Source organism: Saccharothrix saharensis, assembly GCF_006716745.1.
GTDB classification, from domain to species: domain Bacteria; phylum Actinomycetota; class Actinomycetes; order Mycobacteriales; family Pseudonocardiaceae; genus Actinosynnema; species Actinosynnema saharense.
In genome coordinates this window covers 8,575,645-8,806,330 of sequence record NZ_VFPP01000001.1, presented here as the reverse complement: position 1 = coordinate 8,806,330, position 230,686 = coordinate 8,575,645, and the positions used below count along the sequence as shown (strand labels likewise).

General features: G+C 71.1%; 163 protein-coding genes, 1 tRNA gene and 4 pseudogenes (2 of these 168 running past the window's edge). 83 read left to right on the top strand and 85 right to left on the bottom strand.

Annotated features, from left to right (window positions below; genetic code table 11):
* The 4 genes from FHX81_RS39655 to FHX81_RS39640 all read right to left on the bottom strand — a co-directional run.
* A protein-coding gene (locus FHX81_RS39655) for an RNA polymerase sigma factor (protein WP_141983555.1) crosses the window boundary here: on the bottom strand, nt 1-712 show its 5' portion. The gene continues 524 nt to the left of window position 1, outside the view; only the first 712 of its 1,236 coding nucleotides appear in the window; it begins with the start codon at nt 710-712; the stop codon falls past the left edge of the window.
* Nucleotides 709-1,032 (bottom strand): YciI family protein, encoded by a 324-nt coding sequence (locus FHX81_RS39650; protein WP_141983554.1) that lies wholly within the window; start codon nt 1,030-1,032, stop codon nt 709-711. Before FHX81_RS39650 ends, FHX81_RS39655 begins: the two co-directional genes overlap by 4 nt.
* Before the next feature lie 36 nt (nt 1,033-1,068).
* Nucleotides 1,069-1,686, bottom strand: a complete 618-nt coding sequence (locus FHX81_RS39645) for a dihydrofolate reductase family protein (RefSeq protein ID WP_141983553.1) — start codon at nt 1,684-1,686, stop codon at nt 1,069-1,071.
* 126 nt (nt 1,687-1,812) lie between these two features.
* The gene (locus tag FHX81_RS39640; RefSeq protein WP_141983552.1) at nt 1,813-2,268 is read right to left on the bottom strand and encodes a carboxymuconolactone decarboxylase family protein; all 456 of its coding nucleotides are present in this window, start codon (nt 2,266-2,268) and stop codon (nt 1,813-1,815) included.
* Between the two features lie 77 nt (nt 2,269-2,345).
* Here FHX81_RS39640 and FHX81_RS39635 point away from each other — a divergent pair, with 77 nt between their 5' ends.
* The 8 genes from FHX81_RS39635 to FHX81_RS39600 all read left to right on the top strand — a co-directional run bounded on the left by FHX81_RS39635 (nt 2,346) and on the right by FHX81_RS39600 (nt 8,889).
* Nucleotides 2,346-3,254: a sigma-70 family RNA polymerase sigma factor gene (locus tag FHX81_RS39635; RefSeq protein WP_141983551.1), complete on the top strand. Its 909-nt coding sequence runs from the start codon at nt 2,346-2,348 to the stop codon at nt 3,252-3,254.
* Between the two features lie 64 nt (nt 3,255-3,318).
* The gene (locus FHX81_RS39630) at nt 3,319-3,972 is read left to right on the top strand and encodes a response regulator transcription factor (RefSeq protein ID WP_141983550.1); all 654 of its coding nucleotides are present in this window, start codon (nt 3,319-3,321) and stop codon (nt 3,970-3,972) included.
* Nucleotides 3,973-4,055: 83 nt separating this feature from the next.
* Nucleotides 4,056-4,439 (top strand): ATP-binding protein, encoded by a 384-nt coding sequence (locus tag FHX81_RS39625; RefSeq protein ID WP_141983549.1) that lies wholly within the window; start codon nt 4,056-4,058, stop codon nt 4,437-4,439.
* 46 nt (nt 4,440-4,485) lie between these two features.
* Nucleotides 4,486-5,571 (top strand): PAS domain-containing sensor histidine kinase, encoded by a 1,086-nt coding sequence (locus tag FHX81_RS39620; protein ID WP_246108199.1) that lies wholly within the window; start codon nt 4,486-4,488, stop codon nt 5,569-5,571.
* Nucleotides 5,568-5,954, top strand: a complete 387-nt coding sequence (locus tag FHX81_RS39615) for a response regulator (RefSeq protein ID WP_246108198.1) — start codon at nt 5,568-5,570, stop codon at nt 5,952-5,954. Before FHX81_RS39620 ends, FHX81_RS39615 begins: the two co-directional genes overlap by 4 nt.
* An 84-nt stretch (nt 5,955-6,038) precedes the next feature.
* Entirely contained in the window at nt 6,039-6,422 is a 384-nt protein-coding gene (locus tag FHX81_RS39610) for an STAS domain-containing protein (RefSeq protein ID WP_141983548.1), read from the top strand.
* Between the two features lie 185 nt (nt 6,423-6,607).
* Nucleotides 6,608-7,582 carry a hypothetical protein gene (locus FHX81_RS39605; RefSeq protein ID WP_141983547.1) on the top strand — a complete coding sequence of 325 codons (975 nt, stop codon included), beginning with the start codon at nt 6,608-6,610 and terminating at the stop codon, nt 7,580-7,582.
* A gap of 158 nt (nt 7,583-7,740) precedes the next feature.
* Nucleotides 7,741-8,889: an NHL repeat-containing protein gene (locus FHX81_RS39600; RefSeq protein ID WP_141983546.1), complete on the top strand. Its 1,149-nt coding sequence runs from the start codon at nt 7,741-7,743 to the stop codon at nt 8,887-8,889.
* Nucleotides 8,890-8,893: 4 nt separating this feature from the next.
* Here the strand turns inward: FHX81_RS39600 and FHX81_RS39595 are convergent, their stop codons facing one another.
* Nucleotides 8,894-12,898: a serine protease gene (locus tag FHX81_RS39595; RefSeq protein WP_170232365.1), complete on the bottom strand. Its 4,005-nt coding sequence runs from the start codon at nt 12,896-12,898 to the stop codon at nt 8,894-8,896.
* 423 nt (nt 12,899-13,321) lie between these two features.
* On the opposite strand from FHX81_RS39595, the gene FHX81_RS39590 reads away from it, so the two are divergent.
* Nucleotides 13,322-14,002 carry a glycoside hydrolase family 11 protein gene (locus FHX81_RS39590; protein WP_141983544.1) on the top strand — a complete coding sequence of 227 codons (681 nt, stop codon included), beginning with the start codon at nt 13,322-13,324 and terminating at the stop codon, nt 14,000-14,002.
* A gap of 107 nt (nt 14,003-14,109) precedes the next feature.
* On the opposite strand, the gene FHX81_RS39585 is transcribed toward FHX81_RS39590, so the two are convergent.
* Nucleotides 14,110-15,048: an ArsR/SmtB family transcription factor gene (locus tag FHX81_RS39585; protein WP_141983543.1), complete on the bottom strand. Its 939-nt coding sequence runs from the start codon at nt 15,046-15,048 to the stop codon at nt 14,110-14,112.
* A 126-nt stretch (nt 15,049-15,174) separates the two neighbouring features.
* Between FHX81_RS39585 and FHX81_RS39580 the strand changes: the two genes are divergently transcribed.
* The 4 genes from FHX81_RS39580 (at nt 15,175) to FHX81_RS39565 (ending at nt 18,147) form a co-directional block, all read left to right on the top strand.
* Nucleotides 15,175-15,636: a hypothetical protein gene (locus tag FHX81_RS39580; protein ID WP_141983542.1), complete on the top strand. Its 462-nt coding sequence runs from the start codon at nt 15,175-15,177 to the stop codon at nt 15,634-15,636.
* A gap of 359 nt (nt 15,637-15,995) precedes the next feature.
* Nucleotides 15,996-16,421: a helix-turn-helix domain-containing protein gene (locus FHX81_RS39575; RefSeq protein ID WP_141983541.1), complete on the top strand. Its 426-nt coding sequence runs from the start codon at nt 15,996-15,998 to the stop codon at nt 16,419-16,421.
* A gap of 101 nt (nt 16,422-16,522) precedes the next feature.
* Nucleotides 16,523-16,933 (top strand): hypothetical protein, encoded by a 411-nt coding sequence (locus FHX81_RS39570; RefSeq protein ID WP_141983540.1) that lies wholly within the window; start codon nt 16,523-16,525, stop codon nt 16,931-16,933.
* A 26-nt stretch (nt 16,934-16,959) separates the two neighbouring features.
* Entirely contained in the window at nt 16,960-18,147 is a 1,188-nt protein-coding gene (locus tag FHX81_RS39565; protein WP_141983539.1) for an MAB_1171c family putative transporter, read from the top strand.
* Between the two features lie 56 nt (nt 18,148-18,203).
* Here FHX81_RS39565 and FHX81_RS39560 read toward each other — a convergent pair whose 3' ends face one another.
* Both FHX81_RS39560 and FHX81_RS39555 read right to left on the bottom strand, forming a co-directional pair.
* Complete coding sequence (locus FHX81_RS39560; protein ID WP_246108197.1) at nt 18,204-19,160, bottom strand: cyclase family protein; 957 nt, start codon at nt 19,158-19,160, stop codon at nt 18,204-18,206.
* Between the two features lie 69 nt (nt 19,161-19,229).
* Nucleotides 19,230-20,189, bottom strand: a complete 960-nt coding sequence (locus FHX81_RS39555) for an alpha/beta fold hydrolase (RefSeq protein ID WP_141983538.1) — start codon at nt 20,187-20,189, stop codon at nt 19,230-19,232.
* A gap of 96 nt (nt 20,190-20,285) precedes the next feature.
* On the opposite strand from FHX81_RS39555, the gene FHX81_RS39550 reads away from it, so the two are divergent.
* From FHX81_RS39550 to FHX81_RS39515, 8 genes are all read left to right on the top strand, one after another.
* Nucleotides 20,286-22,046 (top strand): glycosyltransferase, encoded by a 1,761-nt coding sequence (locus tag FHX81_RS39550; RefSeq protein ID WP_342787252.1) that lies wholly within the window; start codon nt 20,286-20,288, stop codon nt 22,044-22,046.
* A gap of 63 nt (nt 22,047-22,109) precedes the next feature.
* A complete protein-coding gene (locus FHX81_RS39545; RefSeq protein WP_141983536.1) occupies nt 22,110-23,555 on the top strand; it encodes a class I adenylate-forming enzyme family protein in 1,446 nt (481 codons plus the stop codon).
* A 76-nt stretch (nt 23,556-23,631) separates the two neighbouring features.
* On the top strand, nt 23,632-24,816 hold the full coding sequence (locus FHX81_RS39540) for a hypothetical protein (RefSeq protein WP_141983535.1): 1,185 nt from the start codon (nt 23,632-23,634) through the stop codon (nt 24,814-24,816).
* Nucleotides 24,817-25,493: 677 nt separating this feature from the next.
* Entirely contained in the window at nt 25,494-26,450 is a 957-nt protein-coding gene (locus FHX81_RS39535) for a calcium/sodium antiporter (protein ID WP_141983534.1), read from the top strand.
* A 162-nt stretch (nt 26,451-26,612) separates the two neighbouring features.
* On the top strand, nt 26,613-28,088 hold the full coding sequence (nhaC, locus tag FHX81_RS39530) for a Na+/H+ antiporter NhaC (RefSeq protein WP_141983533.1): 1,476 nt from the start codon (nt 26,613-26,615) through the stop codon (nt 28,086-28,088).
* Nucleotides 28,089-28,101: 13 nt separating this feature from the next.
* Nucleotides 28,102-29,541, top strand: a complete 1,440-nt coding sequence (locus tag FHX81_RS39525) for a basic amino acid/polyamine antiporter (RefSeq protein ID WP_141983532.1) — start codon at nt 28,102-28,104, stop codon at nt 29,539-29,541.
* Nucleotides 29,542-29,557: 16 nt separating this feature from the next.
* Nucleotides 29,558-30,808, top strand: a complete 1,251-nt coding sequence (locus FHX81_RS39520) for an arginine deiminase (protein WP_141983531.1) — start codon at nt 29,558-29,560, stop codon at nt 30,806-30,808.
* Between the two features lie 24 nt (nt 30,809-30,832).
* On the top strand, nt 30,833-31,807 hold the full coding sequence (locus tag FHX81_RS39515; RefSeq protein ID WP_141983530.1) for an RNA-binding protein: 975 nt from the start codon (nt 30,833-30,835) through the stop codon (nt 31,805-31,807).
* Nucleotides 31,808-31,998: 191 nt separating this feature from the next.
* Here FHX81_RS39515 and FHX81_RS39510 read toward each other — a convergent pair whose 3' ends face one another.
* Entirely contained in the window at nt 31,999-32,250 is a 252-nt protein-coding gene (locus FHX81_RS39510) for a hypothetical protein (protein WP_141983529.1), read from the bottom strand.
* Between the two features lie 333 nt (nt 32,251-32,583).
* Here FHX81_RS39510 and FHX81_RS39505 point away from each other — a divergent pair.
* A tRNA-Leu gene (locus tag FHX81_RS39505) sits at nt 32,584-32,666 on the top strand.
* Between the two features lie 29 nt (nt 32,667-32,695).
* Here FHX81_RS39505 and FHX81_RS39500 read toward each other — a convergent pair.
* Nucleotides 32,696-34,579 (bottom strand): recombinase family protein, encoded by a 1,884-nt coding sequence (locus FHX81_RS39500; RefSeq protein ID WP_141983528.1) that lies wholly within the window; start codon nt 34,577-34,579, stop codon nt 32,696-32,698.
* A gap of 264 nt (nt 34,580-34,843) precedes the next feature.
* On the opposite strand from FHX81_RS39500, the gene FHX81_RS39495 reads away from it, so the two are divergent.
* Nucleotides 34,844-35,626 (top strand): transposase family protein, encoded by a 783-nt coding sequence (locus FHX81_RS39495; protein ID WP_141983527.1) that lies wholly within the window; start codon nt 34,844-34,846, stop codon nt 35,624-35,626.
* Between the two features lie 111 nt (nt 35,627-35,737).
* Here the strand turns inward: FHX81_RS39495 and FHX81_RS43130 are convergent, their stop codons facing one another.
* Nucleotides 35,738-36,481 carry a GbsR/MarR family transcriptional regulator gene (locus FHX81_RS43130; protein WP_170232508.1) on the bottom strand — a complete coding sequence of 248 codons (744 nt, stop codon included), beginning with the start codon at nt 36,479-36,481 and terminating at the stop codon, nt 35,738-35,740.
* 240 nt (nt 36,482-36,721) lie between these two features.
* Between FHX81_RS43130 and FHX81_RS43125 the strand changes: the two are divergent.
* Both FHX81_RS43125 and FHX81_RS42490 read left to right on the top strand, forming a co-directional pair.
* A pseudogene (locus tag FHX81_RS43125) lies at nt 36,722-37,663 on the top strand (serine hydrolase domain-containing protein); the annotation flags it as partial.
* Nucleotides 37,664-37,707: 44 nt separating this feature from the next.
* Entirely contained in the window at nt 37,708-38,022 is a 315-nt protein-coding gene (locus FHX81_RS42490; protein ID WP_246108194.1) for a hypothetical protein, read from the top strand.
* A gap of 190 nt (nt 38,023-38,212) precedes the next feature.
* On the opposite strand, the gene FHX81_RS39480 is transcribed toward FHX81_RS42490, so the two are convergent.
* From FHX81_RS39480 to FHX81_RS43120, 3 genes and pseudogenes are all read right to left on the bottom strand, one after another.
* Nucleotides 38,213-39,472: an IS701 family transposase gene (locus tag FHX81_RS39480; protein ID WP_425473873.1), complete on the bottom strand. Its 1,260-nt coding sequence runs from the start codon at nt 39,470-39,472 to the stop codon at nt 38,213-38,215.
* A 153-nt stretch (nt 39,473-39,625) separates the two neighbouring features.
* Nucleotides 39,626-40,666, bottom strand: coding sequence for an IS110 family RNA-guided transposase (locus FHX81_RS39475; protein ID WP_141983673.1), 1,041 nt, complete (start codon nt 40,664-40,666; stop codon nt 39,626-39,628).
* Between the two features lie 215 nt (nt 40,667-40,881).
* Nucleotides 40,882-41,795: pseudogene (locus FHX81_RS43120) on the bottom strand (IS5 family transposase).
* Between the two features lie 367 nt (nt 41,796-42,162).
* Here FHX81_RS43120 and FHX81_RS39465 point away from each other — a divergent pair.
* Nucleotides 42,163-47,115, top strand: coding sequence for a restriction endonuclease (locus FHX81_RS39465; protein WP_170232363.1), 4,953 nt, complete (start codon nt 42,163-42,165; stop codon nt 47,113-47,115).
* Between the two features lie 141 nt (nt 47,116-47,256).
* Here FHX81_RS39465 and FHX81_RS39460 read toward each other — a convergent pair whose 3' ends face one another.
* Complete coding sequence (locus FHX81_RS39460; RefSeq protein WP_141984396.1) at nt 47,257-48,438, bottom strand: IS701 family transposase; 1,182 nt, start codon at nt 48,436-48,438, stop codon at nt 47,257-47,259.
* 216 nt (nt 48,439-48,654) lie between these two features.
* On the opposite strand from FHX81_RS39460, the pseudogene FHX81_RS39455 reads away from it, so the two are divergent.
* Both FHX81_RS39455 and FHX81_RS39450 read left to right on the top strand, forming a co-directional pair.
* Nucleotides 48,655-49,440 (top strand): annotated as a pseudogene (locus FHX81_RS39455) (IS701 family transposase); the annotation flags it as partial.
* 174 nt (nt 49,441-49,614) lie between these two features.
* Nucleotides 49,615-50,859: a hypothetical protein gene (locus FHX81_RS39450; protein ID WP_141983524.1), complete on the top strand. Its 1,245-nt coding sequence runs from the start codon at nt 49,615-49,617 to the stop codon at nt 50,857-50,859.
* 426 nt (nt 50,860-51,285) lie between these two features.
* Here the strand turns inward: FHX81_RS39450 and FHX81_RS41580 are convergent, their stop codons facing one another.
* From FHX81_RS41580 to FHX81_RS39430, 5 genes are all read right to left on the bottom strand, one after another.
* Nucleotides 51,286-51,777: an integrase core domain-containing protein gene (locus FHX81_RS41580; RefSeq protein WP_246108192.1), complete on the bottom strand. Its 492-nt coding sequence runs from the start codon at nt 51,775-51,777 to the stop codon at nt 51,286-51,288.
* Nucleotides 51,765-52,355, bottom strand: coding sequence for a hypothetical protein (locus tag FHX81_RS41575; protein WP_246108191.1), 591 nt, complete (start codon nt 52,353-52,355; stop codon nt 51,765-51,767). The genes FHX81_RS41580 and FHX81_RS41575 overlap by 13 nt, the downstream gene beginning before the upstream one ends.
* A gap of 330 nt (nt 52,356-52,685) precedes the next feature.
* Nucleotides 52,686-54,842, bottom strand: a complete 2,157-nt coding sequence (locus FHX81_RS39440; RefSeq protein ID WP_141983522.1) for an HNH endonuclease signature motif containing protein — start codon at nt 54,840-54,842, stop codon at nt 52,686-52,688.
* 195 nt (nt 54,843-55,037) lie between these two features.
* The gene (locus tag FHX81_RS39435; RefSeq protein WP_141983521.1) at nt 55,038-56,690 is read right to left on the bottom strand and encodes a hypothetical protein; all 1,653 of its coding nucleotides are present in this window, start codon (nt 56,688-56,690) and stop codon (nt 55,038-55,040) included.
* A gap of 339 nt (nt 56,691-57,029) precedes the next feature.
* On the bottom strand, nt 57,030-57,977 hold the full coding sequence (locus FHX81_RS39430; RefSeq protein WP_141983520.1) for a hypothetical protein: 948 nt from the start codon (nt 57,975-57,977) through the stop codon (nt 57,030-57,032).
* A 385-nt stretch (nt 57,978-58,362) separates the two neighbouring features.
* Between FHX81_RS39430 and FHX81_RS39425 the strand changes: the two genes are divergently transcribed.
* The gene (locus FHX81_RS39425; protein WP_141983519.1) at nt 58,363-59,052 is read left to right on the top strand and encodes a hypothetical protein; all 690 of its coding nucleotides are present in this window, start codon (nt 58,363-58,365) and stop codon (nt 59,050-59,052) included.
* A 308-nt stretch (nt 59,053-59,360) separates the two neighbouring features.
* On the opposite strand, the gene FHX81_RS39420 is transcribed toward FHX81_RS39425, so the two are convergent.
* Nucleotides 59,361-59,903, bottom strand: a complete 543-nt coding sequence (locus tag FHX81_RS39420) for a hypothetical protein (protein ID WP_141983518.1) — start codon at nt 59,901-59,903, stop codon at nt 59,361-59,363.
* A gap of 768 nt (nt 59,904-60,671) precedes the next feature.
* Here FHX81_RS39420 and FHX81_RS39415 point away from each other — a divergent pair.
* From FHX81_RS39415 to FHX81_RS39405, 3 genes are all read left to right on the top strand, one after another.
* Nucleotides 60,672-61,235 (top strand): hypothetical protein, encoded by a 564-nt coding sequence (locus FHX81_RS39415; RefSeq protein ID WP_141983517.1) that lies wholly within the window; start codon nt 60,672-60,674, stop codon nt 61,233-61,235.
* Entirely contained in the window at nt 61,232-62,029 is a 798-nt protein-coding gene (locus tag FHX81_RS39410; RefSeq protein ID WP_141983516.1) for a DUF5677 domain-containing protein, read from the top strand. Before FHX81_RS39415 ends, FHX81_RS39410 begins: the two co-directional genes overlap by 4 nt.
* A 228-nt stretch (nt 62,030-62,257) precedes the next feature.
* Nucleotides 62,258-62,437 carry a hypothetical protein gene (locus FHX81_RS39405; protein ID WP_141983515.1) on the top strand — a complete coding sequence of 60 codons (180 nt, stop codon included), beginning with the start codon at nt 62,258-62,260 and terminating at the stop codon, nt 62,435-62,437.
* 94 nt (nt 62,438-62,531) lie between these two features.
* Here the strand turns inward: FHX81_RS39405 and FHX81_RS39400 are convergent, their stop codons facing one another.
* The gene (locus FHX81_RS39400; RefSeq protein ID WP_141983514.1) at nt 62,532-64,280 is read right to left on the bottom strand and encodes a hypothetical protein; all 1,749 of its coding nucleotides are present in this window, start codon (nt 64,278-64,280) and stop codon (nt 62,532-62,534) included.
* A 249-nt stretch (nt 64,281-64,529) separates the two neighbouring features.
* On the opposite strand from FHX81_RS39400, the gene FHX81_RS39395 reads away from it, so the two are divergent.
* Together FHX81_RS39395 and FHX81_RS39390 are read left to right on the top strand one after the other, a co-directional pair.
* Complete coding sequence (locus FHX81_RS39395; RefSeq protein WP_141983513.1) at nt 64,530-65,822, top strand: hypothetical protein; 1,293 nt, start codon at nt 64,530-64,532, stop codon at nt 65,820-65,822.
* The gene (locus tag FHX81_RS39390; protein WP_141983512.1) at nt 65,807-66,904 is read left to right on the top strand and encodes a hypothetical protein; all 1,098 of its coding nucleotides are present in this window, start codon (nt 65,807-65,809) and stop codon (nt 66,902-66,904) included. Before FHX81_RS39395 ends, FHX81_RS39390 begins: the two co-directional genes overlap by 16 nt.
* Nucleotides 66,905-67,014: 110 nt before the next feature.
* On the opposite strand, the gene FHX81_RS39385 is transcribed toward FHX81_RS39390, so the two are convergent.
* Nucleotides 67,015-67,527, bottom strand: a complete 513-nt coding sequence (locus tag FHX81_RS39385; RefSeq protein WP_141983511.1) for a helix-turn-helix domain-containing protein — start codon at nt 67,525-67,527, stop codon at nt 67,015-67,017.
* 1,589 nt (nt 67,528-69,116) lie between these two features.
* On the opposite strand from FHX81_RS39385, the gene FHX81_RS39380 reads away from it, so the two are divergent.
* From FHX81_RS39380 to FHX81_RS39370, 3 genes are all read left to right on the top strand, one after another.
* A complete protein-coding gene (locus tag FHX81_RS39380) occupies nt 69,117-69,698 on the top strand; it encodes an aldehyde dehydrogenase family protein (protein ID WP_141983510.1) in 582 nt (193 codons plus the stop codon).
* 51 nt (nt 69,699-69,749) lie between these two features.
* A complete protein-coding gene (locus FHX81_RS39375; RefSeq protein WP_141983509.1) occupies nt 69,750-69,956 on the top strand; it encodes a hypothetical protein in 207 nt (68 codons plus the stop codon).
* Nucleotides 69,957-70,209: 253 nt separating this feature from the next.
* Nucleotides 70,210-73,947 carry a hypothetical protein gene (locus tag FHX81_RS39370; protein WP_141983508.1) on the top strand — a complete coding sequence of 1,246 codons (3,738 nt, stop codon included), beginning with the start codon at nt 70,210-70,212 and terminating at the stop codon, nt 73,945-73,947.
* Between the two features lie 69 nt (nt 73,948-74,016).
* Here FHX81_RS39370 and FHX81_RS39365 read toward each other — a convergent pair whose 3' ends face one another.
* From FHX81_RS39365 to FHX81_RS39320, 10 genes are all read right to left on the bottom strand, one after another.
* Nucleotides 74,017-74,361 carry a hypothetical protein gene (locus tag FHX81_RS39365; protein WP_141983507.1) on the bottom strand — a complete coding sequence of 115 codons (345 nt, stop codon included), beginning with the start codon at nt 74,359-74,361 and terminating at the stop codon, nt 74,017-74,019.
* Nucleotides 74,358-74,900 (bottom strand): DUF6283 family protein, encoded by a 543-nt coding sequence (locus FHX81_RS42470; protein ID WP_246108350.1) that lies wholly within the window; start codon nt 74,898-74,900, stop codon nt 74,358-74,360. The genes FHX81_RS39365 and FHX81_RS42470 overlap by 4 nt, the downstream gene beginning before the upstream one ends.
* Before the next feature lie 102 nt (nt 74,901-75,002).
* Entirely contained in the window at nt 75,003-75,356 is a 354-nt protein-coding gene (locus FHX81_RS39355) for a histone-like nucleoid-structuring protein Lsr2 (RefSeq protein ID WP_141983506.1), read from the bottom strand.
* Between the two features lie 271 nt (nt 75,357-75,627).
* Nucleotides 75,628-76,545, bottom strand: coding sequence for an IS3 family transposase (locus FHX81_RS39350; protein WP_141983505.1), 918 nt, complete (start codon nt 76,543-76,545; stop codon nt 75,628-75,630).
* Nucleotides 76,542-76,853 carry a transposase gene (locus tag FHX81_RS39345; RefSeq protein ID WP_141983504.1) on the bottom strand — a complete coding sequence of 104 codons (312 nt, stop codon included), beginning with the start codon at nt 76,851-76,853 and terminating at the stop codon, nt 76,542-76,544. Before FHX81_RS39345 ends, FHX81_RS39350 begins: the two co-directional genes overlap by 4 nt.
* Before the next feature lie 195 nt (nt 76,854-77,048).
* Nucleotides 77,049-82,184, bottom strand: a complete 5,136-nt coding sequence (locus FHX81_RS39340; protein ID WP_141983503.1) for a sacsin N-terminal ATP-binding-like domain-containing protein — start codon at nt 82,182-82,184, stop codon at nt 77,049-77,051.
* A 396-nt stretch (nt 82,185-82,580) separates the two neighbouring features.
* A complete protein-coding gene (locus tag FHX81_RS39335) occupies nt 82,581-83,792 on the bottom strand; it encodes a DUF2399 domain-containing protein (RefSeq protein ID WP_141983502.1) in 1,212 nt (403 codons plus the stop codon).
* On the bottom strand, nt 83,792-88,741 hold the full coding sequence (locus FHX81_RS39330) for an SbcC/MukB-like Walker B domain-containing protein (protein WP_141983501.1): 4,950 nt from the start codon (nt 88,739-88,741) through the stop codon (nt 83,792-83,794). The genes FHX81_RS39335 and FHX81_RS39330 overlap by 1 nt, the downstream gene beginning before the upstream one ends.
* The gene (locus FHX81_RS39325; RefSeq protein ID WP_211363708.1) at nt 88,738-89,988 is read right to left on the bottom strand and encodes a DUF2398 family protein; all 1,251 of its coding nucleotides are present in this window, start codon (nt 89,986-89,988) and stop codon (nt 88,738-88,740) included. Before FHX81_RS39325 ends, FHX81_RS39330 begins: the two co-directional genes overlap by 4 nt.
* Nucleotides 89,985-91,451, bottom strand: coding sequence for a DUF2397 family protein (locus FHX81_RS39320; protein ID WP_211363707.1), 1,467 nt, complete (start codon nt 91,449-91,451; stop codon nt 89,985-89,987). The genes FHX81_RS39325 and FHX81_RS39320 overlap by 4 nt, the downstream gene beginning before the upstream one ends.
* A 319-nt stretch (nt 91,452-91,770) precedes the next feature.
* On the opposite strand from FHX81_RS39320, the gene FHX81_RS39315 reads away from it, so the two are divergent.
* Nucleotides 91,771-95,172 carry a hypothetical protein gene (locus tag FHX81_RS39315; RefSeq protein WP_141983499.1) on the top strand — a complete coding sequence of 1,134 codons (3,402 nt, stop codon included), beginning with the start codon at nt 91,771-91,773 and terminating at the stop codon, nt 95,170-95,172.
* A gap of 124 nt (nt 95,173-95,296) precedes the next feature.
* Here FHX81_RS39315 and FHX81_RS39310 read toward each other — a convergent pair whose 3' ends face one another.
* Entirely contained in the window at nt 95,297-97,285 is a 1,989-nt protein-coding gene (locus FHX81_RS39310) for a recombinase family protein (RefSeq protein WP_246108190.1), read from the bottom strand.
* On the opposite strand from FHX81_RS39310, the gene FHX81_RS39305 reads away from it, so the two are divergent.
* The 4 genes from FHX81_RS39305 (at nt 97,263) to FHX81_RS39290 (ending at nt 100,175) form a co-directional block, all read left to right on the top strand.
* Entirely contained in the window at nt 97,263-97,538 is a 276-nt protein-coding gene (locus FHX81_RS39305) for an XRE family transcriptional regulator (RefSeq protein ID WP_211363911.1), read from the top strand. The two genes, FHX81_RS39310 and FHX81_RS39305, sit on opposite strands and share 23 nt — an antisense overlap.
* Nucleotides 97,539-97,676: 138 nt before the next feature.
* A complete protein-coding gene (locus tag FHX81_RS39300) occupies nt 97,677-98,018 on the top strand; it encodes a hypothetical protein (RefSeq protein ID WP_246108189.1) in 342 nt (113 codons plus the stop codon).
* Nucleotides 98,019-98,579: 561 nt separating this feature from the next.
* Nucleotides 98,580-99,068 (top strand): hypothetical protein, encoded by a 489-nt coding sequence (locus tag FHX81_RS39295; protein ID WP_170232361.1) that lies wholly within the window; start codon nt 98,580-98,582, stop codon nt 99,066-99,068.
* Between the two features lie 114 nt (nt 99,069-99,182).
* Nucleotides 99,183-100,175: a hypothetical protein gene (locus FHX81_RS39290; RefSeq protein WP_141983497.1), complete on the top strand. Its 993-nt coding sequence runs from the start codon at nt 99,183-99,185 to the stop codon at nt 100,173-100,175.
* Nucleotides 100,176-101,025: 850 nt separating this feature from the next.
* Here FHX81_RS39290 and FHX81_RS41565 read toward each other — a convergent pair.
* Nucleotides 101,026-102,000 carry a serine integrase family protein gene (locus FHX81_RS41565; protein ID WP_211363706.1) on the bottom strand — a complete coding sequence of 325 codons (975 nt, stop codon included), beginning with the start codon at nt 101,998-102,000 and terminating at the stop codon, nt 101,026-101,028.
* Nucleotides 102,001-102,040: 40 nt separating this feature from the next.
* On the opposite strand from FHX81_RS41565, the gene FHX81_RS41035 reads away from it, so the two are divergent.
* The 3 genes from FHX81_RS41035 (at nt 102,041) to FHX81_RS39275 (ending at nt 104,786) form a co-directional block, all read left to right on the top strand.
* Complete coding sequence (locus tag FHX81_RS41035) at nt 102,041-102,262, top strand: ATP-binding protein (RefSeq protein WP_170232359.1); 222 nt, start codon at nt 102,041-102,043, stop codon at nt 102,260-102,262.
* 338 nt (nt 102,263-102,600) lie between these two features.
* Nucleotides 102,601-103,509 carry a TIGR03621 family F420-dependent LLM class oxidoreductase gene (locus tag FHX81_RS41030; protein ID WP_170232357.1) on the top strand — a complete coding sequence of 303 codons (909 nt, stop codon included), beginning with the start codon at nt 102,601-102,603 and terminating at the stop codon, nt 103,507-103,509.
* Nucleotides 103,506-104,786: an APC family permease gene (locus FHX81_RS39275; RefSeq protein WP_141983495.1), complete on the top strand. Its 1,281-nt coding sequence runs from the start codon at nt 103,506-103,508 to the stop codon at nt 104,784-104,786. Before FHX81_RS41030 ends, FHX81_RS39275 begins: the two co-directional genes overlap by 4 nt.
* A gap of 45 nt (nt 104,787-104,831) precedes the next feature.
* Here the strand turns inward: FHX81_RS39275 and FHX81_RS39270 are convergent, their stop codons facing one another.
* Together FHX81_RS39270 and FHX81_RS39265 are read right to left on the bottom strand one after the other, a co-directional pair.
* On the bottom strand, nt 104,832-105,350 hold the full coding sequence (locus tag FHX81_RS39270; protein WP_141983494.1) for a hypothetical protein: 519 nt from the start codon (nt 105,348-105,350) through the stop codon (nt 104,832-104,834).
* A gap of 10 nt (nt 105,351-105,360) precedes the next feature.
* Complete coding sequence (locus tag FHX81_RS39265; RefSeq protein ID WP_141983493.1) at nt 105,361-105,708, bottom strand: NIPSNAP family protein; 348 nt, start codon at nt 105,706-105,708, stop codon at nt 105,361-105,363.
* A 141-nt stretch (nt 105,709-105,849) separates the two neighbouring features.
* On the opposite strand from FHX81_RS39265, the gene FHX81_RS42890 reads away from it, so the two are divergent.
* The 18 genes from FHX81_RS42890 (at nt 105,850) to FHX81_RS39175 (ending at nt 126,444) form a co-directional block, all read left to right on the top strand.
* A complete protein-coding gene (locus tag FHX81_RS42890; RefSeq protein ID WP_342787251.1) occupies nt 105,850-106,845 on the top strand; it encodes an MmcQ/YjbR family DNA-binding protein in 996 nt (331 codons plus the stop codon).
* A gap of 162 nt (nt 106,846-107,007) precedes the next feature.
* Nucleotides 107,008-109,479, top strand: a complete 2,472-nt coding sequence (gene pepN, locus FHX81_RS39255) for an aminopeptidase N (protein ID WP_141983492.1) — start codon at nt 107,008-107,010, stop codon at nt 109,477-109,479.
* Nucleotides 109,476-110,474, top strand: a complete 999-nt coding sequence (locus tag FHX81_RS39250; RefSeq protein ID WP_141983491.1) for an NAD(P)/FAD-dependent oxidoreductase — start codon at nt 109,476-109,478, stop codon at nt 110,472-110,474. Before pepN ends, FHX81_RS39250 begins: the two co-directional genes overlap by 4 nt.
* Entirely contained in the window at nt 110,471-110,995 is a 525-nt protein-coding gene (locus FHX81_RS39245; protein WP_141983490.1) for a VOC family protein, read from the top strand. The genes FHX81_RS39250 and FHX81_RS39245 overlap by 4 nt, the downstream gene beginning before the upstream one ends.
* 210 nt (nt 110,996-111,205) lie before the next feature.
* On the top strand, nt 111,206-112,240 hold the full coding sequence (locus tag FHX81_RS39240; protein ID WP_141983489.1) for a 3-oxoacyl-[acyl-carrier-protein] synthase III C-terminal domain-containing protein: 1,035 nt from the start codon (nt 111,206-111,208) through the stop codon (nt 112,238-112,240).
* Nucleotides 112,240-114,081 (top strand): HAD-IIIC family phosphatase, encoded by a 1,842-nt coding sequence (locus tag FHX81_RS39235; protein WP_141983488.1) that lies wholly within the window; start codon nt 112,240-112,242, stop codon nt 114,079-114,081. The genes FHX81_RS39240 and FHX81_RS39235 overlap by 1 nt, the downstream gene beginning before the upstream one ends.
* Entirely contained in the window at nt 114,078-114,314 is a 237-nt protein-coding gene (locus FHX81_RS39230) for an acyl carrier protein (RefSeq protein WP_141983487.1), read from the top strand. Before FHX81_RS39235 ends, FHX81_RS39230 begins: the two co-directional genes overlap by 4 nt.
* 160 nt (nt 114,315-114,474) lie before the next feature.
* Nucleotides 114,475-115,797, top strand: a complete 1,323-nt coding sequence (locus FHX81_RS39225) for a lysine N(6)-hydroxylase/L-ornithine N(5)-oxygenase family protein (RefSeq protein WP_141983486.1) — start codon at nt 114,475-114,477, stop codon at nt 115,795-115,797.
* A gap of 22 nt (nt 115,798-115,819) precedes the next feature.
* On the top strand, nt 115,820-116,191 hold the full coding sequence (locus FHX81_RS39220) for a cupin domain-containing protein (RefSeq protein WP_211363705.1): 372 nt from the start codon (nt 115,820-115,822) through the stop codon (nt 116,189-116,191).
* Nucleotides 116,188-117,819, top strand: a complete 1,632-nt coding sequence (locus FHX81_RS39215; RefSeq protein ID WP_141983485.1) for a class I tRNA ligase family protein — start codon at nt 116,188-116,190, stop codon at nt 117,817-117,819. Before FHX81_RS39220 ends, FHX81_RS39215 begins: the two co-directional genes overlap by 4 nt.
* 12 nt (nt 117,820-117,831) lie before the next feature.
* Nucleotides 117,832-119,073 (top strand): ATP-grasp domain-containing protein, encoded by a 1,242-nt coding sequence (locus FHX81_RS39210; RefSeq protein WP_141983484.1) that lies wholly within the window; start codon nt 117,832-117,834, stop codon nt 119,071-119,073.
* A 92-nt stretch (nt 119,074-119,165) separates the two neighbouring features.
* Entirely contained in the window at nt 119,166-119,984 is an 819-nt protein-coding gene (ddaH, locus tag FHX81_RS39205; protein ID WP_425473905.1) for a dimethylargininase, read from the top strand.
* Nucleotides 119,981-120,328 (top strand): avidin-fold protein, encoded by a 348-nt coding sequence (locus FHX81_RS39200; RefSeq protein ID WP_141983483.1) that lies wholly within the window; start codon nt 119,981-119,983, stop codon nt 120,326-120,328. The genes ddaH and FHX81_RS39200 overlap by 4 nt, the downstream gene beginning before the upstream one ends.
* A gap of 27 nt (nt 120,329-120,355) precedes the next feature.
* Complete coding sequence (locus FHX81_RS39195) at nt 120,356-122,155, top strand: ABC transporter substrate-binding protein (protein ID WP_141983482.1); 1,800 nt, start codon at nt 120,356-120,358, stop codon at nt 122,153-122,155.
* Nucleotides 122,156-122,221: 66 nt separating this feature from the next.
* Nucleotides 122,222-123,541, top strand: coding sequence for a cation:proton antiporter (locus tag FHX81_RS39190; RefSeq protein WP_141983481.1), 1,320 nt, complete (start codon nt 122,222-122,224; stop codon nt 123,539-123,541).
* The gene (locus FHX81_RS39185) at nt 123,538-124,782 is read left to right on the top strand and encodes an ATP-grasp domain-containing protein (protein WP_141983480.1); all 1,245 of its coding nucleotides are present in this window, start codon (nt 123,538-123,540) and stop codon (nt 124,780-124,782) included. The genes FHX81_RS39190 and FHX81_RS39185 overlap by 4 nt, the downstream gene beginning before the upstream one ends.
* Nucleotides 124,782-126,002: an MFS transporter gene (locus tag FHX81_RS39180; protein ID WP_141983479.1), complete on the top strand. Its 1,221-nt coding sequence runs from the start codon at nt 124,782-124,784 to the stop codon at nt 126,000-126,002. The genes FHX81_RS39185 and FHX81_RS39180 overlap by 1 nt, the downstream gene beginning before the upstream one ends.
* A complete protein-coding gene (locus tag FHX81_RS39175; protein WP_141983478.1) occupies nt 125,995-126,444 on the top strand; it encodes a hypothetical protein in 450 nt (149 codons plus the stop codon). Before FHX81_RS39180 ends, FHX81_RS39175 begins: the two co-directional genes overlap by 8 nt.
* Nucleotides 126,445-126,496: 52 nt before the next feature.
* Here FHX81_RS39175 and FHX81_RS39170 read toward each other — a convergent pair whose 3' ends face one another.
* Nucleotides 126,497-127,717 carry an MFS transporter gene (locus tag FHX81_RS39170; protein ID WP_141983477.1) on the bottom strand — a complete coding sequence of 407 codons (1,221 nt, stop codon included), beginning with the start codon at nt 127,715-127,717 and terminating at the stop codon, nt 126,497-126,499.
* Nucleotides 127,718-127,944: 227 nt separating this feature from the next.
* On the opposite strand from FHX81_RS39170, the gene FHX81_RS39165 reads away from it, so the two are divergent.
* On the top strand, nt 127,945-129,036 hold the full coding sequence (locus FHX81_RS39165; RefSeq protein ID WP_141983476.1) for an S-(hydroxymethyl)mycothiol dehydrogenase: 1,092 nt from the start codon (nt 127,945-127,947) through the stop codon (nt 129,034-129,036).
* A gap of 112 nt (nt 129,037-129,148) precedes the next feature.
* On the opposite strand, the pseudogene FHX81_RS42885 reads toward FHX81_RS39165, so the two are convergent.
* The 3 genes and pseudogenes from FHX81_RS42885 to FHX81_RS39150 all read right to left on the bottom strand — a co-directional run bounded on the left by FHX81_RS42885 (nt 129,149) and on the right by FHX81_RS39150 (nt 136,070).
* A pseudogene (locus FHX81_RS42885) lies at nt 129,149-129,635 on the bottom strand (transposase).
* Nucleotides 129,636-129,867: 232 nt separating this feature from the next.
* The gene (gene blsG / locus FHX81_RS39155) at nt 129,868-131,016 is read right to left on the bottom strand and encodes an arginine 2,3-aminomutase (protein WP_141983475.1); all 1,149 of its coding nucleotides are present in this window, start codon (nt 131,014-131,016) and stop codon (nt 129,868-129,870) included.
* Between the two features lie 14 nt (nt 131,017-131,030).
* Nucleotides 131,031-136,070, bottom strand: a complete 5,040-nt coding sequence (locus tag FHX81_RS39150) for a non-ribosomal peptide synthetase (RefSeq protein WP_170232355.1) — start codon at nt 136,068-136,070, stop codon at nt 131,031-131,033.
* Between the two features lie 455 nt (nt 136,071-136,525).
* Here FHX81_RS39150 and FHX81_RS39145 point away from each other — a divergent pair, with 455 nt between their 5' ends.
* From FHX81_RS39145 to FHX81_RS39130, 4 genes are read left to right on the top strand one after another with little or no spacing between them, the layout of a single operon-like run.
* Nucleotides 136,526-137,707, top strand: coding sequence for an NAD(P)/FAD-dependent oxidoreductase (locus tag FHX81_RS39145; protein ID WP_141983473.1), 1,182 nt, complete (start codon nt 136,526-136,528; stop codon nt 137,705-137,707).
* A gap of 25 nt (nt 137,708-137,732) precedes the next feature.
* Nucleotides 137,733-139,001 carry a lysine N(6)-hydroxylase/L-ornithine N(5)-oxygenase family protein gene (locus tag FHX81_RS39140; RefSeq protein WP_141983472.1) on the top strand — a complete coding sequence of 423 codons (1,269 nt, stop codon included), beginning with the start codon at nt 137,733-137,735 and terminating at the stop codon, nt 138,999-139,001.
* A 9-nt stretch (nt 139,002-139,010) separates the two neighbouring features.
* Nucleotides 139,011-139,670: an FMN-binding negative transcriptional regulator gene (locus FHX81_RS39135; protein ID WP_211363703.1), complete on the top strand. Its 660-nt coding sequence runs from the start codon at nt 139,011-139,013 to the stop codon at nt 139,668-139,670.
* Nucleotides 139,667-141,205: an AMP-binding protein gene (locus FHX81_RS39130; RefSeq protein ID WP_141983471.1), complete on the top strand. Its 1,539-nt coding sequence runs from the start codon at nt 139,667-139,669 to the stop codon at nt 141,203-141,205. Before FHX81_RS39135 ends, FHX81_RS39130 begins: the two co-directional genes overlap by 4 nt.
* 56 nt (nt 141,206-141,261) lie before the next feature.
* On the opposite strand, the gene FHX81_RS39125 is transcribed toward FHX81_RS39130, so the two are convergent.
* The 13 genes from FHX81_RS39125 to FHX81_RS39065 are packed head-to-tail and all read right to left on the bottom strand — an operon-like array spanning nt 141,262 to nt 162,019.
* Complete coding sequence (locus FHX81_RS39125; RefSeq protein WP_141983470.1) at nt 141,262-142,539, bottom strand: MFS transporter; 1,278 nt, start codon at nt 142,537-142,539, stop codon at nt 141,262-141,264.
* Nucleotides 142,539-144,488 (bottom strand): carbamoyltransferase C-terminal domain-containing protein, encoded by a 1,950-nt coding sequence (locus tag FHX81_RS39120; protein WP_141983469.1) that lies wholly within the window; start codon nt 144,486-144,488, stop codon nt 142,539-142,541. The genes FHX81_RS39125 and FHX81_RS39120 overlap by 1 nt, the downstream gene beginning before the upstream one ends.
* The gene (locus FHX81_RS39115; protein WP_141983468.1) at nt 144,470-145,258 is read right to left on the bottom strand and encodes a thioesterase II family protein; all 789 of its coding nucleotides are present in this window, start codon (nt 145,256-145,258) and stop codon (nt 144,470-144,472) included. Before FHX81_RS39115 ends, FHX81_RS39120 begins: the two co-directional genes overlap by 19 nt.
* On the bottom strand, nt 145,233-146,519 hold the full coding sequence (locus FHX81_RS39110) for a cytochrome P450 (protein ID WP_141983467.1): 1,287 nt from the start codon (nt 146,517-146,519) through the stop codon (nt 145,233-145,235). Before FHX81_RS39110 ends, FHX81_RS39115 begins: the two co-directional genes overlap by 26 nt.
* Entirely contained in the window at nt 146,516-148,210 is a 1,695-nt protein-coding gene (locus tag FHX81_RS39105) for a non-ribosomal peptide synthetase (RefSeq protein ID WP_141983466.1), read from the bottom strand. The genes FHX81_RS39110 and FHX81_RS39105 overlap by 4 nt, the downstream gene beginning before the upstream one ends.
* 28 nt (nt 148,211-148,238) lie before the next feature.
* The gene (locus tag FHX81_RS39100) at nt 148,239-148,922 is read right to left on the bottom strand and encodes a hotdog family protein (protein WP_141983465.1); all 684 of its coding nucleotides are present in this window, start codon (nt 148,920-148,922) and stop codon (nt 148,239-148,241) included.
* On the bottom strand, nt 148,922-149,821 hold the full coding sequence (locus FHX81_RS39095; protein ID WP_141983464.1) for a GHMP family kinase ATP-binding protein: 900 nt from the start codon (nt 149,819-149,821) through the stop codon (nt 148,922-148,924). Before FHX81_RS39095 ends, FHX81_RS39100 begins: the two co-directional genes overlap by 1 nt.
* Nucleotides 149,818-155,172 (bottom strand): non-ribosomal peptide synthetase, encoded by a 5,355-nt coding sequence (locus FHX81_RS39090; RefSeq protein ID WP_141983463.1) that lies wholly within the window; start codon nt 155,170-155,172, stop codon nt 149,818-149,820. Before FHX81_RS39090 ends, FHX81_RS39095 begins: the two co-directional genes overlap by 4 nt.
* A complete protein-coding gene (locus FHX81_RS39085; RefSeq protein WP_141983462.1) occupies nt 155,169-156,209 on the bottom strand; it encodes a GntG family PLP-dependent aldolase in 1,041 nt (346 codons plus the stop codon). Before FHX81_RS39085 ends, FHX81_RS39090 begins: the two co-directional genes overlap by 4 nt.
* The gene (locus FHX81_RS39080) at nt 156,206-158,482 is read right to left on the bottom strand and encodes a pyridoxal-phosphate dependent enzyme (protein ID WP_141983461.1); all 2,277 of its coding nucleotides are present in this window, start codon (nt 158,480-158,482) and stop codon (nt 156,206-156,208) included. Before FHX81_RS39080 ends, FHX81_RS39085 begins: the two co-directional genes overlap by 4 nt.
* A gap of 26 nt (nt 158,483-158,508) precedes the next feature.
* Nucleotides 158,509-159,969: an argininosuccinate lyase gene (locus tag FHX81_RS39075; protein ID WP_141983460.1), complete on the bottom strand. Its 1,461-nt coding sequence runs from the start codon at nt 159,967-159,969 to the stop codon at nt 158,509-158,511.
* Nucleotides 159,966-160,184, bottom strand: coding sequence for an MbtH family protein (locus FHX81_RS39070; protein ID WP_141984391.1), 219 nt, complete (start codon nt 160,182-160,184; stop codon nt 159,966-159,968). The genes FHX81_RS39075 and FHX81_RS39070 overlap by 4 nt, the downstream gene beginning before the upstream one ends.
* Nucleotides 160,185-160,225: 41 nt before the next feature.
* Nucleotides 160,226-162,019, bottom strand: coding sequence for a non-ribosomal peptide synthetase (locus FHX81_RS39065; protein ID WP_211363702.1), 1,794 nt, complete (start codon nt 162,017-162,019; stop codon nt 160,226-160,228).
* Between the two features lie 376 nt (nt 162,020-162,395).
* Here FHX81_RS39065 and FHX81_RS39060 point away from each other — a divergent pair, with 376 nt between their 5' ends.
* From FHX81_RS39060 to FHX81_RS39035, 6 genes are all read left to right on the top strand, one after another.
* On the top strand, nt 162,396-162,911 hold the full coding sequence (locus tag FHX81_RS39060) for an FBP domain-containing protein (protein ID WP_246108188.1): 516 nt from the start codon (nt 162,396-162,398) through the stop codon (nt 162,909-162,911).
* Nucleotides 162,912-162,944: 33 nt separating this feature from the next.
* A complete protein-coding gene (locus tag FHX81_RS39055; protein ID WP_141983458.1) occupies nt 162,945-164,228 on the top strand; it encodes a condensation domain-containing protein in 1,284 nt (427 codons plus the stop codon).
* Nucleotides 164,225-165,964 carry a non-ribosomal peptide synthetase gene (locus tag FHX81_RS39050; protein WP_170232351.1) on the top strand — a complete coding sequence of 580 codons (1,740 nt, stop codon included), beginning with the start codon at nt 164,225-164,227 and terminating at the stop codon, nt 165,962-165,964. The genes FHX81_RS39055 and FHX81_RS39050 overlap by 4 nt, the downstream gene beginning before the upstream one ends.
* Nucleotides 165,965-166,864: 900 nt before the next feature.
* Nucleotides 166,865-167,296: an STAS domain-containing protein gene (locus FHX81_RS39045; protein ID WP_141983456.1), complete on the top strand. Its 432-nt coding sequence runs from the start codon at nt 166,865-166,867 to the stop codon at nt 167,294-167,296.
* Nucleotides 167,293-168,513, top strand: coding sequence for a hypothetical protein (locus FHX81_RS39040; protein WP_141983455.1), 1,221 nt, complete (start codon nt 167,293-167,295; stop codon nt 168,511-168,513). Before FHX81_RS39045 ends, FHX81_RS39040 begins: the two co-directional genes overlap by 4 nt.
* A 10-nt stretch (nt 168,514-168,523) precedes the next feature.
* Nucleotides 168,524-169,108, top strand: coding sequence for a hemerythrin domain-containing protein (locus FHX81_RS39035; RefSeq protein ID WP_141983454.1), 585 nt, complete (start codon nt 168,524-168,526; stop codon nt 169,106-169,108).
* 565 nt (nt 169,109-169,673) lie between these two features.
* Here the strand turns inward: FHX81_RS39035 and FHX81_RS39030 are convergent.
* The 8 genes from FHX81_RS39030 to FHX81_RS38995 form a co-directional block, all read right to left on the bottom strand.
* Entirely contained in the window at nt 169,674-170,816 is a 1,143-nt protein-coding gene (locus tag FHX81_RS39030) for a carboxylate-amine ligase (RefSeq protein WP_141983453.1), read from the bottom strand.
* A gap of 290 nt (nt 170,817-171,106) precedes the next feature.
* On the bottom strand, nt 171,107-171,625 hold the full coding sequence (locus FHX81_RS39025; RefSeq protein WP_141983452.1) for a DUF2231 domain-containing protein: 519 nt from the start codon (nt 171,623-171,625) through the stop codon (nt 171,107-171,109).
* 63 nt (nt 171,626-171,688) lie between these two features.
* A complete protein-coding gene (locus FHX81_RS39020) occupies nt 171,689-172,180 on the bottom strand; it encodes a hypothetical protein (protein WP_141983451.1) in 492 nt (163 codons plus the stop codon).
* A gap of 623 nt (nt 172,181-172,803) precedes the next feature.
* Entirely contained in the window at nt 172,804-173,172 is a 369-nt protein-coding gene (locus tag FHX81_RS39015; RefSeq protein WP_170232349.1) for an STAS domain-containing protein, read from the bottom strand.
* A 38-nt stretch (nt 173,173-173,210) separates the two neighbouring features.
* The gene (locus FHX81_RS39010) at nt 173,211-174,077 is read right to left on the bottom strand and encodes an inositol monophosphatase family protein (RefSeq protein ID WP_141983449.1); all 867 of its coding nucleotides are present in this window, start codon (nt 174,075-174,077) and stop codon (nt 173,211-173,213) included.
* 211 nt (nt 174,078-174,288) lie between these two features.
* Nucleotides 174,289-174,555: a DUF3040 domain-containing protein gene (locus tag FHX81_RS39005; RefSeq protein WP_141983448.1), complete on the bottom strand. Its 267-nt coding sequence runs from the start codon at nt 174,553-174,555 to the stop codon at nt 174,289-174,291.
* A gap of 22 nt (nt 174,556-174,577) precedes the next feature.
* Nucleotides 174,578-176,341 carry an aa3-type cytochrome oxidase subunit I gene (gene ctaD / locus FHX81_RS39000; protein WP_141983447.1) on the bottom strand — a complete coding sequence of 588 codons (1,764 nt, stop codon included), beginning with the start codon at nt 176,339-176,341 and terminating at the stop codon, nt 174,578-174,580.
* Nucleotides 176,342-177,303: 962 nt separating this feature from the next.
* The gene (locus tag FHX81_RS38995; RefSeq protein ID WP_141983446.1) at nt 177,304-179,016 is read right to left on the bottom strand and encodes a choice-of-anchor P family protein; all 1,713 of its coding nucleotides are present in this window, start codon (nt 179,014-179,016) and stop codon (nt 177,304-177,306) included.
* Nucleotides 179,017-179,499: 483 nt separating this feature from the next.
* Between FHX81_RS38995 and FHX81_RS38990 the strand changes: the two genes are divergently transcribed.
* On the top strand, nt 179,500-180,048 hold the full coding sequence (locus FHX81_RS38990; RefSeq protein WP_170232348.1) for a hypothetical protein: 549 nt from the start codon (nt 179,500-179,502) through the stop codon (nt 180,046-180,048).
* A gap of 104 nt (nt 180,049-180,152) precedes the next feature.
* Here FHX81_RS38990 and FHX81_RS38985 read toward each other — a convergent pair whose 3' ends face one another.
* The 8 genes from FHX81_RS38985 to FHX81_RS38950 form a co-directional block, all read right to left on the bottom strand.
* Nucleotides 180,153-183,161 carry a toll/interleukin-1 receptor domain-containing protein gene (locus FHX81_RS38985; protein ID WP_141983444.1) on the bottom strand — a complete coding sequence of 1,003 codons (3,009 nt, stop codon included), beginning with the start codon at nt 183,159-183,161 and terminating at the stop codon, nt 180,153-180,155.
* Nucleotides 183,155-184,279 (bottom strand): hypothetical protein, encoded by a 1,125-nt coding sequence (locus FHX81_RS38980; RefSeq protein ID WP_141983443.1) that lies wholly within the window; start codon nt 184,277-184,279, stop codon nt 183,155-183,157. Before FHX81_RS38980 ends, FHX81_RS38985 begins: the two co-directional genes overlap by 7 nt.
* Before the next feature lie 146 nt (nt 184,280-184,425).
* Nucleotides 184,426-185,976 carry a fused response regulator/phosphatase gene (locus FHX81_RS38975; RefSeq protein ID WP_141983442.1) on the bottom strand — a complete coding sequence of 517 codons (1,551 nt, stop codon included), beginning with the start codon at nt 185,974-185,976 and terminating at the stop codon, nt 184,426-184,428.
* Nucleotides 185,973-187,691, bottom strand: coding sequence for an ATP-binding protein (locus FHX81_RS38970; protein ID WP_141983441.1), 1,719 nt, complete (start codon nt 187,689-187,691; stop codon nt 185,973-185,975). Before FHX81_RS38970 ends, FHX81_RS38975 begins: the two co-directional genes overlap by 4 nt.
* Nucleotides 187,688-188,716, bottom strand: coding sequence for an ATP-binding SpoIIE family protein phosphatase (locus tag FHX81_RS38965; RefSeq protein WP_141983440.1), 1,029 nt, complete (start codon nt 188,714-188,716; stop codon nt 187,688-187,690). The genes FHX81_RS38970 and FHX81_RS38965 overlap by 4 nt, the downstream gene beginning before the upstream one ends.
* Nucleotides 188,704-189,114, bottom strand: coding sequence for an ATP-binding protein (locus tag FHX81_RS38960; RefSeq protein ID WP_141983439.1), 411 nt, complete (start codon nt 189,112-189,114; stop codon nt 188,704-188,706). The genes FHX81_RS38965 and FHX81_RS38960 overlap by 13 nt, the downstream gene beginning before the upstream one ends.
* Entirely contained in the window at nt 189,111-189,476 is a 366-nt protein-coding gene (locus tag FHX81_RS38955) for an STAS domain-containing protein (protein WP_141983438.1), read from the bottom strand. The genes FHX81_RS38960 and FHX81_RS38955 overlap by 4 nt, the downstream gene beginning before the upstream one ends.
* Nucleotides 189,476-190,324, bottom strand: a complete 849-nt coding sequence (locus FHX81_RS38950; RefSeq protein WP_246108187.1) for an STAS domain-containing protein — start codon at nt 190,322-190,324, stop codon at nt 189,476-189,478. Before FHX81_RS38950 ends, FHX81_RS38955 begins: the two co-directional genes overlap by 1 nt.
* A gap of 650 nt (nt 190,325-190,974) precedes the next feature.
* On the opposite strand from FHX81_RS38950, the gene FHX81_RS38945 reads away from it, so the two are divergent.
* A complete protein-coding gene (locus FHX81_RS38945; protein WP_141983437.1) occupies nt 190,975-191,784 on the top strand; it encodes a fibronectin type III domain-containing protein in 810 nt (269 codons plus the stop codon).
* Between the two features lie 289 nt (nt 191,785-192,073).
* Here the strand turns inward: FHX81_RS38945 and FHX81_RS38940 are convergent, their stop codons facing one another.
* The 3 genes from FHX81_RS38940 to FHX81_RS38930 are packed head-to-tail and all read right to left on the bottom strand — an operon-like array spanning nt 192,074 to nt 195,514.
* Nucleotides 192,074-194,467 (bottom strand): hypothetical protein, encoded by a 2,394-nt coding sequence (locus tag FHX81_RS38940; RefSeq protein ID WP_141983436.1) that lies wholly within the window; start codon nt 194,465-194,467, stop codon nt 192,074-192,076.
* A complete protein-coding gene (locus tag FHX81_RS38935) occupies nt 194,464-195,156 on the bottom strand; it encodes an ABC transporter ATP-binding protein (protein WP_211363701.1) in 693 nt (230 codons plus the stop codon). Before FHX81_RS38935 ends, FHX81_RS38940 begins: the two co-directional genes overlap by 4 nt.
* Nucleotides 195,146-195,514 carry a peptidase inhibitor family I36 protein gene (locus tag FHX81_RS38930; RefSeq protein ID WP_141983435.1) on the bottom strand — a complete coding sequence of 123 codons (369 nt, stop codon included), beginning with the start codon at nt 195,512-195,514 and terminating at the stop codon, nt 195,146-195,148. The genes FHX81_RS38935 and FHX81_RS38930 overlap by 11 nt, the downstream gene beginning before the upstream one ends.
* A gap of 657 nt (nt 195,515-196,171) precedes the next feature.
* On the opposite strand from FHX81_RS38930, the gene FHX81_RS38925 reads away from it, so the two are divergent.
* Both FHX81_RS38925 and FHX81_RS38920 read left to right on the top strand, forming a co-directional pair.
* The gene (locus FHX81_RS38925; RefSeq protein WP_141983434.1) at nt 196,172-197,284 is read left to right on the top strand and encodes a cattleyene synthase; all 1,113 of its coding nucleotides are present in this window, start codon (nt 196,172-196,174) and stop codon (nt 197,282-197,284) included.
* A gap of 21 nt (nt 197,285-197,305) precedes the next feature.
* Nucleotides 197,306-198,547 (top strand): phthiocerol/phthiodiolone dimycocerosyl transferase family protein, encoded by a 1,242-nt coding sequence (locus tag FHX81_RS38920; RefSeq protein WP_141983433.1) that lies wholly within the window; start codon nt 197,306-197,308, stop codon nt 198,545-198,547.
* A 93-nt stretch (nt 198,548-198,640) separates the two neighbouring features.
* On the opposite strand, the gene FHX81_RS38915 is transcribed toward FHX81_RS38920, so the two are convergent.
* The 3 genes from FHX81_RS38915 to FHX81_RS38905 form a co-directional block, all read right to left on the bottom strand.
* Nucleotides 198,641-200,107 (bottom strand): hypothetical protein, encoded by a 1,467-nt coding sequence (locus FHX81_RS38915; RefSeq protein WP_141983432.1) that lies wholly within the window; start codon nt 200,105-200,107, stop codon nt 198,641-198,643.
* Nucleotides 200,108-200,126: 19 nt separating this feature from the next.
* Nucleotides 200,127-213,521, bottom strand: coding sequence for a hemopexin repeat-containing protein (locus FHX81_RS38910; RefSeq protein WP_141983431.1), 13,395 nt, complete (start codon nt 213,519-213,521; stop codon nt 200,127-200,129).
* Between the two features lie 692 nt (nt 213,522-214,213).
* Nucleotides 214,214-215,140, bottom strand: coding sequence for a LysR family transcriptional regulator (locus tag FHX81_RS38905; RefSeq protein ID WP_170232346.1), 927 nt, complete (start codon nt 215,138-215,140; stop codon nt 214,214-214,216).
* A 172-nt stretch (nt 215,141-215,312) separates the two neighbouring features.
* Here FHX81_RS38905 and FHX81_RS38900 point away from each other — a divergent pair, with 172 nt between their 5' ends.
* Nucleotides 215,313-215,936 carry a hypothetical protein gene (locus FHX81_RS38900; protein ID WP_141983429.1) on the top strand — a complete coding sequence of 208 codons (624 nt, stop codon included), beginning with the start codon at nt 215,313-215,315 and terminating at the stop codon, nt 215,934-215,936.
* 89 nt (nt 215,937-216,025) lie between these two features.
* Here the strand turns inward: FHX81_RS38900 and FHX81_RS38895 are convergent, their stop codons facing one another.
* Nucleotides 216,026-217,159: a hypothetical protein gene (locus FHX81_RS38895; RefSeq protein ID WP_141983428.1), complete on the bottom strand. Its 1,134-nt coding sequence runs from the start codon at nt 217,157-217,159 to the stop codon at nt 216,026-216,028.
* Between the two features lie 310 nt (nt 217,160-217,469).
* A complete protein-coding gene (locus tag FHX81_RS38890) occupies nt 217,470-219,539 on the bottom strand; it encodes a tetratricopeptide repeat protein (protein WP_170232344.1) in 2,070 nt (689 codons plus the stop codon).
* A 214-nt stretch (nt 219,540-219,753) separates the two neighbouring features.
* Here FHX81_RS38890 and FHX81_RS38885 point away from each other — a divergent pair, with 214 nt between their 5' ends.
* Nucleotides 219,754-220,080, top strand: coding sequence for a hypothetical protein (locus FHX81_RS38885; protein WP_170232342.1), 327 nt, complete (start codon nt 219,754-219,756; stop codon nt 220,078-220,080).
* Between the two features lie 531 nt (nt 220,081-220,611).
* Nucleotides 220,612-221,178: a hypothetical protein gene (locus tag FHX81_RS38880; protein ID WP_141983425.1), complete on the top strand. Its 567-nt coding sequence runs from the start codon at nt 220,612-220,614 to the stop codon at nt 221,176-221,178.
* Between the two features lie 336 nt (nt 221,179-221,514).
* On the opposite strand, the gene FHX81_RS38875 is transcribed toward FHX81_RS38880, so the two are convergent.
* The 4 genes from FHX81_RS38875 to FHX81_RS38860 form a co-directional block, all read right to left on the bottom strand.
* A complete protein-coding gene (locus FHX81_RS38875) occupies nt 221,515-221,949 on the bottom strand; it encodes a cellulose binding domain-containing protein (RefSeq protein WP_141983424.1) in 435 nt (144 codons plus the stop codon).
* Nucleotides 221,950-222,039: 90 nt separating this feature from the next.
* Entirely contained in the window at nt 222,040-223,911 is a 1,872-nt protein-coding gene (locus FHX81_RS38870) for an alpha-galactosidase (RefSeq protein ID WP_141983423.1), read from the bottom strand.
* Between the two features lie 96 nt (nt 223,912-224,007).
* Complete coding sequence (locus FHX81_RS38865) at nt 224,008-224,298, bottom strand: DUF4342 domain-containing protein (protein WP_141983422.1); 291 nt, start codon at nt 224,296-224,298, stop codon at nt 224,008-224,010.
* Nucleotides 224,299-224,440: 142 nt separating this feature from the next.
* Nucleotides 224,441-226,597 carry a putative bifunctional diguanylate cyclase/phosphodiesterase gene (locus FHX81_RS38860; protein ID WP_141983421.1) on the bottom strand — a complete coding sequence of 719 codons (2,157 nt, stop codon included), beginning with the start codon at nt 226,595-226,597 and terminating at the stop codon, nt 224,441-224,443.
* Nucleotides 226,598-227,107: 510 nt separating this feature from the next.
* Between FHX81_RS38860 and FHX81_RS38855 the strand changes: the two genes are divergently transcribed.
* Nucleotides 227,108-228,220 carry a calcium:cation antiporter gene (locus FHX81_RS38855; protein WP_141984387.1) on the top strand — a complete coding sequence of 371 codons (1,113 nt, stop codon included), beginning with the start codon at nt 227,108-227,110 and terminating at the stop codon, nt 228,218-228,220.
* An 84-nt stretch (nt 228,221-228,304) separates the two neighbouring features.
* Here FHX81_RS38855 and FHX81_RS41025 read toward each other — a convergent pair whose 3' ends face one another.
* From FHX81_RS41025 to FHX81_RS38845, 3 genes are all read right to left on the bottom strand, one after another.
* A complete protein-coding gene (locus FHX81_RS41025) occupies nt 228,305-228,469 on the bottom strand; it encodes a hypothetical protein (protein WP_170232341.1) in 165 nt (54 codons plus the stop codon).
* A 663-nt stretch (nt 228,470-229,132) separates the two neighbouring features.
* Entirely contained in the window at nt 229,133-229,534 is a 402-nt protein-coding gene (locus FHX81_RS38850; protein WP_246108186.1) for a cellulose binding domain-containing protein, read from the bottom strand.
* A 345-nt stretch (nt 229,535-229,879) separates the two neighbouring features.
* Nucleotides 229,880-230,488: a ScbR family autoregulator-binding transcription factor gene (locus FHX81_RS38845; RefSeq protein WP_170232339.1), complete on the bottom strand. Its 609-nt coding sequence runs from the start codon at nt 230,486-230,488 to the stop codon at nt 229,880-229,882.
* A gap of 179 nt (nt 230,489-230,667) precedes the next feature.
* On the opposite strand from FHX81_RS38845, the gene FHX81_RS38840 reads away from it, so the two are divergent.
* Nucleotides 230,668-230,686: the start of a ScbA/BarX family gamma-butyrolactone biosynthesis protein gene (locus FHX81_RS38840; protein ID WP_170232338.1), read on the top strand. It continues 908 nt past the right edge of the window; the window shows 19 of its 927 coding nt (coding positions 1-19); its start codon is at nt 230,668-230,670; its stop codon lies off the right edge, out of view.

The following is a 230,686-nucleotide window of genomic DNA, read 5'->3' as shown; positions in this document are numbered from 1 at the left end:
GCAGCATGAGCGCCAGCAACCCGGCCACCTCGCCGTCGTCGGGCAGCAGTGAACGGATCAGGCGGGTGAGCCGGATCGCCTCCGCGGTGAGGTCCTGGCGCACCGGGTCGGTGTCGGGCCCGGTGGCCAGGTAGCCCTCGTTGAACACGAGGAACAGGACGGTCAGCACGCCGGAGACGCGGGCCGGGAGGTCGTCGGCGGACGGCACGCGGTACGGGATGCGCGCCGCCTTGACCTTGGCCTTCGCGCGCGTGATCCGCTGCCCCACGGTGTTCTCGGACACCAGGAAGGCGCGGGCGATCTCCGGCACGGTCAGCCCGCCGACCATGCGCAACGTCAGCGCCAGGCGCGCTTGCACCGCCAGCGCCGGGTGGCAGCAGGTGAAGATCAGCCGCAGCCGGTCGTCGTCGATGACGCCGAGAGGCTCCGGCGGGCTGTCGTCGTGCACCACCCGTGCCTCCTTCTGCTTCTCGTCGCGCTTGCTCTCGCGCCGGATCCGGTCGATGGCCTTGTGGTTGGCGGTGGTGGTCAGCCACGCGCCGGGGTTGGGCGGCACGCCGTCGGCGGGCCACCGCTCGACGGCGACCGCGAACGCCTCGGCGGCCGACTCCTCGGCGAGGTCGAGGTCACCGAAGCGCCTGGTCACCGCGGCGACGACGCGGGCCCACTCCTCGCGGTGGGCCCGCGTGACCGCCCGCTCCGCGTGGCTCACCGGAACGGCCGCACCTCGATCTTGCGGTCGCAGACCTGCGACGCCTCGGCGGCGAGCTTGAGCGCCACGTCCAGGTCGGGGGCCTCCCACACCCACACGCCGGCGAGGTACTCCTTCGACTCGACGAACGGCCCGTCGCTGAACACGGCCTGCTCGCCCCGGTTGTCGACCACCGTGGCCGCGTCGGTGTCCGCGAGCCCGCCCGCGAAGACCCAGTGGCCCTCGGCGATCAGCCGTTCGTTGAACGCGCTGATCGCGGGCTGCCGGTCCGTGCTGCCGGGGTTGCTCTTGTCGTCGATGACCGAAACCAGGTACTGCATCGGGATTCCTTTCCGCGGGTGTCGGGGGTGGGGACTTCAGGCCGCCGCGTACCGCGGACGCCCGGCCGGACGGTGGACCTGGATCGTCACGCCCTTCGCATCGACCCGCGACTCGACCAGGTCGAGCGCGAGGTCCGGGCCCGTCTCCGGGAACAACCGCGTGCCCTGGCCGAGGACCACCGGCACGACGACCAGGATCATCTCGTCGACCAGGTCGTGCTCCAGCAAGGACCGGATCAGCGCGCCGCTGCCGTGCACCTGCAGGTCGCCCGCCGCCTCGCGCTTCAGGTCCCGGACGGCGGCCACGACGTCCCCGGACAGCACGGTGGTGCCCGACCACGCCGGGTCGGTGAGCGTGCCGGACACCACGTACTTGGGCCGGGCGTTCAGCGCCCGCAGGACGGGCTCCCAGCCGGGCACGTCCCGTTCCGCCCAGGACCCCCACAAGCCGGCGAACAACTCGTAGGTCCGCCGGCCGAACAGGAACGCGTCGGCGCGCCGGTAGGTCTCGTTGATGAACGCGTGGGTCTCGTCGTCGGCCTTCCCGATGGCCCACCCGCCGCGCTCGAACCCGTTCCGGCGGTCGTCCGAGACGTGGCCGTTGCCCTGCATCACCCCGTCGAGCGTGACCTGGGTCATGGTGGTCAGCTTCATGTCCGCGCTTCCTCCCGTGGTGCCGGCCGGCCCCCTGCGGGCGGCCTCACCACTGCTACGAACACCACGACCCCGATCCGACACGACGTCCGAGGTTTCTCCGAGGAGTTTCCCGGACGCCGGTGATCAGCCCCAGGCGCCCGCCACCTGCTTGGTGGCCGCGTTGAGGCGGTTCCACACGTTGACCGTGGCGACGGCGACCAACAACGCCGAGAGCTGCCGCTCGTCGTAGTGCTCCGCGGCCTCCTGCCACACCGCGTCCGGCACGGGGTCGGGGCGGTCGGACAGCCGCGTCACGGCCTCGGCCAGCGCCAGGGCCGCGCGTTCCGCCTCCGTGTAGTACGGGGTGTCCCGCCACGCGCCGACCGCGACGATCCGCTCGTCGGACTCACCGGCCTTCCGCAGCGCCTTGCCGTGCATGTCCACGCACACGCCGCACCCGTTGATCTGCGACGCCCGCAGGTTGACCAGCTCCATCAACGACTGCGGCAGCCCGGCTTGCTGCGCCGTCCTGCCCAGCGCGATCAGCGCCTCCATCGTGCCGGGCAGGGTGGCGGCGGGGTGGTTCATCCGTGCTCGCATGCCGGTCCTCGTTCCTGTCACATCGTGCTCGTCCGGTCCGTCACCTCCCTGACGGACCGAGCACGGAGGATGTGACAGTGATCGACGACGAACTTCTCGCGACCCGCTTCGAGGCCGACCGCGGCCACCTCAGGGCGGTGGCCTACCGGGTGCTCGGCTCGATGAGCGAGGCCGAGGACGCCGTGCAGGAGGCGTGGGTGCGGCTGCAGCGCTCGGACACCGACGCGGTCGCCAACCTCACCGGTTGGCTGACCACCGTCGTCGGCCGGGTCTGCCTGGACATGCTGCGCTCGCGCGCCTCGCGGCGCGAGGACCCGCTGGACGTGCGCGTGCCCGACCCGGTGGTTGACCCGGACGAGGGCGGCGACCCCGAGCACGAGGCGGTGCTGGCGGACTCCGTCGGCCTGGCCCTGCTGGTGGTGCTGGAGACGTTGACGCCCGCCGAACGGCTGGCGTTCGTGCTGCACGACCTGTTCGCCGTCCCGTTCGACGACATCGCCCCGATCGTCGGCCGCACCCCGGCCGCGGCACGCCAACTGGCCAGCCGCGCCCGCAAGCGGGTCCGGGGCGGCGCGCCGGTCCCGGACGACCTGCCCCGCCAGCGGGAGGTGGTGACCGCGTTCACCGCCGCCGCCCGCAACGGCGACTTCGAGGCGCTGCTCGAAGTCCTCGACCCCGAGGTCGTGCTGCGCGTCGACTTCGGGGCGCTCAACCCGGACCTGACGGCGACCGTGCGCGGCGCGGCGGAGGTCGCCCGCCGGGCGCTCCTGTTCCGCCGGCCCGAGGGCGTCAGCCGGCTCGTCCTGGTCAACGGCGGTATGGGCATCCTCACCGCGCCCGGTGGCAGGCCCGCGTCGGTCATGGGCTTCACGGTCAGCGGCGGCCGGATCGTCGCGATCGACGTGCTGGCCGACCCCGAGCGGGTGGCCCGGCTGGACCTGTCGGCGCTCGGCCTCCCCCGCAGCGGCGATCTTCCGGCCCGCTGACCGGTCCCGACGGCGTCGTGGGTCTAGGGTGGGTGCTCGGACCAGCGACGAGGATCTGCACAGCATGGCGCACCCACCCCACCCGTCCCGTCCTGTCGTCCGCGCGGTCCTGGTGGAGGACCACCACATGGTGGCCGAGGCGATCCGGCTGGCGTGGGCGGACTCGGGCGAAGTCGAGGTCGTCGCCACGGTCGGCTCGGTGGCCGCCGCCGTGACCGAGGTCCGGCGGCACCGGCCCGACGTCGTGCTGCTGGACCGCCGGCTGCCCGACGGCGACGGCCTGGACGCGATCGGGCGGTTCGAGGAGTGGGGCGCGCGGGTGCTGGTGCTGACCGGCGAGGCGACCGTGTCCGTCGCCGCGCGGGCCGCCGAGGCGGGTGCGGCGGGCCTGGTGCTCAAGTCGGCCCGGCTGGAGGAGCTGACCGACGCCGTGCTGCGGGTGGCGGCCGGTGAGGTCGTGTTCGACGGCGGGCTGCTCGGCGGCGTGCTGGACCAGCTCACCGGGCGGGCCAAGTCGGGCGTGGTCCCGCTCACGGTCCGCGAGCGGGAGGCGTTGGTCCTGATGGCCGCGGGCGCGAGCACGGAGGAGATGGGCGCGCGCATGGGCGTGGCCCGCAACACCGTGCGCAACCACGTGCAGCGGGTGCTGGAGAAGCTCGGGGCCCGGTCGAAGCTCGAGGCCGTGGCGATCGCCCGCCGCGACGGCCTGCTGGACTAGTGCACGTGCACCAGGCACGACGGTGTCGGTGCGTCTGGGCGCGAACCGGTCGGATACCGCAGTCTGTGACCGTGGACCTCTCGGTGTCTGGCCCGGTCGTGGAGTTCAGCGCGCCGATCGACCGGGGCGCCGCGGGCCTGGCCCGTGACTTCGTCCGCAAGACCCTCGCCGACCTGGGCTACGCCGGTGATCACAGCGACGTCGTGCTCGTGGTCTCCGAGCTGGTGTCCAACGCCCTGCGGCACACCACCACCATCCCGGTGATCCGGCTGGCGGGCGACGTGCACAGGCTTCGGATCGAGGTCGCGGACGGCAGTCCGGTGCTCCCGCGGCTGTCGGCGACCGTCGGCGGGTGGGGCATGCAGCTCATCTCGCGGTTGACCAACGCGTGGGGCGCCGTCCCCGATCGCGGCGGCAAGGTCGTCTGGTGCGAGATGAGCGCCGAAGCGCTCCCCGGCACGCTCTGACACCGGGCCCGTGGCACCCGCGCGGACCATGGTGCACAGTGTCGCCATGCCGGCCGACCACCCCGCCGAACGCGACTTCGAACACCCGACCGAGGACGCGTACCGCCTGCTGGTGGACAGCGTGCTGGACTACGCGATCTTCATGCTGGACCCGACCGGCCGGATCGTGAGCTGGAACGCCGGGGCCGAGCTGATCAAGGGCTACACCGCCGACGACATCCTCGGCGAGCACTTCTCCGTCTTCTACCCGCCCGAGGACCTGGTGGCGCGCAAGCCGTGGCGCGAGCTGGAGGTGGCCGTCGACGCCGGCCGGTTCGAGGACGAGGGCTGGCGGCTGCGCAAGGACGGCACCCGGTTCTGGGCCAACGTCGTGATCACCGCCCTGTTCGGCCCGTCCGGCGAGCTGCGCGGGTTCGCCAAGGTCACCCGGGACATGACCGAGCACCGGCGGGTCGAGCAGACCGTGGTCGAGCAGCGCAGGCTGGTCGGCCACCTGGTGGAGGCGCAGGAGCTGGAACGCCGCCGCATCGCGTGGGACGTGCACGACGACTCGATCCAGTCCATGGTCGCGGTCGGCATGCGGCTGCAACTGCTGGCCAACCGGCTGCCACCCGAGGACGCCGCGGTCGTGCGGCAGCTCGACGAGGCCGTGCGCGCGTGCATCGGGCGGCTGCGCAACCTGGTGTTCCGGCTGCGCCCGCCGGAGCTCGACCGGCACAGCCTGGTGCAGGCGCTGGACCACCACCTCACCGACGTGGCCGGCGCGTCGGGCATGACCTACCGGCTTCGGCACGAGCTGGACCACGAGCCGCCCGCCGAGTCCGCCGTCACGATCTTCCGCATCTGCCAGGAAGCACTGGCCAACATCCGCAAGCACGCGCGCGCCTCGGCCGTGGAGGTGTCGCTGACCTCCGTCGACGACGGCACGCTGGTCGAGATCGCGGACGACGGCGTGGGGGTCGGGTCCGGTGCCGGCGAGCCGTCCGACGGCCGGGCGTCCGACCACTTCGGCATGATCGAGATGCGGGAGCGCGCGGAGACGGCGGGCGGGTGGTGGTCGGTGAGCGAGAGCCCGGGCGGTGGTGCGCTGGTGCGGTTCTGGGTCCCCGCGTCGCACGGGGGCGCACCGTGACCGATGCCAAGCTCAGGGTGGTGATCTCCGACGACGACCCGATGATCCGCGACGCGCTGCGCGAGGTGCTCGACGCCGAGCCGGACTTCGAGGTCGTCGCGGTGGCGCGGGACGCGGACGAGGCGATCGAGCTCGTCGAACGCCACTCGCCCGCCGTCGTCGTGCTCGACGTCCGCATGCCCGGCGGTGGCGGCGGCCGTGCCGCGCGGGAGATCAGGCTGCGGTGGCCGAACACGGGCATCCTCGCGCTGTCGGCGTTCACCGACCGGGAGACGTTCCGGGAGTTCCAGTCGGCCGGGGTCGGCGAGCACCTGGTCAAGGGGGCGTCGAACAGCGACATCGTCGCCGCGGTCCGCCGGTTGGGACGACCGGGGCGCGGCTGACCACCCGGGGTTCGGCAGCGCCCACCGGGTGTCGCCGGCCTGGTACAACTGTGGTTCGACCACGCATCGCACCGAGGAGTCGTCGTGCCTGAGCCGATGGGGCAACCCTCACCGATCCTCGACATCCGTGTCACACGTGCGGGTGATGTCCTGGTCATCGGCGTGACGGGTGAGCTCGACTCGGACACCGTGCCCGAGGTCCGCGCCGCCCTCGACGCCGGCCTGTCGGAGCCGTCGTCCGCCGTGGTCCTCGACCTGTCCGAGGTCGGCTTCTTCAGCTCCGCCGGCCTGTCGCTGCTGCTGGAGACGCGCCGCCGCGTCGACGTGCTGGCCGTCGTGGCGACCCGGCGGGCCGTGCTGAGGCCGATCCAGCTGACCGCCATCGCGCCGTTGTTGAGCGTGTTCGCCTCGGTCGACGAGGCGCTGGTCCGGGCCGCGTCGACGCAGCACGCGCACCAGGCCGACTAGCGCCCGCACCGGCGTGCGGCCGGGTCGGCAGGCCCCTACTGCCCGAACGGCCGCCTCCGCGCCGGCACGAACGGGCCGAACTCGGCCGAACCCGAACCCGAACCCTGCGGCCGCTCCCGGCGCTTCCCGGAACTTCCGGGAACACCGGACACCGGGGGGAAACACCATGGGAAGACGTTCATCCGGTGTGCTCGCGGCCGGGGTCGCCGCCGCACTGCTTCCGGCCGGCCAGACCGCCGCCACCGCCCAACCTCCAGCCGTCGCGCGGCTCCACCCGACCCGCTGCTGCTGTTCCCGTCGAACCCGGCGGGCACCGACTGGTCCACCGTCGCCCGCGACCGCGAGGCGAAGGGCCGGGCACGGTTCCAGCGCGCGAGCACGCAGGCCGCCACGCCGTACCGGGAAGAGGAGCGGCCGGCAGCCGCGGGGCCACCTCGAAGATCGCGCTGACCGGCGACATCAGGCCCGACGACACCGTACCGACGCTGCCGCCGTTCCCCGAGGCGAACGACGCCACCGGCCTGGCGGGCGACACCGGCATCCCGGCCACCCGCCGCGCGCTGCGCACCAGCGGCGTCATCGGCGACGGCCCGCACGGCAGCACGGGCGACGGCACCGGCGACTTCGACTACTACTCCTTCGACCTGCGCGCCGGCGACGTGCTCGGCGCGTCCCTGGCCGGTGGCGGCACCCGGCTCGCGGTCCACGACCCGGCCGGCCGCGAGGTGTTCGGCTCCTCGCAAGACCTCACCAGCCTCTTCGCCGTCGACTCGCCGATGCCCGGAGGCGGCAACGCCGTCATCGACTTCGACGAGATCAGCGCACCGGCCGGGCCGGCGTGGTCGCCGAACACCTACCTCGGTCCGCGCGGCGACCGGATCGCGTTCCTCGGCCGTGCGATCGGCAACATGACCAGCCACGAGGCCGGGCACATGTCGGGCAGTCGGCACACCGGCGTGCGCAACGACGTGCACGGCGTGATGGATACCGGTGGCGACCCGACCGTGATGTTCGCGGTGGGCCCGGACGGCGTCGGCGGCACGGCCGACGACCCGGACCTCGACATCGTCACCGACGCGTTGAGCCCGGGCGAGGGTTTCACCGGCGTCGAGGACACCGCCGTCCGCACCGCGTGGGCGTTCGTCCGGGCCGCCGGCTGACCCGATAGGGGGGTCCGGCGTCACGGCCGCGCTCACCGCGTCCCCGTTAAGGGCAATCCGTTCACCCGACGCGGCATCATCCGGTTGACCGCGCGGTGCCCGGAGACGGCCGTGCCTACCGTGAGTCCGATCCGGACACCCGGTACGAGGAGGCCCCGATGGACCGGCGTACCTTCCACCGATCCCTGTTGTTCAGCACGATCGCCGCGCCGCTGGTCTCCGCCGGTCCGGCGCAGGCCCGCCCGGTGCGGGGCGTGCCCCGCCGGTCGGTGTTCGAATTCGGCCTGCCGTTGGCCGAGCAGACGCACGAACTGGTCAAGGTGCCCGGGCTGACCCTGCTGCTGGTGTCGCAGATGTCCAACAGCCACCTGGTCAAGGCCCGGCTCGACCCGGCCACCGAGCAGGTCATCGCGACCCGGGCCCACCCGGTGGGCGGCGAGCAGGCCATGTTGCACGGCCTCGCGCTCTCGCGCCGCTACCCGGGCCTGGTGTGGGCGACCCAGCAGGGCGACAACCGGCTCCTGCTGATCGACCCCAACGGCGCGGACGTCGACGCACCGCCCCTGGTGCTCAGCGTGATCGACGTCCCGGCCCCGGGCCGGGGGCCGCACTACATCGGCGAGTACGGCGACCAGCTGTGGGTGAGCCTCAAGGAGAGCAACCACGTGCTGGAGATCGACCACACCAACCCGTCTTCCTTCCACCTCTACGAGGCGCACCCGAACCCGATCTTCGTGGCGCAGCACCCCGTGTCCGGCGAGTTCTACGCCAGCCAGGACGACTCCAGCCAGATCCTGCGCATCAACGCGCACACGCAGCAGGCGGGGCAGCTCGACATCCCGCCGGAGCACGGCCGCACACCGGTCGGTCTCATCGCCGACCCGACCGCGCTGTGGGTCGCGTTGCTGGGCACGCAGGAGCAGGGCACCGGCACGTTCGGCCGCATCGACGCCAACGGCGACACCACGTGGTTCCGCCTGAAGTCGTCGGAGGTCGCGGACGCGGGACTGCTGCACATCGCGTTCGAGCCGGGTAACACCAGCCGCCCCAGCGCGTGGCTGCTGGGCTCCTCCATCATCTGCGACGACGTCTACGACGTGGTCGTGCGGGTCATCTTCGACGCCGGCTACAACGAGGTGCTCGGCGAGGAGGTCACCGTGCTGCCGACCCAGCACTGCAAGGCCCACCGCCTGCTGCCGCTCTCCCGCAGCCTCTACGTCACCGAGTTGACCAGCTCCACCCTGGCCCAGCTCACCACCATCTCCTGGGACCGCCCCACCGACCCGGCGCCGGGTGATCCGAGCTGACCGGTCACGCGCACGGGTCGACGGGCTCGACACCGAGGGGCAGACGGTCCACTTCGGACGGTGTGTAGCCGCGACCGGCGGCGGCGCACAGGGTCGTGAACCACCGGGACGGGTCGAGGTCCAGCGACACGAACCCGTGCTTGTTCGCGGCGACCAACCGGGAACCGACCACCGCCGGCCTGGTCGTGTCCTCGGGCAGGCGGAACTCGCCGAGCAGCCGGGACGTCGCCGGGTCCCACACCTGGACCACCCCTCCTTCACCGGACGCGACCAGCTTCCCGTCCGGGGTGAACCCGATCGGCGCCACGCGCGCGGTGAGCGGGATCGGTGCCGAGGTGCCGCCGGACTCCAGGTCGTGCACGTAGGCGCTGCCGGACGCGTACTGGATCGCGACCTGCGGCAGCCGTGACGCGGCGGCGAGCATCGCGGGGTCCGTCTCGGGCGCGATCGGGTCGCCTTCGGCGCGTGTGCGCAGGTCCCACCAGCGCTGCTCGTAGGGCGTGTTCACCACCACGCGGTCGGGGTCGGGCGTGGCCAGGACCCTGCCGTGTTCCGCCGCCTGGAGCAGGTCGCGCGCGGTGTCGCCCACCCGCAGGGGCTCGCCGAGCGGGTCGCCGCTGTCCAGGTCCCATCGGGTGAGCAGCCCCGCGTGCAGGGTCACGGCGGTCCGGTCGCCGACCAGGGCGGCCGTGCTCGACCAGTGGCGGCCGTCCTGACCGTCGAGTTCGGCCGGTCTGGGCAGCCGGACCCGGTGCAGTCGAGCCAGGTCCCTGGTGTCGAGCACGACCAGCTCCGGGCCGTCGAACAGCAGCAGCCGCGCGTTGTCGCGGGTGAACCGCAGGAACAGCCTGCCCGGTGGGATCAGGTCCGGCACGTGGGCCAGCCGCCGCCGGGTCCGGGTGTCGATCAGCGACAGCCCCGGTGTGCCGTCGACCCCGCCACCGTCCACCACCGCCATCAAGGTCCCGTCCTCGGTGTGCGCCGGGTTGGCCAGGTCGGTCTGGCCCACGTGTCCCGAGTACTGCGAGCCGACTTCCTCGACCGGGCGGGGCGGGCGCATCCGCAGCACCGCCCGGCCGCGCACGTGCAGGATGTCGGGCGTGCCGTCGGGTGACCGCAGCACGACCGTGCCGGTGCCGAAGTCCTGGTCACCGCCCAGCTCGAAGCCCGGAACCCAGGACTGGTAGGCCCTCCCGTCACGCGCGTCGAGGTAGGTCACGAGGCCGGAGCCGTCGGTTCGACGGTCCGGCTCCACCAGCACGTACCGGCCGGTGAGGTCGGTCGCGGCGCCGAGGCAGTCCGGGGCGTTCCGGCGGAACACCTCGGCGCCGCTGAACACGTCGATCCCGGTGAGCACCTTGTGCGCGCACCGCAGCACCAGGCGTCCCTGGCGGGTGACGTTGGGCATGCCGGGCGTCGAGCGGACCTCCGCGCCGGTGTCGAGCGCGCGCACGGCGTGCACCAGGCTGTCGTCCCGCGCCTCGAACAACGCCACCGTGCCGGTCTCGTCGTCCAGCGCGGCGACGCCGAGCACCACCGCGGTCCCCCGCGGCGGCGGCACGAACCCCGTCACCCGGGATCGCCGGGTCAGGTCCCACACCTCGACCGCTTCGTCGTCGACCAGGACGAGGTGACGGCCCGACGGCGATACCTGCATGCTCGCGTCGTCCAGCGGCTCCGGGTCGGAGTCCGCGGCGCCGGGTCGCACCAGCACCGGGTCGCCGCGTTCACGCAGGTCCCACACGCGGATGGCCGCCGCGTCGTCGGCGACCGCCACCGTGGTGCCGTCTTCGCTCACCCGGATGATCCGCGCGCCGTCGACCTGGCCCAGCGGCCACGATCGCGGCGCGTCGCCCCACGGGTCGCGCCACGCGGTCAGTGCGCCGGCCGCCGTCGCGGACACCGCGACGTCGCCGGTCGGGGTCGTGGCCACGACGTCCATCGGCGCGGGGAAGCGGTCGACATCCACTTCGGCCACGTCGTGGAACACGGCCTGTTGTCGCAGCAGGGCGCCGTACCCGACCGCCGGGTCCTGCCGCCAGGACGCCAGCGCGAACTGCAGCGCACTCAGCGCGGAGATCCCGGCCTCCCGCTCGGCGAGGTCACGGAGCAGTTGCGCGGCCTGGTGGCGCACGGTGGTGTCGAGCTGCTGGTTGGCCGACACCGTGCGCGCCGTCAGCAGGGCCGACACCAGCAGCAGCACCGCCATCACGGCGACCGCGGCCCGCCGCGTGCGGGTGGACCGGCGCTGCGCGGCGTGGCCGGCGGCCACGTACTCGTGCTCCCGCCGGTCCACGTCGGACGGTCGCTGGTCGAGCCACTGCCGCGCGGTGCCGAGCGGCCCGCCGCGCAGCACCAGGCTCCGGTCGCGGCCCTCGCGCTCCCACTGCTCGGCGCGTTCGCGCACCTGCGCGTGCCAGGCCAGGAACTCCCGGTCGGCTTCCAGCCAGCCGCGCAGGGTCGCCCAGTTGCGCAGCAGCGCTTCGTGGGCGAGCGCGAGCACCCGCGGCTGGCCCGGGTCCTCGCGCACCACGAGCAGTCGTGCGCCCAGCAGCACGTCGACCACGCGCCGCAGGTCGTCGGGCACTTCGTCGACCCTCGTGGGGCGCAACGCGAAACCGTCCTCGGTGGGCCGGGCCAGGCGCACCAGCAGCCGCCGCACCGGTTCCCGCTCCGCCGGGCCGAGTCCCCGGTGGAACCGCTCGGCGTGGCCCGCCAGCGCACCCGCGACACCGCCCAGCCGGTCGTAGCCGCGCAGGGTGAGCAGGCCCGCTTCCCGTGCCTGCCACAGCTCGGTGAGGGTGAACTCGACCAGCGGCAGCAGGCCCGTCCCGGCCTGCGCGTCGGCCAGCACCCGGTCGACCACACCGTCCTGGTAGGCGACGCCGGGGGTGAGCGCCACGGGCCGTTCCACGGCCTGCCTCAGCCGGTCACCGGTCAGCGGTGCCACGAACACCGTGGCGTCGTCCAGCGCGGGCACGCCGCCGACGGCCAGCAGCCCGTCCAGCGAGCCGGCCCGCAGCGTGAGCACGACCCGGGGGCCGGCCGGCCCGGCGGTCAGCTCGTCCAGCAGGCGCAGCACGTCCCGCGCGGTGCCGGGGTCGCCGGTCACGACCTCCTCGAACTGGTCGAGCACCAGCACCGCGCCGGGCACGGCGGCGGGCCGCAGCACGGCCAGCAGTTCCTCGGCGGACTGACCGGGCACGGGGCGCACGATCGCCACCGGCGTGCCCGCCGCCTCCAGCCGCGGCCGCAACCCGGCGTCCACCAACGACGACTTGCCGCACCCCGACGGCCCGACCACCACGACGATCCGCTGCCGGGCCACCCGCTCGGCGAGCCGATCGACCTCCTCGTCGCGGCCGAAGAAGTACCGCGCGTCCTCGGCCCGGAACGCCCGCAGCCCGCGGAACGGGCACGGCGGCGCCAGCTCGCCCGCGACCCGCACCAGCGCCTCGGACGGGATCAGGTAGGCGGTGGCCGAGCCGCGTTCGGCGGCCACCGTCATGCCGATCACCGCGTCGAGGTCCTCGCTCCACACCGGTGAACCGCTGAACCCGCGCACGATGCGCGGCCCGTCGTCGGCCTGCATCTGCACCCACCCGGTGCCCTGCCGCTCGCGCAGGCTGCCGCCGGCCCACACGCCGTCGTCGTGGCCGGCCGGGAACCCCGGCACCCGGAACCGCTGCCCCCACGGGTTCTCCGCCGTGCCGAGCACCAGCGCCGCGGAACCCTCCGGTGGCGGCTCGGTGAGCCGCAGCAGCGCGATGTCGCCACGCCCGTCGGGTTCCGCCGGCCGCCACGCCCGCACACGCGCCGCGCGGGACGGCACCCCGGGCAGCATCGGGAAGTCGACCAGCACCCGTTCCGGCGGCTCGGCACCGTCGGCGACCACGTGCGCGCACGTGCACACCAGGTCCGGCGCGATCAGGAAACCGGCCCCCACGACCTGTCCCCGACCGTCCCGGACCCGGACGACCGCCGCGGGCAACGCGCGTGCCGATCCCATTGGGCTCCCCCGTTCGCCCGACATTCCCCCTCGTCCATCCTGCCCAAGCGGACAGCCCGGATGCCACGGCACGATCGGGTGATCTTGGCACGCCTCAGGGCGCGGTCCCGTGCGGACCGGGCGGACCGCCCCGGTTCGACGGGTTTCCGGAAGTTTTCCCGAACCGTTCCGGTGCCATAGCCCCGACAAAGCCACGACCTGGGTCGATATAGTCGGTGTGAGGTTGCGGCCTACTCATTTTCGCAATTCTACGAGAGTGTTTTCGCAACATTACGAGAATTGTTGACAGCGGCGCGGAGTCGGCCGAACACTGTCCGCATCGGCAGATCCCGCACCGACGTCGACCCGGTCACCGACCGGCCCGCCGGTTCCGCCGCACGTCGGGTCGCCCTTCGCCGGCCTCAACGAGGAGGAAGCACACCAATGGACGACAACGCCCCTGCGCGGCACCCGATCAGCCGCAGGACGTTCATCGGCGGCGCCGGAGCCCTGGCGCTCGGCTCCGGGCTGATCCTGCCCGGCACCGCCCACGCCCAGACCGTCACCACGAACCAGACGGGCAACCACAACGGTTATTACTACTCGTTCTGGACCGACGCCCAGAACACCGTCTCCATGACCATGGGGTCGGGCGGTCAGTACAGCACCTCGTGGCGGAACACCGGCAACTTCGTGTGCGGCAAGGGCTGGAGCAACGGGTCCCGCCGCACCGTGCGCTACTCGGGCAGCTTCAACCCCTCCGGCAACGGCTACCTGTGCCTGTACGGATGGACCTCGGGCCCGCTCGTCGAGTACTACATCGTCGACAGCTGGGGCAACTACCGGCCCACCGGCACGCACCGGGGCACGGTCACCAGCGACGGCGGCACGTACGACATCTACCACACGATGCGCTACAACGCCCCGTCCGTGGAGGGCACCAAGACGTTCGCCCAGTTCTGGAGCGTCCGCCAGCAGAGGCGGGTCGGCGGCACCATCACCACCGGCAACCACTTCGACGCCTGGAACCGGGCCGGCATGCAGCTGGGCAGCTTCCGCTACTACATGATCATGGCGACGGAGGGCTACCAGAGCAGCGGCAACTCGAACATCACGGTCAGCTAGACGAGTGCCGCGCAAGTCGAGGCGGTAGCCGGAGACGGGCGGAGGGTGTTCGGGTCGGTCCGTGAGGACCGACCCGAACACCCCTTTCCTTACCGCGCAACACCCGTCTAGGTGAACGCCCTGTCCAGCAACGAAGCCCCCAGAGCGGTGACCGCGTGCCGCACGGCCTGGTCGACCCGTTCGGTGGTGATGAGCCCGGCACGTCGCAGTACGGCGGCGTGCTGACTGGCACCGGACGGTGAGATGCCGAGTTCGCGGGCGAGGTCCGCGGTTCCGGGCGACCGGTCGGCGATCGCGGCCAGCACGTTCGCCCGCGTGGTGCCGAGCAGCGTCCGCAGGGCGTCCCCCGCGCCCCCTGGCGTCGCCCACAGCCTCGCCTCGGCGTATGCACCGGACCCGACCGGGTAGACGAGCAGCGGCGGACGCGACGGCTCGGACGGCACGAGAACGGGCACATCCGGCCCGCTGAACAGGGACCCGGCGAGGACGAGCCCTCGTCCACCCAGAGGCACGTCGCCCGACGCGCGACCGGCGACGGTGAGGACCGGTGGCCGCCACCGGACGGCCGGGTGCAGGCGGTTCAACATGGCTCCGATCCCCTCCACGGCCATGACCGTCGAGTGCCGCGCCTGTTCACTTCTCAGCGCCCTCCGGATCCGGCTCCACTGCGGACCGACCGCCGTCAGGTGGTACGCGCGCAGCGAATCCGCCAGGACGCGCCCGCCACCGGGGAACCGCCGCCGAACCGGCTCGGGCAGCTCCGGGTACCGGGCCACGAGCAGGGCCAGCCCTTCATCGAGTTCCCGGACCGGACCGATCAGGGTGAACAGGTCGATCACCGGCCCGTCCGCCGGTGCGAGGGCGGACATGACGTCGAGCAGGTCCCCGGCGAGCACCGACCGCAGCCGCGACCGCCACGCACCGAGCAGGTCCGCCCGGTCCCCGCGCTGAAGAGCGCGCATGCTCCACTGGGTCTCCGCCAACGGACCCCACACCGCCAGCCGAGTCCGCCACATGTCCGCTGCCGACAAGTGCACGTGCAGCACAGGACCATCCCCCGTCCACCGTGAGCTGGGCTATTCAGCCACCAATTAAGTGCCGTTGCGGAGACGGCGTCGACGACTCGAAACTGGTGCGGTTCGACGCTTTCTCGCCAGCAATGGAAGGAACGCATGAAGAACAGCATCATTGCCGTTGTCGCGGCTCTTGTGAGCGCATTCACCATGCTCGGCGCCGGTTCGGCATCGGCGACGACCCCCGCGTCCGCGCTTTCCGCTCCCGCGCCGGTCGCGGCGAACGAGGCCGGCTGGAAGTACGTCTTCATCGACAACAGCGCCTCCGACTACTGGCGCTGCGACCTCGGCACGTCCTGCACGTTCCAGCACTACGACGGGCTGGGCTGGTTCCTCCAGGCGGGCGAGCCCGGCTGGACCAACATGGGCGCGGCCGGATTCGGCGACCAGGTCTCGTCGCTCACGAACAGGTCGCCGTGGACGATGTACCTCTGGAACTGGACCGGAACCTGTTGGAGCCTGCTGTGGACGTCCCCTCCCGAGAACTGGGGGAACATCGCCCACCTCGACAACCAGACCGACGCCATCAGTCTCGGCATGATCATCCCGGATGCCTGCTGACGACGAACTGATGGGTGAATCGTGTCGTGGAATGTCGAAACACGATGTTCCACGACACGTTCCAGCAATTCACGGCGCTACCCCCTTCGCAGAGCGGTCCACCCCACGACCGAACGTATCGACCCTCACCGTTCCTGTCAATATATTGATCGATAAGCATCACCCGATCATCCAACCGATTGATCGTCCGCCTACGGCGTACTCGACCGGGCCGCGCCCAGCCGCGGCGACGGCGCCGTCCCCAGACCTCCCCGGTGCCGGGGTGTCCGACCCGAAGACCGAGTTCGGCACCGACCTCGGTGATAATCTCGCCGGAGCCGTATCACTTCACTGATCCGCACGGTGGCCGGAGGTGGTCCGTGAACGGGGAGCAGCCGGGTTCCCAGACCCTGGCCGAGAAAGTGGACTACCTGTTCCGGACGGTGCACCCGCGCGATCGCAAGCCGTTCACGCACCCGGAGGTGGCGAAGGCGACCGGGCTGTCCACCGGTGTGCTCTCCGCGCTGCGTTCGGGCAAGAACGTCAACCCCACCAAGGACACCCTGGAGAAGCTGGGGAAGTTCTTCGGTGTGCCGGCCGCCTACTTCCTGGACGACGAGCCCTCGGAGCAGATCAGCGCTCAGATCGCCCTGGCCGCGCTGCTGCGTGATGCCGGTATCGCCCGGGTGGCCGCCAGGATGGTCGGTCTGTCCGATGGCAGTCTGGAAACCGTCACGGCCATGACCGAGCAGCTCCGCAAGCTGGAGGGTCTCGACTCGGGCAACGCCGAGGGGCGTCGAACCTGATGTGGCGTCGCGGATCCCGTCGGATCGAACGGCGGTGCAGACGCGTGGTGAGCCGGCTGGCGATACCGGAGTCGCGCAGCGTGTGGGAACTGAGTCGCGCGGTGGGTGAGCAACGGGGCAGGCCGATCGAACTGGTGCCATTGCCGATGTCGGCCTCGGGTGCCTGCGGGCTGTGGATGGCGGGGACGTCCGCGGACTACATCTGCTACGAGCGCGACACCACGCCCGTCCACCAGGCGCACATCGTCCTGCACGAACTGGGGCACATCCTCTGCGGGCACCCCGGGTCCGAGCCGGTGGACTCGGCGCTCGCAGGCGTCTTCCCCGATCTGAGCGCCACGACCCTGAGGATCATGCTGGCTCGGCGGCACGCGGGTTTCTCCACCCGGCACGAGACCGAGGCGGAGACCGTGGCCTATCTGATCTCGGAGATCATCGACACGCGTCCACGCCGCGCACGACGAGGTCTCTCCGAGGTGAGCGACCGGCTGAGCCGGGCGCTGGAACAGTGATGAGCCGCTGAGGACGTCGAATCACCGTGGCCAGCACCGTCCACTTCATCGCCCTCGTGACCATCGCCGTGGCCGTCGTCTACCGGGCCACGACCTGGCGTGAGGATCGCAGGACCCCCGCCGGTCGGGCGCTGTCGCTGACGATGGTGCACCTGTTCATCGTCTACCTGCTCGGCTGGGCACCGTTCTACTGGCTGGTCTACGACGTGCTCGGGCAAGTACCCAGCCTGCCCCAGGTCATCCAGCACATCGCGTGGATGGCCATGTCCTTCCACGCCCACCTGTTCGTCATCCGGGTGTCCGCTCCCGCCGGACACCTGCGGCGACGCCTGCGCTTCGGCCGTGCCTTGTTCGCGACGGCCCTCCTGTTGCTGCTGATCGGCTACGTGATCGGCCCGCTGCGCCTCGGACTGCCGATCGTCGGGCCGAGCGGTACCCGTGACCCGGGTGTGCTCGTCTACGACTTGATCTGGGAGACCCACAACATCGTCGTGCTGGTCGACGTGCTGCTCGTCCGGTGGCGCAGCAGAACCATCGAGCGCACCTTCCTGCGGGTCGGCGTGCGCTTCATGGGTGCGGGCTGTCTGATCTGGCTCGTCATGCTGATCCACAAGGTGGCGTACCAGACGATCGTCAGCCTGGGCCACACCCTGCCGTACGAGGAGAACGGGGTGCACGGCATCCAGTTCCTGTTCTCCGCCCCGGGCGTGTGCTTGCTGGTGATCGGCATGACCATCCCGTCGTGGGGACCTCGGGTGGCCCGGTACCGGCGCCGGCTGCTCGCCTACCACCAGCTGACTCCGCTGTGGGAAGCACTCCGCCCGGTGGGAACGGCCACGCCGGTGGTGGCCCTGCGTGACCGGAACTCCCGGCTGCGCCACCGGGTCATCGGTATCCGCGACGCCCTGATCGGTCCGTTGCGCAACCACCTCAGCGACACCACGCTCCACCTGGCCAGGGAGCAGGCACTGCGGTCCGGCCTCACGGAAGGTGACGCGCAGGCCGTCGCCGAGGCCGCTGTCATCGCGGCCGCGGTCGCCGCGCACACCAGCGGCAAGCCCGCCACGGCCGATGCCGGCCGGCCACCGGACCTGCGCCGGGCACAGGACTTCGACTCGGAAACCGCCTGGCTGGTCAAGGTGAGCCGGGCCTACCGCCGCTCACCCATCGTGCGGGCCTGGAGCGACGGGCTCCGTCCCGGGCATCCCCGGTGAGTCCGGCGAGCGGATGCCACCCGCGCAGCCGGCGGCGAGGCCGCCGCGCTGTCCGGTCAGAACGTGGCGATGGGGTTGACCGGGCTGCCGGACGTGCCGGCGAAGCGGACCGGCGCGACCGCGAGGTGGAACTCCCACCGGCCGAGTTCGGCCGCCGTCGCCGCGCACGCCTCCAGGTCGCAGTTGTCGAGCAGCCACAGCCCCATCGCGACCAGGCCCACGGCGTGCACCGGCACCAACACGTCGTCGTACCCCGACGGCTGCACGTCCTGGGGCGTGTCGGCGCCGATCAGCGCGACGCCTCGTTCGTGCAGCCACGGCAGGCAGGACGCGTGCCAGCCGGCCTGCGTGGCGCCGCCGGGCTCACCGCTCTCGTGCCGGAACCGGCCGTGGCCGGTCCGCAGGAGCACCGCGTCGCCGGGCCGCACCCGCACACCCTGGCGGCGCTCGGCCTCTTCGAGGTCCTCGGGGTGCACGCCCTGGCCCGGTTCCAGCCACGGCACGTCGCGGACCTCCGCGACGTCCAGCAGGACGCCACGCGTGACGATCCCGTGGGCCGCCGCCGTGACGGCCGCCCACGCCGATCCCGTCGCCGCGTCCACCAGGGAGTGCGGCCGCCCGTTGTACATCGTGCCGTCCCAGAAGAGGTGGCACGGCGAGTCGAGATGGGTGACGGTGTTGCCGTGGAACGTGATGCCGAGCCGCTCCATCGAGAAGCCCCACCGCCGGTCGTCGCGGAACCCGGGCAGCGGCATGTTCTCGGCGCCCGGCATGTCGGCGGCGCACGGGCACGACGTCGTCGAGCGCTCCATGTGGTCGGGGACGGCGACCTCCCACGCGCACGACACGCTCCTGCCGTGGCGCACGGTCCGTGCCGCCGCCAGCCGGACGTCGTCGGTGATGTGGTTGAGGGTGCCGAGCTCGTCGTCGTCACCCCACCGTCCCCAGTTCGACAGCGTGGCGAAGTAGCCGAGCACGTCGTCCCGCGTGGGCATCGGTCGCTGCGCCGTCATCCCGGTATCGGCTCCTCCGGTCACGCGGTTCGAGGCACCGCAGGGTATCGGGCCCTGCGGTGGACCGCCTCACGCACGCGCCGTGGCACCGGATTCCGCGAACACCCCGTCCAGGACCGCCGCGAACGCGTCCGGCCGGACCAGCGGACCCAGGTGGTCCAGGCCCGGTACCTCCACCACCCGTCCCGCGGGCAGGTCGGCGCACGCCGCCGCGAGCGACTCGCCGGTCACCACGACCGACTCGCCGCCGCGCAGGACCACCGTCGGGCACCGCACCAGCGGCAGCGCGTCACGCCACGGGCACGAAATCGCCGTCCGGAACAGGTGCGCCTCCACCGCCGGCGCGCAGCGCAGCCGCACCCGGCCGTCCGGCTCCTCGGCCAGGCCGGACTCGGCGTAGTCGGCCAGGACCTCGGGCGCGAGGTGGGACAGCGGCGGCCGGGTGGACCAGCGGGCGAGCGCGTCGGCGCGGGACGGGAACTCCGCGCGCCGCCGGGCCGCCGCCTCGGCGAACGCCGGGTCGTCGTGCGTGGCGAGGATCGGCTCGTAGCAGACCAGCAGGTCGAACGTGCCCGGCGCACGTGATTCGGCCAGCAGCAGTGCCGTCCCGCCGAGCGAGTGGCCCACCCCGATCAGCGGGCCTGGCCCCACCGCGCGGGCGGCGGCGAGCACGTCGTCGGCGAACACGCCCCAGTCCGCGTCCTCGGCCAGTGGTGGGGCGTGGCCGTGGCCCCGGAGGTCGGGCGCCGCGACGCGCAACGGTGTCCGCAGGTTTTTCACAGCGGACCGCCACACGCGCCCGGCAAAGCCCGCCGCATGGCAGAACAACGCCGTCCGAACGGGCTCGCCCGAACGCGGACGATCATTGTCGGAGTGCGGCTCGAACCGGGATAACGCGAGGTCGGGGACGTGGTCCACGGCATCCCTTCGGACATCCGATCCATGGGCTGGCGCACCCGTCGGACAACACCTACGATCAGCGCCGGTAACGATCCAGTGCGGTGATTTACCGTGGTCGCTCCCCACCATAGTGGAATGGACGACCGATGAGGCGGTCGGCGGTGACGCCACCGCTGCGCGCGGGCACCACCCCACCCCACGTCGTGCTCGACCCGGCGCAGCGACGTGCCGCGTCGGCACGATCCCATCGGTGAAGGGCGCAGTGTGAACCCGACCCCGTTACCGGGCCTGGTCTCGGTCGTCATGTTGGTCCGCAACCGCCTGGAGTACACGCGCCGGGCGTTGGCGTCCCTGGCCCGCGCGTCCGGCGACTTCGAGATCGTGGTGGTGGACAACGGTTCCGACGACGGCACGGCCGAGTACCTGGCCGCGCTGGACCACCCGCGCCCGGTGACGGTGCTGCGCCACGATGACGACCGCGGCGGCAGCGAGCGGCGCAACGTCGGCGCGGCCGCGGCCCGCGGGGAGTTCCTGTTCTTCCTGGACAACGACGTGCTCGTGGACGACCTCGACGTCGTCGAGGTGCTCGCCGCCGAACTGGCCGCCGACCCGGGGCTCGGCGCGGTGTCGCCGTTGCTGCTCTACCCCGGTGACGGCGCGGTGGTCCAGTGCGCGGGTGGCGCGTCCACCGCCGACGGCCGCATCGGGCCGATCGGGCGCGGCCGTCCGCTCGGCGCGGAGCACCGGGAACACCGCGAGCAGTCCTGGGCGCCCACGGCCGCGCTGATGGTGCGGCACAGCTCGTTCCGGCGGGTCGGCGGGTTCGACACGGCGTTCGACCCGGTGTCGCTGTGCGAGGACGTCGACCTGTGCTGCCGCCTGCGCGCCGACGGTGAGCGGTTGCGCTACGTCGGGTCGGTGGCGATGCGGCACTTCGAGGGCACCACGTTCAACCACGTCGGCCACGACAAGCTGCCGATCTGGAAGCGGCACATGCGCGTGATCCGCAGCCGGTGGGCCGGGCTGTTCGCCGCCGGACCCGCGCACACCGCCGCCGACCTGGAGTGGGCGCCGGTCGTGAAGGACTACGCCGACCTGGACCGGCCCCGGGTGTCCGTGCTCGCCGACCCGGACTCCGCCCCGGCCGACCTGAGCTTCTTCGCCAGCGACCGGGTGCTGGCCACCGCCGAGCCCGCGGACGTGCGGGTCGTGCTCGTCGGAGCGGACCCGGTGCCGGCCGTGCGCGGGGTGCGGGTGGTCGGCGTGGCCGATCCCGACGTGCGCGCGTTGCTGCCCGTCGCACGCGCACACGGCGTGCCCTGGGCGTTGCGGGACGGGACGCGCCTGGTGGAGACCGTGCCCGCCGAGGGTGTCGTGGTGCGCGCGCCGGACACCGCGGCGGTGTTGACGGCGTTGCGGCGGGGCCTGCACGTGCTGCTGGACAAGCGGGCCGTGGACGACCTGGCCGGCCTGGTGGAGGCCGCGCGGCAGGCACCCGGCCGGTGCTCGGTCGACCTGCCGTGGGCGCACCACCCCGGCCTGGTCGAGGTGGCCAAGGCCGTCGCCGAGGGCCGCCCCGAGGGGTTCTCGCTGCACCTGGACCGGCCCGAGGGCCGTGACGTCGTCACCGACCTCGGCCCGGACGCGCTGGACGCCGTGGAACGGGCGCTCGGCGTGCCGGTGACCGACGTGCGGACGGTGGAGGCGACCCCCTCGCGCGTGCGCGCCGTGGCGGTGGCGGGCGGTCTCACCGGGACGATCGGGCTCGGCTGGGGCGAGCCCCGGTTCGAGCTGTCCGTCCCCGGCGCCGCACCGGTCACCGACCTCGCCGCGCCCGCCGTGAGCGGCGCCTACGCGGACTTCGTCGGCGCGCTGCGCGGCGGTCCGGCGCCGTTGACGGACCTGGACGCCGTGGCCGGCCTGTTCGACGTGGTGCTGGAGTGGCGGGCGGAAGTGGCCGCGCTGCTCTGGTTCGCACGGCTGTAGCGCGCACGGCTGTAGTTCGAGACCTCCCCCGCCCTGGCGGGCCCGAGCAGGAAGAGCCCTGGGATGAACCTGGTCGACGTGCTGCGTGCCGGAGCCGACGCCGGAGGGTGGCTGGACCGCCCGGCCTACGAGGTCGACGGCGCCGCGTTGACGCACGCCGACGTGTACGACGGCGCCGGCCGCGTGGCCGGGGCGCTGGTCGCCTCGGGCGTGCGGACCGGTGACCGCGTCGCACTCGTGCTCGACGACGGCCCGGACTTCGTGCTGGCCTTCCTGGGCGCCGCGCACGCCGGCGCGGTGGCCGTCCCGATCAACCCCCGGCTGCACCCCGACGAACTGCGCCAGGTGCTGCACGCCGCCCGGCCCGCGCTGGTCGTGGGCAAGCCGGACTTCACCGCCGCCGGCTTCCGGGTGACGACGTTCGCCGACCTCGACGGCGCGTCACCGATCCCCGCCGCACCCCGTGCCGCGGACGACCAGGTGTATGCGACGTTCACCTCCGGCACCACGGGCGTGCCCCGCCTGGTCCCGCAGCTGCACGGCGACCCGATCGTGCACCACCGCTCGTTCGCCGCAGCGGCACTCGAACTCGGGCCGGACGACGTCGTGCACTCGGTGTCCAAGATGTACTTCGCCTATGGCCTCAGCAACTCCCTGTTCTTCCCGTTGATGAGCGGCAGCCGCGTGGTGCTCAACCCCGAGGCCCCGGTGGTGGACGACGTGCTCGCGATCGTGGACAAGTACGAGGTCACCGCCCTGTTCGCCGTGCCGACGTTCTACAGCCGGCTCATCGCCCACCCCGGCAGCGACCGGCTGGCCCGGCTGCGCGTCGCCGCCACCGGCGGCGAGGTCCTCGCGCCCGCCCTCGAAGAACGCCTGGTGGACGTCCTCGGTGACCGCCTGCTCAACGGCATCGGCACCACCGAGGTCGGGCAGGCGTTCACCCACAACACCCGCACGGCCCGCCGGTTCAACACCGCCGGACGCGCCCTGCCGCCGTTCGAGGTCCGCGTGGTGGACGACGAGGGCGCCCCCGTCGAACCGGACGTGACCGGCCGGTTGCAGGTGCGCGGCCCGACGATCACGCTCGGCGTCGCCGAGGACGGCACGGTCCGGCGCGCCGACGGCTGGTATGCGACCGGCGACCTGGCCTCGATCGACGCCGACGGCTACGTGCGCGTGACCGGGCGCCTGGACGACGTCGAGAACGTCGGCGGCATCAAGGTCCACCCGCTCGAAGTCGAACACCTCCTCTCGAGCCATCCCCTGGTGCGGGAGGCGGCGGTCTGCGCGGTCTCCAACCGCGACGATTCGGTCCAGCTGCGGGCGTACGTGGTGCGCGCCGACGGGCCGCTCGAGGACGACCACCTGGCCGACGAGCTGACCACGCTGGCCCGCCGCCACCTGACGGCCTACAAGGTGCCCCGCAAGGTCGTGTTCGTGCCGTCCCTGCCGCGCACCGGATCGGGCAAGCTGCGCCGCCACGTCGTGCGCACCTGGAAGCCCTGACCCGAACCCGGGTGTCACGTTCGTCGCCCTCGTGACGAGTAATCACGTGTACACCCCTGGGGCAGAGAGGCATCCGATGACGCAAACCACTGGTGACGTGCGGGCGCTCGACGACGGCACGCCGCCCACGGTCGCCGACGTCGACCGGATCGCCGCGCACACCGACCCCGTCGTCCGCAACCTGCAGATCACCCACTGCTACCACCAGCTGTCCCGTGCCCTGGCGCAGCGGACCGGCGGATCGGCGAACTGGTGCACGTTCGCCGTGTGGGCGTCCAAGCAGGTCGGCCAGACCATCCGGCAGGAGGACCCGGCCCGCCTGCTGGAGCGGATGCTGGCCACCTCGCCCGACATCGCCGCCGGTATCGACCTGCTGGTGCGCGCCCTGCGGCGAGCCGTCCCCCAGCAAACCCTGGACCACGCCGAGCAGGCGGTGCGCCGTACCGTCGTGGCCGCCACACGGCTCGACGCGGCCGCCGACGCGTCCGCACGCGGCAACCTCAAGGTCTTCGAGGAGATCGCCCGCGAGTTCGCCCGCTTCCTGGCCCTGCCCGCCGACGGCCTCGACGGGTTCGACGCCGCCCTGCGTCCCGGCGAGCCGCCCGAGGGCCAACGCCTGCTCCGACAGGCGTTCACCCATTACCACCAGGCGACGTCCACGACCGACCCGAAGGCCCGCGCCGAACTCCTGCTGCTGGCCAACGTCGAGATCGGCCTGCACGAGCAGACCCGTCTCCAGCCGGAGATCACCGCCGCCCTGCAGGCGCCCGTCCTCGACCCCCGCGACCTCGAACGCCGACTGCTCGACCAGCTCCTGCCCGGCAACCGCGCCGTCAAGTGGCTCCGGCGCGTGCTGCTGACCGTGCTGGGCCGTCGCACTCCCCTGCGGCTGGCCGGTGAGCACCTGGCCGACCACGCCCGTGCGCTGGCCCGTCGCGCGGTCACCGAGCACCTGATGACACTCGCGCTGCCCGGCGGCGACCTGCTGGACCTGAGTGAAGACCTCCCTTCCGTGTTCCCCCCGCTGCTCGCCGAGCTGTCCCACCCGGAACTGCTCGCCCTGCTCGAGACCGTCGACCCGACCCCCGACGACCTCCTCGGCACCGCCGCCCGTGACTGGTCCGACCTACCCGACCGCATGCACTACATCGCCGACATGTTCCGGTGCCACGCCCACCGCACCGACCTGCTCGACCCGCCCTTCACCCCCGATCAGATCGCCGCCCTGACCGACGGCCACCGCCCCACCGGCCCCCTGTAGCCGTACCGACAGCGAGGTCGCGGACGGTCCGACACGTGGTCGGATGATGTCGGGCTCCGGGTTCGGTGTGGATCGCGACGTCCACACCGAACCGACGGAGGCCGTCGTGAGGGTGGACCGCCGCGACGGGCCGCCGAACGCTTCCCCGTCTCTCCGACCACCGCCGCCTGCCGGCCGGGGCGCTACCAGCAGTCGGGCGAGGCGGACATGGCCGAGGCGGACATGGTCGACCGCTCCAGCCGGCCGCCGCGCAGCCCGCACCGCATACCTGCTCGGTCTGCCCCCCTTCCACCGTGCGCTTCGGTTCACGTGGACATCAGGAGACCGGGCGCTCCTACCTGTACAACGCCGTAGCCGACCACCACCGGCCCGCCTACGCCGACGTCCTGCCCGCCGAGACCAGGGAAACGGCGGTCGCGAGTCGGACCAGGACCCAGGCGGCCTCCAGGACGGATGGACCTACGCCCGGCCCTACCGGCCCAAGCCCAAGGACGGACGGCGCTGCCGCACCGGCTGCACACCTCCAACCACCATTTCGGCCGACAACCCGCCACCGGAGTACCAATCGCACCGCCAGTCACCTGGCCGTCCGCCGCGGTTGCGGGCCGCGAGCGGACCGATGACCATCGGGCACGGACCGGTGACGCCGTCGAACCCCGGCCACCAGGGAGGCTGCGGTGGCGACGTCCGCGGCGGCACTGCTGCTGGGGCTGGCGATGCTGGTCGCCGGCGCCGACCTCGTGGTGCGCCAGGGCACCACCCTCGCCGCCCGGGTCGGCGTCAGCCCGCTCGTGGTCGGGATGACCGTCGTCTCGCTCGGCACCAGCCTGCCGGAGCTGGCCATCGGCATCAACGCCGCCCACCAGGGCAACGCCGGGCTCGCGGTGGGCAACATCGTCGGCACCAACCTGGTCAACGTGCTGCTCATCCTCGGGTTGAGCGCGGTGATCCGGCCCGTCTCGTTCGAACCGAGGACGCTGCGCGTGGACCTGCCGGTCATGACCGGCGCGGCGGTGCTGCTCCTCGTGCTCGCCCTGAACGGCTCGCTGACCAGCGCGGACGGCGTGTGGCTGTGCGCCTACGGCGCGGCGTACCTCGCGCTCATGGTCGTCCACGCCAAGCGTTCGGCCACGACCGCCGAGGACGTCCCGAGCGGTGACGCCCGTGCCCGGCCGGCAGCTCCGCAGGTGATGCTGCTGGTCGCGGGTCTGGCCGTCATCGTCGTCGGTGCGGAGTTCCTGGTGGACGGCGCGGTGAGCATCGCCCGCATCTGGGGCGCGAGCGACACGGTCATCGGCCTGACCGTCGTCGCGATCGGCACCTCCGCACCGGAACTCGTCACCACGATCGTGTCCACCGTGCGCGGCGGCGACAGGTCGCTCGCCCTGGGCAACCTCCTCGGCTCCAGCGTGTTCAACATCGCCCTCATCCTCGGACCGACCGTCATCGCCGCGCCCGGCGCCGTCCCGGTGCCCTCCGACCTGCTGGCCCTCGACATGCTCCTCATGGTCACCACCGCTCTCGTGTGCGTGCCCGCCTTCTTCACCCGCAGGCAACTCACCCGGGGTGAAGGCGGCGCTTTCGTGGCCGCGTATGTCCTTTACACGACCTGGCTCATCATGACCCGGCTGTGACGGGGCCACGCTTGTCACTCGATCGTGGCGTGTTTTTGCGGGGTCACAGACCCCGACCTACCGTGATTGGGCCATGCCGGATCCAGCGCGGGACGACCACCGGCCGCGAGTGTCGCGACCGGACCTCCCCGTGCCGCGACCCGGCCCGCCACCGGGGCGACCGTGACCCGCCCCGGCAGCCACCGGCACGTCCGCGCACCGTCCCTCGTGGACGCGACCGTGCCGCTGGTGGCGCTGGTGGTCCTGATCGGCGGCTCGCTGGCCCTGTTCGGCCTCGACGCCCTCGACGGCCCCATCCAGGTCGCGCTCGTGCTGTCCGCGATGGTCGCCGCGCTCGTCGTGCTCAAGAACGGCCACCACTGGGACGAAGTCCAGGCCGCGAGCCAGCGCGCGCTCACGTCCATCACCAGCGCCGTGTTCATCCTGCTCGCGGTCGGGGCGCTGATCGGCGCCTGGAACCTGTCCGGCACCATCCCGACGCTGGTCTACTACGGCCTGCAAGTCCTCTCCCCCACCTGGTACTACGCCGCGACCGCGCTCATCTGCGGCATCGTCGCCATGTCCATCGGCAGCTCGTGGACCACCTCGGGCACCATCGGCGTCGGACTGGTCGGCATCGCGCTCATGCTCGGCCTCTCCCCCGGCATCACGGCCGGCGCGGTGATCTCGGGCGCCTACCTCGGCGACAAGCTCTCCCCGCTGTCGGAGACGACCGTCCTCACCGCCCAACTGGCCGGGGTCGACGTCCACCAGCACATCAAAGGCCAGGCGTGGACGTCGCTGCCCGCGTTCGGCCTCGCGTTCATCCTGTTCGGACTGATCGGCCTGTTCTGGGGACCGGCACCGACCGACGCGGCCGACACCGCCTCCGAGCTGTCCGCGCTCGGCGACATCTACTGGATCAGCCCGGTCAACCTGCTCCCGCTGGTTCTGCTCGCGGTCCTGTCCATCCGCAAGGCCCCCGCGTCCCTGGCGTTGATGGCCTCGGCCCTCTTCGCCGGCGTGCTGGCGGTCTTCACCCAGCACGACGTCGTGCGCGCGTTCGTCGCCGACCCCGGCCTCGACCCGGTGCGGACCGGCATTCACGCGGTGTGGCAGGCGCTGGCCACCGGTTTCTCGATCGACTCCGGCCTCGCCGACGTCGACCGGCTGCTGTCCCGCGGCGGCATGGACAGCATGCTGCTCACCCTCTGGCTGATCATCGGCGCGGTCACGTTCGGCACCGTGCTGGAGGAGTTCGGCCTGATCAAACGACTGATCGACCCCATGATCCACGCCGCGCGCAGCACCGGCCGGCTGTTCCTCGCGGTGTTCGCCACCGGGTTCGGGCTCAACGTCGTCGCGGGCGACCAGTACATCGCACTCGTGCTGCCGTCCAAGGTCTTCCGAGCCGAGTTCGCCCGCCGGGGACTCGCGCCGACGAACCTCTCCCGGCTGGCCGCCGACAGCGGCACGGTCACCTCGCCGTTGGTGCCCTGGAACTCGTGCGGCGCCTTCATGAGCGCCACGCTGGGCGTGTCGACGCTGCTGTACCTGCCGTTCTGCTTCTTCAACATCGCCAGCCCGCTGCTGAGCGTGGTCTACGGGTTCACCGGCTTCCGGATCGAGAGGACGCGCCAGGCGCAAGCCGACGCGTGAACAGGTGACGACCATGACGGTGACCGAAGCCAGGAAGTCGCAGCAGATGCCCCTGCTGACGCTGACCGCGATGGTGGTCGGTTCGATGGTCGGCGCGGGGGTGTTCTCGCTGCCCCGCAACTTCGCCCAGGCGACCGGGGTGTTCGGCGCGATCATCGCCTGGACCATCGCGGGCGTCGGCATGCTCATGCTCGCGTTCGTGTTCCAGACCCTCGCGGTGCGCAAACCCGAGCTGGACGCCGGCGTGTACGCGTACGCCAAAGCAGGGTTCGGCGAGTTCCCCGGCTTCTTCTCCGCGTTCGGCTACTGGGCGAGCGCGTGCGTCGGCAACGTCAGCTACTGGGTGCTGATCAAGTCGACGCTCGGCACCGTGATACCGGGCCTCGGCGAGGGCAACACCGTGCTCGCGGTGGCGATCTCCGCCGTCGGCGTGTGGGCGTTCCACTACATGATCACCCGCGGGGTGAAGGAGGCCGCGGCGATCAACCGGATCGTCACGATCGCCAAGCTGGTGCCCATCCTGACGTTCGTGGTCATCCTGGCCGTGACGCTGAAGGCCGGCGTGTTCGCCGACAACTTTTGGGGCGGCACGGAACCGTCGGCCGGCGCGCTGTTCGAGCAGGTCCGGTCGACCATGCTGGTCACGGTGTTCGTGTTCCTCGGTGTCGAGGGTGCGAGCGTCTACTCCCGGTACGCGCGCAAGCGCAGCGACGTCGGCCGGGCCACGGTGCTCGGCTTCCTCAGCGTGCTGGCGCTGTTCGCATCCGTGACGCTGCTGTCCTACGGCGCGGCGGGCAAGGACGACCTCTCCGGGCTGCGGCAACCGTCGATGATGGGCGTGCTGGAATCGGTGGTCGGCACGTGGGGCTCGGTGTTCATCGGCGTCGGCCTGATCGTCTCGGTGCTCGGCGCCTACCTGGCGTGGACGCTGATGGCCGCCGAAGTGCTGTTCGTCGCCGCGAAGGACGACGACATGCCGCGGTTCCTCAAGCGCGAGAACCACCAGGGCGTACCGATCGCCGCGTTGGTGATGACCAGCACGCTCATCACGCTGGTGCTCGCCGTGACCGTGTTCTCCGACGACGCCTTCACGTTCACGCTCAAGCTCTGCAGCTCCCTGTCGCTCATCCCCTACCTGCTGGCCGCCGGGTACGCGTTGCGCATCGGGGTCCGCGGCGAGACCTACGAGCACGACCGCGGCGCGCGGGGCAAGGAGGTGGCCATCGCGGCCCTCGCCGTCCTCTACACCGCGTTCCTGATCTTCGCGGCGGGCATCGAGTTCCTGTTGCTGTCGTTCATCGTCTACGCGCCGGGGACGGTCCTGTTCGTGATGGCACGCCGGGAACAGGGCAGGCGCGTGTTCTCCGCCGGCGAGCTGGCGCTGTTCGTCCTCGCCGTCGTGCTGGCCGTGCTCGGCGTGATCGGCCTCGCCACCGGTCTGATCGTCATCTAACGAGAGGGACAAGGACATGACCGACACGGCCCAGCGCCCGTCCGCGACGTACGGCGTGCACTCCGAGGTGGGCACGCTGCGCAAGGTGCTCGTCTGCGCACCCGGCCTCGCCCACGCCCGACTGACCCCCACCAACTGCGACGCGCTGCTGTTCGACGACGTGATGTGGGTGCAGAACGCCGTCCGCGACCACTTCGACTTCATGGCCAAGATGCGCGAACGCGGGGTCGAGGTCGTGGAGCTGCACAACCTGCTCACCGAAACCCTGGACGTGCCGGGAGCCAAGGAATGGCTGCTGGACCGCAAGATCGTCGTGGACGAGGTCGGGATCGGCCTCGTGGACGACACGCGGGCGTTCCTGGAGAGCCTGGAGCACCGCAAGCTGGCCGAGTACCTGATCGGCGGCCTGTCGACGGCGGACCTGCCACCGGACTTCCGGCCCGGCTACATCGCGCTGGCCCGTGAGTCCACCGGTGTGCCCGAGTACCTGATGCCGCCGTTGCCCAACACACTCTACACCCGTGACACGACGTGCTGGCTGTACGGGGGCGTGACGCTGAACCCGCTGTACTGGCCCGCGCGGCACGACGAGACGTTGCTGATGAAGGCGATCTACGAGTTCCACCCCGACTTCGTCGGTTCCACGGTGTGGTGGGGCGACCCGGAACGGCACTGGGGCCTGTCGACGCTGGAGGGCGGCGACGTGATGCCGGTGGGCAACGGCGTGGTGCTGGTCGGGATGAGCGAGCGGTCGTCACGGCAGGCGATCACCCAGCTGGCGGTTTCCCTGTTCGAGAGCGGCGCGGCGGAACGCGTGATCGTCGCCGGCATGCCGAAACTGCGCGCGGCGATGCACCTGGACACCGTCTTCACCTTCGCCGACCACGACTGCGTGACGACGTTCCCGAACATCGTCGACGGCATCCATGCGTTCACCTTGCGCCCCGGCGACCCGATCGAGGTGACCGAGGAGAAGCAGTCCTTCGTCGACGTGGTGGCCGACGCCCTGAACCTGCCCAAGCTGCGCATCGTGGAGACGGGCGGCGACGCCTACGCCTCCGAACGAGGCCAGTGGGACAGCGGCAACAACCTGGTCGCCCTCTCCCCCGGCGTCGTCATCGCCTACGACCGCAACACCCACACCAACTCCCTGCTGCGCAAAGCCGGCATCGAAGTCGTCACCATCGTCGGCGCCGAACTGGGCCGCGGCCGCGGTGGCGGCCACTGCATGACCTGCCCGATCGTTCGCGATCCCGTCGATTACTGACCAGGTTCACCTACGATTCCGACCGTGGCACAGCGATTACCGGTCGGACACGTCACCGCGGGCACAGCCCTCACCATCGCCGGTTGGGCGTTACGCGCGGTCGGCGTCGTGCTGTTCATCGGCGCCTTCGTCCTGTCCCGCGACAACCTGTCCTTCTGGCTGGACAACCCCGACCTCGGCTGGCCCACCGCCATCCTGATCAAGATCGCCACCGCCGTCGTCGGCGGTGTCGTCTTCGAAGTCGGCCACCTGACCGCCGTGTGGGGCAAGCGGTTCCGAACCCGCCCAGTCGACTCGTTCGACGCCCTCCCCGGCACCCGCTACGTCCTCTACCTGCGGTCCTTCCACACCGACACCGCCCTCGCCACACCCCCGGACCTGCCGGGCAACCCCGTGGGCAGCCTCCTGTCCCGGCGCGGCCTGACCCGCGAGGAACACCTGATCCGCTACTTCGGCGCCTACGGCAACGTCGTCGCCATCGGCCGCCCCGGCGAACGCGCACCCCAACTCGGCGCCCAACGCGGCTACGTCACCGATTCAGACTGGCAGACCACCGTGACGAAGCTGATCCGCGACGCGCACCTGGTCGTCCTCTCCGCCACCCCCACTCCCGGCACGATCTGGGAGTTCGTCGAATCCCTCCGCACAATCGAATCCCCACAACGCCTCGTCCTGCTGCTACCCGACAACCCCACCGACTACACCGCATTCCGCACCGCCGTCACCGCCGAATACACCACCCGTGCTAAACCCGCCGATCCCCCACTCCCACCACTGCCGGACTACACCGCACTCCCACCGGACCCCGACTCGAACCACCCCGTACGTGCTCTGATCACCTTCGACAACGACTGGCAACCAACCCTGACCCGGTTCTACCCGATAGCCAAGAACGACGCCGGAACCATCTGGCAACGCGACCGCTTGGCCGAACACCAGTTGAACCAGGCCCTAGCCGGCCAAAAACAACTCGCCCCCATCCACCGCCCCACTCCCTGACCCGCCCGCACCTGCTCACCACCCCCCGCATCACCCTGCGACACACCCTCAGCACCTCATCAACCTCTCCAGCGACACTCAACCGTGTCAGCCATCCCACCTGGTCACCCAACCCCACCGTCACCACCAAACCAGGACCGGTCCCACGCCCACCGGACCCCAGGACCGGCCCAGTTCACCACAGCACACCGCTACCGCGAATCGGGACTTTTCGACTCCATGCTCGCCGCCCGCGCAATAAGCGCGCTGGCCGCCGCATGCGCCCTGTCCAACCCGACAGCCAGCAGCGTGGCCCGGATAACCGAGACGGGAACCCGGTTCCTCAGCGCCAGCGAAGTGCGCTCAGTCTCGATGTCGAGCCGAGTCGCAACGTCCGCCGGAAGCATCACCGGCACCAGATCCGTCACGTCGTCATAGATGAGAGGAGGAACTTCATTAGTCACCGCGTCAGCGTCGCCGGTCAGATCAACAATTACCAGTGCCCAATAGGCTGACGATGAACCACCCCACGACCGAGGGTCCCATCACCACACCTCCCATCGAGCCCCTCCCCACCCCAACCCCGCACCTGGAGCCCCACCCGGACCACCCCTGACTCCCCACCGACCCACCCCCACCGGTCCCACCACCAACCGATCTTCACCCGCCCGCGACCACTCCTTCAGCCACCCTCCCCACCACCACCTCCGTGACCAGCGGAAACCGCCTTCAGGCCCCCCGATTTGGACCACGGAAGACGATCATGTAATCTATGCGCACACCACGGCGAGAGCCGAGTCCGGGTGGCGGAATGGCAGACGCGCTAGCTTGAGGTGCTAGTCCCCGAAAGGGGGTGGGGGTTCAAGTCCCCCCTCGGACACATAATTCACCCCGCGAGATAATTCCAGGTCATCTGGAAGGCTCGCGGGGCTTTGTGTTTCCCGACGCTTCTTCGAGCCTACCTGCCGACGGCTGCCCGTGGGGTGCCTGCGGGTGTGAGGGTAGGAGCAGCGGGCGACGTCCGGCTCTTCGTGCCAGGGCCAGGACATGTTGACTGTGCTTGTCATGGGATCCGCTGGGTGGGTGGTGGTCTCGCCCGGCCTGGGAGGTGTCCTGCGGCCGCTTGGCGGCGAACGCGGCGTGCAGCCTGCTCTGCCGGTGTCGTCGCTGTGGCACTGCGGGGCGTTGCGGGCGGGTCGGCGACCGGAGAGGCTGTCGCGCAGGGTGGGGTTCACCAGCCGGAGCGTCACTCTGGCCCGCAGGCACGTCGGGCCGATCCGTCTTCTCGGCCGTCGCGTAGGTCAGGGCTGGCAGGAGCTGGTCGTCTCCGTTCCGGAGCGTGTTGTCACCCGGCTGCCGGGCAAGGCGTCTGCGTGGTGCGCGCGCTGACGTGGTGGTGTCGCGGTCGAGGAGTGCGACGCCGGTGGCGTCGCAGCGGAAGACGAGCCTGAGCTCGTCGACCAGCCGTGCGGTCTGCTCGGGGCCAGGATTGTCGGCGACGCCCGCGGTGGTGAGGTGTGCGGCGATGCGGGCCAGCAGGTGGTCCTCGCGCAGGTAGAGGTTGCCCGGCGAGTCCTCCGGTCGGGTGCGGGCGCTGGTGTGGCCGTGACGGCAGCGGTAAGCGGCACGGCCGTGCGAGCGGTGTGAGTCCATCTTCCGACCGCACAACCCGCACTGGAGCCTGCCCGCCAACAGGTAGACGCACTCGCCGCCATCAGCGTCGGCCGCCTGGCCGGTGCTGTGCCGGGCGGCCTGGATGGTCTGGGCGGTGACGAAGTCCTGTTCGGACACCAACGGCGTATGGGCGATGCGCACCGAGATCGCCCAGGTGTGCTGGTCGTTGCGGACGCTGGTCCGTCGTCCGCTCGGCAAGCGGGTGGCGCGGTCGGCGCTGGTGCGGTTCCAGACCTGGTGGCCGGTGTAGCGGGGATTGCCCAGGATCTCCACCACCGTGCGCAGCGACCATCCGGGGTCTACCCGAGCCCTGTCGCGTTCCGCGTCCGTGCCCGACGGGCTGGGCACGGCCTGCTCGTTGAGGTGGCGGGCGATACCCGCAGCGCTGTGCCCCGCTAGGCGTAAAGAGAAGATCAGCTTTACCACGGGCGCCGTGGCCGGGTTCGGCACCAGCCGCTGCTGTCGCACCCCACGCCGCGCCAACGCCCGGTTCGGATGTGCCCCGGCGTCGACGAGCCGGTAGCCGTAGGGCGGTCTGCCGCCGAGATAGCGCCCCTGCTCGACGGTCTGCATCCGCATGGCGGTGACAACCCGGTGGCGGGAGCGAATCACTTCCGTTTGCGAGCGCATCGCGAGCAGCGCCAGCAGTGCTTCGTGCGCGGGGTTGGCGAAGTCCACCGGCCCTTCGGCTTCCGGCAGCCATAGCTGCACCCCGTACCGCTTCAGCACAGCCCGCAGCTCTCGAACTTGGGAGCCGTCGAGGAAGGCGCGCTCGTACTCGCCCACGACCACCGCGTCGACCCGGTCGGCGTTGGCCGCGATGTAGCGCAGCATCGCCGCGGCCCGAGGCCGCAGGTGCCAGGGCACCTGACGGGAACACCCGACCTCGAAGTACTCCCCCACGATCGCGCCGTGCCCACCGGTGAGCCTGCGGGAGACATCCAGCTGCCACGCCCGCGAGGTGCGCGGGTCCTGGTGCTCACGGGTGGAAGCGCGACCGTAGAACAAGAACCGCAGACTCCCGACCGGAGCGGCGTCCAGGGCCGGAATGCCCGGTGGGATGGTCGCGGCGATCCACTCGGCGAGCGTGGTCGGGCGTGGCAGGGCGGATACCGTCATGCTCGGTCCTCGACGTCGGAACGGGGATGGACGCCGAGGTGACGGGGTGCCCTCGCCGCCATGACAAAGAACTACGGAGATGCGCCCGATCGGAGCAGTCCGAGCCGCCTGGATCGTCGGTGAGCCCGCGACATCCGGTCACTGAGCCATTTTCATCGTGACGGTGCAGGTCACGGCGCGGGCTGGGTGATGGGGCGCGGTGGGCGAGGCTCCCGGTAAGACAGCAGTCGACCAGCATCCGATGTCCCAACCGGGAGCCTCGCCGTGTTGTCTTACCCTGCCGCGATTCCGCTGTCCAACCGCACCCTCGTCCGCCTGGCCGAGCTCATCCGCGCGGAGCGGACGCGGCGTCGATCCCGATGGCGTCGACTGGAACCCGGTCGTCAGGCGCTGCTCGTGCTTGCCCACCTGCGCAACGGCGACACCCACGCCCGCCTCGCCGTCGGGTTCGGCATTTCCTACAGCACCCCCTGGCGCTATGTCCGTGAAGCGGTGGACCTGCTCGCCGGCTTGGCCGACGACCTCCGCACCGCCGGCGAACGGGCCGCCCGACTGGCCTACGCGATCCTGGACGGCACTCTCGTTCCGATCGACCGCGTCGCCGACCAGAAACCGTACTTCTCCGGCAAACACCGACGCCACAGCGTCAACGTGCAGATCCTCGCCGACCCAGCAGGGCGGTTGGTGTGGGCCTCGCCGGCCCTGCCCGGCGCCGTCCACGACCTGACCGCGGCCCGCACACACGGCCTGATCGACATGCCGACCACCAACGACGTCACCGCCTTCGCCGACAAGGCGTATCAAGGCGCGGGCGGCACGGTGCACATCCCGTTCAAGCGCCATGCCACCCGGCCGCGGCTGTCACGCGGGCAGAAGGCGGTCAACCGGGCCCACGCGCGCATCCGAGCCCTGGGCGAACGCGCCGTATCGCTGCTCAAGGGCTGGGAGATCCTGGCCAAGCTGCGCTGCTGCCCACGCCGAGCCACCGCAATCATCGCGGCCATCCTCGTCCTACACCATGTCGAAACCCGCCGTCGACCACGATGAAAAGGCTCACTGATGTCGAAGTCCGCCGCGACCTGGGTGATGCGCCCTCGGTCCTGTGGAGTCGGGCTGCTGGACTGCCATGCCGATGTCCTCGAGGAGAGGTCGGCATGATCAGGAATTACCCGCCGGAATTCCTGATTTCTCTGCTATCGTCGAATGCTCGCCGTGTGCGTGGGTCTGTCGCCATTGCTCGGCGGCCTGGATCATGGCGTGGCCGACGTGGTCGAAGAACTGACCGATGTCCCGTAGTCGGGCACCGGCGGGTGAGGTGATGCCGAGGGTTTCCGCTCCCTGGCGGGCGAAGTCGGCGAGCATGGTGTTCTGGCGGGCGCTGCCCATCCAGCCGCGGAACCAGGCGTCGGCATCGATGACGTACCTGTCGCGTCGCCGACGGGGGTCGCGTTCACGACGGATCAGTTCCTGGTGTTCGAGTTCACCGATGGCCTTGGACACGGAGGCGGGACTGACCCGGAGGCTGCGGGTGAGTTCGGAGGCGGTCAGGCTGCCACTGTCGGCGAGGTAGAGGCAGGCGAGCACGCGCGCGGTCATGCGCGGCAACCCCGTGCTGATCATTATCGCGGTGAACTGCTCTTGCAGATCACGGACGGTTTTGTGGCCGTGCCCGGATGCGTCGACGTGCACCGGTGCCCGGCGGTGTCGGTGCGCACGTTCCCGGGTGGCTTCGTGCGCGGGGTCGGCCTGGTAGCTGTCGGCGCCGCCGTTGCGGGCCACTTCCCGGGTGATGGTGGATGGTGGTCGTTCCAGACGTTCGGCGATCTCGGTGTAGCTGAGCCCCTGGGCCAGTCCCTCGGCGATCTGCCGGCGCTCCTGGTGGGTCAGCCTGCCTCCGGGCACGGGCAGGTTCTCCTCTCCGTCGTCCGCCACCGACCTGTGGCGAGGAGGACAGTCTTGCGTTCGAAGACAGCTCATTGCAATTCGCGCGCGGCCCTTGCCTTGCATTCAGTCTCACTACCATTGCAAATCACCCTATTCTACCTGCTGGGTGTCGGTTTTGGACTCTCGGGAGGTTGACAGATCGGTAAACGCAAATTAGCTTTTCGTCCAGTTCGAACGTTGTGCCTTGCGGTCGAGGCCATGACGAAGTATTTCCCACCGCCGTACCCGATCGGCACCGCTGCCTGTCCGCGCCGTGCCGGAGCGCCCGACCGACCGCCGTTGATCCGACAAGCGTCCGGCTCACCAGGACCCCCTGCTCAAACCTCCGTTGTTCCCGAACGCCCGCCTCAGGAGGAAGTGGACATAACCACCGAGTCCCGAAATCCCATCGCCGCAGCCTCCGCGCACGACGCCCCCGAACGCGCCGAGGTGCAGCGCGCCCTCGACGCCGCCGCCCAAGCCGGTGCTCCCGGCATCGTGGCCGAGATCCACGACCGCCACGGGCAGTGGTTCGGCTCCGCCGGTTCGGCGGACACCGGAACCGACCGGAAGCGCCGACCACAGGACCGGTTCCGGATCGGCAGCACGACCAAGGCGTTCACCTCCACCGTCGTCCTCCAACTGGTGGCCGAGGGCCTGCTGAGCCTCGACGACACCGTCGAGTGCCGGCTGCCCGGCCTGGTCCACGGCAACGGCAACGACGGCGGCAGGATCACCATCCGTCAGCTGCTCAACCAGACCAGCGGCCTGTACAACTACGGCAACGACCCGGAGTTCTTCGCTAAGGGCGTCGGCCCCGCCTGGTTCGAGCACCGCTACGACAGCTACACCCCCGCGCAGTTGGTGAAGATCGCCACCGCCCACCCACCCCACGCCGGGCCCGGCGAAGCCTTCTCCTACTCCAACACCAACTACGTCCTCGCCGCCATGATCATCGAAGAGGTGACCGGCCGCACCTACGGCCAGGAACTCACCCGGCGCATCACCTGCCCCCTGGGCCTGGCCGGAACCTCGCTCCCGGACGGCCCCGGGATCAGCGGGCCCCACCCCATGCACTACTCCACGCTGTTCTCCCAGGCGCCCGAGCCCACGATCCACGACGCCACCGAGATGGACCAGACCTTCGCCTGGTCCGCGGGCGGCATCATCTCCACCACCGGTGACCTCCAACGCTTCTCGGCGCGTTGCTGGGCGGACGCCTCCTCCCGCCCGCCCAGCAACGGGAACTGCTCACAACCGTCTCCACGGACGGCTCAAACTGGATCCCCGACACCCGGTACGGTCTGGGCATCTTCACCCAGGCACTGCCGGGCGGGGTCACGGTCTGGGGCAACGGCGGCGCCACCTACGGATCCTGGACGTACGCCATGGGTTCGCAGGACGGCACGCACATGCTCACCAGCAACATCAACGGTGACTGGAGCAGCCTGGGACCGTTCACCGACCTGCTCACCGCGGAGTTCGACCCGGCCCAGCCCTCGTCCGACACCCCCGGATGACCCGACTTCGTCGAGATTGCTCCCACCCTCCTCCACGATCCCGGCTTGGGCCTAGTAGGGCTTTGTTAGGTGCTGTTGACCTGCGGTTGCTGTGGTGTGGTCGTGGCCTGGACGGGTTGTCGGCAGGTGTGGCAGACGCCTGTCCAGGCCGCGAGTAAGGCTTGGAGTTCGCGCAGGACGGCGTAGAGGGTCAGACCTGCGCAGGGGCTTTTGGGGTGCGGCGCAGCCGGGTGCAGATTGCCTGCGCGACCGAGGCCAGCGTGACGTGGCGGTGCCAGCCGATCCAGGAGCGGCCCTCGAAGTGGTCCAGGCCGAGGCCGTCCTTGAGTTCGCGGTAGTCGTGTTCGATGCGCCAGCGCATTTTGGCCAGCTTGACTAGGTCGCGCAGGCGGATGTCGACGGGCAGGGTGGACAGCCAGTAGTCGGTGGGTTCGGGTTCTCCGGTGGGCCATTCAGCCAGTAGCCAGCATTCGGGCAGGCTGCCGTCGGGGGCGCGGGGGATGTTGCGGTTGGCCGGGCGCACCCGCAGCGCAAGGAAGCGGGAGCGCATGGTCGCGGTCGGGTTGCCCGCGCTCCTGCGGGAGCCGTGGCGCCAGACCACGAACCGCCCCGCCGAACGCCCGGCTTCGGTGACCAGGGTCTTGGCGGTGACGGGCTTGTCCGGGTAGGTCGTCTTCGTCGGCGGGCGGCCGATGCCCGACCAGCTCGGCGGGACCGGGGCCGTCGAGCCGGGATGCAGGCTGGTGGAGGCCGAGACCGCCACCGCGTAGGTCAGACCGCGGTCGGTCAGCCCCTGGCGGAAGGCGGTGTTGTCGCCGTAGGCCGAGTCGGCCACCACCGGCCGCCGCGGCATGCCCCAGTCCAGCAGCTCGTCGATCATGTCCAGGGCCAGGCGCCACTTCTCCCGGTGCCGCACTTGGTCGGGGATCGCGCAGCGGGCCCGCTTGCGGGCGATCTCCGCGGCTGTCCGCTCGTCGTCGGCCTTGGTGTCGTCCCAGGACTCGGGCAGGAACAGCCGCCAGTCCACCGCGGCCGAGGTCCAGTCGGTGACCGCGTGCACGCTGACCCCGACCTGGCAGTTGCCCCGCTTGCCCAACGCCCCGCAGTACATCCGCGCCACCCCGGGCGAGGAGGTCCCGTCCTTGGGGAACCCGGTGTCGTCCACGGCCAACGCGTCCGGGTCGACGAACCCCGCCGCCCACACCGCCAACCTGCGCCGGACCTCGACGTGGTCCCAGGTCGAGGTGGTGACGAACTGCTGCAACTGCTGATGGTCCACACCGAGGCGCTCGGCCATGGGCTGCATCGACTTGCGCCTGCCGTCCAACAGCAGCCCACGCAGATACAGCTCACCCTTGCCGCGCTGGTCACGCCGGGCGAACCCGCCGAACACCTCCGCGGCGAACCCTTCGATGACCGGCCGCACCTCGGCCATCTCCTCCGGCGTCACCACCGCAGGAAACCACACCGCCCACACATCCCATCACTCGACCTAACAAAGCCCTACTAGGTCGTGTTTCAGATGTGGCGTAGCCAGATGTTGATGGCGGCGATGTCGATGGTGGCCTGGTAGCGGACGGCGAGTTTGATGCCCCTATGGATGTCAAGCGGCTTCGGATAGTGGCGTGGATGTGTCGTCAGGACTGTTGATCAGCGAGTAGACCTCGCGGGCGATGTAGCGCTTGAGGCAGCGGATGGCTTCGCGGCGGGTTCTGCCCTGGGCCAGGCGGCGGGCGAGGTAGTCCTGTGTGCGCGGGTCCCAGCGCAGGCGGGACAGGGCGATGCGGTAGAGAGCGGCATTGGCTTGGCGGTCGCCACCGCGGTTGAGCCGTCGACGTCGGGTCTTCCCGGAGGACGCCTCGATCGGGCTGACGCCGCACAGCGCGGCGAACGAGGCCTCGCTGCGCATCCGGTCGGGGTTGTCTCCCGCGGTGATGACGAGCGCGGCTGCGGTGTCCGGGCCGATGCCCGGTCGTCGTAGCAGCTCGGGGACGTGTGTCTGGAGAACCGTCTCGATCCGGTTGTTGAGGTCGTCGATTTCGCAGGTCAGATCGCGGATACGGCGGGCGAGCAGCCGAAGCGTGTATGTCGCGGCCGAGCGGGGATCGGTCGGGGTGTCGGCATCGAGTTCGGCGCAGCGGCGGACGAGTTTGGGGTTGCCCAGCCCGGACAACGAGTCCCTCAACTCCGGGTCGGCGGAGACGAGTACGGCCTTGAGCTGGTTGATCGCCTGGGTGCGCGACTTGATCGCCGATGCCTTCGCCAGCTTGAACATGCGAATCATCTCGACCGGGCCGGCACCGGTTTTCGCTTTCGCGGCAGCGCGGCCGGACAGCACCGCCCTGGCCGCTGCCTCGGCGTCCCCGGCGTCGGTCTTGCCCCGGCGACGCTGGACCTTGTCGGGCTGGTTGACTTCCACCACCGCGATGCCCGCTGCGGTGAGATGACGTGCCAGGGCTGCTCCGTAGGAGCCGGTGCATTCGACACCGGCGTGGCGCACCCTGCCGAAGGACGAGGCCCAGGACAGCACCCGCCGATAGCCCGACACGGTCGTCGGGAACGTCTCACTGCCCAGCAGCACGCCGAGAGTGCTGATCACGGCGGCGACGTGGAAGTCCTTGTGCGTGTCGACACCGAGAACGATCTCCGGCCGGTCGGCCTGGTCGCGTTCGGGCTTGTCGGGGACACTGGGCACGGTCGTTTGTCTCCTGGTCGGCTCTCGGGACGGATCGGCCGTCGCCGGGCCGGTCGGGAGCGGTCAGGACTGTGATGGCGCCTTGTTAGCGGCAAGGCCCCTATCGGGACACGCTCCGCCGGTCCGGCGACAGCAGGCACCGCTCCAGGCCCATGGCCGACAGATCAAACTAAGGACACTTGGTCAGTCGTAGCGCGGGTCAGACCACCGACCCGGAGCGGCACAACATGATCCTCACAGTCGTAGCGGGTGGCGACCGCCCGGTGCTGCTTGAGCAGGTTGATGCCGCACTCGACGGCGTGGCGCTGTTTGTAGATCTCCCGGTCGATCGTGGGTGGCCGTCCACCGGCGGAGCCTTTGGCCTTGCGGTGGGCGGCCTGGTCACGGGGCTGGTCGATGGTGGCCTTGATCCCGCGGTGTCGCGGGTAGGCGCGGTTGGCCTTGGAGCTGTAGGCCTTGTCCGCCAGGACCCGGTCCGGCCGGGTCCTGGCCCGTCCGCCGCCGTGCCGGGGCACCGCGATCTGTTCGATCACCGGGACGAACTGCGGGCTGTCACCCCATTGCCCGGCGGTGACCAGCAGGGACAACGGACGGCGGCCCTGCTCGCAGGCCAGGTGCAGCTTGCTGGTCCAGCCGCCCCGCGACCGCCCCAACCCGTGATCATCGGGCTCGACCCCTCCGGCCGGGGTGTCGGGCGGTTCGACCTGCAGATCCCCCTTTTCCGCGCACCCGCCGCGTGCTGGTGCGCCCGCATGATCGTGGAATCGACCGACACGTCCCACACGATCAGCCCGTCGGCATCGGCGCGGGCCTGCAACGCGGTCAGGATCCGTCGCCAGACCCCGGTCCGCTGCCACCGTCGGAACAACCCGTAGACGGTCTGCCAGGGCCCGTAGTCGGGCGGGACGTCACGCCACGGGGCACCGACGCGCACCCGCCACCGGATGCCGTCGATCAACTGACGCTTGCTCCACTTCGGCGGACGGCCCGGCTTGCGACCCACGGGTAACAGCGGCTGCAACAGCGCCCACTGCGCGTCGGTCAGATCGGCCCGCCCCGCTGCCGCTACGCTGGCCACGAGGTCTCCGGTGTTCGGGTTTGCTTGGTCGCTAACCCACTTACCGGAGACCTCGCCACTTTCCGGCCACCGACACACCGCCGGTCAGCACCTTTGAAACACGACCTGATCCCGCCTGCCCGATCGCCGGTGGGGCGGCCGTCCGCGGCGCCCACGCCATCAGCGTGCGGAACCCGCGCTCCGCAAGGCGAACAACAGGCTGGCCGTATCGCCCTTGCCTACCCGCCACCTGGCTGGCCAGGTCAACGACCATGCGCTGCCGAAGTCACGCGAGCACGGCGGTCGCCGTTGAGCTCGGGTACACACGCGACGGTGGTCCACGGCCAGCCTGATGCCGTCACAGGGCGGCTGGTGCCACAATCCTGTCATGACCAGCGGGCCGTTGCAGGCGGCGAATCTCACGTACCTGGCGACCGCGCCACAGTCCTGCGGTCAGACCCCGCCGGTCACCCGGCCTCAGCTGCTGGCACTGGATTCTCTGCATCCCAAGGATTTCGAACGGCTGTGTTACCGGCTTGCGCGGCTGCAGGGCACGATCGAGCAGTGCCGCATGTTCGGCGTCGAAGGGCAATCCCAGGGCGGCATTGATTTGTACGCTCGCAAGCGGGACGGTACCTATCTGGTCATCCAGTGCAAACGCACCACCGACAGGTTTACATCCGGTGAGATCACCGGTGCGGTGGACGTCTTCCTCAGGGGCGAGTGGGCGGCCACGGCCACTGAATTCGTGCTGGCTGTCACCGACAACCTCGAGCGAACCCAGGCCGCGGCGCGCATCGAGCAGGAGCGTCTACGGCTGACTGCCAAGGGCATTACGTTCACGCTATGGGACCAGACCGAGCTCAGCGCGCTGCTCAAGGATCAGCCGCGGCTCGTCGACGACTTCTTCGCCCGCGAGGCTGTGCGCGTGTTCGCCGGAGAGGACGCCGCCGCGGCGCTGGGAACCCGACTCGACGCGCGGGAGATGATCGAGTACCGCCAGCAACTCGGATCTCTGTACCGCACGGTGTTCGGCCAGTTCGAACGCGGCATGCACAGCTCGGAGCGCACGATGCCGCTCGCCGAGCGCTTCATCGTGCCCGACGTCGTGCTCGGCGACGACATGCCGACGCCGTCCACGGCACCATCCCCTGGTGTGGCGGTCGTGGACCCCGCCAGGTCGGCGCGGCGCGAAAGCTATTTTCCCGATGTGCTCGGAGGCCTACGCAACCCGACGGCGGTCGCGGCACCGGTGCGGGCCCGCTCCACCGCGCACAGCAACCGGGTGGCCGTCACCGACTGGCTCGCCACCGGCACGCAACATCTTGTGGTCGGGGCGCCGGGTGCCGGCAAGAGCGCATTACTGCGCATGCTGATACTCGACCTGTTCTCCGACGAGCCCACACTGACCGCAGGGCTGGACCGCCTGAACACCGTGCTGCCCGTGTGGCTTCCGTTCGCGTTCTGGACCTCCGCTGTCCGCAAGAACGCCCGTGCGGTCAGTGTCCTGGACGGGGTGCGGGAGTGGCTGTCGGTCTACGACCACGGGCATCTGTGGCCGTTGATCGAGAAGGCGCTGCGCGACGAGCGTGTTCTGCTCGTCGTGGACGGTCTGGACGAGTGGGCGAGCCCGGACGCCGCGCGGCTGTGTACCGATCGGATGGAGGTATTCGCCGTCACCAAAAATGCCGGACTGTTGGCCTCGTCGAGACCTTTCAGCTCCGCCGAGGTCCCCTTGGACCCTGAACAGTGGCGGATGGCGACGCTCGCGCCGCTGGACCACGCGCAGCGCCTGGCGTTTGTCACGAAGTGGCTGGCACCGATAGTCGATAAGCTTGCGTTGTCGCACGACGCAGCCGCGTGGACGGCCGAGATCGAGTCCTCACCGCACCTGCGGGAGCTCGCCGACCTGCCATTGTTTCTGTCACTGCTGCTGCGCAGCAAGGAACAACACACCGAGTTCCCTCATGACCTGCATACAGTGCTCGACGACGTCGTCCAGCGCATGGTCGGCGAGCACCGCCGGCGCAAGATCGTCACCTCGGGAGCTGGAGACCTGTTCCCCGCCACAGGCGACATTCGCCGAGTCAGCGGCGCCGTAGCCGAACAGATGCACCGGGCCGCCGCGGTCACCATCTCCGACGACGATCTGCGCGCCGGCTTCCGCTCCACTCTCATCGAAGAGATCGGCTATCCGGCCGCCGAGGCGCACACGGCCGCACAGGAGCTGGTCAACGCCTTGAGCCCCGGTGTCGGACTGATGATCCGTCCAGCGCCGGACGAAACCCAGTTCTTCCACCGCTCCGTGCTGGAGTTCCTCACCGCCCAACGGCTGCTGATGCTGTCCGGGGAGCAGCTGGCGCAGCTGGCCGTCGACCACGTGACCGATCGGCAATGGGCACAGGTCCTGCGGTTCCTGATCCTCGGCATCACCCGGCCGCCCGAGATCGTCGCCATATTCGACCTGCTCGACGCGCACGCCGTCGGCAACCCGCTGATGTGCGAGGCGACCGACCTGCTCGCCGCCGAGGTCTCGGTAGGTGCCGGCGTCGTGGACGCGGCGACGCGGCGGAGGCTGCTCGCGCGGGTGATCGGGGTGATCGAGACCGGTGAACGCGAAGCACACCGGGCCGCGCTGCTCGACAGACTCGCGGCCGGTCTGTCCCGACGCGAAGTGCGCGGTGAACTGACGGCACGGTTCACCACCTGGCTGCACGCCTACCCGCGGGAAAGCTGGTTGGCAACCCTACGTGCCGCATCCGCCTGGCCCGCCGACGAGACACTGCGGAGCATGCTCTGGCACGCCCTGCACGCCGACGAGGACGACGTGCAACGCCTAGCCGGCCGGATCCTCGGCACCACGTTCGCCAGCGACACCGTCACCGCAGACCGGCTCGCTGAGCTCGCCCGCACCACCGGCCTGCCCCGGCGCCGGGCGGCGGCCACCGAGGCATTGTCGCTGTGCACACCCGACCATCCAGCACTCGACGCGCTCATCGACACCGGACGAGCCCATCCCCACTTCGCAGTCCGGCACGCCTGCCTGGCGGCGGATCTGCGCCGGGGCAACACGACCGAAGCCAACCGCACCGCCCTGATCACACTGCTCGACCAGGCCCCGCGTCTGTCGGCGTGGGTGGATCGGATCATCGAGCTGATGCTCGACCACTTCCCAGACGACCAGGTGATCTTCGAGCACTATCTGCCTGACGCAGATCCCACTCTCGATCGCGGACGCCGTCATTCCCGCGACAACCCCGCCACCGTCGTGTTGTTCGCGTGCTACCCACACCGCGCCGAGACACGTAGGTTCTTCCGCCAGTACATCTCACCCGACCGCACACTGTTTCCTGATCAACCCAGCCTGTTGGTGGAGCTGCCGTGGCCCCAATTGGCGCAGGCCTACCGCGACGACCCCGAGATCGTGTCCGCTCTCGAGGTGTTCCTCGACGAACTGCTGACCTCGGGCATTGGCGAACGCGGCGTCTACCTGTGCTCGCTGGTAGCCAGAAGCACGCGCGTGCGCGACCGTCTCCTGGCACGCCTGCGCCGCGAAAACAGCTGGGGAATCGGCTGGATCGTGCGCGCACTGCTCGAAGGCTGGCCCGAGGATCCCCAGGTCCACGCCGCCTTGCGCGCCCCTCTCGAACCTGACACCGCGACCACGCCACACGACGGTCTGGTCGCCTACTTGTCGGAAATCATCACCGAGCCCGCTAACGCCCTCGCGCGACTGGAAGCCCTTGCTGCAACGACCGGACAGACCTCAGCTGTGGTGCGAGCCCTCGACGGAATCCTGCGCCGTGGTGGCGACCGGACGGATCCCCGCGTGGAAGCGCTGCTGCGCCACGCGCTCGGAGACGAGAAGACATTCCTCGGCGATAGTGTCGAAGATGCCCTGTTCGAGGGATTCATGCATCACCCCGTGGTGCGCGAACGCGGCATGGACCGGTTGACCGCGCACGACTCGCCAGTGGCCTCGATCGCCTACGGCGCACGCGACGATCCCGACCTACGTGGCATCGTCGCCGCTCACTTCGGCTCCCTGAGCCCGCCGCTGCGCGCCAGACTGATCGAAGCACTGGCGAGCGCGCCCCTGTCCGACCTCTCGGCCACCAGGCTTCTCGGAGGCTATGACGCCGAACCTGACGGCACCGTGAAGATGTTGGCGGCAACAGCCTTCACGCGGCGTCTGATGGAAACTCAATCACCCGCCGGTGAAATCCTCGACAATTTCACCGCACAAGCCCGTGCGCTCGGCCCTGATATGCACGAGCGGCGAGGTGCAGCCTTTTGCGCTTTGGCTGAACTGGGCCGCCTGGACATCCTCACTAATTTGCGCGAAAGCGGCAGTGGCGAGCCCGTACAGATCCACCATGGCTATGGCAGCGACACACAGCTGTTCTCCCGATACGTGTGCCGGTTCTGGACCGATGTAAAAGCCTCCCTAGGGCAGGAGTTCTCCCAGCGATTCGGCTTCGAGTCGAGCTCAGACCGCGAGTTCTTCTCGGATATTCTCGCCGTGGCGCATGACTACCCCGAGACTAAAGCAGACCTCGAGAAACTGCTCGAGGACCGGCCGGAACTCGCCGGAACGGCCTCAGCCGTCAGCTACCTGCGCCGCATCGGCACCACCAGCGACGATGCCTGGTCGAGGACCATCACGCTACTGGAACGGGCGGATGGGTACCACGATTCCGAGATTGAACAGGCGTGGACGGCGCTGCACGTGCTGACCGAACAGTTTGGGACAGACCCGCGCACCCACCAGTGGCTCGACGACCAGCTCGCACGGATTGAGAACGCCGAAATCGTTACCGCGGAGGAGACTTACCTACCGCTACCCAGTTACGGCGTCGCCGCCGCGCTCGCTCGGCTACGACCGGACCACCATCTGGTCGCCAGGATGCTGCTCGTCACAGCCCGCCCGCCAGCAGGCCAACCGTGGCACGAGTTCCCTGAATGGACCGAACTGGCAGCGGCGTGCACCTCCGACGCGACGGAGTTGCTGGACCTGGCCGTCGAGATAGCGCGCGTGGTCACCCGCAACGACAGAGACCCTGGGTACATCCACCGCCCGCTGGCCGCCCGGCTGCGCCGTGATCACCACCTTACCGCCGAGCTCGCCGAACAGATAACGCATCTACCCGACGCCTCCGTGGGCATCGCGATCCGATTGCTGTGGCTTAGCGGCCACTTCAACTCGGCCGCGACACAGTCCGTGCGCGACATCGCCGAAGGTCGGCAACGGAACTGCTCCTGGACCTTCGACCCGCTCACCGGTCAGGCGTGCCATGCCCGACTTCTCGCGCTCGACATCCTCGACACGCTGCAGCCCTAGGGGGAGGCGACGATTAGTACTCCAGCCGCACTTGGTGACTATGTGTGTTTCCGCTGGTAGTGGCTCTTTCTAGCACGGTACTGGTGTCGGCGGCGCCAGTGGGACCACCGGTAGAGTCGATCTTTGTTGAACCCTGGGTGATCAGGTGTGCCAGGAGACGTCGGACCTCGCCGAGGGTGAGGCGGACGAGGCCGTCCTCGTCCGGGTCGTGTGGGTGTTTGCCGCGGTGACGGCGAGGTAGGCGTGGGCGAGCATGGCGAGGGTGACGTGGCGGTACCAGGCGTCGTAGCGGCGGACCTGGTACTGGTCCAGGCCGATCTCGGTCTTGGCGGTCTGGAAGCATTCCTCGATGGCCCACCGGGTTCCGGCGACGCGGACGAGTTCGTCGTCGGGTGTGCCGGTGGGGCCGAAGCACAGGTAGAACGCCAGCTCGTCCGGATTGGTGATACTGCGGCGGATGAGCAGCCACCGTGACAGGTCGCTGTACTGCTCGGGATCCGGCGGCAGGGTCGCCGCGGCCCAGTCGTACAGCCGCGGTCCCTTGGCGCCGTCACCGGCCGAGCGGCGTTTCCACGCCTCGGGTGGGGCATTGCGCGCGAGGGTGTCGGCGCGGGCGCTGCCGTTCACGGTCGGGACGCTCTGGCTGCGCGGCACGGCCACGACGTAGCCCACCCGGCGGTCTTCGAGCCAGGTGCGGAACTTGTGGTCCTGGCCGTAGGCCTCGTCGGCGGTCACCCATCGGGCCGGCACACCGGCCGTGAAAGCCCGCTCCAGCATCCGAAGCGCCAGAACCGCTTTGGTGGCAAAGGAAACCGAGTCGGGCACGGCCGCCTCACGGCACCGGGCGCGATCGCCTGTCCAGGACTTGGGCAGATAGAGTTCCCGATCGATCAGGGTGCGGCTTGTCGTTGTGGCGTAGGCGAGGAACACGCCCAACTGGCAGTTCTCCACCCGACCGGCGGTACCGGAGTACTGCCGCTGCACCCCGGCGGACCTGTCGCCCTTCTTCAGGAACCCGGTCTCGTCCACCACCAGCACACCGTCGCGGTCGCCGAGTTGCTCCACCACATAGGCACGCAGATCGTCCCGCACACCGTCGGCATCCCAGGACGCGGCGTTGAGCAGCCGCTGCATCCCATCCGGTGACGCCTCACCGGCCACCTCCGCCAAGGTCCAGCCGTTCTTACCCGCGATCGGCGCCAGCAGACCCCGCACGTACGCCCGGCCACGACGCCTCGGCTCCACCCGATGGAACCGGCCCGCCAGCCGCCCGAACAACTCGTCCAGACCCGCAGTCCAGGCCGATAAACCCTCGTCTACGATCACAAGATCGACAGCCTAGAGCAACATGATCACCAAGTGCGGCTGGAGTATTAGTACTCCAGCCAGAGTTCGTTATCTTGGCTGGTCAGGAGGCCGTGAAGACGGGTGCAGCCACCAGAGGACCATGAACAGTTTGTGAGAACTGTCCAAGATGATGTGGTGGCCCCGGGCCACAGCGTAGACCCCGACCGATGGCGTGAGACGTTCGACCGGCTGATGGCCCGGGTGGCCGGCCGGTTCACGCGAGTGGAACCCCGTCGACGGGCACGCGCGTTCGTGCTGGACCTGCTGTCGGATCTGCCGCGCAAGAACTGTTAAACGATCGCCGAGCACGCCGGCGATCCCAGGCCGGAGGGGATGCAGCAGCTGCTGAGCAAGGCGGTGTGGGACGCCGACGCCGTCCGCGATCTCGCGGTGGAGCATTTGGGGACCATCGACGCGATCCTGGTCGTGGACGAGACTGGTGACGTGAAGAAGGGCGTGCCCACCGTCGGTGTGCAACGGCAGTACACCGGGACCGCGAGCCGGATCAAGAACGCCCAGATCGGGGTGTTCCTGACCTACACCACCACCGCCGGGCACACCCTGGTCGACCGGGAACTGTACCCGCCGGCCTCGTGGACCGAAGACCCGGAGCGGTGCGCGGCGGCGGGCGTGCCCGAGGACACGGTGTTCGCGACGAAGACCGAACTGGCCCGGCGGATGCTCGTCCGCGCGCTGGACGGCGGGGCCACGGCCGCCTGGGTGACCGGTGACGAGGTCTACGGCGGCGCCTCGGCGCTGCGCGCCGAACTGGAGGGCCGTGGTGTCGGGTACGTGTTGGCGGTGGCGTGCGACCACCACGTCGCCACCGCGGCCGGCGACCACCGTGTCGACTCGGCGGTCGCCCGGTTGTCGAAACGGGCGTGGCAGCGGCTGTCCGCCGGCACCGGGGCTAAGGGCCACCGGTGCTACGACTGGGCGTGGATCACGGTCACCGCACCGGGTGACGCGCTACCGGGTGTCATGCCCTGGGCGTGACTCCGTCGCTCTGCGGCGGCCCGACGACTCGGACGGTGGTCGGTTCGATCTCGCCACGCTTCGCCAGATCCGCTCACCTGGACGTGAAAGGTGCTGCCGTTCGCAGCACCGACATCTAAGCTGCTCGGACTCGACGTCGAGTGACCTGGAGGGACCATGCCGGAGTTGACGCTGGTGCTCGAAACATCCAACGGCACCTTCGTGCGGCACATCCCCGACGCCTCGCCGCTACCCGCGGTCGACGAGCAAGGGCACGAGGCGGAGGACGCCATCCGCGACGCCGCCGCGACGTTCGGCATGCCCGACTTCTTCTTCCTGCCGAAGCAGCAGCGCAACGGATCCAGCATGCGGGAACTGGGTGATGGGACCGTCATCGTCGGTCCTCGTGCTGCGGTCCTGCAGAGCAAGAGCCGCAGCAGGCCCGGTGGTGACGCGGCCAAAGAGGTTGCCTGGCTCACCAAGAACATCAAGAAGGCGTTGAGCCAGGCGAGCGGCACGATCCGGCGCCTGACCAATACCCCGGCGGTCCTGACCAACGCCAGGGGACGTGCCATCCGCGTCGACGGCGCCGCGCACGAGTGGTTGTCGATCATCATCGTCGACCACCCCGACGTGCCGCAGGGTTACCGACCGCCGCCAGTTTCCGGGAGCACGCCCGCGGTCGTGCTGATGCGGCGCGACTGGGAGTTCCTGTTCGACCACCTCTACTCGACCCGCGCGGTACTGGCCTACTTGCACCGCGTCGCCGGTGAACCGCTCGACCTGGGCGACGAGCCGCGGCGTTACCACGAGTTCGCGCTGGCCGACTTGGAGGCGGTGCCCGATCCTGTGGCTCCCGGACTCGCAGGGCTCGGCACCGCGGTTTCTACGGCGCGGGCACCCTTAAACCCGGCCGGACGCGAGGACATGGCAGCCCACCTGCTGTTGCGGGTCATCATGGAGGACATCGCCCGCTCGTCCTTCGCGGAAGACCGCGAAGCACTGCGCATCAAGGTGCTCGCCGACCTCGACGGCTTCCCGATCGAGGCGCGCACCGAACTCGGCCGGACGCTGCTGGGCCACTTGTCCACCATCGGTTCGTGGACCGGTGAGGGAGTCCGCACCGAGACCCGGCTCGTCGCACCGAACCCCGACGAGTTCACCCCCATGGTGTTCATGGTCGCCTCGCGGTTCGACGAGGACGTGCGCGGCCTGTTCCACGGGCGGGTTCACCTGCTCCACTACGACCTGCACGGTGAGGACGCCGCGGACCACCGGAGCGTGGTCGGCGTGCTGCTTACGCCCAGCCGCCACCGGGAGCGGCTCTGGGACACCACGATGTTCGCCTTGGACGGCCCGCAGGGGTATGTACCGGTGAGGATGGAGGAGGTCCGCGCGATGTTCGCGCAGGCTACACCCTGAGCCAAACGAGCGGTTTTGTCGTTGATTGCGTGATCAACGAGATCAGGTGTCCACTGGCAGCTCCGGCGAGTCTGTGATCATGGTCGGGGTGTGATCATGACTGGTTGGACGTTCTGCTGCCGCACCTTGTCGGTGTGACGTTGGAGCGTGTCGAGCGGACTTCCGCGGATACACGGATCCAGGCATGCACCAGAGCAGAGAGCGCGTCCTGTCCGTCCTGCGGTGCGCGATCGAGTCGGGCGCACAGCCGCTACGGCCGGAAGCTTGATGACGCACCGGTGGTCGGCCCGTAGTGCTGCGATTACGGGTGCGCCGGTTCTTCTGCGTTGACTGCGGCTGCGCGGTGGGAAACTTTGCCGAGCAGGTCGGCGGAAACCTTCTGAGCCTGCGGGGTGCCAGAAGTCGGCCACACGGTCTGACGTGCGGTTAGGCTGCTGTGGGTTCGTACTCGTTGATCAGGCCGCCGAGGACTGGTTGGCGGCGTATGGAAGTGCTGCCTGGCTTTGCGGTTGGGTGGTCCGGTCGTGGTGGGGTGAGTTGCAGAGCCTGGTGTGGTCTGCGGTGGTTGTAGTGGTTCGCGTAGCGCTGCAGCACCGCCCACAGGTGGTGTTCGTTGATGATGAGCAGGCGGTCGGTGACTTCGCGTCTGAAGGTCCCGACGAATCGTTCGGCGTAGGCGTTGGCCCATGGACACCGTGGTGGAATCTTCACGACCTTGATGCCGGCGTCGGAGAAGACTGCGTCGAACGAGGCGGTGAATTGACCGGCCCGGTCTCGGATGAGGAACCGGAAGTCGGCTGGGTCGTCGAGGTCCATGAGCAGGTTGCGGACTTGTTGGGTGGTCCAGGGGTCGTCGGGATTGGTGGTAGCGCCGAGGATGTGGACGTAGCGGGTGGCCACTTCCATCACGAAGAACACGTATACGCGCTTGAGGGTGACCGCGCAGTCGACGTGGAAGAAGTCGCAGGCCAACGTGCTCGCGGCCTGGGCGCGAAGGAATCGCCGCCACGAGGTGTCGGTGTCGCGCTTGGGCGCGGGCCGTATATCCGCAGGCGCTTGAGCACGCGACGGATGGTCGAGGCGGCTGTCCGATGTCCGAGCTTGAGCAGCTCGCCCTGGATCCGGCGGTAGCCCCACCCGGCGTTCTCCCGGGCCATCCGCTCGATCAACGCCACCACTGTGTCGTCGATCGGTGGGCGCCCGGTGCGGTTCGGGTAGGTCCACTTCTTCGCGACCAGGCGCCGGTGCCACCGCAGGACGGTGCCCGGCGTCACCACTCGATGATCGCGCAGCAGTCGGGGAAGTCGGCGCACCAATGCGGCGAGGACTGCGCGATCGGCCCACTCCAACCGCGGATGAGGGTTGGCCCGGCGCAGCACGGCGACTTCGTGCCGCAGCACCAGTAACTCCACGTCTTTGGCCGCCGATGACCGGCCGAACAGAACCAGCCAGCCAACGAGTCGGACGAAGATCAGGTACAGCAGTCGTAACTTCACGCCTCACGATCATGCCCCTACAGCCCATGATGATGCACGATCACCGCAGCTCAACGCCCGAGTGCAGAGTTCTGGCACTCCACAGGCCGTCGAAGATCCGTCGAGCCAGGGCGTGGCGGCCTTCTCGGAGGTAGGCCTGGGCTTTGATGTCGCGCCGGTAGACCACCCGCCTTACAGTAAGCAGCAGCCGGACCCTGCACTGGCCCGTCTGTCGACAGCGATCGCGCGCTCGGGCCAACTCCGAGCGCGCCTCAAGACCCATCAGGCCGCACGTGGCGGCGGGAGGCGGGCAGATATACGGTCCGACGTACTTCTCGCCGCCGAGTGGACTCAACGGGTGACGAACCCCGCGTCCTCGACCATCCACACCAGAGCACTCCTGATCACCGTCGTGACGTCAGATTCGGGCAAGGCCAGCGGAGTCGTGACGCCGACGGACAGATTTCCGGTCCGGGTGGCCCGGGGTGCACCCAGTGGAGAGAGGTCGACCATGTCCAAGACCCCCGAGTCGGCAGTGCCTCGCTGCTCGCTCTGGATGTGCAGTTCGACCCTGGGCGCTCCCGCTGGAGCGAGGGAGAGCGGATCGTTCGTTGCCGCGAGCAGGAGTTCAGTAGTTGCGACCGGCCATGCCTGGGTGAGGAAGTCGACGAGTTCGACGAGCGTCCACCGGAGGTCTTCCGGAGATTCCGGTGACACGGCTCGACTGGTCGAATCGAAGGCTCCGAAATCAACCCGCAGGTCCACAGCGGTGCGCAGGTCCATACCACGGCCGTCGGGGAGCACGAGTCGAAGGCAGATCGCCACCGCCGGACGATCGTTGGAGCCGGGCACCACAACTTCATAGGCGGCAAAACGGCTGTTGTTCAAGCCGTCGGGTTCGCCGATCTCCGTCCACAAGAGATCACCGTGATCAAGTCCTCGTCGGGCAGCCGCCCGACACAGAACAGGCATCAGCCCGGATCGCTCTACCGCCGACAACATGCGACCTCTTCCTGCGCCGGTGATCCGCCACTCATCAGCGGACAGTGGTATCCGAGCAGCAAGCCTGATCCGTAGATCGCGTGTGTCGAAGGCACTCGACCAACGGTCGCGTTCCTCGAACGCCTCACTGTCATAGACGACCGCGGGCTGCCAGACCGGCGGACCCGGCCGCCGCCGCAACAATCTGCCGCGGCCCGAACGGCCCCATCGACCACCGGCAAGTTCGACCACTTCGGCCTGTGATCCGACATAGCCGCCACGCTCGGACTCGTCAGCCAACGGAAAGCCGACCCCGGTCGGTCCCCCACCGGCGACCTCTCGGGAGACAGCCGCGATGTCATCCCATACCTCACGAGCGACGGCGACGACAGGCTGCCCGAACCTTGCGCACAGCACCGCCGGCTCACCGGAGGGGCCACCAGTGAAGTACTGCACCCAACCCAACTCGTGCTCAAACACCTCTCCCATCGCAAGCCCGAGTCGTCCACGTCCTCCGGCAGCCTCGTAGACCGGAGCGAAGACACCTTCGTGCCCGGGTTGGCCTGGACCGACGACGGGACTGGACGGCCGGGGTTCGCGACCCTGGGTGCCTGCGCTGAGACCCGCCAGAACTTCTGCGATGAGTTCGTTCGACTTCGTCAAGCTCTCGACCGCGCGCCGCACGTCGGGATATACATCAAGGTAGTCGGCAATCCGGTCGTAGTCCCAGATTCCCCAACCCTTGAAACGGAGTTCGTCGACGTGCGGCTCGATCCGATCGGAGACCCGCTCCCTCTCGCCTCCGGGGCCGGACAACGAAAGGTTGGTGGCGAAAATCAGATAGTCCGGGCGTCGAACTTCTCGCCTGTCAGTCCCGGCAATTCTGGTCCAGCGGTGGAGATGGTCCCTGATCCTGAGGGTCAGGTGCGTGACTGCGTCCACCTTTCGGCGAGAGGTCGCACTGTACAACACGTCGACGGCGATGTACCCCTGCCAGGGATCACTATCGGTCGGATATGACCGCGCCGTTCCCTCGAAGAATGCATCAGCTCCGAAATTCCGCCCATATCGGTCGGGGATCACGGTCTCAGGCCCGAGGACGTGGATGGCAAGCGCCTGGCACACCTGTTCGAAGCCCACCGGACCGAGGTCGCCCAGATCGTAATGCCGATAGATCCGCTCGACCTGCCGGGTGGACAGCTCCCGCCCGGGTCCGCCGGCCGCTTGGCCGGCCTTCCAGGCCACGAGCTCCTCGATCGGGTAGACCGATTCATGATCGTCGACGGCCTTGTGGTGCTTGCCGCACAAGACGAGGAGGTTCTCCTCCGCGTTGATCAGCTCGGCCGGGTACGCCGGGTCGTGCCGAGGCCCGTCGGGTGTCTCGGACCGGATGTGCGCTATCTCGGACGTCACCGACAGGCGGCCCCGATGCTCGAAGATCAACCCTTCGTCACAGCCTGGGTAAGCGCACCGCTTGGCGCGACCATACAAGAGCTTGATCGTCTTGTGCGTGTACGAGCGAGCCACAAGCCAGACTCTAGTGCTGCATCAGGCAACCTAGGTCCGCAACAGGTCCCGGTTCGGATCAGTGAGGCTGTGACGAAGCCGGGCTTGGGGCGAGGCTGGAGACTTCGGCACGGCGGTGATGGCCCTGGGGTCGCGGCTGCTGAGTCCTCGACCGCGACACACGGGGGCATAGCCAGGTCGGCGTCACCTGAAAATTCAGTAACGGATCCTGGTCAAGCGTTCACGTTGTTTTGCTTCATCGAGAAGCCGAGCTTGCCTCTCGGAACCGATCCGGGCGACAGACGCAAGTACTGGCACCCGCTCACCGAGGTCGCGAAAGTAGTCACGAAGTCGGCGATGCTTGTTCACTCTGCTCTCGATCCAGCCCTCGCGGAAACTTACGGCGTCTACCACTTGCGCGGGCGATACACCATTGTCGAGCAACAGCGGCCCGAACAGTTCGAGGGTGTCATCGCGTTCGGCGGTGAGAATGTCCAGGATGTCGGTCGTGGTGAGGACGCCGTCGATGAGCAGTCGCTCGACCATGTCGCGATCGGATCCCACAAGTCGAACCAGCAGGCTCTGTCCCAGGCGTTCGCGTCCCAGAGCGGCGTAGGTCCGAACGAGACGTTCCCGGTGTGGCGCGGGCAGGGCGGACAGGTGGGCCTCGCAGCCGGAAGGTCGGAGCGGTTCGATGTAGCCCTTGTCCTTCATCGCGGCGAGCCGGCGGCCGTACCACTCTTCGACCAGATCCGGATCCTGGTCGACCAGGCGTTCCAGGAGACTGTCGAATGCCCAGTCGTCGTGGACGTTGCCGTCGTGGCCCCGGAAATTCAGGAAGGCGATACGCCACTCATCCCGCCACTCCTGTGGTATGCGCGTCTCGTGGCCGTCGGAGAGGCCCAGATGCAGGGCGGCGGTGGAGGCGATCTCGGTGACGGGGTGGGTGAGCAGTCGGTACACCACCTGGTCGGGTTTCTGTCGGAAGAGCGCCGATCCCAGGTTTGGTGCGTCCTGTGCGGTCAAGTCGTCGAGCACGAGGGTAACCGTGGAGTTGATCTTGGTGTGCGACAGGCTGGTGTGCAGGACAAGGGAGCGCCGTGCGGGATTGCGCAGGTCGGCTTCGAGCATGGCGGGCGGCAGGTTGACGTCTGCCGCGAGAATTTCGGTGAGTGCGGTCTGCATGAGGGTGGGCACGTCATGTCGTCGTGCTTCGGCGTACCAGGCCACGGGATCGGTCATGTATCGCCCCATGCGCAGGCCGACCAGCCCTCCAGGGAACTGTCGACCGGCGAGTACGGCATGGTGCGCCAGGTAGGCAAACCTGGCGATGCCCGCCGCGGGGCCAAGGTCAGCGATCCGACGTGCCAACGCTTCGGTGCGCTCGGATTCGATCCGCAGGTGATCCTTGATGGTCGCGGTGTCCGCGTTCCGCGGTGAGCGTCCACCGGCGAAGTCGATCAGATCATCCTCGACGTCGATGTTAGGGGGTTCGATGTGCGGCACGCTCGTGTCGCCGAGGGGTTCGAGGATGCTCTGCGCGCGAAGAGCGAGCCCGGGAATCCGTTCGAGTCGTGTGCGCAGCGATTCCAGGATGGTGCGTGCGCCGGCCGCGCCGGCTTCCTGTTGTGCCGGCGTGGGCTTGGTGCGGGTATCGCCGAACCCACGACCGAGGCGAATCCACCGGCCGGCGAGGTCGACATCGCGCCCCACGAAGTCGCGCACCGCCAACGGCACCTGACGCGGCACGACGGCACCGGTCGTGGACGGCGCGGTCTGCATGGTCAGGTTCTGGATCGATCCCGACTGCACCACAGCGCCGGCGGTCGCGTCCCGAACCAGATTTCGGATGTCCGCATCCTCACCCATGACCTGGAGTGTGGCGGACGCGGACGCCGCACGATACCCAGCTCGCGCGGCAACGGCGCGGGCGCGATCACTCGAGTGCGACCACTGCTGACGGCGCAGTGCCGCAGGTCGTCACCCGGCTGGCGAATGCCGCCCGACTCTCCCGGTCTAACGTGCGAGAGCGGCTGGCAGGCAGGCGTCACATAGGTATGTCGGTCTCTGCCGATGGGCACCCAAGCAGATCATCTGCGTTCATCCGTGTGCACGGTCATCTGTACCGGACTGCACACGTTGACCTGCACGCCGACACGCGGCGCGCGACAACAGCAGGACAACCACGATCTGCCCGCCGCTGAAAGCTCAGGAGGTTCGCATTGTGTCGAGCAGCCGCCTGGCCATGTGTCGGTGTGCCCCGGTCAGTCCCTGAAGACGGTGCAGTCCGGTGAGCGGGTTGTGGCTGTCGGGCTTGACCAACGTCCCGCGGCGTACCCAGACGTCGTGGGGTCGCAGCATGTAGTTGGTCGTCAGGATCGTCACCTCGTGCGCGAGCAGCAGTTCGACGACCCGCAGCTGCTTGTGCGCGTTGCGGGAGAAGCGGCTCAGCGCGGAGACGAAGAAGACCTTGGGCTCGTCGCCGTCCTGGTCGACGACCACGCGCAATTGGCGCAGGAACTCCTCGTCGAAGCGGGGGTCGACGGAGTCGAAGAGCGTGCCACCCGGGGTGTGCTTGGCGCGGCGGTCGGGGATGACCTCGTGGGATTCTGGCAGGGAGGGCATGCCGTCGACCTGCGGGGCGCGGTAGTCGCGGCGGCCGCTGTCGTTCGCGACCGTCTCGGCGAGCGCTTCCAGGCAGGTCCAAGCGCGGGGATAGGTGGCGGCGAGGTTCTCGAACGGGTCCGGGCCTGTGAGGGCGACCGGTCCGCGGCGGGCGGCGGCGAGCAGGTGGGACAGCGGTCCCAACGCCGTCTCGGTGACCATGCGCAGGGTGCCGGGCTCGACCAGGCCGGAGAAGTGGGAGAGTTCGAGCCTGCTGTTGCGCACCACCACGGTCGTGGCTGCCAGCATGTCCAGCGGAGCGGTGGTGGGCTTATGGTCGAACACCTCTTCCGCGAACGGCGCGGCGAGGACGTCCTGGGTCTGCTGCGGAAGGGCGGCGAAGGCGGTCGCCCGCGCCAGCACGTTCTCGCCGACGGCCGCGGCTTCAGACGGCTTCACCAGGCTGGCTTTGACCAGGATCTCCGGCAGGAGTTCGCGGCAGAACCGGATCATGTGGTCGGGGTCGGGCTGTTGCGGCGGCGTGTCGGTCACACCGTCGATTCTTCCCCTACCGTCGGGTGACCACTGGCGCGACTCGCACAGCACCGTCGTCCCCATCGACCCGACCGCCCGCCGCGCAGCGGCGACAGGTCGTCTCGTCCGCGCGGGTGGTTCGACCGGTGCGGTGCGGCCTACCCTGCTCTCTCACTGCCCCTTCCCCGCCCCTCCGAGGAGGCGCCAGCACCTGGCGTCGTTGGATCCGGGCGTGCCCGCCGTGGTGATCGCTCGTTCGTGTCGCGAGGCGCGACGCTACGGTTGCCGACCATGACGTTCCCGCCGGCACCTCCGTCGCACGCCGTCTCGAAGTCGACATACGGGGCTGGAGCCCGAGACTGCGGCACTGAGCCACTCGGTGATGCGTCCTGACGAGAGGGTGGTGCTGATCGACCTGGAGAACATGGTCGGCACCAACCCCAGAACGCCGGTGCTGCGGTCCAAGGTGACGGCGCTGCTGGAAGCCGCCGGCCCCTATCACCACGCCGTGGTCGCCTACGCCGCGTCCGAGGACGACGGCGACACGGCGGCGTCGGTCCTCGCCGCCCTCGGCGTGGCGCCGCTCCGGGTCGAGCCCGGTCCCGACGCCGCCGAGAACGCGCTGATCAGGCACGCGAGCCGTATGCAGGCCAGCGGCTGTACCCGGTTCACCGTCTGCTCCGGCGACAAGGCGTTCGCCACCCTCGCCGACGTCGAGAACACCCGGATCGACCTGCTGGTGTGGCAGGGACAACCCGTCGCGACCCGGCTGGCCGACATCGCCCACGACATCCACGAACTGCCACGGGTGGACAAGACGACCGCAGCGGGAGAACCGTTGTCCGCGCATCGTCGACACGCCGATGGCGTTCGACAGGAGCGGCTGCCCGACACCGTCGGAAGGTACCGGCTTTCGAACTTCCCGCTGCCCGTGGCGGCATTGCTGATGGGGATGGGGGTCGCTCTCGGGCATCGGTTGGTCGACGTGGTTTTCCCACGAGGCCGAACACCCGGCCGGGTACCTGCCCTTCGCCCTGGCTATGCGGGCGGCCGTGTCCGTGACCGGACGGCGCCCAGGGAACACACAGAGTGAGTGGTGCGCGCAGCTGGGCACCGGTTCCCGGGTCGCGAGGTCGACCTGGACCGTGCGTCGTTAAGGGATAAGCACCGGGGGTCGGGGGGCGTGCCCCCGGTGCCTGCCTGTCTATCGCCGCGTGCCTGCACCGCGAAACAGGCCCGCGCCTCATTCACTCGTTCGCGCCACGTCGAGCGAGGTGGCGGTTCGCCATCTCACGCGGTTTTCCGCCGTCGTCTCCGCGCCGGCCACTGACGACCGCTGTGACACAAACCGGAGGTCATGGACTGTCTTGCGTTCGCTGAAGCAGGCTGTGATCGAGCCTGTCACGCCGCTGGCGAGAGGTGTTCGGCCAGGGCGGCGACGATGGAGTCGACCTTGATCCAACCGTCCTGTTCGACCGCTTCGGCCGGAAGTTCGATGGTCAGCAGCGGTTCGTGGCCGGTGAGGTGGATGCCGTCGATTTCGGGGTAGATCCGCAGTTGCCGGGCACCGGGACGCAGTGGCACGACAGCGCGGCTGCCACGGAAGTCGATCAGGAGGCCGAGCACTTGTTCGTCACCCTCGGCGGCCGGGTCGACCTGCACGTGGCCGATCGCGGCGGAATGGCCGCCGCGGGCGAGCAGCTCGGTGACGGCGCGGGCGAGGGTGTCGCTGACGGCGATGATCCGTAATCGACGGGTGATCTCGACGAAGCGCTCACCTGGCGGGATCGTGACGGTCCGCCCCTCCTTGTCCTGGCCGACGGACGGGCCGGGCGTGAGCTGCCGGAACAGCTCGTGTGCCTCCCGGTCCAAGCGGTCCACGTCGATGACAACGGTCTTCGCCACGGCGACCCCCACTACGACAGATGAGTGATGCTCACGCATCCTACGAACAGCCCGCCCGGCGGGAGTGCCGTCGGGTCGCCGCTCAACGCCCTTCGACCTTCGAACGCATGTGCGAGGCTTCCGGGGTGTCTTCGATGTCGACAGTTCAACGCCTCAAGTTCGAGAACGATGTAGCCGCCCTGCGCCGGCTGATCAACCGCACGCCGCGGTGGCGCCCTGCGCAGGTGGACGACGAAGCCGTGATGATCGACGGGCTGGGACAGGTGGCGTTCGTCTTCCACGGGCCGTGGAAGACGGCTTTGCACACCTTCTTCACCCACTTCGACCACGACGTGCTCATCGTGCTGCTCGGTCTGCTCGAAGCGGCTCCCGGCACCCGCGCCGAGGGGCAGGCGCTGCGTCTGCTGGAGATGATGCGACTGCCGCCCGACGAACCGGACGCCCGTTGTGCAGCGCGAGACCGCTCAGCCCGCGTCGACATGACGGCCCGCGGAAGCTCCCAGACTCGCCGGTGTTCGGGTCATAGGCTGCCCTGCATGCCGAACCGCGAAGAGGCCGAACGGCGGCTGGAGAGATTGTTCACCGCCGTCGCCGCCTGGGCGTCCCGGATTCAACAGCCGCCCCTGGTCGCCTCCCGGCAGCAGCCTCGCCGCCGACGACCAGGCATTTCCGTCGCTGCCCGCGTCGACGATCGCCTACAACGGTCTGGTCAACGCCGTCGAGCACCTGGACTACTTCCGCACCGCGTTGCAGGCCACCGGCCGGATCTATCCGGCGGCGAACTACACCGTGTTGAGGTCGGCCCTGATGGGGGCGGCGCAGGCGGTCTGGGTGCTGGCACCGCAGGCCCGCAGCAAGCGGGTCGGGCACGCCCTGGAGATCGCGGTCGACAACTACAACCAGCAGCGCAAGCTCGTCGAGGCCGCCACCGCCCTGACCGTCGAGCAGCAGGCCGTCGCCGATCGGGTGATCGCCACGCTGGACGCCCGCCTCGACGAGGCCGCGGCGCTCGCGACCTCCCTGGGCAAGAACCCCGCCAACATCCGCAGGTGGAAGTTCGACATGACCCGGGCGATCACCGAGGCGGTCGGGTTGGCCAACCCGGTCGACACCGCCGACGCGGCGGTGATCCGCTCGGGCACCGGGCTGCTGTGGCGCTCGCAGAGCGGCCACGCCCACGGCACTCCGGGCAGCCGCCTATCGCTGATCGACCACGGCAGCGTCGTCGACGGCGGCAACGGGACCCTCTGGGGTGCGGCGAGCACCTCGTTCGAGCAGGTGGTCACCGCCACCGGCGCGGCCACGCTGCTGCTCAACGAAGCCTGGCGTCTCTACGACCTGCGTCGGGAAAGCCTCGGTGATCCCTCATGAGCACCGACAAGCGCGACGACACACCCAGGATGCGACTCTGGGACGACAGGGAGAACGCACGCAAGGCCAAGACCGCGATCCTGATCCTGACCGAGGCGTTCGACGCGGTCATGGACGCCGGGCAGATCACCGTCCACGCCCAGACCAGCCACGTCTTCCACGCGACGTTCGGCTGGTGGGCCTGGATCATGCGCAGCAGCAAGGCCGCCGTCCTGCTCCACGACAACGGCCTGGACCACGAAGCGGACCCCATCATCCGGTCGATCCTGCAACACGCCCTGGTGCTCCAATGGGTGATCGACGTCGGCGACCAGGCCCTGGAGGCGGTCGCCGAGCACGGCGAGAACGAACAGCGCAGGTTCTTCGTCCACGCGCAGCGAGCCGGCTGGCCTTCACCCGAAGCCGTCGGCGCGCCGGTCGCGCCGAAGCCGGACACGCCCCATCCGCTGCTGCCGATGGTCAAGAACTTCGCCGAACTCTGCCGCGCCTACGACGCACAGACCGCCTACGTCGCGTTCAGCCTCTACTCGGCCCACGTCCACCCCTCCGTGCAGGGCGCGATGGCCTACCTCGACGACCAGACGGGCCTGCGCGGCACACCGGCCCCCGAAAGCTACAGCGGGCTGCTCCACACCGCCGCCTGCTCGATCCAGACCACCAAGACCATCAACCGCCTCATCGCCGGACAGCCCTTCGACCAGGCCATCTCTCGCGCCGAACAGGCACTCGGAACCCGCATCGACCCGCCCGCCCTGCGCCCCGAGCACCGGCCCCCGCCACCATCCACCTCGTGATCAACCAGCCCTGATCGAGCAAAGTCTTCACCCGATCGAGACACCACTCGACCACTATAACTGACTTCGATCAGCACTGAAATAATCGTAGTTATTTTGAGGGGTCGCGCGGTGGCGTTCGGATGGCGAAACTCCAGCGGACACGGTCGTCGGTGCGACGCCGTGCCGTCGACCTTGTCGTCGCCGGTCGCCACGCTGCTTGCCGGCGGCCCCACGACCGTTCACCGAGTGCGCTACACCGACGGCACCTCCGGTTCCGTCGGCCCGGAGGAGCGCCGTGAACAACTTGAGGAGCTGACCGCCCACGTCCGCCGCTTCGCCGGGAAGGAACCGTTCCGGCCCGGTGATCGCCTCATTCCGACGTCGCAGCAGTCGGTGGCCGGGCTCTACCGGCCCTACCGGCAGTAGGACCGGGCGCGCACGGCACATCCAGGGCATCACCCGTGCCCGACTCCGCGTCCCGCGTCGCCTTCGTTTCCGTCCGGCGTCCGGCGTCCGCGTGCTAGTCCAAGCCGTGCACCCACTGTGCGGCGGAGTGGACCATCGCAGCCTGCCGCACAAGATCCTGGTGGTAGCGGACCGCGTCCTGGCCGTCACCGGTCAGCAGCCGAGCTCCCATGCCGATGAGGTGGGCGCTGCCCAGGCAGGCCACGTCCAGTGTCAGGCCGAGCATCTCCGGGCTGAGTTCGTTGACCAGGGTGTCGTGGCGGAAGCGGATGGCGTGCAGATGGCCCAGGGCGGTGCTGTGCGTGATTTGGCTGAGCAGCGAGTAGGCCACCTCCAGCCATCCCGGCTCCGGGTAGGGCGCTCCCATCTCCCGGAGCATGGTGTCGATCTTGGGCAGGGCTTGTCGGTTCGGGGCGATCTCGTCCTCGGGCGTGATGACCTGGATGTTGCCGGGCAGCGCGAAGATGCGATGGGCCTCGGCGCGCGGCACACCACTGCCGGCGAGTGTCTCGATCGTCTTCCTGCGTCGGGCGCGGAACTCGTCGAAGTACTGCTTCGCCCGAACTTTGAACGCCTCCGGGTCGCCGGCCGAGTAGCGCCACCTCATCCGGGCGGCTTCCTCCAAGAGCATCCGTGCGGCGTAGGGGGCGATCACCGCCGAGCCGGGCTTGTCGTAGGTGGCCATCACCGCTTGCAGGTTGGAGTGTCCCCCGTTGTAGGCGAGCTTGGCGTGCAGGGTGGGTTGGTCGAAGGTCTGCGGCCTGGTGGACCATCCGCTGCGGGTCAGCCGGTCGTACTCCTGGGCGGCGGCGATCACCGCATCGACGGAGTTGACGTCGGGCAGCAACTCCTCGGCGTCGAGCACGATGCCGGGCCTCATCAGCACCACGGGAGGTGCCTTGGTGGACTTCTTCCTGGCTTGCGGGGTGGGGCGCCGGGCGGTGTCGAGCTTGTGGATCGGCACGGCCGCCGCGGCGACGTCTGCCGCCAGCTCCACCGCGCGCTCCAGAAACGGTCGACGGGACACGTCGGCCGGCCACGTCTCCGGCACCGTCTCCGCGACGCCGAGCAGTGTGGCGGCCACCCCGACGGCGGCCACCTGCATGAACAGCGCCTCGTGGTCGGCACGCAGGTCACACGCCGCCGCCCCGTCCTCGGTAAGGCTGCTCAACAGGCCCAGGTGGTTGCCGTGTCCGGCGTGGGCCAGGACCATCACGGCCCCGCGCAGGCCCGACATGTCCAGCAGCGTGTGTGTCCTGCGCAGCAGCTCCGCATGCTCTCCGGAACCCGACGACGGCTGCGGGTCCACGCGGCGGGCCAGGAAGTGGTCGAGCAGTTCGGCGTCGTCCGGCATCGGTGGCGCGTCCAGCCAGCTCAGCGACTGACCGGTTAGGTCCGCGATGTCGGGCAGCGGCATCAGCCAGCGGGGCTTGTTCCCGATGCTGGCGTCGGTTTCTTCGAGCAGGATGCACAGGCGGTTGCGTTCGTCGCGCAGCTCGCCCAGCAGACAGCGGCGCCGGTCGGGGTGATTGGCGATCCACAGCCACCGCAGCCCGTCGACGAACAGGCCGCGCGCCATCGAGCCGATGACCGTGCCGCCGAAGCCGGAGCCGATCATCGACTCGGCGCAGGCGTAGCGCTGCCGCGCAAACATGAACGCCATCCCGGCCAGGAACCGGTCGCCGGGCACCGCCAGGTCGTAGTCGATGGGCAGCTCGTCCAGGTGCAGGCGCAACGTCCGCGTGGCGGTGCGCAGCCTCAGGGTCTGCGGTGTGGCCGTCCGCCCGTCGGGACGCTTCTCCACCGAGAACTCCTCACCGGCACCACTCATCTGATCCCGAGCTCCGTTCTCCGCTAGGCCGTCCGCGTGACGGCTGTCGCGTCATCTTCCTCCGATGACGGTCCAAGCCCCACATGAACTCGGGCTCCTCCAACCTGTCGGCCGGCCCGCCGACTTCAGCAGGCGAGCTGTCCCTGGGTGTGGCATTCTGCTCGGCTGGCCTCCCGGTCGGCCCGCCCCCGGTCGGAGGCTGACGACGAAGGAGCAGGTTCGATGATCACCCGCATGTTGGAGGAGTTGTGCGCCGTCGACGAGCGCACGCAGCTCTTCACCCCCTTCGGGCTGGGTGTCAGCCACATGCTCACGCCGGAGGCGGCTCTGGCCCACCAGCACACGATGCTGGACGGCACCGACCTGGTCGACGAGGTCGCCGAGGGCACCCGACTGCGCTTCGAGCGCGTACGCACCCTCTACCTCCACGGTGTGCTCGACTACGAGTTCTTCACCGTCGCCGGCGACTACGCCCGCCTGGTCGTCGAGCACGCCCTACGCGACCGGTTCCTGGCCTTCTACGAGCACCGCATTGTCCTGGTGAACACCTCCAGCGGGCTGGAACGCACCGCACAGGTCGACTCGTTCGAGGATGTCCTTGACGCCCTCAAGCAGCAGGGTGGCGCGTGGAAGCTCAAGCTGGCCGGTTCCGGCGCGCCCATGAAGTTCAACGGCATGCTGACGTCGCTGTGGAACTGGGCCCGCGAGGAAGGGCTTCTTCCCGGCCAACGGGCCAGGAGCATGCAGTCCGTGCAGGTCGAGCTGCGCAACACTGTCGCGCACCCCTCCGGCTATCACCTCGGCACACCCGTCGACGCCGCCCGGGTCATCCACGACCTGGCCGAGATCATCAACTGCCTGTGGGGTGCCCGGACTCGCGGCGGGCGCCTGCACCCAGCACCTGTGCACCGGCCGGTGCAGCTGATCGTCTGGGACGACACCGGGCGGGTGGAGATCGGCGACGTCTCTTCCGTGCCCACCGAAGAGATGGCGGTCGACACCGTCTGCCTGGTCGTCCGGGCACAGGTCGATGACCGCGACGAGCTACTCGGGTTCGATCCCCGGTTCGAGACCACCCGCTACCCGGTGGAACTGCTCTGGGGACCGGGCACCGCTGAGCAGGCACGGGCCTGGGTCGAGGCCCACCGGCCCGTGGACGACGAGGTCGACACCCTGGACCGCCACTTCGTGATCCGCCGCCACGGCGACCGCGTCGGCCCACCCCGCAGCACCGCGGTCACCGCCGGACTGCCCATCGGCAAACAGAGCGGCACCTGGTTCCTGGTCAAGGCCGACGACCCGCTCAGCGCGTTCAACCACATCCGCAACCAGACCGACGCCACCAGCGCCTGCAGGAACACCAAGCCGTGTCCGAACTGCCCCACCCACACCCTGATCGTGGGCGACTGGGACACGATCCTTCGCCACGCCGCCCAGGCAGGACTCGACACACGTGCTCTCGCCCCCGCCGCCATCCGGGTGCCCTCCCCGCTTCCGCCGTGGACCGACTCCTGAGCGGCGAAGCCGCGTCGATCACCTCCGCGACCCGGGTACGCGGGTACCGTCGCGCTCCACCAGCAGCACAGTCGGTTCGCGACGGTGTCGCCCGGCACCTCATCGTGCAAGGAGCGTTGACGGCCCTTCGTCGGTTCGAGGCCGCCGCGTGGCTGCCGCAACCGTCCTCGCCCGAAGCCCACCGGACCGGGATCGAGGCGGTGGCGCGGTGGTTGCGCGAGCAGGAGCAGCGCACGGGCGCGGCGGCCGTGCTGGTGACCGACACCTTTCCCACCGACGAGGACATCCTGCGATTGGGGTCCTTCCGGCGAGGGTCCACGCACTTCACCGTGAAGTCATACGGTCCCGTCGTGTCCGGTCCTGTGCTGGCGTTCCGCCCCACCCGCAAAGCACTCGACGTCGCCCAGGACAACAGCGGTCCGAGCAGGCGCTGGTGGCCGAGCGCGAATTCGACAAGACCGGCGCGGCCGGCACCGCGAAACGCCAGATCCGGCTGGCGCTGCCCGGACTGCCGCCCAACCAGTCCCAGCTGCGCGCCGCGATCGAAGACAGCGGGCCGGTCGTGGTGCTGGGCAAGGCGCACTGGCCGCAGGGGCTGGCTTCACGTCCTCGGACACGCAACGCCCACGCCGGCGCCGGCACGGGACCTCGCTTCTGTGAAGGCTCTGCGCAGCTGGCTACGCGGCGGCCTAGTCGCGTTGGCCGGGCCCCGACCGCAGGAGCGCCACAGCACCACGACGATCACCCAGCTGATCACCCGCCTGGTACCGGACTGGGCCGAGGCCCAACCGCGCCGCTACCGACACGACCGGTGGCTGACCTACCGCGAGCTCACCATCCCGATCACCCCCGGCGGCGCCACGCGATACGGACGGCTCGACATCGTGGTCACCCGCCCCCACCAGGCCGACCTGGCGGTCGAGGTCGACACCGCGGACAACCCGCGCAGCGTCGAGAAGCTGCGGTTCGCCCACGCGGCCGGTGCGGTGCCGGTGTGGATCCGCTGGCACTCTGGCACCCTGTCCCAGCATCCTGGCATTGCCGTCATCGACCTGCGCGAACCCGATGCGACCGGCGACTGACCGTCCGCGCCGTGCGCGGATGCACTGCATCACGGCGACGTGTCCGGCCCGCTCTGGTCGACGGGCGCACCGCCTCGCAGCTGCACGATCGCGCCTGCCGGCGGTCGGGTCTAGGTATTCCGGTCACGCCCTTTGAGGTGGCAGCGGGGGCACGGGACCAGCAGGCCGGTGCCGTCGTCGACGTAGCGTTCCTGCGGTGCGGGGCCATCGCAGCGCCCGCACCACTGCGGCCAGTCGACGCGGTCGGACCTCCGGTCCGATTCCCGGGCGCGCCCTCGACGGGAGGGCACAGCGGTTGTCCGGCGATCTACCGGTGCGGCGGACTGATCCTGTGGCGGTGCCAGGCGGGGCGGGGTCGGCGGTGGGGTCATGAGGATGGAGTAGCGGTTGCGGCGTCGTCCGCCGCCGATCTCGATCGCGATGCGGCCCTGGTCGTGCAGACGTTTGAGGCGGCGTTGGACGGTGCGTTCGTCCAGTCGAGTCTTGCGGGACAGGTCGGTGATCGACGGCCAGGCGTTGCGTCCTTGGTCGTCGGCCGAGTCGGCGATCGCCAGCATCAGCAGCAGATCAGTGCCTGCGGCCTCGGCGTGCTCCCACACCCACGTCATGATGCGGATGCTCATACGATTTCACCGGCGGTAGGGGCTGCCGGCGAAATCACCACAGTTCCCGAGAGCCTTTTCCCCTGCCGACTCGCAGCCGTCGTCCATGCGCGTTGACAGCCTGCCGGAAGCGTCGACGATGCGCTGCTGTCGCTTTGTTGCCACCATCCGACTTCACGTCCCCCGGTTCGTCTCGCAGGGGCATCGTCACATCGATCGCCCGGGGTGTCAAAGTTTCCAACTAATGGAATCGGGAGCGAAACATGAAACCACGCCGGCATTTCAGCGTGTGAAATCCGTCGTGTCGACCGGGTCTTCACGCTGTGCGACGGGTTCGAGGCCGGGCCGCCGAGTTATCCACACCCCCGGCAGATTGCCACCCCCGGCAGATTCCCACCGGTGGCGCAGCTGTGCCGGGGCTGGGGTGGCAAGGCTGCGCCGGGGCTGGGGTGGCACAACTGCGCCACCCGTTACGTCCTATGACGTCCTATCCCTTGAGCGGCCGGGCCCCTCCGGCACCGACGAGGCCGACACGGTCGACACCCGAGACGAGATCGCCCGCCGACCGTCCACCAGCTCCTGATGTGGCAGCCAGCCGGCCAGAGCTCGGGTGAACAGGGTGGGAAGCCGGCCGCTGGCCGTGCGGCCTCGTCGTGTGCGCAGTCCGGGCAGATGCGGATGCCGCGGTCCGCACGCGAGGTTCCGGGCATGCGCCGAGTGGCCCATGGCAGCGCGGGCATGGGATCTCGGCATCTACGTCGAGATGGGGGTGGCCCCATAATGCCTATCGCCACGAGGGCCGACCTCCTTCATTTCCGATGACGCAAGTCGATGCGCAACACCACCGATGGCGATGTGGAGGAGCAGCCGTCAGGCAGCCAATCCGATCACCCCAGCACCTCCGGCCAGAATGTTGTCCGCTCGGGCATCGCGCCATCCCATTCCACCGACCACATGCCGGACGGTAAACGTGACACCCGTCCCCACCAGCGCAGATGCCAACGAGATTGCGTCAGACGAATGACATGACCATCCAAGTTCACTCGAATAACGCCATGTCGAGCGGTCGATAAATGACAATGGGCCAGTGAGGGTGAAACGCATACCGAATATGAAGCAAGACCTGTCATCGCAGGGACGTCCGACTCTGCACAATCGGGTCCACCTACCCGCGAACGTCTCGGCCGGTGAACCGGTAGGGTCCCGACGCCGGGTACCGGATACACCGGGCGTATGAACCGGGTGAGGATGCCGATGACGCAGCAAGGCAAACACGACCGGCTTCGCGCGATGCTCATGACGCTCTCGGACCGAGTCCGCCATCCCGATCTCCCGCTGAGCCTGTTCCTCGATCCCGACAGCGCCCACGCGATGGACGAGGACACCGACACGTCCGCGTGGTCCGACGACGAACTCCGGGACGCCCGCCTGCAATGCGGTGCGGTGCTGGCCGCGGCCCACCGCATCGTCGACGAGTGCATCGACGACCTGCGCGGCATCCGCTTCTCCGACACCGGAGCACCTGACGCCGACGTGGCTGAGGAGTCGTTCGTCCACCGCTTCTTCCCGACCCGTTTCCGGGACGGCTACGACGAGGGCTTTTTCCGCAGGTGCTGGTCACCGCCGTCAAGGTCGCCCAGGACCTGGCCGACCGGCACGGCGGCGCCGCCGCCTGCACCGCCGAGGCGATCATCCGGGCGGCGCTGCCCGCGATCGCGCAGGCCGTGTGCGAGGAAGCGGGCGTCGCGGGCGTGAGCGCCGGGGTGTTGGACGAGTACCTGTTGGAGGACATCGACTTCGAGTCGCTGTTCGCCGACGAGATCCGCGGGGTCGAGAACGATCCGCGCCTGGACGGCACCGCGAACCTGTTCAGCGAGGGGGCGCACGACTGGTTCGCCCCGTTCGGCGAGACCGCGCTCGTGCACCCCTACGCCGAACCGACCACGGTGCAGCGGCGGGTGCACGACCTGCGCTACAGGTTGCCGACAGTCACCGGCCCGCCCCGCCGTCTGGACCGGGTCTCGGACGCACCCGAGCCGGTGGCCGCTGCCGGCAGCGCCGCGGTTGCGACAGTGCGCGCCGCAGCCGACCGCAGCGACCAAGAGCTATGGGTGCCCGACGACCGCGATGCCGACGCCTCGTTCCAAGCGCTGCTCGACGCGGTCTCCCGCGCGCCGAGCGGCAGCGGCTGACTGACCTGGCAGCCATTCGAGGACGACAACACGAGTCGCACCGACATGCTCATGCGCGCCACCCCGTACCCGCACTTCCCCATCGGGCAGGACGAACCGTGGATCGACGCCGCCGTAGCCAAGGCCGCCCTGCAGGCGATCCCGCTGGGCTACGTTGTCTCCTACCGCCCCGACCCTGAACTCCGTTCGAGGATGGAACCGGAAGAACCGTTCCCCAAGATTCCCTTTCCCCCGCAAGGACCTGCGAGCAGCTTCTGACGCGCGGGCCCTTGGCCGGGACGTGTCAAGTGTGCGGGACCTTCAACGAAGATCGACACCCCCACACACAGCTGACACGTCGAGATACCCGACATAGGCAAGGTCCTCACGCGGGATCAGTGCAGTCGTGCACGGCACACCACAGCGCTCTCACCACTGTCGATGTTTCGTACCCCTTAAGGTGCTTCCTCCGCGATGTCTGGTGCCGTACAGGTGTAGGCACGTCGTCGAGCGGGCTCGAAGGGGGACACAGGTGGGTGGGCAGGACGCCGTACGCGGCTTCGAATACCAGTTTCTCCGCACCTTGGAATATGCGCTGGACGTCGTCGGCAGCGATGACACCGTCGTCACCGGGGTCCGGATCGAAGGCACCGCCGACCGCACCGGTGGCCCCGACCCTGAGATCGTGGACTTCGCGTTGGTCGGCGACGAGGGCAATCTGACGGTCGCGCAGGTCAAAAGCGGCAGACCAGGCACGACGATGAGCGCGTCGGAGGCCCTTGAGGAACTGCTGCGCCTGTTGAAACATCCGGCACGTCGCTACCTGTTGATCACCAACCGGACGGCCACCCGGAACTTGCGAGAGCTCTCCGCGCTGATCGACGACCAGCAGTCCGACCTCCGCGACGGGGTGCTGGCACTGCTCGGGCCCAGGATGGCACACCAACTTCAGGATAAGGACGAGGAGTTCTGGCGGCGGCTGCGCCGCACCGAGGTGGTCGTGGATCCACGGGATGACGACCGAGTACACGAGCAGGTGCGCGACCGCGTCCGCGTCGTGCGTCACCGACTGGCACCCTCAACGATCGGTTGGGATGCCACCGGTCTGCTGACCGGCTATCTGATGTCGGAGGTGATGGCCCGAGCCGCACGCCCGGATGCCTCCGAGCTGACGATTCGTGAGTTAACCGATGCCTTGGGCGCGGACCCGGACGTACTGCGGGGGCTGCTGCGCGAGCGGGACTGGGCAGTGCACGTGCCGCCCGGGCCGAGGGCCACCGACATCGCCCGCCCGGAGCCGCTTGCCGACCTCGCGCGCCACCTGCCGACACCGGTGCGCAGCGATGCCGCGCCGGTGTGCCTGCTGACCGGCCTGTCCGGCATCGGCAAGAGCAGCCTGGCCGCCGCCTGGGCCGACGAGCACGCGGACTCCTACGCCGCGATCCTGTGGGCCGATGCCTCCAGCCTGGCACAGTTGGAATCAACCTTCGCCGTGATCGCCGGTTGGTATCACCACCGGGGTGTGCTGACCGGCGCCGAGGCTGAGCTGCCGGTGCAACCGCGGGTCTTCGCCGCGCTGGCCCGCACCGCCGAGCCGTGGCTGATGGTGTTCGACAACTGCGCCGACCAGACTGTCCTGCGCGGTTGGATACCTCCGCGCGGCCGGGGACACACGATCATCACCAGCACCGACCAGAACAGCCTGCCCGGACCGAACATCCACAAGCTCCCGGTCATCGGTATGACCGGCGATGAGGCGGCCCACTTGTTGGTCCGCCGCATCCTCGGCGACCGCAGCCCGGCCGACGAAGAGCTGGACATCCTCCGCGACCTGGCCGCAAAGCTGCATTACTGGCCGCTGGCACTGGAACTGGCCGCGGCCTACATCGTCGGCACGATTCCCCAGGAGACCGGCGATCTCGCACGACGTGTCGCCCACTACGAGCGGCAACTGCGAGGTTCGATGAACGATCCGCAATCGGTCCCGGAAGGCTATCCGGACACCGTGGTCGGCGTCATCACCCTGACCTGGCGGCGTGTTGTCGAGCGCACGACGCCTGCCGAACAGCTCGCCGCGATGGCGCTGCGCAGCGGGGCATTCCTGGCCTCGCGGCAGATCCCGCTACACCTGCTGCTGGCCTGCTGGACCACCAACTCCTGGGACTTCAGCGGCCCCTTGGTGCGTGAACGCCTCGCCACCTACGTCCACGACCATCCACCCGTCGGCGAGGTTCTGCGGGCTGTCCTGCGCGACTCGCTGGTCCGGGCCGACGAGCCCTTCCCGCTGCCGGAAAGCAGCGGACCGGCTACGTGGCCGGGCTACACCGTCACGATGAACGACATCGTCCAGTCCATCGTGCGCGGTCTGGTCGACGACGAAGGGGCGACCCGCGAGGTCCTGTTCCGCGCCGCGTTCTACGTTCAGGCATGGATGCAGCACTTCACCGAGGGCGGCCGGATGCGGCTGGCTCTCGCATTGATCGGACACGGCATCGAGGCATCCGAACACGCCATCGCCTTCGGCGCTCCGGACAAGAACATCGCGCTGTTGTGGGGAAACACCGCCGGACTACTGGGATACCTCGACGATTGGAACGGAGCTGCCCGCTATCTGCGCGCCGAGTTGGAGTGGGCGGACTCCACCGATCAACCCGACCTGCTGATCCGCATGCAAACGTTGGCCGCCTTGGCCGCCGCGTACTACAACCTCGCAGACCGGCCGCGCGACGCCGCCGAACGGATCGTCCCGCTCGTGGAAGCGCTTCTCGCCGATGTGCCCGCTGCGCTGGCGCTGGATGAGGAAGTGGTCGGACGCACCATCGTGACCGCCTCCTCGGCGGTGCTGAACCTGCGCCTACACCGGGCCGTCCATCCGAAGATCGCGGCCCTGGCGTCCGCCTTGGAAGACATCCTCAAGATCGTGCCGCACGATGCGACCGTTGGCCACTTCGGCGATCTGCGACGAGTGCGCGACCTCATCGAGGCCGGAAACACCCTTGACGCCCGGCGCGCCGCCGAGACTCTGCTCACCCAGCGGTCGCCTGAGCAGCGTGAGGATTACCAGGCGCTGTGCATGCTCACCGAAGCCTGCGTCGAACTTCGCGACTGGCCCGCAGCCCGACACGCACTCCGCCGGTTCGCCGAGGCGGCCGAGTTGGGCGAGCTTCGACGGTTCGAGCTGGCGATGCTGCTCCGCAACGTCGGGATCGGCCTCGTGACTGCCATGCTCAAACAGCACGATCCCGCGTTCGACCTGTTCCGGGCCTTGGACAACATCGCCGTGGTGTGCGACCGGCGCAGCGTGGTGGTCCAGGCGGACGACCGGGACGTGATCACGATGTTCCGTGCTCTGGGCACGTACCTCGACAACAACAAGTCAGCCTGCTCCGTATGGCTGGACCAGGTCAATCTTGACGAACTCGCCGCTGTCGAAAACGTCGGCATGCTTCTGATCATGTACCGGCTGCTGCGCAACTGGACCACACCGCCGGACCCTCGGCAGGCACCGTCACATCGGTTCGTGAAACCACAACAAGCAGAGGACTGGAGTGCCCCTCGCATTGACACCCCGATCCCCGATACGGTCCTCACGCTCGACGACGATGCCATCGCCGGCATCCTGCACGGGTGCGCGGCAGAGTCGGCACCGGCGCACGCGGTCGGCCTGAGCCAAGTTCGCCGTGCCGGTGGTCGGATCCCGCGCGATCCGCTCGAAATCGCCATGGAAACGAGCCTCGCCCTGCAACTACTCGGGCTGCCGGCACGGATCACTGAGACCGCGTTGGTTGTGGCCGACCACAGCCCCGGCGAGAAGCCAATCGACCCGTTTCGTCCCAGCTTCCATACCGCCGCCCGTCTCCGCGCATCCCGTGCCCCGCACTACACGGTGCTGATCACCACGTCGCAGCACCTGGTCGATCCGGTGCTGCCACAGCTACCGGCGATCCGAGCGCTCGCAGTAGCCCGGCCGTCCCACCGCCTTTCGGCGGTCCTGCCTTTCCAGTCAACGAACTTCTCTCACGCCCTCGAACGCGAAGGGGTCGTGGTGGCGTACCACCCCTTGGGGATCTACGAGCCAGAGGACGTTGCAGCTGCCCTGTTATCGCCCGAGCAACGTGCTGCCTGCGAGACAAACGCCTTCTTTGTTGCCCTTTGGGCTGCGATCGCACTGTCGGCGACAACCGGCGCGCGCGTATCAGAGATCATCTCAGTCTATCCAAGGTTGGATGGACTACTGATCTCGCCCGACAGCCTCGCCGATAGTCGCTGAGACCCGCCGGTGCCTCACGCTGCCCGCGCGGGGCACCGCGAGGCTCCGACCGGCACCCCCGAATGAATCTCAGCTCTTGCCCGCCTCGTGCCGAGCTTGATCGACAGACGAGGTGATTTCGGGCAGCAACTCGGCCAGGACCGCTTCCACGATCGGTGAGCCGTGCCATGCCAGGTAGGCGCGCCCGGCGGGCAGGCGGTTGAGTCCATGACGTCGGTACAGCGCCTGGGCGCGAGCAGTTGCCGTGTGCTCGTCTTCGGGGTCGATCAGTTCCAGGCGTCGCGCGGTCGCTAGGTGCTGGGTGACGCCGCCCAGGGAACCGAAGTGCCGGTAGGGATCGCCCTCTATGGCGCCTTTGATCAAGGCGACGGTGAAGATGTCGGTGAACCGGTCGCGCCGGTCGTGCTCAGTCACTGTTGGTGTCGTCCTGCTCGTGGGTCGAGCCCGATCATCGGCCGGTCGCCGCGGCAGGGAGCCAGTGCGGCGTCGTCCGGGTCGACGCCGTTGGCGATGGCCATCGCGCGGTAGTCCGAGTAGAGCTCCACCGGGCTGCCGATCGAGTCCGGGTCGATCCGGCCGTCGGCGACTGCCAGGCGGATGGTGAGGTTGTCCGACGCCCCGCGCAGCAGGAAACCGGCGCAGGTCTGAGGTGCCGATCGGGACGAACCGTGGCAGCCGAAGGTGTGGGTGGCCATGTCGTAGGTGGTGCGGGCGCTGTCCCGAAAGACCTGGGGCGGGAACGCGTTGAGCGGGGCGTCGACGCGCCACGGACAGCGTGGACATGGCTCGGTCCGGTAGTCGGTTCGCGACGTTCGATGGTGACGACGCCCCACTTGCCGTCTCCGGCGGGGTGGACCATGACCACTCTCGGCCGGTCGGCGTCGGTCAAGACGGTTCCTCCGAGTCAGGGCGGCTGCTGTTGTCGAGGAGGGGGCGCGTGGTGCGCCGCCCATCCTGCCGCGTGGAGCACCGGTCAGCACCGGCGCGCCACACCGTCTTCTCCGCTGCCTCCGCACCGCTGGTCCACATCCGCCGGTACAGGCGCGGGTCGTGCTTCAGGCGGAGTGGGCCTGCTGGAACTCCTCGATCAGCGCCTGGGGAATGCGCCCTCGGTCGGCGATCTGCCGCCCCTGGCTCCTGGCCCACTCGCGGATCGCCTGGTTCTGTTGCCTGTCGCCGCCAGCGGGAACGGTTGTCCGGGTGCGGCGCTGCCGGTTGCCGCGCTGGCTGCGGCCACCTGCTCGCCGTCCTTTGGCGACGAAGTCGGCGAGCAGGTTACGCAGCTTGTCGGCGTTGGGTGTGGACAGGTCGATGACGTAACCGACGCCGTCGAGGGCGAAGTCCACGGTTTCGTGTGCTTCGCCACCGTCGAGATCGTCGATCAACTGCACAATGGTCTGCTGTGCCATGAAGAGGGCCCCTTGTCGAGGTCACCGTGTTTCGTGATCGTTGCGGATATTGCGCGCAAGACAAACCGGCACGGACGCACAACCGCCCCTGGTCGCGCATTGGCGATCATATTGACCCTTGGAGACGATTGCAACATATTTCATTGGGTGAAAGCCGGCGGATTCTCGTCCGTTTCGGTACGGATCGGGTCTATCCGGCTACTCAATGTCGCCTGCGGGTCGAAGCCGTCGACGTGTCCTTTGAGCTTCCCCCGGTAACCCGAGGTGGTTGTTACCTGGATCGGGTCGGTGATGCCGGGATGGTAGTCGGTTCGGCCTGGGCGGCGTGCCAGGCGGCTTCGTACTCGTCCGGGCTGAGCCAGCCGAGGTCCTTCTGGATGCGTTCGGTGTTGTAGAACCCGTCGATATAGCGGAACAGTTCGTTCTCGACCTCATCGCGGGTGCGCCAGGACCGGCGGTAGACCAGCTCGATCTTCAGCGTGGAGAAGAAGTTCTCCATCAGGGCATTGTCGTAGGAGTCGCCGACCGAACCCATCGAAGGCAGGATTCCGTTGTCCGCCAACCGTTCCGTGAATCGGAAGGCCGTGTAGGTCGACCCGCGGTCGCTGTGGTGGATCAACTGCCCGTCGCGCACGTCGCGGGACCAGACGGCGTATTCCAGGGCGCCGAGCACGAGGTCGGTGTCGCAGCGGTCGCTGGTTTTCCAGCCCACGATCCGGTTGGAGAACGCGTCGCGCACGGCCGCGAGCCAGAAGGCGCCCTCGCCGGTGCGGATGCGGGTGGCGTCGGCGACCCACAACCGGTCCGGCGCCGGCGCGGTGAAGTCCCGGTTCACCCGATCGGGCGCCGGTGCGGCCTGCGGATCCCGTCTGGTCGACGGGGCACGCCACTGTTTACGCAGGAAGGCGCCCTGCAGGCTGGCCTGACGCATCAGCCGCTCGACACGCTTGCGCGACACGCGGACACCCCGACGCCGCAGGACCTGGTGCACCCGCGGGCTGCCATAGGTTCCGCCCGAGGCTGCGTGGATGTCGGTGATCTCGGCGGTGATCGCCCGGTCCTCGCGTTCGCGGCGGGAGGGGTCGGCCTGTCGGGCCACCCAGCCGTGGTAGGTGGAGGAGGCGACGCCCAGGACCCGGAGGACGAACTCGACCCCGAAGCGGCCGCGAAGCTGCTCGACCAGCTTCACGACCGTCGCCGGGTCGGGTCGAGTTCCGCCGCGAAAAACGCGGACGCGGACTTGAGGATCTCGTTGGCGCGTTTCAGTTCCGCGTTCTCCTTGCGCAGCCGGCGCAGCTCGTCAGACTCGGTCGCGGAGGGCTGGCCGTCGCGCTCGCCGCGGTCGGCCTCGTCCTGCCGGATCCAGTTCCGCAACGCCTCATGATGGACGCCCAGCTGCTCGGCCAGGCGTCGGATCACCGGCTTGGGGGCCGACTCCCGATACAACCGGACCGCGCGGGCCCTCAGCTCGTCGGGGTACTTCTTCGGTGGTGCCACGGACGACTCCCTTCAGGCCCTATCGGACCATGTCTGGAAAGACTCCGGGCTACCGGGGGAAGCTCAATTTGCTACCGCCACGTCCAGCAGTTAGGACCACTCAACGAGGGCACGGCCCAATTCCCACCGTCAACGAAGGCCAAAGTGCATCCGACCCCCGATACCTGCAGGTAGCCCAGCACCTTGCGACTCCACTCACGGGGTGCCGGGAGCAAAGCCGAGCCGGAAGGAACGGCCGACAACGTGATAGGTGGCCATACCGCCGGGAGAGAACGGGTTCGGGAGCACACGCAGGCGTATCTTGGCCTGGTCGAGGACGTGGGTGACGAAGACGATTCGGTACTCCTCGTTCTCGGCCAGGTCGTTGGCCCGCCGGACCTCCGACTCTCCGAGCGCGAACTGCGGTAGGTCGTCAACGGTGGACTTCACCTCGTAGAGGATGGTCTTGTCGTTGGTTTTGACGAGGAAGTCGTACCCGAGCCTGTCGTCACCTTTGCCGTCGGCGAGGTGGTCGGAGCGGTAGCCGGAGCACCAAGTGTCCTCAGGCGGGAGCTCGTACTTCCGGCGTAGCCACTCGCCGACGACGATTTCGCCCGCGAGCCCGATGAGCTTCGTCTTGCTGGTCGAGACCGAGGGCGCGCGCCACCCTGGCGCACCACCGCTGCTCGTCTTGCCGGTCGCTGTCGCCGATGGGAGCAGGCCGGACTCCCGCGGAGCGGGATCGGTGCCAAGGACCTCCGGAGGGATGCTTGTCCGAAGCGCCTCGACGAGTTCGGCTCGGCTTTCCTGATCGGCGGAGTAGCTCCTCCCGCCGTACTGGACCAGGTCGCCTTGGCTCTTCGCCGCGTGTTGTTCGCTGTCGAGCCGGTCGCGGGCCGCGTCCAGGTCCGCGTCCTCCAGGTGCAGCGGGCGGAGTTCGGTGGTCGCGGGCATCCCCTCGGGCCACTGCTCGTTCTTCCGCAGCCACTCGATGACGTCGTCGGTCAGGGGGCGCCGGAAGTCCAGGAGCCCGGCCTGGACCATCGCTTCGATGTTGTCGACCGGGTCTCCGGGGCGTTTGCCCGACCCGCCCGCGTAGCGGTGCAGCCATGCGTCAACGACGATCCGCGCCCGGTCCAGCCGCTTCACCACCTCCCGGCGCCCGCGTGCGCGCAGCTCGTCGACCGGCAGCAGGGACCGACCAGGTTCGAGTGGCGAACCGACCTCACCGAGCCAGGAGTCGACGCGGTCGCGGAGGAGATCCGCGCTCAGGTTCCAGTGGGTGTCGAGCCAAGCCCGGTCCGGTTCCAGTCCGGGCAGCTCGCGCAGGCGGACGTACTCGTCCAGCGATCCGCCGTCGCGGAACACCCGAACGAACCGGTCACGCAGCCGGTCCCTGATCCCGGACCGGTGCCGCTGCAGGTAGGCGTCGAACTGCTGCCGGTGGCCGTCGCCGTTGTGGAGCAGGTTGAGGCGGAGCGCGCGCAGGCCGGCGTTTGCCCCGGCCAAGGCGATGTCGAGTTGCCGGGTCGCGTCCAGCAGGTCGTTGCGGCTGGCGAGGGTGAGAATCCGGTCGGCGTCGAAGCCGTGCTCGATCAGCCACGTCCGGACCTCGTCCTGATCGGCGATTCGGTCCCGGACACCCTGCAACTCCTCGGCGGCGGCGACGTCCAGGCAGGCGATCAGCTCCAGGACGGGCGTCAGCGCGAACCGGTTGCCGGCACTGTCGCGGACGAGCGCGTGCAGCTCGTCCAACGGCATCTTCAGCACGGCGGCGACATCTGCGGGCTCGGGGGTCCCGTCGCCGCACCGGACGGCCAGGTCGATCAGGGCGAGCCGGAGGCTGGCGGCGATCGCGAGTCCACCCCTGAACTCGGCCAGTGCCGCGGCGGCGGACTGCAGCACCGACCACCGGTCGCCCGAGCCACGCAGCGTCACGATCACCTGACCGCGGTCCGGCGAGGACACCCGGATCGAATCGGGCGCGAACTCGTGATCCACCTGGTGCCCGTCGACCACGGCGGTGATCGAGTCAGCGAGGACGACCTCGATGTCTCCCCGCAATGGGTCGGCCGCGCTCGTCGCGGACACGCGGCTCACCGGAAGGACGTGGCGTCGCTGCTCGGCGATCGCGTCGACGAGAAGGGGGAGCCAGTCGCCGCCCAGGTCGGCCAGTGGGCGGCCTGGCTGGTCAAGCGGGTCCACCCCGTCGGCCAGCACTCGGACCGCCGCGTCCGAACAGCTCTTGATCCGGGTGACGCCGTCAGCCACGAGTGCGCGCCGCACCTGGGTGGCCAGCGCGTTCACGCGGACCGCGAGCACGGGGACCGGGGTTTGCGCCAGCAGCGCGGTCTCCGTCGCTCCCGGTCGGTCGTCGGCGTAGACGGCGGGTCCGTCCAGGTCGAGGTCGACCACGCTGAGCGCACCCCTTGAGGTCACCACGATGGCGTGGGGCACCTGCACGTCCAGCCCGCCGTTCGCGAACAGGTCCCGCCAGGCTTGCTCGTAGGCGGTGCGCACGATCGCCGCCCGAGGACCCTGCCGTCCGACCACGTCATTGATCTCCGCCAGCCGATCCGCCGCGGTCGTGGAGACGTCCCAGAACCGAGCGCCCAACCACGTGAGTCGTTCGCGAACCCGGTCGGTCAACAGCGAGCGCCACGCGGCCGGGGCCGCGCTCAGGTAGTCGGGAGTATCGGTGTCGCCTACCCACCAAGCAGCGCGCAATGGTGCGAAGAACTGGTTCGACCGCTCACCCGGCGTGGTTTGCAGGACCCAGTCGGCCTGGTGCAGGAAGGTAGCGGCGAACGACGGCCAGGTGGGCTTCGCCGAGTCGCTGCTCGCCTGGAAGGTGGCTTTGAGAGCGGAGTCCGGCCACACGTCGAGCCCGCGCAACACCAGCTGCGCGTAGAGCCTCTGGGTGTCGTGGGAGAACTCGGCCCAGTCCTCCTGTCCCGGCAGGAAGGCGATCGGGCCCGCGAGCTGGTACTTGGTGCTATCGAAGCTCGGCTTGGTCGCGCGCCGGGCGGCCAGCTCACGCCACGCGTCTTGGGTCTTCGCACTGAAGTCGGCGGGGAAGTTCGGCACCGAGTGTGGGTTCTTCAGCTGCTTGCCGGAGACGTGGAAGTTCCTGGTGGATGTCCACCACGGGACCAGGCCGTGGTTGACGCCCAGGGTTTCGAAGAAGGTCCGCTCGTTGTCAACTGCGTCCGACCGCAGGAAGTCCTTGTCCAGGACCCGCTCGCCGATCTGCTCGAGCTGGTCCGAGACGGCTGCGGCGGCGTCGACCAACTCGGCGAGCAGCCGATCGACCTCGTGCTTCGGGCCGCGCCACCCCGTCCCGAAGTACGCTTGCCCCGGCGCGCGCCACCCCGCGCGGGTGGGCACGAGCAGATCGGCCTGGCCCAGCGCGTTGTGCCGCCGTTCCGCGGGCGTGCCGAGCCACAGCGCGAAGGCGAACCGCAGGCACGCGGACCTGATCTCGTCGTCCTCCGCGTCCCGCATGACCTTGCCCAGCAGTTCGAGGACTGCGTCGGTGCGGTACTCCCGAACCACGCCCTCCAGCCAGCGGCGACCCCGGCGCTGCTTGCGGTTGCCGTCGACCCAGCTGATGTCACCGGGCATGAAGGCCAAACGGGCGCGCACGGCCTCGGGTAGCTCGGGCAGTTCACCGCCCTCACCACGCACCCGACCAAAGTAGATCATCGGGTCGTCGTCCTCGTCGGCGGCGTGGAGTACGCCGTCCTCCGTCACGATCACCCGTCGGCCCACGACGGCCTTCACCTCGGGCAGCGCGTCACTGAGTTCGTCGTAGAAGTCGGCCCACACGTTCGGCGCGACCCCGCGCGCGAGCAGGTCGGCGGCGAGGGTCTCGGCGAAATCCGCGACGTGCTCCGGCTCCACGTCCACGGGCAGCCTGCACGCCTTGGACAGCGCGCGGACCCGCCGAAGGTGGTGCTCGTGCAGGTCGTGGCGCATCAACGACGACTCACCGGCGGCCGTGACGGCCTCGGGCGTGAACACCGCGCCACTGCGCGACCACAGCAGCGCCTCGGTGAGGGGCACCCCCTCGTCATGGCCCAGCGCGGGCAGCACCGGAAGATCCCGCAGAGCGTGGCCGCGTGATTCCAATGCGACGACCAGGCGGTCCAGCCAGCCCTCCGACCAGCACACGAGATCGAGTCGCACTCCAACCGGCAGGGTCAGTTCACCTCGGCAGGCGGCGATGAGCGCGTCGGCGCACAGCTCGGCGACCTCGTTGAAGAGCATGTCGTTGAGGTGGACGGACTCCTGCAGGTCGCGTCGATCGAGGCGGGCGAAGAACGGCCCGTTGACCAGCGCGGCGAGCGGGTAGCGGGTGTTCGCCCCCAGCGGCAGGAACGCGTTGACACGCCCGTGCTCGAGCGGCGCGCCGAGCGGCACGGCCACGCTGACCGTGCCCTCGCCCTCCCACTTCGCCCAGCTGGATCCGACGGTGTTGTCCGCGCGGCTGGCCAGGATCGCGGCCCGCATGGCCGCCTCGCCCACGGTCCGCTGGAAGAGCAGGTACTCGCCCCGCCCGGCGAGGTCTACGTGCTTGATCGACAGCGTGCCCGTGCCGGGCCTCGGACGAGTGGTGCGGGTCAGCCGCTGCGTGCGCTCACCGCCCGCGTTCCGAACCCGCAGGGCGATCTCGGCCACGCGGAACAGGAACAGGTGGAATGGCACCTCGTCGTCGGCGAGCTGTGCCAGCTGCTCCTTGGCGTGTTCCCGCGCCGCAGACGAGCGCAGAGGCAGGCGGATCACCGTCGAGAACCCGCGCCGGGCGAAGTCGTCGACAACCTCGGGGGTGTCCGTGAGTGGCACGGTCACCTTCAAAGCCGACACGTTCTTCCGCAACTCGTCGGCCAACCCCACGCGGTCCTCGCCCGACCGGGCCGCCAGCTCGTCGAAGTCGGAGGGGCGGCCGAAGCGGAACCTGAACCCGTCGAAGCGGCCCGAACCTTCGCTGAGGCTGCTGAACACCTCGGGGCAGCCGGCCAGCTGGAGCACGCTCTTGAAGCCCACTCCCTTGTTGCCGATGCCCTCGTTCGGCTGCTTGGTGCTCAGTGCGATCAGGCACATCGAGTCGAAATTGTCCGCGTTCAGCGGGTTCCCACCGTTGGCCGCGTACAGGACGCCGTGCTCTCCCTCGGTCTCGTCCAGGAAGAACTCAAGCCGCCCGTCGAACCGGGCAGGATCGTGCGCATCGTGCCCGTTCTGCAGCAGTTCGACGACCGTGCGCCCGTCGTAGTCCGCAGCGAGAACGCTCTCGGCCGTCTCCTTCAGCTCTCTGGCCATCGGCTGACCGACCTCGGCACCCTTGAGGTACATCGCCACCACCCCATCGGCCTGCCGATTCACCCGATCCACCGCGTCGAGCGGCGGCCCACCAGGGGCGTCGTGAGCAGACAAGCGGACGGCGGAATCGTCGATCACACAGAGGTTTCGGTCCAGGGGAGTCCGCTGTTACGTAGTCGGGTGCAGTTCAGCGCCCTGGCCGGGCTCCGGCGTCGGGTCTGCAGGGTCCTGACGACCGTCCGCCCCATCCTGGGCGGCCCGATCAACGAGTACGAACCCACAGTAGCCCGGGGCACAGGTCAGATGGTGTGGCCGCCTTCTGGAACCTCACAGGGTGCAAAGCTCCCCGATCAGCCTTTTCTCATGACCACCAGCAGGTTCGTCGGTCTCGCCCGCATACTCGCGGACCAGCCGAGCAGACTGAAGAATTCATGGCGTGAACAGGCTCTTCAGTACCGCGTCGTGCTCCTGGTAAACGACACGTCCCGTAGAGCGAAGTGCATCGCTCAGCCCCTGATCGAGCCACGCCGGAGGCTCGCCGAGAGGCACATCGGACGGCTCCGGCCCGGCCTGCTCGACGGTGTCGGCCGACATGGCGACCAGTTGGGCGCCGTAGGTCTCGGCCACCACGTTCGCGATGTGCAGCCCCGGACCGTCCAAGTCGCCCGCGTACCGAAGGCTCACGCCGTGATCGACGGCCAGTTGCAGCAGCGCGTGGTCGACGCTGCCCAGGTGGCCGCTGGTGCAGGCGAACGCGAGCGGGCTGGCGTGGGTCATCGCCGCTTCCAGCACGGACGGGTTCTCGACCACGGTGAGCACCTGTGGCGCGAACGTAGGGGGGTGCACGGTCAGGTCCAAGAGGGTGAGGGCCACGGGGGTCGTCGCGTCCCGCAGTCTCCGGTCGATCGGGCCGGTTCCGCGCACGCGCACCTGGTGGATCAGGACCGTCGACGACAACCGGTCCGCGAGGATTCCGACCCCGGCGAGCATTGCGCGCACGAGGTCGGGCCGCCGGGGTTCGGACACGCCGGTCAGCTCCGCCACCGCCGTCACCAGTCGCACGCCAGGCAGTTGGTCCAGGTCGAAGTAGTGGGGATCGCCCGCGTAGTCGTGGGACAGCTTGGCCAGGCTGGTCGGCGGCGTGCAGGGCAACAGCGGCACCACTCGCGCCAACGCCCCGACCAGGTGTCGCACCGCCGTCTCGTCGTCCGTCCCGGCCGCCCGCATCCTGGCCACCAAGCCCGGCAGGGAAGGGAGTGCCGCCTCGACATCGGCCCACAGGCCTCGGCGTTGCGCCGAGGCGGTCCGCCGGGCGGCGGCCAGGTCGATCACGGGACGTCCCACCGCCATCTCCACTAGCCGCTGGAGGTTGTCGGCCGACAGGCCCAGAGCGGCGAGCACATCGCGTATGGGCACGACCGTCACGCGGCCGGTCGCGACCACCGCGGACTGGTCGCGCCTGCGGCGTGCCGTGGTGTCGACCCACGCCCTCAAGGTGGCCAGCCCGCCGCTCGACAGTCCCTCCACCCGAACACTCGCGATCGCTGCGGGCTGACGACCGGCGCACAGCCGCTTGTGGACAGCGGCCCACAGCGGGGTCAGGTCCCGGTCGGCCGCCAAGGCGGCGAGGTCCGCCGCCATCACGCCCCCAGTTCCAAGGTCAGTGGCTCGGCCTCGCCATGTCCCTTCCACAACCACGGCACCGTGACGCGGTGCTTGCCTGCGGTCACGACCTGGTGGACCACCACCTGCCCGCTCTCCTTCTTGAGCATCGGCGTGATGAACGGCGCGGTCGCCAGCACGTCGAACTCCCATGAGCGCAGCAGCGCGAGCACCTGGCGGAGATTGGGCTCGTCGAACGCGGCGTCGATCTCGTCGATCGACACCCATCGGGGGCCGCTGTAGTGCTCACCGGAGTACATTGACCATGCAGCGGCGAGAAGCGGCAGCATGGTCGCCAGCCTCCGCTCGCCGGTGGACAGCGAGTCCAGCGGGTTGGACCGCGCGGTCACCTCGCGGAACTTCTCCTGCTTCTGATCGGTGAACGACGAGTGGGTGACCGTGATCTTCCAGTCGTGCCAGGAGCGGTAGTCGAAGGTGTGCGCGACCCTGTCTTTCCAGGAGTCGCCCGCTTTCTCGCTCATCCGCTGCTTCAGCACGGTGTACATGTCCTCGAAGATTTCGTCCGACTGCGGCTGGGAGATCAACTCGACCATGCGGCGGGCGTCCTCGTCTTCCCGGACGCTCCACTCCACCTGCACTCCGACCCGAGCCACCCCGGTGCGGACGCCGTCGAGCGTCCTGCGGATCTGGCGGACAAGCTCCCGGGCCGCGTCCAGGCGGATCAGGATGTCGCGCCGCAGCTCCGTGAACAGGCTGGTCTTCAGGGTGCGCTTGACGTCATCGCGGAGATCGTCCTCCAGCTGTGCGGCAGTCGCCTCCAGCTTCTCCACCGCGACGTGCAGGTCCTCTCCCCTGCTCGCGCCCGGATCGGCAACCACGGCGCGACGCCACTCGGTGCCGTCGACGGTGACCAGCACGACCTGCCGGTCGAACCGCGCCAACGCGGTGCTAGTCGTCCGCACGCTCGATTCCAGCTGGGCCAGGGCACGGCCACGTGCCTGCACGAGCACGCCGAGCCGGTCACCGGTCGCAGAGTGGTCGGCAAGCAGGCGCCTTGCCCATTGGAGCGCGGCCGTGAGGTGCGCCGGTTTGCCCGCCGGGGTACGGGGCAGGTCGTCGGGGACCGAGGCGAACCCCTCGTCCACGAGCGCGCCGAACTGTCGGAGCCGCGTGTCGCGGCGCTGCTCGGCGGCCTCTCGCAGCGGAGCGATCCCGTCGAGCGTGGCTTGGGCCGCAGCGGCCGCGTTCCCCGCGTCCTGACCCAATTCGACCATCAGCGCGGCGTCCTCCTTGGCCTTGAGGAGGTCGTCGGTGATCCGCTGCCGCGTGGCGCGCAACTGCTCGTACTCCGCGCCGTACAACTCTCGCGCCTCGGCCACGGCGGATGCCTCACGGACGGCGGTCAGCCGAGCGTCCTCGGCTTCGGCTCGGGCCTTAGCCAGGACTTCCGCCCTCTGCCGAGCGAGGCTTCCGGCGCGACGGGCCTGATGGAACAGCCCGGCCACCCTGATCGCAGCCTGCCCCCACAAGTCCACACGGTGCCCGAGGTTGGCGACGGTCGTGCCGTGGGCAGCCAGAGCCGTCCGCTCGGTGGGCAGCAGCGTGCCGTCCGACAGCGTCGCCTGGCGGTTGAGCTCGCGCAACGCGTCGTGGACCGCGTCGCCCGCCTCCCGATACCGTTCCGCCGCCGCGATAACGGCGGCCTCCGACCGGCGAAGGTCCTCCTCACAGCGTTCCTCCATGACGTGGGCCGCCCGGACCTCGGCCACCGGGGGAAAGGACGCGTACTCCGCGTCGGCCTCCCGCTGCGTTTCCTCGCCGGCGGCGAGGGACGCCAAGGTCTCGTCTTCGGCGGCTCGGCGTTCCTCGGCCACCCGCTCCGCGGCCTCGGCCTTGAGCCGGGTCCGGGCGGCCACTTCCTCGGTGTACTGGAGCCGTTGTTGTGCGGCGGCGATCCGGGCCGATCGCTCCGCCGCGGCGGCATCCAGCTCGGCAAGGATGCGCTGCCTGGTCAGGTCGGCCCGTGCGATGCGGTCCGCTGTCTCACGCCGCACGGTTTCCGCAGCGGCGTGCTGTCGCGCGGCTTCACGGCGCGCAGCCACCAGTTCTCCATGCGATGGGAACGCGTCGCGTTCCTCCACCGCGGCGAGGACGTCGGCCTCCCGATCCGCGAGTCCTCGGCGGGCGGCGTCCACGTCGTCCCGCGCACTGGACAACGCGTCTTCCAGATTTGCGACCCGCCGCAGGCGGACTCGTTCACGGGTGGTTTGGCCGATGAACTCCGACCGGTAACCGACGGGCGCTGCCGCGGTGAGGACGCCCGAGCGCAACCGGCCATGTTCGGCGTCGTCGTCGACTGGGATGGCCCGGAGCAGTGCCCGGACGCGTTCGGCGGGGATCGCGGGGGAACTTTCGACGTCGAGCAGGTCGCCGAGCGTACGTCCGGGCACCGGTCGGTCGGCGGTGATGACAAGGTCACCGGAGACTGCCCGGCCGTCGGACGTGACCAGAGCGTCGAGCAGTCCCGTGACAAGGAGTGCGCCCTCCAGTCGGTCCGCCTCCTCGTCCGACAGGTGGCCCGCGAAGTCCACGAGCGCCCATAGCGGGACGCCGTCCTCCGGCCGGCGATCACGCCACGGCGGCGTCTCCGGCACCGGTGCTGCGCGGCGAGCCTCGGCCAGTTCCGCCGCAACGTCAACGACCGCAGACTCTGCCCGGTCGACGTCGCGTCGAGCATCGGCCACGGATAGTCCGAGCGCGATGCCGGCCTGAGCGTGTGCCTGCTCCACCGCCAAGCGGACGACGGCGGGGTCCACATCGTGCTCGTTCGCTTCAGGCAGTTCAACCGCGTTCAAGAAGCGTGCCGCCCCGCGCCACCGGTATGCCTGCTCGATCCACAGCGTTGCAGCACGGTGGGCTTCCGCGTCGGCCGCCACAGCGGTCTCCTCTGCCGCGGCGACGTCATGCCGAGCCACATCGACGTCACGCCGGTGCGTCTGGTCGGCCGCAGCACGTTTCCGCTCGGCGCTCGACTCCTCGACCATCACCCGCTCCCGCTCCTCGCGCAGAGCGGACGCCGCGACCTCTGACAGGCCAATGGCGCTGTCGTAATCGGCACGTGCCTGGACCGACGCGCGGACGGCTTCGGCGACCAACGCCCCAGCCGTCGCCGCAGCCTGGCGTCGGCCCACCAGGTCGATCCGGTCGCGGGCGTCGTCCGCTACCGACGTGAGCCAGGCGGCGAGGCGATCGAGGGCCAGGCGGCTGTCCGCGCCGTCGCGGGGCTCGATCAACTTACGGGGCGCCCGGCCGAGGTGGCGGACGTCCGCCTCCCACCTGACGATCGACGCCACCAGGGCAGTCTCGGCGGCTCGGCGCAGGTGAATGGACTTGTCGGCTTGGCCGCGCGCCTCATCGGCCAGGCGCTCGGCCCGGCGCAGTTCCTCCGCCGCCGCCCGCTCGCCGTGCTGCGCCGACGCGTGCGCTCTGAGCACTTCGTCAACGCGCTGGAGCTGGGCGACGCGCGCTTCCACCCAGGCCACCGGGGTGGCACACGTCTGCGCAACGTCCGCCGCCGAGGTCTCGTCTGCTTGACCCGTGCTCAGCAGAGCAGTTGTCGCGACCAACCGTTCGAGAGCGGCGTCGGCACCCACGACGCGGGACGCTGCGCGCAGCTCATCGGACAGAGTGGCCAGGTGGTCCCCCGCCTCCTGCGCCGTCGTCGCCGCTTCGTCGGCCTGCTCCGCCGCGGTCGTGGCGTCCTCAGCGGCGACTTCCGCGCGTTGCCCGGCGTGGTCGGCGGCCCGCGCCAGCTCTGCGGCACGGAGTTCCATGTGCGGGAGTTCGGCCCCGGCGTGGTCGCGTAGGGCGGTGTCAGCCGCATCGCGACGGCCTTCGAGGGCGAAGATGCGGGTGTTCAAGACTTTGAGCTGCCCGGCCGCCTCCCGCTGCTCCCGTTGCGCGGTCTCCAGCGTCGCGGTGGCCTCGCGAGTGCGGCGAGTCTGGGCGTCGAACTCGGTGTTGGCAGCGGTGAGTTGCGCCGCCTCCACGTTGACGAGTGCCTCGACGTAGCGCTGGTAGCGCTTGTCGGTGGCGGCCAACTGCTTGGCCTCGTCACGCATATCGGCCAGCTGGTTCTCCAGCTCGGAGATGCGTTCCATCGCCTCGCCGATGACCGTCAGCCGGTCGGGGTCCAGCGCGGGCAGCGCCTCGGTCAGCACCGCGCGCATTTGCGCGGGTGGGATGGCCTCCGCCGTGCGCAGGCTCCGGAGGCTGCGCAGTACTCCCGTCAACGCCTCGAACTGCACCTCGTCGAGCGGAGCGAAGAGGCGGACGCGTACGGCGTTCCGGTACCCCGGCTCGTCGTTCACAGCAGCGAGGTGGTCGCGTGCCTTCGAGCGCAACGCCTGCGCCGACGTGAAGATCTCCCCCTCGGTAGCCGTGAGCTGGATGGCAAGGTCGTCGATCCGCACGGGGCTGCCGTCGCGTTCGAGCACGAGGTGCTCGCCCACCCGACCGGGGCTGATGAAGAACGCGCGCTGGAGGTTCCCGCCGACCGCACGCAGCCACAACCCTGTGGTCAGGTACGAGATCTCCCCCGTCCGCGGGTCGTGGCGGCCGTACTCCAGCCACCACGCCCCGGTGCGGTCCTCGCGCTCGTTGCGGTCGGTGTGCCTGCTGGTCAGCGTTCCCGCCGCCTTGCCCGACACCGACAGCGCCGTCTGCGACGTGTCCCCGTCCAGCAGGAGAGTGATGAGCATCGACGCAGTAAGCGACTTGCCGGACCCGTTGGGCCCGGTCAGGGTCATCCACCCGTCGGCGAAGACGAGGACCTCGTTGGACCACGCCCAGGAGTTGACGACCCCCGCCCGCGAGGGCTGCCAACGCCCTTCGACCGCAGGTACCCCGACCGGCCGCAGGTCCCGCACAGCGCCCAGACCGTCCACCGGGTGCTTGGTGATGTTCATCGGTCGGTCGGCTCCTCAGTCGGCTGCGCGGCGGGCTGGTGGACCTTGACCCGCCAGAAGTGGACGCCCGGTGTCGGCTGCCAGGTGTCGTGGCGCAACGGGACGAGCAGCCCCACCGCCACCAGTTCGGCTGCAGCGGCGCGGGCCAGGGCCGGTAGTCTGTGCTCGTACGCCGCAGCCCAGCGGGGCAGCGTCGTCCGCACCCGCTCGAACAGTTCGACGACCTCGGCGATGCCCAGCACCGCGCGCGGCTCGGGCCGCAGGTTCACCGCGTCCAGCAGCGCAAGCGCCGCCTGCCGCTCGTTGCGGCGCCCGTTGGGGAAATCGACCAGCGTGCCGATGCCGCTGGGGTCGGTGACCTCCCACCAGTCACGGCGGGCCGTCGCGGCGAACCCGAGGGCCGCAACGACTTCCAGCGCGCGCTCGCGACCGGCGGGCGTGTGGAGATAGGGCATCGGCGCCTGGTCGTCGAGCGGGTCCGCAGCAGGGTCGTCGACCAGACGCCGCATCGCGAGCAGCCTCCGGTCTTCGACCGTCGGCTCGTCGTACGCCGTCGTGTCGTCGGCCAGCACGTCGACGGACAGCACTGCGACGTGGCGCTCCGGCTCCAGGTCGTCCAAACCGAGGAGGGTGGGTGACAGCGAGGAAAACTTCATCGCCAGCCGCTCCCTCGACGCACTGACCACCAGATCGCCGTCGTCCTGTCCGGCAATCCGCTCCAGGTCCGCATCCACCGAGATCGAGCCCTCGGCCACCAGGAGCCTGAGCGCGTCGACCAGGTTGAGCCGGCTGGTCCGCGCCTCCGATTTGCCGGTCCCGTCAGTGGCCACGATCCTGAACTGCGGCAAACCGCCAGTCGGCGCTTCCGCAGCGCACACTTGGGCGATGGCCTGCATCAGCTCGCGGAGGCTCATCCGCGGCCTGCGCCACAGCTGCTCGCACACAAGCGCGACGAGCGCCAAGACATCCTTCGACGCCAAATGCGCGTCGCGACCATCGCGGCGCAGCCGGGGACCGCGGTCGGCGGGCACGTCGGCACGGCGCTTGTGCAGCCGCACCAGCTCCGCCGACTCGACGATCTCCAACTCCCAACCGAGTTCCGACCGGAAGAAGTCGGTCAGCTGCCGTCGCCCCTGGACAGCGGCGCGGTACGACTCGGCATCCGCCTCCGCTCGGATGCGGCCGGTCGCGACCAACCGGCGGGCGGGTTCACGCAACTCCGGCGCCAGTGCTCGAACGACACTCACGCGACACCACCCTTCCGGTCCTCGCGGACGCGGATGTCACCCGAAGGAATCACGCGCACCCGCACATCCGGTGCGGCCAGGACACCGTCCGCGAGCCGCACGCGGACCGTGCGGCCTGGTGCGCCGACCCTGACGAGCACCCGCACGCTCGCCCCGTCCGCGTAAGCCTGGCCGATACCGGTACCCGGGTCGAGCTGGGCCAGCGCCACCTCCACCGCACGCAGCAAGACCACCACGGCAGCGGACGCATACCCGGTGAAGTGGTCCAGCGACACCTCCCCGTCGGTGGCGAGCAACGTGGCAAGGTGTCGGCGCTGCGAGGCTTCGTCCGCAGCCTGGGCCGCAGCCCTCTCGCGTTCCCGGCTCGTGTCCACAAGCTTGCGCGGTCGGCCGCTGGGTGGGCCGTGACGCTCGTGCTCCCGCAGTGTCACCTCGACCTGGTGCCTGGTCCGGCCTGCCGCGGCCAGGGTGCCGTGCGCCACGTCCTCCTCGGCCAGCCGAGGTACCGCGTGCCACGCCGGCCAGTCGCCGAAGGCCGCCGCGTAAACTCGCCGGGCCTCCTGATCGGTCGACTGGCGGTGGAGGCTGCGGGCCAGTAGCCGGAAGTCGTGTCCGAGGTCGGAACCTCGGCGGCGGGCCGTGTAACGGCGGTCGATGGCCACGAGCAGCGTGTGCACTGCGCCGGTAGCCGAACCGATCAACCGACGCACACCACCATCCTGATGGAACCACGCCGCCAGGTCGGCGAGCCGGCGCACCCGGTCTTCCACCCAACTCTGCTGCTCGGCCGCATCGATGAGGCCGGCGTGGGCGACGGCCGCCTCTGCGACGGCGTGGTGCCCGGCGGCTTTGAGGTCCTCCAACGCGTACTCCACCCGCCGCAGCGCCCTCCCGTACTCGCGGGGGAACTGCCGCAGCGCCTCGATGACGCGGTCGCGGTTGTCGCCGAACACGCTGTCGTCGGTGACGTCGGACTGGACGATGCGGGCGAGCGCGTCGTAGAAGTCGGCGGTGACGCGTCGGAGTTCGTCGATCCGCGTGCGCACGTCGTCGAGGTCGATGGGCAGGCGACCAGGATCGTTCGCGGCATGCTCCAGCAGCGCGCGAATCGTGCTCTCCACGCCGTCCAAGAGCCTGCTGGGCAGCTGGAGGGCGCGCCGGGCGTCGACCACTGCCAGGCGCACCGCCGCGACGATGCCGCGGCCTTTGCGGCTCAGGGCCCACGCCTCCTGCCTGACGATCACGCCTTGGAGGCTGCGGACCGGTGCGGCGTAGTCCCGAAACGGTTCGGCGAATCCCCAGGTCGCCAACTTGTCCAGCGACTCACGAAGATCGCCTTCCGATAAGGGGTCGTGGTAGCCGACCACCCTGACCTGGGCGGAGATGTCCGGGAGTGTGGCCATCGGTCCACGCGTCGACAGTTCCTCCAAAGCCGCCAGCAGCGCCGTGTACCGCTCCCGCACGAGGTCGTCGGACGTGGCGAACGCAGCCCAATCGTCCGCCTCAACCTCCTGCCACCACCGTCGCGGATCTCTCACCGCACCCCTTTCGGACACGACTGCGCATCATCTCCGCAATAGTGCGGCCCGCTTGTTCGACGTCGCGTTGGAACGATCCCCGACAGGGACACCATAACCCGACAGTCCGATGGAACGCGAAGTCCGTGTCGGCTGATCGAATTGATGTCAGCACGCGGTGATGCGCAATGATCTGGGGGTGGGCGACAGGGGCGGCGGACCCGACGAGACGGGAAGACCTGCTCCCGTCCGCACGTCCCGGACCGTGTCGCAGACCGCCGCCGTGTCGTCCGGCATCGTGGTGCAGGCCGGGCACCTGGACGGCGCCGCGACCGCACCCGGCGGCTACGCGAACGCGGGCCTGCACGTCGGGGATGTGAACCTCACGGCGGGCGCACCTTTCCGGTCGCGGTACCTGCACCAGGTCAGGCGTATGGCGCCAGAGGTCCTGGTCGGACGCGAGGCCGAACTCGCGGAACTGGCCGAGTTCTGCTCGTCGCAGTCCGGGGCCTATGCCTGGTGGCAGGGCGAGCCGTGGGCGGGCAAGTCGGCGTTGTTGTCGTGGTTCACCCTGAATCCGCCTCCCGGCGTACGGATTGTATCTTTCTTCGTCACCGCTCGAATGGCTGGCCAGAACCACCGCGGTGCGTTCATCGAAAATGTCCTCGGGCAGCTATCCGAAATGTTGAGTGAAACACCCCCGGTGCACTTATCCGAGGCGACCCGAGAAGCGCACTTGCTGGGCATGCTGGAGGACTCCGCGGCGTTGTGCCGATCACGGGACGAGCGGCTCGTTCTGCTGGTGGACGGTCTCGACGAGGACCGGGGTGTCACGACGGGGCCGGACGATTACAGCATCGCGGGATTGCTCCCCGTCACCCCACCGTTCGGTTCGAACGTCGTGGTGGCGAGCCGTTCCCACCGTCCGCTGCCCTACGACGTGCCCCAGGATCACCCGCTCCGCACAAGCTCCTCGGTCCGTGAACTGGCGCCATCCCCGGCCGCCATCGTGAGCCGGGCGGACAAGGAAAGGGAATTGCGCGGATTGCTGACCGGGCAACGCGATCTGGTGGGGTTCGTCGTAGCTTCGGGCGGAGGACTGTCGGCGGAGGACTTGGCGGAGCTGACCGACGTGACCCGGCGCGCGATGACCGAACGGCTCGCGTCGACCGCCTGCCGGAGCTTCGCCTCCCGCCCGAGCCCGTGGACCGCAGGTGAGGTGTACCTCTTGAGCCACGCCGAATTGCTGACGGAAGCCGTGGCACACCTTGGCTCCGCCGTGGACGAGCACCGGACGCGCATCCACCGGTGGGCCGACATGTACCGGGACCGCCGATGGCCGACGTCGACGCCGGAATACCTGCTGCACGGGTACTTCCGCATGGTGGCCGAGGAGGACGATGTCGTCCGGATGGTCGCGGTTGCGACCGACCGCGACCGGCTCGACCTGATGCGAAAGGTCTCCGGGAGCGATTCCGAGGCTCTGCGTCAGCTCGTCACGACCGAGGAGAGACTTCTCGCGCGACACGCGGTCACCGTGACAGCGATGACCCGACTCGCGCTCAACCGGCAACGGCTGAAAAACCGCAACGCCGCGATTCCGGTTGACCTGCCGGCCGCATGGGCGGCACTCGGCCGACACCACCGTGCCCGAGAACTCGCCAACTCCATCGACTCGGTCGTGGACCGCGTCGAGGCACTAGCGCTTGTCGCGGTCGCCGGGCAGAACACAGACACCGCGAGATCCACGCTATCCCACGCAGAGCAGCTGCTCGACCTGCTGAGCGAGCCGACCGACCGGCGCCGGGCGGCCGCGGCCATCGCCAAGGCGACGATCGCAGTCAGAGATCCAACCGAGGCATCCGGCGTCCTGCGACCACGAACGGGCCTGTCGGCCGACGACTTCGGCGAGATCGGTCGCGTCATCGAGGCCCGATGGGGTGCCGGGCAGTCGGACGTCGTGATCAACTCCATCGACGACGAGACCGCCCGATTGCGCATGTACCTGGGCACAGCGGAGGTTTCCGACGACGCAGAGCGCGCCCGCCGCCACCTCGATCACGCCGTTCGGCTCCTGCCAGGCATTCCTCGATGGGAGTTCCGGAACGCGCTGCGCCACCTCACGCGCGCCGCCTCACGGCTGTTGCCGTACGACCTCGCCGACGCGGTCGTCCGCTCACTGTTCCGCTCGGGAGCGTCAGAGGTCGAGGTAGCCAGTGCGCGAGCGGAGGTGGCGGCGAGGTGCGGTGATTTCCGGACCGTGGTGGAACTCGTCGCATCGCTCGACGCATCCGACGCGCGCCCGCTCCTCGTCCACCTGCTCGGCGCCGTGCCCTGGCCAGAGGGCCAAGCCGTCGAACTCGAGGACCGGTTGGCTGGGATCGGCGGCACCCGGAATACCCGCGCGTTGACGGTCGCCGTCGCGGAGGCGGGTGACCTGACACGTGCGGCCAGGCTCGCGACGCGCGCGGCGGACAGTGCGGCTTTGGCGTCCGTCGCCCGCCATGCCGCGGTCACCGGAAGGCCGGAAATGGCTGAACAGCTCCTCTCCGCCGCGATGAACCTCGTCGAAGCAGGCACCAACCCGGTCGATGACCTGAACGGGATGGCGGTCGTGGCGCAGGCCGCCGCGCGGTGCGGTGACGCCGTTGCCGCAAAGCGACTCATAGCGAAGGTCGATGAATCCGGGCACAGCATCGAGTTCGCTGATCAGCTCGCTGCGGCGACGGCCCTGACCGGCGATCTGCCTCTGGCCAGAGCACGCGCCGGTGACGACGAACAAGCGCTCTTGGCTGTCGTACGTGCTGCCGCCGAACTGGGAGAGGCACCGACCGCGCTGGAGATCTCCCTCGGCCTGTCCGATCGACACCTCAGAGAGGAGGCTTTCGCCGCTACCGCAGGAGCGCTGATCGAGACTGGAGAGCTGACCAGGGCGGTCACCACGATCATGCGGTGCAAGACCGACTCGGCGTGGCGGGTGGTCGCCGCCGCCCTGGCCCGGCGGCCGTTCACCTCCGATGCCAGCCATCTGGCCTTCCTCGTCCCCAAAGGGCGACGCAACGCGCTGCGCGCGGCCCTCGCCCAGTCCGCCGAGCACGCGGGCGCGGTCGACGTGGCGGACGTGTGCCTCGACGAGATCTCGAACGACGACGACCACCTGGACGCGCTGCTCAGCGTGTTGGAGGCGGCTGCGGCCCGACGTGACCTGGGCCGTGTCCGACAGCTCTCCACAGCATTACACTGTGCCGCCGCACGGTCCTCCGCCCCGGATACAACGGCTGGCCGACTCGCGGTGACCAAGACTCTGAGCGGTCTCCCAGCGTTGACGACGTTCACCGAGTCGCTCGAAGCGGTGTTGGAGGGCGCGTCCGCGAGCCAGGCGGTGGAAATCGCCCACCCCGAGCAGCGGGAGAGGGCGGCGGTGGTGCTGGCCAACGCCGGTGCAGAGGACATGGCCGCACACCTCGTCCGGACCATGCCGTCCGACTACGAGCGGGGGCGCGGGTGGTACCGCCTGGCGATGGAGACCGGTCTCGGCTCGACCGGACGGCCGGCAGCGGAGATGCTGCGGTTCCTCCACTGGACGAACGTCGTGCCGGTGATCACCCGGCACCACCCGGAGGTCATCCCCCTGCTCGTCGACGATCTCCTTCACACAACAACGTGACCACGGAGAAGTCGTCGGCTCGGATCATTGTCCTTCCGCCGAAGGTTCTTCCCCGCCGATGACGCCCCGCCAAACACTGTGTGACCGAGCCGGTGAGCTTCGGTGAGCCGCAGCAGGCAGGAGGTCAACTCCAGTTGGCCCATTTCCTGACCGGCGCGGGTGTGACGGTACATCGAAGTGAACAGCCAACCGTGCCGTCCGCCGCACGCTCCTCCCCTACCATCCGGTGTGGATAGGTCGACCAAGCCACTCCGCACAGTGCCGATTCGGTGCCGCGATGTGATTCGACACGTGCATTCTCCCGCGTTATGCTTGCGCTACACCGCGCCTGCGATAAGGTTGCCGCATGTCTCTCCGCGCGATGAGCGCGGGAGATCTCCCGCTCCGAGGGGGTCAACAAACCCTCTCGGACACGCGCACTATTCACACGGCCCACGGGTTTGATGATCACATCAGCCTCGTGGGCCGTGTGCGTGTAGCGAACTTGCAGGTCAATCGCCCTGTAGAGGCTCGCCACGCTCTCTATGTTGGCATCGGCCAACGCCTCTTCGACGTTCCCCAGCGAGTCGATCATCGCGTGCACCTCGGCGGCGCTCAGGGCGTCCGGTGCCGGGGTTCCCTCCAGTTCCGCTCGCGCGGCAGCTCGAACCGCCTGAGCCTCGTTCATCGGCTCGACCAGTGCCAGCGGGTCGATTCCGGCTTTGATGGCCTCTTGGAACCGGCTCAACTGCGCCTCCGCTTTGGCGAGCCGCGCTTTGGCGGCCTCCCTCCCGTTGACCGCACTGCTGATTCCCTGAGACTCGACCAGAGAGGCAACGGTCCGGTCCCGGTTCTCCGGTGCGATCAATCGTCCGAGCCACCCGTTCACCGCTTCCTGAAGAACGTCCTCGCGGAGGTAGACCGTGGGCGGATGAGTGGCCAGCGCAGGTGATCCGGGCGCGAGCGTCCGAGCCGGACACCTGTAGTACACGCCGCGCGCCCGTGGACTGGCCTCCATCTTCCGACCACAGGCGGTGCACCGGACGATGCCCCGGAAGAGGTACGGCCGTTTCGTGGGCCGCTCGGCGCGCTCGGTCTTGCGCGCCGTCTTCAGCTCGCCGGCGGACTTCGACTTGCGCAGCAGGTGCGCCTGCGTGAACTCCTCGACGCTCACGATCGCCGGGTGCGCGGGCTTGCGGGACCTCACGATCCGGTCAGCGCTCGCTCGTCGGAAGCGGATCACGTAGCCGGCCGCCACGTCGTCAGGGTCGAGCAGCGTCTCCTGCCGCGCCCACCGCCCGAAGAACGCAAACCCGGTGTACCTCGGGTTGTCCAGGATCGCCCGTACCGTGCTGCCCTGCCAGCCGTCCGCCAACCGGTGCCGGTTCTGGTCGGGCCGCCGAGCCGATGGGCACGGAATCCGATCCCGGTTGAGGCCCGTTGCGATCGCCCGGTCGCCTCGACCGCTCAGGTACTCGGCGAAGATCCGCCGCACCACCTCGGCGGACGGCTCGTCAATCGCCAGCACCCGCAACCGGTAGCCCTCACTCGCTTTCCGCGGATTCGGGTGCGGACCGCCGTCCCCGACCACGTAGCCGTAGGGCGCACGTCCGCCCTGGTGCCGCCCCTCGTTCACGACCTGAGCGTCCATCGCCGCCCGGACACGTGCCTGCACATGCTGGCGCTCGGGCTCGCTCATCCCGCCGAGCACGCTCATCAGCATCTTGTGCGAGGAGTTCCGGGCGTCGAACTTCCCGCCCAGCTCCGGCACCCACAGATCGACGCCGTACGCGGCGAATCTCGGCGCGACGAGCGAGAACTGATTGCCGAACCAACACCGCGTGCCCTCACCGACCACCACGGCGTTCCACCCGCGATACGGGTTCTTCAACGCCGCCAGCAGCCGAGCCGCCTCCTCCCGCCGCTCCCACGGCACGGACCGCGACTGCCCCACGTCGAAGAACTCCTCAGCGACGACACCACCGAGCGGTTCCACGAACTTCCGCGCGTTGCCGAACTGCCAGCCGCGCGACGTCTCGGGATCTTGGTTGTCCTCGGTCGAGCACCGCCCGTAGACCGCTACCGGCCGCTCGCACGTCTCGCAGGCGATCGTGCGCGAGATCCAGCACCACACAGTCGAGCGCCGCCGCAGCCCGCGGACCCTGGAGTCCCTGTCGACAACGCTCGGCTGGCACCCGCAGCACCTCGACGCCGTGCTGCACGGCCGAAGGCCGCCGGAAGCCGACGAGCCGATCACCAACCCGACCGACAGCCTGTGGTCCCGTTTGGACGGTTTCGAGCAGCGGCTCAACGACATCACCAACCTCCTCGACGACCTCAAGTCGGACATCTCGAACGTGCTCGAACACGTCCGCGACCGCCGCTAGCCCGAGGCATTTCCGCTGGTGGAGCGAGCTGTTTTCCATGGCTCGATTCCACTGCGGAAGCGCCTTCGACCCCATGCATCACCGATGCACGTCCGCTGCACAACCAGTGCACATCGCTCCGGGGGGGATAGCGAGAAGATGAGCCTGCACGAGGGCTGGACCGACCGAACCGCCAGCGCACTCCAGGCAGCCATGCGCCTCACCAACGAAGCGTTCGCCGAGCACCTGGGAATCGCCGTCCGTACGGTCGCCGGTTGGCACCAGAAACCGGACCTCAAGCCGAAGTCCGAGATGCAACAGCTCCTCGACACCGCCCACGACCAAGCCGACCCAGCGGCCATGGCCAGGTTCGCCGCGCTGATCGCCGAACCGAAGCTCGACCTCCCCGAAGGCTCGGCGGCCGACGCCGAATTCGCGAGGACGCCCGACGCGACGTCTTCGCCTACCTCGGCTACTACAACCACGACCGTCTACATTTGACACTGGGCTGCCGCACCCGCATGAAGTCCGCGTCGGCTATCGTCAAGACCTCGCCCTCGTGGCATAAAACCCGGTGTCCGGTCTCCGGGGACAACCTCAAAATGTGTGACCGCGAGCCGTCGCGTCTCCCCGCTCGGTTGCATGTCATGCGGCCGTCCGTCACATCGAATACCCGGTCGACCTTCCGGGTCGCGCCGAGCCACGCCCTGAATACGAGGTGGACGTAGGGCATTGCGGCTTCGGTGCGCACGGTGTTGCCCATTCGGACGAGGTGAGGGTCGGGTTCAGGCATCGGGATGAGGTTGAGGCCTGCCGGTCAGCGGTCGGTGGACGGTGGCGATGCACGGCCAGGTCGTGCAAGCGACGCGAACGGGGGGCGCGACGGGGCCGCTCACCGGGAGTAATCCGAGCGAGGCGTCGTCGGTTGGCCTGCGCTGGCGTGATGGCCGGAGGTGTTTCACGCTGACTGGGATTGCGGCTATCGATCGGTGACCACGGAGTCCACGCAACGGTCGAGTCCCGACATGTGTCGGACCTCTCCGTCACCGTCAGAGAGAAGGGATGTCGATGTCGATGTCGCGAGAGCGCGCTCAAGGTGTCCTCCGACCGCGGGTCCGCGGCGGCGGCGTCGTGGTGGCGTGGTGGGGTGTCCGGACGGTTGTCGCCCTGGTTCTGGCCGTGGCGGCCGTAGGCGTCGGCCTGATGGTTCCAGGCATGGCGTCAGCAGCGACGATGGACACCAAGGCGAGCGTCTACGACGCACCGCATCTGTACGGGTTGGACTGTTCTGTGTGGACGGTCAAGCGCAGCGTCCGCTGGTCGCTACCGAACGACATCCCCCAGGGGGTTCTGGTGCGCATCGTCTTCCAGAACACGGACGACACCAGGGTGAAGGGGTCGTACCCAGTAGGCGACCAGTACGTGGACTCGCTGCCCCGCTTCAGCGCGATCAGCCAACCGGGCAACAACTGGAAGGCTTGGTTCATAGACGGGAACAACGTCCGCTTGAGCAGGACCGATGCAGTCTTCGGATATCGTGAGAAGAACTAGAGGTGCCGCGGCTTCATCAAGAAGAACGGTAACCCATGACCGGCCCCGGACCACTCGGAACTTCCCGTCCGCCCTGTGTCCGGAAACCTTCACCACGGCCAACGGAGGTACCAGATGTCCAGAGTTGGAAACGCAAGACCACGTCCGGTCACCACCATCGGACTCCTGATCGTCATGCTCGGGTCCGTCACGATGGTGATGAGCACGGCCGGACCGCCAGCCTCAGCCTTCGCCGGCAACGTGCACGCACGCATGACCATCGAGGCCCTGTACACCGAGGATTCGGTCCAGAGCTGGTCGCAGACACAATTCAAGGGCGCTTCTCAGGCACCCGATGTCGACGAGGGCATGGAAGCCAAGGCTCACTGCGACAACGCGGACTACCTCGCCAGCGAGGACAACGACGGCAAGACCTACCCCGTGAGCCGCAATAAGGCCGACTTCGCCCTCGCGACCTGCGTCCGCTACGCCACCGTCCGGTACAAATACGCACTGGACTTCGCCGATGAACTCGTGGACGCCAGCGGCAACCCGAAGAACATCACCACCGGCCGCAACTGCAGGTTCGACCTCAACAAGGGCCGCCCGAAGTGCAACGTCATCGAGCAATTGGGGCGCGGGTGGCATGCGATCGAGGATTTCTACGCGCACAGCAACTACGCGGACTACGCCGACCCGAACAAGAAGGTCGACCGGACCAACCCTCCCGGACTCGGACTCGACGCACCGGCCGTGAAGCTGTGGGACGTCTCCTGGTACGTCGCGAACATGCACAACCTCAATGACATGGACAAGTGGACTCGGCAAGTAGCCAGCCGGCGCCCCAGTGAGAAACTGGCCACCGGTTGCTACCCGAACTACGTGAACGGCACGAAACAGAACTGCAGCGGTCGCACCAAGCACGACCACGACCTCAATAAGGACACGGAGAATACCCGGCGGAGCCGTGTAGTGAACTTGGCCTTCCGCAATTTCGACCTGGCGTACAGGGCGGGCGTCACGGAGATCAGGCGTCAATGGGGCGACTTCAAACGAGACCTCTCCAACAAGTACGGTGAGATCCGGGCAGCGGGTATGGTAAGGGCGCTCAAGCTGGACAAACCGTGATCCAGTGGCGTGTCCCGGAGGGTTGACCCGGTAATCGGTCCTGTGAGCTGATCGGCGAGGCTGGTCCCGCATGTCGAGTACGGGAGATGGTTGTGGCTCGTCGTCCGAGCGTGTACGTCCGGCCTTTATCGATGGAGGAAGGCCGGAAGCTTCAGTGGTCACCAGGACCTCGAACGATCCGGTGCGGCTGCGCTGGGCGATCGTGGTGCTGATGTCCGGTCACCTTCGTCGCAGCTGCCCTGCGCGGCACCATCGGCGGAGCCATCCGCGCCATCGTCGACGAGCTGCTTGACTTGATCTGACGGACTCAGACACCCGAGGGGCGCACGGTGGACCACACCACTGTGCGCCCTTGTCGGAGGCCCAAGTCCACGGCCCGACCCGGCGTGTGTGTGCAGTGGCAGGATCGCGCCACCGTCGAACGAGCCGAAACGCTTGTGTCACAACGGTTCCGGAACAGCACTCGGTCGGAATACGTATACTCCACCAGTAACGCTGACCCTGGAACGCGGCTGCATTCAGCGCGACCGCACCAACGACCTCATCCTGTTGCGCGGTAAGCACTTCGAAGGCGTCCCACCACCCACCGGCACCGAATCCGACGGAGAGCTACGCCCCCACCCCTGGGTTGTCGTCTAACCCGTCATCACCGCGGTCAACGTGGTGCAGCCACTGCACGAAGCCACCCTGCTGTTCCCGTTCATCCTGCTGGTCAACGGCAAGGTTGGGGCGAGCGTGCTCAAGACCAGAGCCACCGGGGCAGCCCGCACCAGCCAGCAGATCTTCCAAGACATCAACGCCATGATCGGCTGGGTCCACGACTACTGCCGCGCCCACGGCCGCACCGACGCTATCCCCGCCAGACCCGAGCAAGCCCGCCATCAACGCGAGCTGCCTGCGTCGCATCCTGGCCTGGTTCATCGTCCGCCGACCACGCGGACTGATCGCCGCTGCTATCCAGTACGGACACGTCCGCACCCGCGTCACCCTCGGCTACGCCGGTAACTACACCTCCGGCTTCCCCGACGACCTCGTCTTCGAGGACGTCGCCGAAAGACAGTTCGGCGAACAGCCACCGCACCACCGGAGCCGTCTCCGGGTCGATCTCCAGGCGATAGGTCATGCGGCCGCGGCGGGCGTCGGCGAGGCGCGGGTGCGCGCCGGACTCCACCAACCGATAGCCGTAGGGCGCCCGACCGCCGGGGAAGCGCCCTTCCAGGGTCTGCACGCGCATGGAGGCCATCGCGCGGTGCCGGGCTCGTGCGACCTCACGTAGCGACTGGGCTTCCAACATGTCGATCAGCGCCTGGTGCTTGGCGCTGTCCGGCTCCAACCTGCCACCGGCCTCGGGCAGCCACACCTGCACCCCGTAGCGGCGGAACAGCGCCAGCAGGCGAGGCAACTGGTCCCCGGCGAACGCCCGCTCGTACTCGCCCACGATGATCGCGTCGAACCCCCGGTCCGGATCACGCAGCGCCGCCGGCAGCTCTGCGCGATCCGAGTTGCCGGTCCCCGGCGGACGAATTCTGCTCCGGTGAACGGTCGACACCAGGGGTCCAGGGTGCGTCCACGGCTGCGTGCCGACGTGCGGTATGCGAGAAGCCCGGACGGGGTGTACGTGCACGGCTTCGCCGGTGCCCGCACGCTGACCGGTAGTGCAAGCTACGAGTGGTTGGACCGCCTGGCTCCGTTCCTCACCGGCGAACACACGCTGAGCGAGCTGGTCGCGCAGTTGGCGCCCGATCAGCGGGCGGTGGTGGAGCAGGTGGTCGACGCCCTGTTCGACCAGCGGTTGCTGGTCGACGCGCTCGACGACGAGCCGCATTCGCTCAGCGTGCAGGAGCGGCGGGTCTACGCGCCGGAGGTTGCGCCGCACCCGTGCGCTCATCCGCGTCGAAGTGACCGACCTGTCGCCGCACCTGCCGGTGGTGGGCCGGTCCTCGATCAGGGTGACGCGCGGTCGTGGGATGGTGCTCGTGGAACAGCTGTGCCGGCGCTGGGGAGCCGTGCGCCACGCGGTGGGCAAGACGGTGTGGGCCGTCCTGGCTCGCCGACCCGGGTCCTCGACCACGACGTCGACCGGTTGACCCCTCTCCCACCGCACCGCCGGGGAGCACGACGAGAGCGGGCAACCGCCGTCGAACGCGCAGCCGGAGCTCCCCGGTCAACCGCGCCGAGGTTCGTGCCCGACCGGCGCGGCGACTGCCCGACGCGTCGCGGACCGGTCCCGGCCACCGACACCTCGGCAAGCCCTGATGGCTCGCGAACAGCGCCGACCAGGCCGAACGACGACGCCGAGGCCCTGCCCGCGCCAAGTGCGCCGTTCGGGTGCGGCCGTTCGCATGACGCCATCGGGATTCCCTATCGTGCGATACCCGACCAGGTTTCGGGACGTGTTGACCTGCCTCGGCAGGCACGGAACTGTTTGCGTATTTTCGCCGACTACGACACCGCGGGGGATGATGTGCACCACTTATCGTTCGGGATCACACTGGCCACACCGGCCACGCACGACGCGCTCGTGGAGGTGTGCCAGGTCGCCGAGGGGTTCGGGTTCGACTCCGTGCTGGCCGTCGACCACCTCGGGCCGAACCGGACGTCGCCGTTCTCGGTGCTCAACCTCGCCGCGCAGGTCTCGCCGACCCTCGGCATCGGGACCTACGCGCTCAACGGGGGGTTCTGGAACTCGTCGCTGCTGGCCCGGGAGGTGCAGACGATCCAGCGGATGAGCGGTGGCAGGCTCGTGCTGGGCGTCGGGGCGGGGATCATCAAGCAGGAGTTCGACCTGGCCGGCATTCCGTGGACGCCGATGGACGCCCGGGTCGCGCACGTCGTGTCCCTGCTGGACGACCTGAAGAAGATGCTCGCCCAGGAAGCGGACGTGCCGCACCCGCCGGTCCTCATCGGCGGCACCGGTGACCGGATGCTGCGCCTGGCCGCCGAACGCGCCGACGTGGTCAGCGTGGGCGGCATCCGGCACGTCCCGGGCAAGGCCACCGGCAACTTCCGCATCATCGGCTCCGACGAGACCGCGGAGCGGGTCGCGTTCGTGCGCGACGCGGCGGCCGGCCGTGACGTCACGCTCAACGCGTTCGTACAGGTCGTGGCGGTGACCGACGACCGGGAAGCGGCGGCGGCGGGGATCGCGGCGGACTGGGAGGTGCCGCAGGAGGTGGTGCTCGACTCGCCCTACGTGCTGATCGGCACGGCGGAGGAGATCGCGGCGCAGGTCGTGGCCGCGCACCACCGGTTCGGCTTCACGTCGTTCAGCGTGCAGCGGCCGTTCCTCGACGCGCTCGGGCCGTCGATCGCGCTCGTCCGCGGTGACGCATGACGGCCGTCGGTGGCGGCCGGCTCACCGTCGGCCAGGGCACCGCGATGTACGTGGGCGCGGTGCTGGGCACGGGCGTCATCGCGCTGCCCGCGCTGGCGGCCGACGTGGCGGGGCCCGCCTCCCTGCTGGCGTGGTTGGCGCTGGTGGTGCTGTCGGCCCCGCTGGCGGCGACGTTCGCGGCGCTGGGTGCGCGTCACCCCGACGCGGGCGGCGTCTCGACCTACGCGCGGTTGGCGTTCGGCGAGCGCCTGTCGGCCGTGGTCGGCTGGTGCTTCTACTTCGCCGTGCCGCCGGGCACGACGGCGGCGGCGCTGTTCGCGGGCGCGTACGTGGAGCAGGCCGTCGGCGGCGGGCAGTGGACGGTCGTGGTGACCGCCTTGACGCTGCTGACCAGCATGGCCGTGACGAACTGGATCGGCCTGCGCGCGTCGGGCGCGGTGCAGTTCGTGCTGGCCGGGCTGCTGGTGTTCCTGGTGCTGGGCTCGGTGCTGCTCGCGGTGCCGCACGTCGACCTGGGCAACCTGACACCGTTCGCGCCGCACGGCTGGACCGCGGTCGCGTCGGCGGCGGGCCTGCTGGTGTGGAGCTTCGCGGGCTGGGAGGCGATCACGCACCTGGCGCAGGAGTTCCGCAAGCCGGAGCGCGACCTGCCGCGCGCCACCGGCATCGCGGTGGCGATCGTGGGCCTGCTGTACCTGTCGGTGGCGTTCGCTATCATCGCGGTGCTCGGTCCGGCCGCCGCCGACGGCGAGGCGCCGCTGGGTCAGCTGATCGCGCGCACGGTCGGCGGCGACGTGAAGGTGGTGGCGGCGATCGCGGCCGTGCTGCTCACCATCGGCTCGATCAACGCCTACATGGCCAGCGCGTCGAAGCTGAGCGCGGCCCTGGCCCGCGACGGCGCGTTCCCGGGCAGGCTCTCCGGCGGCACGGTCGCGGGTGAGGTGCCCCGGCGCAGCCTGGTGGTCGTGGTGGCGCTGTGCTACCTGTCCCTGGCGGTGGCGATGGGCACCGGCACGGGCGCCAAGCTGCTGGTGCTGCTGACGACCGGGCAGTTCGTCGCGGTGTACCTGATCGGCACGGCGGCGGCGCTGAAGCTGCTGCCGCCCAGGTCGCCCGCGTGGTACGCCGCGCTGGTGGCGTTCCTCGGCGTGGTGGGCCTGACCGCGGCCACGGCGGTGTACATGCTGTGGCCGCTGCTGGTCACCGTGACGGCGCTGCTGTTCCTGCGGTGGAACCGCAAGCGGCGCCAGGATCCGATCGGAGAACCGGTCACGTGATCGGAGCCCGGGGTCGCCGTCGTGCGGCGGCGACCCCGGACCACGTCACACGGTGCCGGTGAACCGGTCGTCGAGGTAGGCGATCCTGGCCTGCACGTCCCGGTCGGAGTACAGGTAGCGGATCCACGCCTGCTGCTCGTGCAGCAGGGCGCCCATCTCCCACACGCACAGCACCTCGCGGTGCCGGCCCTGCTCCAACCGGCGGAAGTCGTCGTGCTGCTGCATGTCCCGGATGTAGACGGTCTGCCACATCTCGTTCTCGCGCCGCCAGGTACAGACGATGAGGAAGTAGAACTCGCCCCGGCACAGGTGGTGGATGACGAAGCCGAGGTCGCCGGAGATGTCCAGCCCGCCGGTCGCGGCCTGGTCGCGCAGGAACGCCTTGGCCTGCTCGCGCAGGCCGTCCTCCACCACGTCCTGCGGCTCGCGCACCTCGTACCACTTCAGGTGCGCGTCGGGCAAGACCAGGTCGTGGTCGGGCAGGGCGATGACGTCCTTGGCGTAGTGGCGGTAGTCGGCGTCGACGTTGGTGATGGCTTCGAGGTGCGACAGGTTGGTGGTCACCGGCCGGATCCTAGGCAAAGGCGCCGGGCTGGGACAGCAGCTCGACCGTGCTCGCGGGCACGGGCACCAGCGCCGTGCTGTAGTCGGCCATCATCTCGCCCACCGGGCCGTCGAACGCCGCCCACTCCGGCTGCTCGTACAGCGACCCGGCGAGGTGGACGCGCTCCTGCATGCCGGGGAACGCGCGCACCAGGTGCCACTCGTCCTCGTCCAAAGGGGACGGTCCGAAGGCGAGCACGGTGATGCCGATGCGGCGCATGAGCGGGATGGTCCCCTCGCGGCTGATCCGGTCGAACTCGTCCCGGGTGCCGGGCTTGAGCTTGAACACGCGGGTTTCCAAGAGCCAGGGCTCGGTCATGTCGTGGCACTCCAAGGACGCGGCGGTGGGCCGAAACGGGTTTGGGGTGCGCGCAGCTGGGGCGGGCCGGGCGCCGGGCTCGCGATGTTTCTACCCAGGACGACGCCGTCGCGCAAGGGTGCGGCGCTAGGGTCCCGCGTCGTGAAACCGGATCTGATCACCCTGCGCGCCGCCGTCGCCGAGTTCGGCGGCACCACCACCCCGGAGAAGTCGTGGACGGTCCTGGCGTCCGCCACCGCACCGGAGTTCGACCTGGGCCGGTCGGCCCACCGGGACGCCGCGCACGCGTGGCTCAACGCGTGGGGCTGCCGGATCCGCACGCCCCGCCCGGGCGAGCCACGCGTGCTGGACGAGGGCTTGGCGGCCTGGTGGGCGACGTGGCGGTCGGCGCTGCCCGACCGCGGGACGTGGCTCGCCGAGCTGACCGACGAGCAGGTGGAACGGCTGGGTGAGGCCTTCGCCGCGCTGTCGGCGACCGCGGCGGCGAGCACCCCGCGCGGCACCCGGACGCTGGGCCCGACGGCCGCGTCCAAGCTGCTCTTCGCGCTGCGCCCGAACAGCTTGCCGCCCTGGGACAACATGATCGCCGACCGGCTGCACGGCGGTCGCCACGCGGTGGCGTACCGGGCGCACCTGCGGCTCACCCGCGGCTGGGCGGCGGAGCTGCTGGCCCAGGCGGGCGTGCCGGAGCCGGACCTGCTCGACGACCTCGGCAGGCCGGGGCGCTCGCTGGCGAAGGTGATCGACGAGTACTGCTACCTGGCGTTCACCCGCGGGTGGTCGGCGCCGCGCCGGGGCGTCACGGCCGACGACGTGCGGCGGATCGCGCGGGCGCTTCCCCGCACGGAGGAGGCGCTGGTCCGCGACCGGGTGAAATTCCGCATCGGGCGGATCGTCTACCTCGCCCTGTCACCCGACGAGCTGACGATGGGATTCGCGTTCCCCCGGGAGGAGCGAGCCGCCCTCATCGCCTCTGATCCAGATAAATTCCACCCGCCGGTAACTCCGGACGAGCGGTACAACTGGGTACGGGTGACACTGTCGCGACTGGACCTGGCCGAACTCGAGGAGCTGGTCGTGGACGCCTGGCGACTGTGCGTGCCGAAGCGCGTCGCGCGCGACTACCTCGGCCGATAGCGCCCGCCATACCGCCGAACGGGTCCAACCGGCCCAAGCGGGGTGCCGGCGTGCGGGCCATCAGGATTCCTTGGGCGGTCCCGATAGGGGAATCAAATTGGCCCGTTGACGCCGCAGAAGTCGTGTTTACGATCCTCCCTACCAAGCAGGAGGGGTCGCCGCATGGCCAGTTTGACTCGTTCCGAGGCCGCCGCCCGGGGTGCATTGTTGGAGATCCGCTCAAATGCCGTGGACCTGGATCTGACCGGCGACGGAAAACTATTTCGATCGATCACGAAGGTGGATTTCACCGCCGTCGCGGGCGGCACGACGTTCGTGGACGTCAAGCCGGAGGTGCTGCTCGAAGCCCGGCTCAACGGCCGTGAGCTGGACGTGTCCTCGCTGGTGGACGGCCGGTTGCCGCTCACCGGCCTGGCCGCGGACAACGAGCTCGTCGTGGTCGCGGACATGGCCTACTCGCGGGAGTCCAAGGGCCTGCACCGCTACGTCGACCCGGCCGACGACCGCGTCTACGTGTACGGAGCGGTGTTCCTCGACCACGCTCCGCGCATCTTCGCGTGCTTCGACCAGCCCGACCTCAAGGCGCCGTTCACGTTCGACGTCACCGTCCCCGAGGACTGGACGGTCCTCGGGACCGGTGCGGCCACCGAGGTCTCGCCCGGTCGGTGGCGGGTCGAGCAAGCCGTGGCGCAGGCGACGTACCTCACCACGGTCGTCGCCGGGCCCTACGCGTCGTTCGAAACCGTGCACGACGGCGTGCCGCTGGGGGTGCACTGCCGGCGGTCGGTCGCCGAGGCGCTGGAAACCGACATCCAGGAGATCTTCGACGTCACGGCCCAGTGCCTGGACGAGTTCCACCGGCTGTTCGGCGTGCGCTACCCGTTCGGCCGGTTCGACCAGGTCTTCGCGCCGGAGTTCAGCTACCTGTCGCTGGACCACCCCGGCTGCGTGCTGCTCAAGGAGCTGTACCTGTTCCGCACGCCGGCACCGCGCAGCGAGCACGAGACTCGCGCGGTGGTCATCGCGCACGGCCTGTCGCTGATGTGGTGGGCCGGCCTGGTGACCAACAAGTGGTGGGACGACCTGTGGCTGGGCCAGGCGTTCGCGGACTACCTGGCGCACCGGGTGCCCAGCGAGGTCACCGAGTTCACCGGTCCGCTGACCACGTTCTCCGCCCGGCGCAAGGGACAGGCCTACACCGCCGACCAGCGGCCGTCCACGCACCCGGTGTGGATCGACGGCGCGGACGCGATGTCGGCGCTGCTGGACCTGGACCGGATCTCCTACTTCAAGGGCTCCTCGGCGCTGCGCCAGCTCGCGCACCACATCGGCGACGACGCGATGCGCGAGGCGCTGCGAATCTTCTTCGCCCGGCACGCCTACGGCGCCGCCACGTTCGCCGACTTCAACGCGGCGATCGGCGAGGCCGTCGGCCGGGACATGACCGACTGGGCGGACCGCTGGCTGGGCACCGCCAACGTCACCACGCTGGCACCGGACTTCACCGTCGCCGACGGCGTGATCACGTCGTTCGCCGTGACGCAGACCGCGCCCGGGTCGCACCCCACGCTGCGACCGCACACCATCGACATCGGCCTGTACGGCGACACGCACGAGACCGTCCGCGTGACCGTCGACGGTGCCCGGACCGAGGTGCCGGAGCTGGTGGGCCGCGAAGCGCCGCGGTTCCTGCTGCTCAACGAGAACGACCTGACCTACGCCAAGATCCGCTACGACGACGCTTCGCGCCGGGCGCTGCCCGAGGTGCTGCCCTCGTTGGCGCCGATCGACCGGGCGATGGTGTGGGCGCAGCTGTTGCAGGGCGTGGTCGACGGTGCGGTGCCCGCGACCGAGCACCTGGAGCTGGTGACGCGAATGCTCGGCTACGAGACCGAGCTCTCGATCGTGATCGAGGTGCTCGAGCAGGCCCGCATCGACGTGGCCGACCGGCTGCTGGACCCCGAGCTGCGGCCCGGCCTGCTCAAGGCCGTGGCGGACGCGGCGCGGGACCGCTTGGCGGGTGTCGCGCCGGGCGACGAGCTCGGCCTGGCGCTGATGCGCGGCCTGGTCGAGTTCACCTCGGACACCTCGGAGCTGCGCGGCTGGCTGGACGGCGTGCCGCTGCCGGCGGGCCTGGAGCTCGACAGCGACCTGGCGTGGCGGGTGCGGTACCGGCTCGCGGTGCTCGGCGCGTTCACCGAGGCCGAGATCGACCAGGCCTACGAGGCCGACCGCAGCACGCACACCGAGCAGTTCGCGGTGAAGGCGCGCGCGGCGATCCCCACCACCGAGGCCAAGGAGTCCGCGTGGCGCACGATCACCACCGACGCGGAGCTGTCGAGCTACCGGCTGTGGGCCACCGCCGAGGGGTTCTGGCAGCCCGAGCAGCGTGAGCTGACCGCGCCGTACGTGACCCGGTTCTTCGCCGAGATCGCGGACGTGGCCCGGCTGCGCGAGGACAAGGTGCTGGACACGCTCGTGCTGTGGCTCTACCCGCGCTACGCGGCGGACCCGTCGACGCTCGCGGCGGCCGACGAGCTGTTCGCCCGCGACGACCTGCCGCTGCCGCTGCGCCGGCGTGGCGCCGACCTGACCGACGACCTGCGCCGCGCCGTGCACGCGAGGCGGGGGTGAGAGCCGCGGTGGTCGGGGGCGGCGTCGCCGGCGCCACCCTGGCCTGGCGGCTGCGGACCGCCGGCGTCGACGTCACCGCGTACGCACCGGAGGCCGAGGACGCCTCGGGCGCGTCCGGCGGTCTGGTGCGCGGGTTCGAGGTCGACGCGGACGCGTCGCGGGCCGCGGCCGAGTCGCTGGCCGAACTGCGGTCCGACGAGCGGGTGCGCGACTGGGCGGGTTACCGGGAGACCGGGTCGGTGTACGTGACGGCCAAGGACGTCACGCCCTCGGTGGACTCCGTCGAGGACGTGCTGCCCGGCTCGGCGTCCGTTGTGGACGCCGCCGGGCTGGCGCGGCGCTTCGGCTTCCGCGACCTGACCGCGGACGCGGTCGGCGTCGTGGAGCGGCACGCCGGTCACTTCTCCCCCGCCCGGTTCCGCGAGCACGCGCTGCGGTGGCTGGCCGGGCACGGCGGCGATGTCCGGACCGAGCGGGTGACCGAAGTGTCGGCGGGTGCGGTGGTGCGCACCCCCGGTGGCACCACCGGGTTCGACGCGGTGGTCGTGGCGGCCGGCGCGTGGACGCCGCGGCTGGTCGGCGGTGAGCCGCTGCGCTCCAAGCAGATCCAGTACGGCCTGTACCGACTGCCGATCCCGTGCCCGGTGTCGTTCGTGGACGACCGGACCGGCCTGTACGGCCGCCCGGCGGGTGACGGCGCGTTCCTGCTGGGGCTGGGCTGCGACCGCTGGGACGTGGACCCGGACGGCGTGACGCCGGACCACGACCTGGCGGCGCGGGTGCTCGACACGGCGCGCCGCCGGTTCGGCGTCACGGGGGGTGCCGGGACGGCGGACCGGGTGGTGGCGTCGTTCGACTGCTACCGCTCCCCCGCCGGCCTGCGCCTGGTGCGCGTCGGCGCCGGCGTGTTCACCTTCACCGGCGGCAGCGGCGGTGCGGCGAAGACCGTGTTGGCCGCCAGCCGTCGCGCGGCGGAGGAGCTGGTGGCGGCATGATCCTCGGGATCGACCACGTCGGCCTGCTCACCGCGGACCCCGAGGGCGTGGGGGCGCTGCTCGCCGTGCTCGGCCTGTCCAAGGTGGAGGGCGGTGTCGCGGGGGACTACGGCGTCTCGTGCGACTTCTGGCAGGTGGGCACGGACCTCGCGGCGCCCGCCGTGGAGGTGGTCGCACCGGTTCGGGAAGACTCCGCGGTGGCCGGGCGACTGGCCCGCGGACCCGGCCTGTACCACATCGCGTTCGAAGTGGACGACCTGGCAGCGGAAGCCGCACGGCTGCGGGCGAGCGGTTTCGCGCCGGTGGACGCCGAGCCGTGCCGGGGTGCGCGGGCGGGGATGGCGGTGCAGTACCTGTACGCGCCCAAGCCCGCCGGCGTGCTGGTGGAGCTCGTGCGCTACGACACCGCGCGCCGCGCGCCGATGGACGCCATCAGGAATTCCGATGAGTACGCCGGAGAAACGCGGTTAGGGAATATTGCATCCCGGCCGCCGGCGGGAAATAATTACCGGACAGAGTAGCCCACGAGCGATCCGACCGACTGGGGCTCATCGAGGTCGGGTCACTCCTCTTCCAGCAACTATGCAGGTCAGCGCGCTTCGGACGTCAGGGGTGACGACCGCCGCGCACATTCTCAGATTCCTCTCAAACCATTTCCGCAGGCCTCGGACGATTTTCTCCGGGCATGCCGGTCAACCGCGCCGAAAAGAAGCCACAGGACAGGAGTGCTCATGGCCAGCCAGCTCGTCGAGTTCGGGGTCGCGGGCTTCGGGTACGCCACCGGCGAGGACCGGGACGTCGCGCAGACGGCCGGTGACTACGTCGGCGACCCGGAACGCGTGATCCGCTGGGGCTACCACACGTTCCACCGCGCGCCGGACGGCGTGACCGCGACGGACCTGGCGGCGCTCGCCGGGCAGGACGCGCTGGACCGCCTCGGTCTGGGGCCCAACGACATCGACCTCGTCGTGGTGGCCGCGTCCGAAGTGCCGGACTACCACCACTGGGACACCTCGGCCGCCGTCGCGCGCCGGCTGAAGGTGGAGGGCACGACGCAGGCGATGCTGCTCAACGAGGGCTGTGCGTGCGGCGTCACGGGCCTGGGCTACGTGGCCGGGCAGCTCGCGCTCCAGCCGGAGCTGAACACCGTGCTGTTCATCGCGGTCAACCGGGTCAGCGAGTTCCACCGCAACCGGATGAACGTCAACAACGCCGTGCACAGCGACGGCGCGGTCGCCGCCGTGCTCAAGCGCGGCCACGGGAGCGTGCAGTGGCTGGCCACGGACCAGTTCGTGGACCCGGACCTGTCGGACTTCTTCCGCACGGAGGTCGGCGGCGCGGTCAACCCGGTGCCGTTCGACGGCTGGACGGCCAAGGACGCGCCTCCCGGGCACGCCCGCATCCAGGCCCACTTCGACAAGGACCCGGCGAAGCTGCGCGAGTTCGTCGCGACGCTGAACCAGCGCATCACCGACACCGTCGACAACGCGCTGCACCGCGCGGGCCTGACCCGCGACGACCTCAAGCACGTCATCTACATCAACGACTCCGCCGACACCATCGAGGAGGTCGCGGAGCCGTTCGGCGTCACCGTCGAGCACACCAACGCCGAGCTGTCGCTCAGCCACGGCCACATGGGCGCGGCGGACCAGCTGTTCTGCCTGGGCGAGCACATCGAGCGCGGTGACGTCCAGCCCGGTGACGTGGTGGCGCTGTGCGGCATCTCCATCGGCATGCGCTGGTACTGCACGTTGGTGCGGATCTGATGAGCGACCGGCCGGACCTGGTGGAGTCGTTGCGCGCGGCCGTGTCGGAGGGCCGCGCGCCGGAGCCCGCCGACCTGACGCGGCTGGCGCGCGTGTCCGACCCGCTCGTGCTGCGCAAGGCGGGCAAGCTGCTGGCCCGCCTGGAGGAGGCCGAGGGCCTGCGGCCGCTGCGCGTGTCGCTGCTAGCGACGTGCACGATCGGTTCCTACGAGCAGATCCTGCGGGCGAGCCTGGTCTCGGCGGGCCTGCTGCCGGAGCTGGTGCCCGGACCGTACGGGATGTTCGAGCTCACCCTGGCCACCGAGCCGTTCGACGGCGTGGACTTGGTCGCGCTGCTGCTGGACGAGTCGTACTTCCTGCCGCAGGACTGGACGCCGACCGACGTCGACGGCCTGGCCGAGCACCTCGAAGCCCGGCTGGACGACCTGCGCGGGCTGGTGCTGTCCGCGGTGGAGCGGTCCACCGCGACCGTGCTGCTGCACACCGTGCCGCTGCCCGGGCAGGTGCGGGACTCGGTGATCAGCTGGCGGGCCCGGGCCGCGCTGGCCAAGGCGTGGGCGAAGCTGAACGAGGGACTGCTGGACCTGGCCGGGCAGCACCGCCAGGTGGCCGTGACCGACCTGGTGACGGTGCTCGCGGACTCGCCGTTCGCGGCGCGGGACGACCGGCTGCACCGCTACGGCGACCTGCCCTACACCGACGGCGCGCTGTACCTGCTGGCCCGTGAGGTGCGGCGGTTCGCCCAGGCGCGCAGCGGCCTGTCCCGCAAGGTGCTGGCGCTGGACCTGGACAACACCCTGTGGGGTGGCGTGCTGGGCGAGGTCGGCGCTGAGGGCGTCCAGCTCGGCGGCCTGTACCCGGGCAACGCCTACCGCGAGGTGCAGCGCACCGCGAGCCGGCTGCGCGACCAGGGCGTGGTGCTGGTGCTGGCCAGCAAGAACGACGCCGACCTGGTCGACGAGGCGTTGACCGCGCACCCGGAAGTCCTGCTGCGGCCGGAGGCGTTCTCCGCCAAGGCGGTCAACTGGTCGCCCAAGGCGGGCAACCTGCGGGAGGCGGCATCGACCCTGGGTCTCGCCATCGGCTCGTTCGTGTTCCTGGACGACTCGCCGTTCGAACGCGGCCACGTCGAGGAGGAGCTGCCCGAGGTGGTGGTGCTGCCCTCCGACGGCGACCCCGCGCACATCGTGCGGACCCTGCTGGAGCAGGGCTGGTTCGACGTCGCCGAGCTGACCGAGACCGACCTGGCCCGGCCCGAGCTGTACCGCAGCCGGGCGCTGCGCAACGACTTCGCGGGCGGCTTCGGCTCGTCGGAGGACTACCTGCACGCGCTGGGCGTGCGGCTGGCCGTCGAAGAGGCCGACGGCTTCTCGGTGGCGCGCGTCGCGCAGCTGGCCGCCCGCACCAACCAGTTCAACCTGACCGGCCTGCGGTTCGACGAGGCCGAGACCGCGCGCCGGATCGCCGCCGAGGACCACCTGGTCGTCACGTTCGCGGTGGCCGACCGGTTCGGCGACGAGGGCGTGATCGGCGCGGCGTGGGTCGACCGCGGCGGTGCCGAGTGGCACGTGGACAACCTCGTGCTCAGCTGCCGGGTGCTGGGTCGGGGCGTGGAGCTGGCGATCGCCGCGTGGCTCGCGGGTCGTGCGCACGCCGCCGGCGCCACCACCCTGCGCGGCCGGTACGTGCCGTCGAAGAAGAACGGCATGGCGAGCGCCTTCTGGACCAACGCCGGTTTCGCCGACGAGGGCGACGGCGCGTACGCGCTGGCCCTGGGCACCGGGCTGCCCGAGGTGCCCGCCTGGATCAACCTGCTGGAAGGGAACGAGGTAGTCCGATGACCGAGACCGCGGTGGAGCAGTCGGTGCTGGGGATCCTGGCGGGCGCGCTCGACGTGACCGTCGACGCGTTGCGCGAGGAACCGGTGCTGGCCCGGCACGAGTGGGACAGCATCAGCTCGCTGGACGCCCTGGCCCAGCTGGAGAACCGGCTGAACGTCAACCTGGACCTGCGCGCGTTCCACGCCGCGCGGACCGTCGAGGACGTCGTGGCGCTGGTGCGCCCCGCCTCCTGACCTTCCCGATCGGGGCGCCGACGCGCCCGACCTCCTACCGACGCCGGGGGCGCACCCCGTCCCCGGCGGCCGAACCGGGCCGCGCACCAGCGCCCGGTCCGCAAGTCCCGCACGTCGGCACCGCCGCCGCGGCGCCGCCCGACAACGCTTGGAGACTGCGTTGGACCACCAGGATGTAGAACTGCTCGCCATCGGCGCGGGTCCGGCGAACCTGGCCCTGGCCGTGGCGCTGGAAGAGCTCAACCCCGACCTCGCCGAACGGACCCTCGTCACCGAGCAGCACGACGACATCGTCTGGCAGCGCGGGATGCTGCTGCCGTGGTCGCGCAGCCAGGTGTCCTTCCTCAAGGACCTGGTGACCCTGCGGAACCCCACCAGCCCGTACTCGTTCGTGAACTACCTGCACTCGACCGGCCGGCTGGACGAGTTCATCAACCTCGGCACGTTCACGCCCTACCGCCTGGAGATCTCGGGCTACCTGGCGTGGGTGGCGCGGTCGCTGACCAAGGTCCGGCTGCAGCACGGCAGGCGCGCGGTGGCCGTCGAGCCGCAGCGCGACCAGACCGGCTCGGTGGACCGGTGGCTGGTGCGGTTCGCCGACGGCGGCACGGTGTCGTGCGCGACGCTCGTCATCGGCGTCGGCCGCGACCCGCACCTGCCGACGGAGTTCGCCGCGCTGCCCCGCGAGCGCGTGGTGCACAGCACCGAGTTCGTCAACCGGATCGGCGCGCTGGACCCGCAGGGCGAGCACCGCATCGTCGTGGTCGGCGGCGCGCAGAGCGCCGCGGAGATGCTGTGGCAGGCGCACGAGAGCTTCCCGCGCGCCACGGTGACCATGGTGATGCGCTCGATCGGCCTGAACGGCTACGAGAGCAGCAAGTTCACCAACGAGCTGTTCTACCCGTCCTACGTGGACAAGTTCAACGAAGCGCAGCCGGACGCGCGGGCGCAGCTGCTGCGGGAGATGCACCGCACCAACTACGCGGGCCTGTCACCCGCCATGCTGGACAATCTCTACAACACGATGTACCTGGAGAAGCTGACCGGCACCCAGCGGCTGTCGATGATCACGATGGCCGAGGTCGTGGACTCCGCGCTGGTGGACGACGAGGTCGTGCTGACCCTGTTGGACCGCCGCACGGGCGAGCGCAGCGAGCTGCGCTGCGACCGGGTGATGCTCGGCACCGGCTTCGACAAGCGGATGCCGACCCTGGTCCGCGCCATGGCCGCCGAAGTCGGCCAGGAGGACTTCACCGTCACCCGCAACTACCGCCTCGAACTGCCCGAGGCGGTGTCCGCCCGGGTGTACCTCCAGGGCGTCAACGAGGCCACGCACGGCATCGCGGACTCGCTGATCAGCGTCCTGGCGATCCGGGCCGCGGAGATCGTGGGCGACTTGGTCGACACGGCGGTGCCCGTCGTGCCCCAGCAGGTCGCCGAGCAGGTCACCGAGCTGTTCGCCGAAGCACCCCAGCCCGCCTGAGTCGGAAGAAGGAGTCGTCGCCATGATGGAGATCCGCCCCCTGGACCGGGACAACCTCAAACCGGACAACGGCCTGGTCGCGCAGCGCCTGATGCCCTGGGACCTGGTGAACGCGCCGTTCGAGGGTTCCTGGTGCGTGGTGCGCCCCGGCGCCGAGTCGGGCGCGCACGGCCACCACGAGTACGAGATCTGGGTCGCCATGACCGGCGAGGCGGAGATCGTGACGCAGGCGGGCACCACCCCGTTCCGGGCCGGTGACGTCGTGCACTTCACCCCGCACGAGAAGCACCAGGTCGTCAACCGCGGCAGCGGTGACTTCCAGTTCTACGCGATCTGGTGGGACGCCGAGCTGGCCGGGAAGTTCGCCGCCCGCCACGAGGGAGCCGCCTCGTGACGACCCGTTCGCGTCCGGCGATCATCGTCGCCGCGACGCCCACGTCCAACGGCGACCTGCACGTCGGTCACATGTCCGGCCCCTACCTGGGCGGTGACGTGTACGCGCGCTACCTGCGCGCCACCGGCCGCCAGGTGCTCTACACCACGTGCACCGACGACAGCCAGAGCTACGTGGTGTCCACCGCCCACCGGCGCGGCCTGGTGCCCGACGAGCTGGTGCGGACGTCGACGGACAAGATCGAGCGCTCGCTGAGCGCCATGGGCACGCTGATGCCCGGTCTGCCGCCGATCGACGACCGGTACCGCGCCACGGTGCTGGAGTTCCTCACCCGGCTGCACGCCGCGGGCCGGTTCCAGCTGCGCAAGGTGCAGCTGCCCTACGCGCGCAACGCGGGCGCGTTCCTCTACGACGGCCTGGTCACCGGCACCTGCCCGTCGTGCCTGTCGGGCAGCTGCGGCGGCGCGTGCGAGAACTGCGGCCACCCGAACAACTTCGACGAGCTGCTCGACCCGAAGTACACCATCGACCCGACCGACCCGGTGGTGCACCGGGAGTGCGAGATCCTCGTGCTGCCGATGGAGGACTACCGCGAGCGGCTGACGTCGTACTACGCGGCCCGCACGCCCCGCTGGCGCCCGCACGCCCGGCAGCTGATCGGCGAGCTGCTGTCCAAGCCGCTGCCCGACATCCCGGTCACGTTCCCCGGCACGTGGGGCATCGCCGCGCCCTTCCCGGAGACGCCGGGGCAGATCGTCTACCCGTGGGTGGAGGCGATGCCCGCCTCCATGTACGCCACGTGGTGGACGGCGACGCAGCTGGGCCGCACCACAGCCGAGGTGGACGAGCTGTGGCGGGCCGAGCACGACGCGGAGCTGGTCTACTTCCACGGCTTCGACAACGTCTACCACTGGGGCCTGGTCGACCTGGTGATGCTGCTGGCCCACGGCGACACGTACACGACGCCGGAGTCCAACGTCTGCAACGAGTTCTACGACCTGGACGGCGAGAAGTTCTCCACCAGCCGCAACCACCTCATCTGGAGCGCGGACCTGCTGGCCGAGGTGCCGCGCGACCTGGTGCGGTTCTACCTGGCGCTGACCGGACCGGAGTTTCAGCGGGCGAACTTCACCCGCGAGTCGCTGCACTCCACCAGCACGCGCCGCCTGGTCACGCCGTGGAACGAGCTGTCCGACGCGATCGCCCTGGCCATGGTCGGGGTGGACGGCACGCGTCCCCTGCCGACCACCGAGGCCGGCCGGTGGCGCGCGGCGACCGTGCTCAAGCGGTTCCGGCTGTGCTACGACCTGCCGGGGTTCAGCATGGGCCGCGCCGCGGAGACCATCGTGACGCAGCTCGGGCGGCTGCGGGCGCTGGCCGACGCGGTGGACCACCGCCGCAACGGCGAGGCGCCCACCCAACCCGGCGACCTGCTGCTGGAGGCGCGCACGCTGCTGGCCTGCGCCGCGCCGATCATGGTCGACGTGGCGGCCGACGTGGCCGCGCAGGGCGTGGACCTGACCATCAGCGACGACATGCCGGCCGAGATCCGGCCGTTCCGGTTCCCGTCGCTGCCCGGCACGCGGTCGCCGTCCGGGCACCACGCGGCGCTCGACGGCGTGAGCTAGGAGGCGACGCACGTGAAGCTGCTGACCATCGAGACCCGCCAGTACCTGCAGTACTACCACTCGCGCTACCAGCAGGTGCAGGACCTGGGCGTGGACCTGTACGTGCTCAACGGCGAGGGCACCGAGGACTTCTGGCCCGCCGACCACTACCGCCTGGTCGGCTCCAAGAACATCGACGACATGATCGCCGCGGCGAAGCAGTGGCACGCCACCGAGGCCTTCGACGGCGTGATGACGTTCTCCGAGGCGGCCGTGGTGGCCGTCGCGGCGATCGCCGAGGCGCTGGGCCTGCCGGGCATCGGCGTCGAGGCGGCGCTCAACAGCCGCAACAAGTACCTGATGCGGCAGGCGCACGAGAAGGCGGGCGCCCCGATCCCGGGGTTCCGGTTCGTCACGACGCTGGACGAGGCCAAGGCGGCGGCCGGCGAGTTCGGCTACCCGGTGATCGTCAAGCCGACGCTGGGCGCGGGCAGCCACTTCGTGTTCCGCTGCGACGACGAGGCCGAGCTGGTCGAGCACTACGACCAGGCCGCGCGCGGCATCGCCGACCTGTTCTGGGCCAACTCCGAGGCCGACGGGATCGACCTGGGCCCCAACGGGCTGCTGGTCGAGTCCTTCCTGGACGGCAAGGAGTACCTGATGGAAGCCGTCGCTTGGGACGGCGAGGTGTACCTCGGGTCGGTGGTGGACCGCATCACCCCCGAGGGCGGGACGTTCGACGACGACGTGCACCACGCGCCGACGTCGATGAGCCCGCAGGACCTGGCCGCGGTGCACGAGGTCGTCACCGCGGGCGCGCTCGCGCAGGGTCTGACCAACAGCGCCATGCACGCCGAGGTCCGCTTCCACCGGGGCAAGCCCTACCTGCTGGAGATCGCGGCCCGGGTGGGTGGCGGCGGGTTGGACATGATCGCCCGGATCACCGCCGGGCACGACCCGATCGCGGCGGTCGCGGCCATCGCCGCGGGACGCCGGCCCGACGTGCGCCACTTCCAGCCCACCGGCACGCACATCACCGCGATGTGCCTGATCTCCGACGCCGGCGTGGTGCGCGAGGTGCGCGTGCCCGAAGAGGTGTCCACATCGGACCGCGTGTTCCTGCTCAAGATCACCGCACGACCCGGCGACCTGATCAAGCGCCCGCCGGACGGCAACACGATCATCGGCTTCCTCGGCACCACCGGCATGTCGGAGGAAGACGCGTTCGCCCTGATGAACGACTACGCCACCAAGATCGAGGTCGATTTTCAGTAGCTCCGCACCAGGCGCCGCCGGTCCCGTCGCGTCACATGTGGCGAACCGGCGGCGCCCCCGCCAAGAGAGGACTCCCCGCCGTGTCCGATCCCCTGCACCGCACTGCCCGCCCACGCCGGTACCTGATGTGCCCGCCCGAGCACTTCGACGTCACCTACTCCATCAACCCGTGGATGCGTCCGGAGAAGCCCACCGACACGTCGATCGCCCTGCTCCAGTGGAGCCGGCTGCGGTCGCTGTACCTGGACCTGGGGCACGAGGTCGAGCTGATCGACCCGGAGCCGGGGCTGCCGGACATGGTGTTCGCCGCGAACGGGGCGACCGTCGTGGACGGGCGGGTGCTCTCGGCGCGGTTCCGCTACCGGCAGCGCGAGGCGGAGGGCCCGGCGTACCTGGAGTGGTTCCGCGGGCACGGCTTCCGCACCCACGAGGCGGTCTGGATCAACGAAGGTGAAGGCGACTACCTGCTGGTGGGCGATCGGATCCTGGCGGGCACGGGCTTCCGCACCGACCCGCGCTCGCACGCGGAGGCGGCCCGGTACTTCCGGCGCGAGGTGGTCACGCTCGACCTGGTGGACCCGCGCTTCTACCACCTGGACACGGCACTGGCGGTGCTGGACGACGACCTGATCATGTACTACCCCGAGGCGTTCTCGACGTGGAGCAGGGGCGTGCTGCGCTCGCTGTACCCCGACGCCGTCATCGCAGGCGACCACGACGCCGAGGTGTTCGGCCTCAACGCCGTCAGCGACGGCAAGCACGTGCTGCTCGCGCAAGAGGCGACGAACCTGGCGGACAAGCTCGCCGACCGCGGGTTCACCCCGATCGGCGTCAACCTCTCCGAACTTCTCAAATCCGGCGGCAGCGCGAAGTGCTGCACGCTCGAACTGCGTGGGGAGCCCGTTCGATGATCAACTACAACGGCAAGCGGTTCCACCCGGTCACCGGCGGTGGTCCCGAGGAGAGCCGGGTCGCCGTGTACCACCAGGAGGGCGACCTGCTGTGGGGTGAGTTCCTCGGCGGCAAGGCCCGTCGCGGCGCGCTCACCGGCACCGCGTCGCCGAACGGCGAACTGGACTTCGCGTACTGCATGGTGCTCGACGACGGCCAGGTCATCTCCGGCCACTGCCGCAGCACGCCGAAGGTGCTGGAGGACGGGCGCATCCGCCTGGACGAGGTGTGGGAGCGCTTCGGCGAGCACGCCGCGTCCGGCGTCTCGGTCATCGAGGAAATCCCCGCCCAGACCACGAACTGACCCGAACCGAGAGGCCGACGAGCAGCCATGACAGCCGCGAGCACCATCACCGCAGGTACCGAGGGCACGCCGCGCAAGGGCGGCGTGGTCACGTGGGCGTGCGCCCCGGGCTTCCCGCCCGCCGTGATCTTCCCGTTCACCCCGGCCGAGCGCATGGGTACCCGCAACATCCTGGAGTTCCAGGCCCTGATGTACCGGACGCTGTACTACTTCGGCAGCGACGGCACCCCGAACGTGGACTACACCCAGAGCATCGGCGAGGAGCCGGTGTGGAGCGAGGACGGCCTGACCGTGCGGGTCAAGGTCAAGCCCTGGAAGTGGTCCAGCGGCGAGACGCTGTCCGCCGACAACGTGCTGTTCTGGGTGAACCTGATGAAGGTCAAGGGCTCGCGCTACGGCGAGTACGTGCCGGGCTACTTCCCGGACAACCTGACCGACTACGGCAAGGTCGCCGAGGACGAGGTGTTCTTCACCTTCGACAAGGTCTACTCCAAGCACTGGGTGCTGTACAACCAGCTCAGCACGATCACGCCGCTGCCCAAGTCGTGGGACCGCACCGCGGCCGGCCCGGCCAACGCCTCCGGTGACCTGGCCGACGTCGAGGCGGTCTACGAGTACCTGATGGCCGAGCAGGGCAACATCGTCGACGAGGGCAACGCCCACCGCACCAAGTGGGCCGACAGCCCCATCTGGAGCGTGGTGAGCGGCCCGTGGCGGCTCAAGAGCTACACGCTGGAGGGCGTGGTCACGTTCGTGCCCAACGAGCACTACTCGGGGCCGAACAAGCCGTACCTGGACGAGTTCCGCCAGGTGCCGACGTTCTCCGACGAGGAGCAGTACGAGATGCTCAAGGCGGGCCCGGACGCCGAGAACGGCATCCAGGTCGGCTACCTGCCGCTCAGCTTCGCCACCGAGCCCGCGGTAGACCCGGTGGTCGGTGGGCCGAACCCGCTGACCGAGTACACGATGCACCCGCAGTCCGCGTTCTGCATCCGCTACATCTCGCTGAACTTCAACAACCCGACCGTGGTCGGCAAGATGTTCGCGCAGACCTACCTCCGCCAGGCGTTGCAGTCCACCCTGGACCAGGACACCGCGGTGCGCGACATCTACCAGGGCTACGCGTACCGGCAGAACGGCCCGGTGCCGATGTACCCGAAGACCGACTACGTCTCGCCGCGCCAGCGCGAGGGCGCGTGGCCGTTGCCGTTCTCGCCGGAGAAGGCGAAGGCGCTGCTGGAGGCCAACGGCTGGGACACCAGCGTCACGCCCGCGGTGTGCGTGCGGCCGGGCACCGGTCCGGGCGAGGCGGGCGCGGGCATCCCCGCCGGCACGAAGCTGTCGATCCTGCTGCGCTACGTCGAGGGCCGCCCCGCGCTGACCCGGGTGATGGAGAACTTCCGCGACGCCGCCGCGCAGGCGGGCATCGAGCTGCGGTTGCAGGAGGTGTACGGCTCGATCCTGGTGGCCGAGGACGCGCCGTGCGAGCCGACCGCCACGACACCGTGCACGTGGGAGATGTGCTGCTGGAACGGCGGCTGGGCCTACCACCACCCGACCGGCGAGATCCTGTTCTCCACCAAGGCGGGCGGCAACTTCGGCTTCTACAGCGACCCGAAGGCCGACGAGCTGATCGAGCGCACCGTCACCAGCGACGACCTGGAAGTGCTCTACGAGTACCAGGACTACATCGCCAACGAGGTGCCGGTGATCTTCACGCCGAACTTCCCGATCCGGCTGTTCGAGGTGGCGAACAGCATCGGCGGCTTCGGTCCGATCAACCCCTACGGGATGATCAACCCGGAGAACTGGTACTACCGCGACTGATCCCCACCCGGCACGGGGTCCGCGAGGACCCCGTGCCCTTCTCAACCGCTCACAGGGGGTTCACCCGTGGTCCTGTCCTCCGCGCCGCCGAGCACCCTCGGCGCGCACTCGTTGCTCGTGTTCCTGGTCCAGGTGGCCGTCCTGCTCGGGGTGGCGCTCGTGCTCGGGCGGCTCGCCGTCCGCATCGGCGTGCCCGCCGTGGTCGGCGAGCTGTCCTCGGGTGTGCTGCTCGGGCCGTCGCTGCTCGGCACGTTCGCCCCGGTCTTCGACGAACCGGCGCAGCTGCACCTGCTCGACGCCGTCGGCCAGATCGGCGTGCTGCTGCTGGTGGGCTTCACCGGGATGCACCTCGACCTCGGGCTGGCCCGCCGCCAGGGCCGGGCCGCCGCCTGGGTCGGTGCCGGCGGCCTGCTCGTGCCGCTGGGGCTCGGCGTGGCGGCGGGGTTCCTGTTACCCGCGACCATGCTCGGCCCGGAGGCGGAACGGCCGGTGTTCGCGCTGTTCATGGGTGTGGCGGTGTGCGTGAGCGCAATCCCGGTGATCGCCAAGGTGCTGCTGGAGATGAACCTGCTGCACCGCGACATCGGGCAGCTGACCATCACCTCGGCCGCCGTGGACGACGTGGTGGGCTGGTCGCTGCTGGCCGTGGTGTCCGGGATGGCCGCCGCCTCCGGGCTGACCGCCGGGCACGTGGCGTGGACGGTGGGCGCGCTGGTGCTGGTGGTCCTGCTCGCGGTGGTCGCGGGACGGCCGGTGACGCGGGGCGCGCTGCGGCTGGCGGAGCGGTCCGGTGACCCCGGCGTGACCGTGGCGGTGGTCGTGCTGCTGGTGATAGCGTTCGCCGCCGGCACCCACGCCCTGGAGCTGGAACCGGTCCTGGGGGCTTTCATGTGCGGCTTGGTCATCTCCTCGGTCGGCGGTGTCGCCCGCGAACCGATGTCCGTGGTCCGCACGTTCGTCATGGGGGTCCTCGCACCGCTGTTCTTCGCCACCGCGGGCTTGCGGATGGACCTCACGGCGCTGCGGCACCCGGCGGTGCTGGGCACGGCCCTGGCCGTGCTGCTGGTGGCCGTGGTGGGCAAGTTCACGGGTGCCTACGCGGGTGCCAGACTGGCCCGGCTCAGCCACTGGCAGGGCCTCGCGCTGGGCGCGGGGCTCAACGCGCGCGGTGTCATCGGCGTGATCGTGGCGCTGGTGGGCCTGAGGTTGGAAGTGCTGACGACCGAGGCTTACACGGTCGTGGTGCTGGTGTCGGTCGTGACGTCGCTGATGGCGCCACCGACGTTGCGGTACGCGGCACGGCGGATCGCCGTGACCGATGAGGAGCGCGAGCGCGAGCGGGCGTTCGGCGGCGTGCAAGCCCTTTCGAGAGTGGAGTCCCGATGAGCAACACCGACCAGCGGCCGCTGCTGCTCGTGGTCGCGACCGGCATGCGGTTGTACCGGGAGTACCTGCTGCGCTCGATCAGCGAGCGGTACCGGGTGCACCTGTTCCTGACCGCCGAACCCGACTGGGAGAAGGAGTACGTGTCCGGGTGGACCGTGCTGCCCTCCACCACGGACGGGCCCGCCATGGCCGCCGCGGCGGCCGGGGTCCACGCCGCGACGCCGTTCGCCGGTGTGCTGTGCTGGGACGAGGTGCGCATCCACGCCACCGCGTTCATCGCGCAGGCCCTGGGGCTGCGCAACGGCGACCCGGCGGTGATCTGGCGCCTGCGCGACAAGGGCGGCACGCGGGCCGCGCTGGAGGCGTCCGACGTGCCGCAGCCCCGGTCGATCCCCGTCAAGACGGTGGACGAGGCGGTCGCGGCGGCGGCCGAGGTCGGCTACCCGGCCATCCTCAAGCCGCGCGGCCTGGGCGCGAGCCTGGGCGTGATCAAGGTGCACGACGAGGCCGAGGTGCGGGCCAACTTCGCGTTCACCGAGGCCGCGCGCGGCCCCGAGCCGGTGGTGTTCGACACCGACCAGCCGATCCTGGTCGAGGAGTTCGTGTCGGGCGAGGAGATCAGCGTCGACTCGGTCGTGCGCGACGGCGTGGTGACGCCCCTGTTCGTCGGCCGCAAGGTCGTGGGCTACCACCCGTACGCCGAGGAGATCGGCCACTTCGTGGACGCCTCGGACCCGCTGCTGGCCGACCCGACCCTGCTGGACGTCGCGCAGCGCACGCACAAGGCGCTGGGCTTCACCGACGGCATCACGCACGCCGAGTACATGCTGACCGCCGACGGGCCCAAGGTCATCGAGGTCAACGGCCGCCTCGGCGGCGACATGATCCCCTACCTGGGGCTGCTGGCCACCGGTGTCGACCCCGGCCTCGTCGCGGCCGGTGCGGCCACCGGCGGTGAGGTCGACGTCGCGCACCGGCACGACCGCGTGGCCGGCATCCGGTTCTTCTACGTCGAGGAGGAGGACACCACGCTCGGTGAGCTGGCGTTCGACTCCGCCAAGCTGCCCGACGGCATCGACCGGGTCGTCACGGTCGCGCAGCCGGGCGCGGTCGTCTCACCGCCGCCCAAGGGCACGGTGTGGGGCCGCATCGCATTCGCCATCGCCACCGGCGCCTCGCGTGACGAGGTCGCCACCCGACTCGACGCGGCCGAGGCCGCGCTGGACGTGAAGAGCTCCTGATGACCACCACGAAGAACACCGACCACGGGATCTGGAAGACGTTCGTCGAATCGCCCCCGGCCGTGAAAGCCGTGCTGGCGGGCGTGTTCGTCAACAAGGTCGGTGGGTTCCTCAACATCTTCCTCGTGCTGTACCTGACCGCGCGGGGTTACTCCGCCGGCGGGGCGGCGACCGCGCTGGGCGTCTACGGCGTCGGCAACGTCGTCGGCGTCCTGGTCGGCGGCGCGCTGGCCGACCGGCTCGGCGCGCGCAACTCCACCGTGCTCAGCATGGGCGGCGCCGCGGTGCTCACCGCCGCGCTGCTCTACCTGCCCAACTACGCCCTGCTGATCGTCGCGGTGGGGCTGCTCGGCGCGATCTCCCAGGTCTACCGGCCCGCGTCGGCGACCCTGCTGTCGGAGCTGACGCCCGACGACCGGCAGGTCATGGTGTTCGCCATGTACCGGTTCGGGCTGAACCTGGGCACGACCGCGGCGCCGCTGATCGGCTTCGCGCTCTACCAGCTCGGCGGGGACAGCTTCCACCTGCTGTTCTGGGGCGAGGCGATCGTCGCGGCGGTCTACGCGCTGGTGGCGTTCCGGGTGCTGCCGGCGCGGACCGGCGTGAAGGAGGCGTCCGGCGAGGCACCCCCGGGCAGCTACGCCGACGTGCTGCGCGACCGCCGCTACCTGGTGTACCTGGCGGCGACGTTCTTCAACGCGGTGGTCTACGTGCAGTACCTGTCGACGTTGCCGCTGGACGTGCAGGCGTCCGGGGTGCCGATCTTCTGGTACACGCTCGCGGTCGCCCTGAACGGCGGCGCGGTCATCCTGTTCGAGCTGGTGGTGACCAAGAAGACGCAGCACATGCGGCCCAAGCTGGTCGTCGGCGTGGCGTACGCGCTGGTCGGCATCGGCGTGGCGGTGTACGCGCTGCCGCTGGGCCCGGCGGTGATCGTCGCCGGCACGCTGATCTGGACGCTGGGTGAGATCATCGGCGGGCCGGTGGTGTTCGCCTACCCGGGCATGGCCGGTCCCGCGCACCTCAAGGGTCGCTACATCGGCAGCTTCCAGTTCGTCTACGGCCTGGGCGCGGCCGTCGGCCCGGTGCTGGGCGGTTTCCTGTTCCTCCAGCTCGGCCACGGCGTCTGGCCGGTGCTGGCCCTGTTCGGGCTGGCGGCGGCCGTCGCCGGGTACGTGTCCACCCGTGACCGGGCCGCGGAGGTCGGCACCGGTGACTGACTTCGACTTCCTCATCGGCCGTTGGTCGATCCACAACCGCAGGCTCACGCGGCGGCTGGTCGGCAGCGACGACTGGGAGGAGTTCACGTCCACCTCCGACGTGCGCCCGATCTTCGGCGGTGCGGGGAACGTGGACGAGATCACGTTCCCCGACGGGACGTCCGGCCTCACCGTGCGGCTGTTCGACCCGGCCACCGGGCGCTGGTCGCTGAACTGGGCGAGCAGCGACTCGGGGGTGTTCTTCCCGCCGCTGCTCGGCTCGTTCAGCGACGGCGTGGGCACGTTCTTCGGCGACGAGGTGCAGGACGGCACACCGGTCCGCATCCGCTTCCTGTGGCACCGCATCACCGGTGACTCGGCGCGGTGGGAGCAGGCCATGTCGGCCGACGGCGAGCGGACGTGGGAGACGAACTGGTACATGGACATCACGCGCCAGGCGTGATCGAGGCGGGAAGCCCCCGTTCCGGCTCCGGGACGGGGGCTTCCTCGTGCGCTCAGGCGGTTGCCGCGTCCGGATCGGGTTGCAGCGCCACCAGCACGACCGCGCCGAGGGTGAGCGCGACGCTGATCAGGATCACCGGCAGGTAGCCGTGCGCGGCGTCGGCGAGGACGGCGCCGAGCTGGCTGCCGACCGCGACGGCGACCATGTGCAGCGCCCACAGCACGCCGATCGCGGTGCCCTTGCGTCCGCGCGGCAGGATCTTCGCGATCCACATCGTGGTGGCGACCACCGTGACGAGGTAGCTGGCGCCGAAGAGCGCGCCGAACACCAGCACGGTGAACTCGGCGGCGAAGAACGGCGCGACCGCCATCGCCAGGGCGCGCAACGCGTAACCGCCGATCAGCGTCGACCGGATCAGGCCCTTGTCGCACAGCCGGCCCGCCACCAGCGACCCGGCGATCTCCAGCCCGCCCAGCAGCACGAACGCCACCGAGCTGGTCACCGGAGCCACGCCGTGGTCGTGCATGTGCGGGAAGAGGTGGACGTCGATGAACGCCATCGTGGTGCCGCAGGCGAAGAACGGCACGATCAAGCCGCGCACCCGCTTGTCGGCGAACGCCATCCGGATGCCCGCCCAGAAGCCGTGCTCGGCGGGCGCGGGCGGGGTCGAGTTCCGGTTGGAGTAGCGCACCAGCAGCAACGACAGCGGCAGCATCACCACCAGGAACACCACGCCGATGCCCAGCAGGATCTGCCGCCACGACGTGACCGCGCCCAGGAACGTCCACAGCGGCACCAGCACCATGAACCCGACCGCCGCGCCGTTGGTCAGCACCGCGTACAGCAACCCGGCGTTGCGGCCCTGGAACAGCTGGTCGGCCAGCACGCCCAGCGGCACGAACGACAGCATCGTGCAGCCGACCGCGCCGAGGATGCCGTAGGTCGGGACGAACACCCGGATGTCGGTGGCCACCGCGCACACCACCAGCACCACGCCGGTGATGCCCGCGCCGATCGCCAGCACCGGCACCGCGCCGATCCGGTCGGCCAGGTGCCCCACCGCGGACGAGGCGAGCGCCGTCACGACGGCGAACAGCGTCGTGCCGATCGCGAGCGTGCCGCGGCTGACGTCGAAGTCGTCCGCGATCGGCAGGAACAGCACCTGCACCGTGGACTTCATCGACGAGCCCGCCATGGAGATGACGAAGCTGACGGTCGTGGCGAACACCGCGAACGCGGTGATGCCGGTCGCGACCTTGGGCAGGGTGCTCATTGTTCTCCAGATCCGCTTCGCGGCACCGTCCCCCGGCGCTCATCCATGCTGCCACGCGCCCCTGGGCTGCGAGAACACCACCGTTCTTAATGAGCGTTGCGCCGAAAGCACCAACGCGGCGATCCCCCGGCGCGGCTGCCGGCGCGAGCCCATAAGGAATCCGGATGGCACACCCGGATGGCTTATCCTGTGGCCGCACGAAGCCGGTCGACGTGGAGGCTCGGACCATGCCCAAGATCGTCAAGGCGGTCCTCGCCCTGCGCCGGGGCGAGCCGGTCGCGCTCCGCGAGATCGTCGTGCCCGACCCCGGTCCCGGCGAGGCCTCGGTCCGGGTGCTGGCGTCCGGTGTCTGCCACACCGACCTGCACTACCGCGACGGCGTGATCGGCGACGCCTTCCCCTACCTGCTGGGGCACGAGGCGTCGGGCATCGTCGAGCAGGTCGGCGCCGGCGTGGACAACGTCGCGCCCGGCGACTTCGTGGTGCTGAACTGGCGCGCGGTCTGCGGCCGTTGCCGCGCGTGCCGCCGCGGCCGTGCCGAGTCGTGCGTGGACGACCGGACGGCGAGCACGCCGATGACGCTCACCGACGGCACGCCGGTGCAGCCCGCGCTGGGCATCGGCGCGTTCGCGGAGCTGACCCTGGTGCACGCGGGCCAGTGCACGCCGGTGTCCCCGAAGGCCGACCCGGCCGTCGCCGCGCTGCTGGGGTGCGGCGTCATGTCCGGCCTGGGCGCGGCGATGAACACCGGCGGCGTGACGACCGGCGACACCGTGGCCGTGATCGGCGTGGGCGGTGTGGGGTGCGCGGCCGTCGCAGGTGCCAAGCTGGCCGGTGCCACCACGATCATCGCGGTGGACCTGGACGAGCGGAAGCTGTGCCACGCCCGGGCGCTGGGCGCGACGGACGCGGTCGACGCCAGTCGCACACCGGACGTGGTCGCCGCGATCCGCGCCCTGACCGACGACCTCGGCGCCGACGTGGTGATCGACGCCGCGGGCACCCCCGAGACCTGGAAGCAGGCGTTCTACGCCCGGGCGCTCGGCGGCACCTTCGTCCTGGTCGCCCGCCCGGACTCCTCGATGACGCTGGAGATGCCGCTGCTGGACGCGTTCCTGCGCAACGGCACCTACCGCACGAGCTGGTACGGCGACTGCCTCCCGTCCCGCGACTTCGGCCCGCTGGTCGACCTGCACCTCCAGGGCCGGCTGCCACTGGACCACTTCGTCACCGAGCGCATCGGCGTGACCGACGTGGAGCGGGCGTTCGCCTCGATGCGCGCCGGCGACGTGCTGCGCAGCGTGGTGGTCTTCCCCTGAGCACGACCGCTCCCGTCGCCCGGCCCGGTGACCACGCCGGAGCCGAACGACGTCGGCCCGGACCACTTCCAGCGGTGATCCGGGCCGACGTCGTCACGCCCTAAGCACCTGATTACAGGTCTTGTCCGTACCCCTCGGGTAGCCAGGGTGAGGTCCAGGGTGCGGCGGTGGTGAGTGTCTGTTCGTCGGTGCGGTTGTGGAAGTAGGCGTGGGTCTGCCGGACGCGGTCGGCCATGGTGACGGGTGCGGTGTTGGCGATCCACTGCTTGAGTCCGGCAGACGCGTTCGACGGGGTTGTCCTGCGGGCTGTACTTCGCGCCCTGGATCAACATGAGGCGGGGGTGTTTGGCGAGCCATCGTCGGGTGATGCCGCTGTGGTGGATGGAACCGTTGTCGCAGACGACGGCCACGACAGGTGCGTCGGGATGGGCGGTGAGCAACTGTTCGAGGAAGTAGCAGAACACCACCGAGACGTTCTTGACCGAGATGTGGTGGTGGAGGGCTCCGGTGGCGAGGTCGATCGCACCGTGCACGGTGCGGCGGCGGTCAGGATCCAGCTCGGCGTACGCGATACCGTCTTCGCCCCGCACATCCCACACAGGACTTGACCGTCCCCGTGTCACACGAGTCCGGCGGAGAGGGCCGCGCCGGCGAGTACGAGGTGAAGAGCCACCGGTTCCCGCACATCGCGGTGACCGTCCGACACTGGTGCTCCTTCGGCCGGCGTGAACTGAGGAGTCGTCATCCAGGCCACCACCACCGGCGACGGGGGCGCGGTTGGAGCCGCGCCCCGGCACGGGTTGCCTCGGGCGTTGCCGCGGCCGCCGGGCGTCAGTCCGACGGCGGCTTGCTCACCCGGTAGTGCTCGCCGGTGACGGTCATCGTCTGGCCCCGATAGTTGCGCAGCGCCAAGCCGTCCTCGACCACCTCGTGGTAGGGCAGGCTGACCGGGATCTTGCCGATCCGCGTGGTCAGCACGTACTGCGGCACACCGAAGCCGGTCATGTGCCCCTGGAGGCCCTCCATGATCTCCCACCCCTTCTCGATCGAGGTCATGAAGTGGGAGACGCCGGTGACGTTGTCGCAGTGGTAGAGGTAGTACGGCCGGACCCGGATGCGCAGCAGTTCCGTCATCAACTTGCGCATCGTGTCCACGTCGTCGTTGATGCCCTTGAGCAGCACGGTCTGGTTGCCGACCGGCACGCCGTGGCGCAGCAGCCGGTCCACGGCCGCGGCCGCCTCGGGGGTGATCTCGCGCGAGTGGTTGAAGTGGGTGTTCAGCCACACCGGGTGGTACCTGGACAGCATCTCGCAGAACTCGTCGGTGATGCGCTGCGGCAGCAGCACGGGGAACCTGCTGCCGATGCGGATGATCTCCACGCTCGGGATGGCGCGCAGACCGGAGATGATGGTCTCGAGCTTCTCGTCCCGGTAGGACAGCGGGTCGCCACCGGTGAGCAGGACGTCGCGGATCTCCGGGTGCTCCCGGATGTAGCGGAAGTCCTCCTCGAAGTCCCCACCTTCGTTGTCGCGGAAGTACGTGCCCTCCACGTCGGTGGTGTGGAACTTCCGGGTGCAGTGGCGGCAGTACACCGGGCACGACTCGGTGATCAGCATGATCACCCGGTCGGGGTACTTGTGCACGATGCGGTTGGTCTTGCGGTAGAACATGTCGCCGACCGGGTCCACATCGGCGTCCGGGAACTCCAGCAGCTCGCCGTGCGACGGCACGGCCTGCAACCGGATCGGGCAGTTGGGGTCCTCGGGGTCCATCAAGGACGCGTAGTACGGCGTGACACTCCACCGGTACTTGCCCGCCGTCCCCGCGATCGCCTCTTCCTCGGCGGGGCTGACCTTCACCCACTCGCGCAGCTTGTCGAGGTTGGTGACGCGGTTGCGCATGTGCCAGCGCCAGTCCGACCACTGCTCGGGGGTGGGCGCGCCCGGCGCCGCAGCGGGGGCGGCGAATGACTCCGACATGTGTTCTCCGTTGCTCAGGAGGTGGCTGGAAGCTGCTGAAGGCGGCGTTCCCTCTTCACGACCGCGGGTTCGACCGGTCCGGAGGTCTGGGCCGTCGTGAGGACCGCGGCCAGTTCCGCCACGGTCGGTGTCTCGAAGAGCTGGCGGACCGGCAGGTCGCAGTGCAACCGCGTGCGGAGGCGGGTGACGACCTGGGTCGCGAGCAGCGAGTGCCCGCCCAGCGCGAAGAAGTTCGCGTGCAGGCCGACGCGGTCCACGCGCAGCAGTTCGCACCAGATCGCCGCGACCGCCTTCTCCACGTCCGTGCGCGGCGCGACGTGCTCCTCGCCGCCCGCGCGGTCCGGTTCGGGCAGCGCGGCCCGGTCGACCTTGCCGCTGCGGTTGAGCGGCAGCGCGGGCAGCGGGTGCACCGTCGCGGGCACCATGTAGTCCGGCAACCGTTCGCGCAGGTGTGCGCGCAGGTCTTCGGGGTCCGCGTCGCCGACGACGTAGGCGACGAGGTGCAGGCCGACGCCCGGCACGTCGCGGGCCACCACCACGGCGTCGGTGACGTCGGGGTGCGAGAGCAGGACGGCCTCCACCTCGCCGAGCTCGACGCGGAACCCGCGTACCTGGACCTGGGTGTCGATGCGGCCGAGGTAGTCCAGCGTGCCGTCGGGCAGCCAGCGGACGAGGTCGCCGGTGCGGTAGAGGCGCTCGCCGGAGCCGAACGGGTCCGGCACGAACCGGTCCGCGGTCAGGTCGGGCCTGCCCACGTAGCCCAGGGCCACGCCCGGCCCGCCGACGTGCAGGTCACCGGGCACGCCCACGCCCACCGGGCGCAGGTGGTGGTCGAGCACGTGGACGCGGGTGCCGGGCACCGGGATGCCGATGGGCGGCACCCGCGATCCGGTCGGCGGCACGTCGCAGCTCGTGGTGACGACCGTGGCCTCGGCCGGGCCGTACAAGTTGAGCAGCGTGAACGGCGCGTCGGCGGGGGGTCGCTTGCGCAGTGCGTCACCGCCGGTGGTCAGCACCCGCAGCGGGCTGTCCGCGGGCCACGGCCCGTCGAGCGCGAGTTCGCACAGCGGCGTGGGCAGGAACCCGATCGTGATGCGGTGCTCGGTCAGCCAGCGCACGACGTGCTCGCCGGAGGCGGTGGTGTCGGGGTCGGCCAGGTGCAGCTCGGCGCCCGCGGCCAGGGCCGACCAGATCTCCAGCACGGACACGTCGAACCCGGTGCCCGCGACCTGCGCCATCCGGTCGCGCTCGGTCGTCGCGCAGTCGGCGTTGTACCAGTCGACGCGCAGGGCCAGTCCGCCGTGGTCGAGCAGCACGCCCTTCGGCTGCCCGGTCGAGCCGGAGGTGTGGATGACGTAGGCCGCGTCGTCGGGACCGATCGGCCCGGCGGGGGCGGGCGCGGCGTCGCGCGGTTCGTCCACCGCCACGACGGGGCCCGCGAAGCCCTCGACGAGGTGTCGGGTCTCCCCCGTGACCAGCACCGCCGCCGCGCCGGCCGTCGCGAGCACCTGCGCGACGCGGCCCGCGGGGAAGGCGGCGTCCACGGGTGCGTACGCCGCGCCGGCGCGCATCGCGGCCAGTGAGCCGATCACGTACTCGATCCCGCGCGGCGCGCACACCACCACGCGGTCGCCGCGACGGACACCCAGTGCCACCAGGTGCGCGGCGAGCCGGGCCGAGAGGTCGTCCAGGTCGGCGTACGAGGTGCGCCGGTCGCCGTGCACCAGGGCGGTCGCCCCGGGTCGTCGCGCGGCCTGTGCCGCGATCCGGGCGGGCACCGGGTGCCGGCTGCCGACGGCCGGTCGTGGCGCGCCGAACCGCCGCAGCACCAGCTCGCGCTCGGCGTCCGGCAGCACGTCCAGGTCGTGCACGCGGGCGTCCGGGTCGCGCACGACGGCGCGCAGCACCGTCTCCCACCGGTCCAGCAGCCGCACCGCGGTGGCCCCGTCGAACAGGTCGGCGGCGTACTGGAGGTCGCAGTGCAGCCCGTCGTCGTCCACCACGACGATCAACGTCAGGTCGAACATGGCGGCGTTGTCCTCGCCGCGCACCCTCCGGACGGTCAGCCCGTCCAGCTCCAGCGACGACCAGCGGCCCTCCTGGTAGTCGAACAGCACCTGGAACAGCGGCGTGCGGCTGGACGACCGCTCCACCCTCAGCAGCTCCACCACCTGCTCGAACGGCAGGTCCTGGTGGGCGTAGGCGGCCGTGACGGTGTCGCGGGCACGGGCCGCCAGCTCGCCGAACGCCGGGTTGCCCGACACGTCCGTGCGCAGCGCGAGGGTGTTGACGAACAGGCCGACGACGCCCTCGGTCTCCTCGGTGGCGCGGTTGGCCGTGGTGCCGCCGACCACGATGTCGGTCTGCCCGGTGTGGCGGGCCAGCAGCGCGTTGAACGCGGCGAACAGCACCAGGTACAGCGTGACACCGTGCCGGTCCGCGACCGCCCGCAGCCCGTCGACCAGGTCGGCGGGCAGGTCGTGGAACCGGCTGTCGCCGGTGGTGCCGCGCACCGCGGGGCGGGGTCGGTCGGTCGGCAGCTCCAGCAGCGCGGGCGCGCCTGCCAGGGCGGTGGACCAGAAGTCCTGCAACCGCGCCAGTTCGGCGTCGCGCAGGGACGCGCGCTGCCACCGCGTGTAGTCGGCGTACTGGATCACCGGTGGTGGCGGCACGTCCGCGTCGTGGCCGGTCTCGCGGGCGTAGAAGGCGGTCAGCTCGCGGAAGAACAGGTCCTGCGACCAGCCGTCGAACACCAGGTGGTGCCAGGTGAACGCGAGCAGGTGCCGGTCGGGACCGGTCGGGTACACCGCGGCGCGCAGCAGCGGCCCGGAGGCCAGGTCGAACGGCCGGTCCGCCTCGCGCCACGCCTCGGCCAGCGCTTCCCCGGGCGACCGCCCCGCCACCACGGCGACGGTCAGCTCCAGCTCGGGCGCGATCCGCTGCATCGGCACGCCGTCGACGACGGCCACCGACGTGCGCAGCGCCTCGTGCCGCGCCACGACGGAGTTGAGCGCGCGTTCCAGGGCGTCGACCCGCAGCGGGCCGGTGAGTTCCAGCAGCTCGGCGATGTTGTAGGCGGCGCTGTCGGGTTCGAGCTGGTCGATGAACCACAGGCGCTGCTGGGCGAACGACAGCGGCACGTCCTCCGCCGCGGGGGCGGCGTGGATCACCGGTGCGTCGTCCGGCGAGGCCTCGGTCACCAGTGTGGCGAGGTGCGCGGCCAGGTCCTTCAGCACGGGGAACCGGAGCATCTGCCGCACCGTGATCCGCACGCCCCACTTGCGCCGCACCCGCACCACGACCTTGGTCGCCAGCATGGAGTCGCCGCCCGCACCGCGGAAGAAGTCCTCGTCCCGGCCCACTCGCCCGCGGCCGAGCACCTCGGCCCACATGGCGGCCAGCTCGCGCTCGACGGGCGTCTCCGGCTCGAGGAACTCCTCCGGGCGGGCCGAACCGTCCACATCGGATCGCACTTCCTCGACGACGCCGTCCCGGCGGACGCGTGCCACGCGGCCGTCCGCGCGGCCGTCCGTCCACACGCGACCGGGCACACCGACCGGAACCGGTGCGCCGTAGCGGTCACGCAGCACGGCCGCCGCGCCGTCCAGCACGACGGTCGCCTCCGCCTCGTCGGCCAGCGCGAGGTCGCCCACCCGGGTCCCCGGCGCGGTCAGCAGGGCCTCCAGGACGAGGAGGTAGCGCGCGGACATCGCTTCGACCGTCGGCCGGTCGAACAGGTCGGTGGCGTACTCGAAGCGGCACTCGACGCCGTGGTCGTCGTACTCCACGGCCAGTTCGAGGTCGAACTTCGCGGTGTCGTTGTCCATCGCCCGCAGCCGCACGTCCAACCCGGCCATCTCCGGCGGCGGGGTGGTGGCGTTGACCGAGCACATCACCTGGAACACCGGGTTCATGCCCGCGCCGCGCTGGGCGTCCAGCGCGTCCACGACCCGGTCGAACGGCACGTGCTGGTGGGTGAGGGCGTCCAGGATCTCCGCGGTGACCCGCTCGGCGACCTGCGCCAGCGTCGGGTTGTCGGACAGGTCCACGCGAAGCGCCACGGTGTTGGCGAAGAACCCGACGGCGCTCTCCCAGTCCGCGCGGGTGCGGTTGACCACCGGCACGCCGATGATCACCCGGTCCTGGTCGCCGTACCGGTGCAGCAGCACCGCGAGCGCCGTGGTCACGCCGGTGAACAGGGACGTGCCGCCCAACCGGGCGCGCAGGTCCGCGGGCGCCGGCACGGGCACGTTGTCGCCGTGCGTGCTCGACCCGTCCGGGCGTGGCCGGTCGGCCGGGATGCTCGCCTCGCCCAGGTGGCCGGACAGGCGCTCGCGCCAGTGCTCGAGCTGCGCCTCGAAGAGCGGACCGCCCGCCTGCCCGGCCTCCCACACCGCGTAGTCCGCGTACTGGGCGGCCGGCGGCAGGTCCGCGGGCGCGTTGCGCGTGCGCGCCGAGTACAGCTGCCCGAACTCGCGGAACAGGACGCCCTCGGACCAGCCGTCGGTGACGATGTGGTGCAGGTTCAGCACGAGGTGGTGCTCGTGGTCGTCCACGCGCAGCAGCGACGCCCGCATCAGCGGCTCGCCGTCCAGGCGGAACGGTCGGGCGGCGGCGGACCGGACGGCCTCGTCGACCGCCGGGTCGCGCTCGGCGGTGGACAGCGCGCGCAGGTCCACCACGTCGCGCGGCAGCACCCACGGGTCGCCGATCACCTGGTAGACCTCGTCGTCCACAACCTCGAAGGTCGTCCGCAGCACCTCGTGCCGCGCCACCAGGTCGTCCAGCGCGCCCCAGAGCGCGTCCTCGTCGAGGGCTCCGCGCAGCCGGAGCGCGAACGGCACGTTGTAGGCCGCGTTCGGTCCGTTGAGCTGGTCGAGGAACCACAGCCGGTTCTGCGCGGCCGACGTCGGGACGCGGCCGGGCCGTTCGGTAGTCCGCACCGGCTCGGCCGGCGCGCGTCCCCCGGAGGAGGGCGTCCCGGAAGGGTGCGCCCCGGAGGAGAGCATCCGGCGCAGGAGCTCCCGCCTGGCTTGCGCGACACTGTCAGCCATCGTCAGTCCCATCCGTTCACGGGCATGCGCGGACGCGCCCGCCCCGGACCGGGGCACGGCGTCATCGTGCGGTGCAACTCGACCGGGGCGCGAGGACAATTCCGGTGCGCCACCACCCGCATTTACGTACAGGTCCGAACAGGTCGTGGAACACCCGGTCGGCCTAATCCACCCGACTACTGCGACGAACTTCGCGGCATCTCCACCCCCAGCGCTTGCCGCTTCCCCTGGCCACTACAGCAGTCACCCCAGGGGTTGTCAAGGGAGTGAACTCCGGGCGTTTTCCCAAGCCAGCACAGGCTTTTCCGGCCCGTTGCGCTCCGTCCGGTGATGAGTTACGTTGCGATGGGATAAGCGATATTCCGAGCACTTAGCCGGACCTGTTTACCGATCGCTTTATTCACATTTGTCACCACCGTGCCGGATAGGCCGGTCGGCGGTCGAGGGGGGCGGGCATGTACGACGCCGTGGTGGTGGGCGCCCGGGTCGCGGGCGCGGCCACCGCCCTGCTGCTCGCGCGCCGCGGCTACCGGGTCCTGCTGCTGGACCGCGCCAGGTTCCCCTCCGACACGATGTCCACGCTCTACATCCAGCAGCCCGGCGTGGCCAGGCTGGCCCGTTGGGGCGTGCTGGACGCGATCACCTCCTCGGGCGCGCCGCGGTTGGACACGGTCACCTACACGGTCGGCGACGTGCGACTGCACGGCCGCACGCCTTGGTTCGAGGGCGTCGACTCGGCCTACGGGCCCCGCCGTCACGTGCTGGACCAGGCGCTGGTCGACGCGGCCGTGGCGGCGGGTGCGGAGTTCTCCGACGGCTCGTCGGTGCGGGAGCTGCTCAGCGACGGCGACGCGGTGACGGGCGTGCGGTTCCGCGCGCCCTCGGGCGCCGAGGTCGCCGCGCCGGCGCACCTGGTCGTCGGCGCCGACGGGATGCGCTCGCGGGTCGCCGAGCTGGTCGCGGCGCCCACCGAGGTCGAAGACCCGCGCCTGAGCTGCGTGTACTACTCGCTGTGGACCGGGCTCGACACCGGGTTCGGGTTCCACGAGCGCACCGGGCACTGGGTCGCCACCATTCCCACGCACGACGGCGCCACCGTCCTCGCCACGTACTTCACGCAGGACCGGTTCGACGAGGTCCGCGCCGACCCGCGCGCCGCGCACCTGGACGCCCTGGCCACCACGGCGGGCGAGGTGTTCGAGCAGCTGGCGGGCGGCGAGCAGGTCGGCAGGCTGGTCGGCACGGGCGACCAGCGCAACTTCTTCCGCCGGGCGGCGGGTCGCGGGTGGGCGCTGGTGGGCGACGCGGGGCACCACCGGGACACGATCACGGCGCAGGGCATCTCGAACGCCTTCCTGCAGGCGGAACTGCTGGCCGACGCGCTCGGCGACGGCCTGCGCGACCCCGGTGCGAGGGCCGCCGGGCTGCGCGCCTGGGCCGCACGGCGCGACGACGAGCTGGTCGAGAGCTACCACGGCACCTTGCGGCTCGCGCGCCTGGAGGTCACCGACGCGCGCCTGGCGATGCTGCGCGCGATCGCCGCGGACCCCGCGCTGACCTCGGGTTACTTCGCCGTCGTCGCCGGGATCATGCCGATGGAGGACCTCCTGACCGAGGAGCTGCTCGACTCAATCTGACGCGCCACTGGGGAGGCGGAGCGATTTGGCTGCGGTACCGCGCGGGATCACCACGGCTGCCGACGTCGTCGGCGTCGGGTTCGGACCGTCGAACCTGGCGCTCGCGGTGGCGCTGGAGGAGGTCGGCACGCTGACGGCCGGCTTCTTCGAGCGCCAGCCGCGGTTCGGCTGGCACCGGGGGATGCTGCTCGACGGGGCGACGATGCAGGTGTCCTTCCTCAAGGACCTGGTGTCCATGCGCAACCCGGCGAGCAGGCACAGCTTCGTGGCCTACCTCCACGCCAAGGGCAGGCTGCCGGGGTTCATCAACAGCAAGACGCTCTACCCGCTGCGGGTCGAGTTCCACGACTACCTGGAGTGGGTGGCCGGGCACTTCGCCGACGCCGTCGCCTACGGCAGCGAGGTGGTGGGCATCGAACCGGTCGCCGAGGACGGTGCGGTCGAGCACCTGGACGTGCTGGTGCGCTACGACGGGCTGGTCACGACCCACCGCGCCCGCAACGTGGTGATCGCCACCGGCCTGGTGCCGGTGCTGCCGCCCGGCGTGCGCGGCTCGGCCCGCGTCTGGCACAGCAGCGAGCTGCTGCACCGGGTGGACGACCTGGCGGCCCGCGAGCCCCGCCAGGTGGCCGTGATCGGGGCGGGCCAGAGCGCCGCCGAGGTCACCGACTACCTGCACCGCGCGCTGCCCGGCGCGGAGGTGCTCGCGGTGTTCTCCCGGTACGGCTACAGCGTGGCCGACGACAGCCCGTTCGCCAACGCCGTGTTCGACCCCGAAGCGGTCGACCTGTTCTTCGACGCGCCGCCCAACGCCCGCGCCCGGCTGCTGGCCTACCACGCGAACACGAACTACTCGGTGGTGGACGCCGACCTGTCCGCGCAGCTGTACCGGACACGCTACCGGGAGCAGGTGCTGGGCACGTCGCGGTTGCGGATCGTCAACGCGTCGCGGTTGCACGACCTGGTCGAGACCGAGGAGGGGGTGACGCTGCGGGTCGAGCACCTGCCCACCGGCGCCGTGTCCGCGCTCGACGTGGACGCCGTGGTGTGCGCGACGGGCTACCGGCCCGCGGACCCGACGCCGATGCTGCGCGGCCTGGCCAAGCTCGACGAGGCGGGCCGGCCGGTCCTGGACCGGGACTACCGGGTGGTGACCTCGGACTCCGTGCACTGCGGCATCTACCTGCAGGGCGCGGTGGCCGAGCCGTCGCACGGGCTGTCCGCGGGCCTGCTGTCGACCACGGCCGTGCGGGCCGGGGAGATCGTCCGCTCGATCGTCGACCAGGGACGGTGAGGGGTCGCCATGTACGTGCCTCCGATGTACCGCGCCACCCACGACGAGTGGCCGCGCGCGATCGTGCGCGACTACCCGCTGGCCACGCTGGTCACGAACGGGCCGCGCACCCCGTTGGCCACCCACCTGCCCGTCGTCCGGCCGCCCGGCGCGCCCGAGGACGGTGACCTGGTCGGCGCCACGCTGTGGGGCCACCTCAACCGGGCGAACGAGCACTGGCGCGCGCTGGCCGACCGCCCGGCCGCGGTGCTGATCTTCACCGGGCCGAACTCCTACATCACGCCGGCCACCTACCTCACCTCGCCGGCCGCCCCGACCTGGGACTTCGTCTCCGTGCACCTGCACGGCCGGGTGGAGCCGCTGGACAGCCGGGAGGAGTCGTTGGACGTGGTGAAGCAGACGGCGGAGGTGTTCGAGGCCGCGTTCGGCGACGGGTGGGCGGCCGAGTCGTCGCACGAGTACTTCGGCCGGATCGTCGGGGACGTCGGCGCGTTCCGGTTCCACGTCGAGTCGGTGGACTCGATGTTCAAGCTCAGCCAGGAGAAACCCCCCGAGGTGCAGGCCCGGATCATGGCGAGCCTGGGCGAGGCCGGCCGCGGCACGGCGCTGGAGCTGTGCCGGATCATGCGCCTGCACGGGCTGGGGCGTGACGAAGTGGAGGGCACATGACCGCTGCGACCACGACCCTGTGGGGCGGCCCGGCGCGACCGCCGTGCCTGCTCGACTCACTGGTCCGGGCGGCCCGCGAGCACCCGGAGCGGGTCGCGGTGGTCGACGGCGACCGCTCGTTCACCTACGCCCGGCTGCACGGGTGGGTCGGCGAGGTCGTCGCCCTGCTGCACGAGCGGGGCGCGCGGCCCGGTGACCGGGTCGCGGTGGCGGGCGCGCGCAGCGCCGAGGTCGTGACCGCGTTCCTGGCGGTGGCCGCGATCGGCGCCACCTACGTGCCGCTGGACGCGGAGTACCCGGAGCGCAGGTTGACCCACATGCTGGCCGACAGCGGCGCGTCGCTGCTGCTGCACGCCGGCGCGCGGCCCGCGTTCGACTCGCCCGCCGTGCCGGTGGCCGTGCCGCCGCCCGGGCCCGGCGCGTCCTACGACGTGGTGGCGTGCTCGCCCGACCTGCCGGTGTACGTGATCTACACGTCCGGGTCGACGGGCTGGCCGAAGGGTGTCGCCATCCCGCACAGCTGCCTGGACGGCATGGCCGAGTGGCAGCGCACCCACTCGCCGCGGCCGGACCTGCGCACCGCCCAGTTCGCGCCGCTGAACTTCGACGTGTCGTTCCAGGAGGTGCTGGGCACGCTGTGCGGCGGCGGCACGCTGGTGATCGTGCCCGAGGAGCTGCGGCAGGACCCGTTCGAGCTGCTGGACTGGCTCGTCGAGCACCGGGTCGAGCGGCTGTTCCTGCCCAACGTGGCGCTGACCATGCTGGCCGTGGCGGCGTCCGCCGAGGACTCCCTGGACCACCTGTCGCTGGTCGAGGTCAACACGGCGGGCGAGCAGCTGGTGTGCACGCCCCCGATCCGCGAGCTGTTCGAGCGGCTGCCGGGCTGCCGGCTGACCAACCACTACGGGCAGAGCGAGTCGGCGATGGTCAGCTCGCACGTGCTCACCGGGCCGCCCTCGTCGTGGCCCGCGCTGCCGCCGATCGGCGTGCCGCTGCCGGGCTGCGAGCTGCTGCTCGACCCGACCGACCCGGACGTGCCGGACGTGGGCGAGCTGCTGGTGGCGGGTCTTCCGGTGTCGTCGGGCTACCTGAACCAGCCCGAGCTGAACGCGCGCCGCTACGTGGAGGTGCCGCGGACCCCGCACGGCCACACGCGGGCGTTCCGCACCGGCGACCTGGTGCGGTTCGCGGACGGGGTGGCGTGGTTCCTCAGCCGCATCGACCACGACGTGAAGATCCGCGGCTACCGGGTGAACCCGCTGGAGGTGGACGCCTGGCTGCTGGAGCAGCCGGGGGTCGCCGCGGCGGTGTGCGTCGTGGTGGAGGCGGGCGAGGGCGCGCGGAGCCTGCGCGCCGCGGTCACCGCGAAGGCGGGCGCCGAGCTGGACGTGCCGGGCCTGCTCAAGACCCTGGAGGGGGTGCTGCCCGAGCACGCCGTGCCGCAGTCGATCGCCGTGCTGCCCGCGCTGCCGCGCACCCCGAGCGGGAAGGTCGACCGCGAGGCGGTGTCCGCCGCACTCGCCGCGATGCTCTGAGGGGCGACGGCGAAGAGGGTCACCCGGTCCGGGTGGCCCTCTTCGCCGTCGCCAGGTCAGGCGGCGGGCTGCTCGGTCGGGATCTCCTTGACCGAGCGGATGCGGGTGCAGGCGATGTAGACGCCGGAGCTGAGGATGCCGATCGAGCCGATGATGAGCGCGGTGGTGGCGCTGAGCACGTTGCCGACCACGCCGCCGAGCAGCGCGCCGAGCGGGCAGACACCCATCACGATCATCCGGATCGAGGCGTTCATCCGGCCCTGCAGGGCGTCGGGTGTGACCGCGGACCGGTAACTGCGCTGGTTGACGTTGTAGACGATGACCATCACCGCGTCGACGAAGTGCATGACGATGATCAGCACCACCGCCGCGGGCTTGGGCACCAGCGTGGCCACGGGCACCAGCAGGGACGCGCCGCCCGCCAGCCACTGCGTGACCACCAGCAGCGTGCCCAGCGGCAGCTTCCGCGACACCCAGCCGGAGATCACGGCGCCCACCACGCCGCCCACGCCGGACGAGGACAGGATGAGGCCGATGTAGATCGGTTCCAGCGCGAGCGTGCGGGTGATGAAGATCAGGAACACCGGCTCGATGAAGAACGTGAACAGGTTGAACAGCAGCGCGGTGATGGCGAGCGTGCGCACGATCGGGTTCCCGAAGACGAACCGCAGGCCCTCACCCACCTCCCGCCAGAAGTCCGGCTTGCGGGCGTCGGGCTGCTCCTCCTCGTCCTCGGGCTCGGCGTGCGGATCGACCTTGATGCGCTGCGTGAACACCGCCGACAGCGCGTAGGCCACGGTGTTGAACAGCAGCGCGAACGGCGCGGTGAGCACCTGCACCAGCGCGCCGCCCACCGCCTCGCCCGCCATGCGGGAGGCGTTGTTGCTGATCTCCAGCTTGCCGTTGCCGTCGACCAGGTCCCGTCTGCTGACCACGCTGGGCAGGAACGAGGCGCTGCCGATGTCGGCGATCACCGTGCCCACGCCGATCAGCACCGCGATGACCAGCAGGAACGGCATGCTGAGCAGGTCGAGCACGGCGGCCAGCGGCACGAGGAGCAGCAGGATCCCCCGCCCGAGGTCCGCCGCCACGATCACCGGGCGCTTGGGCAACCGGTCCAGCCACACGCCCGCGAACAGGCTCACCACGAGGTAGGGCAGGAACGACACCGCCGACAGCACGCCCATCTCCAGCACGCTCGCGTTCAGGGTGAGCGCGGCGAGCAGCGGGATCACACCGGCGGTGATCTCCGCCGCGAACAACGACAGCGTCTGTCCGAACCACAGGTTGCGGAAATTCGCCTGCCGGAACAAGCTGCCTGGCTGGCCATTCATCACTTGTGCCTTCCGGAGGGAAACCGGGTGCCCGGTCCCTGGTCGCGTCGGAACTCGTCGACCCAGAATTCGAACGCCGGATCGACCGAGCCAACATAGTCGGCCAACCCATTCAGGTCCTCGGCGCCATCCGGTTCGGGTTCGGCCCGCAATTGGGGCATCTGCGTCATCAGGTACATCGCGGCTTCGGTGTAGCCGGCGGCCACCCACTTGTGCCACGCGGCGTCGCGATCGGATTCCTGCCCGGCGAACAGCCGCTCCCGGCGGGTGCGCGGTGGCAGGGACGCCGCCGCGGCGTCGACGCGCAGCGCGATCCGCTTGCCCAGGACGTACGCCACGGCGATGCCCTTGCGCAGGCAGAACGTCAGCGCCTCGGCGGCGGTGTCGACGATCGGCTCGCCGCGGTCGTTGAGGGAGGTGTTGCACAGCACGGGCACGCCGGTCGCGTCGTGGAACGCGCGCAGCGCCCGGTGCAGCAGCGGGTTGTCGGCGGCGGTCACGGTCTGGTGCCGGGCCGAGCCGTCGAGGTGCAGGATCGCGGGGACCCGGTCGCGCACCTCCGGCCGCACGGCGACCGCTTCGAGCATGAACGGCGACGGGCGGTCGGAGGCGAACCACTCCCCCGCGTGCTCGGCCAGCACGACCGGTGCGACGGGCCGCCACCACTGGCGCTGCTTGTGCTCGTTGAGCAGTTGCTTGGTCTTCGCCGACCGCGGGTCACCGAGCAGGCTGCGGTGGCACAGGGCGCGCGGCCCGATCTCGGCCGCGCCGTCCACCCACGCCAGCGGCGCCTTCGCCACGTCGAGCACGAACCGGTCGGGCGAGAAGTCGCTGACGTCCTCGACCCACGGCGCGAACTCGGCCAGCGCCTCGTCCAGGTCGGTGACCTCCGCGCCGTGGTAGGCGGTGCCCAGCCGGTGCCGCGCGGTGTCGAACGCGCCGGTGGCGTGGAAGCCGAGCAGGCCCAGGCCGTAGGACTGGCCGGAGTCGTTGGCGCACGGCGGCGCGAGCAGGCCGCGGAAGCCGAACCGGTCGAGCAGCGCGGTGTTGGTCGGGCAGTTGAGCGCGTAGCCGCCGCTCATCGACAGGTACGCGGTCGAGGCGTCGACCCCGGTCAGGTCGAGCAGCCGGCGCACGTTGCGCTCGGCGATCAGCTCGCACGCCCGCTGCACGACCTTCATCACCGCGCTCTGGAGGTTCTCCTCCTCGGTGAAGTCCGGGTCGGGTTCCTGGCGCGCCAACTGGTCGCGGGCGGCCGCGACGATCGACTCGACCAACGGGACGGCCTCGGACACCGGGTGCACCCGGCCGCCGCGGAGGTCGAGCGAGGTCACGCGGTCGACGTCGAACTCGATCGCGTTGGTCGAGGCGGAGGCCAGCGCCATCAGCGTGCCCGGCTCCTTGCCGAACAGCTGCTCGGCCGCCGAGTACAGCGGGGCGGGCGACTCGACCGGCGCGTAGGTGATCCGACCCCGCTGCGACACCGCGCCCGCGTACCAGTAGGGCTTGGTGTCCTGCTCCAGCACGAAGTCCGGCGCGGCGTCCACGGCCATCGCCACGATCGTGCCCTCGGCGAAGACGTCGCTGTCCATCAGCAGCCCGCTGAACAGGTGGGCCAGCGAGTGCACGGCGTAGTCCCCGGTGCCCGGCGGCAGGGGAACGTCCTGCGCGCCGGGCAGGCCCGGCGTGCCCCAGGTGGTGCGGATGTCGGCGAGGGTCAGGCCTTCCGAGGCGAGGAGCTCGGTCAGCACGGCCCGGGCTCGTTCGGGGGTGTACAGCGGCCAGTAGTGGTGCTTCTGGCCGCTGAACCGCTCCACCTCCCACAAGCGGACCAGCTCGACGGCGGTCGCGGTGCGCCGCCACAGGCTGATGTTCTGGTCGTGCCGGGGTCGGAGCACGGCGTGCTCGCCCGGCGGGGTCAGGTAACAGCTCAGGACGTACTCGGCCACGCTCGTCCCCCTGGTTGTGCGGCGAGTGCCTTGGTCATCGTCTGGTCGAGCTCGGCCACCAGGTGCTCGGGCGCGGCCAGGAACGCGTGGTGCCCCCCGGTCAGCACGGGCGCGGAGAACCGGCCGTCCGGCGCGTACTCGCGCCAACCGCCCATCTGGTCCGGCCGGATCTCGACGTCGTCGGCCCACCCGACGGCGCACACCGCGCTCGACAGGGTCATCGGCTCGTCCAGCCGGTAGCGCTGGTTCGCGCCGATGTCGGCGCGCAGCACGCCGAGCCCCAGGTCGATCATGTCCGGGTCCGGGTCGCCGCCCATCGCGCGGGTCAGGCCGGCCAGCTCGACGCCCAGCTCGGCGTCGGTCATGGACAGGAACCGACCGTACGGGCCCTCGTGCGGGGCCACCTGCGAGGACATGAACAGCACGGTGGGCGCCGGTCCTCCCGTCTCGTGCAGCCGCACGGCCGTGGCGAACGCGGCGAGCGCGCCGCCGCAGTGGCCGAAGAACGCGAACGGCCGGTCCAGGTACGGCAGCAGCAGCGGCACGGCGGCCTCGGCGAGGTCGGCGTAGCCACCGTAGTGCGGCTCGCGGATGCGGTTCTCCCGGCCCGGCGGCTGCACCGCGCAGACCTCCATCGACCCGACCCGCGCGGGCCACCGGGCGTACATCGACGCGCCCAGCCCGGAGTAGGGGAAGACGAACAGGCGGGCGGCGGCGTCCGGGTCGGGCCGCCGCAGCAACCACCTACCTCGACGGGGCGGGGACGACATCGGAACCTCCCTCCAGCTCGGCCGCGGCGCCGGGCCGCAGGACGGCGCGCACCGGCATGCTCCGGATGCCCGCCACGAAGTTGGACCTCAAGTGCGCCACCGGACCGGCGAGCTCGAACCGCTCCACCAGCCGCACCAGCTCGCCGAACAGCAGGCGCAAGGCGATCCGCGCCAGCGGCGCCCCGATGCAGTAGTGCGGGCCGAACCCGAACGCCACGTGGCGGTTGGGCGTGCGGGCGACGTCGAACCGGTAGGGGTCGGCGAAGACCCGCTCGTCGCGGTTGGCCGAACCCAGCCAGGCCACGACCGCCTCGCCCGCCCGGATCGGCTGCCCGCTCAGCTCGGTGTCGCCCACGGCGTGGCGCATGAAGTGGTTCGCGGGCGACGACCAGCGCAGCCCTTCCTCCACCGCGAGGTTCGTCCGGTCGCGGTCGCCGGTCAGCCGCGCGTACTCGTCGGGGTGCTCGGTGAACGCCAGCACGGTCGCGGCCACGGCGTGCGGTGTGGTGACGTTGGCTCCCAGCAGCAGGCTGTAGCAGTTGTAGACCAGCTCGTCGGCGCGCATCCCACGACCGCCGAGGTCCATCGCCTTGAGGAACCCGATCAGGTCGTCGCGCTCGCCGCGGCCCTGGACCTGCTCGCCGAAGTACTCGAACAGCTCGTGGTGGGCGGCGGACAGCGAACCGTGCCCGGCCTCGGCGCCGAACGACGGGTCCTCCGGCGCGACGGCCATCGTGGTGAGCCGGGCCAGCTCCGGCCAGTCCTCCTCGGGCAGGCCCATCAGCGCGCCGGTGAACTCCATCGGGAACCCCGCACCCGCCTGCGCCACGTCCCACGGCTCGTCACCCGCCAGCGGTGCGATCATCCGCCGCACCACCCCGAGCACCGACGGGTGGCGGGAGCGCAGCGCGGCGAACGACAGCGCCTTGGCCATCGGCTCGCGCATGTCGGTGTGCACGGGCGGGTCGCTGGCGGCCATCATCTTGTTCGCCGCCGGGTCGACGCCGCCGAGGATGGACAGCAGCGTGCCGCGCTTGGAGGTGAACCTGGTGTGGTCGCGCAGCACGGCGCTGACGTCGGCGTGCCGCGTCACGGACACGAACCCGCGCCCGTCGGGCAGCACCTGGCGGTGCACGGGAGCGCGCTCGCGCATGGCGTGCCACACCACGTGCGGGTCGCCGTCGGAGTAGGTGGCGGCGTCGAACAGGTCCACCGCGTCGAGGTCGACCGCCTCGTCGCCGGTCGGTGTGCTCAGCCTCATCGACGTCCCCCCGCCGCGTCCAGGTGCTCGGCCAGTTCGGCGATCGTGGGGTTCTCGTAGAACGTGCGGGCGCGGACGAACGTGCCGCGCTCGTTGGCGATCTCCGTGGTGATCATCGTCGCGAGCAGCGAGTGGCCGCCCAGCTCGAAGAAGTCGTCGTCCACGCCGACCTCGTCGACCTCCAGCACGTCGGCCCACAGCCGGGCCAGCCACTGCTCCAGCTCGCCGTCGGGCGGGCGGTAGTCGGTGTCGAGGTCGGGCCGCGCGCGCACCGGCGTGGCGGCCAGCGCCGCGCGGTCCACCTTGCCGTTGGGGGTCAGCGGAAGCGCGGGCAGCCGGCTGAACGTGGCGGGCACCATGTACCGGGGCAGCGCGGCGGCGAGGGTGCGCCGCAGCTCGGCGGCGGAGACCAGGCCCTCGGTGGTGTAGAAGGCGGCCAGCCGCTTGCCGCCCGACCGGTCGGGCTGCGCCACCACCGCGGCGTCCGCCACGTCCGGGTGCGCGGCCAGCGCGGCCTCCACCTCGCCGGGCTCCACCCGGAACCCGCGCAGCTTGACCTGGGCGTCGGCGCGGCCGACGAACTCGTACGCGCCGTCGGGCAGCCGTCGGGCGAGGTCCCCGGTTCGGTACATGCGCCCGCCGGGTGTCCCCGGGTCGGGCAGGAACCGCTCGGCGGTCAGCGCGGGTCGGTCCAGGTAACCGCGCGCCAGGCCGTCGCCCGCCGCGTACAGCTCGCCGACCTCGCCGTCCGGCACCGGCCGCAGGTCGGCGTCGAGCAGGTGCACCGCACCGCCGCGGATCGGCTTGCCGATCGGCACGGTCGCCGTGGTGAGCCGCCCGCGGACGGGGTGGCAGCAGGTGAAGGTGGTGTTCTCGGTGGGGCCGTAGCCGTTGACCAGGACGGTGTCCGGCAGCAGCGCCACCGCTTTGTCCACGTGGGACGGTGACAGCACGTCACCACCGGCGATGAGCTGCCGCACGCCCTTGAGATCGGCCGGGGCGGTGTCGACGACCTGGTGGAACAGGCCGGCGGTCAGCCACGCCACGGTGACGCCCTCGGCGCGCACGACGTCCGCGACCTCCGCGGGCGACAGGTCGCCGGGCGGCGCCACGGCCAGGCGGGCGCCGTTGAGCAGGGCGCCCCACACCTCCAGCGTGGAGGCGTCGAAGGCGATCGGGGCGTACTGGAGGACGACGTCGTCCGCGGTGAACGTGACGAAGTCCGGCCCGTCCACGAGCCGGGCCACCGCGCGGTGGGGCACGCACACGCCCTTCGGCGTGCCGGTGGACCCGGAGGTGTAGGCGATGTAGGCCAGATCGTCCGCGTCGACCTCGACGTCCTGACCGCGCGGTCCGTCGACCAGGACGTCGTCCTCGGTCAGCACCACGGTCGCCCCCGCGTCGGCGAGCACGGCGGCCCGCCGCTCGGGCGGGTCGTTCGGGTCCAGCGCCAGGTAGCACGCCCCGGCGCGGAGGATGCCCAGCAACGCCACGGCGAGCAGCGGCGACCGCGCCAGGTGGACGGCCACCACGTGCCCGCGCCGCACACCGCGCGCGCCCAGCGCGTGGGCCAGGCGGGCGGACGCCTCGTCCAGCTCCGCGTAGGACAGCCGCTGCCCTGACCCGGTCACGGCGGTCCGCCGCGGCACGGCGGCGACTTGGCGCGCGAACAACGCCGGGATCGTCCGCATGTCACACCCTTTCGGTCTCGTCCCCATGTCAGACCCCTCCGGCCTCGAGCGCCGTCCACTGGGTGGTCGAGGTGGCGACCAGGTCGCCGTCGGCGCCGTAGACGCTCGTCAGGTTCACCGCGGTCCGCCCCCACCGCTCCTCTCGGCGCGCGACGACGACGTGCGGCGCGCCGGGCCGCGGCGGCCGGACCACCTCCGCGGTCATCCGGGTCAGCACCATCGGGTCCGCGCGCGGGTCGGCGGTCCAGCCGCCGGGGCAGTCCAGCACGCCCCACAGCACCTCGGTCGACACGTCCTCGGGCACCCACCCGCACGCCACCACGCCGTCGCGCCCGGCCACCGGGCCCGGTGCGAGCCGCAGCCCGTCCTCCCGGTCGTGGCCGCACACGAAGCAGGTCGGGAACGGGTGGTCGCGGTGGCCCAGGTAGCCCTCGGACGCGCGCCGCGCCTCGTCCGGCGACACGGGATCCACCACCGGGACGGGTTTCCGCGCCGCGCCCACGGTGGCGATCAGCCGGTCGCCCAGCCACAGGTGCGACCGGCGCGCGCCCGCCTCCAGCCGCATCGGCGTGTCCAGTGGCGGCGGCGCGATCAGGGTGACCACGGCGTGCCCGGCGGCGGGCGGGACGAGACCGGCCAGCAGCCCGCACGCGTACCCGCCCTGGCCGGAGTCGGGCGGCCCGTTGAAGCGGGCCGGGATGGTGACCTCCATCAGGCACCCACCCTCTGCGGCGCGCAGGTCGACTCGACGCACAGCGACGTGTGCACCGACACCGTCCCGGACAGGCCGCGGCACTGCTCGACCACGGAACGCACCTTGTCCTCGCGGGACGGGTCGTTGTCGGCGATGAGCACCCCGATCACCGTCCCGCTGTGCGCGATCACCAGGCCGAGCGCGTCCACCTCCGCGCCGATGCGCCGCAGCGCTGCCAGCAGCGGGCGCGGTCGGACCTTGGTGCTCAGCTCGGCGCTGCGGGTGGAGACGGCGCCGACCGCGGCGAGGTCGTGCCCGCGCACCGCCGCCGTCAGCGCGTCCAGCAGCTCGGCGTACTCCTGGCGGTCCCGCGCGGTGTAGGGCTTGGGCACCCGGTTGTGCCGCACGGTGTCCACCTGGCCGCCCTCGTCGACGCCGACGATGGTCAGCACCGGCAGGCAGCCCAGGCGTTCCCGCAGCCGCACCTCGCGGTGGTAGAACGCCACGATGCCGTCGTGCATGACGCCGTCCGTGGGCTCGATGTGCCGCAGGAACCCCTCGATCGCCACGGCGTCGAGCGGCTGCTCCAGCGCGGCGGCCACGGCCCGGGCGGTGGCCACCAGGTCGGCCGAGGAGCTGGCGAGGCCCTTGCCCTCGGGGAGCCTGCCCGCCAGTTCGAGCACGCCACCGCCGCGGTGGCCGCCGAGGGCGAGCATCCGCTCGACCAGCAGGCGTGACTTGTCCTTGTTCGGCGGTGTCACGACCACCGGGTCGTGCTCGCCGGTCAGCTCGAACCGCGCCGACGAGTACTCGGTGATCGGCAGCGTGACCAGGAAGTCGCGCTCCTCCTCGGGCAGCGCCCCCTGGAGCAGTTCGCCGAACGTGCCGAAGGCGCGGCCGTGGCCGATTCGGGTCACGCGCGTCCTCCCCGGTCGAGGTCGAGCAGCGCCGCGACCGCCGCCGCGTGCGGTGGCCGCACGAGCGAGAAGTGGTCGGCGGTCAGGTCGTGCACGGTGAAGCGACCGGTGACGTGCCGGGCCCAGTGCCCGGCGCTGTCGTGCTCGCGGTTCTCCTCGCCCTGGACGAACACCGCGTCGCCGTCGTGGCGGCCCGGTCGGTGCCGGGCGTGGGCGCGCACGTTGGCCTCGAACACGGCGAGCAGCGCGTCCGCGTCCTGGCCGTGGTCGTCGCCGAGCTCGTGGCGCAGCTGCTCGACCAGGTCCGCGCCGTCGGTGTCGTACTGCCCCGGGTAGGACGGGTCGACCATGGCCAGCGAGGCGACGCGGTCCGGCGCGCGGACCGCCATCTCGTGCGCCACGACCGCGCCGAACGACCAGCCGGCCAGGTGGTGCCGGGGCAGGCCGCGCAGCAGGTCGAGGTAGGCGGCGGCGGTCTCGCCGACGCTCGCGGCGGGCCGCGCCGCGGCCGACACCCCGTGCACCGGGTGGCGCGGGTCGATCGCCTCGACCAGCGCCCGGTAGGCGAGCAGGGTGCCGCCCGCCGGGTGCACCAGCACCACGGGCGTGCCGTCGACGCCGGGGCGCAGCAGGTGCAGCCGAGGCCGGTCGTCCACGCCCGCGCCACCGCCGGTGAGCAGGGCCGCGATCGAGCGGACCGTGCCGCCGTCGAGCAGCTCGGTCACCGGCAGCGCCCGGCCGAACCGCTTGCGCACCGCGGTGAGCAGCCGCAGGGCCTTGAGCGAGTGGCCGCCGAGTTCGCCGAACGTGTCCAGCACGCCGACGTCCTCGACGCCGAGCACGTCGCGCCACACCTCCAGCAGCACGCGCTCGGCCTCGGTCGCGGGCCCGACGGCGGACGGCCGGTCCCGTCGCACCTCGACCGCGGCCAGCGCCTTGCGGTCCACCTTGCCGTTGCGCGACAGCGGGATCGCGTCCACCGACTGCCACAGCCGCGGCACCATGTGCTCGGACAGCCGGTCGAGCAGGAAGGCCCGCAGCGCCGCGGGATCCGCGTCGCCGACGAAGAACGCGGCCAGCGCCCCGTCCCGGGCCACGACCGCGCACTCGCGCACGCCGTCGTGCCCGCCCAGCACCGCCTCCACCTCTGTCGGCTCGACCCGGAACCCGCGGACCTTGACCTGGTCGTCCACCCGGCCCAGGTACTCCAGCTCGCCGCCCGGCAGGTGCCGGGCCAGGTCACCGGTGCGGTACAGGCCGTCGACGAACCGCTCGGCGGTCAGGTCGGGCCGGCCCACGTACCCGTCGGCCAGGCCGACCCCGCCGATGTGCAGCTCGCCGGTCACGCCGATCGGCACGGGCCTGCGGCGCGCGTCCAGCACGTGCAGGCGGACGTTGGCGATGGGCCGCCCGATCGGCACGACCGCGCGCCCGTCGTCGCGGCACCGCCAGTGGCTGACGTCCACCGCGGCTTCCGTCGGCCCGTAGAGGTTGACCAGCTCGGCCGGGTGGGTGGCGAAGAACCGTTGCTGGAGGTCGTGCGGCAACGCCTCGCCGCTGGCGAACACCCGCCGCAGGGACGTACACGAGGGCAGGCCGTCGTCGTCCAGGAACGCGCGCAGCATCGACGGCACGAAGTGCAGCACCGTCACCCCGGCCTCGCGGACGATCCGGGTCAGGTAGGCGGGGTCGCGGTGCCCGTCCGGCCGGGCGACGACCAGGCACGCGCCGGTCATCAGCGGCCAGAAGAACTCCCACACCGACACGTCGAACGAGTACGGCGTCTTCTGGAGCACGCGGTCGTCCGGCCCGATCGGGTACTCGTCCTGCATCCACAGCAACCGGTTCGCGATGGCGCGGTGCGGAACCACGACGCCCTTGGGCCGGCCGGTCGAGCCGGACGTGAAGATCAGGTACGCCGGGTCGTCCGGTGCCACCGCCGTCGCCGGCGGGGTGTCCGGGTGGTCGGCGGGGACGTCCAGCGGATGCGCGCCGGGCAGGTCCCAGTCGGCCAGCAGCACCACCGGCCGTGCCTGGTCGACCATCTCTTGGGTGCGCGCCGGCGGGTTGTCCGGGTCGAGGGGCAGGTACGCCCCGCCCGCGCGCACGACCGCGTGCAGCGCGACGACCAGCTCCACCGACCGCCTGGCGCTCACGCCGACGAACGTGCCGGGGCCGACCCCGAGCGCGACCAGCCGGTGCGCGAGGCGGTTGGCGCGTGCCTCGAACTCACGGTAGGTCAGCACAGTGTCCTCGAAGCACACGGCCGGCGCGTCCGGTTCGCCGCGGGTGAGCGCGTGCAGCAGGTGCGGCCGGTCGTAGTGCCGGTCGGTGTCGTTCCACGCGGCCAGCAGCGCCCGTTCACGCTCCGGCCGCAGCTCCGCGTCGACGTGCGACCCGTCCGGGTCCGCGACGAGTGCGTGCAGCGCGGCCAGGTAGTAGTCGCGCGCCCGTCCGACCTGGTCGGCGTCGAGCCGGGTCCGGTCGTGCCGCAGGCCGATGGCGATCTCGCCGGTCTCGGCGTCGCGGAAGAACTCGGCGCCGAACGGGAAGTTGGTCGGCACCACGCTGTCCTCGTCCAGCAGCTCCAGCACGTCACCGGACGGCTGGTCGCGCGAGACGTGGAAGTGCGTGTAGTTGAAGAACGTCTCGAACAGCGGCTCGCCGCCGTGCGCGCGTTGCAGCTCGGCCAGCGGGAACCGGCGGTTGGGCTGGATCGCCACATCCACCTCGGCCACGTGCCGCACCAGGTCGGCCCACGTGCCGTCGGCCACCCTCAACCGGAACGGCACGGTGTTGAGGAACAGGCCCAGGACGCGGTCGCCGTCGACCTGCTCGCCGCGGCCGTTGTAGACCACACCGGTCACCACGTCGTCGCGGCCCGACAGCAGCGACACCACGCGCAGGTGGGCGGCCAGCAGCACCACGCGCACCGACACCTTGAGCCGGTTGGCCAGCGCCAACAGCCCCGCGCCGACCTCGGCGGGCACGGTGAACTCCGTCATGGCCATGTCCGGCTCGGCCGTCGCCGGGCCGCCCAGCGGCAGGCCACCCGCCGTGACGTCGTCGAGCAGGTCGGTCCAGAACGCGCGCTGGGCGTCGTCGGCGAGGGCGGCGCGTTCGAGGGCGACGAACGCGCGGAAGCGGGCACGAGGTGGCGGCGGGACCTCGCGGTCGTGGCCGAGCGCCCGGACGTAGAGGGTGAGCAGCTCGGCGAACAGCGACCGGCCGCTCCAGCCGTCCATGATCGCGTGGTGCTCGACGATCCACAGCTGGACCTCGTCGTCGGCGCGGCGCTGGACGTGGAAGCGGATCAACGGCGGGCGGGTCCAGTCGAACGGCCTGGCCCGCTCGGCGCGGAACCGCGCGGCCACGGCCGCCTCCACGTCGACCGCGCCGCGCAGGTCCTCGAACGTGAGCGGGGCGGGCACGTCGGCGTGCACGAGCTGCACCGGCTCGGCGAACCCGGCCACCGCGAACGACGTGCGCAGCACCTCGTGCCGGTCGAGCACGGTCGTCACGGCCTCGCGCCACGCGACCTCGGAGTACTCCACCCGCAGGTGGTAGGTGGCGACGTTGTGGTAGAGCTGCTCGGAGTCGGCGGACTCGCTGTGGTAGAGCATCCCCGCCTGCAACGCCGACAGCGGGTAGGCGTCGACCACGTCGTCGCCGACCAGCTCCCGGTCGGCGGGCGCGAGCAGGTCCAGGCGGCCGTCCTCGACGGTGTTCTCCGGCTCGACCAGCGTGGTGCGCGGCGCGAGTTCGCGGATCGTCTGGTGCAGCACGAGGTCGGTGACCTTGATGCCGAGGCCGTGCTCGCGGGCCCGGGCCAGTAGCTGCACGCTGCGGATCGAGTCGCCGCCGAGCTCGAAGTAGTTGTCGTCGATGCCGATCGGGTCGCGCCCGAGGACCTGCGCCCAGATGCCCGCCAGCACGGCCTCCACCGCGTTGGTCGGCGCGGCGTACGGCACCGGCTCGTCCCAGTCGTCCACTTCGGACTGCCGCGGGCGACCGGTGGCCGACGTGAGGGGCCGGTCCGGGTCGGCGGCCACCTCCTCCAGCAGCCGGGCGTAGCGCTCGGCGAACCGGCCCACCTGCTCGGCGGTGAACAGGTCCGACCGGTACTCGAAGTTGGCGCCCGCGCCACGCCCGCGGTCGGTGACCTCCAGGGTGAGCGGGAACTTCGCCGTGCCCGAGTCGAGCAGGAACGGCGTGAAGCTGACCCCGGCGGCCGTGCGCGCGCTGCCCCCCTGCTCGAAGAAGGTGAACAGCACCTGGAAGACCGGGTGGCGATCGCCCGCGCGTGGCGGCTTGACCTCCTCCACCACGAGCTCGAACGGCACGTCCTGGTTGGCGAAGGCGTCCAGCGCCGTGTCGCGCACGCGGCGGAGCAGGTCGCGGAACGTCGGGTCGTCGTCCAGCCGGGTGCGCACGGCGAGCGTGTTGACCAGCAACCCGACGGTGCCCGCGAACTCGGGCCGGGCGCGGTTGGCCGACACCGTGCCGACGATCACGTCGTCCGTGCCGGACAGCTCGCGCAGCAACACGTCGAAGACCGCCAACCCCACCATGAACAGCGTCGCCCCGGACTCGGCGGCCAGCTCCCGCAGCCGCACCACCGCGTCGGTCGGCAGGTCGAACGACAGGTCGGCGCCCGAGGGCGGCCCGCCCCCGCCGTCGCCGGGCAGCTCCAGCACGGGCAGCGGGTGCGCCAGCACGTCGCGCCAGTGCGCGAGCTGCTTCCCCGCGGCGGGCCCGGCCAGCCACTCGTCCTGCCAGCCGGAGTAGTCGGCGTACTGGAACTCGGGCTCGGGCAGGTCGGGCTCGCGACGCGAGACGTGCGCCGCGTACCCCTCGACCACCTCGTGGAACACCAGGTCGGCCGACCAGCCGTCGCACACGATGTGGTGCATGGTCAGCACCAGCACCGACTCGGCCCCGGCCAGGCGCAGCAGCGCGACCCGGAACAGGGGCCCGCGCTCCAGGTCGAACGGCCGCGCCGCCTCACGGGCCACCCACTCGTCGGCCGAGCCGACGCCGTCGGCCGCACCGGGCCGCGCCACCGTGAACTCGGGCTCCGCCACCGGGTCCACCACCTGCACCAGCTCGCCGTCGGCGAGCGCGAAGCGGGTGCGCAGCGCCTCGTGGCGGGCGACCACGCCGGCGACGGAACGGCGCAGCGCGGCCTCGTCCACGTCACCGGTCAGCCGGTAGCACAGCGGCACGTGGTAGGTCGGCGCGTCGCCGACCACCTGCTGCACGAAGAACATCTGGTACTGCGCCCGGGACGCTGGGAAGACGTAGACGCCCGCCGCCGAACCCTGGTCGGCGCTCATCCGGTCGGTGCTCATCCCCTCGGCCCTCGCTTCACCACGTCGCGGACCACCGTCACCGCCCGGTCGACGTCGGCCTCCGTCACGCCGGAGTGCGTGACGGCGCGGATGCGCCCGTGGCCCAGCTCGCCCACGGCCAGGCCCTCGGCCGCGGCGGCCGCCACGAACGACCGCCAGCTGAACCCGTCGACGCGGAACATCACGATGTTGGTCTGCACCTGCGCGGGGTCGACCTGGACGCCGTCCACGTCGGCCAGCCCCTCGGCGAGCCGGCGGGCGTTGGCGTGGTCCTCGGCGAGCCGGTGGGCGGTGGTGATGGCGAGGATGCCCGCCGCCGCGATCACCCCGGCCTGGCGCATCCCCCCGCCCAGCAGCTTGCGCAGCCGCCGCACCGCGGTGATGAGCTCCGCCGAGCCCGCGACGATCGAGCCGATGGGCGCGCCCAGGCCCTTGGAGAGGCAGAACTGCACCGAGTCGGCGTGCTCGGCGATGCGCGCGACCGGCACGCCCGACGCCACGGCGGCGTTGAACACCCGCGCGCCATCCAGGTGCACGGCGACCCCGCGCTCGTCGGCGAACCGCCGCACCTCGGCCAGGTAGTCCAGCGGCAGCACCTTGCCGCCCGCCCGGTTGTGCGTGTTCTCCAGGCAGATCAGCGCGGGTAGCGCGAACTGCGGGTCGTCCGGGTCGTCGGGGAAGCCGCGGGCCAGGTCGTCCAGGGCCAGCGTGCCGTCGGGTGCGGTGCGGATCGGCTCGTAGACCACCCCGCCCAGCACGGACGCGCCGCCGGCCTCGTAGATGTGGATGTCGGACTCATCGCCCACGAGCACCTTCGCGCCGCGCGGGGCGTGCGCCATGATCGCGGTGAGGTTGGCCATGGTGCCGCTGGGCGTCAGGCACGCGGCCTGCTTGCCGAGCGTGGTGGCGGCCAGCTCCTCCAGCTCGCGCACGGTCGGATCCTCGCCGTACACGTCGTCGCCCAGCGGCGCGGCGGCCATCGCCTTGAGCATGTCCGGGGTGGGCAGGGTGAAGGTGTCGCTGCGCAGCTCGATCACTGGTCGCCCTCCGACTCGATGCGGGTGTCGATCCGGCCGAGCGCGGCGGTGAGCGCGGCGTCGACCTCCTCCGGGCCCTCGGCGCGGGCGATCACGTGGCCCAGGCGGTCGTAGGCGTTGACGGGCGGGCGCACGGTCGCGCCGGCCCGGGCGGTGACGGTCACCTCGACCACCCCGGGCACGGACCGGGCGGCGGCCACCCCGTCGACCGCGCGCAGCACGCCGTGCTCCGGCGCGAGCAGGAACGCGATGCCCGCGTACCCGGTGTCCCCCGCGGCCAGCTCCGGTGGCAGGCCGGCGCCCACGCGCAACTGCTGCTCCAGCAGCTGCACCCCGGTGGCCAGGCGGATCAGCTCGGGGATCATGCCGCCGGCGAGCCTCGGGTTCACCTCGACCACGGCCGGGCCGCGCTCGGTCAGCACGACCTCGGTGTGCGTGGCCCCCAGCGTCATCCCGGCCGCTTCGACGGCACGCCGGGCGGCGTCGGTGAGCGCGTCGGCGTCCGCGCGGTCGAGCGGCGCGGGGAAGAGGTGCCGGTGCTCCACGAAGTGCGGCCCGCCGGTGACGGACTTGCGGGTGACGCCGACCAGGTGGGACTCGCCCGCCCAGCCGAACAGCTCCACGCTGAACTCCGGGCCGCGCGCGTACTGCTCCACCAGCACGCGGCGGGCCGTCGGCATGCCGCGGACGTTCTCCCGCACCGCGAGGACGCGTTCGGCCTGCGCGGCGACCGTCGCGGCGTCGTGGCACAGCACCACGAGGTTGGAGCCGGAGTCGTCCACGGGCTTCACCACGCACGGCAACCCGACCTCGGCGACCGCCGCGGCCACGGCGTCCGCCGTCACCGGCTCGTCCAGCACCGCGAACCGGGGCTGTGGCACACCCGCTTGGGCCAGGCGGCGGCGCAGCAAGGACTTGTCGCGGCACGTGCGCACCGCCTCCACCGGGTTGCGCGGCAGGCCCAGCCAGGCAGCCAGGTCGGCCACGGCGGGCGCGTAGAAGTCACTGGTGCTCACCACCCCGGCCAACTCCTCACGCCGGAACCGGTCCTGCACGGCGGTGCGCAGCGCACTCGGCGAGTTCGTGTCGCACACCAGCACCTCGGCCCCGGTGGCGGCCAGGCCCGCGTACCGCTCCGGCTTGCCGGTCAGCAACACCGGCCGCAGGCCCAGGCCCGCGGTGAGGTCCAGCGCGAGCATCCCCGTGCCGGTGGTGTTGGCTTCCACGAACACCAGGTACCGGTCGAGGTCCTGGCCGCTCTTGTTCACCGACCGGGACCACCGGTCGACCTCGGTGCCGTAGTCGACCTGCTCGGGCGCGTCGGCCGCGGCCAGGTCGGTCAGCCCGGACGCGGCCCAGTACTCGTCGCTGTAGACGGTGTCGGCGTAGCGGTCGCCGCGGTCGGGGAAGATGCCCACGATGCGGGTGCCCGGCTCGGCGCGCGACGCCACGTCGGTGAGCACCCGGTAGACCGAGCCGGACGTGTTGCCCGCGAAGATCTGCTGCTCGGCCGCCAGCGCCCGGGTCGCCGCGAACGCCTCGTGGTCGTTCAGCCAGTGGACCTCGTCGACCAGCGTGCGGTCGAGGTTCTTGGGCAGCAGGCTGTTGCCCAGGCCGCTCTGCAACCGGCGCGGCTCGTCGGGCTGGTCGAACAGGGCGCTGCCGACGCAGTCCACGCCCACCACGTGCAGTTCCGGCAGGCTCTCCCGCAGGGCGCGCGACGTGCCGCACAGCGAGCCGCCGCTGCCGACCGACCCGACCAGCACGTCGACCGAGCCGAGGTCGTCCAGCACCTCGCGGGCCAGCTTGCGGTAGGCGCCGGGGTTGTCGGGGTTGCTGTACTGCTGCGGCCAGAACGCGCCGGGCAGGTCGGCCATCAACCGCTCCAAGCGCTCCAGGCGCGCGCTCTGCCAGCCGTGCGAGGTCATCGCCTCCACGACGTGCACCCGGCAGCCGAGGGCGCGCAGCTTCGCGAGCGTCATCCGGTCGATGCGCGGGTCGGTGACGATGTGCACCGGGTGGCCGAGGGCGGTGCCGACCAGCGCCACGCCGAGCGCCATCGTTCCCGACGAGCTCTCCACGATGTGCGCGCCGTCGACGAGCGCGCCGACCCGCTTGGCCTCCAGCACGATGTTCGCGGCCACGCGGTCCTTCATGCCGAACAGGTTCTGGAGTTCCAGCTTCGCGTAGACCTCGACCCCCTCGGCCGCGGGCACGCGCAGGCGCACCAGCGGCGTGTGGCCGATCGCGTCGGTGATGTCATCGAAGATCATTCTCGGCTGCTCCCCCGGTTCCGCCGCTACCCGATGTCCCGCGCGCGGTCGAGCCCGGCGCGCCGTGCCGCCCACTGCCCCGCCAGCGCGGCGTGCTCAGCGGCCTGCGCGTCGAGTTCGGCCACGACGGCGTCCGGGTGCGCCGACCCGGCGGTCGGCGTGGCCCGCAGGCTGCGGTCGGTGTCGAACGCCTCGGCCAGGAACGCGCCCGGCTCGGCCACCACGTACCCGGCCTCGGCCGCGATGCGGGTCAGCAGCGCCGGGTCTGGCTCGGTCGGCGGCAGGCCCGCGTCGAGCGCCGCCACCACGTACCGTCCGGCCAGCACCTGCGCCTGCCGCCACGGCACACCCGCGTGCAGGGTCAGCGAGGTGGCCAGTGCGAACCCGCCCAGGTACTCCCGCTCGCACGCCGCGCGCATCCGGTCGGCCCTGAACTCCAACCGCTGGAGCACGGCGGTCAGCAGCCGCACCACGGACCGGGCCGTGTCGAGCGCGTCGTACAGCTGGACGCCGGCTTCCTTGGACACCTCGACCAGGTTCGTGTACGGCGTGCCGCGCTGCCCCAGCGCGGCGTCCACGTGGCACGAGGTGAGGTGCGCGGTGCGGCCCCGGATGCGTTCCAGCACCGGGAAGTTCTTCTTCTGCGGCATCGCCGAGGAGATCCCGCTCAGCTCGTCGGGCAGGTCGACGAAGCCGAACCCGGCGCCGGCCCACGTGATCAGGTCGGTGGCGAACCGGCTCGTGGCCACGCCGAACAGGGACAGCTCGGCGGTGATCTCGGCCGCCCACGCCCGGGACGCCACGTCGGTGAGCGCGTTGCGCCCGGCTCCGGCGAACCCGAGCAGGTGCGCCATCCGGTCGCGGTCCCACGGCAAGTTCTGGCCGGTCATCGCGCCCGCGCCGAGCGGGCAGACGTCGATGCCGTCGTAGGTTGCCAGCAGCCGGCGCCCGGTGTGCAGCAGGTGGCCGGACTGCGCCGCCAGGTAGAAGCCGGGCGTCATCACCTGCGCCGCCTGGTAGTGGGTGTGGCCCGGCATCGGGCTGGTCAGGTTCGCCGCGGCCAGGTCGTGTGCCGCGGTGGTGAGCCCGAGCAGCCCTTCGGCGAGGTCGACCAGGCGTTCACGGGCGAACATCAGCTGCGCGCACGCCTGGAGGTCGTTGCGGCTGCGGTCCACGTGCCAGTGCGGCGCGGGGCGGGGCAGCCGGGTCTCGACGTGCCGCTCGACGGCGAAGGCGACGTCGGACAGGTTCGCCCGCGGGTCGGCGGTCAGCGTGTCGGGGCCGATCCCGGCGAGCAGCGCGTCCACGTCGTCCGCCTGCTCGGGCGTGAGCACCCCCATCCGCCGGTACTCGGCCACGAGGACGCGTTCGATCGCCACGTAGTGCGGCAGCAGGTGGCGGACCTCCCGCTCGAACTGCGGGCGCAGCACCTCGTCGTGGAGCAGGTCCGCCGGGTTCGCGGCCAGCCGACCGGTCAGCGCCGTCACGCCACGCCCTGGGACATCTTCCGCCGCAGGCTCAGCGGGCGCATGTCCGTCCAGACCTCGGCGATGTGCGCCAGGCACGCGTCCTTCGTGCCGGTGGCGCCCTCGGCGCGCCACCCCGCCGGGACCTCCCGGTCGGCGGGCCACACCGAGTACTGCTCCTCGTCGTTCACCACGACCGCGTAGGTGCGGGTGTCCTCGTCCTCGCGATCGACCATGCCGTCCGCCCCTTCCTCCGTCGTCACCTGGTCCTCGGCGGTCACTCGGTGCCCCCGAGCATCGCCCGCACCTCGTCCTCGGACATGTCGTCGATCTTCGCCACCAGCAGGCGCTCGATCTCCCCCGCCAGCTCCGCCACGGTGGGCGTGCTGAACACCACGCGCACCGGCAGGTCGACGTCGAACCGCTGCCGCACCCTGGCGGAGAAGCGGGTCGCCATCAGCGAGTGGCCGCCGAGGTCGAAGAAGTCGTCTTGCGCGCCGACGCGCTCCAGCCCGAGCAGTTCGCGCCAGATCTCGGCGACCGCCTCCTGGGCGGGCCCTTCGCAGGGCACGTACTCGGCGTCGCCGCCGCGGGGGCGCGCCGGTGTGGGCAGCCGCTCGCGGTCGACCTTGCCGTTGCTGTTGAGCGGCAACGAGTCCAGCACCACGACGACCGACGGCACCATGTGCTTGGGCATCCGGTCGGCGACCAGGTGACGCAGGTCCTCCGGGTCGGGCGCGCGGTCCGCCTCGGCCGGGGTGGTGTAGGCGACCAGGTGGTCGTCCTCGCCGAGGCGGCGCAGCACGACGACCGCGTCGCGGACCAGCGGCGAGCGGCGCAGGGCCGACTCGACCTCGCCCAGCTCGACCCTCATGCCCCGGATCTTGACCTGGTGGTCGTCGCGGCCGACGAACTTCACCGTGCCGTCGGGCCGGCGGTAACCGCGGTCGCCGGTGCGGTAGAGCCGTTCACCGGGCGAGAACGGGTTCGGCAGAAAAGCCCGCGCGGTGGTGGCCGGGTCACCGAGGTAACCGCGCGCCAGGCCGACGCCCGCGATGTGGAGGTCGCCCACCTCCCCCGGCGGCAGCTCGCGGAAGTCGGCGTCGAGCACGTGCACCCGGTTGTTGTCGAACGGCAGGCCGACCGACACCGCACCGGTGTCCGCCGCGTCCGCCGGGCCGCACGTGTGGTTGGTCGAGTCGATCGACACCTCGGTCGCGCCCCAGGTGTTGTGCAGGCCGACCGACGGCAGCAGCGTCAGGAACCGGCCCACCGTCTCCGGCGGCAGCGCCTCGCCACTCGACGTCACGTCGCGCAGCGCCGACAGGTCCCACCCACCGCGTTGCTCGATCTCGTCCAGCAGCATCGTCAGCATGCTCGGCACCACCTGGAGGTAGACCGAACGGTGCTCGTGGAGCGCGTCGAGGATCGCCCGCGGGTCGCGGTGCACGCCGGGTTCCAGCACGGCGACCCGGCCGCCGACCGTGAGCGGCCAGAACAGCTCCAGCGCGGAGTCGTCGAACGTCAACGTCGTCTTGTGCAGCACGGTGTCGCCCGGTCGCAGCCGGTGCTCGCGCTGTGACCAGGTCATCCGGTTCACCCAGCCCTCGTGGCTGCTCGCCACGCCCTTCGGCACGCCCGTGGAGCCGGAGGTGAAGTAAACGGAGACGAGGTTCGCGCCGCACGCCCGCCGGTCGGGCCGGTCGGTCCGCGGCGTCGCCGACGGCGGCACGGCGGTCACGTCGTCGGGCAGCAGCGGGCGGTACCCGTTGGTGACCACGCAGACGCGCGCCCCGGCGACCCGCGTGATCTGCGCGATCCGGTGCACGGGCAGCTCGGGGTCCAGCGGCAGGTACGCCCCGCCCGCCTTCAGGATCGCCAGCAGCGCGACCACCATCTCCACCGACCGGTCCACGCACAGCGCCACCACGTCGTCCAGGCCGACCCCGGCCTCGACCAACCGGTGGGCCAGCCCGTTGGCCCGCGCGTCCAACTCTGCGTACGTCACCTGCTCGGCACCGAAGACGACGGCGGCGCGCTCGGCGCAATCCGCCACGCGGTCCTCGACCAACTCGTGCAACCCCCGGTGGGCCGGAAAGTCCGCGTCGGTCCGATTCCATTCCTCAGGCACGCTCAACCCGCCCCCTCACCGCGATGGACCGGGGCCGGGCAGCCGTCGGCCACCACCGTTCCCCAAGAAGGTGATCAGTCGACGCGGAATGTGCGTCAACCGCCTCGCCCAGCTCCCCAGAACCTTCCCGCCGATTTCCGGCAAGTGCGATCAGACTCTTCCTAGCACAGGGCTCCACGGGTGGCAACGACCGTAGCGAGCGCCAACTCCAGCCGAGCAACCCCTTGCGCGGACGCGGCTCTGCGTGTAGTTGAAGTACCGCACGGACACCTGTTTGACCTGGGCCGTAGGTCAGGCATACTGGCAATGACGGCGCATGATCGAAATGAAGGGCAAAAGGGTGCGACCGACCCCGGCGGAGGAAATCAGGAAGTCGTTCGTCAACTGCTCGAAAGGCGAGGCGAAGAAGCTCACCCTGCCGGCCGACCTCCATTCGAGGAACTGGACGGAAACCGACTTCCTCGGGTGGATCGACCCGCGCGCGGTCAACAACGCCTACCTCGTACTGCCCCGGGACGGGGGTGTGGTGGGCGTGGTGCTGCGCGCGAACACCCCGCCGAAAAGCGCGCTGCGGTCGTCCTCGTGCGCCTTCTGCCTCACCACCCACGTGCTGTCCGACGTGGGGATGTTCGTCGCCCCGAAGGCGGGCGCAGCCGGGCGCCGGGGCAACACCGTCGGCACGTACGTGTGCGCGGACCTGGCCTGTTCGGCCTACGTGCGGCGCAAGCGGCGGCCATCGGCGCCGCAGCCGGCCGAGACGCTGGACGACGACGAGCGGATCGCCCGGATGCTGACGAACATCAACCACTTCGTCGAGAAGGTCCTCGACTGAAGCGGATTCCGACGGCATCACCGCGGGGGGAATGTGACGCAGGAAGAAATCAGGACAGCCACCACGACCGCTCCGCTGTCCCCCGCCCAGCACGGCATCTGGTTCACCGAGCAATTCGACGGTCCGACCAGCCTCTACCACATCTCGTTCTCCCACCGGTTGCGCGGACCGCTCGACGCCGACGCGCTCGACGCCGCGTTGACGGCATTGGTCCGACGGCATGAACCATTGCGGACCCGGGTCGACCTAAGCACCGGCGAACCGCGACAGCTGGTACTCCCCCCTGGGCCCGCATCCGCCAAACGGGTCGATTTGTCCACACATCCCGATGCCGAGGCCGAAGCCGCCCGGGAAAACGAAGATCACGTCTTGCGGCCTTTCCGGCTGGACGCCGAAGACCCGTTCCGGGTCCTGCTGCTGCGAATGGCCGAGGACCATTACATCCTCACGGTGGTGCTCCACCACATCTGCGCGGACGGCCTGTCGCTGCCGGTGTTCAGCGCCGACCTGGCGGTGTTCTACCGCGGCGGGGAACTGCCGCCGCTGCCGGTCGGATACACCGCGCACGTGCGGCGCGCGCTGGCCGAACCACCCGACGCCGAGGCGCTGGCCCGGTGGCGGGAACGCCTGCGCGGCGCGCCGCCGCTCGCCCTGCCCACCGATCGGCCCCGGCCGGGTATCCGGTCGCCGCACGGCGGCCGCGTCCCGCTGACCGTGGACGCCGACCTGGTGGGACGCGCCCGGGACCACGCCCGGCGGCACGGCGCGACGTTGTTCATGGTGCTGCTGGCCAACTTCTTCGCGGTGCTGGCCCGGCGGTCGGGCGTCGGCGACCTCAGCATCGGCGTGCCGCTGTCCGGACGGGAGGGCCCGGACGAGGAGGCCATGATCGGCCTGTTCACCAACACCGTCGTGCTGCGGGTCGACCTGTCCGACGGGCCGTCGTTCGCCGAGTTGCTGCGCCGGGTGCGGTCGACCGCGTTCGACGCCTACGACGACGGGCACGTGCCGTTCCAGCAGGTGGTCGAGGCGGTCTCACCGCCGCGCGACCTGTCCCGCACCCCGTTGTTCCAGGTCGTGTTCACCGTGCAGGACTTCGCCGAGGACGACCTGCGGCTGCCCGGCGTGACCGCCACGCCCGTCCCGCTGCCCAGCCGGACCAGCGAGTTCGAGCTGGAGCTGGAGCTGGCGTGGGACGGCGCGGGCCTCGTGGGCTTCGTCGCGTACAGCACGGACCTGTTCGACCGCGCCACGGCCGCCGCGCTGGCCGACGACTACCTGGCCTCGCTGCACGAGCACCTGGAGGTAACCCGGTGAGCATCACCGCCGAGCTGGCCCGGGTCGCCGCGGCGGCGCCGGACGCCCCCGCCCTGCTCGACCGCGACCGCGAGCTGACGTTCCGGCAGTTGATGGCCGAGGTGGAGCGGGTCGCGGCCGGCCTGGCCGCGCACGGCGTGCCCCGCGGGGCACGGGTGGCCGTCCCGGCCGAACGGCACTGGACCACGATCGCCGGCGCGCTGGGCGTGCTGCACGCCGGGGCGGCCTACCTGCCCGTGTCGCCCGGTGACCCGGAGGACCGGCTGCGGTCGGTGCTGACCGCGGGCGGAGCCGTCGCCGTGATCGGCCGGGAGCCCACCCTGGCCGCGCTGGGCCCCGCCCTCCGGGGGCTCGACGCAGTGCCGCTGCCGTTCGAGCGCCTCGCCGGCGGGTCCGCTCCGGCCGTGTCGCCGGACGACCTCGCGTACCTGATGTTCACCTCCGGGTCCACCGGCGTGCCGAAGGGCGTGCTGGTGCCGCACCGCGCCGTGCTGACCGCGGGCACGGCGCTGCGCGACCGGTACGGGATCACGCACGAGGACCGCGTGCTCAACCTGACGCCGCTGATCTGGGACACCAGCGGCGAGGAGATCTACGCGACCCTGTTCGGCGGCGCGGCCCTGGTGTGCGACGACCGCACGGCCGACGCGTCCATCGCCACGCTGCTCGACGTCGTCGCCGACCGCGGCGTCACGGTGGTCAACCTGGCCACCGCCCTGTGGAACGAACTCGTGGACCACCTGGTCACCACGGGCCGTCCGCTGCCGTCGAGCCTGCGCGCGGTCGTGATGGGGGGCGAGGAAGCCAGGGCCCGCACCGTGCGGCTGTGGTCCGAGCACGTCCCCGAGCACGTGCGCTTGATCAACGCGTACGGCCAGACCGAGACCGTCATGGTCACCCACGCCGCCGACATCGGCGGCCGGTCCGGCCGGTCCCTGCGCGACACCGACGACGTGCCGATCGGCCACGCCCTGCCGCACATCCGGGAGATCCTGACCGACCGCGGTGACGGCACGGCGGAGCTCGCCGTCGGCGGCCCGACGGTCGCGTGGGGTTACCTGCACCGCCCGGACCTGACCGGCGCGCGCTTCGTGCCCGCGCACGACGGGCGGGCCTACCTCACGGGCGATGTCGTGCGCGTCCGCCCGGACGGCGGCTTGACCTTCCTCGGCCGGGCGGACCGCCAGCTCAAGATCCGCGGTGTGCGGGTCGAACCCGCCGAGGTGGAACGCGCCATGACCGCGTGCCCCGGCGTGACGACGGCGACCGTCTTCGCCGTGGACGGCGAGCACTCGACCCTCGTCGGCGTCTACGTCCCGTCCGCGACGGACCCGGCCGACCCCGCCGACGTCATGCGCGCCCTCGAAGCCCGCCTGCCCCGGGCGATGCTCCCCCACCACGTCCACGCCCGCCCGTCACTACCCCTCACGGCGACCGGCAAGGTGGACGTCAACGCCCTGCGCGCGACCTTCACCACGCGGGTGCTCGCACCGGGGGCCACCGACGACGCGCCCGACGTCCTGGCCCAGGTCGCGGCGGCCTACCGCGAGGTCCTGGACGCCGCCGCCGACGCCGATTCGTCGTACTTCGACCTGGGCGGGGACTCGCTGACCGCCGTCCGCCTGCTCTCGCGCTTGAACCAGCGCTTCGACGTGCGCCTGGGGGTGCGCGACGTGTTCGACCACCCGACCCCGCGCCTGCTGGCCAAGGTCGTGGAGGCGCGCACGCCCTCGTGACACCGGCCGCGAACGGCTCGGCGTGGTGGGCGAGAACGACGCACAGCCGGACCGACCACCACCGGTCGACCAGCGCGAGGGTGCTCCCTCGGAACCGCCACCCTGTCGACCGAGGCGGCCGGTTGCCCGACGTGGCGCACGGCCGCGATGGCGAACACGAAGGCGCTCACCAGGACGGTCGGCACCGCTGTGATCACCCGTCGCGCGTGAACTCGCGCTGCGGGCGCGGGGAGAACTGCCCGGGGCCGGCCGCGACGCGAGCGAGTGGAGGAAGGCCGTGGCGGAGTCCGGGCCACCCGAGCCAGGCGCGCGGGTGCCGCCGGTCCAGGCGCACCGGCACCGACAACAGCGCGCAGGCGAAGCCCGCCACACCGCCGACTCCGGGCCACAGCCACCACGGCGTCACCGACCGTTCCGCGCTGCGCTCGGCACCGTTCCCGACCACAGTGCCGACTACCCGAATCAGCGGCGCCCACACCACTCGATCGCGTGGAAACCCGACTGCGCACCCGCCCATCGAGTGATTCCGCGTGCCGCGGGAGGCTGAGCACAGGTCCGGGACACCGACCCTGTCCACGGCACGAGCTCGGCTACCCGGAGAAGACTCGCCGGATGGGCTCCACCGGAAACGGTGCCGGCCTCGTCGCGCGGTGTCGCCCCGGCTCCCGAGTCGCCGTCTCGCGTGATCCGTGCCACGGTGGAGGAGGCGTCGGGTGGCGTCCCGCCGCCCTCGTCGATGCGGTCGCATTCCCGTCACCCCTGCCGACACCGGCAGAGGGCGTGATCATGTCACTGGGAGCCGCACGGACGCAGGGATCCGCTCCGGTTGGGAGGAATCGGTGTACGCCCCGGCCCCAAGGGGGCCGCACGGCTGGGAGGACCGACTCCGGGAGGGAACAGATGACCGCTGCCGAGGCACATCGCAGGTGGGCGCAGACGGGTCCGGCCGCCTCGCCGGTCGACTGCGCGGAACCCGCTCCGGGCGTGCTCGTGCTGCGCGTGGCCGGCGTCGTGCGGACTTCCCTGGCCGAAGCCGCGCAGCGGTGCCTGGGCGAGTCGCCGAGGGTGCTGATCCTCGACCTGTCCCGCGCCACCCGCTGCGACGGCCACGGGGCCGCGGTGGTGGCCGCCGTGCGCGCCCGGGGGCGGGAACGAGGTGTGCCGGTCGAGCTGGTGGTCTCGACCTACGAGGTGGCCAGGGCGCTGCGCTTCACCGACCCGGACGCGCTGCTGGGCGCGTGGGCGTCGCTGGAGCCCCTTCTCACCACCGTCTGCCCGGGCACCGACGCGACCCGGGAACAACGCGACCACGACGTGCGAGGAACTCTATGACGACGACTGGCTTCAACCCGCTGGAACACCGCGGCATCCCGCTGGACCGCCAGGTCCGGAACTGGCGAGAGCTCGACGTGGACCCGATCGACCCCGACCACAGCGACCCGTACACCCGGTGCCGGATCATCACCATGAACGGCATCGAGGTCGAGGCGCTGATGTTCAGCCACCAGTTCGCCCGCAACTGCCTGGACATGGACGTCAAGCGCCAACTGGCCGAGGTGCGCTACATCGAGCAACAACAGCAGAAAGCGGTGAACTGGCTGCTGCCGGGGGTGTCCTCCGCGCTGGAGACCACGATCGCCTATGAGCAGGTCGCGGTGGACCTCACCGCGTGGGTGGCGCGCATGGAGCCCGACCCGTACCTCAAGCAGGCCTACCAGTTCGGCGTGCTGGAGGACTTCGACCACCTCTACCGCTACGCGAACCTCTACGAGATGGTCCAGCGCCGCAAGGCCGAGCGGATCGTCGACGACCTCACCGAGGTCATCCCCGGCAGGCCGACCAAGTACCACCACCGTCACCCGGCCGACAACGTGCGCGAGCCCTACGACCGCAGCACGGCGGCCCCGATCTCCAAGCTGCACGCGTTGACCATCATGTCCACCGAGCAGCAGACCATGAACTTCTACATGAACGTCGGCCCCGAGTACATGGAGCCGATCGCCCGGCAGCTCTACCAGGAGATCGGTCTGATCGAGGAGGAGCACGTCACGCACTACGAGTCACTTGTGGACCCCGGTGAGACGTGGTGGGAGCGGCTGGTCAACCACGAGTACAACGAGTGCTACCTCTACTACTCGTTCATGCAGACGGAGTCGGACCGCCGGATCAAGGCGATCTGGGAGCTGCACCTGAACATGGAGCTGGAGCACCTGCACCTCGCGTGCGAGCTCATGCGCGCCCACGACGGCCGGGAACCGGAGGAAGTCCTCGCGCCGGAGCTGCCCGCGCCGGTGACGTTCGAGCCGAACAAGGAGTACCTGCGCGAGCTGCTGGACACGCAGATCGACCTGACCACGCTGGGCACGGGTTACGTCCAAGAGGCGCACGAGCGGTTCGAGGCCATGCAGGACGCCTTGATGGGCGGGGAGCTGCCACCGAGTGAGCGCGTGATCGACCTGCACCGCGAGCAGTTCGGCACCGACTACCGGCACTCCACCGACGGCGAGCACCCCGTGCCCTCGCTGCGCCAGCAGCACACCACCAGCTGACGGAGGCACGATGACCACCACATCAGAGCCGGACACCGGGCGCGACGCCGACGTCGTGGCGCTGCTGATCGGCCAGCACATGGAGATCCGCGACCTGTTCGCGGAGGTCCAGTCGTCCGCGGGCGAGCAGCGGGCCGACGCCTTCGCCCGCCTCGTCCGGTTGCTCGCCGTCCACGAGACCGCCGAGGAGGTCGTCGTCCACCCCGCCGCCCGCCGCAGCGTCGACGGCGGTGACGCCATCGTGGAGGACCGGCTCGCCGAAGAGGAACACGCCAAGGAGCAGCTGGCCCGCCTGGAGTCCATCGGCACCGAGGACCCGAGCTTCCCCGAGGAGCTGGCCCGCCTGCGTGAGGCGGTGTTGCGGCACGCCCACCACGAGGAAGCCTACGAGTTCCGCTACCTGCGCCGGCACCACGACCCGGAGCAACTGCGCCGCATGGCGGCCATGGTGCGGGCGGCCGAGCGCGCGGCGCCGACGCACCCGCACCCCAGCACCCAGTCCGCCACCGCCAACCTCCTGGCAGGCCCTGCGGTCGCACTGTTCGACCGCGTGAAAGACGCCATGCGCTCCGCCCTGTCCGACGAGCGGAAGTAGGCGAACCGGCCACCGGGCCGAGGTCGGCCCTGTGCCGTCGAACGCCGTCGTCGGACCCGCGGTCGGCGCAGGCGAGGGCGCCCGCATCGAGGTGTGTTGCCGCCGCTGCGGGCCGCCCCGCTCCGAGGGCCGGACACGGTGACGTGGGCCTGCCCCACCAGGGCCGGAACGGGCCATCGGGCTGCCCGCCCTGGTGGCGGAGTTCGAGCACGGCCTGGAGGCGTACCTCGCGCCGCGGTCGGGAGTGCCCCGGACGGTGCGGGAGCTGATCGAGTGCACCGAGGCGGACCCCGTCGAGCCGACCGGGTTCGGGCAGGACCTGTTCTCCGAGGCCGCGAAGGCGCCGTCCACCCCCGACCCGACCTACCCGACCAGCGGCGCTACGCCGGCGATCCCGCCGGGCTCGGCTCCTCCACGCCCGCGGCCGTGTCGGGCTACCCGGACGTCATCGTCCCGGCGGGCTTCGTCGGTCCGCTGCCGATCGTTGTGTCGTTCATGGCCGGGCACGCGGCTGCCCACCCTCCCGTAGTCGCCGGCGTGCCGGTGGCGCGTGCGGCGTCGACCGTCAGGCGGCGGTTTCCGGGAGCCAGTCGTAGCCCGTGTCACGGCTCAGGAGCGTCACCACGTCCTCGATCCGCCCGCGTCGCCGGAACGCCAGCCGTTGGCGGACGGCGCCGTTGCCGTTCTGGAGGACCTTGGTGAACAGGGCGTTCACCGCGCGCAGCTCTCCGCTCCGGCGCAGGGCCGGCCGGACGTGGCGGATCAGGCGCCGCACCAGGTGGGCGGCCGGGACGCGGCGGTGGGCGAACAGGTCGATGCCCTCGCCCTCGATGCCGTCGTGCGCGGCGCGCCAGTAGGCCGCCCGCAACGCCTCCGCAGTGACCGGCAACCCTCGGTCGCCCCGGCCGATCGCCCCGAGGGCGGTGGTGACCAGGGCGCGCACCAGGGCGGCGAGCAGGATCGACTCGTCGACCGTGGCGGGCACGTCGGAGACCCGGACCTCGATGGTGGGCAGGTGGTCCGACGGCCGCACGTCCCAGTACACCATCGCCGGGTCCAGCACCGCCCCGCTGTCGACCATCATGCCCAGCACGGCGTCGTAGTGGCCGGCGGACGTGAAGTACGGCGGCGCGCCGGAACACGGCCAGCGGCTGTTGAGCACCGACCGCCAGCTCGCGCAGCCGGTGTCGACGCCCTGGTGGATGGGCGAGTTGGCGGTCAGCGCGAGCAGGACCGGCAACCAGGGCCGCAGGTGGTTGGACACCTGTACCGCGGTCTCCCGGTCCGGCACGGCGACGTGCACGTGACAACCGCACACGCCGTGCTCGGCGGCCAGCAGGCCGTAGCCCTCCCCGATGCGCCGGTAGCGGTCGGAGTCGCTGAAGGACTGTGCCATCGGTCCGGTCAGGGGCACGCCGACCGCGAGCAGTCGCGCCCCCGCCTGCAGGGCCGCGGCCGAAGCCGTCGACCGCGAGGTCAGCAGGTGCCCGCGCACCTCGCGCACCGTGCGGCACACCGGCGTGTTGCTCTCCACCTGCACACGGGTCAGCTCGAGTTGCAGGTCCGCGCCCAGCCGGTTGGCCAGGTCGACGACCGCACCGGCCACCGGGACGGGCAGGCCGCTGCCGGGATCGACGACCAGGAACTCCTCCTCGACCCCGAGGGTCGGCACGTCGACATCCGAAAGGGGCTGATCAGCGTTGATCATGGTGTCCTCACCGCTCGCTCGTGGTCGGCACGTGGGTGCACCCGTGCACCGCCCTCACGCCGGCGTGCCGGTGGCACGGTCCGGCACGAGGGCGATCGCGCGGGTGCCGGCACGCTGCTTGACCGACGAGAAGTTCCTTCGAGGCCTCGTTCCGATGTGCGCGAGACCCCGTGGAGGGGGTCACGGAATACCACTCACGGTCAGGGGCAAACCGGTGTCGGACATCGGAACCGTCACTCGGACCCGCGAGTCGGACTGCCGGGATCGTGATCCGCGCGGGGGCGAAGGGCTCAGACGGTGTCCGCCGGCCAGCGGTGGACGCCGGCGGCCTGTGCGTAGGACAGGTGGCCACCCAGTGCACCGCCCGCACTGAGGACCACCAGCCCGACCAGGACCCACGCTCGGGCGGAGCGGTGGCCGCGGCACCGGGTCGAGGCCAGGAAGCAGCCCGCGGCGAGCGTGTTCCCGGCCGCGTGCAGGAGACCGACCCGCCGCTGGCGGACGTCCAGGCGGGAGAAGTCCGCCAGGCCGACGAGCACGGTCGGCGGCGTCGCGGCCAGCCCGATCACCACCAGCCGCCGTGCGGCGGCGTGGTGGCCGCTGACGTCGAGGACCGCGGAGCACACCCAGGCCCCGATCGGCACCGTCACCAGCAGCGGGTGCACGGGGTGGCCCAGCCACGCGCCGCGCAGCAGCCGGTCCACCCGGCCCCGTCCGACGATCCGCCGCACGGCGCGTGCGACCACGCCGGCCGGGGCGTCGACGGCGTCGAGCGACTCGGCGGCGTGCAGTGTCCGGCGCAAGCTCATGCTCCCCGAGTACCCGCCGCCCGCTCGCTGAACCGGCGACTCCTCGGGTTCGGGTTCGCGGATCTACTGCGGGCCGTGCGTGGCGAAGGCGTCGGTGCCGGCGCGGGCGCGGAACGGTTCGAGGTCGGCGCGTTGACGTGCGGCCCGGCCGATCAGGTGGTCGAAGTCGATGTCCGGCAGGCGTTCCCGCAGCCCCGCGAGGTCGCGCAGGGTCGTCCAGAGCTGCTTCTTGCCGTCGATGCCCATCGCGAGGAACTCCAGCTCCTCGAACCGGCTCAACGGCGAGTACGACGTCAGCCGGCCGTTGCGCTTGAGCCGGCCGAGGCGTTCGGCGCCGAACGCCAACCCGGTCTTGACGGGGTCGGTGCGCACCCCGAGCCGTCGCATGATCGTCCGGAACGTCTCGACGTCCTCCGCGATGGCCGTCGCCACACCTCCCACCGCCGCGCCGAGTTCGGTGCCGCGGTTGTTGCGCTGGGCACGCCGCGCCAGCTCGCGCCACAACACGCCCATCGCGAGCTGGTCCCTGAGGTAGATGCCCAGAAAGTCGTCCACGAGCACGAGGTACCCAGCCGGTCGTCCCCCCGAACCCCCGGCGGCGGCACGCCCATGCCGAGGACCCCGGATCGGACCGCCTGTCGGCCACCGGTGGCGAGGACGTCGTCGACGGAGCGCTCGGCGAGGTCGCGGAGCTCGGCGTTCTCGTGCCCGGAGCGGTCGACCGGCATCGCGGACGCCCACCGGCCCGGCAGTTCGGCCGCCACCGCGTGCACGGCCTCACCGGTCCGCGGCGTCCACCTCGCCGCGATCCACGTCGGACGCGATTGGACCCGTCGTCCACGGGGTGCGCCACAGACGGAGGTCCCACGATGGGCACCCAGCAGCGACCGGGGAACCGCGGCACGCCGGCGTCGAGCCCGAGCCGGGAACCAGCCCGCCGGACGAGATCCTCCCGGGCCTGGGCCGCCGCGGCCTGACCACGGGGTGATCCGGAAGTGGGCCGAACGACGTGGTGCGTGGCTACGGCGGCCACGACGTGCGTCACGTCGGGTGGGACGAGCGGTTCGCGATGTTCGACGCCCGCCGGCTGCGCCTGGTCTACCGGCACCAGCGCTCGGACGGCTCATCCGGCACCTTCTTCCGGTCGGGAAGCCCGGACACCGGGGCACGTGACCGGCTCAGGTGGACGCGAGCCGCACCGCCGCGACCGCGGCCCGCACCGCCGGGTGCAGGGGCAGTGCGGTGTCGACCTGGCTCATCCGCAGTGGCCGCAGCACGCGGTGGTCGTCCGCGACGACGGCGAAGGGGATGCCCAGCCGTGCGGCCCGGTGCCGGGTGTTGACGAGCAGGGCGATGCCGGTCGATCCCAGGAAGTCGACCTCGCTCAGGTCCAGCACGATCGCGCCGGGACCGGTGTCGAAGACGTCGTCCAACGCGGCCGTGACGGGCCGCTGCGAGGCCGCGTCGAGTGAACCCGACACCCCGACCAGGACGATGCCCCCGTCCACGTCGACCCTGGTCGAGATGTGGGTGGTGCGCTGCGTCATCCGAGCCTCTCCTCGTGATCGCGGACTCGTGGGCCGGTTCATCGGTCGGTGGCGGCCAGGCCGTGCCGGACCGGGGTGGGTGGTGGGTGCACCTCGGCCAGCAGTTCCCGCAGCGCACCCCACAGGGCGGGTGCGGCGGCCAGCACGTCGCCGCTGCCGGGCCACGTCCGCGGTGACGTCCCGACGAGGTCCCCGACCGTGCCGCCCGCCTCCTGCACGAGCAGCACGCCCGCGGCGCAGTCCCACGGCTTCAGGTCGGGAGCCCACAGCGCGTCCGCGCGGCCGGTGGCCACGCGGGCCAGGGCCGCGGCGGTGCTGCCCCCGCGCCGGAGCCCGCCGACGCGTGCCGCGAGGGCGTCGATCGTGCGGCCCGCCGCGGCGTCGCGCCCGTCGGGGCCGATCTCGACCAGGGCGCGGGCCAGATCGCGCGTGCCCGGCAGGGGAACGGGGTCGTCGTTGGTCACGGTCCCGCCGCCCAACCGGGCCTCGGTCAGCACGCCCACCGCCGGCTCGGACACCACGCCAGCCAGCAGCGTGCCACCGGGTGCGGCGGCGGCCACGCTGACCGCCCAGTCCGGCCGTTCGTACAGGTAGTCGACGCTCCCGCCGATCGGGTCGACGATCCACCGCACGTCGGTACACCCCGCGGTGCTCCTCTCCCGGCCGAGGACGCCGTCGTTCGGCCGCTGCCTGTTCAGGACCGCCCGGATGGCTCGGTCGGCTTCGTGGCGCGCTTCGTCGACCAGGACGTGGAGCGCGGTGTCGTCCTCGCGGAACAGGCGGTGCGCGCGGCGGCGCCGGAACGCGGCGGTGCGGCCTCCCGTCCGTGCGGCGGTGCGGGCGACGTCCAGCAGCTCGTCGAGGTCGACAGCGCCGTGGCGTGAGGTCGGTGGTGTTCCGGTCATGTGGGGTCCTGGAGTGGTCGGTCCGCCGGCTGAGCGGCGGGGTGACCGGACCGCCACAGGCGCGCCCAGCCACCGTGGTGGTGGGGCCGGCGCCTGCTCGACCGACCTACCGAGGAACCGATCGGACGACACGATCACCGCGCGGTCCGATCGACCCGGGAATACCCCATCCGCGACGGGCGAACCCCCGCCCGGGAGCGCCGGGCAAGTCCTATGGCGGGATCGGTCGTGGGCGTGTGACGTGCAGGCAGGCCGCGGTCATGAGCAGCAGGCAGCCCGCGAAGGCCAGCGGCAGGTGGACGGTCGCCCCGCCGGCCACCAGCGCGATGCCGAGCAGCGCCGCCCACACCCTGGTCGAGGTGCGGTGCACGGGGCGCGGGATCGTCGGCCGACCGGAGAGCGCGCGGGCCAGCACCGGGTCGGTGGTCTCCAGCCGGCGTTCGATCCTGCGGAGTTGGCGGCGTTCGTACCGGGTCACCGGGTCCTCCTCCCCCGCGACATCAGTCGCCGTGCCCGGTGTCGCGGTCGGTCGGGGCGAGGTACTTCTCCGTGGTCGGGTCGACGCCGGTGTCGTCCTGGTCCCGGTTGAGCACGGAGTAGTGGGATTCGGCGCGCATCCGTTCGACCATGTGCGGGTAGTGCAGCTCGAACGCGGGCCGTTCGGAGCGGATGCGGGGCAGTTCGGTGAAGTTGTGCCGCGGTGGCGGGCAGCTGGTGGCCCATTCCAGCGAGTTGCCGAAGCCCCACGGGTCGTCACGGCCGGCGGGTTCGCCATAGCGGTAGCTGCGCAAGACGTTCCAGATGAACGGCAGGGTCGAGGCGCCCAGCACGAACGAGCCGATGGTGGAGATGGTGTTGAGGCCGGTGAACTGGTCGCTCTGGAGGTAGTCGGCGTAGCGGCGCGGCATGCCCTGGTTGCCCAGCCAGTGGTGTACCAGGAAGGTCAGGTGGAAGCCGATGAACGTGGTCCAGAAGTGGATCTTGCCCAGGGTCTCGTCCAGCATGCGGCCGGTCATCTTGGGGAACCAGAAGTAGATGCCCGCGTAGGTGGCGAACACGATCGTGCCGAACAGCACGTAGTGGAAGTGGGCCACGACGAAGTAGGTGTCGTGGACGTGGAAGTCGATCGGCGGCGAGGCGAGCAGGATGCCGGACAGGCCGCCGAACAGGAACGTCACCAGGAACCCGACGCTGAACAGCATCGGTGACTCGAACGTCAGCTGTCCCTTCCACATGGTGCCGATCCAGTTGAAGAACTTGATGCCGGTCGGGATGGCGATGATGAAAGTGGAGGCGGCGAAGAACAGCAGCAGCACCGCGCCGGTGGCGTACATGTGGTGCGCCCACACGATCACCGAGTACAGCGCGATCGCGATCGTCGCGTACACCAGGCCCTTGTAGCCGAACAGCGGCTTGCGGGAGAACACCGGGAAGATCTCGGACACGATGCCGAAGAACGGCAGCGCGATGATGTAGACCTCGGGGTGGCCGAAGAACCAGAACAGGTGCTGCCAGAGGATGACCCCGCCGTTGGCCGGGTCGAACACGTGCGCGCCCAGGTGCCGGTCGGCCAGCAGGCCGAGCAGGGCCGCGGTCAGGATCGGGAACGCCACCAGCACCAGGATCGAGGTGATGAGGATGTTCCAGGTGAAGATCGGCATCCGGAACATGGTCATGCCCGGCGCGCGCAGGCAGATCACCGTGGTGATCATGTTGACCGCGCCGAGGATCGTGCCCAGGCCGCCCACGACCAGGCCGGAGATCCACAGGTCGGCGCCCACGCCGGGGCTGTGGATCGCGCTGGACAGCGGCGTGTAGGCGGTCCAGCCGAAGTCCGGCGCGCCGGCGGGTGTGAGGAACGAACTGACCGCGATCAGGCCGCCGAACAGGTACAGCCAGTACGACAGCGCGTTGAGCCGCGGGAACGCCACGTCCGGCGACCCGATCTGCAACGGCAGGATGAAGTTGGCGAACCCGAACACGATCGGGGTCGCGTACAGCAGCAGCATCACCGTGCCGTGCATGGTGAACAGCTGGTTGTACTGCTCGTTGGACAGGAACTGCAGCCCCGGACGCGCCAGCTCGCCGCGCATCAGCAACGCCATCAGCCCGCCCACCAGGAAGAACCCGAACGACGTGGTCAGGTACATCAGGCCGATCGTCTTGTGATCGGTGGTGCGGAACAGGCGCAGCAACGCCGATCCCTTGAGACGGGGCCGGGCGGCCCCTCGGGGGACGATCGGGGTCGGTTTGAGCGTCGTCATGACCATCCTCGGCTCACTGGGCGGTGCACGGGCCTACCGGCGCCACCGACCGCTCCCCCACCCCGCACTCGGAATCGGACCGCCGGCGACGTGCCCGACTACCCCGTTCCGGCCCGCTCACACACCGTTGTCCGCAATCCACCTGTCCGCATCGAACCGACGCGCCCACGGCGAGTTCCACTCCCGTGGTACTGGCACCACGCGTACCCCCGGACGCCCCCCTCACGGCACGCGCGAACGACACCACGGAGGGAACCGCACGGCCGAATGCCGTCCCGGGGCCCGATGCCTCCCCGCCCCGTAGCGGACCGTCGATCCACACGCCGCGCACGGAGGACGGGGATGTCGAACAGGCCACGAGGCCGTCCACCGGCTGGTGTCCACCCCACCGGGTGCCGCGCCGAGCAGGGAGCTGACCACGGTGCGGACTGGTCGTGCGGTCCGCCGCGGGTCGTGCCCGGTGCCTTCTTCTGCGCCTGGGCCGCAGCTCACAACACCGGTCCGACCAGCCGCGACGGCAATCGGCGTGATCGATTCCCACTCCGGGATCCGGGTCGTGTCCGGCCCAGCCAGGATCCGAGTACCTCGCGGGCCCTGGTGCTGGATCTGTGCCGCAGGTCCATCGGAGTGCACTGCACGACCATGGGGTGAGTGCTCCGAGGTCGGGTATTCGGCGGGAACGCTCCGGTGTTGGTTGCGCGGGCCGAGGATGGACCCACTGCTCCCATGGCCGTGCCGCCCGGGCGAGGATCGCGCGTCGTGACAGGCGGAGGTGACCGGCGATGCGGTCCGCGCCACTCCGTCCTCGAAATCGGCACCGACTCCCACCGACCCGCCACGCCCGGTCGGCCTCCGAGTCGTCAACCGACAGGCGCCCGACGGCCGCCGCGCGTCCGTCCGATCACGGCCCCCCGGCCGCCGGGTGGTGCAGGTGGGGGACACACCTGCACCACCCCTGGGCGTCAGTCGATCGGGCAGGGGGTGCCGGGGCGGGTCAGGGTGACCCGCGCGTGGCTGACCACGAGGTCGACGCCGTTGAGCAGTCGGATGTGCAGGGCGTTGACGGCGATGCCGGCACCACCTGCCAGCGGCCGCTGTTCGTTGACCACGACGGTGGCCACGAGCGGGATGGTGATGGTCAGGTCGACCGCGGGGTTGACCACGGGAGTGCCGTTGATCCGAAGGTTGACCAACTCGACCTCGCCGGCGGTGCTGACCGTGCCGTCGAGGTCTTCCGCGGCGGCGGCCTTGGCGCGGATCTCGTCGGCGGTGATCAAGCCGCCCAGCAACGAAACCTTCGCGGTGCGGGCCCACGCGGTGGCGGTGCGCTGTCCGTCACCGCCGACGGTGCCGTGCGCCTCGGTGTCGATGACGCCCAGCGAGCCGATCCCCGGCAGGGTGGCGCCGAGCGCCTGGTCCTGGTCCAGACCCGGTTGGGGCGTGCAGGTGAGGTCCGACGGGGCGAGTGGGCCCACGCCGACCAGCGGAGCGGTCAGCTTCCCACCGTGCGCGTGGGCGTCGAACAGCAGCACCGGCGCGATGAACCGCACCGAGGCGCACCCCGGCGCGTTGAGGCCGACCCGCGCGGTCACGTCGGTGGCGCAGGTGGTGTAGGTGCCGGGGCGGGCGGCGGTGACCGTGACGGCGACGGTGCACGAGACCTGGCCGGTGGCCAGGGAGCCGGTGGCGGTCACCGTGCCGGCGGCGGTGGAGGCGGTGGCGTCGGCGCAGTCCGTGGTGGGCTGGGCGGTCGCGGTCAGCCCCGCCGGCAGGTTCGCGGTGAACGACCAACCCTCCTTGACCGCCAGCTCGGCGGTGTTGGTGACGGTGAAGGTCAGGGTGGCCGTCTGCCCCATCTGCACCGGGGGCGGGCTGTAGCCGACGTCCAGCTGCGGGGTGACGTCCAGAACGCGGACGTTGTCGAACGCGGCGTCGTTGCCGCCCCCGCTGCCCTGGGCGTTGACCAGCTGCACTCCCACCGACGAGCCGCCGAACAGCACCGGCCGGTCGCTGGTGTAGGTGCCCACGGCGGTGCCGTCGATGACGCTCGAGGGGTTGGCGCAGGGCTCGATCGCCGTGGTGAACGCGGGCACGGCGGTCGCGCCGTCGAGCAGGTAGAACTCGAACAGCGCGTGGTTGGCGAAGCAGTTCTGCTCGGCCGCGTCCACCGAGAAGGTCAGGAACCGGTCCGGTCCGGGCAGCGGGATGGGCTGCTCGGTGCGCAGCTGCACCTTGCCCGCCCCGGGGTTCCCGGCGGTGTAGGCGGTGACGGCGTGGTTGGTGGCCGGGTCGCCGCCCGCCCACTGACCCAGGATCCCGGCCATGTCCCGGACCGCCTGCCAGTTGCCCGCGCTGCACCCGCTGCCCGGCGGTGGCACGGCCGGCTGCTGCGGCGAGGCCAGCCAACCGTTGCAGGCGGTCAGCCACGCCGGATCGGCGGAGTAGGTCTGCGCCACCGGCGGCGCACCGGTGTAGCCGGTGAGCAGGACGGGTGTGGTGCCCTGGCCGTTCTCGAAGTTCTCGGCGAACACCACGACCGGCGCCCCGGGGACGCCCGGTGTCGCAGAGGCCGGTCGCGCGGAGGTGACGGCGAGCGCGAGCGGTACGACCGCCAGTGCCGCGATGATCGCCGGCAGGGCTCTACCCCTGTGCCGACCGGGCGAAGACGTGATCACCGATGAACTCCCTTGTTCGGTGCGGAAGGTGGAACACCGGTTCCTTCGTCCACCGGGGAAGGCGCATTAGCGCCGGATGAGAGGCCGTACCCACTTGGCTCGCGCACACCACCCGATCACCACGGGCTCCGCGGCACTCAGCCACTCAAACGAACACCACACCGCCTGCCGGGCCCCGAAATGCGGACATACCCGGTCACCTCCGGCGTGGCAGAAGGCCGTCGACGCCCCACCATTGCCGAAGTGTGCGCCCTTGAGCCGCCTGTGCACAGGCAAGACCCCATAAGGCTGACCTCCCGATACGCGCCGGTGGCACACAAAGTGTCGCCCGACGGTCAGGTGCCACGTCGATTGCGCCATCCTGGCCGAAGTGCATTCGGAATGCCATGAACAAGTAACAGACCGATGGGAGTGGCCGACCCACAGGACGGGCGTCCTCGTGTCGCCTTCGGGTTCTTGCGCACCTCACCCTCGGAGCGACGAATGCGTTCACGCACGGTCCTGGCCGGTCTCCTCGCCACTGCGGCCACCGTCCTGGGCATGCTGGTTCCCGCCACCCCGGCCACGGCGGGCGCGCTGGATGTGACCTGCCTGCCGACCAGCAGCCAGACCGCGTCCTTCACCCCGCCGCTGACCCTCACCCCCGGGCCGACGACGGTGACCGCGTCCACCCAGTACGGACCGTGCACCTCCACCAGCGTGCCGGGGCTGACCTCCGGCTCCCGCAGCGCCACCATCCCCTACCCGGCCTTGTCGTGCCTGGACCTGCTCACGTCGGCCCCGCTGACCTTCACCATCACCTGGAACACCGGTCAGAGCTCCACGATCTCCGGCAGCACCACCGTCACCACCGCCGGCGCCGCACTGGTCGTCACCATCACCGGCACCGTCACCGCCGGGCTGTTCGCCGGTGACTCGGTCGTCCAGACCATCACCGGACCGTCCACCGCCGTCACGCTGTGCACGCTGGGTCTGGGGACGGTGCCCAGCATCCACGGGGTCGTCACCCTCGCCATCACCTCCGCGCCATGACCGTCGAGGGTGCCCGATGACCGGCGCGAACGGGCGACGACGTGCTGCGTGGGGCCGGCGACCACATCGGCCACGTCCACTGCATCCGGGTGCCGCCCCGGCGTTCAGCAGTGCTCGGTCCGGTAGACCTCGCACAGCTGGCGCCGCAGCGCCGGGATGGCCACGGGAATCCGGATCGTCCGCCCGCGGTCGGCGTCGGACTTGAGGTGGACCACGAGTTCGTCACCGATCCGGCGGGCGGAGGTGGCCACGACCTCGGTGGCGTCGAGCGTGCCCGGGTCGTTGACCACCAGGCGGCCGGACGTGGCGTCGAACAGCTGGAACCCCCCGGTGGAGCCGATGGCGAGCAGGAGGGTGCCGTCGTCGACCAGGGACGCGGCCTCGACCCGGCCGACACCGGCGACCGCGGTGGCCGCCGGGCGCCACGTGCCACCGTCGTACCGGTACACGTCGAGGGCGCGCGCTCCCGGGGTGTGGACCAGCGCCGTGCGGGCGGCGGGGTCGAAGGACACCTCGTCGTCGGCGCCGGCCGGTGGGCCGGGGACGGTGCGCAGGGACGACTCGTCACCGCGCACCCAGGTGGTGACGGCCAGGCCATGGTCGGTCCTGGCCACGATACGGCCGGTGGTCGCGCCGAGGTCGTAGGAGACGACGTCGGGCACGTCGGACAGGTGGCTGCCCGTTCGGCAGTCGGTGCCCTCGCGGTCCACGGGAACGGGGGTCTCGGCCGCGGCGAGCGACTCGAGGTATCCCGCGGCGGGAACGTAGCGCAGGCCGTCGGCGCGGCAACGCCCTGCGGTCGCGGCACGGCCGTCGACCAAGGTCACGCCGGTGCCGGGCGATGAAGCCAGCAGAGCACCCGTGCCGTCGGGTTCGACCGCGGAGATCGCGCCGGCGTCGCTCACCGGCACGCGCTCGACCACGCCGCGCGCATCGGTGAACACCAGGCCGTCGTCGACCAGGACGACCTCGCGTTCGCCGAACGCGGTCACCACGCCGCCGGTGATGTCGCCGCTGACGGTGGTCGCCACGTCCCAAGGGCGACGTTCATTCCCGGTGCTCAGCACCTCGATCGGGAAGCCCTCGTTGAGCACGGCCACACGACCACCCGACGGGGAGAACGCGACGGCGTCGGCCTGGAACGGGGTGCGGATCACCGTCTGCCCGGCGCGGACCGCGTCGTGGTGGACGAGGGAGTCGGAGAGGTCGATCAGGGCGCAGCCCGGGGTGTAGCGACCGTCACGCACCGGCACAGCCAGCGCCGTCGCGTCCACCAGCAGCGACGTGCCCACCGGTGCGTCGGTGGCGAGCAGCACGGAGGAGCGGTCCTGGCAGCGGGCGACCACGGGGTCGGTGTCGCCGCTCTCAGGTACGCCGATCCGCTGCCGTACCGGCACCCGCGTCCATTCGGTCCGCCAGTCGGGTGGCAGCGTGGAGATCTTCACGTCGACCGGCGGGGACCCGGTGGGCGGACGCACGATCGTGGCGGTGTTGCCCTGCACGGCCACGAACGCGCCATTGGCCAGGGGTTCGAGGCGGGTGTCGTACTTGGGCTGCCACATCGGGTGGCCTTCCACGTCTTCGACGTGGCCGCGCCGCTCGTCGCGGGTCCAACCCAGCGTGCCGTCCGCGGTGATCCACGCCAGGTCGCCGGTCAGCTTGCCGAGGTCGAACAGCGGGGCCACCTCGACCGCGGTGTCCGGCACGGTGAGCGCCCGTGATCGGTAACCGCCCGGCCCCGGTGTGGCGAACAGCCACGACGTGGGGCCGGCACGCAGGACGAGCGCGGCGACAGGGTCGGTGGCCTCGACCGACGAGCCCAGTGGCACGTCGAGCCGCTGCGCCCGCCCGGCGGCCACGACGAACACCCCGGCCGAACCGGACAGCGCAACGTGGCGGTAACCGGACAGAGCGACGACGCGGTCGACGCCGTCCGTGGTCGTCACCTCACCGCGCCGGTCGACCACGTGGGCGGAGCTCGGGCCGAGCAGGACCGCGCCACCGTCGAACGGGGTGACGCGGCACGGGCCTCGCGCCGTCCACTCCCCGTCGAGGCGCGTGGTGGTGGCGGCGAGGTCCACCACGATCGGGCCCTGGTCGGCGCAGGCGACCAGGTGGTTCGGCCCGACCCTGGTGAGGTCCGACAGCCCGGTCGCGGGCACGGTCGTGTCGACGCGCTGGGTGCTCGTGGCGACGTCCCAGCTGCGGACCGCCGTGCGCTCGCCCTGCCGACCCCAGGCCAGCAGTTCGCGGCTGTCCGGGGCGAACGCGAGGTCGGTCAGGCCGGGATGGCGCAACGCGTGTTCGAGGCGGGAGCTGCCTTGCGAGACGGCCAACATCGCGGAGCGGACGGTCGGGCTGTCGCTGTCGCGCGCGGCGCGCAACACCCGCTCGATGGCCGCGGTGGGCGTACCGGGCACGGCGAGCAGGGCTTCGGCCGCGTCGGCCTGGGCACGGGCTTCCGAAGCGTTGCGCTCGGCCTCCTGCCGGTTCCGGACGGCGACGACGCCGGCGACCAGGGCTACGACCAGCAGCACCAGCGTCACCGCTGCGACGCCCTGGGCGGTCCTGGTCCGGCGGCGTTGGTAGCGGGTTTCCTCGATCAGGTAGTCGGAGGGCTGCACGTCCATCAGCCGCGCGCACAGGGCGACGAGCGCTGCCGAGTCGCGCCACGACCAGCGCGGCCGGTGGTCGATCCACTTCTGCTCGACCTCGAACACCCCTCGCAGGGCCGCGGGCACCGCGTCCGGCACCGCGAAGTCCCGGCGATCGTCGTCCCAGGACAGGTCGATCTCACCCACGCGGACGAGAACCAGTCGGTCGACGTGCCCGGTGGAGGCGAGCCAGTGCCGGATCTCTTCGTTGACCCACTCCGAGCGCGGGGTGTCGGTGTCGAGCAGCACCACCAGGAACCGGGAGCGGTCGAGCGCGCCGCGGATCTCCTCGGCGAGCGGGCCGGGGCGCAGGTCGGACTCGTCGAGGAACAACCTGAACCCGGTCCCCCGCTCGTGACGCCCGGCCACGGCGTACAGACGCTCCTTGAGGTGGCGAGCGGTAGGGCGGGACGCGGACTGGTAGCTGATGAACGCGGTGTAGTGGACTTCGGTCAACATCCGGCAACCACCGGACGGCCCAGCACCAGGCGGTTGTAGCGGCCCAGCGACTGCTGGCCGACGCCGATCAATTGGCCGTCACCGGCCCGTCCGACTATGCCGACCTGGTCGGCGCACGAGTCGCCCACCGCGCGGGCGGCTGCCCGCGGCGCTTCTTCCTCGTCGGTCAGCGCCGAGGTGGCTGTGTCGTAGGCGCGGACCCAGCGGGCGGGTCCGGGATCGCAGCTTTCACCCTCCGGAGGGGAGTGCACCTCACCAGTGGCGATCACAGTGCCGTCCCGCCACATCAGATCGGTGAGCCGGAACCACGGGTAGGGCGACCCGAGCTCCACCGCGCCGTCGGGCACCGAGGGCTCCAAAGGGTGCACCACAAGGGTGTCGAGGTCGACGACGACGGGGGCGGAGACGGTGATGCACGCGCCGCCGGAGCCGCCGACGCCGATCGCGAGGTGACGGCGGTCCGGGGACGTGGCGGACATGCCGAGCGTTCCGTTGACCTGGGTACTGCGCACGATCTTGCCGTCGTTGTCGTACCGGGCGATGATCGACGGCCCACTGCGCACCCCGCCGATCCGCGACAGGTAGCCGACCGTGACGCCGTCGCGGTCGGCGGCGAGGGTGAACGGCGACTCGGTGTTCTCCGCTTGGACCGCCGAGCCGTCGTCGCGCTCCTCCAAGCGGCGCACGGGCAGGGAGCGCACCTCCTGCAGGTCTCGGTCGAACCAGACGATGTCGAAACCCTCGCCGGGTGTGTGGTTGCGGCGCGTGGTGACGATCCGGCCACCGGTGACCGCGACGCCGGAACAGTCCACGCAGTCGGTCACCACGGGGTCGCGCCCCGGTCCGACGACCGCGACCTTGTCCCCGGCGACCACGGCTGCGCTGCCCGCGTCCAAGGCGGCGGCGAGCGGCCCGCTCCACGGTTGGTCGTCGCCCAAGGCGTTCACCCGCTCGTGCCCCGCGCGGTCGACCACCGCGATGCCGTCCGCCCCGGACACCACCACGAATGACGGCACGACCACTTCCTCGTTCGTGACCGGGTCGGGCACACCCGAGGTGCCAGTGGTGCAGGCGGTCAGCAACAGGCCCAGGGAAACGATCGCCGGTGCGGTGCGCATACGTGTTGATCGCCACGCGAGCCGTTCGCGCTACCCGCCGGCCGAGACGGTTCGTTCACGCGAACCGCGCGTCATATGCCCTGTGCCTCCTGACGTCGCCCCAAGTCGTCTTCGATGGACGGGCACCGCGGTCGATGTCGGGCGGGTCAGGTCTCCTCGCCGGCGGACGGCGCTCCCACCGGCCGCCGGAACGCGAACAGGGCGATGTCGTCCTTCTTGTCCCGGCCGAAGCGCTCCAGCAGGTCGTCGCACAGGGCGTTCATGTCGACGTCGGGCCGCACGGCGTCGCGCAACTGGTTCATGCCGTCGTCGAGGTCCGTTCCCGTGTGCTCCACCAGGCCGTCGGTGGTGAGCAGGACCAGCGCGCCCGGCGGCAGGACCAGGTGGGTCGACGGCGGGCGCGGCAGGTCGATGCCGAGCAGGGGTCCGCGGACCGCGAGGTACTCGGTGCCGGTGTGGTCGGCGACCAACGGGGGGACGTGGCCCGCGTTGGCCACCGCGGTCGCCCCGTCCGCCGGGTCCACCAGCAGCAGGCACATGGTGGTCAGCCCTTTGGTGGAGTGGAAGCGGGACAACATCGCGTCCAGCTTGCGCAGGATGCGCGCGGGGTCCTCCTCCTCGACGGCGTAGGCGCGCAGGGCGTGGCGGACCTCGCCCATGATGGTCGCGGCGCCGATGGAGTGCCCGCACACGTCGCCGATGGCGATGAGGAGCCGGTCACCGAGGCGGGTGACCTCGTAGAAGTCGCCGCCGATCTCCGCGTGGCTCGACGCGGGCTGGTAGCGGGCCGCCATCGGCAGCGACGGCACGACGGGCAGCTCGCGCGGCAGGAGGCTGCGCTGGAGCACGAGGGCGAGTTTGTGCTCCTCGACGTAGGCCCACAGTCCTTCGGCGGCCAGCGCGGTGGCCTGCGCGAGCTGCACCAGCAGGGTGCGGTCCTCGTCGGTGGCCACGGCCTCCGGGGGGACCGCGAGCAGCACCGCCGGGCGCGTCGGGGTGCCGCGGGCGAGGACGACCGCCGACGGCGTGCCCGGGCTCCACGGCGGATCGGTGACGGTGGACATCCCGACGGGCGGCTCGTCGAAGGCGGTCCCCCGGATCACGTCCACCTCGCCGTCGACCGTGGCACGGGCGATCCACCGGCCGCCGTCCGCGGCGGGGCCGATGGCCGTGGCGGGAGCGGCCAGGACGGTGGCGGTGGCCCGAGCCGCCTCGGTCGCGAGGGTGTCGAACTCCGTGGCGGCGTTGATGGCCATCGTCCCGGCGGTGAGCTTCGCCAGCCGGTCGGCCAGGCGTTCGGCCAGGGTCCGCGCGCGGTAGTAGCGCAGGGCGGCCTGGACCGTGGCCATCAGCTCGCCCGCGTCCACGGGCTCGGTGAGGTAGGCGTCCGCGCCGCGGTTGAGGCCGGTGATGCGGTCCTCGGCCTCGCGGAAGGCCGCCGAGACGTGCACGACCGGGATCGCCGCGGTGCGCGGGTCGCCCTTGATGCGTTCGGCGACGTCGAAGCCGTTCATGTCGGGCAGGTCGACGTCGAGGACGACGATGTCGAACTCCTGGGCGGCCAGCAGCTCCAGCGCCTGACCGCCGGCGACCGCCTCGGTCACCCGGTGCCCGCCCCGGCGCAGCCAGCTGGCCCGCACGTAGCGGCTGGCCTCCGTGTCGTCCACGACCAGGACGTGCGCGCTGTCCGAGGTCATCGGCTCTCCTTGCTCCGCACCAGCCTGACCGCGCCGCGCAACGCCCGGCGCAGGGTCGACGGGGTGATCATGGCCGCGTTGAGCAGCACCGCGGACAGACCGGTCACGACGCGCTCCAGGTCCGGATCCGCGTCGGCGGCCACGACGACCGCGGGCACCGCCCGCAACGCCTCGTCCGCCCGCACGAACGCCAGGATCTCCCGACCGCTGACCCGCGGCACGTCGGCCGCCAGCACCAGCACGTCGGGCCGGTCGGCGCGCAGCCGCTCCAACGCCTCCCGCCCGTCCTTCACCTGCAGCACCGTGTCCGCCAAGCCGTCGAGCGAGATCGCCACCCGCGCCCGCACCGCGTCGTCGGGCTCGACGACCAACGTGGTCCCGGTGATGAGGATGTCGCTCTCCGAGCGGGGTAGCCGCAGCGTCACCTCCGTGCCCTCGCCCAGGGTGCTGCGCAGCGTGAGGTCGCCGCCGAGCAGACGCGTGAGGCGGCGTGCGTAGGGCAGGCCGAGGCCGGTGCCGGCGACGCCGACCTGGAGCCGTCCGGGCACCTGGTAGAACTCCTCGAAGATGCGGTGCTGCTCCTGCGGCGCGATGCCGATGCCGGTGTCGGTCACGGTGAACCGGATCTCGTCGTCATCGGTGCCCACGGTCAGCCGCACGGTGCCGTGCTCGGTGAACTTCAGCGCGTTGGACACCAGGTTGCGCAGCACCCGCAGCAGCAGCACCTCGTCGGAGACCAGCTCCGCCCCCGCCGGCAGCGGGTCGACGACCAGTTCGACCTCGTCGGTGCGGATCATCGGGCGGGACGCGCCCTGCAGCTGCGCCAGCACCAGCGGCAGGTCGACCGGCGCGAACTTGGGCTTGAGGCTGCCGGATTCGGCTTTGGCGGTGTCCAGCAGCTCGTTGACCAGGGCGAGCAGGGTGGAGCCCGCGGCGTGGATCAGCCCGATCTGGCGGCGCTGCTCGTCGGTGAGCGGATCGCCGTCGGCAGCCGTCAGCAGCCGGGAGAGCCCGATCACCGAGTTGACCGGCGAGCGCAGCTCGTGGCTGATGTTGGACCAGAAGCGGGTGCGCGCTTCCGCGGCCTCGCGGAGCTGGTTCGACTTCTCCTCCAGCTCGGTGTAGAACGCGACGACGCCCTGGTTGGTCTGCTCCAGCTCCTCCGACAGCTCCTTGTGCAGCGCCATCACGCCCCGGTTGGTCTCCTCCAGCTCCTCGTTGACGCGGAGCAGTTCCCGGCGCCTCGCCTCCAGCGACTCCAAGGTCTCCATGAGGTCCTGGTTCTGCGCGCGCAGCTGCTCCAGCGCGTCGGTCTCGGGCAGCGCCAGCATCCCGCGCAGGTGTGCCAGTTGAGCGGGTTCGGGCCGCGCGCGGCGCGGCAGCGTCTTCACCAGCTCGACCGCCCCGTCGGACTCGGTGACCTCGTCCAGCAGCCGGCGGGCGGTGTCCCAACCCGGGCCGGTCGTCACGGCCGCGTCCACGGTGATGACGAGCACGGGCTCCGGGTGGTGCCGCAGCCCGAACACCAGGCGCGTGGACTGCCGGGCCGCCAGCAGTTCCCGGCCCACGTCGCTGAGCGCGGTCGCCACCCGGATCTGGTCCTGCGGTTCGAGGCCGACGACGATCGCCACCTCGCGGCCGCACTGGCGCAGCAGGAACACGTCGGACTCGCGGGTCAGGGTGACCCCGAGCAGCAGCTCGGCCTGCGGGCTCACGGGGCCGCCACCAGGACGCCGGCGTCGTCCCTGCGCACGGCCGCGTCACGCACCAGCGTGGCCGCGAGCAACAACGGCGAGGTGACGCCGGCGACGTCCTCGGGCGACCAGCGCTCGGTCAGGCCGTCGGAGTGCAGCACGACCCTCGCGCCCGGCGGCAGCTCGTAGTCGAACGCCTTGATCCCCCGCGCCTGGAACCCCGCGATGCCCGGTACCGACACCATCGAGCGCTTGTGCCCGTCCGCCAGGACCGCGCCCGCGATGTTGCCCAGCCCGGCGAAGCGGACCACGCCCGACACCGGGTCGAGCACCGCCGCCGCGACCGCGCCGCCGCGCGTACCCCGCAGCGCGGCGTGCAGCCTGGCCACGACCGCCTCGGGCGAGGTCGGCTCGTCCTCGGTGAACGCCCGGACCGCCGCGCGCGACGCGGTCGCGGCCAGCGGGCCGTGGCCCGAGCCGTCGCACATCATCAACCACAGCCGCCCATCGGCGGTCCTGCGCACCGTGTAGGCGTCTCCGCAGTGCTGCTCGCCGGCGAGCGGTCGCGTCAGCCCGGCGACCGCGGGATCGGCGGCGAACGGGGGTTCGTCCCGCGACCGCGCGTGGAAGCGGGCGGACAGCACGGTGCCCCGGCCGCGCCGGGACGTCACGTCGAAGTGGTCGGCGCTGCGGGCCACCATGCCCAGCCCGATGCCGAGCGTGCCCGCGGTCGACTGGCCGTCGACCATCGCGAGCGCGGTGTCGGCGATGCCGGGGCCCGCGTCGAGGGACACCACCTCGACCGCGGCCCGGTCGCCCGCGCGCAGCGCTCGCACCAGCACGTGGCCCTCGCCGGCGTGCTTGTGCAGGTTGGCGGCGATCTCGGTGACGGCCAGCCCGACCTCGGCGACGCGCGACTCGTCGAACACCAGCTGCTCGGCCAGCGCGGTCGCGGCCCGCCGTGCCCGGCCGACGTGGGCGGGATCGTCGACGAACAGCCAGGCCACGTCCTCCGCGACCGCGACCGGGTGCGTCACCCCCGCCACTTGACGACCGAAACCGTCGTGCCCCGGCCGACCTCGGTGTCCAGGTCGAACTCGTCGACCAACCGGCGCGAGCCGCTCAGGCCCAGGCCCAGGCCGCTGCCGCTGCTCCAGCCGTCGGCCAGCGCCAGGGTGAGGTCGGGGATGCCGGGCCCGTCGTCGTGGAAGACCACGCGCACGCCCTCCTTGCGACCGTCGGTGACGACCTGGACGCGGACGACGCCGCCACCGCCGTAGACCAGCGTGTTGCGGGCCAACTCGCTGGCCGCGGTCACCAGCTTGGTCTGGTTGACCAGGGAGAGCTTCACCCGCTGGGCATACCCGCGGACGAGCTGGCGCACGCGCACCACGTCGTCGTCGCCCCGGACGGGCAACTCCTCGGATCCGCCGGCCGCGGTCACCGCACGCCTCGGCGCTGTTCGCCGAGGATCTTCAGGCCGCGTTCCAGGTTCAGCGCCGTGCGCACGTCGCCCAAGGTGAGTCCCAACTCGACCAGCGTGATGGCGACCGCGGGGCGCATCCCGACCACGACCGTGGTCGCGTCGAACAGCCGGGACAGCGAGGCGATCGTGGCGAACATGCGGCCGATGAAGGAGTCGACGATCTCCACCCCGGAGATGTCGATCACCACGCCGTGCGCGCCCGAGTCGGAGATCCGCTCCGCCAGGTCCTCCTGGAGGGCCAGGACGGTCTGGTCCTGCAGATCGATCTGGATGGAGACCAGCAGCACACCGCCGATCTCCAGGATGGGGACGCGTTCCATCAGCGGACCCCGCCGGCGCTGACGACGTCGACGCCCTGCCGGTGCAGGGCGTGCCGCAGGGCGTCGGCCAGCGATGCCTTCGTCGTGATGTCGCCGAACTCGATGCCCAGCGCCACGATGGTCTGGGCGATCTGCGGCCGGATGCCCGAGATCGTGCACTCCGCGCCCATCAGGCGGGCCGCGAACGCGGTCTTGAGCAGGTGCTGCGCGACCTGGGTGTCCACGGCCAGCACGCCCGTGATGTCGACGATCGCGTGCTCGGCGCCGGTATCGACCAGGCTCTGCAGCAGCTTCTCCATCACCACCTGGGTGCGGTCGGAGTCGAGGGTGCCGACCAGCGGCACCGCGAGCACGCCCTCCCACAGCTTCACGACCGGGGTCGTCAGCTCCAGCAGCTGCTCGGCCTGCTCGGTGATGATCTCCTCGCGGGCGGCGGCGAAGGTCTCGAACGTGACCAGCCCCAGCGCGTCCATCAGCGTGGCGAAGTCGAGGACCTCCCGGAACAGTGCGGGGTCGTCGTGCTGCCCGACGTGCTCGAAGACCACCCGCTTGAGCGCGAACACGCCGGACGCGGTCTCCGAAGGCGTGTACCCGCTCCGCGCCCGTGCCCGGGACAGGTCGACCAGCAGTGACCGCACCTCACCGAACCGGTCACCGGCGAGGTCGCGCACGCCGGAGCCGACGAGCGGCAGCAGCGCGCCGTACAGCTCGCGGAACTCCCGCTCCAGCTCGGCGGCGGTCGCCCTGCCCCGCACGGACTCCGCGACCACCCGGACCCAGGACGCCACGATCGCGTCCTGCTGGTCGCGCAGCACGGCGGCGAGCCGGCCTTCATCTTCCCGAACCACCCGACAACCTCCTCCGAGCCACTGTCGCCCGTGACAGTAGCCGTTCGAACCGCAACTTCGCGGTCGGGAGGTCCCCGACCGGTTGCCCTGACCGGAGAAGGGGCGGCTCCGCCCTCTGGCGGACATCACGCTCGTCACCGTCCTCGGCACTGACCGTCACGCGCAGTGGTGGGTCGACGCGGGATCGCTCAGGGGCCACGAGTCGGAGATACGCATCGTGCACCGGAGTCGATCAACACCCGGCCCGGGCGGGGCCGACGGTGCGAACCCATCTCGAGCGCGCCCTCGGTCGGCGGCCACGCCCCTGCCCGGCAATCGGTGTACAGCGACGGGAAGGGCCCGTTCAGGCAGGAGCTGCGGCCGGCCCCGGAGCGCGGCTGACGCGTTCGTTCGGCGGTTGAGCGGAAAACCGCCTGGTGGCAAGATCGGGACACACGCCGCCGACGCCATGCGACTCGATGGGGAGCAGCACATGCGCAAGGCGATGCGCCGTGCCGTCGTCGCGGCGGACGGCACCACCGTCTCGATCAGCAAGGGCACCTACCGGGGGTCCCTGCGGAGGGACCCGGTCGGGTGACCGTGCCACCAACGAAGGCGAAGGGGTAATCGTGCTGGGGAGAAGATTTGTCATCGGGGCCGCGGTCGCCGCAATGTTATCCGGCGGCGTCGCGGTCGGGACGGCGTCCGCGGGAACGGTCGGGCTGGGGCTCGACTACACCTGCGGGCCCGGCGTCGTGGTGCACGCCGACGTCACGGCCGTTGTGCCCGACGAGGGGATGGCCGGCGGGAACGTCCCCTACCTCGAACCCGCGTACATCGACGTGGACGTGACGTTCGCCCTCGGTCGCGCGCCGGCCGGCGTCCGGATCGACGGGGACAGCACCGCGTCGCTGGCGGCGACCGTCGTCGGCCCCGCCGGGACCACGGCGACCGCGGCCGCGCTGAGCTTCGCGCCGACCCTGCTCACCTCGTCCGGCGGACTGGTGAAGGCCGCCGGCGGGTTCCCACAGCTGTGGCTCTACCCGGCCGGGGACTACGCGATCCGCCTGGGCGACCTCACGCTGTCCCTGCGGCCGGAGCGCGCGGACGGGACGCCTGCGGGTGCCGCCACCACCGTCACCTGCCGGCACTCCGGCCCCCAGGACCTGCTGACCGTGGTCAAGTCCGAGTCGAGCATCATCGAGCACCCGGTGCGGCCGTCGCAGCTGCAGGTGACGGCCGTGACGCCGACCAGCGTCTCGCTGAGCTGGTACTCGACCTCGTGGTGGTTCCCCACGATCGGCTACGACGTGTTCCTGGACGGCGTGAAGGTCGCCTTCGTGACCGACAAGCAGGCGACGCTCACCGGGCTGAGCCCCGACACCCAGCACCGCGTCAAGGTCACCACCAAAGACTCGTACGGCTTCTCGTCGCCGAAGAGCCAGGGGCTGGTCTTCGCGACGCCGCCGCGCGGTCGGTGACCGTGACTCCGCCCCGGTTCGGGCGGAGATCGCCCTGGGGTCCGCCGCGTGGACGTCCTGGCGGGCGCACCGGCAGTCGGCAGTCGCTGTTCCGGCGCGACCATCGCAGTCTGCTCGCCGCGGTCGTCGACCCGGGAGTCCTTCGGCCTCCCGGGTCGAGGCGATCTCGCCGCCCCGTAGCTGCGGTGACCGCACATGGCCGATCGGTGTGCCTGCCGTCGCCGATGATCCGGCGGCGCCAGGTCGCCTCGGATGCCGGAACCGTCCGACCGGGCGGGGTCGCCCTGTCCTAGAGCGACCGAAGTCGGGTGGCGCACAACGCGGTCGTGATGGCGGTGGAGGCGACGAAGGTCGTCAGGATCACCGCCACCCAGGGCCACGGCACTGCCGGCACGAACCCCGGCAGGCGCACCACAGCGACGAGCAGCGGGGGCACGGTGATCAGCGCGGCCAGGGCCGAGCTGAGGAACGTCACGGACGCCTGTTCCAGCAGGAGCACCCGGCGGGTCCAGGCCACCGGGATGCCGAGTGCGCGCAGCAGGCGGGCGTGACCGCGGAGGGTACCGGCCCGCCCCCAGGAGACGACGAGCGTCGTCACCAGCGTCAGCAGACCCAAGGCGACGACCGAGGCTCGGACGGCGATGGGGGTGACCACGCGTGCCGGTTCCTCGTGGACGAGGACCTCCTTGGGGTCCAGGCCCGCGCGGAGCACAGCCTCGCGGATGGCCCGTGCGGCCTCGTCGGACACGCCGCTGTAGAACACCGCCCCGTCGGCGAGCGGCAGTCGCAGGTCGCGGGCCGTGGACGAGAGCACGACTCCCCGGGTGCCGTCCTTCCAGGCCACCGCCGGGAAATCGGCGACGGCCGCGGGCAGCGGGGAGGTGGTGGCGACGACCCGGCCCCGCACGCTCCTGACGAGCACGCGGTCGTCACCCTCCTCCCACAGCACGAGGCCGCCCGCGACGAGGCTGTCCCGTTCGGGTGCCCGCAGCGGACGTCCGATCAGCGAGGCGACCTGGTCCGGTGTGTCCAGGGCCAGCACGAAACCCCAGTCGTCGCGCTGGAAGGTCACGCTCTCGTCGTCCGCGCCCAGGTAGCGCAACGACACGGGCTCGTGCTCGGGCACGGAGCTCCGCGCGACGTCCACGACCGCCGGCGAAGGCGGCTGGAGGTAGCCGCCGCGTCCGTTGAGCACGACCTGGCCCGGTGCGACGTCCGCGCTCGACCGGCTCTGCTCGCCGGTGGTGATCGAGTCGACGAGGATCGCGAAGCCCACCAGGTTCCCGACCACAGCGGCCAAGATCGCGACGGTCGCCGGCACGTGGCGGTCACGCAGCAGCCGGGCGCGGGCCAAGCGCGTGCGCGGGTCGTCGCCGGGTACCGCACGCACGACGCGCGCGACCAGTTCCGGGGTGAGCAGCGAGACGCACACGGTGATCGTGCCGGCGAACACCATCACACCGACGAGCGAGTCCACCCACCACGCCTGGACGGCGGCGACCAGTCCCAGGAGGACCACCGCGGCCTTGCGCGCCTGGCCGGTGTTGCGGATCGCCGACCCGGCGGTCCTCCACCACAGCAGCGCCAGGCCCACCGCCGAACCGACGGTGGTCACGGCCACCAGGTGAAGCGCGGGCTCGGCAGGCGACGGCATCGGCGACAGCGGCGGGTGCACGAGCCCGTCGACCACCGCACGGCCCACCAGCCCCAGAGCGACACCTGCGAGGACACCGGCGATCACCGCGCTGAACGCCCACACGACGGCCGGTGTCGCCACGTTCACCGCGGCCCGCGCCGGCCGGATCCCCAGGGACGTCAGCACGTCGGCGTTGCGCCGGAACCTCCGGTCGCACAAGCCGAAGAGGAGCAGGACCGCCGCCAACGGCAACACCACCGCGGGCACGCTGTACGCGGCGGGCGTCCGGTCCACCCATGACTCCCGCTCGGCGCTCGTCAGGCTCCCGCGCGTCCGCAGCGACGACGCGATCGCCTCGGAGGGGTCCACCTCGTACCGGGCCGGCACCGCGGTGAGACGACGGAGCACGTCGGCGTCGTCGCCACCGCTCCAATACGCGGTGACCGATGCGCTCAACGAGGGGAACGACTCCGCCAACGCCGGGTCCAAGGCGGCCCAGGTACCCGGCGCCGCCAGCAAACCCGGTCCCGGCTCGTACCGGTCCTCGGCCACACCGACCACGGTGAAGCTCGCCTTGTCGGCCAGCACCGGCAGCGCCTCGCCGAGCCCGACGTCGATCGTGCCGGTCCCGGTCACCGCGATCTCCCCCGGCGCGGTCGGCCACCGACCGGCCGTCAACGCATAGCGGCCGGTGAAGAAACCGGACACCCAGTCGGCCTCCACGAACGGTGTGCGCGGTGGATCCGGCACGGCCAACTGGACGTCCACCGACACCACCGACACCGCCGCGTCCGGTGTGCCCGCCGCACGCACGGCGTCGCGGACGTCCTCCGCCAGAGCGCCGTCACCGGGCCGCACCGCGGCGACAGCTCCCAGACCGACTGCCGCGTCGAACTCGCCGAGATCCCGCTCGGCGACCTGCTCTCCGGACAGGCTGAACGCCTGCAGGACGACGTGGACGGCCACCAGGAACGCGGCGACCACGAACACGACCGCCGACGCCCGCAGCGCGGTGCGGTCGCGGAGGAACCGCGGTGCCCACTTCATCCCGCCACCCCGATCCGCAGTCGGCCGCCGGACATCTCCATGGCCACGTCCGCGAACTCCAGGGCCTGCGGGTCGTGCGAGCACACGACGACGAGCACTCCATCGCCACACAGCGCGCGGAACAGCTCGAACACCTCGCGCGACGTCGTCGGGTCGAGTGCGCCCGTCGGTTCGTCGGCGAGCAGCAACCGTTGCCCACCGACCAGGGCCCGCGCGATTCCCACCCGCTGGCACTGCCCGCCGGACAACGTGCCGGGAAACCGGTCGAGCACGCCGCTCAACCCCACTCCGTCCAGGGCCGAGGCCGCCCGGCGGAACGCTTCGCCGTGGCGGACGCGCTTGGCTTCCAGAGGGAGTGCGACGTTCTCCAGCACGGTGAACTCCTCGATCAGCCGCACGTCCTGGAACACCACTCCGATCGTGTCCAGGCGCAGTCGTGAGCGTTCGGCATCCGTCGCGCCCCCGATCGACACCGAGTCGACCAGGATCTGTCCGGCATCGGGCACGAGCAGTCCCGACAGCAGGTTGACCAGGGTCGACTTGCCGGACCCGCTCGCGCCGTGGACGCACACGAGCTGCCCCGCGCGGGCGGTGAAGGAGACGTCCTCCACCGCCCGCACGGTGCCGGCGGGCGAGTCGAACGCCCGGCTCAGCCCTTGGACATCCAGCAGCGCGTGGTCAGCACCCACCGTTGGTCTTCCACGACGTCACCTCGTCGCTGTTCCAGCTCGCCACGTTGTCGTCGCGCTCGCCCGCCTGGAAGGTCTGGCAGTCGCCGCCACCGCCGGTGCTGCCGTAGCCCGCGGCGTTCCTCGTGGTGCGGTTGCCCCAGCTGTCCATCTGGTTGTTCCCGTCGCCGGTCAGGTTCACGAGCCCGCCGCCGCTCGCACGCTCGCCGATGAGCCAGTTGTAGTCGTTGTTGCCCCACATGCACACGCGACTGGCGTCGCACTCGGAGAACGACGCCCCTGCCGGAGCGGCGAGGCCGATGCCGATGCCCGCCAGCATGGACGCGCCCACGACGGCCTTCTTCAGGATCCCGTTCACTGCTTCCTCCCGGAACACTCCGCTGGGTCACCCTCTTGGTGACGTGACCAGGGTCCCGATGTCGGTTTCACCGTCCTTTCCCGCCGATGAAAGCGGGAGGGAACCGGCTTCGTTCCACGTCCCGTCCAGAGTGCTCGGCACGTCGGCGTGCGGGACCCGGTCACGCTGGGACCCGGGTGGTCACCCGGATGTCGCCGGGCTGAACGTGTGGTCGTGACCTGCGGCGTCCCGCCGACCGGATCGATGATGGCCTCCGGTTCGGGTTCGGGCACATCCCCGACCCGCCGGGTCGCGGTGCGGGAGGAGGCAGCCCGTGTTGACGAGTGGTGGGCGCGGCGGGGGACGTCGTGCGCATCGAGATCGGGGTCCGGCCGATCCACGTGGTGAACCGGCCGGACCCGGTGCACCGGTTGACGGCGGTGCAGGGCGGCCGGAGGTCACCCGGCGGGCGGTGCTGGAGGTGATGCGCCTCCACCCGGTGACGCTGCTCGTGCGCCGTGTTCGCCGACCGGTGCGGCGGGGTGAGCCGCACGTGCCGCGGGACGCTCGAACGGCGCGGTGGTGGTCGGCCGGTGGCGCCCGCGCGACGCTCCCGGCGGTGACACGTGTCGCCCTGCGTCCACGACGACCGCTGCTCGAACGGTCGAGGAGGTGACCATGAGGGCTCCGGACGTGTGGCCCGATGAGACCGTGGTGGTCGAGCTGCCGCCGCGCTACTGCCCGTTCCCACCGGTCCGGCACCCCCGGGAAGCGGTGTTGGCACGGCGGACCGCCGACTGGATCACCGGCTTCGACCTGACGCCGTCGCCACAACAGCTGGACCGCATGCGCGGCAACGACTGCCCCGGCTTCTACGGCCGGATCATGCCCGACGCGGATGCCGGTCGCCTGCAACTGGCGGTGGACTGGTGCACGATCATGTTCCACTTCGACGACGTCTACTGCGACGAAGGGCCGCCCGCTGAGCGGCTGGGCCTGGTCACCGACCTGGCCACCAAGATCCCGCGGGTCCTCGAGTTCCCCGACACCCCGCTGGGCGGCGCGGGCGCCGCGCTCCTGGCACCCGTGCGGGACCTCTCCCGGCGAGCCGGGCGGTGGGCGACCACGACCCAACGACGGCGTTGCGTCGACGCGCACCGCGCCTGGTTCCTGGCCGTGCTGTGGGAGACCGGTCACCGCGTCGCGGGCACCACCCCGGCGCTGAACGACTACGCCCACCTGCGCCAGCACACCGCCGCGGGCGCCGCGACCCTGTCCTGGGCCGAGATCATCACCGGCGAGGAGATCCCCGAGCGGGACCTGACCGCACCCGCCGTACGCGCGCTGACCGAGCTCGCCTTCACCACCGCCGCCTTCGACGACGACCTCTTCTCCTACGGCAAAGAACTCTGGATCGCCCGCACCGAGAACACCCCACCGCCGGGACTCGGCCTCGTGGAGATCCTGCGCCGAGAACACCACCTCACCACGCGGGAGGCCATCACCAGGTCAGTGGACCTGTGCGACCGGCTCACCCACCGCTTCGCCCGGTTGCGCGACCAGGTGATGCCCCGCGCGAGCGCGCCGCTGCGCGCCTACCTCGGCCACCTGACCAATCTCATACCCGGAAACCTCGACTGGGGCCTGCGCGCCGACCGCTACCGCAACCCCGACGGCCGCCACCCCGGCGCGGTCACCACCCGCGCCTCCACCACCCGCACCCCACCCGCCGACACCTCGCCGCCACCGATCCCCTCCATCGCCTGGTGGTGGGACACCGACCTGGCCTGACCGCCGTGGAAGGCGCCGCTGATGCAGCCCAGCCGCCCGTTGTCCGCCGTGGAGGAATTCGTGGCGCGCACCGGCACGCCCATCGTGCTCGGCGCCACCATCCACGGCCCCCTCGACACCGACGCCCTGGCACGCGCCGTGCAGCGACTGTGCGACCGGTACCCCCTGCTCACCTACCGCATCACCCGCGACGGACACCGGCACCGACTGACCCCGGCGCCGGACCGACCACCGCCACGGCTGCGGCACACCAGCGGTTCCGAACCGTTCGACGGGCCCTTCGCCCCCGGCGACCCGCTGCTGCGCGCCACCCTCGCCCGTCGGCCCGACGGCACCCACCAGTGGGTCCTGGCGCTCCACCACGCCATCAGCGACGGCGTCGCCGCCCTGTCGGTGACCTCCCTGCTGTGGCAGACCTACACCGCGCTCGTCACCGGAGACCACGAGCCGACACCACCGTCCGAACCGGCAGTGCACCCGGCCACCGACGACCTGCTCGCCCGACGCCACCCACCGCTCGAGGTCGCCGCCTGGCTCGCCCGCCAAGCCGTCGACATCGTCACCCACCGGACCGCCCACCTGCCCAGCCGTCGACCCGGCCCGTCACCGCGGCACGGCGCCCACCTGCACACCACCGAACTGACCACGACGCAGGCCCACCGGCTCTACCGCGCCGCCCGACAGCACCGCACCACGACGACCGCGATGCTGTGCGGGATCGTCCTCCTCGCCATTCACACCCGGCTCACCCCTGCGCACCGGTCACGCCGCCTGTCCCTGGGCGTCACCGTCGGCCTGCGCCCCCGCATGACCCCGCCCATCCCGAACCACCGCCTCACCACCGCCACCTCGTTCATCCCCGTCAACACCACCGTCGGCACCGACGACACACCGGCCACCCTCGGTCGCCTCATCGACCACCAGTTCGCCACGGCCCGCGACGCCGACCACGCCGAACGCCAAGCCGTGGCCTTGCGCTACCTGCTGCACGCACCCACCCCCATCCCGTACACCGCGATGGTCACCAACATGGCCACCCACCGCTTCCGCTCCACGCTCCCGCCGGGCACCCGGCTGTCCGGGACCTTCGGCTACGCCCCGGCACCGGGCCCCGTCCCGGCCGTCTTCGTCACCCGCGTCGACCACACCCTCGGCCTGCACCTGGCCACACCTCGGGCCTGGTACGACGCCGACCAGGCCGCGAACCTCGCCCGCGCCCTCGACCACCACCTCACCGCCGCGGTCGGTGGACCGGAGGACTGAGGGTCGGGAACCCGGTCCACCGCCGGCCTCGCCGACGCGGCCACCTCCCCGATCGGCTCAGGGAGTCCTCCCGCGTCGCGCGGCCCGCGCGGGTCACCCGTGGAATTTCCGGCCGATCTCGACGGTGAACCCGTAGCCGTTCTCCTCGGCGAACCGCATCAGCTTCGCGGCATCCTTCTTGGCATCGGCGAGGGTGACCTCGATGGTGCCCGAGATGCCGCCGTACTTGCCGTGGTTCAGCACGATCACGTCGACGTCGTGCCAGGACAGGTCGCCGTGGATCTGGGCTTCGATGTAGTTGTACACGTCCAGGCCGCCCTGCTCCTCGACCTTCGCGCCCAGCACCGGATCGCGTTTGAAGCCCGTGGCCTCGGCCGCCGCGACCCGGGCGATGTACGGGTCGGTGTGGGCGAAGATCGATTCCGGGTAGTTCGCGCTGACGAACGCCATCCCGGACTGGAGCATGTCGTTGCTCCAGCTGTCGCCCGGGGACCGGGTGGTGCGCCAGTCGATGTCCTGCTTCCAGTAGATGACCGAGGAGCCGTACCGGCCGGAGACCCCGTACACCTGTGACGGCCCGACCGCGGCGGCGTACTTGGGCATCTCGCGGGGCTGGACGTAGTTGGGGTACTCCTTCTGCAGCCTGCGCCGCTCCACCGCTTGCGGGGACGTGTCGGCGTCGTCGAAGGGTGCCGGGGTCGGTTCGGTGGCGAACTGGCCGCCGAAGAGGCTGAGCGGGGTTCCGGCCGTGCGCTTCAACGCGGCCGCGTACCCGAACCGCTCTTCCGCGCCACCGCGCGGGCCGGGGTCGACCGACGCCTGGGACGTGCCGGTCTCCCAGACGTTGCGGAACCGCCCCTCGTCGTCGGCCATGAGGAGGTCGAGCAGCGTGTCCCCGCCCTTGTCCACGCCGATGTTCCGGCCCGGCGGCACGGAGAAGAAGAAGTTGGACGCCAGCCGGCGCGCCCGCAACGCCTTGAGGATGGCGGGGAGGTCCTCGGGTTCGTAGGTCGTCTTGAACTCCGCGTTGAGCTTCTGCAGCCGGGCCTCCGACGCGCGCAGGTCCTTCTCGTGCTGGAGCTCGCCCTTGCGCTCGGCCGCGACCAGCGCCCAGACCTGGTTGACGGTGAGCTTGCCGTAGACGTCGGGCCGCATCTCCTGGAGTGCCTTGATGTCCATCAGGTCGGTCGCACTGGCCACCATGCGCTGCGTCCCGCGCTGCTCCGGGTCGACCGACACCGGGACGGCGAGGGGCATCGGCTTGAACGGGGACGGCTCCTCCTCGGCTTCGCCCTTGCCGCCCTCGCCCTGCAGCGCCTTGAGCATGCGCCTGTCCGCCTTCCCGCTCTCCTCCGCCCAGCGGTCGCGGTCGTCGCCCGTCCAGGACTCCCGGGCGATCCGGAGGTCGTCGCTGACGTTCACCGGCGCGACGTCCTTCTCCTTGCGCTTGCGCTTCGCCAGCCCGACGTCGACCGATCGCTTGCCCTTGTCGGGCGTCTTCTTGGCCGTGCCCCGCTTGCGCGTGGTCGTGGTGGTCCTGGTCTTCTTCGCGGGTTCCATCGCTGTCGGTCCTCTCCCGTCAGACCACTGCGGCCTGGTAGGCCAGCACCAGGCCGAGCCCGGTCAGGCTCTCTTTGTCGCCGTCGAGCACGAAGGTCCAGCCGTTGCCGTCGACGCGCAGGTCCGGGGTCGGCAGCAGCCTGCCCTCGGTGAGCGCCATCGAGCGGTCGCCGTTGAGCACCAGCCGCGGCGCGGTCCCGCCGGTCGTCTGGAAGTGCGGGTGGATGCCGGTGATCCGGCGGCCGGTGAGGCCGGGCAGCATGTCCGGGCGGAACGGGAGCCTCAGCTCGGTCCCGTCGCCGTCGAGGAACTCCTGCCACTCGTCCGGGAACTCGGCCGCGACGTCGAAGTAGCGGGCCGCCGGGTAGGGCTTGAGCATCCCCTTCACCGCGTTCGCGAACACCTCGCCGCCCTGCGCGGCCGTGTACCGCAGGGTCAGCACGACGTCCCTCAGCGCCGCCGGACGGCGGCCGGTCAGCTCCAGCCGCCACGTGGACACCGCGCCCGTGCCCTCGAACGGCAGGTAGCGGGAGTCGTCGTAGCGCAGCTCGAACAGCCCGTTGTTCTCCTGCTCCTCCCCCGGTTGGGACAGCGCGATCTGCTGGCCGGCCCGCCAGTCGCCGCGCAGGGTGGCGGGCGCCGGCTCCCTGGGGTCGAGCAGGTGCCGCACCGCCTTCGGGTCGGGCGCCAGCACCGTCTTGTGGCTCACCTGCGTCAGCGTGGCGTTGGGCTGCGCCGCCGCACCGCCGCCGTCCACGAACGTGACGGCCAGGGTGCGGACCTGCCGCCGGAAGTGGCCGGGGAAATCGCGGTCGAACAGCTCTTCGGGGAACGTGAACTCGCACGACCCGGTCGCGGCCAGCCTCAGCGCCGCGGCCGGGTCCAGTTCGAGCAGCGACACCTGCTTGGTGATCTCCAGGCCGCGGGCGCCGGTGTCGGCGTGCGCCTGGCCCAGCCGGTCCAGGTCCAGCCCGAGGCTGTCGCCGGCCAGGAGACCGGCGCGGCGGCTGTCCCAGTACAGCGGGCGGATGAACGTGGCCTCGGCGTCGTCGAGGCCGCGTTCGAACCGCAGCGCCCGCTCGGCGGCCCGCGCGGTGTCGTAGGCGATCGAGTACGCCTGGAAGTACAGGCCGGACAACCGGGCCGCCAGCCAGCCGTAGAGCTCGGCGTTGCTGAACTTGTCCTTCAGCAGCGCGGCGACGGCCTGGTTGTGGCCGATGTCCCGGGCCAGGATTTCCGCCTCACGCCGTGCGATCGCCACCTGCTGCTCGGCCGCGACCACCTGGTGCTCGATCTGCGCCAGGTCGCCGGTGGCGGTGGCCAGCTGGAACTCCCACTCCTGGCGGGTGCGTTCCTGCTCGGCGCGCACGCCGAGCAGCTCGCCGGTGACCGAGAACCCCTCGCCCAGCACCTGCGGGATCTCGGCTGCCTTGTCCAGCACGTTCCCGAGGTGGTGCCCGCCCCACGTGGTGCCGACGCTGAACGGCCCGATCGTCGCCTGCGGTGCGGCGTGGGCGATGCCCGCGGCGACCTTGAGCACGCCCGAGGTCAGGTGCAGGGCGGCGGCCGTGCCCATGATCCCGATCTGGGCCTGTTCCAGCGGGGTGAGCCCGGACGTGATCAGCCGCTGGTAGTGGGCGATCCGCTGGTTGGCCGCGTCACGGCCGGCCCGCAGCTCGGCCAGCGTCGCGTCGGCGGCCTCGACCTGCGCGTCCTTGATCGCCCGGGTCATCTCCAGGATGTCGCCCTCCTGCCGGTTCTGCAGCCGGCTGAGCTCCTCGGAGTCGCGCCGCTCCAGCACCGCCAGCAGGTCCGCGCCGAACTGGCGGAGCCGGTCGGCCATCTCCTGGGCCCGGCGGAAGGTGGCTTCGAACCGGTAGTGCGGCACGGCCACCGCGGCGTTCGCGGCGACGGCCTGGTCCAGCCCGACGCCGGCCGCCACGCTGCGGACCAGGTCCATCGGGTCGATCGGCGGCTCGAACAGGGGCACGGGTTGGCTGATGCCCAGGATGTTCAGCGACTGCCTGATCTTGCGCAGCCGGTCCTCGACCCGGTCCCAGTAGGCCGTGAACACGCTGTTGTCCGGGATCCGGAAGTAGCGGTCGGCCACCCCGGCGTGGACGCTGCCCGGTCCTTCCAGCAGGCGTCCGCCGCCGGTCAGCTCGGCCAGCAGGTCGAGCTCGCCCGGCTCGTCGTCCAGTTCCCGGTAGGTCCGCGACGGGGTGAGCGGCAGCTTCCCGGGCAGCTCGGGCCGCAACCCCAGCAGGTCCCAGGCGAAGGTGTAGAGCATCCGGGCCTCGTCGATGCTCTCCCCCGTGTGCTGCCGGAACAGCATGTCGCCCCAGTCGAGCAGGTTGTCGAGGTAGGCCATCACCACGGCCCGGCGGTAGGCCACGGGACGCAGGTCGGCGATGGCGTGGGGGTCGAACGGGTCCTCGCGGTAGGCGTCCACGAGGCTGTCGCGGTCGCCCACGAGGTCGTAGAACCGCTGGAGGTCCGCGACCAGCGCGGTGCGTTCCTGCAACTGTTCGACGGCCTCCACGACGCCGCGCCACAGGCTGCGCTTCGGCTCGCGGATGCGGGGCGTGATGCGGGCTCGCGCGGCGGTCGCGGCGTCCGCGAGCAGCGTGTGCAGCCGCGGTGACGACACCCGGGCGAGGACCGCGAGCTCGTCGTCGTCCAGCGCGCGGTTCTCCCGGAACGCGGGGGTCAACCGCTCCAGGTCGGCCAGGACTCGGGCCAGTTCGGCGGCGAGCCCGGCCGGCTCGTCGAACCCGGCGGCGGTGAGCCTGGCGGTCAGCTCGGCCATGTCGCGCCGCGACCGGTCGGCCAGCGCGGCGAGGTCCACCGCGAGGAACGGCAGGAACCGCCAGTACCGGTCGGGTTCGGTGGGGTCGAAGACGTGCTCGTACCACTGGCGCGCGTCGGCGAACCGCTGCGCGTCGTTGAGCGCCTGCGCGATGAGGACGGGCGCGTGGAAGAAGATCTCCCAGTAGTAGATCCCGTTGGCGCTCTGGAAGTCCAGGTGCGCGCCGGCGGGCAGCCGGTTGGCCACCACGCGGTCGTCGCGCACCTGGATGGTGTTGCGGTCGGACCGGTCGGTCCGGAACGCCGGGAGCTCGTCCAGCTCCTGGCTCTCCGGTGCGAGCAGGGCGGCCACGCCGCCGGCCAGCAGCCGCTGGTTGAGCTGCGCGGCCGTGCTCGTGGTCAGCCGGACGACCTCGATGGGCAGCGCGGCCCGCTCGAACGGCCGCGGCACGGCGATCGTGGTCGGGTAGGCGAGGGCCTCGCCGTCCAGGAACAGGTAGAGGCGCTGGTCGGACGCGCTGTCCAGCAGGCCGGTGACCTCGCCGAACTCCTCGGGCAGGTCACCCCAGTTGCCCTCGATCGGGGCGAACCCGGTGAGGCCGGTCAGACCGGACGACAGGCGGGCGTACGAGTCGCCGCTGAACGCGTAACGGCGTGCGCCACGCCGGAACACCGCGGTGATCGGCCGGGGCAGGTCCTTCGGGTAGCCCTCGTCGATGACGTCGGGGACCGGGCCCTTGTCGGGCAGGGTGTAGCGGACGACCCGCGTCCCGCTGGTCAGGTACAGGAAACCGCCCTCGACGTGCGCGGAGTCCACCGTGGCCAGTCCGCCGGTGGTCGCGCCGCGGCCCAGGTCCCGGCTCGGCCACGTCGTCTCGGTGATCTTGGGCTTGCGGGGCGGGCGGCCCTCCCCCGGCGCCTCGACCTCCACCTGGGCGCACAGCCGGGTGGAGTCGTCGAAGTACCAGGACGTGTCACCCACCCGCAGCGCCGCGCCGATCTTCGGCCACTTCGGGAAGGTGTCGTCGCTCTCCGCGATCTTGCGCGGGTGGTTCTCGTCGGGCGCGTGGTAGTGGTTGCCGGAGTACCGGACGTACTGGTCGCCGACGAACAGGTAGGTGAGCCGGCGGTCGGTGTCGACGATGGCGGCGTCGAACCGGGTGAGCCCGGACAGCGGGTGGAACAGGGCGGTCGCCGGGCTCCCGATGGCGCCGGCGCGCTCGATCCGGCCCGCGCCGGCCGCGGAGTAGAACCACTCGACGTCGTTGAGGTCGGTGAACGCCGCGTCGATGCGCCCCCAGCGCGGGAAGCCCTCGGTGTTGGTCGCGATGTCCCGGGGGTAGCCGGGGTCGAGGGTGCCGAACACGCCGTTGTAGCGGAAGTACTGCCCGCCCGAGAACACGTAGGTGTGCTCGCCGTCGCGGTCGCGGCGGCGCAGGACGGCGTCCACCACGCCGGTGCGGGTCAGGTCGGTGGTCCGACGTCCCCAGCGGTCCGCGGTGGTCCCACCGTCGCCCCGGTCGCCCTTGGTGACGGCGAGGTAGCGGTGCTCCGCGTTGTCGAAGAAGTACCGGGTGCCGCCGGGCAGTTCGACCGCGGCGTCGACCCTGGTCCACCCGGTCAGGCCCAGGGCGCTCAGCGGGAGCGGCGCGACGGGGTCGGCCGGCGCCACCACGGCCGGGCGGCACAGGAAGCTGCCGCCCTTGTGGTCGATGCTGAACCACGGGCCGTACTCGGACCTGCTCGGGCTGGTGAACCGGACCACGCGCGGCCTGTTCGCCGGGTCCGCGGCCGCCACCGCGTCGATCTCGGCCGGTGCGAGGACCTCGCTCAGCGGGTCGGTGGCCGCGACCACGCCGGTGAGCACGCCGTCGGCGGCCGTGCCCGCGCCGAGCGCGCGCGCCGGCGGCGCCACCTCGACCAGTTCCGGGGTCAGCGCGGACGTCCGGCCGTGCGTCGACCTGGTCAGGGTGGGCGGGGCGTCACCCTCGCCGGGTGTCGTGGTGATCACCGAGTAGGTGCAGCCCACGACGATCGACTCGGGGTCGCCGGAGTGGCTGCCCGCCACCTCGACGGTCAGCCGGACGTCGTAGATCGTGCCGTCGGCGCGGGTGTCCATCGCCAACACCTGGGCCGGGACCCAGTCCCCGGTCAGGTTGTGGAAGGAGTAGTGGATCCTGACCTGCTCGGTGGCGGGCGGCGCGGTGACCTGTTGGCGGTCTCCCTGGTCGCGGGTGGACAGCGTGGTGGTCGAGGGCGTGGCCGGCGCGACGGCCTCCACCGTGGTCCAGAACACGAACACCCGGTTGAACGCGTGCACCGGGTGCACCTCGTCGGCGTCGATCTGGACGTCCACCTTGTGCCACGGCTCCCACGAGCCGGTGAGCTTGTCGGCGCTGCGGAACCGGGCACGCCGGTAGTAGTAGCGTCGGGGCTCGGTCCGGGTGCGGCCGAACAGGACCAGGTCGCGGGTGTCCTGGTCGCCCGCGGTGTAGACGTGGCCGCCCGCGATGGCCAGGCGGGACACCTCGGTGTACTCGTCGAGGTAGCGCTTGTAGGCGCGCTCCACCGACGCGGGCGTGATGTCGCCCTGCAACAGGTCGCCCTCCAACGCCTCGAACGCCGGCGTCTTGTGGTCCCGCAGTTCCGGGCGCAGGTAGTTCTCCGGGTAGAGGAAGACCTTCCGGTTGGCCTCCCAGACCCGGTAGTTGCGCATCCAGGTCCACCAGGTGCGCAGCCGGTCGCGCACCTCCCGGTCCTGCCCGCCCGCCGGCGTGACCTCCTCCAGGTCCAGGAAGTAGCGGTGCAGGAACAGCTGGGTGGCCGCGATGGCCTCGCGGATCGGTGAGGTCGTGCCCCGGCTGCCCATGTCGACGTCGATGAGCAGTTGCTCGAACAGTTCCCGGGAGGTGGCCGCGCCGGTCCTGGCCAGCACGGCGGGCACCAGCGCGTCGCGTTCGGCCACGTTGAGCTCGTCGTGGACCTGGCGGGAGAGCACGGCCCAGTCACGCGGGTCGTGCCGACGCGCCAACAGGTCGTGGAGCAGGGTGGCCGTGGCGGCGTCGGAGGGGTCCCGGCCGTGCAGCCCGGACCAGACGTCGTGGACGGTGGCCGCACCCGCGCCCAGCGCGTCGGCGACGGCGACCACGTCGTTCAGCTTGAGCAGCAGTTCCAGCTCGACCCGGTCGTCCTCGGGCGTGCCGGTGAGCACGGCACGGCGGCGCACGAGCCAGCGCAGGTCCTCCACGTCCCAGCCGGTGATCCCGGCGAGGCGCGCGTAGGGGTCCGGCTGCGTTCCCGGGCCGGTCGCGAGGAACTCGGCCAGCCCGTCGTGGGTGCGGGCGAGGTCGGCGAACCGGGAGATCGCGCGGATGTCGTCCATGCGGTAGTCCGCCACGGCCGCCCACCGCTGCCGGAACCGCTCCGGGCGGGTGCCGTCGACCCGCCGGTAGTCGTCACCGGAGTAGCGGGCGTACCAGTCACCCCGCCCGAGGTAGGTCCGCCCGCCCAGGACGAACGCGACGTCCACGCGCTCCTCGAACACGTCGGGCAGGTCGCCCCAGTCGTCGCGGATCGTGCGGGGGAACCCGCTGTCCACGAACCTGCGGTCCTCGCCGCTGTAGCGGGCGTACTGCCCGTCCCGGAACACGTACAGCTCACCACCGCGCGCGACGAAGGCCGCGTCCACGCCGGGGTTGTCGGCGAACGCGTTGCGCACCCGGCCCCAGGCGCCGGCGATCGGCCGGGCGTCCGACCGCCGCACGTCGACCCAGTGCGGGCCGGCGAACAGGTGGACACCGCCGTCGGCGCCGCGGAACGCCGCGTCCACGCCGTCACGCAGTTGCTCGGGCAGGGTCCGCACGCCGAGCTCCTCCGGCAGCGAGGTCTCGATCGCGCGCGGGTAGCCCTCGTCCACGTAGGACGAGTCGCCGCCGGAGTACCGGACGTACTGGTCGCCGCTGAACAGGAACGTGCGGTCGCCGTCCACCAGCGCGGCGTCGACCCGGCCCCGCTCGGCGATCGTGTTGCGGACCCGGCCGAGCCCCAGCTCGGCGAGGTCGTAGGTCGCGGTCAGGCTGCGCGAGACGACGTGGCAGTCGCCGCCGACGAACACGTACGCGGTGCGCCGGTTGGCGACGACGGCGTCGACCACGGACCCGGCGCCCGCCTCGACCCGCGCCGCCACCGCGTCCTCGAACGCGTCGGGCAGGTTGGCGAACGCGTCCTCCTCGCGGAGGTGGTCGGCGATCGGCTTGGGGTAGCCGGGGTCGGCGTGGCGGTAGGCCGTGCCGGTGTAGCGGACGTACTGGTCGCCGGAGAACAGGAACGTCGTGCCGCCGGCGTCCACGAACGCGGCGTCCACCCGGCCGCCGTCGGCCAGGAAGTTGTTGCGCGACTTGCCCCAGGCGTCCCGGATCGGCCGGTAGGGCGCGACCGTGCCCGCGGCCACGCGGGTGAACGAGCCGGGGAAGAACAGGTAGGTGGCGGCGTCCTGCCCGGAGGGGGCCGGTCCGGCGGAGGTCGGCACCGTGAACGCGGCGGTCGGGACGCCCGGCCAGCCGTGCTCGACGCCCGGCCACAGCCGGCTCACCGGCCGCGCCGGCGACCACGAGCCCGTGACCTCGTGCCGCGCCAGGTACTCGTCCCCGGTCAGCACGAGCATGTTCTCGCCCTCGAACAGCACCGCGTCGGGCGCGGTGAAGCCGTCGGGCCGCAGGTCGGCGGGGATGTCCCAGAACGTCGTGTCGGCGCTGAGCGGGTAGCCCTCGTCGGGCCGGGCGTAGTCGGCGCCGGAGAACACGAGGTAGCGCTGGTTGCCCTCGGCGTCCGGCCGCTCGAACACGTAGGTCAGGGCGCCCCGCACGTAGGCCAGCGTCACGCTGGTCAGGCCGCCCCAGTGGTCGGCGATCGGCCGCGGCTCGCCCACGATGTCGGCGTCGACCACCCGGGAGTCCCGGTAGACGACGAACTGGTCGCCGCTGAAGACGTAGGTGCACCCGTCCCGTCCGACGAACGCGGCGTCGACCCGGTTGTCCTGCGCGATGGTGTTGCGGCCGCGTCCCCAGTCCTCGGCGAGCGGGTACTCGCGGTTCAACCGGACGTCGAAGCACGAAGCGCCCTTGAACAGGTAGGTGTTGCCGTCCGCGCCGCGCAGCACGGCGTCCAGGCCGGTGCGGAACGCGGCCGGGACCGTGCGCAGGACCCGGGGCCGCACGGGCGTCCTGGTGACGGTCGCGCCCTCCAGGGCGCTGTGGCGGTGCCAGCCGTCGGCCCCTTCGACCAGGACCGCCCCGTCCTCGATGAACGCGCACCGCACGTCGCCGAAGTCGGCGTAACGGCGGTAGAGGGCGTCCGACACGGCGTGGCAGCGGCCGTCCACGACCAGGTAGGCGGTGCGCCGGTCGGCGAACGCCGCCTCGACCCGGCCGGTCAGCGGTGCGGGCAGGGCCGCGAACCTCGGCTCGTGCCGCAGCGCGTCGAGCGACCGGGGGTAGCCGTCGGCGACGGTCGAGAGGTCCGCACCGTCGTAGCGCACGTACTGGTTGCCGCTGAACAGGTACGTGGCCGAGTCGAGCACCAGCGTGGCGTCCACGCGGCCGTGCCGGGCGATGCCGTTGGCGACGTTGCCCCAGAACGCCGTGTTCGGCGCCGGGTACCGGTCGTCGAGCCCGGTGTAGTCGTCGCCGGTGTAGCGGACGTAGTGGGTGCCCGAGAAGACGTAGGTCCGGCCGTCCTTGCCGACGAAGGCGGCGTCCACGCGGTCGAACGGCAGGCTGTCCCACCGGTCGTCCAGCGGCCTCGGCTCGGACCACCAGCGGCGCTTGTTGTCGAACACGACGTACCGGTCGCCGGAGAAGAGGTAGGTCCGGTCGTCCTGGCCGGTGAACACCGCGTCCACGGCCCCGAACCCGTCGTCGGGGAGGTTCCACCAGTTCTCGGCCAGCGGCCGCGGGTAGCCGGCGTCGGGGACCGCGTAGGCGCGGGTCGAGTAGCGGACGTGGTACTGGACGTCGTGCCGGGGGTCGGCGTGCACCTCGATCCTGCCGGTGCCGCGCCGCAGGACGAGCCCGACCCCCCGCTCCGCCGACAGGCGCCACTCCGGCGCGGTCCCGGTGACGCGCGTGTCGGCGGCGACGGTGATCCCGTGCTCCTGGAGCACGTCGCGCAGCGCCCGGGACACGACGCCCGCGGCCAGGTCCGGCTCGTGCTCGGGCGGCAGGCCGAACAGCAGCCCGCCCGCGCCGAACAGGTGGGTCGCGCCGTCGAGCACGAAGGACGCCCCGACGCGTCGCAGCCCGCCCCAGTCGGGTGCGATGGCGCGCGGGTGCCCCGGGTCGACCACCGAGTAGTCGGCACCGGAGTAGCGGAGGTACTTCTCGCCGCTGAACAGGTAGGTCATCCCGTCCAGGCCCACGAACGCGGAGTCGACCACGCCGCCGGCCAGGACCGGGCCCAGCACGCCCCAGCGCTGCGCCGTCGGCGTCGCCACACCTCCCTTGCCGGGCTCCACCGCGACCGTGCGGCCGTCCTTGAACAGGTGGACCACGCCCGACGGGTCGGCGAAGGCCGCGTCCAGCGCGCCGTCGAACCCGACCGGCACGCCGGGCAGGTGGGACTCGACGCGACGGGGGAAGCCCTCGTCCACGCCGACGCCGTCGTTCTCGACGCAGTCGGAGTAGCGCACGACCTGGTCGCCCGAGAACAGAACGACCGACGACGCCTCGGCGTAGGCGGCATCGATCCGACCGGTGTCGGCCAGGGCGTTGCGCACCCGGCCCCACACCTCGGCGGTCGGGCGTTCGCCCAGGACGTCGCCGACGGCGACGCAGCGGTCGGCGGCGAACAGGTGGGTCGTGCCGTCGCGGTCCTGGAACGCCGCGTCCACCGAGGACCGGAACCGCTCCGGCAGCGGCGTGTGCCGCCCCTCCCCCTCCCACCAGTCGCCGATCGCGCGGGGGTAGCCCTCGTCCACGTAGGTGTGGTCGGTCCCGGAGTAGCGCACGTACTGGTCGCCGCGGAACAGGTACGTCCTGCCTTCGGAGTCCACGAACGCGCAGTCGATCCCGGCCGGCTCCTCGCCGAGGGTGTTGCGGACCGTGCCCCAGACCTGCGTGCCGCGGTCCCAGTGCCCGGCGCCGGGCGCGCGGGTGAAGGCGTGCGACCCGGCGGCGTCGTGCCCGATGATCCACTCCGTGCCGCCCGCGTCGGTGAACGCGGCGTCCACGCCGGTGAGCCCGGCGAACCGGGGCGACAGCTCGGCCAGCGGCCGGGACGCCCCGGCCGGGACGTCGGAGCCTCCGGGGTAGGTCCAGCACGCGGTGTCGTGGAACAGGTAGCGGTTGCCGTCGGCGGAGTCGAGCAGGGCGTCGATGCGGTCGACGCCGGCCGGCAGCACGAGCGGCTCGGGGAACTTGCGCGCCAGGTCCTGGTCGTGGAAGGCCACGGCGACCGCGGGCGCGTCCAGGCCCAGGCGGGTCACCAGCAGCGCGAACCGACGGGTCCGGTCGTAGGCCCGGCGGGCGGCCGACCCCGGCGTGAGGAGGGTGTCGAAGCAGTCGGCCAGGCTGCCGCAGACCCCCGCGCACACGGCTTCGACCGCGGCGGCGGGCAGCCCGGTCGCGTCGGTCAGGACCTCGAGCAGGGCGTCGCGCTGGAGGTCGGCGCGGGCGGCGAGCGCCGTGGTGACCTCCGCGACCCCGGACGCCAGCTCCCGTGCCGCGGTGTGCAGCAGGTAGAAGATGTCGGCGGCGTAGTCCTCCAGGTCGGGCAACGCGAAGCCGAGGGCGTTGGACGGCGTGGCGAACCAGGCGAGCCGGTCCGCGGGCACCGACAGGTCGTCCCGCAGGTCGCCGCGGGCGACCAGGATGGCGACGAGCCGGTCGGTCTCGTCGGCGTCGAAGCCCAGTTCGCCGAGGGCGTCGAGGTCGAACCGGTAGGGCCGCTGCTCGGTCAGGGTGGTGGCGATCCGGCTGGTGATCGTCGCCAGGTCGCCGTCGGAGAACAGGCGCTCCCAAGGTGATCCGGCGAGGGACACGACGTTGCCCGGATCGGCGAAGAAGGCCCGCAGCTCGCCCGGAACCCGGTTCTCCTCCAGGTACGTGCCGGCCAGCGCCTCGGCCGCGGCACGGGCGGCGGCGTGGTCGGCGATCTCGCCGAACCGCTCCGCGTCGACGGTGAGCACCGCGGCGCGTGCCGCGGCGAGCTGGCCCTGGACGGCGCGCAGCACGGCCGCGCGGTGCGGGTGGAACGTCACGGCGAGGCCGAACTCGTCGAGGGACAAGCGGGCCAGTCCGGCCGGGTCGACGTAGTGGTCCTCGGCGTCCAGGTAGCCGTTGAACCGCAGGCTCTCCAGCACGTCGCCGCGTTGCCGCTCGGTGAGCGCGATGTCGGCGAAGATCTCCGGGTCGAACTCGACCGGCTCGGTCCGCGCCCGCTCGACCAGCTCGTGCAGCAGGTCGAACACCTGCGGCGTGACGGCGTCGAGCGGCACGGTGACGGCGAAGGCCGTGACGTTCTCCGGCGCCCGGAAGAACTCCGGCGTCAGGACGGTGCCGGACGGGTCCAGGTGACCCAGCACCACCAGGTTGTCGTACAGCTCCGCCCGCCGCGCCTCGGTCAGGCCGCCCAGCGTCGCGAGGTCCGACGGGTAGAACGCGGCCGGGTCGGTCTCGCAGCACCCCGCGATGAGGGCGAACAGCCGTCCCCGGACGGCGGAGAAGTCGGCCGCGGTGTCCAACCGGGCGGCCGTCGCGGGAAACCCGTCGGCCACCAGCACACCCGACGAGTCGAGCACACCGGTGAGCACGAGGTTGGTGAAGATCTTGCCGGCCAGCCCGGCGGCGAGCCCGAGCCCGCGGAAGTCCTCCTCGGTGATGGCCGACAGGTCGGTCACGGCGTCGTACGCGGCGGCCTCGACCAGGGCGGGGTCGAGCCGCAGCACGCGGGGATCACGCGCGACGACACCGTCGGACTGGGTGAGCACGTCGTGCAGGACCTGGGCGGCCCGCGCCCCGAACCGCTCGGTCACGAACAGCTCGGGCGTCAGCGCGACCTCGTCCAGTTTCTCGTGCAGCCGGTCGCGGACCGCGTCCCACTCCGCGTCGACCTCGCCCGGCGCGGTCCCGGCCAGGACGGCGGCGAGTTCCGCGCCGTCCATGCCGAGCGCCTGCATCCACCGCACGGTGCCGAGCAGCATTTGCGCCAGGCACAGGCCGGAGCCGACGTCCGCGGCCTGGAGCATCCGGTACGGGTCCGACGTCCGCGGTCCGACGTCCAGCAGCCCGCCGAAAGCGCCGATGTGCGTGCTCGACGGATCGTTGCCCACCGCGTCCAAGACGTCGAACAGCTCGGTGGCGGTGAGGTCGAGCGCCCGGGTCAGCAGCCCGACCCGGTGCAGCAGGGACAACTCGTCCAGCCCGACGTCGTCGTGGTCGAACGGACCCGACGACGCCCCGGTGCCCGGGTTCCGCTCCCGCACCCGCAGGACGACGGTGGCCAGGTCGGCCTCCGACAGCCCGACCGCCCGGCTCACGCGGACGCGGTAGTCCTTGTTGCGCGGCGCCAGGACGTCGCCGGAGACCCGGAGCACCCGCACCCCGTCCGGCAGTGGCGTCGCGGGCCCGGCGATCACCGTGCGCTCGGCCGCGAACGGCTCGTTGAACACGCGCTCGAACAGGTCGTCGTCGATCACGTTCGCCAGGCTGGTGACGACGTCGACCGGCAGGTCCAGGGCGCGGCGCAGGTGGACGACGACGGCCAGCGCGCGCAGTGCGGCCAGGTCGATCCGGTTGTCGCAGCAGCGGCGCAGCACCACGTCGGTCTCGGGGAGCGACAGGCCGGTCCGGCGGGCCAACCGCACGAACCTGCCGACCCGCTCGAACCACTCCGGCGGCACGGGCGAGGAGCCGTCGCCCCAGACCAGCTTCCGGCCCGCGACGTCGAGGGTCGCGCACGGCCCGCCTTGGTGGACGAACGCGCCGGGACCCAGGTGGACCAGCGCGTCGAGCTCGACGGCGGTGAGCCGCGTCGCGCGGACGAAGGTCAGGACGTCCTGGAGGTCGGCGAAGGACCCGTCGACGCCGTAGAAGTTCTCCAGCAGGTCGTCCGGGTCGGTGACGACCGTGGTGACCAGCGAGACGTCGGACGCGGAGAGCCCCAGGAACTCGCGTGCGACCACATCCCGGTCCGGCTGGTGCGCGAACAACTCGTACAGCTCGACCGGGCCGACCCGGAAGTGGTGCAGGTAGCGGCGCACCTTTTCCCGGTCCAGGTCGAAGGGAAGCGCGAACGGGAATCGCAGTCGCTTCAGTTCCCGATGCGCGTCCGGGCCGAGGACCGCGGCCAGCACCCGGTTCACGACATCGAGGTACGGTAACTCGGTGTAGGCGTGTTCGCCGTCCAACGGGATCCCGACGAGGTCCGGCCGCCGATCCGCGCCGGTCAGCGGCTCGCCGTCGAAGTTGTCGTCGATGAGCGCGAGCAGGTCGGCCAGGTAGGCCGCGGGCGAGTAGACCGACCGCCCCTCGTCGACCGCGCGGAAGTCGAGCGCTCCGAAGAGCTGCTCGTAGGTCGGCAAGGACTGGTCACGACGCACAGCGGCCCCCATGGCGAATCGCCGGAACGAAATAATTCGGATGCGAATAGAGAACGTCGACGTGCGGGACGATCGGCGTCTGATCGACGAGGTCAGGCGCCGCGGTGGAATGCGGGCCGACCGGGTGTGCCGGGTCGAGCGGTTCCGCCGGTTGTTCGTCCGCCGGGCACCCCTACGACCGTCACCACACCGGACAACCCGACCATCCGCCCTCCTGGGCACCGAGCGGGAAGCAGCGACCCCGCCCCCGAAGCCGACATCGCGGCATCCGCGCCCGCCGCTACGCCCCGGCGGCAGATTTCCACCGAATGGCCGCGGACCGTCACGCGTCAGGCCGAACGAGCACGACCACCTGGCAGATGATCATGGTGGTGGCGGGTCGCCACGTCCTCGGTGCCCCGGGTGGTCGGGCCGCCGGTCATCCGTGTCGGACGGGTTCCCGCACGGGCAGCGCCGGACGGTCGACTCCCCCGGGTCGGCCGGTACTCGCCCGGCCGGTGCGCGCGGGAGTCCGGGCGGGGTGGTAGGAGCCGATGCCGGTTTCGGGCGACACGGCCATCGCGGCCTTGCGTCCAGCGCGACGAGCAGGTGTGACTCGCCGGTGCCGCAGTCGCCGATCAGGCAGCGCGCGAGGCCGGCCCGACCTGCTCTCTGGTCGCCATGGTGTGGATGACGGCCGGATCGACGTTCTGGCCGGCGCGCCGTTACGCCGGAGTGGCTTCCGGCAGGCCTCGCGCGACCGCGACCGCCACGTCGCAGAATGCCGTCACGTGCGGCCTGCGGTCGCTCTCGCGGCGGGCGATGACCGCTTCGCTCAGGCCGGCCTCCGGCAGGTCGATGAACAGCAGGGGCGCGTCCGGGATCGGGGGGCGGCTCCTCGCGATCTCCGAACACATCGCGATCACCGCGGGGTTGTGCACGAGGGTCTGCGCGATCTCGGGCACCGTCCACGCATCGGTGACGTACCGTTCGGGCGCGGTGCCGTTGCGGAAGTCGTTGAGCAGCCAGTGCTCCTCCACCTCCGGCGGTGTCCGCGACGGGCGGGCGGACAGGATGGGCAGGGGCAGGACGTCGGACAGCGAGACCGTCCGGGCGTCGGACAGCGGGTTGCTCTCGTGCGCGACCACCACCCGGCGTTCCCGGTAGAGCACGTGCCACGCGTGCCGCGCGGGATCCAGCGGCAGACGCGTGAACGCCACGTCCACCTCGTCCCGTGCCAGGGCGGTGTAGGCGCGGGCGACCGGCAGTTCCCCGCGGAAGTGCAGGCGCACGTCCGGGAACGCCGCGGCGAAGGCGCTCAGCACGGACTGGGTCAGCGCCCCCGCCGCGGCGTAGATCATGCCCACGCGAAGGTCCCCGGTCGCGGCCAGCGCGGACTCCCGCGCGGAGCGGACGCCGTCAGCGACGATCATGATCGCCCGATCGGCGGGCTCGACGAGCACGTGCCCGGCCGGTGTCAGCCGAGGGCCGCCCGGCAGCCGGTCGAACAACGGGTGCCCGATGGACCGCTCCAAGGCACGGATCTGCTGGCTGAGCGTGGGTTGGCTGACGTGCAGCCGGACGGCGGCCCGGGTGAAGCTCTTCTCCTCGACGACCGCCAGGAAGTACCGGAGGTGACGCAGTTCGACCATGACCATCCCCCTGCGGATGTGGGCCTGCACCACACGGTAGTAGGAGGGAACCGGGCATCGTCACGGCCTATCGGCTCATAGCCGCTGCGTCTTGGACAGTGAATTCGAGCGTGCCCGACACTCGATGCGCCACCCCTGCCCACCCCCGGGCGAATCCGGCGAAGGGAGTCCCATGAAGGACACGACCTGGCGAAGACGGCTCGGCACTTCGCTCGCGGTGCTGGCGACGGCGGTGTTGGCGTCCACGGCGTCGACGGCCCTGGCCACCATTCCCCACTCGTCCACCGGAGCCATCACCGCTTGCCACGACAGCGCCGGCGCGCTGCGCGTGATAGATGCGCAGGCGGGCAGCGCCTGCGCCGCAGGGGAAACCCGGGTCGAGTGGAACGGAACGGCGATCACCGCCACGAGGTGGGTCGTGGGCACCGTCACCCAGTTGCCCCGTGGCGCCGGCGCCTCCACGCGCGTCGCCGCACAGCCGGGCGCCAAACGACTGTCCGCCGGCTCCTGGGTCATCACGGCCGACGTCCTGATCGCGAACAGCATCGACCCGCCCACCTCGTTCCGGTGCTACGCGCTTCAGTACAGCAACCAAGGATTCCTCGGCGGCCAACTCCAGGACTGGGGTGGCTCGGGCGGCTGGCACCGGACCCTGACCATCAGCGCCACGGTCACCCTGACCTCGCCCGACTACGTCGACATCCACTGCTCGCACGACCAGGCCGTGCCGTCCACCGGGGTGTTCCAGGTCGAGAGCGTGGACGTGATCGCACAACGGGTCGTCGCCGTGAACTGATCGCCGGGTGCCTGCGGGCGTCCGCGGATCGTCGTCCGGGTGCACCAGGGCCGCCCCGGGCCGCGAACGCCCGGGGCGGCCGGTGGGTGTCAGCGGGACAGGGTCGTGGTGACCGGGGTCCAGCGGACGCCCTTCCAGGTGCCGTCGGCGGTGGTGCTGCGACCGACCACGACGCCGTGGTTGTTCACCGCGACCGGCGTGCTGTAGGCGCCGCCCAGCGAGTCGAGGTAGGTGACCTGCCCGTCGCGCCAGAGGAACACGCGGGACGACGAGTAGTCCGGCGACGAAGCGTGCCCGATGATGTCGCCGCGTTCGTTGATCGCGGTCGCCACGGAGTTGCCGGGCAGGCCGAGGTCGACCTGCTTGCCGCCGGCGGGCCACAGCACCGCGCGGGACGTGCCGCCCTCCAGCACCCAGCCGACCGCGTCGCCGCGCTCGTTGAGGGACTGCTCGCCGTGGGCGAGCCGGCCGTTCTCCGACAGGACGGTCACCTCCTCGCCGTCCCAGCGCAGCGCCACCATGCCCCGGTTGGCGACGATCACCCCGGCCTCGTTGATCGCCTCCGGGTCGTACGTGCCGTAGCCCGGGCCGGGCGCCAGTTTCGTGCACGCGCCGTCGGCGCACCGGAGGGCGGCGAACTGCTGGTAGGAGGCGGAGGCGGAGCTCGTCGCGACGACACCGGCGTCGTTGATCGCGTACGCCGACACGTGATCACCGGACACCGGCAGCTCCACGTGCCGCTCGCCGTCCCACACGGCGAGGTGCTGCTCGCCCCGGGCCGACGTGGCGTACGACATCGGCACGATGCCGTCGTCGTTGATCACCTGCGCCCGCGCCCACGCGGCGCCCGGCCGGGTGATGGTCGTCCGCTGACCGGCGAACCAGACCCACGGCTTCTGCGTGTCCGGCACGCCGTCGGAGGTCAACCCGAGCACCCGGCCGCTCTGGCTGATCGCGCCGGCCAGACCGGGGCCGAGGTCGGTCGCACCGCCGCGCGGCGCCCACAGCACCGCGCGCGTCGGCCCGTCGCCCTGGGCGCTGCCGATGATCTGGCCGAGGTCGTTGACACCGGTGGGGTAGTAGCCGAAGGTGCCGGGCAGGCCTGCGACGCCCGGTAGTTCGGCGATGGCGTGCGTGGCGGACGCGACCGCCGCGGGAGTGGTGGCCAGTGGCAGGGCGGTCGCGAGCGCCAACACGGCCAGTGACGCGCGTAAGTCGGGCATGATCGCTCCGTTGCGAGTATGTCCTGGAGTGGTACTGGATCGATCAACGGTAACCCCCGCGCGCCTGCGCCGGTGTCGGCCGGACAGCGCAACGGTCCGCGAAACCCCTGCGCCGCATGGGGGTTCACGGTTTTCCGGCTTGGGCGTCCACCCGACGAACCGGCGTTTCCCCTGCGAGCGCGAGTGAGCGGGCCGTCGGAGGCGCTGTTCGTCTTCGGCGAGCCGCCGCCGTGTTCCCGGCCACCACCGGCGAACTCGGCGTCTGCACGTACGACACGAACGCCCTCGAACGGGTTGCCGTGGATCCTCTTCACCACTCCGACGCGAGGTTGGCCGCCCAGGTCCACCGGACCGCTTCCCGGAGGACTGACCGGCTGTCGGGGTGATCCGGTCCGTGGAGGCGGACTTCGTCGAGGTGGAGGGCGCGGAACTCGCGGGCTGCGCCGTGCGGGTCGCCGCCGTGGGCGAGGGTGACGGCGAGGTTGTGGCGGGTTCTGAGGGTATCGGGGTGGTCGGCTCCGAGGATGCGGGTCTGATCGTCGCGGACACCGGTCAGCAGGGCGATCGCGGCCGTGTGGTCCCCCGTGTCGCTGAGCAGCAGTCCGAGGTTCTGCCGCGCGGTGAGCACATCCGGGTGTTCGGTGCCGAGCGATTCCTCCAGGATGTCGAAGTAGTCGCGCATGATCGACATCGCGGCGCGGGTGCGCCCGGCTTCCCCCAGCCAGAAGGCGAGGCTCGACATCGTGAGCAAGGCTGTCGTGCTCCGCTCGCCGAAGACGGCCCGGATGTGCGGTAGGACGTCCTCGAGCAGGGCGACGGCGCGACGGTGGTGCCCCGCTCGGCCCTCGTGGTAGGCGATGTCACGACGTGCCGTCAGGGCGAACGGGGAGGTTCCCCCTTGGACCCGCGCCAGCCGGTCGGCGGTGGACCGCAGCAGAGCGGCCGCGTCGGCCGGCCGCATGCCCTGTGCCTGCCAGTACGCGCTCAGGTAGCCCAGGATCAAGGTGTCGTGGTGCAGTACGCCGAAACGCCGTGCCGCGGCGCCGTGCAATCGGGCCAAGAACCCGTGCGCCGCGCCCGGGTAGCCCGAGTAGCCGAGGTCGTTCCCCTTCTTGACCAGGATGTGGTGGAACCGGGGTCGGGACAGGGTTTCCTCGACGTGCGACAGCAGGACGTCGATGTTGTCACGCAACGGACGGGGCAGGGGCGCGTTCGACTGCCCCCTCGGGCAGGCCCACACCAGGGCGTCCGCCGCCACTCGTGCCAGCGTCCCGACGTCGTCGGAGGCGAACTCGTCCCGGGTGACGCGCTGGATCAGGGTGTGCACCCGCACCCCGGAGTCGTCCGGGCCGCAGGTGATCAAGCTCAGGCGGTGCAGGCAGTGCAGTGCGTCGCGCGGCTCCTCGGCGCCCACGGGCCGTCCGACGACCGCCTCGAGGTAGGCGAACAGGGCAGGCGCGGCGAAAACGTCGATCGGGATGGCGTGCGGGCTGAGCAGGCTGACGAACCGCAGCATCGGCGTGGCCAGCCCCGTCGGCTGAAGGCGGTCGGCCAGCTCCACCGACAAGCCCCACACCGCGGCCGTCGTGCCGCGATGCTGGTCGGGCAGCGAGTCCGGTTCGGGCGACAACGCCACCAGCGGGCGGTGGCGTTCGGTGAACCGGGTCAGGTACTCGTCACACGTGATCCGGCGGTCCACCAGGTACGCGGTCGCCTGGGCGAGGGCGAGGGGGAGGTGCCCCAGGACTTCCGCCAGCCGGTCCGCCCCGACCGCGAGCCCGCGGTGATCGGTGAGGCGGGCCCGCAGGAAGGCGGCGGACTCGGCCGCGGTGAACACCTCCACGTCGACGCGTCGCCGTCCGGGCCCCGCGAGCGCCGCATCACGCCGCCGGGTGGTCACCACGACCCGGCCGGAGGTCGAAGGTGGTGGCCACAACCCGTTGAGGTCACCGGGTGCACGCAGGTCGTCCACCACGACGAGCCAGTTCGCCGCGGTGTCGCCGAGCCAGTTCAGGAAGTGGCCGGCAGCCCGTTCCGGATCGCCGTCGTCGAGTCCGGTCAGCTGCCGGGCGCACCATGCGAAGTCCGAGGCGATCGACTGCCGCGACGACGCGGTGACCCACACCAGGACGTCGATCCCGCCCGATGTCCACGCGTCACGGGCGATCCCCGCGGCCAGTTGCGTCTTGCCCACCCCGCCCATGCCGGACAGCACGAGCACCGGAGCGGCGAGGTCCACCTCGCGGAGCTGGTACCCGTCGACGACCGGGGGTACCACCCCGAAGCGGAACGGCAGCCGTCCCGCTTGTCGGCCGTGCACGTGCACGTCGCCATGGATGGCTCCCGCCTGCACGACGGCCCCCGTGACAGGTGCCTCCACCGCGTTCGAGGTCGACGCCGGCGATGAGCCGCTCCCGAAGACCAGTCGGTCCACCCTCGGCCCCCTCGCCGCGCTGAGATCCGTAGTCGCACCAGACAATCCCATGCCATGGGGGACGGTCAACGACAGCGGACCTGCCTTGTCGTGGTCACCGACTCGGGATGCCCCTCGGTGGTTCGATGGAGACGGAGGTCGACCCGAGGGGGTGGCGCGGGTGGACGACGCTCGGCGGCCGTCGCAGTGGGGGCGGGCGAAGCCCGGGGGTACTGTCGAGCAGGCCGGGCGCGACATCCACCACACCACCTGCACCATGAACCTGCTGCCTGCCCGGTCGGAGCTGATCGCCCGCACCCGGGAGCTGTCCCTCGACCTGCTGAGCCGCCGCGGTCATCACCTGGCCCGTCCGTTCCTGCGCTTGCTGTCCTGCTTCGGCCCCGCGCCCATTCCGGTGGACGTGCTCGACGCGAGGCTGCCGGCCTCCGTACCGATGTGGGCGACGATCACCCGGGCATCCTGGCCTGCCGCGCCAACCTCGCCCTGATCGAAGCGGCCTCGGCAGTACCGCCTCGGCCGCGACCGAACTGCGGGACGTGCTGGAGATCCAGTGCCGCGTGCACGGCATCGCCCACCCCGCGACGCTGCGGACGAGACCGGACCTCGCCTCCGTGGAGGTGGTCGACGGCGACAGGGCGGCGGCCCACTCACTGCTGCGGCAGGTCGTGCCGCTCGGATCGCCGACGCTGCGCTCGGACCACCCGATGATCCAGCACTGCCGGCTGCTCCTGAACGCGTTGACGTCGGGCCCCACGTCGAGCCGAGACGGGCGCAGGCCGGGCAGCGACGCGACCTCCCGCGGTGCCGATGCCTGGCGCGGCCCTGCGGCCGGCGAACCCCGTGCCGTCGGCGGCGGTCGCGGCCGGTCGCGCCGACACCCCGATGTCGAAGGGCGCTGCCGACCTCACGCCATCCGTGAGGACATACGGAAAGTGTCATCGGATTTCGCCCGTTCGGCGCGCCACCCCGCGCCTACAGTGGTGAATCGGGCCGAGTCGCGGAAGTGAGGAGTACTCCGATGAGAACGGCGAGGATCGGTGGACCGGTGTCGGCGGCGCGGCGGTTCTCGGCGGGCGTCCTCGTCGCCTTGTCGGTGGCGCTCGGGTCGGCGGCCACCACGCCCGCGGCCCAGGCCGCGGACCTCGAGTTGCTGTCGTGCGTGGGCAGCGGCGCCAACACCTACCAGCCGGGGGTCACCGCGCAACCCAGGGTCGTCACGATCGACTCCAGCGCCGACTACGACTCCTGCGTCTCCAGCGGGTCACCCACCATCACCTCCGGCGGGTACGCGATCGTGGCGAACGGCCTGGTGTCGTGCCTGGGAGGTGGTGTCTCCATCACGGTGACCATCACCTGGAACACCGGCGAGACCACCACCGTGGCCGCGGTCGGGCTGGTCGTGCTGCGCCCCGCCAACGAGGTGGTCGTGGTCTACCAGGGCACGGTGACCGCGGGCAGGTTCACCGGAGCCGCCGTCGTGATGACCGCGGCGCTGATCAACGCCACACCGGCTCAGTGCTTCACCGCCGAAGGCGTCACCGGCACCAGCGGGCCCGCCAACATCACCATCACCCGGCTCACCTGACCCGACCGCCGCTCGGACGGCCGGTGGTCGGCCTCGGCAGGCGACGTTCGACCCGGTCCCGTCGAACGTCGCGGTCGCGGTCGTCACGCCCGTGGTGACGTCCGGTCGTGGAGCCCCGGGTGTGCCGGAGGGGCGACAGCGGCACCGGCGGCGTCGGTCCTGGATCCCACGGTGATCCCGGGCTGACCGAGGGGGAACGGCCACCACCCGATGGTGGCCGGGCGGGTCGTCGGGCGGCTTGGTGGCCGTCCCCCTCGGTCCGCCGAGGTGATCCTGGAGCGTTCGGCGTCGCGGGACCCGTCAGTGGCAGGTCCGGCTGTCACGCTCGATGGCGGATCAGCCGGTGCACGGCACGTCGTTGAGGGTGACGTTGGAGGCGACGAGAGCGGTCCCGACGGGTTTGCTCCCGTTGAACCCGACGTTCGCGGACGCTCCCGGGGCCAGGGTCGGGAGCCAGGCGGGTGCGTTGGCCTGGATGTGGCCGCTGCGAGCGGGAGAGAAGCGGGCGCTGTGGGTGGTCTCGATGACGACGCCGGCCGGCAGGTCGAACTCGACCCACCAGTCGGTTGCCGGATCCGACCCCGTGTTCGTCACCTTGAGCACGGCCGTGAAGCCGAAGCCGAAGTCCGTACCCGTGTGCTGGAACTGGCATCCCACGGCTGCCAGCGCAGGTGTGGAGCCGACCTCCGCCGCCGAGGCAGCCGCGGTGGTCGGGGCGATCACGCCGGACAAACTTGCCAGGACAACCGGTAAGGCGCGTCTGAGCTGCATGTTTCTCCTCCGGAAATCAGGGTGACGATGCCTGCTGGACAGTGAGGTCCACAGTGGGTGGTCGGGTGGCGTGACACCCGCCTCGGGCCGCTACGCGTTCTTGCGCTGCCACTGCTGGTTGGTGCCACCGCCGCAGGTCCACTGAACGAGCTTGGCGCCGTCGGTGGTCCCGGCGTTGACCACGTCCAGGCACTTCCCGCTGTGCTGCGCGACCAGCCGCGCGTAGCCACCGCCGGCGTCCTCGGACCGCCAGCGCTGGTTCGCGCCGGAGCCGCACGTCCACTGGACGACGCGGACGCCGTCACCGGTGGCCGAGTCGCCGCCGTACACGTCCAGGCACTTCCCGCTGCCCACGTTGACGACGTTGTAGTAGCCGCCGCCCACCTCGCGGAACCGCCAGCGCTGGTTGGCCTGGCCGTTGGCACCCCACTGCACCACGTCCGCGCCGTCGGCCGTCGAGGCGTTGACCACGTCGGCGAGCTTGCCGCTGTGCCGCGCGGTCAGCGTCTGGTCGGTCGGTGTCGGCGTGGTGCCCCGCGGGGTGAGCCGGTACAGCCCGGAACCGTGCGAGGGCAGCGAGCGGGACAGGCTGCCGCTGACCGTGCCGAGGCTCGCGCCCGACCACAGGTCGGTGACCGTCGCGGAACTCATCCCGAGGTCCGCCAGCGGGACCGAGACGGTCGCCGCGCCGCCACCCCGGTTGAACAGGGCGACGTACTTGTCGGTGCCGCTGGGCGCGTCGGCGGCCCACACCGTGCTCGTGCCGCTGTAGAGCTGCCGGTTGTTCCGGCTGTGCTGGTCGACGGCCAGCACGGCGGCGTTGGTCATCAGCGCCAGCTCGGACGCCCGGTTCTGCGTCAGGTCACCGCCCCACATCATCGGCGACCGGGTGATCGACCACAGGGTCATCAGCGTGCGCTGCTCGTCGGCGGTCAGGTTCGAGTAGCGCGGCGACCCGACCGGCCCCTGCTGCGACAGCCGCCCGATCGGGATCATGTCCGGGTCCGGCCACGCACCCGGCGCACGGTGGGGCGTCCACGCGTGCAGCCGCTCGAACAGGGCGTCCAACGCGCTCCAGTTGTCCCACAGGTCGTTCACGACCCGCCACATGTGCGCGTTGGCGGCCACGTGGGCGCCGTTGGCGGTCGACGTCGGCCCGGGCGACAGGCTGAGCACCATCGGCCGACCGCTGCGCTGGATCGCCAGCTTGTAGCCCTCGACCTCGGCCTGCCGGTACGTCGGCGCGGCGATGTCGTCCACCTTGACGTAGTCCACGCCCCACGAGGCCAGCAGCTCGAACTGGGCGTCCAGGTACGCCTGGGCGCACGGGTTGGCCATGTCCAGGCCCCAGTTCAGGTTCAGCCACGCCGCGGTCGTGTTGTTCTCGATCTCGTTCGCCCGGCAGTCCGTGCCCGGCACGGGGAGGTTGTCGGCCACCACCTGGCGGGGGATCCCCCGCATCAGGTGCACGCCGAACTTCAGCCCCGCGGCGTGGACGTAGTCGGCCAGCGGCTTGAACCCGTTCGTGCCCGCGGCCGAGGGGAAGCGGGTGGTGTCGGGCAGCAGCAGGCCGCCCGCGTCGGTGCGCAGCCGGGGCTGGAAGTCGGCGCTCTGGTTCGGGCTGCCCGTGCCCCTCCCCGGGTAGTACCAGGCCCAGTCGATGACGATGTACTGCCAGCCGTACTGCTTGAGGTTGTCCCTCATGTAGTCGGCGTTGGCCTTGACCTGCGCCTCGGTCACGTTCCAGTTGAACGAGTCGTAGCTGTTCCACCCCAGCGGCGGTGTGGACGCGACCCCGTTGTCCCAAGCCACGGCGGGCCTCTCCGTTCCGGGGAGGAGGGTGGTGGCCGCCAGCACCAGTGCGGCCAACACCGCCCCCATCCGCCGTGCCGGTCGTGATCGGTAGTGGCGCACCTGTGCACTCCCGTCGTCGATCGGGTCGGGCGGCGGTTGGATGTTCACGCTCACATTCTTCGATCGACGGGTCGCGGGCGGTACCGGCGAGCGGTGTGCCCGGTCACACCATTCGGCCGAATCCGGGTCGTGGCCCTCGCCGGACTACACCTGCTCGGTGTCGACCGTCGCCGCGGGCTCACGGCCGGGCTGCCGGCGGTCTTCGAGCGTGATCCCGCACCTGCTCGCCAGCGCGACACCGGTACCGATCACCGTGACGACCGGAGCGGCCAGCGCCGCGACCAACCCCAGGGCCACCGGCACTTCCAGCACCACGTCTTCCTTGCTGTCCCGCACGACCACGCGGCGGTCGAAGGCCTCACCGACCAGTCCGCGCACGGCGTGGACCACGGAGTCGACGGTGACGCGGGCGGACTCGGGCTGGAACTCGTTCATGACTCTCCTCGAACCGGGCGGTTGGTGACGCGTCCAGCCTGCCCGCGATCGGGCACCCGGCCATCAGGGGTCACCCTGACCTCCGCCTGATTCGTTCCCTGACACCGGCACGCGGGTGGTCGCCTGCCGCGCACCGGCGGGGTCAGGTGATCGTGAGCAGGTCGGGGTGCCAGTTCTCGACCGGTTCGGGCCTGCCGAACAGGTAGCCCTGCGCGAAGTCGCACCCGGCGTCCCGCAGCCAGCGCGCCTGCTGCGGCGTCTCGACCCCCTCGGCGACCGTGCGGGCGCCCAACGCGCCGGCGAGGTCGATGATGCACCGCACCACGCCCCCGGTCCGGTCGTCCTCGCCCAGGCCGTCGGTGAACGACCGGTCGATCTTGACCAGGTCGAACGGGTAGCGGCGCAGGTAGCTCAGCGAGGAGTAGCCGGTGCCGAAGTCGTCCAGCGCCACGCGCACGCCGAGCTCCCGGACCGCCATCAGCAGCCGCATGGCGTTCTCGTCGGCCCACACCGATTCGGTGACCTCGACGGTGAGCCGTCCCGGTTCCAGGCCGGTGGCCGAGAGCAGCTCGTCCACCTCGCGGGGGAACCCGTTGCCGCTCAGCTGGCCGGGTGAGACGTTGACGGCCACGCCGAGCCGGTGTCCCTGCCCCTGCCAGCGCACCGCCTGGGCGCACGCGGTGCGCAGCACGTGCGCACCCAGCGGCACGATCAGCCCGGTCTCCTCGGCCAGCCCGATGAACCGGTCGGGCCCGAGCAGGCCGCGCCCGGGGTGCTGCCACCGCACCAGCGCCTCGGCGTGGGTGGTGCGCGCCGTGGCCACGTCGATGATCGGCTGGTAGTGCACGACCAGCTCGTCGTCGGCCAGCGCCGCGGTGAGGGCGGCCTTGTCGCGCTGGCGCGCCGCGACGTCTTCGCCCATCTCGCGCCGGAACAGCCGGACCCGTCCCCCGCCCTCGCGCTTGGCCACGTACATCGCCACGTCGGCGTCGCGCAGCAGGTCCTGCGAGGTGCGGCCGGTGCCGTCGCGGCCGGGCACGGCGACACCGACGCTCGCGCGGATGGCGGTGGCGCCGCCCGCGGGCTCGGGCTCGGCCAGCGCGGCGAGCACGCGGCGGGCGAGCTGGACGCCGCCGTCACCGGTCGGCGTCAGCACGGCGAACTCGTCCCCGCCCAGGCGCGCGACGATGTCGTGCCCGCCGGTCGCGGCCCGCAGGCGTCGGGCGGCCTCGACCAGCCGCCGGTCACCCGCCTGGTGACCTTCGACGTCGTTGACCTCTTTGAACTGGTCCAGGTCCATCAGCAGGAGCGCGACGTCACCACCGTCGACGAGCGCCCGGTCGACCAGCTCGAGGAAGTGGCGCCGGTTGGCCAACCCGGTCAGCTCGTCCCGCTCGGAGCGCTCCCGGAGCACGTCCTCCCACCGGCGGCGAGCGGTGACGTCGACGACCGCGACCATCACCCGCCCGGTCTGGTCGGTGTCCCGGACGTCGACGGGGTGCAGCGTGAGCGTGGTGCCGGCGTGGTCGAGCCGCAACTCCACCGGCTCCGGTCGCGGCCGGGCGCAGCCCTCGGGGCAGGCGGTGATGTCGGGGCCGTGCGGGCACGGCACGGTGCCGGGTTCGCCCCACCCGAGCAGGTCGGCGGCGCGGCCGTTGAACAGCTCCGGGCGGCCCTCCCCGTCGAGCAGCACGAGTCCCACCGGGCTGGCGCGCACGGCGGCCTCGGCCGTGCGGTGCGCGCGGTCGGCGCGGATCCGGGCCGCGTCGGTCAACCGCGCGGCGCGCGCGGTCTCGTACAGGGCCAGTGACTCGACGACCAGCCCCACCAACGGCATCAGCGCCGGCACCAGGGCCTCCGGGGTGGGCACGAGCCCGCCGTCCAGCACCGACACGCCGAGGCCCGCCAGGTAGCCGAGCACCGGGAACGCGGCTCGCACCGGGAAGCGGTAGTCGCCGTCGAGCAGCATCCGGCGGACGGTGGCGCCGAACAGGAAGCCGAGCACCGGCTGGGGGAAGGGCAGTACCAGGGTGCCGGTGACGACGGCGGCGGTCTCGGCGACCACGACGACCCACCCGTCACGTCCGGGTCGCAGCACCCACCCGCACAGCACCGAGGCCACGACCAGCGCTGCTACGCCGCCGACGAGCGATCGACCGGTGAACGCCAACTGCGCCGCGAACGCGGCACCGCAGATCCAGGCGAAGGCCGTGGTCCAGCGCCGCACGCGGTGAACGCCCTTCCGCACCACCGACACGTCATCGGGTAACGCGCCGATCGCGCCGGCCCTGCGTCCCACGCCCCTCCCCCACCACCACAACCGCGTACCGGAGCCACCGCGAATCCGCACAGTCGCCGGTCAGAGCGCTCGGACCGCCGCGAGAGCCTAGCCGAACGGCGACCACCCCGCCACAGAGCGGGAGCACCGCTCACGTCCACCGACGACCGCCGGTGAACCGACGCTCCACTCCGGACGGCACACCCCGGGCACGCCCCATTGCCTTCGAGGGCGCGGGAAATCCCCCGCGATCGCGGGGGACTTCTTCCCCCGGCCCGGGGTTGACCAGGGCGGACGGGTTACCACTGTCGGGGTTCTCCGCCTGCCGTCGACGTCGGGAACCGCCCAAGTTGGATATCCTGGACACATGATCGCCGGACACGCGCGGACGTCGACCGCGGACCAAGCCCCGGACGCCGCGGCGCAGCAGCGACGCGGCGTCAGCGCGGAGCCCCTGCACGGCCACCCCACCCGTGCGTCCACATGAGCGAGCCCGGACGAACCGATCCCGCCGAGCCGACGGCCGAGGCGATGACGCCGGCCGGTCGAGGTCGGCTCTTCGCGGACTGGCGGTTCCTGGCGCCGCTGGTCGCCGTGGCGGTGATGGCCGCCACGTGGGGCCGCGACGTGCCGTCGCTGCTGCTCGTGGTCGTCGCGGTGGTCCTGGGTGCCTCGGTGCTGGCCGCCGTCTACCACGCCGAAGTGGTCGCGCATCGCGTCGGTGAGCCCTTCGGGTCACTGCTGCTGGCCGTCGCCGTCACGGTCATCGAGGTGGGCCTGATCGTGACCTTGATGGTCGCGGGGGGCTCGGGTGCCGCCTCACTCGCCCGTGACACCGTGTTCGCCGCCGTGATGATCACGTGCAACGGGATCCTGGGCCTGTCGTTGCTGATCGGCGCCTCGAAGTTCCGGCTCGCCGTGTTCAACGCCGAGGGCACCGGCGCGGCCCTGTCCACCGTCGCCACGCTGGCCGTCGTCTGCCTCGTGCTGCCGACGTTCACCACCGCCCGGTCCGGACCCGAGTTCTCCCCGGCGCAGCTGACGTTCGCCGCTGCGGCGTCGCTCACCCTCTACGCCGCGTTCGTCAGCACCCAGACCGTGCGCCACCGCGACTTCTTCCTGCCCGTCACCGCCGACGGCAAGGTCGTCAACGACGCCGACGGCGACGACCACGCCGACCCGCCCACCAACAGCGCCGCCGTCACGAGCGTGGTGCTGCTGCTCGTCGCGCTCGTCGCGGTCGTCGGTCTGGCCAAGGTGCTGTCCCCCGCGATCGAGGCCACCGTCGCCGACTTCGGCCTGCCGCACGGGTTCGTCGGCGTGGTCATCGCCCTGCTCGTGCTGCTGCCCGAGACCCTCGCCGCTTCCAACGCCGCCCGCCGCAACCGCATCCAGGTCAGCCTCAACCTCGCCCTGGGTTCCGCCATGGCCAGCATCGGCCTGACCATCCCCGCGATCGCCCTCACCTCGATCTGGCTGCCCGGACCCCTGCAGCTCGGGCTCGGCGGGAACCAGATCGTCCTGCTCGCGATCACCATCGTCGTCGCGATCCTGACCGTCGTCCCCGGTCGAGCCACCCGGCTGCAAGGACTCGTCCACCTCATCCTGCTCGGCGCGTTCCTCCTCCTCGCCGCCAATCCCTGATCGCGGCATCCCGCCGCCGGCAGCCCGGTCACGACACGTCGACCGGGCTGCCACCACAGCGGCTTGCGACAGCGGGTTCCGGCTCTAGGCGACGGCCATGTGGGCGAGCGCCAGCAGGCTGCCCGGACCGGTCAGGACACCGAGCGCCGCGGCGCCGTACAACGGTTCGTCCTTGACGAACATCCACGCCATCAGGCCTGCTGCGGCCAGGATCGTGACGCCGAACAGAACGAGCACGACAACATACATGTCAAAGTCCTCACGGAAGTTGCGGTCGTGCCGGGCACCGACCACCGCCACTCCGGCGTCGGCGCGTGAGGTGCCGGGCACAGCGGAAGAACACGACGTCATCGCCCCACGAGCGGTACGCCGCGCCGCCCCCGGCCGGGGGCGCACGCGACAGGCTCGTCGGAGCGGTGTCAGGTCCGGCTCATCCGGTTCACGCGAGAGGGGGTGCCCGGCTCGACCGGGGTGTGGGTCCCGCGGTGGAAGGACCGGTCCCGCCGGCCTCGCCGAGACGCCACCGACCCCGCGGGGCGCGCCCGGCGGTCGCGTGAGGGCGCACGGCCCACCAGGCTTCGGGCACCGCCACGGTCGGTCCGGACCGCGCCGCCATCGACAGCCTCAGCCAGTCGTGGAGGTCGTCGTTCATCGCCGGTGAGGCCGTCACCGACTCCCGGAGCGCAGGCGCTCCGAGCAGTGGCGCCCGATGTGGCCCTGCGGGTCCGGGACCGGGGTGCGGCGCCGCGGGCGCGGTCACGCCGAGGAGCACCAGCAGGAGGGCGAGCACCAGCCCGGGACGACGCGTCCTCACCGCTGCCCGCACCGCCTCACCCCTCCCCCGCGGACCCACGCACCCTTCCGAAGTCCGCCCAGCCTACGTAACACCGGACCGACGCCGGCGCGAGGCGCTCACCTGGTGGTGCACGCGGTGCCGTTGACGACGAATCCCGCCGGCCCGTCGCTGCCGCCGGGATACCGGTGGAACCGGGCGCCGGTGTAGACCCCGCCGCCGGCGGGGATGGTGGCGTTCCACCCCGCGTCGGTGACCGTGATCTTCCCGCCGGACTGGGACCAGACGCCGTTCCAGCCCTGCACGAGGGTCTGGTAGCCGGTGTGGGAGTAGGTCAGGGTCCAGCCGCGGACGGCCGACGCGGTGCGGTTGTCGATCACGATGGCGACGTCCACACCGGGTGTCGCGGGGGTGATCGAGTACTGGACCCCGCAGGCGAACGGGGTGGCGGCCCGGGATTCCGCCGGTGCCGCGAGGACCGGTGCCCAGGCGGACAGCGCGATCCCGGTCAAGGCGAGCACGACACGCGATCCCGGAGCTTCTCTCCGCATCGGTCCTCCCTGCCGGGTCGACGACGTCCGAGTCGCCGGGTCGGCGAGGTCTCCGACGTCCGCCATCAGGCCGGCGAGGTCCGACGGTAGCCCGTGTGCGTCGTGCGAGCCGGCCTCCGTCGTCCGCGCCGAAGAACCGAAGGGTCCGGTCGGGCGACCGAGTCGTGCGAGGGCCGACGTGGCAGTGGCCGAGGTGGTCGTCGGGCGGGCGGCGGTCCACCACCGGACCGGAGCGCGGACCCGCCGGCTACCGCTTCGGTGGCCGCCGCCCGATCGGGCGGCGGCCGGACCTGCCGCCCGCCGGGGCGGTGTCGGTCACCGGGGTTTGACGACGCGGTCCAAGGTGCCCTCGGGGCAGAGGCGCGGGAGGACTTCTTCGCAGGCCAGGCCGGGGAGCAGGTGCTTCCACCACAAGGTGATCCGCCGGACCAGGTCGCGCCGGCCGTCCAGGACCTGGGACAGCAGCTGGATGCCCGAGAACGAGCCGACGATGGTCTCCGCCGCCTCCTCCGGCGTGACGCCGTCGCGCAGCTCGCCCGCGCCCTTGGCCAGCAGGAAGCGCCGGGTGAAGCGCTGGAGCCACCAGTGGTACGGGGAATCGGGCTCCACGTCGTCGAACGAGCCGTGCTCGATGGTCAGCCGGATGCTGGCCCGGAGCACCACGTTGTCCTGCAGCCGCAACGCCAAGTGGTGGGTCAGGTTGATGATCGACTGGAGCGGGGACTCGTCCTCCGGGATGTCCTCGAACCCGGTCTGCGCCTGCATCACGCCGCGCGCGATGTGCTGCTTCGAGGGGAAGTGGAAGTACATCGCCCCCTTCGTCACCCCCGCGACCTCCAGGATCTCCGCGATGCTGGCGCTCGCGTACCCGCGCCGGTCGATGACGTCCGCCGCCGCCTCCAACACCTTGACCTGTGTGCGCACCCCGCGTTCCTGCGTTGCCACTGGTTCCTCCGTGCTCGGTCCTGCCGCGTCACCGAGCCGGCCCGGACGCGGCGTTCGGGCGGCAGTCTACTTCAGTCGGTGTATGGCCCGGTGAAAACAAACCGACTAGTATGGTTCTCACCGATGTAGGCGACGATGCTGATCTGGGGACTGGTGTCATGCCCGATCACCACACGA

Coding starts and splice junctions, on each gene's coding strand:
- FHX81_RS39650 (WP_141983554.1), bottom strand. CDS start 1,032: ATGCAGTACCTGGTTTCGGTCATCGACGACAAGAGCAACCCCGGCAGC.
- FHX81_RS39645 (WP_141983553.1), bottom strand. CDS start 1,686: ATGAAGCTGACCACCATGACCCAGGTCACGCTCGACGGGGTGATGCAG.
- FHX81_RS39640 (WP_141983552.1), bottom strand. CDS start 2,268: ATGCGAGCACGGATGAACCACCCCGCCGCCACCCTGCCCGGCACGATG.
- FHX81_RS39630 (WP_141983550.1), top strand. CDS start 3,319: ATGGCGCACCCACCCCACCCGTCCCGTCCTGTCGTCCGCGCGGTCCTG.
- FHX81_RS39620 (WP_246108199.1), top strand. CDS start 4,486: ATGCCGGCCGACCACCCCGCCGAACGCGACTTCGAACACCCGACCGAG.
- FHX81_RS39600 (WP_141983546.1), top strand. CDS start 7,741: ATGGACCGGCGTACCTTCCACCGATCCCTGTTGTTCAGCACGATCGCC.
- FHX81_RS39595 (WP_170232365.1), bottom strand. CDS start 12,898: ATGGGATCGGCACGCGCGTTGCCCGCGGCGGTCGTCCGGGTCCGGGAC.
- FHX81_RS39590 (WP_141983544.1), top strand. CDS start 13,322: ATGGACGACAACGCCCCTGCGCGGCACCCGATCAGCCGCAGGACGTTC.
- FHX81_RS39580 (WP_141983542.1), top strand. CDS start 15,175: ATGAAGAACAGCATCATTGCCGTTGTCGCGGCTCTTGTGAGCGCATTC.
- FHX81_RS39560 (WP_246108197.1), bottom strand. CDS start 19,160: ATGACGGCGCAGCGACCGATGCCCACGCGGGACGACGTGCTCGGCTAC.
- FHX81_RS39555 (WP_141983538.1), bottom strand. CDS start 20,189: ATGGTGGGGAGCGACCACGGTAAATCACCGCACTGGATCGTTACCGGC.
- FHX81_RS39545 (WP_141983536.1), top strand. CDS start 22,110: ATGAACCTGGTCGACGTGCTGCGTGCCGGAGCCGACGCCGGAGGGTGG.
- FHX81_RS39540 (WP_141983535.1), top strand. CDS start 23,632: ATGACGCAAACCACTGGTGACGTGCGGGCGCTCGACGACGGCACGCCG.
- FHX81_RS39525 (WP_141983532.1), top strand. CDS start 28,102: ATGACGGTGACCGAAGCCAGGAAGTCGCAGCAGATGCCCCTGCTGACG.
- FHX81_RS39520 (WP_141983531.1), top strand. CDS start 29,558: ATGACCGACACGGCCCAGCGCCCGTCCGCGACGTACGGCGTGCACTCC.
- FHX81_RS39500 (WP_141983528.1), bottom strand. CDS start 34,579: ATGACGGTATCCGCCCTGCCACGCCCGACCACGCTCGCCGAGTGGATC.
- FHX81_RS39465 (WP_170232363.1), top strand. CDS start 42,163: ATGACCAGCGGGCCGTTGCAGGCGGCGAATCTCACGTACCTGGCGACC.
- FHX81_RS39450 (WP_141983524.1), top strand. CDS start 49,615: ATGCCGGAGTTGACGCTGGTGCTCGAAACATCCAACGGCACCTTCGTG.
- FHX81_RS39435 (WP_141983521.1), bottom strand. CDS start 56,690: ATGGGTGAGGATGCGGACATCCGAAATCTGGTTCGGGACGCGACCGCC.
- FHX81_RS39420 (WP_141983518.1), bottom strand. CDS start 59,903: ATGCGTGAGCATCACTCATCTGTCGTAGTGGGGGTCGCCGTGGCGAAG.
- FHX81_RS39415 (WP_141983517.1), top strand. CDS start 60,672: ATGGGGGCGGCGCAGGCGGTCTGGGTGCTGGCACCGCAGGCCCGCAGC.
- FHX81_RS39410 (WP_141983516.1), top strand. CDS start 61,232: ATGAGCACCGACAAGCGCGACGACACACCCAGGATGCGACTCTGGGAC.
- FHX81_RS39395 (WP_141983513.1), top strand. CDS start 64,530: ATGATCACCCGCATGTTGGAGGAGTTGTGCGCCGTCGACGAGCGCACG.
- FHX81_RS39385 (WP_141983511.1), bottom strand. CDS start 67,527: ATGAGCATCCGCATCATGACGTGGGTGTGGGAGCACGCCGAGGCCGCA.
- FHX81_RS39375 (WP_141983509.1), top strand. CDS start 69,750: ATGCGCGCCACCCCGTACCCGCACTTCCCCATCGGGCAGGACGAACCG.
- FHX81_RS42470 (WP_246108350.1), bottom strand. CDS start 74,900: ATGGGCGGCGCACCACGCGCCCCCTCCTCGACAACAGCAGCCGCCCTG.
- FHX81_RS39355 (WP_141983506.1), bottom strand. CDS start 75,356: ATGGCACAGCAGACCATTGTGCAGTTGATCGACGATCTCGACGGTGGC.
- FHX81_RS39340 (WP_141983503.1), bottom strand. CDS start 82,184: ATGTACCTCAAGGGTGCCGAGGTCGGTCAGCCGATGGCCAGAGAGCTG.
- FHX81_RS39335 (WP_141983502.1), bottom strand. CDS start 83,792: ATGGCGGCGGACCTCGCCGCCTTGGCGGCCGACCGGGACCTGACCCCG.
- FHX81_RS39330 (WP_141983501.1), bottom strand. CDS start 88,741: ATGAACATCACCAAGCACCCGGTGGACGGTCTGGGCGCTGTGCGGGAC.
- FHX81_RS39300 (WP_246108189.1), top strand. CDS start 97,677: ATGAGCCTGCACGAGGGCTGGACCGACCGAACCGCCAGCGCACTCCAG.
- FHX81_RS39295 (WP_170232361.1), top strand. CDS start 98,580: ATGTCGATGTCGATGTCGCGAGAGCGCGCTCAAGGTGTCCTCCGACCG.
- FHX81_RS39290 (WP_141983497.1), top strand. CDS start 99,183: ATGTCCAGAGTTGGAAACGCAAGACCACGTCCGGTCACCACCATCGGA.
- FHX81_RS41565 (WP_211363706.1), bottom strand. CDS start 102,000: ATGCGGCTCGTCGTCGAGCGCGTCGACCAGCAACCGCTGGTCGAACAG.
- FHX81_RS39275 (WP_141983495.1), top strand. CDS start 103,506: ATGACGGCCGTCGGTGGCGGCCGGCTCACCGTCGGCCAGGGCACCGCG.
- FHX81_RS39265 (WP_141983493.1), bottom strand. CDS start 105,708: ATGACCGAGCCCTGGCTCTTGGAAACCCGCGTGTTCAAGCTCAAGCCC.
- pepN (WP_141983492.1), top strand. CDS start 107,008: ATGGCCAGTTTGACTCGTTCCGAGGCCGCCGCCCGGGGTGCATTGTTG.
- FHX81_RS39245 (WP_141983490.1), top strand. CDS start 110,471: ATGATCCTCGGGATCGACCACGTCGGCCTGCTCACCGCGGACCCCGAG.
- FHX81_RS39240 (WP_141983489.1), top strand. CDS start 111,206: ATGGCCAGCCAGCTCGTCGAGTTCGGGGTCGCGGGCTTCGGGTACGCC.
- FHX81_RS39235 (WP_141983488.1), top strand. CDS start 112,240: ATGAGCGACCGGCCGGACCTGGTGGAGTCGTTGCGCGCGGCCGTGTCG.
- FHX81_RS39230 (WP_141983487.1), top strand. CDS start 114,078: ATGACCGAGACCGCGGTGGAGCAGTCGGTGCTGGGGATCCTGGCGGGC.
- FHX81_RS39220 (WP_211363705.1), top strand. CDS start 115,820: ATGATGGAGATCCGCCCCCTGGACCGGGACAACCTCAAACCGGACAAC.
- FHX81_RS39200 (WP_141983483.1), top strand. CDS start 119,981: ATGATCAACTACAACGGCAAGCGGTTCCACCCGGTCACCGGCGGTGGT.
- FHX81_RS39195 (WP_141983482.1), top strand. CDS start 120,356: ATGACAGCCGCGAGCACCATCACCGCAGGTACCGAGGGCACGCCGCGC.
- FHX81_RS39185 (WP_141983480.1), top strand. CDS start 123,538: ATGAGCAACACCGACCAGCGGCCGCTGCTGCTCGTGGTCGCGACCGGC.
- FHX81_RS39180 (WP_141983479.1), top strand. CDS start 124,782: ATGACCACCACGAAGAACACCGACCACGGGATCTGGAAGACGTTCGTC.
- FHX81_RS39170 (WP_141983477.1), bottom strand. CDS start 127,717: ATGAGCACCCTGCCCAAGGTCGCGACCGGCATCACCGCGTTCGCGGTG.
- FHX81_RS39165 (WP_141983476.1), top strand. CDS start 127,945: ATGCCCAAGATCGTCAAGGCGGTCCTCGCCCTGCGCCGGGGCGAGCCG.
- blsG (WP_141983475.1), bottom strand. CDS start 131,016: ATGTCGGAGTCATTCGCCGCCCCCGCTGCGGCGCCGGGCGCGCCCACC.
- FHX81_RS39150 (WP_170232355.1), bottom strand. CDS start 136,070: ATGGCTGACAGTGTCGCGCAAGCCAGGCGGGAGCTCCTGCGCCGGATG.
- FHX81_RS39145 (WP_141983473.1), top strand. CDS start 136,526: ATGTACGACGCCGTGGTGGTGGGCGCCCGGGTCGCGGGCGCGGCCACC.
- FHX81_RS39135 (WP_211363703.1), top strand. CDS start 139,011: ATGTACGTGCCTCCGATGTACCGCGCCACCCACGACGAGTGGCCGCGC.
- FHX81_RS39130 (WP_141983471.1), top strand. CDS start 139,667: ATGACCGCTGCGACCACGACCCTGTGGGGCGGCCCGGCGCGACCGCCG.
- FHX81_RS39125 (WP_141983470.1), bottom strand. CDS start 142,539: ATGAATGGCCAGCCAGGCAGCTTGTTCCGGCAGGCGAATTTCCGCAAC.
- FHX81_RS39115 (WP_141983468.1), bottom strand. CDS start 145,258: ATGTCGTCCCCGCCCCGTCGAGGTAGGTGGTTGCTGCGGCGGCCCGAC.
- FHX81_RS39110 (WP_141983467.1), bottom strand. CDS start 146,519: ATGAGGCTGAGCACACCGACCGGCGACGAGGCGGTCGACCTCGACGCG.
- FHX81_RS39105 (WP_141983466.1), bottom strand. CDS start 148,210: ATGCGGACGATCCCGGCGTTGTTCGCGCGCCAAGTCGCCGCCGTGCCG.
- FHX81_RS39100 (WP_141983465.1), bottom strand. CDS start 148,922: ATGGAGGTCACCATCCCGGCCCGCTTCAACGGGCCGCCCGACTCCGGC.
- FHX81_RS39090 (WP_141983463.1), bottom strand. CDS start 155,172: ATGAGCACCGACCGGATGAGCGCCGACCAGGGTTCGGCGGCGGGCGTC.
- FHX81_RS39080 (WP_141983461.1), bottom strand. CDS start 158,482: ATGATCTTCGATGACATCACCGACGCGATCGGCCACACGCCGCTGGTG.
- FHX81_RS39070 (WP_141984391.1), bottom strand. CDS start 160,184: ATGGTCGATCGCGAGGACGAGGACACCCGCACCTACGCGGTCGTGGTG.
- FHX81_RS39060 (WP_246108188.1), top strand. CDS start 162,396: ATGATCGAAATGAAGGGCAAAAGGGTGCGACCGACCCCGGCGGAGGAA.
- FHX81_RS39045 (WP_141983456.1), top strand. CDS start 166,865: ATGACCGCTGCCGAGGCACATCGCAGGTGGGCGCAGACGGGTCCGGCC.
- FHX81_RS39040 (WP_141983455.1), top strand. CDS start 167,293: ATGACGACGACTGGCTTCAACCCGCTGGAACACCGCGGCATCCCGCTG.
- FHX81_RS39035 (WP_141983454.1), top strand. CDS start 168,524: ATGACCACCACATCAGAGCCGGACACCGGGCGCGACGCCGACGTCGTG.
- FHX81_RS39030 (WP_141983453.1), bottom strand. CDS start 170,816: ATGATCAACGCTGATCAGCCCCTTTCGGATGTCGACGTGCCGACCCTC.
- FHX81_RS39025 (WP_141983452.1), bottom strand. CDS start 171,625: ATGAGCTTGCGCCGGACACTGCACGCCGCCGAGTCGCTCGACGCCGTC.
- FHX81_RS39015 (WP_170232349.1), bottom strand. CDS start 173,172: ATGACGCAGCGCACCACCCACATCTCGACCAGGGTCGACGTGGACGGG.
- FHX81_RS39010 (WP_141983449.1), bottom strand. CDS start 174,077: ATGACCGGAACACCACCGACCTCACGCCACGGCGCTGTCGACCTCGAC.
- ctaD (WP_141983447.1), bottom strand. CDS start 176,341: ATGACGACGCTCAAACCGACCCCGATCGTCCCCCGAGGGGCCGCCCGG.
- FHX81_RS38990 (WP_170232348.1), top strand. CDS start 179,500: ATGCGTTCACGCACGGTCCTGGCCGGTCTCCTCGCCACTGCGGCCACC.
- FHX81_RS38985 (WP_141983444.1), bottom strand. CDS start 183,161: ATGTTGACCGAAGTCCACTACACCGCGTTCATCAGCTACCAGTCCGCG.
- FHX81_RS38980 (WP_141983443.1), bottom strand. CDS start 184,279: ATGCGCACCGCACCGGCGATCGTTTCCCTGGGCCTGTTGCTGACCGCC.
- FHX81_RS38975 (WP_141983442.1), bottom strand. CDS start 185,976: ATGACCTCGGACAGCGCGCACGTCCTGGTCGTGGACGACACGGAGGCC.
- FHX81_RS38955 (WP_141983438.1), bottom strand. CDS start 189,476: ATGGAACGCGTCCCCATCCTGGAGATCGGCGGTGTGCTGCTGGTCTCC.
- FHX81_RS38945 (WP_141983437.1), top strand. CDS start 190,975: ATGTTATCCGGCGGCGTCGCGGTCGGGACGGCGTCCGCGGGAACGGTC.
- FHX81_RS38940 (WP_141983436.1), bottom strand. CDS start 194,467: ATGAAGTGGGCACCGCGGTTCCTCCGCGACCGCACCGCGCTGCGGGCG.
- FHX81_RS38925 (WP_141983434.1), top strand. CDS start 196,172: ATGAGGGCTCCGGACGTGTGGCCCGATGAGACCGTGGTGGTCGAGCTG.
- FHX81_RS38920 (WP_141983433.1), top strand. CDS start 197,306: ATGCAGCCCAGCCGCCCGTTGTCCGCCGTGGAGGAATTCGTGGCGCGC.
- FHX81_RS38915 (WP_141983432.1), bottom strand. CDS start 200,107: ATGGAACCCGCGAAGAAGACCAGGACCACCACGACCACGCGCAAGCGG.
- FHX81_RS38910 (WP_141983431.1), bottom strand. CDS start 213,521: ATGGGGGCCGCTGTGCGTCGTGACCAGTCCTTGCCGACCTACGAGCAG.
- FHX81_RS38905 (WP_170232346.1), bottom strand. CDS start 215,140: ATGGTCGAACTGCGTCACCTCCGGTACTTCCTGGCGGTCGTCGAGGAG.
- FHX81_RS38900 (WP_141983429.1), top strand. CDS start 215,313: ATGAAGGACACGACCTGGCGAAGACGGCTCGGCACTTCGCTCGCGGTG.
- FHX81_RS38895 (WP_141983428.1), bottom strand. CDS start 217,159: ATGCCCGACTTACGCGCGTCACTGGCCGTGTTGGCGCTCGCGACCGCC.
- FHX81_RS38880 (WP_141983425.1), top strand. CDS start 220,612: ATGAGAACGGCGAGGATCGGTGGACCGGTGTCGGCGGCGCGGCGGTTC.
- FHX81_RS38875 (WP_141983424.1), bottom strand. CDS start 221,949: ATGCAGCTCAGACGCGCCTTACCGGTTGTCCTGGCAAGTTTGTCCGGC.
- FHX81_RS38865 (WP_141983422.1), bottom strand. CDS start 224,298: ATGAACGAGTTCCAGCCCGAGTCCGCCCGCGTCACCGTCGACTCCGTG.
- FHX81_RS38855 (WP_141984387.1), top strand. CDS start 227,108: ATGACGCCGGCCGGTCGAGGTCGGCTCTTCGCGGACTGGCGGTTCCTG.
- FHX81_RS41025 (WP_170232341.1), bottom strand. CDS start 228,469: ATGTATGTTGTCGTGCTCGTTCTGTTCGGCGTCACGATCCTGGCCGCA.